At 66.9% G+C, this 173,923-nt stretch carries 129 protein-coding genes, 4 tRNA genes and 1 pseudogene (1 of these 134 running past the window's edge); 77 read left to right on the plus strand and 57 right to left on the minus strand.

What is annotated here, in order from left to right:
• Positions 1-1,829, plus strand: the 3' portion of a protein-coding gene (locus tag ACFXNW_RS26400; protein WP_379420487.1) for a BTAD domain-containing putative transcriptional regulator. 1,306 nt of this gene lie to the left of the window's left edge; only the last 1,829 of its 3,135 coding nucleotides appear in the window; the start codon falls outside the window, past its left edge; the stop codon is at positions 1,827-1,829.
• Here the strand turns inward: ACFXNW_RS26400 and ACFXNW_RS26405 are convergent.
• Both ACFXNW_RS26405 and ACFXNW_RS26410 read right to left on the minus strand, forming a co-directional pair.
• Positions 1,813-2,592, minus strand: coding sequence for an ABC transporter permease (locus ACFXNW_RS26405; RefSeq protein WP_379420488.1), 780 nt, complete (start codon positions 2,590-2,592; stop codon positions 1,813-1,815). The two genes, ACFXNW_RS26400 and ACFXNW_RS26405, sit on opposite strands and share 17 nt — an antisense overlap.
• On the minus strand, positions 2,589-3,536 hold the full coding sequence (locus tag ACFXNW_RS26410; RefSeq protein ID WP_379420489.1) for an ATP-binding cassette domain-containing protein: 948 nt from the start codon (positions 3,534-3,536) through the stop codon (positions 2,589-2,591). The genes ACFXNW_RS26405 and ACFXNW_RS26410 overlap by 4 nt, the downstream gene beginning before the upstream one ends.
• 194 nt (positions 3,537-3,730) lie before the next feature.
• Here ACFXNW_RS26410 and ACFXNW_RS26415 point away from each other — a divergent pair, with 194 nt between their 5' ends.
• Positions 3,731-4,159, plus strand: coding sequence for a GtrA family protein (locus ACFXNW_RS26415; protein ID WP_379420610.1), 429 nt, complete (start codon positions 3,731-3,733; stop codon positions 4,157-4,159).
• A 13-nt stretch (positions 4,160-4,172) separates the two neighbouring features.
• On the opposite strand, the gene ACFXNW_RS26420 is transcribed toward ACFXNW_RS26415, so the two are convergent.
• A complete protein-coding gene (locus tag ACFXNW_RS26420) occupies positions 4,173-5,315 on the minus strand; it encodes a glycosyltransferase family 4 protein (RefSeq protein WP_379420490.1) in 1,143 nt (380 codons plus the stop codon).
• 124 nt (positions 5,316-5,439) lie between these two features.
• The gene (locus ACFXNW_RS26425; RefSeq protein WP_379420491.1) at positions 5,440-5,910 is read right to left on the minus strand and encodes a DUF3592 domain-containing protein; all 471 of its coding nucleotides are present in this window, start codon (positions 5,908-5,910) and stop codon (positions 5,440-5,442) included.
• Positions 5,911-5,999: 89 nt separating this feature from the next.
• On the opposite strand from ACFXNW_RS26425, the gene ACFXNW_RS26430 reads away from it, so the two are divergent.
• Positions 6,000-6,506 (plus strand): DUF2505 domain-containing protein, encoded by a 507-nt coding sequence (locus tag ACFXNW_RS26430; protein WP_379420492.1) that lies wholly within the window; start codon positions 6,000-6,002, stop codon positions 6,504-6,506.
• A gap of 37 nt (positions 6,507-6,543) precedes the next feature.
• Here the strand turns inward: ACFXNW_RS26430 and ACFXNW_RS26435 are convergent, their stop codons facing one another.
• The 3 genes from ACFXNW_RS26435 to ACFXNW_RS26445 all read right to left on the minus strand — a co-directional run bounded on the left by ACFXNW_RS26435 (position 6,544) and on the right by ACFXNW_RS26445 (position 8,772).
• Positions 6,544-6,987 (minus strand): VOC family protein, encoded by a 444-nt coding sequence (locus ACFXNW_RS26435; RefSeq protein ID WP_379420493.1) that lies wholly within the window; start codon positions 6,985-6,987, stop codon positions 6,544-6,546.
• A 65-nt stretch (positions 6,988-7,052) separates the two neighbouring features.
• Positions 7,053-7,484 (minus strand): helix-turn-helix transcriptional regulator, encoded by a 432-nt coding sequence (locus ACFXNW_RS26440; protein WP_379420494.1) that lies wholly within the window; start codon positions 7,482-7,484, stop codon positions 7,053-7,055.
• A gap of 7 nt (positions 7,485-7,491) precedes the next feature.
• Positions 7,492-8,772: a geranylgeranyl reductase family protein gene (locus ACFXNW_RS26445; RefSeq protein WP_379420495.1), complete on the minus strand. Its 1,281-nt coding sequence runs from the start codon at positions 8,770-8,772 to the stop codon at positions 7,492-7,494.
• A gap of 374 nt (positions 8,773-9,146) precedes the next feature.
• On the opposite strand from ACFXNW_RS26445, the gene ACFXNW_RS26450 reads away from it, so the two are divergent.
• Together ACFXNW_RS26450 and htpX are read left to right on the plus strand one after the other, a co-directional pair.
• A complete protein-coding gene (locus tag ACFXNW_RS26450) occupies positions 9,147-10,169 on the plus strand; it encodes a polyprenyl synthetase family protein (RefSeq protein WP_379420496.1) in 1,023 nt (340 codons plus the stop codon).
• Positions 10,170-10,446: 277 nt separating this feature from the next.
• Positions 10,447-11,328, plus strand: a complete 882-nt coding sequence (gene htpX / locus ACFXNW_RS26455) for a zinc metalloprotease HtpX (protein WP_379420497.1) — start codon at positions 10,447-10,449, stop codon at positions 11,326-11,328.
• Between the two features lie 78 nt (positions 11,329-11,406).
• Here the strand turns inward: htpX and ACFXNW_RS26460 are convergent, their stop codons facing one another.
• Positions 11,407-11,898 carry a YajQ family cyclic di-GMP-binding protein gene (locus ACFXNW_RS26460; protein ID WP_163826779.1) on the minus strand — a complete coding sequence of 164 codons (492 nt, stop codon included), beginning with the start codon at positions 11,896-11,898 and terminating at the stop codon, positions 11,407-11,409.
• Positions 11,899-12,114: 216 nt separating this feature from the next.
• Between ACFXNW_RS26460 and ACFXNW_RS26465 the strand changes: the two genes are divergently transcribed.
• The 12 genes from ACFXNW_RS26465 to ACFXNW_RS26520 all read left to right on the plus strand — a co-directional run bounded on the left by ACFXNW_RS26465 (position 12,115) and on the right by ACFXNW_RS26520 (position 18,506).
• Positions 12,115-12,197, plus strand: a tRNA-Tyr gene (locus ACFXNW_RS26465).
• 211 nt (positions 12,198-12,408) lie between these two features.
• Positions 12,409-12,481 (plus strand) — tRNA-Thr (locus ACFXNW_RS26470).
• An 84-nt stretch (positions 12,482-12,565) separates the two neighbouring features.
• Positions 12,566-12,641, plus strand: a tRNA-Met gene (locus tag ACFXNW_RS26475).
• Positions 12,642-12,678: 37 nt separating this feature from the next.
• Positions 12,679-12,849, plus strand: a complete 171-nt coding sequence (gene rpmG, locus ACFXNW_RS26480; protein WP_011211653.1) for a 50S ribosomal protein L33 — start codon at positions 12,679-12,681, stop codon at positions 12,847-12,849.
• Positions 12,850-13,056: 207 nt separating this feature from the next.
• Complete coding sequence (locus tag ACFXNW_RS26485) at positions 13,057-14,118, plus strand: fused (3R)-hydroxyacyl-ACP dehydratase subunits HadA/HadB (protein WP_379420611.1); 1,062 nt, start codon at positions 13,057-13,059, stop codon at positions 14,116-14,118.
• A 237-nt stretch (positions 14,119-14,355) separates the two neighbouring features.
• Positions 14,356-14,428, plus strand: a tRNA-Trp gene (locus ACFXNW_RS26490).
• A gap of 31 nt (positions 14,429-14,459) precedes the next feature.
• On the plus strand, positions 14,460-14,840 hold the full coding sequence (gene secE, locus ACFXNW_RS26495; RefSeq protein ID WP_379420498.1) for a preprotein translocase subunit SecE: 381 nt from the start codon (positions 14,460-14,462) through the stop codon (positions 14,838-14,840).
• 114 nt (positions 14,841-14,954) lie between these two features.
• On the plus strand, positions 14,955-15,758 hold the full coding sequence (nusG, locus tag ACFXNW_RS26500; RefSeq protein ID WP_379420612.1) for a transcription termination/antitermination protein NusG: 804 nt from the start codon (positions 14,955-14,957) through the stop codon (positions 15,756-15,758).
• 184 nt (positions 15,759-15,942) lie between these two features.
• Entirely contained in the window at positions 15,943-16,377 is a 435-nt protein-coding gene (gene rplK / locus ACFXNW_RS26505) for a 50S ribosomal protein L11 (RefSeq protein WP_379420499.1), read from the plus strand.
• Positions 16,378-16,449: 72 nt separating this feature from the next.
• Positions 16,450-17,163 (plus strand): 50S ribosomal protein L1, encoded by a 714-nt coding sequence (rplA, locus tag ACFXNW_RS26510; protein WP_379420500.1) that lies wholly within the window; start codon positions 16,450-16,452, stop codon positions 17,161-17,163.
• A gap of 349 nt (positions 17,164-17,512) precedes the next feature.
• Positions 17,513-17,839, plus strand: coding sequence for a hypothetical protein (locus ACFXNW_RS26515; protein WP_379420501.1), 327 nt, complete (start codon positions 17,513-17,515; stop codon positions 17,837-17,839).
• A 103-nt stretch (positions 17,840-17,942) separates the two neighbouring features.
• On the plus strand, positions 17,943-18,506 hold the full coding sequence (locus ACFXNW_RS26520; protein ID WP_379420502.1) for an NADPH-dependent FMN reductase: 564 nt from the start codon (positions 17,943-17,945) through the stop codon (positions 18,504-18,506).
• On the opposite strand, the gene ACFXNW_RS26525 is transcribed toward ACFXNW_RS26520, so the two are convergent.
• Entirely contained in the window at positions 18,503-20,125 is a 1,623-nt protein-coding gene (locus ACFXNW_RS26525; protein WP_379420503.1) for an MFS transporter, read from the minus strand. The two genes, ACFXNW_RS26520 and ACFXNW_RS26525, sit on opposite strands and share 4 nt — an antisense overlap.
• A 434-nt stretch (positions 20,126-20,559) precedes the next feature.
• Between ACFXNW_RS26525 and rplJ the strand changes: the two genes are divergently transcribed.
• The 15 genes from rplJ to ACFXNW_RS26600 all read left to right on the plus strand — a co-directional run bounded on the left by rplJ (position 20,560) and on the right by ACFXNW_RS26600 (position 41,794).
• Entirely contained in the window at positions 20,560-21,087 is a 528-nt protein-coding gene (gene rplJ / locus ACFXNW_RS26530; protein ID WP_379420504.1) for a 50S ribosomal protein L10, read from the plus strand.
• 74 nt (positions 21,088-21,161) lie between these two features.
• The gene (rplL, locus tag ACFXNW_RS26535; RefSeq protein ID WP_379420505.1) at positions 21,162-21,542 is read left to right on the plus strand and encodes a 50S ribosomal protein L7/L12; all 381 of its coding nucleotides are present in this window, start codon (positions 21,162-21,164) and stop codon (positions 21,540-21,542) included.
• Positions 21,543-21,727: 185 nt separating this feature from the next.
• A complete protein-coding gene (locus tag ACFXNW_RS26540; RefSeq protein WP_379420506.1) occupies positions 21,728-22,858 on the plus strand; it encodes an ABC transporter ATP-binding protein in 1,131 nt (376 codons plus the stop codon).
• Positions 22,859-22,990: 132 nt separating this feature from the next.
• Positions 22,991-23,785 carry an MlaE family ABC transporter permease gene (locus ACFXNW_RS26545; protein ID WP_379420507.1) on the plus strand — a complete coding sequence of 265 codons (795 nt, stop codon included), beginning with the start codon at positions 22,991-22,993 and terminating at the stop codon, positions 23,783-23,785.
• Between the two features lie 106 nt (positions 23,786-23,891).
• Positions 23,892-24,656 (plus strand): ABC transporter permease, encoded by a 765-nt coding sequence (locus ACFXNW_RS26550; RefSeq protein WP_373365079.1) that lies wholly within the window; start codon positions 23,892-23,894, stop codon positions 24,654-24,656.
• Positions 24,653-26,005 (plus strand): MCE family protein, encoded by a 1,353-nt coding sequence (locus tag ACFXNW_RS26555; protein ID WP_379420508.1) that lies wholly within the window; start codon positions 24,653-24,655, stop codon positions 26,003-26,005. The genes ACFXNW_RS26550 and ACFXNW_RS26555 overlap by 4 nt, the downstream gene beginning before the upstream one ends.
• A complete protein-coding gene (locus tag ACFXNW_RS26560; protein ID WP_379420509.1) occupies positions 26,002-27,081 on the plus strand; it encodes an MCE family protein in 1,080 nt (359 codons plus the stop codon). The genes ACFXNW_RS26555 and ACFXNW_RS26560 overlap by 4 nt, the downstream gene beginning before the upstream one ends.
• Positions 27,081-28,091 carry an MCE family protein gene (locus ACFXNW_RS26565; protein ID WP_379420510.1) on the plus strand — a complete coding sequence of 337 codons (1,011 nt, stop codon included), beginning with the start codon at positions 27,081-27,083 and terminating at the stop codon, positions 28,089-28,091. The genes ACFXNW_RS26560 and ACFXNW_RS26565 overlap by 1 nt, the downstream gene beginning before the upstream one ends.
• On the plus strand, positions 28,091-29,320 hold the full coding sequence (locus ACFXNW_RS26570; RefSeq protein WP_379420511.1) for an MCE family protein: 1,230 nt from the start codon (positions 28,091-28,093) through the stop codon (positions 29,318-29,320). The genes ACFXNW_RS26565 and ACFXNW_RS26570 overlap by 1 nt, the downstream gene beginning before the upstream one ends.
• Entirely contained in the window at positions 29,320-30,555 is a 1,236-nt protein-coding gene (locus ACFXNW_RS26575) for an MCE family protein (protein WP_379420613.1), read from the plus strand. Before ACFXNW_RS26570 ends, ACFXNW_RS26575 begins: the two co-directional genes overlap by 1 nt.
• Complete coding sequence (locus ACFXNW_RS26580) at positions 30,552-31,793, plus strand: MCE family protein (RefSeq protein ID WP_379420512.1); 1,242 nt, start codon at positions 30,552-30,554, stop codon at positions 31,791-31,793. Before ACFXNW_RS26575 ends, ACFXNW_RS26580 begins: the two co-directional genes overlap by 4 nt.
• A 22-nt stretch (positions 31,794-31,815) precedes the next feature.
• The gene (locus tag ACFXNW_RS26585) at positions 31,816-32,850 is read left to right on the plus strand and encodes a hypothetical protein (RefSeq protein WP_379420513.1); all 1,035 of its coding nucleotides are present in this window, start codon (positions 31,816-31,818) and stop codon (positions 32,848-32,850) included.
• 93 nt (positions 32,851-32,943) lie between these two features.
• Complete coding sequence (locus ACFXNW_RS26590) at positions 32,944-33,744, plus strand: hypothetical protein (RefSeq protein WP_379420514.1); 801 nt, start codon at positions 32,944-32,946, stop codon at positions 33,742-33,744.
• 469 nt (positions 33,745-34,213) lie between these two features.
• Positions 34,214-37,738, plus strand: coding sequence for a DNA-directed RNA polymerase subunit beta (locus ACFXNW_RS26595; RefSeq protein ID WP_379420515.1), 3,525 nt, complete (start codon positions 34,214-34,216; stop codon positions 37,736-37,738).
• A gap of 102 nt (positions 37,739-37,840) precedes the next feature.
• Entirely contained in the window at positions 37,841-41,794 is a 3,954-nt protein-coding gene (locus ACFXNW_RS26600) for a DNA-directed RNA polymerase subunit beta' (protein WP_379420516.1), read from the plus strand.
• Between the two features lie 149 nt (positions 41,795-41,943).
• On the opposite strand, the gene ACFXNW_RS26605 is transcribed toward ACFXNW_RS26600, so the two are convergent.
• The 7 genes from ACFXNW_RS26605 to ACFXNW_RS26635 all read right to left on the minus strand — a co-directional run bounded on the left by ACFXNW_RS26605 (position 41,944) and on the right by ACFXNW_RS26635 (position 47,632).
• Positions 41,944-43,140, minus strand: a complete 1,197-nt coding sequence (locus ACFXNW_RS26605) for a glycosyltransferase (RefSeq protein ID WP_379420517.1) — start codon at positions 43,138-43,140, stop codon at positions 41,944-41,946.
• A gap of 176 nt (positions 43,141-43,316) precedes the next feature.
• On the minus strand, positions 43,317-43,949 hold the full coding sequence (locus tag ACFXNW_RS26610; protein WP_379420518.1) for a hypothetical protein: 633 nt from the start codon (positions 43,947-43,949) through the stop codon (positions 43,317-43,319).
• 255 nt (positions 43,950-44,204) lie between these two features.
• Complete coding sequence (locus ACFXNW_RS26615) at positions 44,205-45,188, minus strand: pirin family protein (protein ID WP_379420519.1); 984 nt, start codon at positions 45,186-45,188, stop codon at positions 44,205-44,207.
• Between the two features lie 57 nt (positions 45,189-45,245).
• The gene (locus ACFXNW_RS26620) at positions 45,246-45,557 is read right to left on the minus strand and encodes a GNAT family N-acetyltransferase (protein ID WP_379420520.1); all 312 of its coding nucleotides are present in this window, start codon (positions 45,555-45,557) and stop codon (positions 45,246-45,248) included.
• Positions 45,558-45,679: 122 nt separating this feature from the next.
• Positions 45,680-46,696: an aldo/keto reductase gene (locus ACFXNW_RS26625; protein WP_379420521.1), complete on the minus strand. Its 1,017-nt coding sequence runs from the start codon at positions 46,694-46,696 to the stop codon at positions 45,680-45,682.
• Positions 46,693-47,145 carry a MerR family transcriptional regulator gene (locus tag ACFXNW_RS26630; RefSeq protein ID WP_379420522.1) on the minus strand — a complete coding sequence of 151 codons (453 nt, stop codon included), beginning with the start codon at positions 47,143-47,145 and terminating at the stop codon, positions 46,693-46,695. The genes ACFXNW_RS26625 and ACFXNW_RS26630 overlap by 4 nt, the downstream gene beginning before the upstream one ends.
• Before the next feature lie 103 nt (positions 47,146-47,248).
• Entirely contained in the window at positions 47,249-47,632 is a 384-nt protein-coding gene (locus ACFXNW_RS26635) for a VOC family protein (RefSeq protein WP_379420523.1), read from the minus strand.
• Positions 47,633-47,690: 58 nt separating this feature from the next.
• Between ACFXNW_RS26635 and ACFXNW_RS26640 the strand changes: the two genes are divergently transcribed.
• The gene (locus tag ACFXNW_RS26640) at positions 47,691-47,894 is read left to right on the plus strand and encodes a hypothetical protein (RefSeq protein WP_163825563.1); all 204 of its coding nucleotides are present in this window, start codon (positions 47,691-47,693) and stop codon (positions 47,892-47,894) included.
• 34 nt (positions 47,895-47,928) lie between these two features.
• Here ACFXNW_RS26640 and ACFXNW_RS26645 read toward each other — a convergent pair whose 3' ends face one another.
• Positions 47,929-48,420, minus strand: coding sequence for a SixA phosphatase family protein (locus ACFXNW_RS26645; RefSeq protein WP_379420524.1), 492 nt, complete (start codon positions 48,418-48,420; stop codon positions 47,929-47,931).
• 173 nt (positions 48,421-48,593) lie between these two features.
• Here ACFXNW_RS26645 and ACFXNW_RS26650 point away from each other — a divergent pair, with 173 nt between their 5' ends.
• On the plus strand, positions 48,594-50,264 hold the full coding sequence (locus ACFXNW_RS26650; RefSeq protein WP_379420525.1) for an FAD-dependent oxidoreductase: 1,671 nt from the start codon (positions 48,594-48,596) through the stop codon (positions 50,262-50,264).
• Between the two features lie 65 nt (positions 50,265-50,329).
• Here the strand turns inward: ACFXNW_RS26650 and ACFXNW_RS26655 are convergent, their stop codons facing one another.
• The 3 genes from ACFXNW_RS26655 to ACFXNW_RS26665 all read right to left on the minus strand — a co-directional run bounded on the left by ACFXNW_RS26655 (position 50,330) and on the right by ACFXNW_RS26665 (position 52,753).
• Entirely contained in the window at positions 50,330-51,103 is a 774-nt protein-coding gene (locus ACFXNW_RS26655) for an acyl-[acyl-carrier-protein] thioesterase (RefSeq protein WP_379420526.1), read from the minus strand.
• A 181-nt stretch (positions 51,104-51,284) separates the two neighbouring features.
• A complete protein-coding gene (locus ACFXNW_RS26660; RefSeq protein ID WP_379420527.1) occupies positions 51,285-52,430 on the minus strand; it encodes a transglycosylase SLT domain-containing protein in 1,146 nt (381 codons plus the stop codon).
• Positions 52,427-52,753 (minus strand): type VII secretion target, encoded by a 327-nt coding sequence (locus ACFXNW_RS26665; protein WP_379420528.1) that lies wholly within the window; start codon positions 52,751-52,753, stop codon positions 52,427-52,429. Before ACFXNW_RS26665 ends, ACFXNW_RS26660 begins: the two co-directional genes overlap by 4 nt.
• A gap of 188 nt (positions 52,754-52,941) precedes the next feature.
• On the opposite strand from ACFXNW_RS26665, the gene ACFXNW_RS26670 reads away from it, so the two are divergent.
• Complete coding sequence (locus tag ACFXNW_RS26670; protein WP_379420529.1) at positions 52,942-53,916, plus strand: NADPH:quinone oxidoreductase family protein; 975 nt, start codon at positions 52,942-52,944, stop codon at positions 53,914-53,916.
• Between the two features lie 40 nt (positions 53,917-53,956).
• Here the strand turns inward: ACFXNW_RS26670 and ACFXNW_RS26675 are convergent, their stop codons facing one another.
• Positions 53,957-54,475, minus strand: coding sequence for an Lrp/AsnC family transcriptional regulator (locus ACFXNW_RS26675; protein WP_379420530.1), 519 nt, complete (start codon positions 54,473-54,475; stop codon positions 53,957-53,959).
• 147 nt (positions 54,476-54,622) lie between these two features.
• On the opposite strand from ACFXNW_RS26675, the gene hppD reads away from it, so the two are divergent.
• The 7 genes from hppD to tuf all read left to right on the plus strand — a co-directional run bounded on the left by hppD (position 54,623) and on the right by tuf (position 61,657).
• Complete coding sequence (gene hppD, locus ACFXNW_RS26680) at positions 54,623-55,825, plus strand: 4-hydroxyphenylpyruvate dioxygenase (RefSeq protein ID WP_379420531.1); 1,203 nt, start codon at positions 54,623-54,625, stop codon at positions 55,823-55,825.
• Between the two features lie 39 nt (positions 55,826-55,864).
• Positions 55,865-56,395, plus strand: a complete 531-nt coding sequence (locus tag ACFXNW_RS26685) for a DUF3558 domain-containing protein (RefSeq protein WP_379420532.1) — start codon at positions 55,865-55,867, stop codon at positions 56,393-56,395.
• An 11-nt stretch (positions 56,396-56,406) separates the two neighbouring features.
• Positions 56,407-56,970 carry a DUF3558 domain-containing protein gene (locus tag ACFXNW_RS26690; protein ID WP_379420614.1) on the plus strand — a complete coding sequence of 188 codons (564 nt, stop codon included), beginning with the start codon at positions 56,407-56,409 and terminating at the stop codon, positions 56,968-56,970.
• A 274-nt stretch (positions 56,971-57,244) separates the two neighbouring features.
• Positions 57,245-57,619: a 30S ribosomal protein S12 gene (gene rpsL, locus ACFXNW_RS26695; protein WP_019049359.1), complete on the plus strand. Its 375-nt coding sequence runs from the start codon at positions 57,245-57,247 to the stop codon at positions 57,617-57,619.
• A gap of 1 nt (position 57,620) precedes the next feature.
• A complete protein-coding gene (gene rpsG / locus ACFXNW_RS26700) occupies positions 57,621-58,091 on the plus strand; it encodes a 30S ribosomal protein S7 (RefSeq protein ID WP_040739280.1) in 471 nt (156 codons plus the stop codon).
• 157 nt (positions 58,092-58,248) lie between these two features.
• On the plus strand, positions 58,249-60,351 hold the full coding sequence (fusA, locus tag ACFXNW_RS26705) for an elongation factor G (RefSeq protein ID WP_379420533.1): 2,103 nt from the start codon (positions 58,249-58,251) through the stop codon (positions 60,349-60,351).
• A 115-nt stretch (positions 60,352-60,466) separates the two neighbouring features.
• On the plus strand, positions 60,467-61,657 hold the full coding sequence (tuf, locus tag ACFXNW_RS26710) for an elongation factor Tu (RefSeq protein WP_163825574.1): 1,191 nt from the start codon (positions 60,467-60,469) through the stop codon (positions 61,655-61,657).
• Between the two features lie 144 nt (positions 61,658-61,801).
• Here the strand turns inward: tuf and ACFXNW_RS26715 are convergent, their stop codons facing one another.
• The 3 genes from ACFXNW_RS26715 to ACFXNW_RS26725 form a co-directional block, all read right to left on the minus strand.
• Positions 61,802-62,044, minus strand: a complete 243-nt coding sequence (locus ACFXNW_RS26715; protein WP_379420534.1) for a type II toxin-antitoxin system Phd/YefM family antitoxin — start codon at positions 62,042-62,044, stop codon at positions 61,802-61,804.
• Positions 62,045-62,226: 182 nt separating this feature from the next.
• Positions 62,227-62,961 (minus strand): hypothetical protein, encoded by a 735-nt coding sequence (locus tag ACFXNW_RS26720; RefSeq protein WP_379420535.1) that lies wholly within the window; start codon positions 62,959-62,961, stop codon positions 62,227-62,229.
• A 130-nt stretch (positions 62,962-63,091) separates the two neighbouring features.
• Positions 63,092-64,300, minus strand: coding sequence for a lipase family protein (locus ACFXNW_RS26725; RefSeq protein WP_379420536.1), 1,209 nt, complete (start codon positions 64,298-64,300; stop codon positions 63,092-63,094).
• Between the two features lie 110 nt (positions 64,301-64,410).
• Here ACFXNW_RS26725 and ACFXNW_RS26730 point away from each other — a divergent pair, with 110 nt between their 5' ends.
• Both ACFXNW_RS26730 and ACFXNW_RS26735 read left to right on the plus strand, forming a co-directional pair.
• Positions 64,411-64,629 (plus strand): DUF433 domain-containing protein, encoded by a 219-nt coding sequence (locus tag ACFXNW_RS26730; RefSeq protein ID WP_379420537.1) that lies wholly within the window; start codon positions 64,411-64,413, stop codon positions 64,627-64,629.
• Positions 64,626-64,814 carry a DUF5615 family PIN-like protein gene (locus ACFXNW_RS26735; protein WP_379420538.1) on the plus strand — a complete coding sequence of 63 codons (189 nt, stop codon included), beginning with the start codon at positions 64,626-64,628 and terminating at the stop codon, positions 64,812-64,814. The genes ACFXNW_RS26730 and ACFXNW_RS26735 overlap by 4 nt, the downstream gene beginning before the upstream one ends.
• Positions 64,815-64,842: 28 nt before the next feature.
• Here ACFXNW_RS26735 and ACFXNW_RS26740 read toward each other — a convergent pair whose 3' ends face one another.
• On the minus strand, positions 64,843-65,466 hold the full coding sequence (locus ACFXNW_RS26740) for a TetR/AcrR family transcriptional regulator (RefSeq protein ID WP_379420539.1): 624 nt from the start codon (positions 65,464-65,466) through the stop codon (positions 64,843-64,845).
• A gap of 5 nt (positions 65,467-65,471) precedes the next feature.
• A complete protein-coding gene (locus tag ACFXNW_RS26745) occupies positions 65,472-65,828 on the minus strand; it encodes an SPW repeat protein (protein WP_379420540.1) in 357 nt (118 codons plus the stop codon).
• A 234-nt stretch (positions 65,829-66,062) separates the two neighbouring features.
• Here ACFXNW_RS26745 and ACFXNW_RS26750 point away from each other — a divergent pair, with 234 nt between their 5' ends.
• The 3 genes from ACFXNW_RS26750 to ACFXNW_RS26760 are packed head-to-tail and all read left to right on the plus strand — an operon-like array spanning position 66,063 to position 68,817.
• A complete protein-coding gene (locus ACFXNW_RS26750; protein WP_379420541.1) occupies positions 66,063-67,262 on the plus strand; it encodes an NAD(P)/FAD-dependent oxidoreductase in 1,200 nt (399 codons plus the stop codon).
• A gap of 13 nt (positions 67,263-67,275) precedes the next feature.
• On the plus strand, positions 67,276-68,037 hold the full coding sequence (locus tag ACFXNW_RS26755; protein ID WP_379420542.1) for a glutamate racemase: 762 nt from the start codon (positions 67,276-67,278) through the stop codon (positions 68,035-68,037).
• Positions 68,038-68,073: 36 nt separating this feature from the next.
• Positions 68,074-68,817 carry a DNA alkylation repair protein gene (locus ACFXNW_RS26760; RefSeq protein WP_379420543.1) on the plus strand — a complete coding sequence of 248 codons (744 nt, stop codon included), beginning with the start codon at positions 68,074-68,076 and terminating at the stop codon, positions 68,815-68,817.
• 4 nt (positions 68,818-68,821) lie between these two features.
• On the opposite strand, the gene ACFXNW_RS26765 is transcribed toward ACFXNW_RS26760, so the two are convergent.
• Both ACFXNW_RS26765 and mftR2 read right to left on the minus strand, forming a co-directional pair.
• A complete protein-coding gene (locus tag ACFXNW_RS26765; protein ID WP_379420544.1) occupies positions 68,822-69,877 on the minus strand; it encodes a 2Fe-2S iron-sulfur cluster-binding protein in 1,056 nt (351 codons plus the stop codon).
• Positions 69,878-69,946: 69 nt separating this feature from the next.
• Positions 69,947-70,585: a mycofactocin system transcriptional regulator MftR2 gene (gene mftR2, locus ACFXNW_RS26770; protein WP_379420545.1), complete on the minus strand. Its 639-nt coding sequence runs from the start codon at positions 70,583-70,585 to the stop codon at positions 69,947-69,949.
• Between the two features lie 252 nt (positions 70,586-70,837).
• On the opposite strand from mftR2, the gene mftA reads away from it, so the two are divergent.
• The 8 genes from mftA (at position 70,838) to ACFXNW_RS26810 (ending at position 121,554) form a co-directional block, all read left to right on the plus strand.
• Positions 70,838-70,936, plus strand: coding sequence for a mycofactocin precursor MftA (mftA, locus tag ACFXNW_RS26775; RefSeq protein ID WP_197731646.1), 99 nt, complete (start codon positions 70,838-70,840; stop codon positions 70,934-70,936).
• Between the two features lie 19 nt (positions 70,937-70,955).
• Entirely contained in the window at positions 70,956-72,479 is a 1,524-nt protein-coding gene (gene mftC, locus ACFXNW_RS26780) for a mycofactocin radical SAM maturase (protein ID WP_379420546.1), read from the plus strand.
• A 229-nt stretch (positions 72,480-72,708) separates the two neighbouring features.
• Positions 72,709-74,109, plus strand: a complete 1,401-nt coding sequence (gene mftF, locus ACFXNW_RS26785) for a mycofactocin biosynthesis glycosyltransferase MftF (RefSeq protein ID WP_379420547.1) — start codon at positions 72,709-72,711, stop codon at positions 74,107-74,109.
• Between the two features lie 22 nt (positions 74,110-74,131).
• The gene (gene mftG, locus ACFXNW_RS26790; RefSeq protein ID WP_379420548.1) at positions 74,132-75,589 is read left to right on the plus strand and encodes a mycofactocin system GMC family oxidoreductase MftG; all 1,458 of its coding nucleotides are present in this window, start codon (positions 74,132-74,134) and stop codon (positions 75,587-75,589) included.
• 132 nt (positions 75,590-75,721) lie between these two features.
• The gene (locus tag ACFXNW_RS26795) at positions 75,722-77,092 is read left to right on the plus strand and encodes a GAF domain-containing protein (protein WP_379420549.1); all 1,371 of its coding nucleotides are present in this window, start codon (positions 75,722-75,724) and stop codon (positions 77,090-77,092) included.
• Positions 77,093-77,606: 514 nt separating this feature from the next.
• The gene (locus tag ACFXNW_RS26800; RefSeq protein WP_379420550.1) at positions 77,607-95,876 is read left to right on the plus strand and encodes a non-ribosomal peptide synthase/polyketide synthase; all 18,270 of its coding nucleotides are present in this window, start codon (positions 77,607-77,609) and stop codon (positions 95,874-95,876) included.
• Entirely contained in the window at positions 95,876-121,306 is a 25,431-nt protein-coding gene (locus ACFXNW_RS26805; RefSeq protein WP_379420551.1) for a non-ribosomal peptide synthase/polyketide synthase, read from the plus strand. The genes ACFXNW_RS26800 and ACFXNW_RS26805 overlap by 1 nt, the downstream gene beginning before the upstream one ends.
• Positions 121,307-121,335: 29 nt before the next feature.
• Positions 121,336-121,554, plus strand: coding sequence for an MbtH family protein (locus tag ACFXNW_RS26810; protein ID WP_379420552.1), 219 nt, complete (start codon positions 121,336-121,338; stop codon positions 121,552-121,554).
• Between the two features lie 143 nt (positions 121,555-121,697).
• On the opposite strand, the gene ACFXNW_RS26815 is transcribed toward ACFXNW_RS26810, so the two are convergent.
• Positions 121,698-122,333 (minus strand): hypothetical protein, encoded by a 636-nt coding sequence (locus ACFXNW_RS26815; RefSeq protein ID WP_379420553.1) that lies wholly within the window; start codon positions 122,331-122,333, stop codon positions 121,698-121,700.
• Positions 122,334-122,754: 421 nt separating this feature from the next.
• Positions 122,755-124,980 carry a molybdopterin-dependent oxidoreductase gene (locus ACFXNW_RS26820; RefSeq protein ID WP_379420554.1) on the minus strand — a complete coding sequence of 742 codons (2,226 nt, stop codon included), beginning with the start codon at positions 124,978-124,980 and terminating at the stop codon, positions 122,755-122,757.
• A gap of 241 nt (positions 124,981-125,221) precedes the next feature.
• Between ACFXNW_RS26820 and ACFXNW_RS26825 the strand changes: the two genes are divergently transcribed.
• Positions 125,222-126,349, plus strand: coding sequence for a serine hydrolase domain-containing protein (locus ACFXNW_RS26825; RefSeq protein ID WP_379420555.1), 1,128 nt, complete (start codon positions 125,222-125,224; stop codon positions 126,347-126,349).
• Positions 126,350-126,352: 3 nt separating this feature from the next.
• Here ACFXNW_RS26825 and ACFXNW_RS26830 read toward each other — a convergent pair whose 3' ends face one another.
• Positions 126,353-127,261, minus strand: a complete 909-nt coding sequence (locus ACFXNW_RS26830) for an oxygenase MpaB family protein (protein ID WP_379420556.1) — start codon at positions 127,259-127,261, stop codon at positions 126,353-126,355.
• A 348-nt stretch (positions 127,262-127,609) separates the two neighbouring features.
• Here ACFXNW_RS26830 and ACFXNW_RS26835 point away from each other — a divergent pair, with 348 nt between their 5' ends.
• From ACFXNW_RS26835 to ACFXNW_RS26885, 11 genes are all read left to right on the plus strand, one after another.
• Entirely contained in the window at positions 127,610-127,834 is a 225-nt protein-coding gene (locus ACFXNW_RS26835; protein ID WP_379420557.1) for a hypothetical protein, read from the plus strand.
• Positions 127,834-128,040, plus strand: a complete 207-nt coding sequence (locus tag ACFXNW_RS26840; RefSeq protein WP_379420558.1) for a hypothetical protein — start codon at positions 127,834-127,836, stop codon at positions 128,038-128,040. The genes ACFXNW_RS26835 and ACFXNW_RS26840 overlap by 1 nt, the downstream gene beginning before the upstream one ends.
• 3 nt (positions 128,041-128,043) lie before the next feature.
• A complete protein-coding gene (locus ACFXNW_RS26845; protein WP_379420559.1) occupies positions 128,044-128,898 on the plus strand; it encodes an MlaE family ABC transporter permease in 855 nt (284 codons plus the stop codon).
• A gap of 1 nt (position 128,899) precedes the next feature.
• A complete protein-coding gene (locus ACFXNW_RS26850; protein ID WP_379420560.1) occupies positions 128,900-129,763 on the plus strand; it encodes an ABC transporter permease in 864 nt (287 codons plus the stop codon).
• A gap of 6 nt (positions 129,764-129,769) precedes the next feature.
• Positions 129,770-131,392: an MCE family protein gene (locus ACFXNW_RS26855; RefSeq protein ID WP_379420561.1), complete on the plus strand. Its 1,623-nt coding sequence runs from the start codon at positions 129,770-129,772 to the stop codon at positions 131,390-131,392.
• The gene (locus ACFXNW_RS26860) at positions 131,389-132,411 is read left to right on the plus strand and encodes an MCE family protein (RefSeq protein WP_379420562.1); all 1,023 of its coding nucleotides are present in this window, start codon (positions 131,389-131,391) and stop codon (positions 132,409-132,411) included. Before ACFXNW_RS26855 ends, ACFXNW_RS26860 begins: the two co-directional genes overlap by 4 nt.
• Positions 132,411-133,424 carry an MCE family protein gene (locus tag ACFXNW_RS26865; protein ID WP_379420615.1) on the plus strand — a complete coding sequence of 338 codons (1,014 nt, stop codon included), beginning with the start codon at positions 132,411-132,413 and terminating at the stop codon, positions 133,422-133,424. Before ACFXNW_RS26860 ends, ACFXNW_RS26865 begins: the two co-directional genes overlap by 1 nt.
• Positions 133,421-134,521 (plus strand): MCE family protein, encoded by a 1,101-nt coding sequence (locus ACFXNW_RS26870; RefSeq protein ID WP_379420563.1) that lies wholly within the window; start codon positions 133,421-133,423, stop codon positions 134,519-134,521. Before ACFXNW_RS26865 ends, ACFXNW_RS26870 begins: the two co-directional genes overlap by 4 nt.
• A gap of 5 nt (positions 134,522-134,526) precedes the next feature.
• A complete protein-coding gene (locus ACFXNW_RS26875; protein WP_379420564.1) occupies positions 134,527-135,645 on the plus strand; it encodes an MCE family protein in 1,119 nt (372 codons plus the stop codon).
• Complete coding sequence (locus tag ACFXNW_RS26880) at positions 135,642-136,820, plus strand: MCE family protein (protein ID WP_379420565.1); 1,179 nt, start codon at positions 135,642-135,644, stop codon at positions 136,818-136,820. Before ACFXNW_RS26875 ends, ACFXNW_RS26880 begins: the two co-directional genes overlap by 4 nt.
• Positions 136,821-136,883: 63 nt before the next feature.
• On the plus strand, positions 136,884-137,498 hold the full coding sequence (locus ACFXNW_RS26885; protein WP_379420566.1) for a hypothetical protein: 615 nt from the start codon (positions 136,884-136,886) through the stop codon (positions 137,496-137,498).
• A 119-nt stretch (positions 137,499-137,617) separates the two neighbouring features.
• Here ACFXNW_RS26885 and ACFXNW_RS26890 read toward each other — a convergent pair whose 3' ends face one another.
• The 8 genes from ACFXNW_RS26890 to ACFXNW_RS26925 form a co-directional block, all read right to left on the minus strand.
• Positions 137,618-138,859 (minus strand): TetR/AcrR family transcriptional regulator, encoded by a 1,242-nt coding sequence (locus ACFXNW_RS26890; RefSeq protein ID WP_379420567.1) that lies wholly within the window; start codon positions 138,857-138,859, stop codon positions 137,618-137,620.
• Between the two features lie 188 nt (positions 138,860-139,047).
• Positions 139,048-140,295: a TetR/AcrR family transcriptional regulator gene (locus ACFXNW_RS26895; RefSeq protein WP_379420568.1), complete on the minus strand. Its 1,248-nt coding sequence runs from the start codon at positions 140,293-140,295 to the stop codon at positions 139,048-139,050.
• Between the two features lie 61 nt (positions 140,296-140,356).
• Positions 140,357-142,306, minus strand: coding sequence for an acetoacetate--CoA ligase (locus ACFXNW_RS26900; RefSeq protein WP_379420569.1), 1,950 nt, complete (start codon positions 142,304-142,306; stop codon positions 140,357-140,359).
• 27 nt (positions 142,307-142,333) lie between these two features.
• Positions 142,334-143,143: an HpcH/HpaI aldolase/citrate lyase family protein gene (locus tag ACFXNW_RS26905; RefSeq protein WP_379420570.1), complete on the minus strand. Its 810-nt coding sequence runs from the start codon at positions 143,141-143,143 to the stop codon at positions 142,334-142,336.
• Positions 143,140-143,625 (minus strand): MaoC family dehydratase, encoded by a 486-nt coding sequence (locus ACFXNW_RS26910; RefSeq protein ID WP_379420571.1) that lies wholly within the window; start codon positions 143,623-143,625, stop codon positions 143,140-143,142. The genes ACFXNW_RS26905 and ACFXNW_RS26910 overlap by 4 nt, the downstream gene beginning before the upstream one ends.
• The gene (locus ACFXNW_RS26915) at positions 143,622-144,782 is read right to left on the minus strand and encodes an acyl-CoA dehydrogenase family protein (protein WP_379420572.1); all 1,161 of its coding nucleotides are present in this window, start codon (positions 144,780-144,782) and stop codon (positions 143,622-143,624) included. Before ACFXNW_RS26915 ends, ACFXNW_RS26910 begins: the two co-directional genes overlap by 4 nt.
• 45 nt (positions 144,783-144,827) lie before the next feature.
• Positions 144,828-146,891, minus strand: a complete 2,064-nt coding sequence (locus ACFXNW_RS26920; RefSeq protein ID WP_379420573.1) for a biotin carboxylase N-terminal domain-containing protein — start codon at positions 146,889-146,891, stop codon at positions 144,828-144,830.
• Positions 146,892-146,896: 5 nt separating this feature from the next.
• Positions 146,897-148,510 (minus strand): carboxyl transferase domain-containing protein, encoded by a 1,614-nt coding sequence (locus ACFXNW_RS26925; protein ID WP_379420574.1) that lies wholly within the window; start codon positions 148,508-148,510, stop codon positions 146,897-146,899.
• A gap of 93 nt (positions 148,511-148,603) precedes the next feature.
• Here ACFXNW_RS26925 and ACFXNW_RS26930 point away from each other — a divergent pair, with 93 nt between their 5' ends.
• Positions 148,604-149,197: a TetR/AcrR family transcriptional regulator gene (locus tag ACFXNW_RS26930; RefSeq protein WP_379420575.1), complete on the plus strand. Its 594-nt coding sequence runs from the start codon at positions 148,604-148,606 to the stop codon at positions 149,195-149,197.
• A 173-nt stretch (positions 149,198-149,370) separates the two neighbouring features.
• On the opposite strand, the gene ACFXNW_RS26935 is transcribed toward ACFXNW_RS26930, so the two are convergent.
• Positions 149,371-150,117: a 3-hydroxybutyrate dehydrogenase gene (locus ACFXNW_RS26935; protein ID WP_379420576.1), complete on the minus strand. Its 747-nt coding sequence runs from the start codon at positions 150,115-150,117 to the stop codon at positions 149,371-149,373.
• Positions 150,114-151,526, minus strand: a complete 1,413-nt coding sequence (locus tag ACFXNW_RS26940) for an MFS transporter (RefSeq protein WP_379420577.1) — start codon at positions 151,524-151,526, stop codon at positions 150,114-150,116. The genes ACFXNW_RS26935 and ACFXNW_RS26940 overlap by 4 nt, the downstream gene beginning before the upstream one ends.
• 139 nt (positions 151,527-151,665) lie before the next feature.
• Here ACFXNW_RS26940 and ACFXNW_RS26945 point away from each other — a divergent pair, with 139 nt between their 5' ends.
• Positions 151,666-152,586, plus strand: coding sequence for a LysR family transcriptional regulator (locus tag ACFXNW_RS26945; RefSeq protein ID WP_379420578.1), 921 nt, complete (start codon positions 151,666-151,668; stop codon positions 152,584-152,586).
• 63 nt (positions 152,587-152,649) lie between these two features.
• Here the strand turns inward: ACFXNW_RS26945 and ACFXNW_RS26950 are convergent, their stop codons facing one another.
• From ACFXNW_RS26950 to ACFXNW_RS26970, 5 genes are all read right to left on the minus strand, one after another.
• Positions 152,650-153,249, minus strand: coding sequence for a hypothetical protein (locus ACFXNW_RS26950; protein WP_379420579.1), 600 nt, complete (start codon positions 153,247-153,249; stop codon positions 152,650-152,652).
• Positions 153,250-153,316: 67 nt separating this feature from the next.
• Positions 153,317-153,475 (minus strand): hypothetical protein, encoded by a 159-nt coding sequence (locus tag ACFXNW_RS26955; RefSeq protein ID WP_379420580.1) that lies wholly within the window; start codon positions 153,473-153,475, stop codon positions 153,317-153,319.
• A gap of 212 nt (positions 153,476-153,687) precedes the next feature.
• Positions 153,688-153,810, minus strand: a complete 123-nt coding sequence (locus ACFXNW_RS26960; RefSeq protein WP_379420581.1) for a hypothetical protein — start codon at positions 153,808-153,810, stop codon at positions 153,688-153,690.
• 69 nt (positions 153,811-153,879) lie between these two features.
• A complete protein-coding gene (locus tag ACFXNW_RS26965) occupies positions 153,880-154,671 on the minus strand; it encodes an ABC transporter ATP-binding protein (protein ID WP_379420582.1) in 792 nt (263 codons plus the stop codon).
• A 17-nt stretch (positions 154,672-154,688) separates the two neighbouring features.
• Complete coding sequence (locus ACFXNW_RS26970; protein WP_379420583.1) at positions 154,689-155,741, minus strand: FtsX-like permease family protein; 1,053 nt, start codon at positions 155,739-155,741, stop codon at positions 154,689-154,691.
• 131 nt (positions 155,742-155,872) lie between these two features.
• Here ACFXNW_RS26970 and ACFXNW_RS26975 point away from each other — a divergent pair, with 131 nt between their 5' ends.
• The 6 genes from ACFXNW_RS26975 (at position 155,873) to ACFXNW_RS27000 (ending at position 160,688) form a co-directional block, all read left to right on the plus strand.
• Entirely contained in the window at positions 155,873-157,204 is a 1,332-nt protein-coding gene (locus ACFXNW_RS26975) for a sensor histidine kinase (protein ID WP_379420584.1), read from the plus strand.
• The gene (locus ACFXNW_RS26980; protein ID WP_379420585.1) at positions 157,201-157,818 is read left to right on the plus strand and encodes a LuxR C-terminal-related transcriptional regulator; all 618 of its coding nucleotides are present in this window, start codon (positions 157,201-157,203) and stop codon (positions 157,816-157,818) included. The genes ACFXNW_RS26975 and ACFXNW_RS26980 overlap by 4 nt, the downstream gene beginning before the upstream one ends.
• A gap of 47 nt (positions 157,819-157,865) precedes the next feature.
• Positions 157,866-158,291, plus strand: coding sequence for a PPOX class F420-dependent oxidoreductase (locus ACFXNW_RS26985; RefSeq protein ID WP_379420586.1), 426 nt, complete (start codon positions 157,866-157,868; stop codon positions 158,289-158,291).
• A gap of 65 nt (positions 158,292-158,356) precedes the next feature.
• On the plus strand, positions 158,357-159,130 hold the full coding sequence (gene cobM, locus ACFXNW_RS26990) for a precorrin-4 C(11)-methyltransferase (protein ID WP_379420587.1): 774 nt from the start codon (positions 158,357-158,359) through the stop codon (positions 159,128-159,130).
• A gap of 239 nt (positions 159,131-159,369) precedes the next feature.
• The gene (locus tag ACFXNW_RS26995; RefSeq protein WP_379420588.1) at positions 159,370-159,822 is read left to right on the plus strand and encodes a DoxX family protein; all 453 of its coding nucleotides are present in this window, start codon (positions 159,370-159,372) and stop codon (positions 159,820-159,822) included.
• A gap of 2 nt (positions 159,823-159,824) precedes the next feature.
• Entirely contained in the window at positions 159,825-160,688 is an 864-nt protein-coding gene (locus ACFXNW_RS27000; RefSeq protein WP_379420589.1) for a DoxX family protein, read from the plus strand.
• Between the two features lie 219 nt (positions 160,689-160,907).
• On the opposite strand, the gene ACFXNW_RS27005 is transcribed toward ACFXNW_RS27000, so the two are convergent.
• Positions 160,908-162,152, minus strand: a complete 1,245-nt coding sequence (locus ACFXNW_RS27005; RefSeq protein WP_379420590.1) for a 2OG-Fe(II) oxygenase — start codon at positions 162,150-162,152, stop codon at positions 160,908-160,910.
• A gap of 386 nt (positions 162,153-162,538) precedes the next feature.
• On the opposite strand from ACFXNW_RS27005, the gene ACFXNW_RS27010 reads away from it, so the two are divergent.
• The gene (locus ACFXNW_RS27010) at positions 162,539-163,318 is read left to right on the plus strand and encodes a hypothetical protein (RefSeq protein ID WP_379420591.1); all 780 of its coding nucleotides are present in this window, start codon (positions 162,539-162,541) and stop codon (positions 163,316-163,318) included.
• Between the two features lie 93 nt (positions 163,319-163,411).
• Positions 163,412-164,692: a Fic family protein gene (locus tag ACFXNW_RS27015; protein ID WP_379420592.1), complete on the plus strand. Its 1,281-nt coding sequence runs from the start codon at positions 163,412-163,414 to the stop codon at positions 164,690-164,692.
• A gap of 59 nt (positions 164,693-164,751) precedes the next feature.
• Here the strand turns inward: ACFXNW_RS27015 and ACFXNW_RS27020 are convergent, their stop codons facing one another.
• From ACFXNW_RS27020 to ACFXNW_RS27065, 10 genes and pseudogenes are all read right to left on the minus strand, one after another.
• Positions 164,752-165,141, minus strand: a complete 390-nt coding sequence (locus ACFXNW_RS27020; RefSeq protein ID WP_379420593.1) for a hypothetical protein — start codon at positions 165,139-165,141, stop codon at positions 164,752-164,754.
• A 104-nt stretch (positions 165,142-165,245) separates the two neighbouring features.
• On the minus strand, positions 165,246-165,515 hold the full coding sequence (locus ACFXNW_RS27025; protein WP_379420594.1) for a hypothetical protein: 270 nt from the start codon (positions 165,513-165,515) through the stop codon (positions 165,246-165,248).
• Positions 165,512-166,261 carry a TNT domain-containing protein gene (locus ACFXNW_RS27030; RefSeq protein ID WP_379420595.1) on the minus strand — a complete coding sequence of 250 codons (750 nt, stop codon included), beginning with the start codon at positions 166,259-166,261 and terminating at the stop codon, positions 165,512-165,514. Before ACFXNW_RS27030 ends, ACFXNW_RS27025 begins: the two co-directional genes overlap by 4 nt.
• 32 nt (positions 166,262-166,293) lie before the next feature.
• The gene (locus tag ACFXNW_RS27035; RefSeq protein ID WP_379420596.1) at positions 166,294-166,695 is read right to left on the minus strand and encodes a hypothetical protein; all 402 of its coding nucleotides are present in this window, start codon (positions 166,693-166,695) and stop codon (positions 166,294-166,296) included.
• A 32-nt stretch (positions 166,696-166,727) separates the two neighbouring features.
• Entirely contained in the window at positions 166,728-167,348 is a 621-nt protein-coding gene (locus ACFXNW_RS27040) for a pentapeptide repeat-containing protein (RefSeq protein ID WP_379420597.1), read from the minus strand.
• A 19-nt stretch (positions 167,349-167,367) separates the two neighbouring features.
• Entirely contained in the window at positions 167,368-168,162 is a 795-nt protein-coding gene (locus ACFXNW_RS27045; RefSeq protein WP_379420598.1) for a hypothetical protein, read from the minus strand.
• Between the two features lie 140 nt (positions 168,163-168,302).
• Positions 168,303-168,845, minus strand: coding sequence for a hypothetical protein (locus ACFXNW_RS27050; protein ID WP_379420599.1), 543 nt, complete (start codon positions 168,843-168,845; stop codon positions 168,303-168,305).
• 768 nt (positions 168,846-169,613) lie between these two features.
• Entirely contained in the window at positions 169,614-170,132 is a 519-nt protein-coding gene (locus ACFXNW_RS27055; protein ID WP_379420600.1) for a hypothetical protein, read from the minus strand.
• Between the two features lie 211 nt (positions 170,133-170,343).
• Positions 170,344-170,739: a hypothetical protein gene (locus tag ACFXNW_RS27060; RefSeq protein ID WP_379420601.1), complete on the minus strand. Its 396-nt coding sequence runs from the start codon at positions 170,737-170,739 to the stop codon at positions 170,344-170,346.
• A 13-nt stretch (positions 170,740-170,752) separates the two neighbouring features.
• Positions 170,753-173,923, minus strand: a pseudogene (locus ACFXNW_RS27065) (hypothetical protein); the annotation flags it as partial.

Here is a 173,923-nt window from a genome sequence, read left to right on the forward strand (position 1 = left end):
TCCGTAAAGATCTCGGAACCGACGCGGCCGCATTGGCGACCATGGCACGGATCTGCCGGGCCCTCGACGGGATTCCGCTGGAGATCGAACTCGCCGCGGCCCGATTGCGCACCATGTCCCTCGATCAGCTCGCCGACCGGCTCGACGACCGGTTCCGGCTGCTGACCGGTGGCAGCCGCACCGCGATTCCCCAGCACCGGACCCTGCGCGCGGTGGTCGACTGGAGCTGGGAGCTGCTCAGTGACGCCGAAAAGCTGGTGCTGCGCAGGCTCGCGGTATTTGCCGGCGGTGCGAGTCTGGAAGCGGCGGAACAGGTCTGCGCAGACTCCGGTGTGGTCGAGCAGTGGCAGGTACTCGAGCTGCTGACCGCGCTTACCGAAAAGTCGCTGCTCCAGGTCACCGAGGACGACAGCCCGCGCTTCCGCATGCTGGAGACGATCAAGCAGTACGCCGCCGAACGGCTCGTCGAGTCGGGCGACGCGGATGCCGCGCGCCGCGCACATCTGGCGTACTTCACCGGGCTTGCCGCGACCGCCGAACCGCACCTGCGTCGCGCCGAGCAGCTGACGTGGCTCGCCGTCCTCGACGCCGAGCACCACAACATCACCGCGGCGATGCGAGGCGCGCTCGCGCGCGGCGAAGCGGCCGGCGCGATGCGGCTCGCCGCGGCCGCGGGGTGGTACTGGTGGCTGGGCGGACACAAGGGTCTCGGCACCGAGCTCGTCGTCGCGGCCGCGGAGCTACCCGGCGAGGTCGAGGACGAGACCAGGGCGCTCGTGTACGGGCTGGTCGTGCATTTCGTGATCTCGGGCCGCAACGACGAACAGCACGTCGCGGACTGGATCCACAAGGCCTACCAGGCCGGCCTGGATGTGGAGGGCAGCCATCCCGTCCTGCGGCTCGCCGCCGCGCTGGAACGGATGCTCGGTCGCCCGGACGAGTATCTGCCCGCCTTCGAAGCGGTGCTGACCGACGACGATCCTTGGGTGCGGGCGCTGGCCCGGCTCCAGCTCGGCAAACTGCGCACTCTGCTCGGCCATGCCGGGCCGGAGGCGGACGAATACCTTGCGCAGGCTCTTACCGAGTTCCGCGCCCTCGGCGACCGATGGGGCATGTCGTTCGCGCTGACCGAGCTGGCGAACCGGATCGCGGTGCGCGGCGAACTCGACCGCGCCGTCGCACTCTTCGACGAGGCGATCGCGGTGGTCACCGAAGTCGGCGCGATCGAGGATGTGGTCACGATGCGCGCACGGCAGGCCCAGCTGTACTGGTTGCTCGGCCGGGCCGAGGACAGTGCGGCCGCTCTGGCCGAAGCGCAGCGGCGTGCCGATCACACCGGCTGGCCGGCGGCACTGGCCGAGGTCGCTATGGCGCGGGCGGAATTGGCGAGGTGCAGTGGCGATACCACGCTGGCCTTCCAGCAGGTCGACCTCGCGCGGACGGTGCTCGGCAGCGATGCCGAGCAGCCGAGTATCAGTGCGATGGTCCACGTTCTGCTCGGCGCACTCACCGAGGATCTCGCCGAGGCCGCGATTCACTACGACACGGCCTTCCGGGCGGCGTCGACCGCGGGGTACGCGCCCCTGGTCGCCGATGTCCTCGTCGGGATCGCGGATCTGGCGGTGCGCGCCGAACAGTACGAGCAGGCCGCACGGCTGCTCGGCGCGAGTACCGCGGTGCGCGGGTTGCCCGATCATTCCCACCCGAATACGGCAGGCATCGAGCAGACAGCACGACATCGCCTCGGTGACCAGGGGTTCACCGAGGCGATGCGGGAGGGTGCGGTAGCCGACCGTGCCGATCTGGTCGCGGTCACGCTCGCTTCGTGAAGGTGGCACGCGACCACAGGTAGCCGACCACGGCGAAGCCGACGCACCAGGCCAGCGCCGTCGCGGTGTATCCGGCCGAGGGGTTCCCGGTCAGGAAGCCGCGCACGGATTCGATGATCGGGGTGAAGGGCTGGTACTCGGCGAACTGCCGGACGCCGGGACCCATCTTGTCGGCGGGCACGATCGCGCTGCTCACGAAGGGCAGCATCATCAGCGGCACCAACGACATGCCCGCGGCTTCCGCGGTTTTGGCGGCCATGCCGAGGGCGACCGTGAGCCAGGAGGCGGCGAAGGAGGCGGCCAGCAGGACGCCGAGCGCACCCAACCACTGCACAGCGGTCGCCGGGGAGCGGAAACCGAGTGCGACACCGACGCCGACGACGGAGGCGATGGCGACCACGTTGGTCACTATGCAGGCCGCGACATGGCCGGTGAGCACGGCGCCACGGGACACATCCATGACCTTGAACCGGTTGATCACACCGGTGGTCATATCGGAGCTCACCGCGACCGCGGTACCGGAGAGCCCGTAGCTGATGGCGAGCATCAGCATGCCGGGAAGGGCATAGTCGATGTAGTTCTCGCCGACGTCGAACGCGTCACCGAAGACGTAGACGAAGATCAGCATCGCCATCACGGGCATGAGCGCCGCGTTGAAAAGCGCGATGGGCGAGCGGGTGATGTGGGTGAAGTTGCGGCGCAACATCACCGAAGAGTCGTACAGGGCGGCGGACAGACGGTTCGGTGCGGTCGTGGTGCTCATCGTGCTTCGGCCTCCGTGGTGGCATGCCCGGTCAGGGCAAGAAAAACGTCATCGAGATCGGGAGTGTGGATGGAGACCTGCTCGGCCTCGATCCCGTGGGTGGCGAGCAGGTCCAGCAGGGCCCGCAGGGTTGTCGAGCTGCCATCGCCGGGGACACTCAGGGTGAGCCCGTCGTCGGTGGCGGCGGTGGCGCCGGGCAGGATCTGCGCCGCCGTCGCCAGTTCTGTGGCGGCGGTGAAGCGCAGCCGGATGTGGCTGCCAGGCACGCGGCGCTTGAGTTCGTCGGCGGTGCCTTCGGCGACGATGTGGCCATGGTCGAGGACCGCGATCCGGTCGGCCAGCTGATCGGCTTCCTCGAGGTATTGGGTGGTGAGGAAGATCGTCACGCCATCGGTGGTCAACTCCCGCACGATTTCCCACATGGTGCGCCTGCTGCGCGGATCGAGTCCGGTGGTCGGCTCGTCGAGGAAGACGACCCCGGGCTTGGTGACGAGAGTCATCGCCAGATCCAGCTTCCGGCGCATACCACCGGAGTAGCTCGCGGCCGGCTTACGCGCCGATTCGATCAGGTCGAATCGCTCGAGCAGCTCGGTGATCACCCGCTTACCGTCCTTACCGCGCAGACGGTGCAGATCCGCCATCAAGCGCAGGTTCTCCTCGCCGGTCAGCAGACCATCCACTGCGGCGAACTGGCCGGTGACTCCGATCGACGCGCGCACCGCCTTGGTCTCGGTGGCGAGATCGTGGCCAGCGACGCGTGCCGTGCCGCCATCGGCCTTCAACAGGGTGGTCAGGACGTTCACCGTCGTCGTCTTGCCCGCTCCGTTCGGACCGAGCAGGGCGAAGATCGTGCCCGCATCGACAGTCAGGTCGACGCCGTCGAGGACTGCCTTGTCCCCGTAAGACTTCCGCAGCCCCGAGGCCGCAATTGCTGTGCTGTTCATGGGAACTACCGTCGCCGGTGCGACTGATGCCGGGCTGACACCGTGCTGACACGTCCGCTGACAGCGCCGGGCGCTCGGTCGTGCCAGCGGTGTGTCAGTCCGGCATCAGGTCGCCGTCAGCGGAGGCGGCGACCGTGCTTCTCGTGAACAGCACAGCATTCGCCGCCCCGTCCGCCGGTCCCGTCCGCGTACCGATGCTGCGCACGCAATCCCCTCGCACCGGTGTGCGGCAGTTTCTGCTCGGCGATCACGCCTTCGCGCAGCTGCTCCGCTTTGCCCTGGTCGGCGGCGCCAGCAATATCGCCTACCTGCTGCTGTTCCTCGTCTGCGCCGGGCTCGGCCCGCTGGTCGCCAATGTCGTCGGCTCGATCGTGAGCACGATGATCGCGAACGAACTGCACCGCAAGCTCACCTTCCGCGCGGCAGGCCGGATCGGCTGGTTCACCGCGCAGTGGGAAGGCGGTGGGCTTGCGCTGATCGGGCTGGCGGTCAGCACCGCGACCTTGGCCGGCCTCGAGTTCATGGCGCCAGGGCTGGGCGAGGTCACCAGGGCAGCCGCTGTACTCGTCGTCATGGCGGCGGTCGGCGGCCTGCGTTTCCTGGCCCTGCGCGGCTTGTTCTAGCCGGTCGACCGCATCACGCTGTTCGAGAGAGTCGAGATTCGCGGCCGGTCACCTCCGCGTAATGCCCGATCAACTCATCGCAGATGGCAGGCCATGTCCGGTGCAGCACCGATTTGCGGGCGGCACCGGCGAACCTGGCCCGCAGGACCGGATCGCGGAGCGCGGCGACGGCGCTCGGCAGCAGTTCGGTGAACCGGTCCACCGGCAGCAGATAGCCGTTGCGGCAATGCGAAATCAGATCGCGCGGGCCGCCTGCGTCCGGGCCGATGACCGGAACGCCCGAGGCCAGTGCCTCCTGGACGCCCTGGCAGAACGTTTCGTGTTCGCCCGCGTGCACCATCACGTCCAAGCTCGCGTAGGCCTGCGCGAGTTCGTCACCACCGAGTTCGCCGGTGAAGACCGCGTTCGGCAGGAGCCGCGCGAGTTTGCCGCGCTCCGGCCCGTCGCCGACGATCACCAACTGAATGCCCGGATCGTGCGCGAGCACCGCCAGTCGCTCGACATGCTTCTCCGGCGCGAGCCGCCCGACGAAACCGACGATCAGTGCCGACTCACCACCCAGCCACGCCTCCCGCAACGATGCCCGCCGCGCGGACGGCGTGAACCGCGCGATATCGACGCCTCGCCCCCAACGATGCACCCGAGGGATGCCGTGCAAGGCCAGATCAGCGGCCGCCGCGCTCGACGGCGCCAGCGTGCGGGCCGCTCCCTCGTGAATCCGCCGAGTCCACCCCCACGCCGCTCTGCTGGCCAGTCCGAGGCCATAGCTTTTCGCAAACCCCGCCACATCGGTCTGGTAGACCGCAACCGCGGGCAGATCCAGTCGCAGCGCCGCCCCGAGTCCACCAGCACCGAGCAGGAACGGCGAGGCCAGATGCACCACATCGGCGTCGAACTCCGCGATCGCCCGCACGATCCCCGGCTGCGGCAGACCCACCGGCAGCGAACTGACTTTCGGCACCATCATCGCGGGGACCCGATATACCGGGAAGCGCCCATGGAATCGAGGCGCGGGCGGCTGTCCACGCAACGTGTCCGGCGCGATGACCAGTGCGTCGTGCCCGTGCTGGTCCAGATGGTCGAGCACCCGGAGCACGGAATTGACCACGCCGTTCATATTCGGCAGGAACGACTCCGCCACAATGGCTACGCGCACCACTCGAGTCTGGGCATCGGCCTTCTCGCCTCGGCCACACCGACGTGACGTCCGTGCGAAGTTCCGGCGAATACCTCACCGGAGCGGCACTGACCCGGGTCGCGCACCTGACGGTGTGCCCAGGTCAGGCCTGCGCAGCCGAAACAGTGACCGGCCTGCGACTGATCCGCCGCAGAATCCACAACGTCGGCAGCGCGAGCGCCCAGGTCACCGCGATCACCGATAGTGCGGGCGGAATGGCCACCCGGACGTCGCGTCCGGCGACTCGCACCAGATCGGGGTCGGCGCGGTTGTATTCGACATTGATGTGCTCGCCCGCGGTGAGATTGGTGGGGTAGAGGATGCCGACCTTCGGATTGTGGGTCACCCCGTCCGGTGTCACGTACATCACCGCAGAACGCAGGCGGCCCGCCGACAGCACCTCACCGGTGGTCCGGCCCATATCCGAGGTGATCAGATAGTCGTTGCGCCAGGCCGCGAGCACCAGCAGCCCGACGAGCACGGTGACCACCGTCGCGGCGGTCAGCACGCCGATCCGGACGCGCCGCAGGCGCTGCGGACGCCGCTGCGGCTGACTGGTTTCCGACACCGCCACAGGCTACTGGTCAGCTCGGCTGCGCGTACCGCGGCCTCGCACAGCCTGATGACCGGCCGCGCTCGGCCGTGTTGACTAGGGTTTCGCCCATGTCCCGAAAATTCAGCTTCACGGTGCCCTACACCGTTCCGGTGGAAGACCTGCACCGGGCACTCACCGGCGACGAGCTGTGGCAGGCCCGGTTCGCCGACGCCGAGACGGCCACCCTCGATCTGGCCCACCCCGGCGGCGAGGGCACCATCCGGCTCGCGATGAGCGAGAAGATACGCCCCGACAAGATTCCCGGCATCGTGCGCAAGGTCCTCAAGAGCGATCTTGTCGTCTCTCGTACCGACACCTGGCAGGCCCTGACCGGTGAGATCGCCAAGGGCAGCTTCGAAGGCTCCTCCAACGGCGTCAACTCGGAGATGTCGGGCAGCTACGAGCTGCGCCCGACCGCCGAAGGCTGCGAGATCGAGGTCGTCGGCACCGTCAAGGTGAAGGTTCCGCTGGTCGGCGGTGCCATCGAGCCACTGGCCGAGCAGCTGCACCACCGCGTCCTCGACAGCGAACGCAAGTTCATCGAGAAGTGGTTCGCCGGGCAGGCCTCGGCCTGATCGGTGGTGAGCCGGATGCGTGCCGTACGGTGCGCATCTACTCCGGTGCCGCGATGGTCGGGTCGTATTCCCTCGGCTCGACCAACACCAGCCAGTTGCCGGAGTTGTCGCGGAAGACCGCCTCGACGCCGTAGGGACGTTCGGAGGGCGGCTGCACGAATTCGACGCCCTTGGCCGACAGTTCCTCATAGGCCTTCTGGCAGTCGTCGGTATTGAGACCCAAAGCGCCGTGCGTGCCGTTGGCGAGTGAACGCCGGATCGCGTCGGCCATATTGTCGTCCAGCGGCGGGCCGGGCAGCATCAGCGTCACCTCGAGCTCGCGGTGATCGGGATGGCTGACGCTGACCCACCGGAAACCGTTATCGCCCATGGTGATGTCGGCGGTCTCCACGAACCCGAGCTTGTCGACGTACCAGTTCTTGGCCGCGTCCTGATCGGTCACATACACCGTGACCAGCGAAATGTTTTTGATCGGAGTCATGAGACCAGGCTAGGGCGGCGCCTGCCCGATGAGCTTCTCCGAAATTGCTGTGTCCAGGATCGGCATCACATACCGCTGTCGGGGCGCGGCGCTCGATCGGACAACCCGTGCATGAACACATAACAGCCGGGGATTCGCGGCGCCCCGTCGGCGGCGAACTTCGCCTGATACGCCGACGGCGACATCCCGACCAGCTCGGTGAACTTCCGGGAGAACGATCCGAGGCTGGTGTAGCCGACCAGCATGCATGCCTCGGTCACCGTGACGTTGGTCGCGCGCAGCAGATCCTGGGCCCGTTCGATTCGCCGCTCGGCCAGATACACCGCCGGTGTCTTGCCGTAGGTCGCCGCGAAACACCGCAGGAAGTGGTATTTCGAGACACCCGCCGCGGCGGCCAGACCGTCCAGGTCCAGCGGTTGTGCGTACTCGCGGTCGGCGAGATCCCGTGCGCGCCGCAGATGCGGGAGCAGATCCTGGGGAACCGGCCGCGATGTCATCGCTTGCTCAGCAGAACGGCGGACGTTCGTCGAATCGTCGCGACAGCCGCCCGGCGGTCCGCCAGGCGCGCGCGACCAGGTCGACGTCCTCGTCGGTGACCAGATTGCCCATCACCCGGACCGCGGTGCGCTGCAAGAACTTCGACCGCATCACCGGCGGCCCGCCCAGCGGCACCATCCGCGGATGGGTGGCCAGTCCGGCGATCCGGCGCGCCACCGAATACGTGCGGCCGTAGCGAGCCCGCAGCAGCTGCGGCCAGACGGCGCTCAAATCGGGTTCGTCGAGCAGTTCGGCCAGCATGTGGCCGCCCTCGAGGCCGTAGTCGATGCCCTCACCGTTCAGCGGGTTCACACACCCCGCGGCGTCACCGACCAGCACCCAGTTGGGCCCCGCGATATTCGACACCGCACCGCCCATCGGCAGCAGCGCCGATGCGACCGCGCGTAGTGAACCGCTGAACTCCCATTCCTCTCGCCGCAGCGCCGTGTAGTGCTCCAGCAGCGGCTTCAACGCGATATGTGAGGGACGGCGCTCGGTGGCCAGTGAACCGACACCGATATTGACCTCGCCGTTGGCCAGCGGGAACACCCAGCCGTAGCCGGGCACCAGTTCGCCGTTCGCGTCGCGCAGCTCCAGATGGGAGGTGATCCACTGATCGTCGGAGCGACCGGAGGTGATGTAGGCGCGGGCGGCGACGCCGTAGGCGTACTGCCGATGCCAGGCGCGGCCGAGGATCTTGCCGATCGGCGAACGCACACCGTCGGCGACGACGAGGGTCGTGCAGGAGATCGTCGTGGTGCCCGCACCGGTGCGCACAGTCACGCCCGTGACGCGATCACCGTCGCGGGTCACATCGACGACCTTGGTGCCCTCCAGCATTCCCGCGCCGGACTTCACCGCGGTCTCGCGCAGCTTGTCGTCGAGCTCGGTTCGCGTAACGGCGCTTCCGTAGGTCGGGAACGACCCGCCCGGCCAGGGCAGCAGCTCCTCGCGCCCGAAACCGGTCATCCGCAGACCGTGATTGACGGTGTGCGCGCGCACCCAGTCACCAAGACCCAGATGTTCCAGTTCGGCCGTCGCGCGCGGTGTCAGGCCGTCGCCGCAGGTCTTGTCGCGCGGGAACACCGCCGAGTCGACCAGCAGGACATCGCGTCCCGCGCGCGCGGCCCATGTCGCCGCGGCCGATCCGGCCGGCCCGGCCCCGACCACGAGGACATCGGCGTGCGCGGGTATCGCGCCGCGCGTCTGTTCGTCCCCGCCCGCTGGTGTGACATCCGGTGCACCCATGGGTCCCATACTCGCAGCGCGGCCGCACCGATGTCGACGCCGGTGCCGTGTGATGTGCGGCGGATGCCGAGTGTGCGGCAGTGCTGGGTGGTGTGCGGCCGTGCTGGGTGGTGCGGCGGGTGCCGGGTGGTGTGCGGCCGATACCGGGCAATGTGCCGCCGATGCCGGGTGATGTGCGGCAGGCGCTGTGTGTGATGTGCGGCGGGTCGTGTCCGACGTGCCGCCGGGCTCACCGTCCGGTACCGGCCTCGGTGTGCGAAGGTGTGCGGTGCGCCCCAGTGGATATTGCCGGGAGTGACGGTGTTCATGGGGTTATCTAGCGTGGACACGCTAGGTTCTTTGACCGTGGGTCGGACGCATCGCTGGGAGAAGAAATGAGCACATCTGCTGTGAGCGACGAGAGCACGGTGGTAGCTGGGGTGGATCTCGGCGATACCGAGCTCGCCGCGACGGTGCGCACCGGCCTGGCCGACGTCGAGAAGCTACTGATCGAGGAGCTGTCCGACGGCGCGTCCTTCCTCCAGGAAGCGGCCCTGCACCTGGCCAAAGCGGGAGGCAAACGGTTCCGCCCGCTGTTCACCATCCTCACCGGGCAGCTCGGGCCGCGCCCGACCGACCCCGACCTCATCACCGCGGGCACCGTCGTCGAACTCGTGCATCTGGCGACGTTGTACCACGACGACGTGATGGACGAGGCCACCATGCGCCGAGGTGCACCGAGCGTGAATTCGCGCTGGGGCAACAGCATCGCCATCCTCGCCGGTGACTATCTGTTCGCCCACGCGTCGCGGCTGGTGTCCACGCTCGGCCCGGACGCGGTGCGGATCATCGCCGAAACCTTCGCCGAACTCGTCACCGGGCAGATGCGCGAAACCATGGGCGCCGCCGAGTCCAAGGATCCGGTCGCGCACTATCTGCGTGTGGTCTGGGAGAAGACCGGTTCGCTGATCGCGGCCGCCGGACGTTTCGGCGGCACCTTCTCCGGCGCCGATACCGAACACGTCGAGCGGCTGGCCCGCCTCGGTGATGCGGTAGGCACCGCCTTCCAGATCTCCGACGACATCATCGACATCTCCTCCGAATCCGCCCAGTCCGGCAAGACTCCCGGCACCGACCTGCGCGAAGGCGTGCACACCCTGCCGGTGCTGTACGCGCTGCGCGACGAGGGCGCCGACGGCGACCGGCTGCGCACCCTGCTGGCGCGTCCGCTGGAAACCGATGCCGAGGTCGAGGAGGCGCTGCAATTGCTCGGCCGTTCGCCAGGCATGGTGCAGGCCAAGCAGAAGCTCCAGGAATATGCCGACCTCGCCTACACCGAACTGTCGGCGCTACCGCCCGGCCCCGCCAACGACGCACTGGTGCGTCTGGTCCGCTACACCATCGAGCGAGTCGGGTAGCAGTTTTTGATTGCGGCGCTGCGGCACCGCGTGTTCGCGGCCCCTGGTGGCTCGCGTTCGCGCGACCGCTGCTTGCCTTCGGCGTGCACAGCGCCCCACGGAAACGCGAGCCGGGCCGCGAACTGGTCTCCTCGAGGTCGCCCATCAGCGCGCGCGCATGGGGCACGATGGTGCCGAAGCCATCTCGTCCGGTGGAGTAACCAGGAACTTTGCGTCGGGACCGTTTCGTTGTCTGTCCAGGAAGCACGCAACGAACGGGGGAGCGGCAAGGAGAACTATGCACGGCCACGGGTATGCGAATGGAATCAAGACGTTCGGGCTGATGGTGGGCATGTCCGCGCTGATCGTGTTCGCCGGGGCGATGTTCCGCAGCCCGACGATCCTGGTCATCGCGATCCTGCTGGCGGTGGGCATGAACGCCTACGCCTATTTCAACAGCGACAAGCTCGCGTTGAAGGCCATGCACGCGCAGCCGGTCAGCGAATTGGAAGCGCCGGTCATCTACCGGATCGTGCGTGAACTGGCCACCGCTGCCCGTCAGCCCATGCCGCGGCTCTACATCAGCCCGACCAACGCGCCCAATGCGTTCGCCACCGGCCGCAACCCCCGCCACGCCGCGGTGTGCTGCACCAGCGGCATTCTGCAGATCCTCGACGAGCGGGAGCTGCGCGCCGTCCTCGGCCACGAGCTGTCCCACGTCTACAACCGCGACATCCTCATCTCCTCGGTCGCGGGCGCGCTGGCCGCCGTGATCTCCGGCCTGGCCAATCTGGCCTTCTTCGCCACCGCCTTCGGCGGCAACCGTGGCGACGGCGGCCCCAACATCATCGGCGTGATTCTGGTCTCGTTGCTCGGCCCCATCGCGGCCACCCTGATCAAGCTGGCGGTCTCCCGTTCCCGCGAATATCAGGCCGATCAGTCCGGCGCCGAGCTCACCGGCGATCCACTCGCGCTGGCCTCGGCCCTGCGCAAGCTCGAACGCGGCGTTCAGGCCGCCCCGCTGCCGCCGGAACCGCAGCTCACCGCCCAGTCCCACCTGATGATCGCCAACCCATTTCGCCCTGGTGAGCGCGCCGCGCGCTGGTTCTCCACGCACCCCCCGATGGCCGAGCGCATCGCCCGCCTCGAGGAGCTGGCCGGGCGGCCGCACAACGGCTGATCCAGCGTCCGAACGTGCACGGCCGTGCCGGCGCAACCTTCGCGCCGACACGGCCCACGTCTGTTTACGGGTTGATGTCTACCGGTAGTTGACGAACTGAAGCGCGATACCGAAATCCTCGCCCTTGAGCAGCGAGATCACGGCCTGCAGGTCGTCGCGCTTCTTACTGCTGACGCGCAGTTCCTCGCCCTGGATCTGGGCCTTGACGCCCTTGGGGCCCTCGTCGCGGATCTTCTTGGAGATCTTCTTCGCGTGCTCGGAGTCGATGCCCTGCACCAGCGAACCGGTGATCTTGTAGGTCTTGCCCGACACCACCGGATCGCCGGCGTCGAACGCCTTGAGCGAGATGTCGCGGCGGATCAGCTTCTCCTTGAAGACCTCGAGCGCGGCCTTGACCCGCTCCTCGGCCTCGGCGCTGATCACGATGTTCTCCTCACCGGACCATTCGATCGCCGCACCGGTGCCCCGGAAGTCGTAGCGGGTGTTCAGCTCCTTCTCCGCCTGATGCAACGCGTTGTCGACCTCCTGACGATCGACCTTGCTGACGACATCGAAAGACGAATCGGCCACACTGCGCTCCTGTCCTGACGGTCCGGCGTTCGGGGTCGTGCCGGATGGTTCGCCGCACCCACCTAGTTCTACCCGGCCGCCTGAGATTAGTCGCCGGGCGCCGGCTGTGTCGCCGATGGCGTCGTCGTGCGCCGACGCGATCATGCCGTCATCCAGCCGGTTTGCATTCGGGGTGTGGGTTCGTTGTATTCTGCTCTGCGCGCCGAGAAGCGTGAAGGCAGATTGCCCGAGCGGCCAATGGGAGCAGACTGTAAATCTGTCGGTGAAAGCCTACGTAGGTTCGAATCCTACATCTGCCACCGAGGACCCCCGCGGATCGAATGATCCGCGGGGGTTCTTCTGTTTCGGCGCCCGGCAATGTCCGCACACGCCGCCCCGTGCGGTGTTCGAGATCAGAAATCTCGGGTCTGACCAGCCGGTTTGGTGCGGAGACCAGTGAGTGTGTAACCTCGTTCAAGACTTCGAAGCGCCGGGGTCGAGAAAGTCGAGTCCCGGTGCGCACGAGGTCATGCCCCCTTAGCTCAGTCGGCAGAGCGTTTCCATGGTAAGGAAAAGGTCAACGGTTCGATTCCGTTAGGGGGCTCGCCGGATTGCCGGTGGTGACCGACTCGGCATCGCTTCCCGCTTGTTGGAGGGCTGGGTGCGGCGCCGCGGCAATGCGACCCGTGGCGGTGTAGCTCAGTCGGTAGAGCAAACGACTCATAATCGTTGTGTCGCCGGTTCAAGTCCGGCCATCGCTACCACAACCGATCAAGTCCAGTTCCGGAAAGAAGGCATATCGTGGCCGCGAAGTCCACCGATGTCCGGCCAAAGATCACCTTGGCCTGCGAGCAGTGCAAGCATCGCAACTACATCACCAAGAAGAACCGGCGCAACGACCCGGACCGGCTGGAGCTGAAGAAGTTCTGCCCGAACTGCGGCACGCACCGGGCGCACCGCGAGTCCCGCTAGCAATCCACGCGTGAAGCTACCGCGTGTATCGGCGCCGGGACACTGATCCCGGCCTCACGAGCCGGGACACAACCGCCGTGACACAAGCCATCGGGCCGGACGCGATGTCCGGCCCGACTGCTTTTTCACGGTGCATCTCCAGCGGTGGTCAACGCTTCACCGACCCCGCCTGCCGCGGGGTCAGATAGGTACAGTCCTCCCGTGACAATCAACACCGGTACAGACGAAGCGGTCGCGTCGGGCGAGAAATTCGACCCAGCAGAACACGCGGCGGCCATGGTCGGGCACCACTACCGCGTCGACGACTACTACGAGGTCGGCCGCGAGAAGGTTCGCGAATACGCCCGCGCCGTGCAGGACTACCACCCGGTGCACTGGGAGGAAGACACCGCGCTCGAGTACGGCTACGACGGCCTGCTCGCACCGCTGACCTTCATCTCCCTGGTCGGCATTCTGGCCCAGCGCAAGCTGTTCGAAGAGGTTGTCACCGGCTACGACCTGAGCCAGATCATGCAGACCGACCAGATCCTGGAATTCCACCGGCCGATCAAGGTCGGCGACCAGTTGACCTGCGATGTCTACCTGCACTCCTTCCGGCAGGCCTTCGGCGGCGACATCATCGTCACCAAGAACATCGTCACCGATCAGCGCGACGAGCTGGTGCTCACCACCTACACCACGCTCATCGGCCGCAGTGGCGGCGATATCGACCCGAACCTGACCGGTGCGGTTCGCAACGTGCTCATGCACGGCCTGGGTGAGGACACCCCCGACCATCACCCGCGCACAGCGCCCACCTCGGCCCCAGCGCCGGTGCCGAGCGTTCCCGTGGTCGCACCGAGTAAGCACGCCCTCGCCTTCGACGCGATCAGCGCCGGCGACGAGCTGCCTCCGCGCACCGTTCGCCTGACCCGCGGCGACCTGGTCAACTACGCCGGTGTGTCCGGCGACGCCAACCCGATCCACTGGAGTGACGAAGTCGTCAAGCTGGTCGGCCTGGACAACGTTGTGGCCCACGGCATGCTGACCATGGGTCTCGGTGGCGGATTCGTCAGTTCCTGGCTCGGCGACCCCGGCGCGGTCAAGGAGTACAACGTGCGGTTCACCAGCCCGGTGTACGTGGGCGTGGACGATCCGGCCGAGGTCGAATTCACCGGCAAGGTGAAATCGGTCGACCCCGAGACCAGGACAGCGGTCGTGGCCATCGTCGCGAAGTCCGCGGGCCGCAAGATCTTCGGTCGCGCGACGGCGACGGTCCAGCTGGCCTGACCTGCTCGCGTGGCCCCGGATTGGCTAATGCCACCGGTCTTCACGTACACTCGGGTTTCTGGGGTCACCAGCCGATGCGCGCTGCTCTGCAAGGCTGGTTCCAGGCGGCCCGGGGCGCAGCTCCGGAACTTCCGCTTACGGGGCCGGCAACTGCCGGAGCGGCGCGCGTGTTTGTGACACCAGTGAACAACTGAATACAGCACAAGTGGCTGGGCATCAGCACCACCGTCCAGCCGAAGGGGCGTAGCTCAATTGGCAGAGCAGCGGTCTCCAAAACCGCAGGTTGCAGGTTCAAGTCCTGTCGCCCCTGCCCTGGATGCCAGCGACGAGAGAGGGTTGACGTGACCGACGAGCGGGACACTCGCGACGACGGCGATGGCACCGCCGCAGCGAGTCGGCCGAGCGGCAAGCGGTCCGCCCGGCGGGCCCGCGCAGGGTCGTCGTCGACCGACAACGGATCGGTCGCCACGATCGACCGTCCGGCGCGCAAGGCAGCCAAGACCTCCGATCGGGCCGAACGCAATAAGTCGGGTAATCCGATCAAGCGTTTGATCAAGTTCCTGCGTGAGGTGATCGCGGAACTGCGCAAGGTCATCTGGCCCAACCGGAAGCAGATGGTCACCTATACGAGCGTTGTTCTGGTGTTCGTGGTCTTCATGGTCGCGTTCATCGCGGGGTTGGATGTGGCGTTCGTCAAAGGTGTCGACTGGCTGTTCGGCTAGCGAACGCTGACGCCGGAAGCCGCCCCCCGGGACGGGACGGACGGACCATTTTTCATCGTGTCCGGCCCCGGCACGCAGAGGATGTACGTGACGACACAGGAAGCGAGTGCCCCAGTGAGCACCCCGGAGAACGACACAAACGACGAGTTCCCGGTCGACGACGCGACGGCCGAGTCTGCCGCCGACTCCGTCGAGGAATCCGCCGACGAGTCCGTGGCTGTCGACGAATCCGCACCCGCTGACGAGGACGCCGCTACCGCTGAAGCCCCCGCCGAGGAGCTCCCCGCCGATCCGGTGGAAGAGATGAAGGCTGCGCTGCGACGCGCGCCCGGCGACTGGTACGTCATCCACTCCTACGCGGGCTACGAGAACAAGGTCAAGGCCAACCTCGAGACCCGTGTGCAGAACCTCGATCTCGAGGAGTACATCTTCCAGGTGGAAGTGCCCACCGAAGAGGTCACCGAGATCAAGAACGGCCAGCGCAAGAACGTCAACCGCAAGGTGCTGCCCGGTTACATCCTGGTCCGGATGGAACTGAACGACGAGTCCTGGGGCGCGGTGCGTAACACCCCCGGTGTCACCGGCTTCGTCGGCGCGACGTCGCGGCCCTCGCCGCTGACCATCAGCGATGTGGTGAAGTTCCTGGTACCGGCCTCGCAGCAGAAGAAGGCCCCCGCCGCTGCGGCCGCTTCCGCGTCCGGCGCTCAGGAAGCCGCTACCGAGGCCGTCGCCAAGCCGGTCATCGAGGTCGACTTCGAGGTCGGCGAGTCGGTCACCGTCATGGACGGCCCGTTCGCGACGCTGCCCGCCAGCATCTCCGAGGTCAACGCCGAGCAGCAGAAGCTCAAGGTGCTGGTGTCGATCTTCGGCCGTGAAACTCCGGTCGAGCTGGCGTTCACCCAGGTCGCGAAGATCTGATCGGGGGCGGGCCACCCGCCCCACTCGATCAGCCGCACGGGCGATCCCGGTAAGGTGTCAGGGTTCGCGCGAGAATCAGAACGTTCCACCGGATTCGTCGTGCGGAGCCGGGTGCGCCCGGCTGCGGGTGTACACCCGCGCAAGGCTTACGGCAACCGTAAGGAACCGAAACCAAGGAAGAAAGATGCCCCCCAAGAAGAAGAAGCTCGCCGGGATCATCAAGCTGCAGATCCAGGCCGGCCAGGCGAACCCGGCCCCTCCGGTCGGCCCCGCGCTCGGTCAGCACGGCGTCAACATCATGGAGTTCTGCAAGGCGTACAACGCCGCGACCGAGTCGCAGCGTGGCAACGTCATTCCGGTCGAGATCTCGGTATACGAGGACCGGTCCTTCGACTTCAAGCTGAAGACCCCGCCCGCCGCCAAGCTGCTGCTCAAGGCCGCAGGCGTGCAGAAGGGTTCGGCGGAGCCGCACCGCAACAAGGTCGCCTCGGTGACCATGGACCAGGTGCGCGAGATCGCCAAGACCAAGCAGGAAGACCTGAACGCCAACGACATCGAGCAGGCCGCGAAGATCATCGCAGGCACCGCTCGTTCGATGGGCATCACCGTCGAGGGCTGATAGCCCCTGCAAGGTGGGAGGGCCGGCCAGGCCCGATAACCACTTCTGAACCACATTTAAGGACAGAGAAACATGGCAAAACGAAGCAAGGCGTACCTCGCCGCGGCCGAGAAGGTCGATCGCGACAAGCTCTACTCCCCGCTGACCGCAGCGCGGCTGGCCAAGGAGACCTCGAGCACCAAGACCGACGCGACCGTCGAGGTCGCCGTTCGTCTCGGTGTGGATCCCCGCAAGGCCGACCAGATGGTCCGTGGCACCGTCAACCTGCCGCACGGCACCGGTAAGACCGCCCGCGTCATCGTGTTCGCGGTCGGCGACAAGGCCGCCGAGGCCGAGGCCGCCGGTGCGGACGCCGTCGGCGCCGAGGACCTGATCGAGCGGATCCAGGGCGGCTGGCTGGACTTCGACGCCGCGATCGCCACCCCGGATCAGATGGCCAAGGTCGGCCGCATCGCGCGTGTCCTGGGCCCGCGCGGTCTGATGCCGAACCCGAAGACGGGCACGGTCACCCCCGATGTGACCAAGGCCGTCAACGACATCAAGGGCGGCAAGATCAACTTCCGCGTCGACAAGCAGGCCAACCTGCACTTCGTCATCGGCAAGGCGTCCTTCGACGACTCCAAGCTGGTGGAGAACTACGGCGCCGCGCTGGAGGAGATCCTGCGTGTCAAGCCGTCGACCGCCAAGGGCCGCTACGTCAAGAAGGTGACGGTCTCGACGAACACCGGACCGGGCATCCCGGTGGACCCGAACCGCACCCGCAACCTCCTGGACGAGGACGCGTAAGCAGCACCTGAGCAAGACCCGAAACGGCGGGAACGCGATTGCGTTCCCGCCGTTTCGTATTCGGTGAGCTATATCGCCTGCACTCGAGGACCGACCAGAGCGCAGCCGACCCGTTCTGACTTTGCCGCGATTCTGAGAGAGAATATGGATGTGAGCGACGGAGTCAGCACAAGAATCAGACATCGACTCGGTGCCCCGACCGGTAGCGCGGCATTCGGCGGCTGCTAGCTCGATGTCGGATCAAGAAGTACCGGACCAGCGGTCCTCGAAGGTTGTCCCGCTGCCGCGGCGCCCGCGGCGAGTGGCAGAGACAGCTCGCTCGAAAACCTGGCGTCCGGAAAGTGGCACCGTGTACGACCCGACACCGACCAGGCCGGTGCTGCGATCGGAGTTGCAGGGCGAAACCGGTGCATGGCCGGTCGATCCCGCTGCGGCCTGGTCGCCAACGGCGGCGGTCGACCCAGCCAACGCCGACCAGGACGGGAGTGTCGTCGATCTCGCGGAAATGCGCCGGAAGCGAACTGGCGACGACGACCCTGCCGTCGGAAACCGGCGCCTGCCCAAACCCCGCCGAATCGGTGAGGGTTCCAGCGGCGACGGTGAAGACGACCGCAACCAGGACGATTGCTCCGATTCCCCACCGGCGGGCAAGCGCACCGGACGACATCGCAAGTAACCGAACCCGGTGACGATGGGCCTGCGTTCGCCGACGCACCTGTATCGCTCGAACTCGGTGGAAGGGCCGGACTAATTCGTGACCCGGCATCGTTGCCTGTGCTGTGACGGTTGTTCTGCTGATCTCCGGAAGTACCCGCGATGGCTCGACCAATACCGCGGCCCTGCGCACCGTGCAGGCTCTCTCGCCGGATGGTGTCGACGCGGCGTTGTACGGCGGTCTCACCGAACTGCCAGCCTTCATCCCTGGTGATGACGGCGCCGAACGCCCCGCCGTTCTCGCTCTGCGCGAACAGCTTTCACATGCCGACGCGGTCCTGTTCTGTACCCCCGAGTACGCGGGCACGTTGCCGGGGAGCTTGAAGAACCTGCTCGACTGGACCGTCGGAACCGGCGAGCTGAACGAGAAGCCCGCCGCCTGGATCAGCGTGGCCGCCCCTGGTCGCGGTGAGGGCGCCACCGCGACGCTGCAGAGCGTTCTCGGCTATGTGGGCGCCGATGTCGATCCGGCGATATGCGAGCGGCTGCCGGTTCATCGTGATCACGTCGGCGTGGACGGGCTGGTGTCCGAGCCCGAGTTTCGGACCGGCGCGATCGAGGCGTTGAACCTGCTCGTCCGGCACGCGACACGCAACCGCGTTGCCCCGGCCGATCCGACCGGCGCCTAGTCGGGCGAGTCCTGCGTGGATCGAGCGGTCCGACGCCAGCCGAGCAATACCGAGTCGCCGTCCGTGATGCCCCACGGCAGGAGGATCGCGACAACCACCGCGCAGACCACGACCGCGCCCGTGGCGACCAGCGATGCTGCGTGCGAGCCTTCCAAGCAGGCCGCCTTCATCGCGGTGATGATGTTCTCGCGCTGTGACTCGAAGAAGGGTGCGAGTTCGCGTTTGCGCATCTCCAGCACGCTCAGTGGCGTCGCCTTGGCGAAATCCTTCTCGTTGGCCGACATCAAGCTCTCTGGGACGCGGTCTACGAGCGGCGCCACCTTGGTGGTGTAGTACGACGCGACGATCGAGCCGAGTACCGCGACCCCGAGGGTGCCGCCGAATTCGCGGGTGGTGTCATTGACCGCCGAGCCTGCGCCCGCCTCGTTCAACGGCAACGACGACATGATCGATTCGGTGGCGGGCCCCTGCACGATGGCCAGGCCCAGCGCCATCGACACCATCGACGGCAGCACCTCGGTGAGGTAGCCGCTGTCCACGGTCACCTGACCGCCCAGATACAGGCCGAGCCCGGTGAGCAGCAGGCCGAACACGATGGCGGGAGTCGTGCCGAGCCGCTGGGCCAGCAACGTCGCGATGGGCGCGCCGAGGGCGACGGAGAACGCGAACGGCAGTGAGGCGATACCGAATTCGAGTGGCGAGTATTCACGCACACCCTGGAAATACTGGGTGATCAGGAACAGGAATCCGAACATCGAGAAATAGCCGACCGCGATCGCCAAGGCGGGCAGCGAGAATCGCCGATTGCGGAACAAACGCATATCGAGAATCGGTGCGCGGGTGCGCAATTCCCACGCGATGAACGCCGCGAGAAGCGCAACACCGCCCGCTGCCGCAAGAAGGGTTGTCGCCGACATCCAGCCGTAGCGCGGCGCCTCGATGATCGCCCAGACCAGCAGCGTGATGCCCGCGATCGACAGCGCGATGCCGGGCAGGTCGAGCCTGCCGACCTCCGAGGAGCGGGATTCGGGCACCCACAGCATCGTCGCGACCACCGCGATCAGCGCCACCGGGACGTTTATCCAGAAGACGGAGTGCCAGGAGAAATGTTCGAGCAGCCAGCCACCGGAGATAGGGCCGATTGCGATGGCGAAGCCGGCCATGGCGGTCCAGGCGGCGATGGCGAGCGCCCGCTCCCTCCGATCGGTGAAGATGTTGATGACCAGCGCCAATGTCGCCGGGAAGACCGCCGCGGCGAACACGCCCATGGCGGCGCGGGCCGCGATGACGCCGTCGAGCGAGGTCGACAGCGCACCCGCCACCGACATGGCCCCGACGCCGACCAGGCCGATCATCATCACCCGGCGCCTGCCGTAGCGGTCGCCGAGATTGCCGAAGGCAAGCAGCAGGCCTGCGAAGGTGAGGGTGTAGGCATCGACGACCCATTGCAGGCCGCTGACGCCGGTGGACAGCTCCACACCGATGGACGGCAGGGCGACGTTGACGATGGTGTTGTCGAGCACGACCAGCAGTTCGGCCAGGCAGATCACCGCGAGCGCGAGGAATCGGTGCGCGCGTCGTTCCAGCAGCGCCGGTGGATCGACTGTGAAGGTTGTCATGGGAGCAGCTAATCAGTAACCGTTACTATGAGTAACACCTAATTGCTGCGATCTCGCTCACTGATGGCCATCAATTGTGATGTGTGCCACTGCAACTGACCGATATTGCCGTCCATTCGGGGGCTTCCGGGGCCCGTTTTGCCAGATGGCGGACCTACCGGTACTCTAAAGCGAAGTTATCGACGTGTTCGATCACTACCCAATCCGTTCTACCGAAGACCGTTGGTCGCCGATCCCGCATGGGTTCGGTCGAAGGTCCGGCAGCAGCCGGCGGCCCACGCAGGGAGAGCCGAGGCTGGGAGTCGATTACGGGTCCAGGCCCGAATCGGTTCATCCTATTGCGCCCCGGAACGCTCTGCGTCCGGGGCGTTTGTTGTTTCGTCACCTCAGGTCGGTAGTTCGGGTCCGAACCGACATCAGAGAGGAGGCGAAGTATGGCAAAACCCGAGAAGGTCACCGCGGTCGCGGAGATCGCTGAGCAGTTCAAGAGCTCGACGGCCACCGTTGTCACGGAATACCGTGGCCTGTCCGTCGGTCGCATCACCGAGCTGCGTCGCGCGCTCGGTGCCGACGCCACGTACTCCGTCGCCAAGAACACCCTGGTCAAGCGGGCTGCCGCTGAAGCCGGTGTCGAGGGCCTGGACGATTTGTTCGTCGGACCGACCGCTATCGCCTTCATCACGGGCGAACCGGTCAACGCGGCGAAGGCGCTCAAGACCTTCGCCAAGGACAACAAGTCGCTGGTCATCAAGGGCGGCTACATGGACGGCAATGCGCTGTCCGTGGCCGAGGTCGAGAAGATCGCCGACCTGGAAACCCGCGAGGTGCTGCTGGCCAAGCTGGCCGGTGCGCTGAAGGGCAACCTGGCAAAGGCTGCCGGTCTGTTCAACGCTCCTGCTTCGCAGGTGGCCCGCCTGGCCGCCGCGCTGGAGGACAAGAAGCGGGCCGAAGGCGCCGAATAAGCGCCACCCCATCCGGGTGAATCGCGCTAGCCGGCTCGCCCAACCCAGACATCACCTACCGAAAGGAAACAACAATGGCCAACGTTGACGAACTGCTCGAGACCTTCGGCAACATGACCCTGCTCGAGCTGTCGGACTTCGTCAAGAAGTTCGAGGAGAAGTTCGAGGTCACCGCTGCTGCTCCGGTCGCCGTCGCCGCCGTCGGTGGCGCTGCCGCTCCGGCCGAGGCCGCCGAAGAGCAGGACGAGTTCGACGTCATCCTCGAGGGTGCCGGCGACAAGAAGATCCAGGTCATCAAGGTGGTCCGCGAGATCGTCTCCGGCCTGGGCCTGAAGGAAGCCAAGGACCTGGTCGAGGGTGCCCCGAAGCCGATCCTGGAGAAGGTCGCCAAGGACGCTGCCGAAGCCGCCAAGGAGAAGCTGGAAGCGGCCGGCGCCTCGGTCTCGGTCAAGTAATTCCGAGCGAAACGCCGTAACGGGCGGTCCCTTTTCGGGGGCCGCCCGTTCGTTTTTTTCCACGCCGAATCAGGGTCACAGGAATAATGGGCCCGTTCGGTGGTTACTCTTCGGTCAGGTTGGGGTGTGCGACAACATGCCCATGCGATAGAGTGACCGCACCCACTGTGACGTGACACACCGCGATGTCGAGCAAACGCGGTTCGCCGGTGGGGGGCTCGCTGAGAAATGTGGAGGTTGGCGTGGGCGTCGAGGTCAGGACCGAAGGCATTACCAAGTCCTTTGGTTCCCAGCGGATTTGGCAGGACGTTTCGATCACCCTGCCGTCCGGGGAGGTCAGTGCGCTACTCGGCCCCTCCGGTACCGGTAAGTCCGTCTTTCTGAAGTCGCTGATCGGTCTGCTGCGCCCCGAGCGCGGCTCGATCTACATCGACGGCACCGATATCACCACCTGCTCCAACAAGGATCTCTACGAGATCCGCAAGCTGTTCGGCGTCCTGTTCCAGGACGGTGCGCTGTTCGGCTCCATGCATCTCTACGACAACGTCGCCTTCCCGTTGCGCGAGCACACGAAGAAGTCGGAGTCGGAGATCAAGAAGATCGTCATGGAGAAGCTGGAGATGACCGGCCTTCTCGGTGCCGAGCACAAGCTCCCCGGCGAAATCTCCGGTGGTATGCGCAAACGTGCCGGCCTGGCCCGCGCCCTGGTGCTCGACCCGCAGATCATCCTCGTCGACGAGCCGGACTCGGGTCTGGATCCGGTCCGCACCACCTACCTGAGCCAGCTGCTCATCGACATCAACTCGCAGATCGACGCCACGATCCTCATTGTGACCCACAACATCAACCTGGCCCGCACCGTGCCCGACAACATCGGCATGCTGTTCCGGCGCAATCTGGTCATGTTCGGCCCGCGTGAGGTGCTGCTCACCTCCGACGAGCCGGTGGTCAAGCAGTTCCTCAACGGCCGCATGATCGGCCCGATCGGTATGTCCGAGGAAAAGGACGAGGCGCAGATGGCCCGCGAGCAGGCCATGGTCGACGCCGGTCACCACCACGGTGGCGCCGAGGAGATCGAAGGCATCATCCCGCAGATGAAGGCCACCCCCGGTATGCCGGTCCGCCAGGCGGTGCACCGCCGTAAGCAGCGGGTGCGCGAGATCATGCACACCCTGCCGCATGCCGCGCAGGTCGCGATCCAGCAGTCGCTGGACGAGAACGACGACACCCAGGTGATGTCCTACGACACCGCGCAGCTCGCGCAGGGTGGCCCCTACGACGCCACGGTGCCGCACCACCAGATGCCGAACATGTAAATCGATCCACTCGGATACCGCGCCGGATTCCGGCGCGGTATTCGCATTTTCGGCGTCCGATGCCGATAAACCCGGCGACACGGCGGTCATGCACAGCCGCCCGTAGGTGTAACGCAGGTAACATTTGCGAGCGTGAACCCAACGCTCGCGCGTTTACGGACTCCCGTCGAGTCCGGGTTCGCTCAGGCCGGGAAGATCTTCGCGTTGTTTCTCGACGTGGCACGCAAGGTTTTTCGCCGGCCATTTCAATGGCGTGAGTTCATCGAGCAGTCCTGGTTCATTGCCAGCGTCTCGATTCTGCCGAGCGCGCTGGTGGCCATTCCGTTCGGCGCGGTTGTCGCGCTGCAAACCGGGTCGCTGATCAAACAGCTCGGCGCCGAATCGTTCACCGGCGCCACCAGCGTGCTCGCGACCGTGCAGCAGGCGGCGCCGGTGGTGACGGCGTTGATCATCGCGGGTGCGGCCGGTTCGGCGGTAGCCGCCGACCTCGGTGCGCGCACCATCCGCGAGGAGATCGACGCGCTGGAGGTGCTCGGCATCGATCCGGTGCAGAGGCTGGTCGTGCCGCGCGTGCTCGGCATGATGCTGGTCGCGTTGTTGCTCAACGGTCTTGTATCCGTGGTCGGCATTGCCGGTGGCTATTTCTTCAACGTCTTGTTGCAGGGCGGTACACCGGGCGCCTATCTCGCGTCGTTCTCGGCGCTGGCGCAGCTGCCCGATTTGTGGATCGGTGAGATCAAGGCCGCTATTTTCGGGCTGATCGCGGGCGTGATCGCCGCGTACAAGGGGCTGCATCCGAGTGGGGGGCCGAAAGGAGTCGGCGACGCGGTGAACCAATCAGTGGTGATCACGTTCCTGGTGCTTTTCTTCGTGAACCTGGTCCTGACCTTGATCTATCTGCAGATTGTTCCCGCAAAGGGCTCCTGAGGCGGTGGCTGTCCGCTACCGGAATCCAGCCCTTGCCAAAACGGCCCGCCGGGCCGGGGATATCGCACGCGCGCCGCTGAATGTCATCGACCGTGCGGGCGAGCAGATGTCGTTCTACTCCCGTGCGATCGCCTGGATTCCGCGCACCGCGGTGCATTACCGCAAGGAGGTCATGCGGCTGCTGGCCGAGGTGACCTTCGGCAGTGGTGCGCTCGCGGTGATCGGCGGAACCATCGGCGTCATCGTGTTCATGTCCGGTTCGGTCGGCGTGGTGGTCGGACTACAGGGCTTCAAGGCGCTCGATTCGCTCGGAAGTTCGGTCCTGACCGGCTTTCTCACCGCCTATATCAACACCAGGGAGATCGCGCCGCTGGTGGCGGCGCTGGCCCTGTCGGCGACGGTGGGCTGTGGTTTCACCGCCCAATTGGGAGCCATGCGTATTTCCGAGGAGATCGACGCGCTGGAAGTGATGGCGGTGCCCGGGGTGCCGTTCCTGGTGACGACCAGGGTGATCGCGGGATTCCTCGCCGTCATTCCGCTCTATATCGTCGGGCTGCTGGGGACGTTTCTGGCTTCGCGGATGATCAGTATCTGGTTCAACGGCCAGTCCAGCGGGTCCTATGACCACTATTTCGGGCTGTTTCTGCCACCAGAGGACGTGCTGTATTCGTTCCTCAAAGTGCTGGTGTTCGCCTTCGTGATCATCATGGTGCACTGCTATTACGGCTTCCACGCCACCGGAGGACCGGCGGGCGTCGGCGTCGCGGTGGGGCGGGCGGTCCGCGCGGCGATCGTGCTGGTCAATGTGCTGGATTTCTTCCTCAGCCTGGCGATCTGGGGCACCACGACGACTGTGCGGGTGGCGGGATGAGCAGCCGGGTGCAGTGGTGGCGGTCGACGGCGAAGGCCAGGAACAGGCTGCTCGGTATCGCGTTCTTCGTGTTGGTGGCGCTGTTCCTGTGGACGACGGTGGCCATCTACAACAAGCAGTTCGTGCGTACCGTGGACGTGCACCTGATCACCGACAGCGTGGGCAATTCGCTGACCCGCAACGCCGACGTCAAGGCACGCGGAGTCAATGTCGGCGAGGTGCGCTCGAGCCGTGCCGAAGGCGGTGAGGTCACCCTCGAGCTGGCCATCGATCCTGATCGCGCAGAGCAGATCCCGGTCAACACCACCGCCAGGTTGTTGCCGAAGACGCTGTTCGGTGAACGCTATGTGGATCTGATCATCCCGCAGGATCCGAGCCCGGAGCATCTGACCTCTGGGGTGACGTTGCATCAGGACGCCAGCGGTAATGCGATCGAGGTGAGCCAACTGCTCGACGATCTGCTGCCGCTGTTGCAAGCGATTCCGCCGCAGGATCTGGCGGCCACGCTCGGTGCGCTGTCGCAGGCGCTGTCCGGGCAGGGGGAGGGGCTCGGCGCGACCCTCGATCGGCTCGACGTCATTTTGACCGACGTCAACGCGGTGCTGCCCGAACTGCGCGAGGGGCTGCGCAGTCTGGCCGAGACCGCGGTCACCTACGCCGACGCCGCGCCGCAGCTGATCGATGCCCTGGACAACCTGCGCACCACCAACGCGACCATCGTGCAGCGCCGCACCGATATCGATGTCCTGCTCGCGACGCTGATGCCAACGTCGGCGTCGACCGCCGATTTCCTGATCGCCAACCACGACAACATCATCGATATCGCTGCCGACGCCCGTCCGGCGCTGGAACTGCTGGCCACCTATTCGCCGACCTATGTCTGCACGATGGCCAATTTCGCGAAGATGCGCCCGCGCATCGATCAGCTTTTCGGGATGGGCACCGATCGGCCCGGTTCCAGGGTGACGATCGAGCTGGTCAATACCCGCGGCCGTTATCTGCCCAATCAAGACGAGCCGCGCTGGCTCGACACCCGCGGTCCCGCGTGTTTCGCGGAGTTCCCGGTGGGTGTGGATGCCGGGCAGTATCCGGGCGGGCCGAACAACGACGGCTCCTATCAGGTGCCGAGCCGCAATCCGGGTGATCAGCAGATCGGTGCGATGCAGGCGCCGCAGTTCGGGGTTTTCCCCGCGGGCAATACCCCGACCCTCGCGGGCTCGCCGGGTGAACGGCACGCGTTGGGTGCGATCTACGGTGCCGCGCAGGGGGTTTCGCCGGATCAGGTGCCGGGCTGGATTACCAGGATCGCCGCGCCGGCCTTCCGCGGCAGCGAGGTGAGTGTGCGATGAAGGCGCGGCTGCGCGGCCTGGGTGGCCCGCTCACCAAACTGGTGATCTTCGTGGTGGTGACCCTGCTCGCGACGACCTTTCTCGGGCTGTCGATCGCCAACTACACCGGCGGCGGGACGCTGTTCAAGGCCCGCTTCACCGATGTCACCTCGCTCAATCCGGGCGATGAGATTCGCATCGCCGGTGTGCGCGTCGGCAAGGTCACCGGCATCGAGATCGTGGACCGGCGCCTGGCCGAGGTGAAGTTCGAACTCACCGACCGCGAATGGCTGCCCGCGTCGGTCACCGCGACCATCCGCTTCCGCAATCTGGTGGGGCAACGCTATATCGAGTTGGAGCGCGGCCCAGGTGAGCAGGGCCGCAAGCTCAACGAGGGTGCCACGATCCCGCTGGAGCGCACCCGGCCCGCCTTGAATCTGACCACGCTGTTCGACGGGTTCCGTCCGTTGTTCCGGACGTTGCAGCCCGAGGACGTCAACAAGCTGTCCTACGAGATCATCCAGGTCTTCCAGGGTGAACAGGGCACCGTCGCCGATCTGGTCGCCAGCACCGCGAACCTCACCAACAAGATCGCCGACAAAGACGCGGTCATCGGGGAGCTGGTGCGGGATCTGACCGAGGTACTCGACACGATCAACGCGCGCGAGGATCAATTCGACCAGCTCATCGTCAATACCGCTGCCCTCGTCGACGGCCTTGCCGCGCAACGCGACACCATCGGCCGCGCGGTCACCTCACTCGGTGACGTCGCCACCGCCACCTCCGAGCTGTTGGTGCCGACTCGGCCGTCGTTGCAGGGCACCATTGCCGGGTTGAGTCAGCTGACCGGCGTGATCGACGAACGCAGCGACGAGGTCGACCAGGCGCTGGTGAATCTGCCCATCAAGATGGAAAAACTCGGCCGTGTCGGCAGTTACGGTTCCTGGTTCCAGTTCTATCTGTGCGGCATCGACATCGTCGCCGGGCCGGGTATCCCCGACGCGCCCCAGCTGAACCTTCCCGCAGGCATGCCGACGATCAATCAGCCGCTCTACACCAATGCCGCCCCGCGCTGTCACGGGGAAGGGGGCCGCTGATGGACGACCGGGTATTGCTCGGCAAACGCAGCCCCGCCTTCATCGGCGTGCTCGGCCTGGTGATGGTGCTGCTGGTGACGATGTCGGCGTTCTTCCTGGATCGGCTGCCGATCATCGGTGCGGGCATCTCCTACACGGCCGAATTCTCCGAAGCCGCCGGCCTCAAACGCGGTAACGAGGTGCGGGTGGCCGGGGTGAAGGTCGGCTCGGTGTCGGGCGTGCGGCTCGACGGTGACCGGGTGCTGGTCGACTTCCGCACCAGGGATACCTGGATCGGCGACGAAACCACCGCCTCCATCCAGATCAAGACGCTGCTCGGGCAGAAATATCTGGCGCTGGATCCGCAGGGGTCGCGGGTGGCCGATCCCAGTGAGCCGATCCCGTTGTCGCGCACCGTGTCCCCCTACGACGTGATCGATGCCTTCAGCGACGCCGCGCGCACGCTCGACGATATCGACACCACTCAGCTGGCCACCTCGATGCGGGTGCTCTCCGATGCCTTCACCGCCACGCCGCCGCATATCCGCAGCGCCATCGATGGGGTGACGCGGCTGTCGAACACCGTGGCCACCCGCGACGACGAACTGCGCAAACTCTTCGCGGCGACCAAGAAGACCACGCAGGTACTGGCCGATCGCAATACCGGATTCGAGCGACTGCTCACCTCGGGCGGTCAGCTGTTCGCCGAACTCAATATCCGCCAGCAGGCCATCTCGCAGTTGCTGGCCGGCGCGCAGACGGTGTCGATCGAGCTGAGCGCGCTGGTGGCCGATAACGAGAAACAGATCGGCCCGGCGTTGACGAATCTGCAGGCCGCGATCGACCTGCTCAATGCCAACCAGCAGAACATCGCCGCGACGCTGGAGCTGGCGGCGCCGTTCTACGGGGTCTACGCGAATGTGCTCGGCACCGGACGTTGGTTCGACGCGGTCATCGTCAACGTCCTACCGCCGGGGCTGCCCGAGATTCCCGGCTATCGGCCGCCGGTGCGCACGCTGGGAGGCAACTGATGGCGATGCGGCGTGGCAGCAAGATCGCGATCGCGCTGATCGTGGTGATCGCGTTGGTGGCGGTCGGTGCGCTGTGGTGGATGTTCACTCGGCTGAACACCACCACGATCACGGCCTACTTCGATCGCTCGGTCGGCATCTACGAGGGTTCGGATGTGCGGATCCTCGGAGTGCCGGTGGGATCGGTGGATTCGGTCGAGCCGATGGGCGATCAGGTGAAGATCGTCATGAGCGTCGATCGTTCCTACGACATTCCCGCCGACGCGCGGGCCGCTCAGATCACCCCGTCGATCGTGTCGGATCGGTTCGTTCAGCTCACGCCCGTGTACCGGGGCGGACCGAAGATGGAGCGCAACGCCACGATTCCGCGCGAACGCACCGTCACGCCGGTCGAGGTGGACCAGCTCTACCGCAGCATCACCGAGCTGTCGGAGGCGCTCGGCCCGGAAGGAGCCAACGCCGACGGTGCGCTCGACGAGCTGGTGCAAACCTCGGCGCAGAACCTGGCGGGCAACGGCGCCGCGATCGCCGACGGCATCACCGCACTATCGGCGGCGGCGCGCACGCTCTCGGATTCGCGTGGCGACATCTTCGACACGGTCAAGAATCTGCAATCGTTCATCACCATGCTGGCCCGCAACGACCAGCAGGTGCGTCAGTTCAACACCCAGCTCGCGGACCTGTCGTCGTTCCTGGCCGGTGAACGGCACAACCTCGGCAATGCGCTGGAATTGCTGTCCATCGCGCTCGGCGATGTGGCGCGGTTCATCGACGCCAACCGGCAGTTGATCCAGGGCAATGCCGACTCGCTGATCACCCTCACCCAAACCCTGGCCGACCACCGTGACGCGCTGGCGGAAGCGTTGCCGGTGCTGCCGGTGGCCTTGAGCAATCTGATCAATATCCACAATGGCGAATCCGGCACGCTCGACATGCGCGCCAACTTCCCGGATCTGCAAGACCCGTTCGGTGCGATCTGCCGGATGCTCGATCTGAGCAAACTCATGCCCGGCGATCCGAAGTTCGAGGCGATCGGCAAGCAGATGCGGCCGCTGCTCGAACACTGCACGACCATCACCGACCAGATCACCGCCGGCGTCCGAACACCGACGCTGATCCTGCCGTTCGGCATCCTGAGCGGTGAGAACCAACAGCGTGCCCCCGTACCCGGGACCGTGCCGGGGACGCCTTCGGATCGGCTGCCGCCCTCGCAGGGAGGCCAGCGATGATGCGTCACCGAATCGCGGTGGCTGCGGCTGTTGTGCTGTCGGGGTTGCTGCTCGGGTCGTGTTCGTCGGACGGTATCTACAGCATTCCGCTGCCCGGTGGCGCGGACGTCGGGTCGGATCCGATGCACATCGATATCCGTTTCGACGATGTGCTGGATCTGGTGCCGCAGTCCGCGGTGAAGGTCGAGGGCGTGCCGGTCGGGCGAGTGGAGGACATCACCCTTGCCGAGGACGGCTGGACCGCGAACGTCGCCACCCTGGTGAATTCGTCGGTCGACCTGCCGGCGAACGCGCTGGCCGAGGTGCGGCAGTCGAACCTGCTCGGCGAGAAGTTCATCGAACTGTCCGCGCCAGAAGGTGATGAGTCGGGACCACGACTCGCCGACGGCGCGGTGATCCCGCTGACCAACACCAGGCACGCCACCGAGGTGGAGCAGGTGCTGGGAGCATTGTCGCTGCTGCTCAACGGTGGCGGGGTGGCGCAATTGCAGCCGATCGTCAGTGAGTTGAACAAGGCTCTCGGCGGCCGCGAAGACCGGGCTCGCGCGGTGCTGGAAGAGGCGAACACGCTTATCGGTGGACTCAACGACCAGGTCGACGACATCACCCGGGCACTCGACGGTCTGGAGACGCTGAGCAATCGAGTCGCCGCACAGACCGGGCAGCTCACCAAGATCCTCGACGAACTGCCCGAAGGCATCCGGATCCTGGAGGAGCAGCGGCCGCAGCTGATCGCACTGCTCGCGCAACTGGACCGGGTCGGGCGGGCCGGGTTCGACGTCATCGATACCGCCAAGGACGACCTCATCCGCGATCTGCGCGCGCTGCGGCCCACACTCCAGGAACTCGGCCGCGCCGCGCCGGACTTGGTGACCGCGCTTCCGCTGATTCCGACCTACCCGTTCCCGGACTCGACGCTGGAGGGCACCTTCGGCGGGCAGGTCAATACTTGGCTGTCGGTGGATCAGCAGATCGGCGTGACACTGAGCAACCTCGGCGTCGGCAAGCCCGATCCGGTGTACATCCCGCCGATCGGTCCGCCCGTGAACGTCGACCCGAGCAATCCGTACTACAACGACAACGGACCGCGACCCGGCTGGCCGACGGTGTCGCTGCTGCCCCTGCCGCCGACGATGGCGGTCGTGCCGGTGCCGGGGCAGCCGGGTGTGCCCGGACTGCCGCCGCAGCTCGGGCCGCTGCTCGAGCAGTTCGGGAACGGGGGTGGCCCGCGATGACGCGCATGGTGCGGTATCAGCTGATCGCGTTCGTCGTAGTCGCGGTGCTCGGTGTCGTCTATGTCGGTGCCCGCTATATCCGGCTCGATCACATGCTCGGGTTCGGTCAGTACGAGGTGATGGTGCGGGCCGAGCACACCGGCGGTGCGTACACCGGCGCCGAGGTCACCTATCGCGGAGTGCCGGTGGGCCGGGTGGGTGGACTCGACCTGACCGAGGACGGTGTACTGATCACACTGGTGATCGATTCGAGTTCACCCTCGATTCCGTCATCGGCGCGGGCGGTGGTGGCCAACCGGTCGGCTATCGGTGAGCAGTACGTCGATCTGCAACCAGACACCGTCGGCGAACCGTATCTGCGCGACGGGTCGATCATCGACACGGTGACCACGCCGGTGCCGGTGGAGGAGCTGATCGGCAGCGTCGACACCCTCGCGAGCACCGTCGACCTGACGGCGCTGAGTACCACCGTCACCGAACTGGGCCGCGCGCTCGACGGCAAGGGCGGCGATCTGCGCGGGCTGCTCGATTCATTGCGCACCTTCACCGAGAGCTTCCATGAGGCCCTGCCGCAGACTGTGCAGCTGATCCGCGACGGCAAGGTCGCGCTGGGCACCCAGGCCGCCCAGTCGGCCGAGATCCGTGAGTTCAGCACCGGCCTCGACCAGCTCGCCGCCCAGCTGCGAGCCAGTGACCCCGCCGTGCGCAGACTCATCGGTACCGGCACCGACGCCGGTCAGCAGATCGGTGCCCTGCTGAACGAGAGCGGCGCCGCGCTCACCACCGATCTGACGAATCTTCGTGTGCTGCTGCTGGCCATCTCCCCGCAGTTCTACGCGATCAAGCCGCTGCTGCAGATGCTGCCGCAGCTGTCCATCGGCGCCTCGGCCACCGCCCCGGGCGACGGCACCAGCCATTTCGGACTGGTGCTCGAGACCAACAACCCGCCCGCCTGCACCGTCGGCTACGAGGGCACCCAGGTGATTCTCGACCAGATGAAGGCACAGAACCCGGACTTCGACGACACCCGCGACGAGTTCCCCTTCAATACCGAGGCCACCTGCGCGGTGCCGTTCGGCAATCCGACCGCGGTCCGCGGCGGCGAACGCGCCGACCTGGCCGATCCCGCCATCGTCCAGCCGTGGGACGCCAATCCCAAGGTCGACCCCGACAAGCTCAACCTGACCCCCATCGCCGTCCAGCTCTCGACCCTGCTGGGAGTAACGCCGAAACGCTGATTCGAATGACATGAGGTGCGCAGTGAATCTCGACCCGCTCGAACCCGCCCACGAAGCCACCGATCATGAGATCGGGGCCATGTCGCCAGGGGCCGACGAGGAGCCTTCGGCCGAGACCGCGGTACGCGAGTCCGGTGCCAATTCTGAATCGGCGGCACCAGTGGCCGGAGACGACGCGCGTCCGGCTGCCGATCGCAAGGCAGGCGCCGGACCCGCTGCCGATGCGCCGGGAAACGGTGCCGCCGGCGCGGCTGCTTCCGGTCGGCGCTCGGGGTCGGGGCCGGTCGAAGCGACTGCCGATCCGGTCGACGCGACCACCGTCGTGGCCGGCGAGCGCGGGTCGGTTGATCGCGGCGGGCGGTCCGGTCCGCCGAAGCTCTTGACCGTGGCGGCCATCGCTGCGCTGGTGATCGCGCTGGCCGCGGCCGCATGGTTCGGCGCGGGCTGGGTGCGGGCGGCCTACTTCACCGATGGACCACGGGCGGCCGCGCGCGATGCCGCATTAGATGCCGCGCAGCAGGTGGCGATCAACATGACCTCGATGAATCTCGACGATGTGCCGGGATCGCTGGCGATCGCGCGGTCGTCGATGACCGGCCCGATCCTGGCCTCGGCGACTGAACATCGGCAGCAGGCCGAGGCGATGGCGACCCAGGCGGGCGTGCGGATGGAATCAAATGTGCTCGGCGCAGCGTTGACCTCGCTGAACTCCGAGCGGGATCGGGCATCGGCGCTGGTGGTGCTGCGGGTGACCGAGGCCAAGCCCGGGGAGCGGCCGATCGGATATCGGTACACCTGGAGCCTCGACATGGCCAAGGAAGACGATGTCTGGAAGGCCGAGCAGGTGGCGTCACTGGGTCAGCCCGTGCCGCTGAACGAGGCAGGCACCAGCCCCGCCGATCCGGTGGCGCCGGGCCAGGGCGGCGTCTCGCCGGACAGTCCGGCGCCCGGCTCCGGGGCTGCTCCCGCGCCGGGTGAGTCGGGCGACGCTCCCGCACCGGGTGCTCCGGCCCAGGATGTGCCGGAGAGCTCGCCCCCTCCTGGGGAGACCCGGTGACACCCGCCCCACGGTGTGCTCGACGTCGACACCCAGCCCCCGTGCACCCGTCCCACAACCCCACTCGATAGCCGGTGCCCAGGAGGAACAGCGATGGCTGAACGCCGACCCGTCAACAAGATCTCCTCGCGCCGCCCGGTCGAACGCCCGGGTCGCCCGGTCCGCCGCACCGGAACGCCGTCGACGGGAACCCGTGGGATCGCCGCGCCCGGCGCCCGCCCCACCGGCACCCGCATCGGCGGAGCGCGCGGCGCGGACAGTCGCGGCCCCGCCGCGCTGACCGGAACGAACGCCCCCCGCGCGTCCCGCACCAAGGCCACGCGCGCTGCCCGGCTGTCGCGTCCGACGCCGAGCGGCCGGGATCGTCGCCGCTTCCTGCCGCGCAGGCGCCTCCGCTCCGGCCGAGCCGGTTCGTGGACGCTCCCGCTGGCTTGCGGTATCGCCGCACTCGCGCTGGCCGCCTTCGTCGTCGTCGCCGCCCTGCGACCCGGAGTCCCCGACGACAACGCCGCCTTCGTCGACAACGCCGCCACTGAAGAGGTGCGCGCCGCCGCCGAACACGCGCTGAACACCGTCTACGGCTATCAGGTCGAGGACATCGACGGCTATCAAGCGGCCGTTTCTCAGGTGCTCACCGGGAAGATGCGCGAGGAGCTCGACAGCTACGCCGCGACCACCATCTCGGCCATCGAACAGGCCGGGACCAGTACCGAAGCCCATGTCGAGCCGGTCGGTGTGACGCTGCTGACGGGCGACCGGGCCGAGGTCCTCGTCAACCTCGTGGTCAGTGCCGAGAAGGACGGCATCGCGCAGCAGAGTGTCGCCGGACCGGTGGTACTGCAGATGCGGAAGGTGGATGGCCGCTGGCTGGCCGAAGACATCGTCGACCGATGACAACCGCCTGATCCGGGCCGTCGAGCCGCCCGGATAAGCACAGCGGGGCAGTCGATCTCGCCGACTGCCGACCCGGCGCTGCCACTTGACGAGTCTCGTTGGACCCGTCACGCTATTCACAGCAGCGGCAGCTGTCACCGTGGCGGTAATCCGTCACACATGACACTCGGCTCACCGTGGTTCACCCCGCAGCCAGCGGAATCGGACACGGTCAGAGCAGGGTGGGCCGGACACGGCGCGCCAGCCACGCGAAAATTCGCACGGGTGGTACTTTGACACCTCCGTGTCAGTAGGTGTAAGTTTGGACGTTGCGCTGGCTGCCTCCTGTCCACACCTCGATTTTGCACACGAAAGTTCCACCTTCCGGTGTTACTTCCGTTGGTGCCTGTTCGAGTTTCGTTCGGGTCGTAACCAGCGGAATTCGTAGCAGACAAGCGACGGTCGCGGACCACCACGCGACGCGCGTGAGGTGCTGGAAGGACGCATCTTGGCAGTCTCCACCCAGACAAGCGCCAATTCGAAGCTGGGAGTTGCGGGGTCAATCCCCGGGGCCCCGTTGCGGGTGTCTTTCGCGAAGCTCAGGGAGCCGCTCGCGGTCCCCGGGCTTCTCGATCTACAAACGGAATCTTTCGCCTGGCTGATCGGGTCGCCCGAATGGCGTGAGCGGGCAGCTGCCCGCGGCGACGTCGGCCTGGTCGGTGGGCTCGAGGAGGTGCTCGAGGAGCTCTCGCCCATCGAGGACTTCTCCGGGTCGATGTCTCTGTCCTTCTCCGATCCACGCTTCGAAGAGGTCAAGGCCTCCATCGATGAGTGCAAAGACAAGGACATGACCTACGCGGCGCCGCTGTTCGTCACCGCGGAGTTCATCAACAACAACACCGGTGAGATCAAGAGCCAGACGGTCTTCATGGGTGATTTCCCGATGATGACCGACAAGGGCACGTTCATCATCAACGGCACCGAGCGCGTCGTCGTCTCGCAGCTGGTGCGCTCGCCCGGTGTGTACTTCGACCACTCCGTCGACAAGAGCACCGAGAAGGATCTGCACAGCGTGCGGGTCATCCCGAGCCGTGGCGCGTGGCTGGAGTTCGACGTCGACAAGCGCGACACCGTCGGCGTCCGCATCGACCGCAAGCGGCGTCAGCCGGTCACCGTGCTGCTCAAGGCACTGGGCCTGACCACCGAGGAGATCGTCGAGCGTTTCGGCTTCTCCGAGATCATGATGTCCACCCTCGAGAAGGACAACACCGCCGGTCAGGACGAGGCGCTGTTGGACATCTACCGCAAGCTGCGTCCGGGCGAGCCGCCCACCAAGGAGTCCGCGCAGACCCTGCTGGAGAACCTGTTCTTCAAGGAGAAGCGCTACGACCTGGCGCGCGTCGGTCGCTACAAGATCAACAAGAAGCTCGGCATCCACCTCGGTGAGCCGGTCACCAGCTCGGTGCTGACGAAGGAAGACATCGTCAGCATCATCGAGTACCTGGTGCGCCTGCACGGCGGTGACCGCGTGATGACCGCGCCCGGCGGCGCGGAGGTTCCGGTCGGGGTCGACGACATCGACCACTTCGGTAACCGTCGTATCCGTACCGTCGGCGAGCTGATCCAGAACCAGATCCGGGTCGGCCTGTCCCGGATGGAGCGCGTGGTCCGTGAGCGGATGACCACCCAGGACGTCGAGGCCATCACGCCGCAGACCCTGATCAACATCCGCCCGGTCGTCGCCGCGATCAAGGAGTTCTTCGGAACCTCCCAGCTGTCGCAGTTCATGGACCAGAACAACCCGCTGTCGGGCCTGACCCACAAGCGCCGCCTCAACGCGCTCGGCCCCGGTGGTCTGTCCCGTGAGCGTGCCGGCCTGGAAGTCCGTGACGTCCACCCCTCGCACTACGGACGCATGTGCCCGATCGAGACCCCGGAAGGCCCGAACATCGGCCTGATCGGTTCGCTGTCGGTGTACGCGCGGGTCAACCCGTTCGGCTTTATCGAGACGCCCTACCGCAAGGTGGTCGAGGGCCGGGTCAGCGATGAGGTCAAGTACCTCACCGCCGACGAGGAGGACCGCGAGGTCCGCGCCCAGGCGAACTCGCCGATCGACCTCGACGGCAACTTCCTCGATGACAAGGTGCTCGCGCGCAAGGGCAACGAGGAGATGGAGTTCGTCGCCCCGGCCGAGGTGACCTACATGGACGTCTCGCCGCGCCAGATGGTGTCGGTCGCGACCGCCATGATCCCGTTCCTCGAGCACGACGACGCCAACCGTGCCCTCATGGGTGCGAACATGCAGCGTCAGGCCGTGCCGCTGATCCGTTCCGAGGCCCCCGTTGTCGGCACCGGTATGGAGCTGCGCGCCGCAGTCGACGCAGGCGACGTCGTGGTGAACGAGAAGTCCGGTGTGGTCGAGGAAGTCTCCGCCGACTACGTCACCGTGATGGCCGACGACGGCACCCGCAAGTCCTACCGGATGCGCAAGTTCGCCCGCTCCAACCAGGGCACCTGCGCCAACCAGCGTCCGATCGTGGACGAAGGCCAGCGGGTCGAGACCGGCCAGGTCCTCGCCGACGGTCCCTGCACCGAGAACGGTGAGATGGCGCTGGGCAAGAACCTGCTCGTCGCGGTCATGCCGTGGGAGGGCCACAACTACGAGGACGCGATCATCCTGTCGCAGCGCCTCGTGGAGGACGACGTCCTCACCTCCATCCACATCGAAGAGCACGAGATCGACGCCCGCGACACCAAGCTGGGCGCCGAGGAGATCACCCGGGACATCCCGAACGTCTCCGACGAGGTGCTTGCCGATCTGGACGAGCGCGGCATCGTCCGCATCGGTGCCGAGGTTCGCGACGGCGACATCCTGGTCGGCAAGGTCACCCCGAAGGGTGAAACCGAGCTGACCCCGGAGGAGCGGCTGCTGCGTGCCATCTTCGGCGAGAAGGCCCGCGAGGTCCGCGATACCTCGCTGAAGGTGCCCCACGGTGAGTCCGGCAAGGTCATCGGCATCCGCGTGTTCTCGCGCGACGACGACGACGATCTGCCTCCCGGCGTCAACGAGCTGGTGCGCGTGTACGTCGCGCAGAAGCGCAAGATCCAGGACGGCGACAAGCTCGCCGGTCGCCACGGCAACAAGGGCGTCATCGGCAAGATCCTCCCCACCGAGGACATGCCGTTCATGCCCGACGGCACCCCGGTCGACATCATCCTGAACACCCACGGTGTCCCGCGTCGTATGAACATCGGCCAGATCTTGGAGACCCACCTCGGGTGGATCGGCAAGGCGGGCTGGCAGGTCGACGTGGCCACCGACGGCACTCGTCCGGACTGGGCCAAGGCCCTGCCTGAGCAGATGCTGGGTGCGCCGGCCGACTCGAACATCGCCACCCCGGTGTTCGACGGTGCCCGCGAGGAGGAGCTGACCGGTCTGCTCGGCTCGACCCTGCCCAACCGTGACGGTGACCGCATGGTCAACGAGAACGGCAAGGCGACCCTGTTCGACGGCCGCTCCGGCGAGCCGTTCCCGTACCCGGTCGCGGTCGGCTACATGTACATCCTGAAGCTGCACCACCTGGTCGACGACAAGATCCACGCCCGTTCGACCGGCCCGTACTCGATGATCACCCAGCAGCCGCTCGGTGGTAAGGCGCAGTTCGGTGGTCAGCGCTTCGGTGAGATGGAGTGCTGGGCCATGCAGGCCTACGGCGCCGCCTACACCCTGCAGGAACTGCTGACCATCAAGTCCGACGACGTGGTGGGCCGTGTGAAGGTCTACGAGGCGATCGTCAAGGGCGAGAACATTCCGGAGCCGGGCATTCCGGAATCGTTCAAGGTGCTGCTCAAGGAACTCCAGTCGCTGTGCCTCAACGTCGAGGTGCTGTCGTCCGACGGCGCCGCGATCGAGATGCGCGACGGCGATGACGAGGATCTGGAGCGGGCGGCGGCCAACCTGGGCATCAACCTGTCCAGGAACGAAGCGGCCACCGTCGACGATTTGGCGAACTAGGCGGTCGGCCGGATGTCGTCTTCGGACGGCATCCGGCCTCCGCGCTCGACTCACTAGTGAACTTTTGCTCGAATTCGACCCGCACAGGGGAAAGGAAGTTACGTGCTAGACGTCAACTTCTTCGATGAACTCCGGATCGGCCTTGCCACCGCCGAAGACATCCGCCGGTGGTCCTACGGTGAGGTGAAGAAGCCGGAGACCATCAACTACCGCACGCTCAAGCCGGAGAAGGATGGCTTGTTCTGCGAGAAGATCTTCGGTCCCACCCGGGACTGGGAGTGCTACTGCGGTAAGTACAAGCGCGTCCGCTTCAAGGGCATCATCTGTGAGCGCTGTGGCGTCGAGGTCACCCGCGCCAAGGTGCGTCGTGAGCGGATGGGCCACATCGAGCTGGCCGCACCGGTCACCCACATCTGGTATTTCAAGGGCGTGCCCTCGCGCCTTGGCTACCTGCTCGACCTGGCGCCGAAGGATCTGGAAAAGATCATCTACTTCGCCGCCTACGTCATCACCACCGTCGACGAGGAGCTCCGTCACAACGAGCTGTCCACCCTCGAGGCGGAGATGGAGGTCGAGAAGAAGGCCGTCGCCGATCAGCGTGACGCCGATCTCGAAGCCCGCGCCCAGAAGCTCGAGGCCGATATCGCCGAGCTCGAGGCCGAAGGCGCCAAGTCCGACGTCCGCCGCAAGGTCAAGGACGGCGGCGAGCGTGAGATGAAGCAGCTGCGCGACCGCGCCCAGCGTGAGTTGGACCGGCTCGACGAGATCTGGACCACCTTCACCAAGCTGGCCCCCAAGCAGCTCATCGTCGACGAGGTTCTCTACCGCGAGATCACCGACCGCTATGGCGAGTACTTCACCGGCGCGATGGGCGCGGAGTCCATCCAGAAGCTGATGCAGAACTTCGACATCGCGGCCGAGGCCGAGAACCTGCGCGAGACCATCCGCAGCGGTAAGGGTCAGAAGAAGCTGCGTGCGCTCAAGCGACTCAAGGTCGTGGCCGCGTTCCAGGCCAACGGCAACTCGCCCATGGGCATGGTGCTCGACGCCGTTCCGGTGATCCCGCCGGAGCTGCGTCCGATGGTCCAGCTCGACGGTGGCCGTTTCGCCACCTCCGACCTGAACGACCTGTACCGCCGCGTCATCAACCGCAACAACCGACTCAAGCGACTGATCGACCTCGGCGCGCCCGAGATCATCGTCAACAACGAGAAGCGGATGCTGCAGGAGTCGGTCGACGCGCTGTTCGACAACGGCCGTCGCGGACGTCCGGTCACCGGACCGGGCAACCGTCCGCTCAAGTCGCTGTCGGATCTGCTCAAGGGCAAGCAGGGTCGTTTCCGTCAGAACCTGCTCGGTAAGCGTGTCGACTACTCGGGCCGTTCGGTCATCGTCGTCGGCCCGCAGCTCAAGCTGCACCAGTGCGGTCTGCCCAAGCTGATGGCGCTCGAGCTGTTCAAGCCGTTCGTGATGAAGCGTCTGGTCGACCTGAACCACGCGCAGAACATCAAGTCCGCCAAGCGGATGGTGGAGCGGCAGCGGCCGCAGGTGTGGGATGTCCTCGAAGAGGTCATCGCCGAGCACCCCGTGCTGCTCAACCGTGCACCCACCCTGCACCGCCTCGGTATCCAGGCCTTCGAGCCGCAGCTGGTGGAAGGCAAGGCCATCCAGCTGCACCCGCTGGTCTGTGAGGCGTTCAACGCCGACTTCGACGGTGACCAGATGGCCGTGCATCTGCCGCTGAGCGCGGAGGCGCAGGCCGAGGCCCGCATCCTGATGCTGTCCTCGAACAACATCCTGTCGCCGGCCTCGGGTCGTCCGCTGGCCATGCCGCGTCTGGACATGGTGACCGGTCTGTACTACCTGACCCGCCTGCACGAGGGCGCCAAGGGCGAGTACCGGGCCGCCACCAAGGACGCGCCGGAGTACGGCGTGTACTCCTCGCCGGCCGAGGCACAGATGGCGGTCGACCGTGGTGAGCTGACCGTGCGGTCGCTGATCAAGGTGCGCCTGACCGACCAGCGTCCGCAAAAGGACGTCGAGGCCGAGCTGTTCCCCGACGGCTGGCGGCGTGGCGATGCGTGGACCACGCAGACCACGCTGGGCCGGGTGCTGTTCAACGAGCTGCTGCCCGCGGACTACGCGTTCATCAACGAGCAGATGCCGAAGAAGCGGCAGGCGACGATCATCAACGATCTCGCCGAGCGCTACCCGATGATCGTGGTCGCGCAGACCGTCGACAAGCTCAAGGACGCCGGTTTCTACTGGGCCACGCGTTCGGGTGTCACCGTCTCCATGTCGGACGTTCTCGTTCCGCCGGAGAAGGCCGAGATCATGGAGCGCTACGAGGCGCAGTCGGATCAGATCGAGAAGAAGTACCAGCGTGGTGCGCTCGATCACCAGGAGCGCAACAACGCCCTGGTCAAGATCTGGCAGGAGGCGACCGAAGAGGTCGGTAAGGCGCTGCGCGCGCACTACCCGGCCGACAACCCGATCATCACGATCGTCGATTCGGGCGCCACGGGTAACTTCACCCAGACTCGTACCCTCGCCGGTATGAAGGGCCTGGTGACGAACCCGAAGGGTGAGTTCATCCCGCGGCCGATCAAGTCCTCCTTCCGTGAGGGCCTGACCGTTCTCGAGTACTTCATCAACACCCACGGTGCCCGTAAGGGTCTGGCCGACACCGCGCTGCGTACCGCCGACTCGGGTTACCTGACCCGTCGTCTGGTGGACGTGTCGCAGGACGTCATCGTGCGCGAGCACGACTGTGGCACCGAGCGCGGCATCCTGGTGCCGATCGCCGAGAAGCAGCTCGACGGGTCGATCATCCGCGACGCGCATGTGGAGACCTCCACCTACGCCCGTACGCTCGCCGCCGACGCGGTCGACGCCAACGGAAACGTCGTGGTGAACAAGGGCGCCGACCTGGGCGACCCGGCCATCGAGGCGCTGCTCGACGCCGGTATCACCGAGGTCAAGGTCCGCTCCGTGCTGACCTGCACCACCGGCACCGGCGTGTGTGCGACCTGCTACGGCCGCTCCATGGCGACCGGCAAGCTGGTCGACATCGGTGAGGCCGTCGGTATCGTCGCCGCGCAGTCCATCGGTGAGCCCGGTACCCAGCTGACCATGCGTACCTTCCACCAGGGTGGTGTCGCAGGCGATGACATCACCGGTGGTCTGCCGCGTGTTCAGGAGCTGTTCGAGGCCCGCGTGCCCAAGGGCAAGGCTCCGATCGCCGAGGTCTCGGGTCGCGTGCGGCTCGAGGACGACGACCGCTTCTACAAGATCACCATCATCCCCGATGACGGTGGCGAGGATGTCGTCTACGACAAGCTCTCGAAGCGTCAGCGTCTGCGCGTGTTCAAACACGACGACGGCACCGAGCGCCTGCTCTCCGACGGTGACCATGTCGAGGTCGGCCAGCAGCTGCTGGAAGGCGCGGCGGATCCGCACGAGGTGCTGCGCGTGATGGGCCCCCGTCAGGTGCAGATCCACCTGGTCCACGAGGTCCAGGAGGTCTACCGCTCGCAGGGTGTGTCGATCCACGACAAGCACATCGAGACCATCGTGCGTCAGATGCTGCGTCGCGTGACGATCATCGACTCCGGTGCCACCGAGTTCCTGCCCGGTTCGCTCACCGAGCGTGCCGAGTTCGAGGCGGCCAACCGTCGCGTCGTGTCCGAGGGTGGCGAGCCCGCGGCCGGACGCCCGGTGCTGATGGGTATCACCAAGGCGTCGCTTGCCACCGATTCGTGGCTGTCGGCGGCGTCGTTCCAGGAGACCACTCGAGTCCTGACGGATGCGGCGATCAACTGCCGCTCCGACAAGCTCATCGGCCTCAAGGAGAACGTGATCATCGGTAAGCTGATCCCCGCCGGTACCGGCATCAACCGTTACCGCAATATCCAGGTTCAGCCGACCGAAGAGGCCCGTGCCGCGGCGTACGCGGTGCCGTCCTACGACGACACCTACTACAGCCCGGAGGGCTTCGGCACCACCACCGGTGCCGCGGTCCCGCTGGACGACTACGGTTTCAGCGACTACCGGTAATCGGTAGGTAGCAACAACATTCGGCCCCGCTCCGGTTTCGGAGCGGGGCCGAATGCATGTGTTGGGAAGAACGGATGCCATCTCCGGGTGCGGGCATGCCGGCACGGTAGGGGCGTGCCGCCGCCGGAGCGGGCAGGCGGCCGGCTTCGCTAGCTGATCGCGTCGGTCAGTAACTTTGCTGCCAGTGCTGCGCCGTCGGTGCGGACCATGCCGGCTATTGCTTTCGCGCGGTCTCGGGTGGTCGAGCTCAGTGCTGTGTCGAGGGCTGCGGATAACGATGCCAGGTCGGGGGCGGGGCTTTCGCACGCCGTACCGACGCCGAGATCGGTGACTCGGTGAGCCCAATACGGCTGGTCCATCATCTGGGGGACCACCACTTGCGGGACGCCGGCTCGGGCGGCGGTCGTTGTCGTGCCCGCGCCGCCGTGGTGCATGACGGCGGCCACACGGGTGAACAGCGCCTGATGGTTGACTTCGCCGACGGCCATGCAGTCGGAGAGATCGTCGACCAGGGCCAACTCGGCCCAGCCACGAGACAGGAGCACACGGCGGTTGTGCGCGCGGGCTGCTTCGATTCCGACCTGGGCGATGCCGTTGGGCACCCGCATGCTGCCGAAACCGATATATACCGGGGGTGTACCCGCATCCAGGAACGACTCCAACTCGGCAGGAAGGGGGCGTTCGTCGGGAACGATCCAGGCACCGGTCTGCACGACGTCCAGACCGGGTGAATCGGGCCATGGTCCCAGGATCGGGTCCGCAGCCAACCACGGGCGGTCGGTGACGACATGGTCGCGCACATTGGCTACCGGTGGCAGCCCGAGCGTCGCCCGGCCGGAATTCAGCGCCGCGCCGAACTGTGCATTCCACCCCAGGGCATCGATCTCCCATTGCAGTCGGTTGCCGATCGCCGCCGGCGCGGGCTGATCGCCCGGCATCCGCGGCATCGGCGGATGATGCGGTGAGGGCAGACTGGTCGGCTGGTAGCTCGCGTACCGGTAGTGGATTCCCAGTCCCTCAGCAGCCGACCGGGCGGCGATCTCGGTAATACCGGTCGCAATTATGGCATCGCATCCCGCGGCTGCCGCGGGGATCGTGTCGAATTGAGCTGCGGGCCAACGGTCCGCGTAGTCCAGCAGATCCGCCGGCGAGGCCCTAGCGCCGCGCAGAGCAGGAATCGGCGGCCCCATCGGCACCAACGGTACAGCCAGTTCGGCGCAGCGCCCTGCGAAGTCCGGTGGCGCGCACACCCGCACCTGTGCCCCGAACTCGCGCAACGCCAGCGAGAGCCCCAAGGCCGGCTCGATATCGCCGCGTGTCCCGCTCGCTGACAACAGCACCCGCACGCCGCCACTCCCTGCTCACGTATTCGACGAGCACCATAATCGGCGCTGGAAAGTCCCGCGAACAATGTGTTCCCGCCGATGACGATGGCTTCAGCGCGGTGCACGGGCGGCGGTGGGACACCGGATTCCGGTCAGAAGACGCCGAATCTGTCATTGCCTCCGGGAGGCGCCGGGCATCAGGGGGTGCGGCTCAAGTATGCAACTGCGGCATCGATAGCGGGCTGTCCACCGGAATGTGCGAGACCCGCGAAAGCGCCTATCGCGGCGCCTACAACGGTGCCGACGGGGACGGTGATGAAGTCGAGCACGAACAGCCCGAGCGGCAAGCCGAGGATGAAACCGATGGCGCCGCCGATGACCGCGCCTGTGATGATGGCGGGCTTATGGCGCTCGACTTCGGCGAAGAACCGTTCCTCGGCATTGATGTCGCGCAGCGGGGCCTGTGCGGACTCGGATTTTGCAGGCGTGAGCGTGAGGGTGGTGCCGTCGGCTTCGATGAGCGGGGTGAGGTCGACCTGCTTGTCGCCGAGGCGGATCGCCATCGGGAACGCGGCGACGACCTCGCCGGTGCGGTCGGTGAGGGTGACTACGCGGTCGTTCTCGACCAGTTCGAATCGTCCGTTTTCGATGGTGGTCACGGCCGCGCGCCGGTCCTGGTCGGCGTTGACGCGGTAGTCGATCTGCTGCACGGATCCGGACAGGTCGAGCTTCGGCTCGTCGGGGGCGGGTGCTGCCGGTGCGAGCCCGGCGGTGATGCCGGTGGCGACCAGTGCGAGCAGTGCCGTCGCGGTGATCCTCGTGAGCCTCATCGTGTCCTTTGTGCTGGCGCCATCGGCGAAATGTCCGGTTCGGGTTGCGAAGACCATACCGGTCCTGCGCCGTTCGCAGAAACCAAATGTGGTGGTACGGCATGGTTTCGTGGTGCCTCACAACCCCACCCGGCATGGAATACGGCCTCAACGACAGCTACCGGGGCCCTCGATGCCCTTCCGGCCGAATCAGCCTGATCGAGAGCACTTCCCAGGCGGCCCGGGTCGTGACGGCGGTACCGGGTCGCCTGTTGTTCAGTGCCCGCCGAAACGGCGCTTGCGTGGTTTCAGCCGCAGACCCGGCAGTGGTGGCGCCGGAATCCGTTGCTGCGGTGGATGCCCTGCGATATCGGCGAACCGCTCGACATCGCGGTTCTCCCAATCCTCGCGGGCCGCGGTGATCTCGTCGTGGCTGCGGGCGACGAAGTTCCACCACATGACCAGATCCTCGTCGAACGGTTCGCCACCGATCAACGCGAAGTGCGCGCCCGGGCCGCTCCTGATGGTCAGCTCGTCGCGTTCGGTGCCGAGGTAGAGCAGCGGGCCCGGGCTCAGATCCGCACCGGCGACCGATATTGCACCCTCTAGTACCAGGACCGCGTATTCGAAGGCCGGGTCGACCGGCAGCACCACTTCGGTACCCGGATCGATGTGCACGTCGGCGCCTACCAGCGGCGTGTAGGTGACCGCCGGGGACGTGACGCCCGCGAATGTGCCGAGCAAGACGATCGCGCGCAGACCCGAGTCCTCGTATACCGGCAGCTCGCGGTGCTGTTCGAAATGTGGATCGATCCCGGTGGCGCTGCTCGGCAACGCGACCCACAACTGCAATCCGTGACCGGCCGGTGCGCCGGCGACCCCGTACTCCGAATGCGCGATGCCGCGTCCGGATGTCATCAGGTTCAGCTGTCCGGGTTCGATCTCGACATCGGAGCCGACGGAATCGCGATGCCGGATCTTGCCCTCGAACGGCCAGGTCACCGTCTGCAAACCGATATGCGGATGCGGATCGATATCGGGTGGCGCACCGGTCTTGGTGACGGTGGGCGAGCCGAAATGGTCGAGGAAGCACCAGGCGCCGACCGTCGGCAGATCCCGCTGCGGCAGGACCCGCTCGACGAAGACGCCGCGCACCCCACCGAGTGGAACCTCACGCGCCGGATACGACTCGGTGACCGGACCCGGTCCCGGCGACGGTTCGCACAGCGCCTCCGCCGGATGCGGATCCAGGTCACTCATGACTCCACCTCGCTAACGCTCGGCTCCGTGACTCCACCTCGCTAACGCTCGGCTCGCTCACCGAGTAATGCCCTTGCCGACAACGTGCTCGTCGTATTCGGAATGCTTGTCGAGGTAGGCCTTGATGAACGGGCACTCCGCCCGGATCACCTGGCCGCGGGCGATGACGTCCTCGACCGCCTTGCGGGCCAGTACGGTGCCGAGGCCCTTGCCGCCGAAGGCCTTGTCGATCTCGGTGTGGATGAACACCGTCTCGTCGTCGCGTTCCTCGTACTCGGTGAACCCGGCGAGTTCGTCGCCGTACCAGATTTCGTAGCGGTCCTTGCCCTCGTTGTGGACAACCTTGGTCGCCACCGTCGATTCGGTCATGGTCCGTCTCTCCTCTCACACCGATGAGTTCGAGCAGCCTGCGATCGGGCCGGTCCCGCGTACCGCACCGGCGAGGATGCGGTACGCGGTCGGCTCCACTCTCGGATGCTAGTCCGAGCAGCTCATTCGCGGCCCGCGGAGGTGAACGACATATCCGCGTAGCGTGGCCCGGCGACCTGACCGGCGATGGGCTCCAAGGCCTCGAGTTCCTCGGTCGACAGCGTGACCGCGGCCGCGCCCACGTTCTCCGCGAGCCGTGTGCGCTTGCGGGTGCCGGGGATCGGCACCACCGGAAGGCCGTGCACGGCCGACCGGGCATGCACCCACGCCAGCGCCACCTGCGCAGGTGTCAGCCCGCGTGCCTCGGCGATCGCGCGCACCGGAGCGAGTAGTTCGGCGTTGTGCGCGGCATTGTCCCCGCTGAAACGGGGCATCCTGGTGCGGAAGTCGCCGTCGCCCAGCTCGTTCGCGGCGCTGAACGAACCGGTGAGGAAGCCACGGCCGAGCGGGGAGTACGGCACGAACGCCACACCGAGCTCGGCGGCCGCGGGCACGGCGGTCTTCTCCACATCACGGGAGAACAGCGACCATTCCGACTGCACCGCGGCGATGGGATGCACGGCGTGCGCGGCACGCAGTTCGTCGCCGGTCACCTCGGACAGGCCCAACGCGCGCACCTTGCCTTCCCGCACCAACTCGGCCATGGTGCCGACGGCGTCCTCGATCGGCACCTCGGGGTCGCGCCGGTGCATGTAGTACAGGTCGATGGTGTCGATTCCCAGCCTGCGCAGGCTGGCCTCGACCGCGTCGCGAATGTAGCCGGGGGAGTTGTCGAACCCGCGGTAGACCGGGTCGTCGGCCTTGCGGAGCATGCCGAACTTGGTGGCAAGGACCACCTGCTCCCGGTTGGCTCGGACGAAGTCGCTGAGGAACTCCTCGTTATGGCCCGACCCGTAGATGTCGGCGGTATCGAACAGCGTGATGCCGAGTTCCAGCGCTCGATCCAACGTGGCGCGGGCTTCCGCGAGATCGGTGCTGCCGTAGAACTCGCTCATCCCCATGCAGCCGAGGCCCTGGGTGCCCACGCGGATACCGTCCGCGCCGAGAGTAGTGGTGGCCAATCTGTCCGTGCTCGTCATGACGATGTCCCTTCGCAGTGGATAGACCTGATCGGACGGACCGTCGTCGACTTGCCCTCGTAGAGCTCGATTTTGTAGTCGAGCACGGCGACCGTCCGTTGCAGTTCGGCGATTTTGGCCAGCGAGTCCTCGCGGGTAGCCCGGAACATCTCCAGACGCTGGGGAACCGTGTCATCCCCGGCACGCACGAGTTCCGCGTACCGAACCATGTCCGCCACCGACATACCCGTGGTGCGCAGGCGGCCGATCAATTCGAGCCAGTCCAGATCGCGGTCACTGAACCGGCGCTTGCCGGTGTGATCGCGGCCGATGTAATCCATCAGCCCGATCCGCTCGTACCAGCGCAGCGTGTCCCGGCTCAGCCCACACCGATCGGCGACCTCGCCGATCGAGTAGCGCGGCCGCTCCCTCTCCGTGCTGTCTACATCCTGACGTGCGGTTTCGATCATCTGATGGCCCCTCTCGCCGAACGCCGACGACGTTAGTCACCTGGAGTGCACTCCAAGCAAACACGAATCGAGAGGGGCGCGACCACCGCGCGGCCGGAACCGGTCAGCTGGGCGAGCCTGCCGCGTAATCCGGCAGCTCCTGCACGGCCCACTTGTTGCCGTCGGGATCGGCGAAGAAGGTGAACAGACCCCAGCCGAGGTCCTTCACCGGCGCCGCTTCTACACCGGCGGCAGTCAGCTGCTGATAGGCCTGCTCGGCGCTGGCGACCACTATCTGCATGCCCTCGACACTGCCTGGCGCCGCCTCGGTGATGCCGCGGCCGATACAGATCGAGCATCCGGAGCCCGGCGGCGTGAGCTGCACGAAACGGATGTCCTCGGTGGGGGAGTGGTCGTGATCGGCATTGAAACCGATCTTGGTGTAGAAATCCTTGGCACGGTCGACATCTGTCACCGGGATGGCCACGAGTTCGATTTTCCAATCCATGTGACGAGCATCGCACCGACCACCGACACGTTCGCCGGTTCCGGCCTACCCTGGAGCCATGCCAGGTAAGGAAATCGACCGCGTCCGGGCCCGTTCGGCCTGGGCCACGGTCCGGGAAAGCCCGGTGATCACCGCCATCGCCGTCGCGCCGTTCGCGCTGGCGCTCGGGGTCGTGTGGTGGTTGTTCGGCGGAATCGCAGCCTTGGTACTGCTGGTGGTGCTGGGCGGCGTCGCCGTGTACGGCGGCAAACTGCTGCGCTGAGACCGGCCGGGCCCGGCAAGGGGCCTCTACGTCGTCATCGCGCCACGTGGAAGCTCACCAGATCGCCGGTCCCCGGATCGACCTCCGTCCACGGCCGGTCGAAACGCAGCACCGCGAGCGCCGACGTGGGGAACTTGCGACTCAGCTCGATCGCGGGTGTCGAGTCGCGATTGCCTGCCAGCTCCCACGCGGTCCACGGCATCCCGGGCGCGTGCCCGATCACGAGGAGGGTGGCCACGTCGTCGTCGCTGAGCTGGACCAGTTCGATCAGGGTCTGCGGCGAGGCCTCGTAGATGCCGCGTTCGTAGACCACCGGGGCGGTCACGCCGGTGGCGGCGAGGGTTTCGCGAGTACGGGTCGCTGTCGAACAGCGCACCGCGTCGATCGGCGGCTGGGTCTCGCGCAACCACTGTCCGGCCAGGCCCGCCTCGCGCAATCCACGCGGTGCGAGCGGGCGTTCGTGGTCGTCGACGCCGTCCGGATAGGCCGATTTACCGTGCCGCATGAGGATCAGAGTCCGCACCATGGCACCACCGTAAGCCCTCCGGTGCGGAGACTCTGGCCACACTCGAGGCAAACTGAAAGAGGCGTCACACAACGGCGGCCCACCGGTCACTCCGTGATCCCCACCATGACGCCGCACCACCCGCAACCCGGGGTGGTCATAGCCCACGCACAGTTTTCGAGGATCTGCACAATATGGCCTACGTAATCACGCAGCGTTGTTGCAATGACGCCAGCTGCGTTTCCGAGTGCCCGGTCGACTGCATCCGACCCACCCCGGACCAGCCGGAGTTCGCGACGACCGAGATGCTCTACATCGACCCCGACACCTGTATCGACTGCGGAGCCTGTGTCGACGCGTGCCCGGTGGAGGCCATCTTCCCCGAAGACGACCTGACCGCATCGCTGGCCCGGTTCCGCGACGTCAACGCCGCCTACTTCCAGCGTCATCCGCTGGAGTCGAACTTCGACCCGATCGCCGCGCCGACGAGACCACCGAAGGATCTCGGCACACTACGCGTCGCCATCGTCGGTGCCGGGCCCGCCGCCTGCTACGCCGCCGATGAGCTGTTGCGCCGCTCCGACGTCGAGGTGGAGATCTTCGATCGGCTGCCGACACCGTGGGGTCTGGTGCGCGCAGGCGTCGCCCCGGACCACCCGGGCACCAAGGGTGTGTCGAGCATGTTCGAATCGGCGTTCCGCCGGGACACGCTGCAGTTCTACCTCAACGTCGAGGTCGGCAACCACATCACCCATGACGAGCTGCTCGAGCACCATCACGCCGTGCTCTACGCCGTCGGCGCCGCGTCCGACCGGCATATGGGCGTCCCCGGCGAGGACCTGCCCGGCAGCCATTCCGCGACCGAGTTCGTCGCCTGGTACAACGGGCATCCCGACTACGCCGACCGGGAATTCGACCTGTCGGGTGAGCGGGCGGTCATCGTCGGTAACGGCAACGTCGCCCTCGACGTCGCCAGGGTGCTGACCGTCGATCCCGACGAGCTCGCCAAGACCGATATCGCCGACCACGCGCTGGACGCGCTGCGCCGCAGCAATATCCGCGAGGTCGTCGTGCTCGGCAGGCGTGGCCCGCTGCAGGCGGCTTACTCCTCGCCGGAGTTCATGGCGCTGGCGCATCTGAAGGGCGTCGACATCGTCGTCGACCCGGCCGATCTGGAACTCGATCCGGGCAGCCAGGCGGTGCTCGACGATCCGGACGTGGAGCCCTCGCTCGCGCTCAAATACACCCTGGCGCAGGAATTCGCGGACGCGCCGCGTGATCCGGCGAACAAGCGGATCGTGTTCCGCTACCTGGCCTCGCCCACCGGGCTCACCGGTACCGACCGGGTGGAATCGCTGGAATACGTGCACAACGAATTGCTCAGCGAGGGTGAGCAGTTGATCGCCCGCGCCACCGACCGCACCGGCGGCCTGCCCGCGTCGCTGGTGCTGCGTTCGATCGGCTACCGCGGTGAACCCGTCACGGGTCTTCCGTTCGACGAACGGCGGGCCGTGGTCCCCAATGAGCACGGGCGGGTCATCGGCGAAGACGGCACACCGGTGCCGGGCGTGTACGTGAGCGGCTGGATCAAGCGCGGACCGCGCGGGGTGATCGGCTCCAACCGGGTCGACTCGGAGGAGACGGTCGAGGGCCTGATCGCCGACTTCATCGCGGGCAAGCTGGGCGCACCGCGCGCCGACCGGGCCGCGTTGCGGGCGCTGATTCAGCAGCGGCAGCCCGATCTGGTCGACCGCGACGGCTGGCGTGCCATCGACCAGGCCGAACGCACCGCCGGCAAGTCCGCGGGTCGTCCGCGGGTCAAGTTCACCACCCGTCCCGACCTGCTCAAGGCTGCCAACGGCTGAGACGCACCGAGTGGCACCCGGCCGCGGCGCACGCCGAGAGGCGGCCACGGCCAGGTGTCACTCGATCAGCTGGGCAGCGGCATGACGCGGACGATGGTCGTGGTGGTGCCGCCGACGACGAACCACAGCCGCAGCGTCGGGGAGCCGGCACCGTCGCCCGGCTCGTAGCGGCTGCGGACCGTGATGTGCTCGCGGGCCAGCACCGGAGCCACGTATTCGATGACGGCCCGGTGCGGACCGGCGACGAGCTTCGGGTAGTCGACCAGATACTGCTCGACCGCCTGCCAGTAGCAGGCATTGTTGACGTGGTTGTACTGGTCGATATCGGTGGCGCGGACCGGGAACGGCAGGTCGGTGTCCGATTCCGCCGGGGTGGCGTCGGTGAGCCACGGCCGCCAGCGCAACCGATGCTCCTGCGCGGTCTGGGCCAGGTAGGACAGGCCCTCGTCGCTGATGCGGGCCGGGCGGTTGTTCGACTCGCTGATATTGATCCAGAAGCCCTCGGTCTCGATCAGGCCGCCGTTGTCGCTGGTGATCCGCACCCGCATATTCGTCCAGCGGGTCGACATGGCCGAACACCAGCGCACCAGCCGGACCTGGTCCGGCCACATGATGGGCTTGATGACGTCGATGACGGTGCGCCGGACGATCCAGTTCGGATCGGTTCGCTCCAATAGTGTCTGCTGCAGCTGCTCCCAGGCGATGTCCTGCAGGTAGCGGGCGACGCCGTCGAATCGCAGCCGGTTGTACGGATCCACATCGCCGGCTCGTACGGGCCAAGCCGAAGCAAAGCCCATGTCCTCCTGTGGAAGCGGGGCGAGTGGCTGATCGAGTGACACTTGTGCTCCTCGCGCTGCACGGTGTGCCGCGTTCTCATGCGGTGCTTCTTGTGAGACGACTTTACGGGGCGTGCGTCACACTCTCGCGGCGAGCCGCCAGGTCGGGGCCCATCGGGCGCCGCCGCACCGGCAATTCCATCAGTCGCGTAGCTTCTTTCCACTCCGCACTCCGGCGCCGCGATCAGTAGCCGACGTAGCTCTGGTTCTGTCCCATCGCCACGATGCCCGGAACATTGCTCAACGACCCGTATCGTTCGATCGCGTACCGGGATCCGGCGATGATGTTGTCGACCGGATTCCAGATGTCGTCGTGACCCGCCAGCTTGTAGGAGTTGAAGGTCGGGTCGATGGTCTGCATCAGGCCCTTCGATGGGATACCCGCGGCGGCGTTGCTGTCCCACAAGTTGATCGCGTTCGGATTACCGCCGGACTCCTTCTCGATGATCGCGGCGATGATCGCGGCATCGGAATCGGAAATGTCGTAACCGTTTTCGCGCAGCGTCTGAATGGCTTCCTGGATCCATTGTGCCTTCTCGCCCGTCGGCATCTCGGTCGGCGCGCCACCGGACTGGAGTGCGGCTTCCGACCAGCTGCCGTCGCCTCCCGACGAGCTCGAGCCGCCGCCCGACGAGCTCGAACCGCCCGACCCCGACATCAGCGGGCTGGTATTGCCGGTTGTGCTCGGCTTGTCGCTCTTCGGTGCCGGAGTCGAGGCGGGGGTGGTGGCCGGGGCCGCAGGCGCGGGGACGTTGAGGGTGGGGTCACCGAGACCGGCGAAGGCCTGGTCGAGCTTGTTCGCGGCATTGTCGACCTGGACGCGGGCGCGTTCGGCGGCGTCGGCGGCGGCCTTCAGAGCATTGGCGATATGCCACTGATGCACGGCGGCCAGATACATCTCGGCCAGGCATTCACCCTCGACGTTGGCCTTGCCCTCGGCGTGCTTGCGCAGGTAGTCCATGCGAGCCTGGGCGCTGACGGTGCCGTTGGCGGCGACCTGGAAGCCGGGCATCTCGCCGCCCGGCGTCTGGGCGCCGTCGCGCAGTTGCAGGACCTTGCTCTTGGTCTCGGTGAGGTTGCCGACCTCGACGTTCAGCGCGGTCTGCAGCTCCAGTAGCGCCTTGCTGACCGCGCCCGCGCGGGTCTTCTCGGTGTCCATCCTGGTCTTGGCGGCGGTACCGGCCGGACCGGTCCACTCCAGGGTCTCGGTGTTGGTGCGGCCGGAGGCGGTGAGGCCGTCGAGGCGGGTGGCGATATTGGCTGCGTTGGTGGCGGCGGTGGCGAGCTGGTCGGGCTTCCACTGTTCGACGTCGGGGATGGTCAGTGTCACTGCGGTAGCCCGATCGTCTTCAGCTTCTGCTCGAAGTCGGCTTCGGTGAGTTCATAGGCGCCCGCGGTATTGCGCAGGCTGTCGGCGACGGTGGTGAGCCGGTCGCTGATGCGCTGCAGGCATTGACCGGTGGCGTCGCAGGCATGCTGGGCGGCGGTACCGAAGGCTGTGCCGGGTAGCGCGGTGACCGCACCGCTGATATTCGCGTCTTCCGCTGTGCCGAGGCCGGTCACGTTCTGTGCCTCGCCGCCCAGTTGCTGTGCGAAACCGCGCAGCACCTCCGGATCGACGCGGACGGTCTTCGTGTCTTCGTTACCGCTCACGGATGTCCCCCTTCCCTCCCGATACGACTGGGCCGAGCTTAACAAAGGTGTTGGCGCTGAACAGGGGCTCTCGGCAACGGATCGGGCGCTGCGCGGACGGCGGGTGAGCGCTGCGGCCCGGTGCCTATTAGGTTGGGATTCGGCGTCGCCGACGGCGACGGCGCCGGAGAGACGGAAGAGGTCGGCACATGCGCGCAGCCCAGGTCAGCAAGCTGGAAGGACCCGAATCGATCGAGGTCGTCGACATCGCGGAACCCACGCCGTACGCCGGTGGTGTGGTCATCGATGTGCACGCCGCGGGGGTCGCGTTTCCCGATGTACTGATGACGCGCGGGCTGTATCAGATGAAGCCGCAGCTGCCGTTCGTCGTCGGTGGCGAGGTCGCCGGTGTAGTGCGGGAAGCGCCCGAGGGCGCCCATGTGCGCCCCGGTGACCGGGTCGTCGCGCTGACGCTGCTCGGCAATGCCATGGCCGAGGTGGCTCTCGCGCCTGCCGAGATGGTGTTCCGCCTACCCGACAACGTGTCGCTGGAAGCGGGCGCGGGAATCCTGTTCAACGATCTGACCGTCCACTTCTGCCTGCGCAACCGCGGCAGGCTGGCGGCTGGGGAGACGGTGCTGGTGCACGGTGCCGCGGGCGGTATCGGCACGTCGACACTGCGGATGGCGGCCGCGCTCGGAGCCGGGCGCACCATCGCGGTCGTAAGCACCGAGGAGAAGGCCGAGGTCGCGAGGGCCAATGGCGCCACCGATGTGGTGCTCGCCGATGGCTGGCTGGCCGCGGTGAAGGAGCTGACGGGCGGTCGCGGGGTGGATATCGTGCTCGACCCGGTCGGCGGCGACCGCTTCACCGACAGCGTCCGTTCACTCGCCTCGGCGGGCAGGCTGCTGGTCGTCGGCTTCACCGCGGGTGAAATCCCCACGGTGAAGGTGAACCGACTGTTGCTCAAGAACGTCGAGGTGATCGGCGCGGCCTGGGGTGAATGGGTCATGACGCATCCGGGCTACCTTGCCGAACAGTGGGCCGAGGTGGAGCCGCTGCTCGCCTCGGGCGCGATCACCGCGCCGCAGCCGGTGCTGTTCCCGCTCGAGCGGGCCGCCGACGCCGTCGCATCGCTGGATAATCGCACCGCGACCGGCAAGGTCGTCGTCACCCTGCGCTGAACGACCATGGCGCCTGCGGGCATGAGTCCGACGGCTCGCGCTACCGACCTTCGCGGTAGGCAGGCGCCTTACTGGTCCCGGTCGGGGTGAGAGTGCGCAGCAGTGGCAGGGTGCGCCGCTCGACCACCGTCGACAGCACGATCACACTGTGCGAACGAACCACCGGACTCGTGCGGTCGATACTCAGCAGCACCTCCTGGAGTCCGGTATGCGAATCCGCGCCGATCCGGCACAGCACATCGCCGGATCCGGTCGTCGCATACGCCTCTAGAACACCCGGTATCGCGTCCAGTTCGGCAGCGACGGCGTCGAGCGCCCCCTGGGCGATCTCCAGGGTGACGAAGGCCTGCACCTCGAAACCCGCGGCGGTCACGTCGATCTGCGGGTCGTAGGAGGAGATCACCCCTGATTCCTCCAGCCGCGCGATGCGCGACTGCACGGTGGCGCGCGCAACCCGGGTGCGCCGCGACAGCTCCAGAATTCCCGCTTTCTGGTACTCGTGCATCGCGGTGAGGATCGCGAGATCGAGATCGTCGAGTTTCGCCGGTGTGCGCGACATGGCGGCCTCCGTTCGGGACAGCGCGTGATTCCCCAATGCTAGTCAATCTGCTCAGCATCGGTGGCCAGTTACTAGGCCGATCCGCCAGTGTGTCTACCGAAAACACCGCTGGTTGCCTACCGTTCCGGTCGGCGATTTCCTTGGTTCATGACTCTCGAGCAGATGCCGGACGCCCGGCGTGCCGGCACCCCGACCGACGGTGAGCTGCGCACTCTGGTCGGACTGGTGGACCACGATGACAGTGTCGATCCGTTTCCGGTGATCGGCTGGGACGCCCTGGTGTGGGTGGTCGGCAACGCGACCCAGACCGCGCACTTCATGGAGTCGGCGTTCGGCATGCGGTTGGAGGCCTACTCGGGACCGGAGACCGGCAATCGCGATCACAAGGCGTTCGTGTTGCGCAGCGGTGGCGCCAGGTTCGTGGTCAAGGGTGCCGTCGATCCGGACAGTGCGCTGATCGCCCACCACGATCGCCACGGCGACGGTGTCGTCGATATCGCGCTGGAAGTTCCCGACGTGGACCGGTGCGTCGATTGGGCGCGCAGGCACGGCGCCACCGTTCTTGTCGAACCGCATGACGAGAGCGACGAATTCGGCACGGTCCGTTCGGCCGCGCTGGCCACCTACGGCGAGACCAGGCACACCCTCGTCGATCGTTCTGGTTATCTCGGCCCCTATCTGCCCGGCTATATCGCGCGCCGCTCGGCCTTCCGGCCGCGGCCCGACGCACCCGCCCGGCTGTTCCAGGCGATCGACCACGTGGTCGGCAATGTGGAGCTGGGCCGGATGGACGAATGGGTCGAGTTCTACCGCCGAGTCATGGGTTTCACGAATATGGCGGAGTTCGTCGGTGACGATATCGCCACCGAGTATTCGGCGCTGATGAGCAAGGTGGTGGCCAATGGCAATCACCGGGTGAAGTTTCCGCTCAACGAGCCCGCGGTCGGCAAGAAGCGTTCCCAGATCGACGAATACCTGGAGTTCTACCGCGGCCCCGGCGTCCAGCACATCGCGCTGGCCACCGCCGACATCCTGTCCTGCGTGGACAGCCTGCGCCGCGAAGGAGTCGAATTCCTGGCGACCCCCGACGCCTACTATCAGGACCCCGAACTGCGCGCCCGCATCGGCCATGTCCGAGTTCCGGTGCAGGAGTTGCAATCTCGCGGCATCCTTGTCGACCGCGACGAGGACGGTTATCTGCTGCAGATCTTCTGCCGCCCGCTCACCGACCGCCCCACCGTCTTCTTCGAACTCATCGAACGCCACGGCTCCCTCGGTTTCGGCAAGGGCAACTTCAAGGCCTTGTTCCAGGCCATCGAGCGCGAACAGGACGCCCGCGGGAATTTGTAGCCGAGGCCGACTCGCGAGGCGGTCGGTAGAGTTCATCGCATGCGAATCCCGTCGGTCCTCGTCTCGGTGACGGCCCTGACGCTGTTGCTGTCGGCGTGCGGCTCCAGCGAGGAGGGCGATTCACCCCAGGCGCCGCATCGCCCGCCGCCGAAGGTCGCCACGCTCGGCCCGTTCGTCGGCGAATGCGGTCACGTCACCGATGACGAGGTGCGCGAAGTCGCGGGGATGACGCAGATCTCGCAGGTCTTCAAGAATTCGACCGGCTGCAACTGGCAGGCCTCGGGCAGCGGCTCGACCAGCGTCACCTTCGCCTCCTTCCGCGGAAGTCCGATCGAACGCGAACGCGCCTGGGTCACCACCCAGGGCCGCAATCCGCAGTCGATCGAGGTCGCGGGCAAGAACGGCTTCCAGGCGCTGGAGCCGAGCGGGTCGGTGTGCGATCTGGCCGTGCAGATCGGTGACGACTTCTTCGAATGGTCGATGTCCTACGGGTTGTTCGAGGCGAATGGTGGCAATCCGTGCGACCGGATGCGGCAACTGGCCGAGCTGACCGTGCAGAGGCTGCAATGAGGGGAGTGGTGATGACGGGCGGGGGCAGGCGCGTGCGCGCGATGATGGCGGTGACGGCCGCGGTGGGCGTCACACTGACGCTCGGCGGATGCGGTCGCACGGTGGAGGGCTCGGCCCAGCCCACCGGCGCCGCCGAGGCGAGCACGGTGAACACCGATTTCGACAAGCTGCTGCGTGAATGCGATGTGGTCACCCAGGACCAGATCGCGAAGGTCGTCGACGAGACCAGCATGGTCCAGCCGTCGTTCTATGGTGCGGTCTGCATGTGGGATCTGGAAGGCGGGGCGACCGGCAGCGGCATGGTCTCGCTGAACTGGTACGAGATCGGTTCGCTGAACAACGAGCGCACCAACAACGACAAGCTCGGCTACACCACCACCACGATCACCGTGCAGGGGCGCAGCGCGCTGGAGACGCGGCGGCCGGGCGATCCGGATTCGTGCGGCGTCAGCGCGAGCGCCGCCGATACCGGCATCATCGGCTGGTGGGTGAACTACCGGGCAGGCAGCGCGCACCCCGATCCGTGCGGTGCGGCGAAGAAGCTGGTCGAGCTGACCTTGAATCTGGCCAGGTGAGAGACTTGCCGCGCACCGCGTGATCGACCCCGCTTTGCCCATGCTCGAGCACCCGAGTATCGTGGATCGCTGTGCCCGGAAGCTTGCGGGCAAGTTCGAGCGCAGAACGTAGGCCAGCGAGAGCGGCCGACAGTTCCAGCGTGCCCATGAATCGGGCTGCTGACCTGCGCGCGACACGCCCGACCTCGGGACGCGAGAAACGTGGCCGGACGTGCGAGTGAATACTCGATGACACGTATACGACACCGCAATAACCAATAAGGAAAGCCGGTCTATGCCAACCATCAACCAGCTGGTCCGCAAGGGTCGTCGCGACAAGGTCTCCAAGACCAAGACCGCGGCCCTCAAGGGGAGCCCGCAGCGTCGTGGCGTGTGCACGCGTGTGTACACCACGACCCCGAAGAAGCCGAACTCCGCGCTGCGTAAGGTCGCGCGTGTTCGCCTGACCAGCGCGGTCGAGGTCACGGCGTACATCCCGGGTGAAGGCCACAACCTGCAGGAGCACTCGATGGTGCTCGTGCGCGGCGGTCGTGTGAAGGACCTCCCCGGTGTGCGCTACAAGATCATCCGCGGTTCGCTCGACACCCAGGGTGTGAAGAACCGCAAGCAGGCCCGCAGCCGCTACGGCGCCAAGAAGGAGAAGAGCTGATATGCCACGCAAGGGCCCCGCTCCCAAGCGTCCGCTGATCAACGACCCGGTCTACGGGTCGCCGCTGGTCACTCAGCTGGTCAACAAGATCCTGCTCGACGGCAAGAAGTCGACCGCAGAGCGCATCGTCTACGGTGCGCTCGAGCAGGCGCGCGAGAAGACCGGCACCGATCCGGTCGTCACCCTCAAGCGCGCCCTCGACAACGTCAAGCCCGCCCTCGAGGTGAAGCCCCGTCGTGTCGGTGGCGCCACCTACCAGGTGCCGGTCGAGGTTCGCCCGGGTCGCTCCAACACCCTCGCGCTGCGCTGGCTGGTCAACTACTCGCGCGCTCGTCGTGAGAAGACCATGGTCGAGCGTCTGGCCAACGAGCTGCTCGATGCCAGCAACGGCCTCGGCGCCTCGGTGAAGCGTCGCGAGGACACCCACAAGATGGCCGAATCCAACCGGGCCTTCGCGCACTACCGCTGGTGACGACTGCCCGGCCCATCGCTGGTGGGGTCGGCAATCATCACGGCCGGGGGCGGCACTTCGGTGCCGCTTCCGGCGTTGACATAGTGACGACCTCGCCGGTCGTCCCCGAGAATCCCAACTAGCTGATCGCTAACAGAGCAGAGCGGGGAAGATTTCCGTGGCACAGGACGTGCTCACCGACCTGAACAAGGTCCGCAACATCGGCATCATGGCCCACATCGATGCGGGCAAGACGACGACAACAGAACGAATCCTGTTCTACACCGGTGTGAACTACAAGATCGGTGAGACCCACGACGGTGCCTCGACCACCGACTGGATGGAACAGGAACAGGAACGCGGCATCACCATCACCTCCGCGGCGGTGACGTGTTTCTGGAACCAGAACCAGATCAACATCATCGACACCCCGGGCCACGTGGACTTCACCGTCGAGGTGGAGCGTTCGCTGCGCGTGCTCGACGGCGCCGTCGCCGTCTTCGACGGCAAGGAAGGCGTCGAGCCGCAGTCCGAGCAGGTGTGGCGTCAGGCCGACAAGTACGACGTGCCGCGCATCTGCTTCGTCAACAAGATGGACAAGCTCGGTGCGGACTTCTACTTCACCGTGCAGACCATCAAGGACCGCCTCGGCGCCAAGCCGTTGGTCATCCAGCTGCCGATCGGCGCGGAGGACACCTTCGAGGGCATCGTCGACCTGGTCGAGATGAACGCCAAGGTGTGGACCGGCGAGACCAAGCTCGGTGAGAAGTACGAGGTCCAGGAAATCCCCGCGGACCTCCAGGAGAAGGCCGAGCAGTACCGCCAGGAGCTGCTCGAGACCGTCGCCGAGTCGGACGAGGCGCTGCTGGAGAAGTTCTTCGGTGGCGAAGAGCTCTCGATCGATGAGATCAAGGGCGCCATCCGCAAGATGACCGTCAACTCCGAGCTCTACCCGGTGCTGTGCGGTTCGGCGTTCAAGAACAAGGGCGTGCAGCCCATGCTCGACGCCGTCGTGGACTACCTGCCCTCGCCGCTGGATGTCGAGTCCGTGCAGGGTCACATCCCCAGCAAGGAAGAAGAGCTCATCACTCGCAAGCCGAGTGCCGACGAGCCCTTCGCCGCGCTGGCGTTCAAGATCGCGGTGCACCCCTTCTTCGGCAAGCTGACCTACATCCGGGTGTACTCGGGCAAGGTCGACTCCGGCGCCCAGGTCATCAACGCGACCAAGGGCAAGAAGGAGCGTCTGGGCAAGCTGTTCCAGATGCACTCCAACAAGGAGAACCCGGTTCCCCAGGTCTCCGCGGGCCACATCTACGCGGTGATCGGCCTCAAGGACACCACCACCGGCGACACCCTGTGCGATCCGAACAACCAGATCGTGCTCGAGTCCATGACCTTCCCGGACCCGGTCATCGAGGTCTCCATCGAGCCCAAGACCAAGTCCGACCAGGAAAAGCTGGGCACCGCGATCCAGAAGCTGTCCGAAGAGGACCCCACCTTCTCGGTGAAGCTGGATCAGGAGACCGGCCAGACCGTCATCGGCGGCATGGGCGAGCTGCACCTCGACATCCTGGTCGACCGGATGAAGCGCGAGTTCAAGGTCGAGGCGAACGTCGGTAAGCCGCAGGTAGCCTACCGCGAGACCATCACCAAGAAGGTCGAGAAGCTCGAGTTCACGCACAAGAAGCAGACCGGTGGTTCCGGCCAGTTCGCGAAGGTCATCATCGCGGTCGAGCCGTTCGTCGGCGAAGACGGTGCGACCTACGAGTTCGAGAACAAGGTCACCGGTGGCCGCGTGCCGCGCGAGTACATCCCATCGGTCGACGCCGGTGCGCAGGACGCCATGCAGTACGGTGTGCTCGCCGGTTACCCGCTGGTCAACCTGAAGGTGACCCTGCTCGACGGCGCGTACCATGACGTCGACTCCTCGGAGATGGCGTTCAAGATCGCCGGCTCGCAGGCCCTGAAGGAAGCGGCCCGTAAGGCCGGTCCGGTGATCCTCGAACCGCTCATGGCGGTCGAGGTCATCACGCCCGAGGATTACATGGGCGATGTGATCGGCGATCTGAACTCCCGCCGTGGCCAGATCCAGGCCATGGAGGAACGCAGTGGTGCCCGTGTCGTCAAGGCGCTGGTTCCGCTCTCGGAGATGTTCGGCTACATCGGTGACCTGCGGTCTAGGACCCAGGGCCGGGCGAACTACTCCATGGTGTTCGATTCGTACGCGGAGGTTCCGGCCAACGTGTCGAAGGAGATCATCGCCAAGGCGACCGGCGAGTAGTACGACGGGGCAGGGCGCGAGCTCTGCCCCATCAGCCGGGCGTCTGTACGACCCAAGTAAGTAAAAACCGCACTGCTGCAACTGCACGCACCAACAAGTCCAGGAGGGCCCCACAGTGGCGAAGGCGAAGTTCGAGCGGACGAAGCCGCACGTCAACATCGGCACCATCGGTCACGTCGACCACGGCAAGACCACGCTGACCGCAGCGATCACCAAGGTGCTGGCGGAGAAGTACCCGGACCTGAACGAGAGCTTCGCTTTCGATCAGATCGACAAGGCGCCGGAGGAGAAGGCTCGTGGTATCACGATCAACATCTCCCACGTCGAGTACCAGACCGAGAAGCGCCACTACGCGCACGTCGACGCCCCGGGTCACGCCGACTACATCAAGAACATGATCACCGGTGCGGCGCAGATGGACGGTGCCATCCTCGTGGTCGCCGCCACCGACGGCCCGATGCCGCAGACCCGTGAGCACGTGCTGCTCGCCCGTCAGGTCGGCGTGCCCTACATCCTGGTCGCGCTGAACAAGTCGGACATGGTCGACGACGAGGAAATCCTCGAGCTCGTCGAGATGGAGGTCCGCGAGCTGCTGGCCTCGCAGGAGTTCGACGAGGACGCCCCCGTCGTGCGCGTTTCGGGCCTGAAGGCGCTCGAGGGCGACGCGAAGTGGTCGGAGTCGATCCTGGAGCTCATGAACGCTGTCGACGAGTCCATCCCGGACCCGGTCCGTGAGACCGACAAGCCGTTCCTGATGCCGATCGAGGACGTCTTCACCATCACCGGTCGTGGCACCGTGGTCACCGGTCGCGTCGAGCGTGGCGTGATCAACGTGAACGAGGAAGTCGAGATCGTCGGCATCCGGGAGAAGACCACCAAGACCACCGTCACCGGTGTCGAGATGTTCCGCAAGCTGCTGGACCAGGGCCAGGCGGGCGACAACGTCGGTCTGCTGGTTCGTGGTCTGAAGCGTGAGGACGTGGAGCGCGGCCAGGTCGTCGTGAAGCCGGGCACCACCACCCCGCACACCGAGTTCGAGGGTCAGGCCTACATCCTGTCGAAGGACGAGGGTGGCCGCCACACCCCGTTCTTCAACAACTACCGTCCGCAGTTCTACTTCCGTACAACTGACGTGACGGGCGTTGTGACCCTGCCCGAGGGCACCGAGATGGTCATGCCCGGTGACAACACCGAGATGTCCGTCAAGCTGATCCAGCCGGTCGCCATGGACGAGGGCCTGCGCTTCGCGATCCGCGAAGGTGGCCGCACCGTCGGCGCCGGTCGCGTCACCAAGATCGTTGCCTGATCTTCTGACGTAACGCCGAACGGCGCCGCTCCGAAAGGAGCGGCGCCGTTTTGTTTTTCGCGTGGCGTACCGGACTACTCGTCAGGCGCGTTGTTGTCGAAAGTCGCGATGGCCAAGGACTTCCACGCGCCGATTGGTTTCCGATCAGAGCCGCTGGTCGTCGATGAGGTCGCTAGCGATACCAATTCCTTGGATCGGTTCTGGTGCAGGCCCTTTCAGAGTGCGGGCCGCCGAGACGCGGCCTGCTTTCCGTGGCGTCTGCTGGTCTACGGGGACGATCCGAGCGATTGGTCGACCGTGGTCGGTAACCATAAGAGGTGTACCGGATCGCACCGCGGCGAGGTGACGGTCTAGGTGATCCCTCAGATCGCGTACATCGACGTTCATGCAGTCCTCTCTCTATTGCGGGCCCCATGCTTCGTCCCAAGTATCGCCGTTGGTGCGGCCGTTGTCGGAATACGCCCAGCTCGAATGTGGTCCGACTGCGCGAAACGGCGCCGCTCCAGCTGGAGCGGCGCCGTTTCGTATTCGAGTTTCTTTGCGGCCGGCCGGCCCGGCCAAGGGACGTTTCAGTCCGATTCGCCGGCGGCCTGTAACAGTGCCTGTGCGAACTGCACCATCTGGGTGGAACCGCCGTACCAGGCCGAGACGACCTCCACGGCGGCGGCGCGGGTGCGGCGGGCGGTCCGGATGACCTCCTCGTTGGAAAGGTTGCCCGCTTCGGCTTTGGCGGCGAGGGCGTTGAGTTCGTCGCTGGCGAGCAGTAGTCGCATGATTCGGTGTAGGTCGACGCCGCCGTCGGCGGTCGGTAGTGGCAGTGGTGGTTCGGCGGATGGTTCAGCCGATGCTTCGGCGGCAGCGCGGGCTGCGCGTCGGGACGGGATGGCGGAGCGTGGTGCCGGTGTCGGGTTGGACCCCGGGGCCTCGGGTTCCTGCTTCGGGGCAGGGGCTGGAGTTTCGGTCTTTGCGACAGTGGAGGGGACCGCGATAGACGAGGTGGCCGGCGCGCTCGCCGCGGCGTCGATGCTGGTCAGTCCGATGCCCTGGGCCGGTTCGGGTTCCGATGGCGGGACGGCTTGGCGTGGCTCCGGCATGGGCGGCAGCTGTGTCGGCGACCAGTCGAACGAGGCGGGCTGGGCCGCCGTGCGGGTGGGCAGTGCCCCGTTGGTAGTGGTGGTGGTGTCCGCACCGGTCAGTCCGGCCGCCATGGCGACGGCTGGTTCGACGGGCTCCCGTTCGGTGCGGTGAAAACCCTCCTGGCGGGCACGAAGTCCATCTCCGAGACCGTTGTAATCGGCATCCATGAGGTCATTCTTACCCGAGGGGGCCGTCATTCTGCGCGCTGGCGCCCGCGTTACGGCGGCGTAGACGGGCCGGGCCTGATGCTCGAACCTTGTGTAGGAACGGCTTCCGGCGAACCCAGGTACGGAGCGGTCAGCAGTTACTCGGCGCCGGTTCACCACGGAACCGGGCGTCCAGCCATGCGATCGCGCCCGGCAGCCCGAGTACCGCGGCCGAAAGATGCTCCGGCGTCGGGAGCCCTTCGGCCAGCACCGGCACGCCCGCATCGCAGTAGCGGCGATTGGTGGCGACGATGGAGTCGATCGGTATGAGCGGGTCGTGGGGCGAATGCCATTCGTAGATGGGGATATTCGGTTCTTGATCGAACAGTTCCAGGCTGTTCTCCTCGAGCACCGCCCTGGCGTCGTCATCGTGCATGAGCGAGGTATTGCTGGCGTAGTCGCGGACACTGCGCCCGGCGCCGGTGGCGATGATTTCGTTGGTGCAGCCGTTGGCCATCTGATCGCGCGCCGCCAATCCGGTCGCGTTGAGGTTATCGCTGATCGGGAAGCGCTCGGGATATTCGCGTTCGAGCCCGATCGCTGCCGCCATCACCAGACCGAATCCTGGATGCGGGTTGAACTGCAGCCCTTCCAGCATCCGCACCAGATTCACCGGGACTCCACCGGCCGCGGCGCCGGCCAACCGCAGATCCGGCGCGTAGCTCGGCGCCAGCGCGGCCGCCCACGCCGTGGCCATGCCGCCGCCGGAGTAGCCGGCCATGGCGACCGGGCTGTGCTCGAGTGCGAGTTCCGGAACGCGCTGCGCCGCACGGATTCCGTCGAGGGTGATCTGCCCACCGAGCCGGGCCGCGCCGTAGGCGAAGGTCGGCCCGAGGTGGTCCGGCAGGGCAATGCTCCAGCCGCGAAGTAGCAGCAGATTGAGCGCGACGGCCTCGCGGACCTGCAGATTCGGGTCGGCGGTGTAGAGGACCCGCGATACCGCGCAGGACGGTCCGAGCCCGTTGATGATGTGCTGATACGACAGCAGCGGCCCACCGGGGCGAGACCCGGGCGGCGTCAGCACGGTGGTGGTGGCCGCGATGGGCAGGCCGCGCGAATTGGTGGAGCGGAACTTCACCAGCGTCAGCGTGGTGCCGGGGAAGGTCAGCAGCGGCGGCAACCGCCGCACCGCCAGCACATCACCGGGCTGGTGCGCCGCGAGATCATCGGGCTGCGAATAGAAGGGGTCGGGGTCGGCCACGGGATAGCGGGGTAACGCCGGGGCTGGAACCGTCCCGACCAAGAGAACCGCAGAGGCGCCGAGGAGCGCGCCGGTTATCAAACGCTGGATAACCTGCATGGCAGTTATTGCTACCACGACATGGCGTCGCGATCGCGCAGGCTGAGCGGGGTGTCCGGAGAATCCGCAGGTGTAAGGCTGTGGCCGCCCGCCGCCGCTATGCTGGTTCGGTGTCGAGGATTACGTTCGATCCGAATCAGTGCGGGGGGCGACCCTGCATTCGCGGTATGCGCATTCGAGTGAGCGACGTACTCGAACTGCTGGCAGCAGGGGAGACCGAGGATTCGATTCTCGAAGACTATCCCTACCTGGAGCTGGAAGATATCCGAGCCTGCCTCGCATTCGCGGCCGCCGAAGCAGACCACCCCATCCTGCGGACCGCATCTTGAGATTTGTCGTCGATGCGCAACTGCCTCCCGCTGTGGCACGTGTGTTGGCCGAGGATGGCCATGATGCCGTGCATGTCTGCGATATCGGATTGCTGTCGGCCCCCGATATCGAAATCTGGGCCGAGGCTCTACGGCGAGATCCGGTAAGCGGCCTGATTTCGCACTTGGCCGCGCCCGCCGGGTAGCCGCGGTCATAACGCCCGAACAGCGTCGTCAACCGAGCTGCGTCATGCCCGCCGCCACCACCTGAGCCACATTGAGGATCTCGTCGGTCGTCGGCAGTGGGACGCCGTCGAGGGCGTGCAGGCGGTCGGTGCTGGCGATGGCGAACATGGCCGAGACCCAGGCGGCGGCGCAGGCGCGCAGGGTGCCGGGGCGGATCGGGGTTGGGGTGCTGGCCTGCAGGACGCGGGCGGTGACGTCGAGGAGTTGATCGCGTAGCTGCCGTAGCTGGCGTCGGACGTCGGGGTGGGTGTCGGCCTCGCGCCACATGATGACCCGGAGCACCGAGGAATGGTGGTCGCGAAGGTTCAGTGCCGCATCGAGATTGACGAGGCTGGCCGCCGGATCACCCGGTGCGACCACGGTGTCGATGTCCTCGATGGGTTGTGGCGGCACCCGTTCGGCCATCAGGGCCGACAGGATCGAATTCTTGGTGGGGAAATAGTAGAAGACCAGACCCTTGGGCACGTCGGCGATCGCGGCGATCGCCGCCGTCGGGGTGCCGTCGAACCCCTGTGCCGCGAAAAGCTTTTCAGCCGCGTCCAGGATGAGTTGACGGGCGTCGCCGTCGGTTTTCGCACTGCGGCGACGCCCGGCACGACGGGGTCTGGTCATGGTCGTCAGTGATGTGGAGCCATATCGTGCAGCCGGCCCGACACCGCCGGCAGCGCTGCCACCGCGACCACCACGGTCACTATCCCGACCACCCATGCGGTCCAGGATGCGCCACTGAAGCCGCTGAAGTCCATGACCCACGGGGACAAGAACATCAGCACGCCGAGCAGGCCCATCGCATAGTCGGCGGAGGCCATCTCGGGACGGTACATCTGTGCCAGACCGGTCAGTGCGATGAGCGCACCCAGCACGATCAACGACCACATGGCCCGATCATTCGTCTCCACCCAGAGCGGTGAGAGTGCGGCGAAGACGCCCAGCACTACGGCCAGAAAGTCTTGCGCACGGCTTTCGGTGAACATGTATGCCTCCTTGCATTTTGCGGGGTGGGCAGACCCGAAAATCTGTCCTGACCTCGGTATAGACCTGATTGACCGCCCGGTCGATATAGGAACGGCCACGATTGCGCGGCAATCGATGGCACGGTAAAGGTGACGGTCCCCACTACAGCACCAACCAAGCGGACGTTAGGGTGGACTGTCTTCACAGTCAGTGGTGGCCGACCGACACAACGGCCCGAAGGAAGGGATGCCGGCATGTCTGCTGCGCCGATCGTGATCGTGGGGGCCGGCCTGGCCGGCTTGCGCACCGCGGAGGAGTTGCGCCGCGCGGGATACGAGGGCGAGCTGATCCTGCTCGGCGACGAATCCCGTCCGCCGTACGACCGCCCACCGCTGTCCAAGCAGTTCGTTCGCGGCGAGACCGACGACACCACCTTGCGTCCTGCGGAGTTCTTCACCGAGAAGAAGATCGATCTGCGGCTGAACCAGGAGGCCGTCGGCGTCGACGCCGAGGCACGCCGCCTACGCCTGGCCGACGGTTCCGCTCTGGACTACAGCGAGCTGATCATCGCGACCGGGCTGCGCCCGCGCAGGCTGCCCGGCCTCCCCGACCTCGGTGGTGTCCACGTGCTGCGCAATCACGCCGATGCCGCGGCACTGCGCTCGGAACTGGGCGGCGCAAAGGTCGCGCTGGTTATCGGGGCCGGATTCATCGGCTGTGAGCTGGCCGCCAGCTTCCGGGCCTCCGGTGTCGAGGTGGTGCTGGTGGAACCGCAGCCGACGCCGCTGGCTTCGGTGCTCGGCGAGCAGATCGGTGCGCTGGTCGCGCGGATGCACCGCGACGAAGGCGTGGATCTGCGCTGCGGCACCGGAGTCGATTCGCTGCTCGCCGATGACGGGGGCAAGGTGCGCGGCGTGCTGCTCACCGACGGATCCGAGGTAGCGGCCGATCTGGTGGTCATCGGGGTCGGCTCGCGGCCGGTCACCGAATGGCTCGCCGAATCCGGTATCGAACTGGCCGAACCAGCTGCCGGTGGCGGCGTCCTCGCCGACGAGGTCGGCCGTACCTCGGCAGCCGGTGTGTGGGCCGTCGGCGACGTCGCGGCTTGGCTGCACGACACCGGGGCCCGTAAGCGGGTCGAGCATTGGACCAATGCCGGTGAGCAGGCAAAACTGCTGGCCTGTGCCCTGCTGGGTGCCGAACCGCCCACGGCGGCGCGGGTGCCCTACTTCTGGAGCGACCAGTACGACGTGAAGATCCAGGCCCTCGGCACGCCTGGCGCCACCGACGAGGTGCGCATCGTCTCCGACGACGGCCGCAAGTTCCTCGCCTACTACATCCAGGACGGCATTCTCACCGGTGTGGTCGGCGCCGGGATGACCGCGCAGGTGATGAAGACCAGGGCGAAGATCGCGGCGGGTGCCCCGGTGGCGGAGTTGCTCGGCGCGAGCTAATACCTTTGTCGGTGTGATCGTCGCGCTCATCGATTCCGGTCTCGGCTCGCTGCCGACCGCGGCTTGGCTACGCAAGCTGCGCCCGGACGTGGATTTGGTGCTGCAACTGGATCCCGATGGTGCGCCGTGGGGGCCGAAACCGGAGCAGTGGGTGGTCGAGCGGGTGGTCGACACCGCACGCGCCTCGCTGACGATGGGCGCGGAGGTCATCGTGCTGCCGTGCAATACCGCCAGCGTCACCGCCCTCGAACACGTCCGCGCCGATGTCGGGCCCGGCATTCCGGTGATCGGCACCGTGCCCGCGATCAAACCGGCCGCGGCGGCCTGCCGGTCGGTCGCGGTCTGGGCCACCGCGGCGACCACCGCGAGCCGCTATCAGGCCGATCTCATCGCCCGGTTCGGCGGCGAGGCCACGGTCACTGGCGTGGCCTGTCACGGTCTGGCCGACGCCATCGACGCCGGTGATCTGGTAGCTGTGCGTGCGGCGATTGCGGCGGCGGCCGAGCAGACTCCCGACGATGTGGAGGGTGTGGTGCTCGGCTGCACCCACTATCCGCTGGTGGTGGACAACATCGTGGCCGCGTTGCCAGACGGCGTGCGGCTGTTCGACAGCGCCCAAGCCGTTGCCGCGCAGACTATCCGGCGTATGGACGGACTCGGCAGGGCGAGCACCGGCAACGGCACGGTGCAGGTGTTCAACAGCGGCCGCCCGGGTGAACTGCCTGCTGCTGCCGCCGCTTTCGAACCCGGACGGGCACTCGGCGCGACGGACTGACGCTCGGACCCTGCGATCGATCGAAAGGCAGGCTCGATGACCGACAACACCGGATCCGCCGAACAGGTGCGGGCCGCGCTGGCCGAACTCGCCGATCCCGCCGACGCGGTGCACCTGCAACGGTTCTTCAAGACCGGACCCGGCGAGTACGGCGAAGGGGACGTCTTCGTGGGCGTGCGGGTTCCGGCCACCCGTTCGGTCGCCAAACGCTTTGCGGCCCTGCCACTCACCGAGATCGACGCGCTGCTGGACAGCCCTGTGCACGAGGAACGCTTGGCGGCACTGATCATCCTCAATGCCCGGTTCGAGAAGGCATCGAAGCCGCGCACCTTCGACGACGCCGCCCGCGCGGAGATGGTGCGGTTCTACCTGGACGCGGTGCGGCGCGGCCGGGTGAACAATTGGGACCTCGTAGACGTCTCCGCAGAGCGGATCGTCGGCCCATGGCTACTGGACAAGTCACGTGATCTGCTCGTCGAACTCGCCGATTCGGATTCGCTGTGGGAGCGGCGAGTCGCGCTGCTGTCCACCTTCGCGTTCATCAAGGCAGGCGACGCCTCGACCACATTCGCCCTGGCCGAGCGGCTGCTCGCCGACCGGCACGACCTGATCCAGAAGGCGCTGGGCTGGATGTTGCGCGAGGTCGGCAAACGCATCGACCGGCAACAGCTGACCGACTTCCTCGATCGGCACGCGGCCGAGATGGGCCGGACCGCACTGAGTTACGCCACCGAGCACTTGGACCCGGAGAGCCGGGTCCGCTACCGCGCGATGCGTTGAGCCCTCAGAACTGGATCTTCAAATGATCGGTGACCGGCCGCGCCTGGCAGCCGAGGATATAACCGTTCTCGATGTCCTCCGGGTCGAGGATTTCGGCGTTCTCCATTTCGACCTTGCCTTCGAGGACGGTGCATGCGCAGGAGCCGCATTCGCCTTCCTGGCAGGAGTAGGGGACGTCGAGTCCCTTGGACAGCATGATGTCGACGAGGGTCTGCTTGCGGGGCCAGCTCAAGTTGTGCACCTCGCCGTCGAGTTCCACCTCGACGGTTGCGGCGTCGGCGGCTTCTTCGTCGCTGATCTCCACCGGTGCCTGGTCGGCGAACGGGTCGCCTGCGAGGGAGTTGAAGACTTCGGCGTGGGTGCGGTTGCGGGGGACGTCGAGCTGGGCCAGTGCGTCGTGCACGAGGTCCATGAACGGGCGCGGGCCGCACATGAACGCACGGTAGCTGGTGTATGGGCGGACCAGGCCGGCGAGCGCGTCGGCGGTGGGTAGGCCCTGCAACGGTTCCAGCCAATGGATGACGGTGAGCCGCTGCGGATCCTTATCGGCGAGTTCGCGCAGTTCTGCGGCGAAGATGACCGACTGCGGGTCGCGGTTGGCGTAGACGAGCACGATCTTGCCGGTGCCGCGGGCCAGGGCCGACTTCAGGATCGACATCACCGGCGTGATGCCGCTGCCCGCGCCGAACAGCAACAGATCCTCGTCGAGATCCTTCGGCGTGAACACCCCCGACGGCGGCAGCACCTCGATTTCCGAACCGGCCACGATGTTGTCGCAGAGCCAGTTGGAGCCGTATCCGCCTTCGGTGCGCTTGACGGTGACCTTGGGTAGGTCGTCGGTGTAGGGCGAACTGGCCAGCGAGTAGCAGCGTGCCACCGAACCGGTCTGGTCGCTGGGGATGCGCAGGGTGAGGAACTGGCCGGGCTGGTATTCGAAGCGTTCGCGGAGTTCACCGGGTACGTCGAAGACCAGCGAGGAGGTATCGGCGGTCTCGGCGATGACCGCGGCTACCCGCAGCACGACCGATCGTGAGCCGTGTGGAACTTCGACGGTGGTCATGTCGTCCTCTCGAACGTGGCGCGGCCGATCCGGTGCCCCGGGACGGCAAAACTAGAACGTGTTGCAGTTTTATCGTACGTCGGCGTCGGGCTGCTCGACAAGCTGGGCTTCCAGCCCGGCGATCAGCACGCTCACCCCGAAGTCGTACGAATACTTGCCGCGCAGGTCAGGCATGTATTTGGTGGCTCGGGCCACCGCGTCGGGCAGTGTGACGTCGGTCAGCACCGACCGGTCACGCGGGTTCACCCGGCTGCGACCGAACAGGAATGTGTGGATGGTCGCATAGGCGGCCAGCACATTGCGATCGCTGAATCCCGCATCGAACAGGATCTCCATCACCGCGGCGATCACATCGAGCTGTTTGCCCAGCATCTGTTCGATCAGCACATCGCCGAGGCCCGGGTGCTTGCGTAGTTTCTCATCGATCTGGCCGATGAGTTCACGCAGGCGCTGCTGCCACGGGCCCGACTCCGGCGGGGGTTTGCGCACACCGGCCAATGCGGCGGTGGCCACCAGGTCGAGCAGTTCCCGTTTGTCGGCCACGTAGTAGTACGGGGCCATCGGGGAAACGCCCAGCTCGCGGGATAGTCGCCGCATCGATAGCTTGTCCACGCCGTCAGCGCGGACCACCCGCAATGCGGCCTCGACGATCTCTGATTCCGAGAGAGTATTACCGCCCCCGCTTGCCTGCGTTCGCCCGACTCCCATGCCACCTCTACCACCGCGGGCGCGTTCGGCCCGTCACGTCCTGTTCAGCTGCTTGCCACCGGAAAGTTTAGAGGGGTCGGTGTCGGTACCGCCGATTCCTCGGTCGAAACGGCTTCTTTTTGTCAGTTCATGACGTTATGGTGTGTGAGCGCGGCTACACCTGTGGCCGCGACCACAGTGCCAACTGGAGTGGAGGTAGCCATGCCGGACCAGGGATTCAACGGATCCGCCGACACCGACAACCGCGGCCCGATCGCGGCGGTCGCGCAGCGCTCGGCCGAGGACACACCGCTGGTGGAGGAATCGCTCATCGAAGAGGTGTCCATCGACGGTATGTGCGGCGTCTACTGACCTGAGAGGAGCGTCTGACATGCTCGATCTCGACACTCGCTGGCAGCTGCATCCGCGCGTTGCCCTGCGGCCGGAACCCTTCGGCGCGTTGCTGTATCACTTCGGCACGCGGAAGCTGTCGTTTCTGAAGAACCCGCGGATCGTCGAGATCGTGCGGTCACTGCCCGCGCAGCCATCGGTGCGTTCGGCCATGCGGGCCGCCGGTATCGACGAGTCCGCAGCCGCGCCCTATGTGAAAGCACTGGCGCAGCTGGCCGATTCGGACATGATCGTCGGCGCGCCCGAATCGGCGCCGCTCGCTGCCGCGGCCGCGCCGGCCCCGTTCGCGCCCGCCGCGTCGGGCGACGATCGGGCGGTGCGGCTGGTGGACCGGTTCGAATCGGGGCTGGCCGCACCGATCTGCCTGACCTGGGAACTCACCTACGCGTGCAATCTGTCCTGCGTGCACTGCCTGTCCTCGTCGGGGCGGCGCGATCCGCGCGAGCTGAGCACCGAGCAGTGCAAGGCGCTCATCGACGAGTTCCAGCGCATGCAGGTGTTCTACGTCAATATCGGCGGTGGCGAACCCACGGTGCGCCCGGACTTCTGGGAATTGGTCGACTACGCCACCGACCACCAGGTCGGGGTGAAGTTCTCCACCAACGGTGTTCGGATCACCCCCGAGGTCGCCGCGCGGCTGGCCGCCAGTGACTATGTGGACGTACAGATCTCGCTGGACGGCGCCGACGCCGCCGTCAATGATGCCGTGCGCGGACCCGGTTCCTACGATATGGCCATCCGCGCACTGGAAAACCTTGCCGCGGCGGGCTTCAAGGACGCCAAGCTGTCGGTGGTGGCGACCAGGCACAATATCGCCCAGCTCGACCAGTTCCGCGAGATCGCCGATCGATACGGCGCCACCCTGCGTTTGACTCGACTGCGTCCGTCCGGTCGCGGTGCCGATGTGTGGGACGAACTGCATCCGTTGCCGGAGCAGCAGCGCGAGCTCTACGAATGGCTGCTGCGCAACGGCGACGGCGTGCTCACCGGTGACTCGTTCTTCCACCTGTCGGCCTTCGGTGAGGCGCTGCCCGGTCTGAACATGTGCGGTGCAGGCCGGGTGGTGTGTCTGGTCGATCCGGTAGGCGACGTCTACGCCTGCCCGTTCGCGATCCATGACCGCTTCCACGCCGGAAACGTGATCTCCGACGGCGGTTTCGCCAGTGTGTGGAGTGAATCCGAGCTGTTCCGGGAGCTGCGCGAGCCCACCGGTGGCGGTGCGTGCTCGTCCTGCGCGCACTACGACTCGTGCCGTGGCGGCTGCATGGCGGCGAAGTTCTTCACCGGCCTGCCCGCCGACGGGCCGGACCCGGAATGCGTGCAGGGCTACGGTGAAGCGGCACTCGCCGACGCAGGCCGAGTGGTGCCGCGTTCGTCGGTCGACCATTCGCGACGGAGTGCGCCCCGGCGTTCGGGCGGACGCAAATCCGGGCCCGTTCCGCTGACGCTGACGGTCCCGTCGCGACGTCCCTCACGGGCCTGTGACGAGAGCCCGCTGGGGTAGCGGCGCGAGGATAGCCGGAGCCGGTGCGCGAGCCTCACGGGGCTCGCGCACCGACCGCGCGGTACGCGATTGCCATTCGGTTGCCATCGAAGCGAAGACTCGCATAGCGATCCTTCAGCAACGCAGATCCTGTCGGCTACCGGGCCTACCACGCGAAATACTCCGGAACTGGTTGCGTGTTTCGCGACTGTTGGTGTCAGCCGAGCGAACTCCGTCTAACATGCCAGGAATGCGCCATGATCGCCTTCCCGACGGATTCGGGGTGCGGATCGATCCACGGGTACGCGCATACTCCGGGGGACGCATCCTGATCGGAGGATCACCCGCGAGGTTGCTGCGCCTTGCCCCGGAAGCCGCCGAAATGATCGGCGACGGGTACCTCGAGGTCAACGGCCCGAAGTCCGCCGTCGTTGCCAGGCGGCTGCTCGATTCCGGAGTGGCCAATCCGCGGCCCCGCCTGCTGCCTTCGCCCGAGGACGTCACCGTCATCGTGCCGTTGCACAACAACGCCGATGGTCTGGTCCGACTGCTCGCGGCCCTGCGCGGACACACTGTGATCGTCGTCGACGACGGCTCCGACCAGCCGGTGCGGGTTGCGCCCGACAGTGGTGGCCGATGCCGGGTCAGCGTGCTGCGCCATGAGAGCCCGCTGGGCCCGGCCGCCGCGCGCAATACCGGATTGCGGGCGGCGACAACCGAGTTCGTGGCGTTCCTGGACTCAGATGTGGTGCCGCGCAGCGGCTGGCTCGAGGTGATGCTCGGGCATTTCAGTGATCCGGAGGTCGCGCTGGTCGCGCCGCGGATCGTCGCGCTGGACCCGGAATCCAATGCGCTGGCCCGCTACGAGCACACCCGGTCCTCGCTGGATCTCGGCAGGCGCGAGTCGGCGGTGCAGTCGCGCGGGATGGTCTCGTATGTGCCGAGTGCGGCGCTGCTGGTGCGGCGCGGGGCACTGCTGGCCGAGGGCGGTTTCGACGAGTCCATGCATGTCGCCGAGGACGTCGATCTGTGCTGGCGGCTGGAGCGGGCGGGCTGGCGGTTGCGCTACGAGCCGGCCGCCCATGTCGCCCACGATCATCGGGTGTCCTTCCGCGCCTGGTTCAACCGGAAGATGTTCTACGGCACCGGCGCCGCGCCGCTGGGCGCCCGGCACGCGGGCATGGTGTCACCGCTGTCGGTGCCGTCGTGGACCATGCTTGCGGCGGTGCTGTTCGGCACCCAGACCCGCTGGGGTTTCCTCGGCGGTGTGTTCACCCTGGTGGCGGCGCTCGGCCGGTTGCGGCGAGTGTTCGGCGAACTGGACAACCCCACCCGGATCGCCGCGATCTATCTGGCGCGCGGATTCTTCGCCGGACTGTGGCGGCTGGCCTCGGCCATGTGCAGGCACTATTGGCCGGTCACCGTGCTGGCCATGATGGCGTCGCGGCGAATTCGGCGCATCGCGGTGACGATGGCACTGGCCGACGGACTGGCCGACTGGTTCACCCACCGCGACGCAGGCGGTCTGGACCCGTTCCGCTACATCGCCTTCCGCCGTGTCGACGATATCGCCTACGGCACCGGCCTCTGGCTGGGTGCGTGGCGGGCACGCAGTATCGAATCGCTCAAACCCACCACACCGCCGCGCTGAGCGCAGGCGCTGACGGATTCGCATGGCTGACACGCTCATCGTCGGCGGTGGCAGCGCGGGCTGTGTGCTCGCCGCCCGCCTCAGCGCCGATCCGGACCATCACGTGCGGCTGGTGGAAGCGGGGCCCATGTGGCCCTCGCCCGAACTGTTTCCGCCCGGCCTGCGTGATGGCACCGAACTACCGCTCGGCGATGACGCGCTGCTCTGGCGCTATGCGATACAGCTGACCCCGGGTGCCACCGCGACCACCGTGCGCGGCCGGGTGATCGGCGGGTCGGGATCGGTCAACGGCTGCTACTTCGTGCGCCCGCCCGCCGCCGACTTCGCCGCCTGGAGCCGCGAGATCGGTGCTGCGGGCTGGACTTACGACGAGGTGCTCCCGGCGCTGTGCCGACTCGAACACGATAACGACTTCGGCGACCGCGCTGGTCACGGCGTCAACGGGCCGGTTCCCGTCCGCCGCCCTGCCTCGATCACCCCGCTCACCGAAGAGTTCGTCGCGGCGGCTTCGGCGGCAGGCTTCACCGAGATTCCCGACCTGAACGCGCCCGACGTCGACGAGATCGGCTTCGGCCGGGTACCCGCCAATATCGACCGCCCGAATGGGACGGCGCTACGCGTCGGCAGCGCGCAGGCGTACCTGCTGCCCGCGCTGGCCCGCCCGAATCTCACCGTGACCGCGGGGACGCGGGTGACCAGGATTCGTTTCCGCGGCACCAGGGCGACCGGGGTCGAGTGTCTGCGCGACGGTGTCGCGGAGTTCATCGCCGCCGATCGGATCGTGTTGTGCGCGGGCGCGATCGAATCGGCGGCGCTGCTGCTGCGGTCGGGGATCGGTGATCCGGCGCGGCTGCGCGAACTCGGTATCCGGGTCGTGCAACCGGCTCCCGTCGGCGAGTGGTGCACCGACCATCCGGAGATCGGCATCGACTACCGGCACGCCGCGCCGCATCGTCGCACCGTGGTGCTCGAATACGTACTCGAGCTCGGCGATATCGAAATCCGGCCGTACACGATGGCTTTCACAGCGGGGGCCCGGCAGTTCGCCATCGCATTGATGCGTCCGCACGGTGCCGGTGAGCTGCGGTTGCGCTCGAACGATCCATTCGAGCCGCCGCTGATCGACCAGCGCTATCTCGAACAGCGCCTCGATCGCGACAGGCTTCGTAGTGCCGTCCGGTTGTCGGCGGAGATCATGCGGGGGATGTCGGCGGCACCGATCGGCGCGCCGATACCCGGCACCGTCTCCGATGAATGGCTGACGGCCCATCTGGCGACGTCGCAACATCTGTCCGGAACCTGCCGGATGGGGGCGCCCTCCGACGAGCGTGCGGTGGTGGACGAGCGCTGTCGCGTGCACGGCGTCGACGGCTTGGCGGTGGCAGATCTATCGGTCGTTCCGGTGCCGCTCGGGCGCGGGCCGCAGGCGGCGGCGGTCCTCATCGGTGAACACGCCGCCGATCTGCTCTCGGGCGACTGATGCCGACCGCGCAGTGCCGCGTGGCTCACATCGGGCGGACGGGGGTGACGCGTGTGACCTGGCGGACAAACCTCACCATCCGCCGGTCGTTGCCGGTACCCGCCGGTACAGTTTGTCGTAGGTGAAAGGCAAATGGTCAGCAATCTTGCGGGTGGTCGCCCCTCGCGGCATGGAGTAGAACCTGGCACGCAGCTCGGTGCACTGGAAGCCTATGCCGCTCAAGCGCATGGATATCTCGGTGCCGGTGGTGAGCGGCTGTCCCGGCTCGCCGGTTTACTGCGCCCTGCGGTCCTGGAATCGTGGTTGCGCAGTGTTCGCGGTGGCATCGATCCGATGGATGTCGTCGACGGTCGTGGGCTGCGCGGCGCCGACCTCCAGCGCTACCGCGACGCGCACCCGATCGCTGCCCTGATGCCGCTGATCGACAAGCTGCTCGTCGAGGACGCCGCCCGCACCGGGTTGATCGTGGTGGTGGCCGATCAGTTCGGCCGGGTGCTCTCGGTGCACGGTGATACCGAGCGGGTCAGCGCCGCCGCCGAGATCGGACTGCGCGCGGGTGACGATCTGAGCGAGCGACGCATCGGTACCAATGCCGTCGGCATGGTGGTCCGCACCGGGCGCGCCGCCTGGATCCACGGTCCCGAACACTTCCTGCACCGCATGCACCAGCTCACCGGCGCCGCCGCACCCGTGCACGACCCGGACGGCAGGCTGGTCGGCGTGCTGATGATCGCCGGCGGCGTGCGGGTCGCCCGGCCCGAGATCCTGGCTCTGGTGAAGGCCGCCGCGACCGCCGCTGAGATGGATCTGTTGCTCACCGCGATGCGGGCCGATCGGCACGCTCCCGCCGGAAACGTGCGCGACCGGGCCGAGTCCGCACCCGATCGTGGCCGGCTCGGCCTCGACGTACTCGGCCTCGGGCAGCCGCAGCTGAGCATCGCCGGTAAGCGCGTGCCGTTGTCGCAGCGGCATGCCGAGATCCTGCTGCTGCTCACCGAGCATCCCGAGGGCCTCGGCGCGGACCATCTGGCCTTGCTGCTCGACGACACCGATCTGGACAACGGCACCATCCGCGCCGCCATGTCGCGGCTGCGCACGGTGGTCGGACCCGAGGTGTTCGGATCCAGGCCCTACCGGCTGCGCGTACCCGTGGCCACCGATATCGATTTCCTGCGCGCCGCGCTGGACTCCGGTGACGTGGACGCGGCACTGCGGCTCTACGCGGGGCCGGTACTGCCGCGCTCGAGCGCTCCCGGAATCGTCGATCTGCGCGATGAGCTGCGGGTTCGTTTGCGTACCTCGGTACTGGACTCGCGTGATCCGGCCGCGTTGCGGCGCTGGACCTCGACCGCGGAGGGCCGTGACGATGCCGCGGCCTGGGTCGCCTACCGGTCGAGTGTCGATCGCGATTCACCACTGTTCGCCCAGATCGAGGCCAAGATTCGGGTGCTCGATCGGCGTCTGGGCGCGGATGCAACGCAGATGCAACGTTTCGGCTCATAGTCTGCCCATCTGAAAGTGCGGTAGCTCACATGCGCGAGGCGCAGCTGATCGCGGGTAGAAAGCTGCCCGGAGCCGCTCGCACCAGGGGGGATCTGGACGCTTGTCCGATATTTTTAGAGGAATCAGTTCCTTTTTATTTCGACCTGGCCTAGTGTTCGCAATACGTGGATGACTTCCATGTGACATAGCTGACATACCGCCGTTATCGAATCCGCGGCGGCAGTGAAGTTGGAGGAAAGATCACTAGCTAGGCACCTTCGGTCCGTTCCGGGAGTGCGGCCTGTGCGGCCCTCGAATCCGGACGGCACGGCGGTGACCGCACCGGTCACCGATCCTGTTCACACACATCTGTCGAATACGCGCGATTCCCCCGACGAGCATCGCGTGTGATTCGCCGACACCTCATGCGGTAGCCCAGCCGCGCCCCGGGAACTCCGACCCCCGCCGCGCAGGCTTATTCGTGCTGCCCAAAAGTATTCGGCCAGCCGTTTATTCGCCATTCGAGGAGGCTCTGGTGCACAGTACGGAGTTGGGTGGAACCAGCGCACGGAAGCAGGAAACGCCGGCCACCGAGGTGCGAACATCCGTGCCGGCCCGGTTCCCGCTCGCACCGGCGCAGCTGGGGGTCTGGTACGCCCAGCTCCTCGATCCCGAGGTGCCGATCAATGTGGCGCAATATGTGGACGTGCGCGGTGCGGTGGACGCACAACTGTTGCAAGAAGTTTCGACCGCCGCGGGACGCGAGTACGAATCGGTGCTGGTGCGTATCGGCGAATCCGACGGTGTGCCGTATCAGTGGGTCGATCCGAAATCGACGGTCGATATTCCCCTGGTCGATTTCCGTTCGTATCCCGATTCCGTTGCCGCGGCCAGGGAATGGATGCGCGCCGACGCGAGTGCGCCGGTGGATCTGCTGCACGATCGGCTCTTCGCCGGTGCGCTGCTACGCGTCGATACCGACCGCTATTTCTGGTATCTGCGCGCGCACCACATCATCCTCGACGGGTTCGGCGCGCTCACCAACACCATGCGGGTAGCCGAGCGCTACACCGCGCGAATGCTCGGACGGGAACCGGAGACGGTTTCGCCCGGCAGCCTGGCGACCCTGGTCGAGGGCGAGCACGCCTACCGTGACAGCTCCCGGTTCGGCACCGATCGCGTGCACTGGGCCGAGCGGGTCGCCGGCCTGGACGCCCCGACCAGCCTCGACGGCCGGACCGCGCCGCGCTCGGCGTCGAACCTGATCGCGGGGCGGCCGCTGCCCGATCGGCTCATCGAGCGCATGAACACCCTTGCCGCGAGTCAGGATTCGACGCCGGCGGTGGTGCTGCTCGCTGCTTTCGCCGCCTACCTCGGCCGACTGACCGATCGCGACGAAGCGGTCCTCAGCCTGCCGGTGACCGCCCGGACCACCGCCGTCATGCGCAGGTCGGCGGGCATGCTGTCCAATATCGTGCCGCTGCGGCTTTCGACCGGCGTCACCTGGGATGAGTTGTTGTACGCGACGCGGGTGGAGGTCGCGGGTGCGCTACGGCATCAGCGTTATCGCGCCGAGGACATCCGCCGCGACGCCGAGCACGACGGACGCCCGGCCCGGCGCGCGCTGTTCGGCCCGCTGGCCAACATCATGCTCTTCCGCAGCGATCTGACCCTCGGTACCGCGGGCGGGCAGTACCATGTGCTGTCGACCGGTCCGGTGGAGGATCTGAGCCTCAACGTCTACTACGGCGAACGCGACCGGGTGCACGTCGACTTCGAGGCGAATCCCAACCTGTACGCCGCCGACGACATCGCCCGCCACCATGCCCGGTTCGTCCGCTACCTGGACCGGCTGCTCGTCAGCGACCTGGACGCGCCCCTTGCCGACGTCGAGGTGGCCACCGAGCTGGAGCTCGAGGTCAGTACCAAGATCTGGAACGCCACCGATCATCCGGTGGACGCACGGGCCACTCTGGTGTCGATGTTCGAGGCACAAGCCGCACGCACTCCGGACGCGATCGCGCTGCGATTCGCGGGTGCGCCGGAGCTGACCTACGCACAGCTGTCCGCGCAGGCCAACCGGCTGGCCCGGGTGCTGATCGCGCGCGGTATCGGACCCGAGTCACTGGTGGCGCTGCATATCCGGCGCTCGCCCGAACTCGTCGTCGCGATGTACGCGGTACTCGCCGCAGGCGCCGCCTATGTGCCGCTGGATCCCGACCACCCCGCCGATCGGACCGCGCATATCGTCGCGACCGCGCGACCGGCATGCGTGCTGACCGCCGGGGATGCGCCGGTGCTCGCCGACGGTTCGGCGCCTGTGCTGGACGTCCGAAACCAGGACGCGACCGGGCCCGCAGGCCCCGTCTGGGACCGGGAACGCACCACACCGTTGCGTCCCGCCCATCCGGCTTACGTGATCTTCACTTCCGGCTCGACCGGCAAACCCAAGGGTGTCGTGGTCTCCCATGCCGCGATCGTGAACCGGCTGGTGTGGATGCAGAGCGCCTACCGGCTCGTGGCGACCGACGTGGTGTTGCAGAAGACACCCGCCACCTTCGATGTGTCGGTCTGGGAATTCTTCTGGCCGCTACAGATCGGTGCGACGCTGGTGCTGGCCCAGCCCGACGGGCACCGCGATCCGGCCTACCTGCGCGCGGCGATCGCCGAATATGGCGTCACCACCGCACATTTCGTGCCATCGATGCTCGAGGCGTTCCTGGCTCACCAGGACATGGGCGCCGAGACCTCGCTGCGCACGGTTTTCGCTTCCGGCGAGGCACTCCCCGCCTCGCTCGCCCAGCGGCTACGGGTGCTGACCGGCGCCCGGCTGCACAACCTGTACGGTCCGACCGAAGCGGCGGTGGACGTCACCTTCCATGAGGTGACCGATGCCGATGCCGTTTCGGTGCCGATCGGGGCACCGGTGTTCAACACCAGACTGCATGTGCTCGATTCACGGCTGCGTCCGGTACCGGTGGGGGCGCCGGGTGAGCTGTATCTGTCGGGGGTACAGCTCGCCCGGGGATATGCCGGTGCGCCCGGCCTGTCGGCGGGACGATTCGTCGCCCACCCGTTCGGCGCCGAGCCCGGCGAGCGGATGTACCGCACCGGTGATGTGGTGCGCTGGACCACCAACGGCGAGCTGGAGTACCTGGGCCGGACCGATTTCCAGGTGAAGCTGCGCGGGCTGCGGATCGAGCCGGGGGAGATCGAGACGGTGCTCGCCGCGGTGGACTCGGTGGTCCGGGCCGTGGTCGTGGTGCGTGATGATCACGGCGTCGGCGAACAGTTGGTGGCCTATGTGGTGGAGGCCGAGCCGGACACCGTGACGGCGGAGGGGCTGCGCGCGGCGGCCGCACGGGCGCTGCCTGGCTACATGGTGCCCGCGGCGTATGTCGTGCTCGACGCGCTTCCGGTCAATGCCTCCGGCAAATTGGATCGTGGCGCGCTGCCCGCACCGCAGCGCACCACTGCCGTGTATGCCGCGCCCGCGACGCCGGTGGAGCAGGCGGTGGCCGGGGTGTTCGCCGAACTGCTCGGGCCGCAGCGGATCGGACGCGACGACGACTTCTTCGCTCTCGGCGGCAACAGCCTGATCGCCACCCAGGTGGCGGCCAGACTCGGCGCCGATCTCGGCTGCCGGCTCGGTGTGCGCGAGCTGTTCGCGGCATCCACGGTGGCGGGCCTCGCCGAATTGATCGAGCGCCGTACCGATACCGGGGCGCTCGCGCCGCTGTACGCGCGCCCCCGGCCGGAGTACGTGCCGCTTTCGCCCGCACAGCAGCGGATCTGGTTCCTCAACCGATTCGAAGCCGCGAGCGCGAGCTACAACATGCCGTTCGTGGTGCGGCTGCGCGGCGACCTGGATCGCCGGGCGCTGTGCGCCGCGCTGGCCGATCTCGTCGAACGCCATGAGGTGCTGCGCACGGTCTTCCCGGCAACACCACCCGGTGTGGATGCGGCCGGGTCGGCGGCGCACCAGGTGGTGCTCGAACCGGCACAGTTCGAACTCACGCCGGAAACGATCGGCGCGGATGAGCTGACGCGCGAGCTGACGTCGTTCGCCGCGGCCGGGTTCGACCTCGAACGCGAGATCCCCTTCCGTGCCCGCATGTTCGATGTCGACGACGACAGCTGCGCGCTGGTGATCGTCGCGCACCACATCGCTGCCGACGGACTGTCGCTGCGGGTACTGGCTCGCGATGTGATGACCGCGTACACCGCGCGGCGCGACGGTGCCGCGCCGGCGAGGACACCGCTGACGGTGCAGTACGCCGACTACAGCATGTGGCAGCGCGAGCTGCTCGGTTCGGCCACCGATCCGGCCGCACCGCTGGGGCGTCAGCTGGATTTCTGGGCCACCGCACTCTCGGGTGCGCCGGACCTGCTGGAGCTCCCCGCCGACCGGACGCGTCCGGCGATCGCTTCCGGGCGCGGCGCGACCCACCGGTTCGAGATTCCTGCCGACCTGTATGCTGCCGTCTCCGAAGTCGCACGCGCACAGCATGTCTCAGTCTTCATGGTGGTACATACTGCGTTCGCCATGCTGCTGTCGCGCCTCAGTGGCGCCGATGACATCGTGATCGGCACCCCGGTCGCCGGGCGCGGTGATCGCGCGCTCGACGATCTGATCGGCATGTTCGTCAACACGCTCGCCCTGCGCACAACCATCGCCGCCGACAGCACTGTCGAACAGCTGATCGCGCAGGTCAAAGCGGACGACCTGGCCGCATTCGGGCACGCGGAGCTACCGTTCGAGCAGTTGGTCGAGGCGATCAACCCGCCGCGATCGCAAGCCCGCCACCCGCTGTTCCAAGTACTACTCGCCTTCGACAACGCGGGCGACATCAGCTTCGAACTCCCCGGAATCTCGGCAAAGACCAGTACTCTGGACACCTGGGTGACCAAGTTCGATCTCCAACTCACGGTCACCGATCACCTCGGCGGGGCCGGACTCAGGGAAGGTCCGGCGCCGACCGGGGTTCCCGCTGAATTTACTTACGCTACAGATCTTTTCGACGAATCGACGATCGCCGAGTACGCGCGGTTACTGCTGCGCGTGCTGCGGGCGATCACCGGCGACAGCAGCGTCATCGTCGCCGATCTGCCGCTGCTGGATGCCGCCGTACAGCGCGCCGTGATCGATCGCGGCGATGCGACCGCAGTGCGTCCGAAACGCCGCGCGATCGCCGGCGGGGGCCCGAATTGCCTCAGCAACGAATCGGCCGCGCGCGGTCGGCGTCTGCCCGCCTCCGGCGTCGTGGGGGAGCGCTCGGACTCGGACGAGACGGTCGAATACTATTCCAGTGCAGGACGTTCGCCGGGTGGAATGGCCACCGAAGGTACCCCGCCGAGCCTCGGTCAAGGGGCGATTCCCGGAGCCATCGGGCCGACACTGCTGGACGCGTTCGCAGCCCGCGCCACCCGGACGCCGGACGCCATCGCGGTCGTCGACGGCGACCTCCGACTGACCTACGCCGAACTCGCCGCCCGAACCAACCGGCTCGCACGTCATCTCATCGCCGCAGGTGTCGGACCGGAAGCCCTGGTAGCGCTTGGCATGCCGCGCTCGGCCGACTTCGTGATCGCCGCATACGCGGTGCTCACCGCTGGTGGCGCCTACGTTCCACTCGACCCCGATCAGCCGTCCGCGCGAATCGCGCAAGTGCTGGAAACCGCACAGCCGGTGTGCGTGCTGATCAGATCGGGCGACACCTGGCCGATCGACGCCGAAGTCCCCGTCGTAGTGGTGGACGACGGCCGGGTCGCGGCACATTCACCCGAACCGGTGTCCGATGCGCAGCGACTCGTACCGTTGCGCCCCGCTCACACCGCGTACGTCATCTTCACCTCCGGATCCACCGGACGACCCAAGGGCGTCGCCGTGCCGCACGCTGCGGTGGTCAACCAGATCGACTGGATCACCGCCGAATACAGCATCGACTCCGACGATGTGGTGCTGTTCAAGACTCCGGCAACCTTCGATGTTTCGGTGTGGGAGCTGTTCGCGCCGACCGCAGTCGGCGCCCGGCTGGTGGTGGCCGAACCAGGTGGCCACCGGGAGGTCACCTATCTGGCCGAGACCATCGCGGCCCATCGGGTGACCATGACCTCGTTCGTGCCGTCCATGCTGAGGGTGTTCGCCGATACCGCGCCCGCCGCGTCGCTGGCCTCGCTGCGCACGGTGCTGGTTGCCGGTGAGGCCATGACCGGCGCGGCAGCGTCGGCGTTCGCAGCGGTGAGCCGGGCTGCGCTGTACAACCTTTACGGGCCAACGGAATTCACGGTGCATGCCACCCACTCGCCTGTACCGGCGCAGGCGAGCGGCGCGGTGCCGATCGGGCGTCCGGTGTCGGGTAGCCAGGTGCTGGTTCTCGACGCGCGGCTGCGGCCGGTTCCCGACACGGTGGTCGGCGAGCTGTATCTGTCCGGCGTACAGGTGGCGCGCGGCTACCACGGACGCGCCGACCTCAGCGCGGGACGTTTCGTCGCCAACCCTTACGGTCCCGCAGGTGCGCGGATGTATCGCACCGGCGATCTGGTCCGGCGCAATCGAGCCGGCGAGCTGGAGTACCTGGGCCGCAGTGACTTCCAGGTGAAGTTGCGCGGGCAGCGCATCGAGCTCGGCGAGATCGAGGCGGCGCTGACCGGTGCGGCCGAGGTACAGGCCGCCGCCGTGCGGGTGTACACCCATACCGCCGGTGAGCTGCTGGTCGCGTATGTGGTCACCGATATCCAGGACCCGGCGCGGGATCTCGAGTCCCGGCTGCGGTCCGTGCTGCCCTCGTACATGGTGCCCGGCGCCTACGTCCGACTCGACGCCATGCCGTTGACCAGTTCCGGCAAACTCGACCGCAAGGCACTGACCGATCCGGTGCTGACCGCCGCGACCTTCCGCACACCCGTCAGCCGGGCCGAGCAGACGGTGGCCGAGATCTTCGCGCAGATGCTCGGCGTCGACCGGGTCGGCCTGGACGACGACTTCTTCGCCCTCGGCGGGAACTCACTGGTCGCGACGCAGATCGCGGCCCGCATCGCCGCGCTGCTCGACGTCGATGTGCCGGTGCGGACGCTGTTCGAATACTCGACGGTCGGCGCGCTCGCCGCCGAGCTGACCGAACCGGACGGTTCCGTCCGGACCCGGCGCCCGCTGGTCGTGGGGGAGCGTCCCGAGGTGGTGCCGCTGTCGTACGCGCAGCAGCGCATGTGGTTCCTCAACCAGTTCGACGCGGATTCGGTGGCGAACAACCTCACCGCCGCCCTTCGGTTGACCGGGGTGCTCGACCGTGACGCACTGAGCGCGGCGGTCGCCGATGTTGTCGAGCGACATGAGGCGCTGCGGACGACCTACCCCGCGGTGGACGGTATCGCACGCCAGCAGGTGCTTCCCGCCGACGCGGTGGCCATCCGGCTCGAGGCCGACGACATCGCACCCGACGAGCTGGATGCGCGGATCCGTGCTGAAGCCGTCGCGGCGTTCCAGGTCGATCGGGAACCCCCGGTCCGCGTCGGCCTGCTGCGCCTCGACGCCGACGATCACGTGCTGGTGGTGTCGATGCATCACATCAGCGCCGACGGCTGGTCGATCGCCCCGCTCACCCGCGACCTCATGCGTGCCTACGCCGCGAGATGCGCAGGTGCGGGGCCGGAATGGTCGCCGCTGCCCGCGCAGTACGCCGACTACACGCTGTGGCAGCGCGAGGTTCTCGGCACCGAAGACGATCCGGATTCGCTGCTCGCCGAGCAGATCCGGTTCTGGTCGGCGGAACTGGACCGGTTACCCGACGTCCTGGATCTACCCGCCGACCGTCCGCGCCCCGCCATCGCCTCCGGTCGCGGCGCACGTCACGCGTTCACCATCGACGCCGTCACCCATCGCGGTATCCGCGAGCTGGCCCGCCGCTCGAACGCCTCACTGTTCATGGTGTTGCACACCGCCTTCGCGACCCTGCTCGCGCGCTCGAGCGGTCGCACCGATATCGCCATCGGCACGCCCGTCGCAGGTCGCGGCGACGAGGCACTGGACGAGTTGGTCGGCATGTTCGTCAACACGCTGGTGCTGCGGTCGCAGGTGGCGCCCGAGCGCAGCTTCGCCGAGTTGCTCGCCGCCATCCGCGAGACGGATCTGCGGGCGTTCGCCCAGGCTGATGTGCCATTCGAGCGGCTGGTCGAGGTGCTGAACCCGCAGCGTTCGGCGGCGCGCCACCCGCTGTTCCAGGTGATGCTGGATGTGCAGAACGCCGCGACGACCAGCCTGGAACTGGCGGGCGTCACGGCTGCTCGGCTCGATATCGACACCCACACGGCGAAATTCGACGTGCAGCTGACGGCGACCGAAACCGTCGATGGCGGGGATCCGGCGGGCATCGAGGCCGTGTTCGAGTACGCGACCGATCTGTTCGACGCCGCCACCATCGCCGCCTTCGCCGACCGCCTGCGGCTGCTGCTGGATGACGCGCTCGTCGATCCGCAGCGTCCGGTGGGTGACCTCGATCTGATGGCGCCCGGTGAGCGTGCACGGGTGCTCGATACCTGGAACGCCACCGCCGCGGATGTCCCAGCCGGACAGACGTTGGTATCGCTGTTCGAGGCGCAGGCTGCACGTACGCCCGACACAGTCGCAGTGTCGTACCACGACGATGAACTGGCTCACCCGGCGTTCGACCCCCACCCCTCATCGACTCGGTTCGCGACCCTGTCTTATGGCGAGTTCGCCGCCCGGGTGAACCGGCTGGCCCGGCTGCTGGTGTCGATCGGTGTGCGCCCCGATTCCCGGGTCGCGGTGGCCATGCCGCGGTCGCTGGATCAGGTGGTCGCGATGTACGCGGTGCTCACCGCGGGCGGCGCGTACGTCCCGGTGGATCCAGAGCACCCGGCCGAGCGCATCGGTCATGTGTTGCGGACCGCGCGGCCGGTGTGTGTGCTCACCCGGTCTACCGACGGCTTGGACCTGCCCGCGCCCGATGCCGACGACGCACGCGTATGGGCGGTGCTCGACGTCGACCAGTTCGACACCTCCGACTATTCGGACGAGCCGCTGACCGACGCCGACCGGCTCGGCGCGTTGACCGGCGCCCATGCGGCGTACGTGATCTTCACCTCGGGCTCGACCGGTAGGCCGAAGGGCGTCACCGTGTCGCACGCGGCGATTGTGAATCGCCTGGTCTGGATGCAGTCGGCGTATCGGCTGGATTGCGCCGATGTGGTGTTACAGAAGACGCCGGCGACCTTCGACGTGTCGGTGTGGGAGTTCTTCTGGCCCTTGCAGATCGGGGCGCGGCTGGTATTGGCAGCGCCCGAGGGGCACCGAGACCCCGCTTACCTGGCCGATGTCATCGACGCCGAAGCGGTGACGGTCATGCACTTCGTACCGTCCATGCTCGCCGCCTTCGTGAGCTCACCCGCGCTCGCGGCGCCCCGACGCTGCACCTCGTTGCGGATGGTTTTCGCTTCCGGAGAGGCCCTGCCCGCCGCACCCGCGCACCGGCTGCGCGAACTCACCGGTGCCGCACTGCACAACCTCTACGGTCCGACCGAAGCCGCGGTCGACGTGACCTTCCATGAGGTGACCGAGGCCGACACGGTGTCGGTGCCGATCGGTGCTCCGGTGTTCAACACGCAGGTCTATGTGCTGGATGCCCGGCTCAACCCGGTGCCGGTGGGTGTCGCGGGTGAGCTGTATCTGGCGGGTGTGCAGCTGGCGCGCGGTTATATGGCGCGTCCGGATCTGACCGCGGATCGTTTCGTCGCGAACCCGTTCGGTACTTCTGAGCGGATGTACCGCACCGGTGACCTGGTGCGATGGGTGCCTGCATCGCGAAGCGATTCGACGGGTGGGCATGCCTTCGGCGAGCTGGAGTACCTGGGCCGCACCGACTTCCAGGTGAAGCTGCGTGGTCTGCGTATCGAGCTCGGCGAGATCGAGGCGGCACTCGATGATCTCGATGGTGTCGCCCGATCAGCGGTGCTGTTGCGCGCCGACACCGCGGGCGATCAACTGGTCGGCTATCTGCTCGGTGAGCCCGGCCATGACATCGACCTCGCCGTCGTGAAAGCATCGCTGGCCGAGCGCGTTCCGTCGTACATGCTGCCAGCCGCGTATGTGGTGCTCGACGAATTCCCGGTCAATGCCTCCGGAAAACTCGACCGCGCCGCTTTGCCGGCGCCGGTGCAGGAAGTCGCCGTCTTCCGGGCGCCGACCACACCCGCCGAACAACTCGTGGCCGACATCTTTTCCGAGGTACTCGGCATTCACCGCGCCGGACTGGACGACGACTTCTTCGCCCTCGGCGGCAACTCGCTGAACGCGACTCAGGTCGTCGCGCGCGTCGCAAGCGCGCTCGACGCGGCCATCGGTGTGCGGGAGCTGTTCGACGCACCCACCGTCGCCGCGTTCGCTGCCCGCGCCCTCGCACAGCGCGGCACCCGGACCCAGACGCCGCTGATGCGGCGGGAACGCCCGGAGCGGATCCCGCTCTCGCCCGCGCAGCAGCGCATGTGGTTCCTCAACCGGTTCCTCAGCGAGGACGCGGGCGTGGGTGACGCCATCGACAACATTCCGCTGGCACTGCGCCTGACCGGCGACCTCGACCGCGAGGCCCTGACCGCCGCCCTCGCCGATCTGGTGGATCGCCACGAAACATTGCGCACGATCTACCCGGACGGCGTCGACGGCCCTGAGCAGCTCATCCTTCCCGGCGCCGCTGTCGATGCCGATGCACCTGACGCTATGAGCGCTACCGCCGATGCCGTCACCGCGACCGCCGACGCCTCTTCGGTCGGTGGCAGTGCCGATGCCGCGGCCCGTATCGCACTACGCGCCGAGACCGTGACCGCATCCGAGCTACGGCACCGGCTCACCGCTCTCGCTGCCGAGCCGTTCGACCTGACCGCCGAAACCCCTCTGCGCGCGGCACTGTTCACCGTCGACTCGACCGATCATGTGCTGGCCCTGGTCCTGCACCACATCAGCGCCGATGGTTTCTCCCTGGGCCCGCTGGCCCGCCACCTGATGACCGCCTACACCGCCCGCCGCACCGGCATCGTGCCCGAATGGGACGAACTGCCAGTGCAGTACGCCGACTACGCGCTCTGGCAGCACGACATCGCCGCCTCCGACGACCACCGCCGCGCGCTCGAGCACTGGCGGCGCACCCTCGACGGTCTGCCCGAGCAACTGGAACTTCCCACCGACCGGCCGCGTCCCGCCGTCTCCACCCATCGCGGCGACACGTTCCGACTGCACATCGACGCCGAACTGCACAGCGAACTGCGCGAACTGGCCCGCAAACGCGAAACCACGCTGTTCGGCACCGTGCACGCCGCGCTGGCGGTGCTGCTGTCGCGGCTGTCCGGCACGGCCGATATCGCCATCGGCACCCCGGTCGCCGGACGCGGCGACGCGGCGCTGGACGAGGTGGTCGGCATGTTCGTCAACACGCTGGTGCTGCGCAGCCACATCGACACCAGGCAGCGCTTCGAAACCGTGCTCGACCAAGTGCGGGCCGCCGATATCGAGGCGCTGGCGCATGCGGAGGTCCCGTTCGATCAGCTGGTCGACACGGTTGCGCCGACCCGCGCGCGCAACCGTCATCCACTGTTCCAGGTGGCGTTGACCTTCCAGAACTTCGAGCTGCCCGCGCTGGAACTGCCCGAACTCGCGGTGCGCCCGCTCGACATCGACGCGGGCGCGGCGAAATTCGATCTCCAGTTCACCGTCCGCGAATCCGATCCGGAAGGACGCGCCGACGGCATGGATATCGACATCACCTACGCCACTGATCTGTTCGACGCGGACACCGTCGCCGTGCTCGGGCGCCGCTTCACCCAGGTGCTCGCCGCTGTCGCCGCCGACGCCACCGTGGTGGTTGGCGATATCCAGGTGCTCTCGGCTGAGGAACAGCATCGCGCGCTCTACGAATGGTCGGTCACCGGTGCTGATCGAGCCACCGAATCCGGCACGCTCGCCGATCGGTTCGCCCGCGTCGCCGCCCTCGACCCGGCGGCGGTCGCGGTGCGCGCCGATGGCCGTTCGCTGAGCTACGCGGAACTCGACGAGTGGTCGAACCGGCTGGCACGGCGGCTGATAGCGGCCGGTGTCGGGCCCGAAGCGCTGGTCGCGGTGGCGTTGCCGCGGTCGGTGGAGCTGGTGGTCGCGCTGCTGGCGGTGGTCAAGGCCGGTGGTGGTTACCTGCCGATCGACCCCGCCTATCCCGCCGATCGGATCGAGTACGTCCTCGATGACGCGCGGCCGGTCTGCGCGATCACCAGCGCGGCCACCGAACTGGCCCGCGGCTGGTTCGGCGGCCCGGTAATCGATGTCGCGCTCACCGATCCGGCCGATCCGGCCAACCGGGACCACGGGGGCCACGCGCCGATCACCGATGCCGAGCGTCGCGCGCCGCTCGATCCGGCCGCGACCGCCTATGTCATCTACACCTCCGGCTCCACCGGACGGCCCAAGGGCGTCGTCGTCCCGCATCGCAATGTGCTGCGCCTGCTGGACAACAGCCGGCGCCACTTCGCGTTCGGGCCGTCGGATGTGTGGACGCTGTTCCACTCCTACGCCTTCGATTTCTCGGTATGGGAGCTGTGGGGTGCGCTGCTGCACGGCGGGACCCTCGTGGTCGTCGACTACTACACCTCGCGTTCGCCGCAGCAGTTCCGCGAACTGCTCGCCGCCGAAGGCGTGACGGTGCTCAACCAGACCCCGTCGGCGTTCTACCAGCTGGCGGCCGCCGACCTGGCCGAACCCGCCCGCGACGACCTCACCCTTCGGTACGTGATCTTCGGTGGTGAGGCGCTGGAACCGCAGCGCCTGTCCGGATGGTTCGCGCGGTATCAGCGCACACCGCGGTTGGTGAACATGTACGGCATCACCGAGACCACGGTGCACGTGTCCTATCGGCCGATCGAGGCGGGTACCGGCTCGGCCAGCGTCATCGGTGGCGCGTTGCCCGGCCTGGTGGTGCGGGTTCTCGACGACCGGCTGCGGCCGGTGCCGGTCGGTGTTCCCGGTGAAATTTATGTCTCCGGTGGACAGTTGGCGCGGGGCTACCTCGGCAGGCCCGCCCTCACCGCCACCCGTTTCGTCGCTGACCCGTACGCCGCCGACGGCTCCCTGGCCTACCGCTCCGGCGACCTCGCACGCTGGACTCCCGACGGCGAGCTCGAATACCTCGGCCGTGCCGACCAACAGGTCAACCTGCGTGGGTTCCGAATCGAACTCGGCGAGATCGAGGCCGCGCTGCTGGATGAGGCTGTGTTGCTGGATGAGGTGGCATTGCCGGTACAGGGCGATGCGCCGCTGCCGGGCGAGTCCACGTCGGTGGGTGGAGTCGCGCGGGTAGACGACCCGAGCGGTGCCGCCACTGTGGACGGAGCTGGCGCCCCGGCTTCCGGGCGGCCGCGCAGCGTCGGACGGGCTGTCATCCGCGAAACCGCGGTGGTGGTTCGCACCGATCTGGCCGACGAGCCGCGAATCGTTGCCTACCTGGTCGCACCGGGTGTGATCGACACGGCTGCTCTGCGGCAGCGGCTGGCACAGCGGCTGCCCGAGCACATGGTGCCCGCGGCGATCGTGCCGGTGGAGCGGATTCCGTTGACAGTCAATGGAAAGCTCGATCGGGCGGCATTGCCCGCACCGGTGTTCGAGACCACCGTCTACCGCAAGCCGGCAACGCCCGCCGAGGAGATCGTGGCCGGGGTGTTCGCCGAGGTGCTCGGGCTTGGCACCGGGGCGGGGCATCGAGTCGGCGCGGACGACGACTTCTTCGAGCTCGGTGGCAGTTCGCTGCTCGCCGCGAAGGCCGCCGCGCGGATCGGGGCTGCGTTCGGGCGGACGGTCGGTGTTCGCGCGGTGTTCGAGCAGCCTCGGGTGGCGGAGCTGGCGGCCGTGGCCGGTGCCGATGCGACGGAGCCGAGCAGGCCGCCGCTGGTGGCGGGCGTGCGCCCGGCTCGGTTGCCGCTCTCGCCCGCCCAGCAGCGCATGTGGTTCCTGAACCGCTTCGACGGTGCGTCGACCGCCTACAACATCCCGCTGGCGCTGCGGCTGTCCGGTGCGCTGGATATCGCTGCGCTGCGCGCCGCTGTGGGCGATGTGATCGGCAGGCATGAATCGCTGCGCACCCGTTATCCGGAGACCGACGGCGCGGCCGAACAGCTGATCGTTCCCGCCGCGCAAGCGATGACATCCCTCGAGCCGGTGACCGTGACCGACACCGAATTGCCCGAGCGGATCAAGGACCTGGCGCAGACCACCTTCGACATCACCGCCGAGATTCCGGTGCGGATGCGGCTGTTCCGGCTGACCGACACCGACTTCGTCTTCGCCGCCGTTCTGCATCACATCGCCGCCGACGGCTCGTCCATCGCGCCGTTCGTCCGGGATCTGATGCTCGCCTATTCGGCGCGGCTGGACGGTTGCGCGCCGTGCTGGAACCCGCCCGCGATCCAGTACGCCGACTACGCGCTGTGGCAGCGGAGACTGCTCGGCTCCGAGAACGATCCGCAGTCCGCCGCGGCACGTCAGCTCGCCTTCTGGCGCGAGAGCCTGGCCGGTCTGCCCGACCAGCTGAGCTTGCCCACCGACCACCCGCGCCCGGCCAAGCAGAGCCTGCGCGGCGCGAAGATCGCCTGCACGCTCGATCCCGAACTGCACGCCGCCCTGACCGCACTCGGCCGCCGCAACGGCGCGACCCTGTTCATGGTGGTCCACGCGGCCTTCGCCACCTTGCTTGCCAGGCTGTCGGGCACCACCGATATCGCGGTCGGCACTCCGGTCGCCGGGCGCGGCGCGGCTGAACTCGACGACGTCATCGGCATGTTCGTCAACACGCTGGTGCTGCGCACCCGGGTCGAGGGCGCCGAACCGTTCGACGCGCTGATCGCCCGCGCGCGGGAGACCGACCTGGCCGCACTCTCGCACGCCGATGTGCCGTTCGAGCGCCTGGTCGAGGTGCTGAACCCGCAGCGTTCCACCGCCAGGCACCCGCTGTTCCAGGTCGGCTATTCCTTCCAGAACCACGAGCGCGGCGAGCTCCGGTTGCCCGGCCTCGATATCGCTGATATCGAATTCGACAGCGGTACCGCGCAATTCGATCTGCATCTGTTCGCGGTCGATCAGTACGCCGGTGACGGCGCGCCCGCCGGCCTCGAACTGACGCTCGGCTACGCCACCGATCTGTTCGAATCCGCCACGGCCGAACGCATCCTCGCCCAGCTGGGGCGAGTGCTGTCGGCAGTGGTCGCGCATCCGGAGCTGCCGGTCGGCGATATCGAATTGCTGGACGCAGACGACCGTGCACGCTTTTCGCAGTGGAACGAGACCGCGCATCCGGCGCCCTCGGTGACTCTCGCGGATCTCTCGGCCGGTCGCCCCGCCGACCTGAACGAGACCGCCGTCATCGACACCGTCGGCGACGCGCACCTCACCTACGGAGAGTTCGATGCACGCGTGAATCGCCTCGCGCGCACGCTCATTGCCCATGGTGTGGGGCCCGAGTCCATGGTGGTGCTGGCCATGCGACGTTCGGTGGAGCTGGTGATCGCGATGTACGCCGTGGTGCGCGCGGGTGGTGCGTATGTGCCCATCGATCCCGACCATCCGGTCGATCGCATCCGTCACATCGTGGCGACCGCCGCGCCGGTGTGTGTGCTCACCACCTCCGTTGACGGAGTACCGATCGATATCGACGTGCCGGTGCTGGTAGCCGACCGGCCCGAGTCCGATATGGATTCGAGCCCCGTCCGCGACAGCGAGCGGATCCGCCCGCTGCGTCCCGAACACCCGGCGTACGTGATCTTCACCTCCGGCTCGACCGGTCTGCCGAAGGGCGTGACGGTCTCGCACGCGGCAGTGGTGAACCAGCTGACGTGGCTGCGCGCGCACTTCGACCTCGGAAGCGACAACCGGGCACTGCTCAAAACACCCGCCACCTTCGATCTGTCGGTATGGGAGTTCTGGTCGCCGTTGACGACCGGCGGCGCACTCGTGATCACCGCGCCCGGCAGTGAACGCGATCCGGACCGGTTACGCGCGCTCATCGCTGAACACGGCGTCACGGTGCTGCATGCGGTGCCGTCGCTGATCGGAATGCTGGTGGCCGGTGGTCAGGTGCTGCCCGCCTCGCTACGGCACGTGCTCGCGATCGGTGAGGCGCTGCCCTCGGCTACCGCTGCCGAGTTCGCGTCCTGCTCGGCGCAGCCCGGCGCCCGCTTGTACAACCTCTACGGGCCGACCGAGGCCGCCGTATCCATCACCTCCTATGAGGTCGTAGGAGAGCCGTCACACACCGTGCCGATCGGACGGCCGGTCTGGAACAGCGGCGTCCATGTCCTCGACGCCCGACTACATCCGGTGCCGGTCGGCGTGGCGGGTGAGCTGTACCTGTCCGGTGCCCAGCTCGCCCGCGGCTACCACGGCCGTCCCGGTCTGACCGCGGACCGTTTCGTCCCCGATCCGCACGCGGTCGGCGCCCGGATGTACCGGACCGGCGATATCGTGCGCAGGCTGCCCGACGGCAACCTCGAGTACCTCGAACGCGCCGATTTCCAGGTGCAGATCGGCGGCTTCCGGATCGAACTGGGTGAGGTCGAGTCGGCGTTGCTGCGCAAGCCGCAGGTGCGGGCGGCGGTGGCGGTCGCGCGACATGACGAGCGAGCGGGCGACCGGCTCATCGCGTATGTCGCGGTACCGGATGCGGACGCTGAGGTCGGCGCCCGTTTGCGGACAGCGATCGCGGCGGAGCTGCCCGCCTACATGGTGCCGTCGGCGATCGTGGTGCTCGACGCACTGCCGCTGAATGCCAACGGCAAGGTCGACCGGGCTCGACTGCCCGAGCCGGTCTTCACCGAGGCAGCCTTCCGCGCTCCGGCAGGCGAGTTCGAAGCGCTGGTCGCGGATACCTTCGCCGAGGTCATCGGTGCGGACACCGTCGGCGCGGATGACGACTTCTTCGCCCTCGGCGGCAACTCGCTGATGGCGACGCGGCTGTCCGCGCGGCTCGGTGCCGCACTGGGCAGGCAGGTACCGGTTGCCGCGGTCTTCGACGCGCCGACGGTGGCCGGGCTGGCCGCCGCGCTGGCGTCCGCACGGGGGCCCGCGCGTCCACCGCTGGTGCGGCGCACCGGTACCGGCCCGGCTCGGCTCTCGCCCGCGCAGCAGCGCATGTGGGTGGTCAGCCGGCTCACCCCGGACTCCTCGGCTTACCACGTGCCCGCCGCGCTGCGGCTGACCGGCGCACTGGATCTCACCGCCCTCACCGCCGCGATCACCGACGTGGTGGTCCGGCACGAGGCACTGCGCACGCGGTACCCGGACACCGACGAGGGGCCGATCCAAGAGGTGCTCGACGCCGCCGCGGTCGCCCTCGATCTGACACCGGTGCCGGTGCGCGAGGACGCATTCCAGTCGACGATCGACGACTTCGTCGCCACCGGCTTCGACATCACCGCCGCACCACCCGTGCGGGCCGCGCTGTTACAGCTCGCTGCGACCGAACACGTCCTGGTGGTGGTGTTGCACCACATCAGCGCCGACGGCTACTCCATCGCGCCGATGACCCGCGATCTGGTCACCGCCTATCTGGCGCACAGCGCGGGCCGAACGCCGCAATGGCAGCCGCTCGAGATCCAGTACGGCGATTTCGGCGAATGGCAGCACGAGCTGCTGGGTGTGGCAGGCGACCCGGACAGCGTGGCGGCACGGCAGCTGGCCCACTGGTCCAGTGAACTGCGGGACGCACCCGAGATGCTGGCGCTGCCGACGGACCGCCCCCGGCCCGCGCGACGCGATATGCACGGCGGGGTCGTCGAGTTCGCGATCGACGCCGAGCAGATGGCCACGCTGGACGGCATCGCTCGCGCCAACGGCACCACCGTGTTCTCGCTGGTCCACAGTGCCCTGGCCGTGCTGCTGGCCAAGCTGTCGGGCAGCGGTGACATCGTCATCGGCGCGCCGGTGGCCGGGCGCGGTGAACGGGCACTCGACGACCTCATCGGCATGTTCGTCAATACCGTCGCACTGCGCACCGATGTCGACCCGCGAACCCACTTCGCCGACCTGCTCCGTGTCACCGGACGCCGCGACCTGGCAGCGCTGGCGCACGCCGATATCCCCTTCGAGCAGGTCGTCGACGCCCTCGGCCGCACCCGGTCGAGCAGCTACACACCGCTGTTCCAGGTGATGTTCACCTACCAGAACATGCCGCACGGTGTGGTGGAGCTGCCCGGGCTGGAGGTGCGTGCACTCGACCTCGGCCTGGCCGAAGCCAAGTTCGATCTGCACCTCACCGGTATCGAACGTCCGGACCGCGCGGGCATCGACTTCCAATTCGGCTACGCCAGTGACATTTTCGATGCGGAGACGGTGCGGCTGTTCGCCGATCGCCTGCTGCTGGTGCTGGATGCCGTCGCCGCGGACCCGCAGGTGGTCGTGCGCGCGATCGATATCCGTACTGCCGCGGAGCGTGTGGGGAAATCGGCGGGGCCGACTTCGGAGGTCGACCTGCCCACCCTGATCGCCGCCGCCGCGGCCGCGGCACCGGACGCGACCGCCTTCGCCCATGGTGACAACACCGTCAGCTTCGGCCGACTCGCCGCCAAGATCACCACCGTCGCCAAAGCCATGGGTGCCGCCGCGAAACCGGAAGCGCTGATCAACGTCAGCCTCGCCGGACTGGTCCCCGGCGTCCTGGCCGCCCTCGGTGCCGCCGGTTTGGCTTCGGCCATCGCGGAGCTGCGTACCGCGGCCGAAGCCACGGTCCCCAACACCTCAGATGTCGATTCGGAAGGAAACTGCTGATGACTCACGCGGATTCGATTGCGGCCGGCTCGATCGGCATGGACGGTGCTGCGGGTGATCTGGTGGCACTACGCCGCGCCCACGGTGTCGACGATCTGCCCGGACTCGTCCGCACCGTTGCCGAGATCGACCCGGAGCGCACGGCCATCGCCCACGACGGAGTCACCGTCGGCTACGGGGAACTGGCCGCCGAACTGTCGGCACTGGACGAGGCAATGGGCGGTGCGCTCGCGGCAGGCGAACTGCTGCCGATCGCGATGTCCGGTCGCCTTCCCGCGCTGCTGGAATCCGCTGACGGCGCCCTCGGTGACCTGCTCGAACAGCTGCTCACCGACGCCGTCATCGCCGCTGCGCCGGTGCTGACGCCGCTGGCGCCCGCCGAGACGCTGATCAGCCTGTTCGAGGAGCAGGTGCGGCGCACACCGGACGCCGTCGCCCTGGAGTTCGAGGGCACCACCCTCACCTACGCCGAGTTCAGCGCCCGCGTCGACGCGCTGGCCCGCCGCCTGCGCGACCTCGGCGTCGGCCCGGACGCGCTGGTCGGGCTCGCGCTGCGCCGTTCGCTGGAACTGCTGATCGGTATGTACGCGACGTTGAAGGCCGGCGGTGGATATGTGCCGATCGACCCGGACCACCCTGTCGACCGCATCGCCTACGTTCTCGACGTTGCGCGTCCTGTCGTTGTGCTGACCACTGCCGCGGACCAGGCTGTGCTGGATCCCACGGTGCGTGTGCTGGAGATCGATGGGATCGGCTCGCCGACGACCGCCGATGCAGGTTCGGCCGGTGCGGCGGGTGAGTCGTCGCCAGGTTCCAGCCGGCCGACGATCTCGCCCGACAACACCGCCTACGTCATCTTCACCTCCGGCTCCACCGGCCGCCCCAAGGGTGTGGCCGTCTCGCACCGTGCGATCGTGGCGAATCTGCGGTGGCGGCAACGGCTGTACCGGTTGGGTGCCGATGATGTGGTGTTGCAGAAGACGCCGTTCACCTTCGACGTGTCGGTATGGGAGTTCTTCTGGCCGTTGCAGGTGGGTGCGCGGCTGGTGATCGCGCGGCCGGAAGGGCATCGGGACCCGGCGTATCTGGCGCGGGTGATCGGTGAATCCGGTGTCACGGTCACACATTTCGTGCCATCGATGCTCGCGGTGTTCGTGGCCGAGCCGAGCGTGGCGCGCTCCATCGACAGTGTGCGGCTGGTCTTCGCATCCGGTGAGGCGCTGCCCGCGGCGACCGCCGCCGCGCTCCGCGATATCAGCGGCGCGACCCTGCACAACCTGTACGGGCCCACCGAAGCCGCGGTCGACGTCACCGCGCACGAGGTCACCGCCGCCGATCGGGACGGGGTGCCGATCGGTACCGCGGCCGACGACACCGACCTGCTGGTACTCGACGACAATCTGCGTCCGGTGCCGACCGGAGTGGTGGGCGAGCTGTACCTGGCCGGTGTCCAGCTGGCCCGCGGCTACCTGTCGCGCCCCGGCCTGACCGCCGATCGTTTCGTCGCCAACCCCGAGGGCGCCCCCGGCGACCGCATGTACCGCACCGGCGACCTGGTGCGCTGGACCACCGGTGGCGACGGCGGTCCCGACGAACTGGAATACCTGGGCCGCATCGATTTCCAGGTGAAGCTGCGCGGGTTGCGCATCGAACTCGGCGAGATCGAGGCAGCGCTGCTGGACGAGGACGCGGTGGCGCAAGCCGCCGCTGTGGTGCATCGCGGTGCGGCCGGCGATCAGCTCGTCGCCTACGTGGTCGCGGCCGCCCGTGGAAATGCCGGCGGGCTAGAGCCTGCCTCCTCGCTCGATCCCACGGCACTGCTCGACGCGGTCCGCAAGCGGCTCCCGGACTACATGGTCCCCGCCCAGCTCATCGTGCTCGACGAGATGCCACTGAGCCCGAACGGCAAACTGGATCGCCGCGCTCTGCCGGAACCAGAGTTCGATTCGGCCACATCCGAATACCGCGAACCGGCCACCGACGCCGAACGTGCCGTCGCCGCGATCTTCGCCGAACTGCTCGCCCACGACCGCGTCGGCGCCGACGACAACTTCTTCGGCCGCGGCGGAAACTCCCTCATCGCCACCCGCGCCCTCGCCCGCATCGGCGCGGCACTCGATATCACCGTCGACGTGCGCGACTTCTTCGACAACCCGACGCCTGCGGGTTTGGCCGCCCTCGCGCAAGGTGAAGTCTCGGCGCCCGATGAAGGCGGCAGTCCTGCTGGTCTGCCTGTCGGCGCACAACGCCCCGACCGCGTCCCGCTCTCCCCGGCCCAGCGGCGCATGTGGTTCCTCAACCGCTTCAGTGTCGAATCCGGCGGCGCCACCGCAGCTGTCGACAACATCCCGGTGGCGCTGCGGCTGCGCGGCGACCTGGATATCGCGGCGCTCTCGGCAGCGGTCACCGATCTGCTCGCGCGCCATGAGGTTCTGCGTACGGTCTACCCGCGGCACGAGGACGGGCCGGTCCAGGTGGTGTGCGCGGCAGCGGCCTTCGAGCTCGAAGCCGAGCCGGTACCTGACATCGCGGCCGCCGTACGGGAGACAGCCGGTACCGGATTCGATGTGGCCGAACAGGTCCCGGTTCGCATTCGGCTTCTGCACACCACCACCGACGATCACACGCTGGTGCTGGTCGTGCACCATATCGCCGCCGACGGCGTCTCCATGGGCCCGCTCATGCGCGATCTGATCACCGCCTATGCGGCTCGCCGCGACGGTCGTGCACCGGACTGGGCGCCGCTGGCGGTGCAGTACGCCGACTACGCGCTGTGGCAGCAGCAGATGCTGGGTGAGGAGGCCGATCCGCACTCCGCGGCTGCGCGGCAGATCGATTTCTGGACCACCGAACTCGCCGAACTGCCCGCACAACTCGATCTCCCCGCGGACCGCCCGCGTCCCGTGCAGCTCAGCTACCGGGGCGCGGTGCACGAATTCGGTATCGACGCCGAGCTGCGCGCGGCCATCGACCGCGTCGCGACCGAGACCCGATCCACCCCGTTCATGGTGCTGCACGCGGCGCTCGCGGCCCTGCTGGCCCGGCTGTCGGGCACCACCGATATCGCCATCGGCACGCCGGTCGCGGGACGCGGTGAGGCCGCGCTCGATGATCTGGTCGGCATGTTCGTCAACACTCTGGTGCTGCGGACAGACGTGCGCGGCGACATCACCTTCGCCGATCTCGTCGCGCACACCCGCGACCGTGACCTGCGTGCCTTCGCCCACGGCGATATCCCGTTCGAGCGGCTGGTCGAGGTTGTCAACCCGGCCCGCTCCCAGGCCCGCCACCCGCTGTTCCAGGTCGCGCTGTTCATGCAGAATCTCGGCCCGGGCGCACTGGAGCTGCCCGGTCTGACCGCTGAGACGGTCGACTTCGGCGCCGAGTTCGCGAAGTTCGACCTGCAACTGACCATTTCCGATGCAGCCGACGGTTATCGCGCCGAATTCACCTACGCCACCGATTTGTTCGACGCGCCGACGGTGCGTGAGTTCGGCACGAAGTTTCTGCGTCTGCTTCGCGGAGCGGTCACCGAACCTGCCACGGCGGTCGGCGATATCGAGCTGCTGGACGCCGGCGAACTGGACTACGTCACCGCGAGCTGGAATGCCAGCGGCCACCGCGTGGCCGACCGGTTCCTGCACGAGGGTTTCGACGGCCAGATTCGCCGCACCCCGCGCGGTATCGCGCTGGTGGCCGAGGATCCGGTGCCCGTCGAGCTGACCTATGCCGAGCTGTCCGAGCGGGTCAACCGGCTGGCCCGGTTCCTCATCAGAACCGGTGTCGGGCCGGAATCGCTGGTGGTGCTTGCGATGCCGCGTTCGGTGGAACTCGTCGTCGCCATGTACGCGGTGTCGCGAGCCGGCGGTGCCTATGTGCCGGTGGATCCCTCACATCCGGTCGAGCGCATCGGGCACATTCTCGAGACGGCGCGGCCGCACTGTGTCTTGAGTACGCGGGCATCTGGTTTCGCCGCTGCCACGCAGGCGCCGGTACATCTGCTGGACGCCTTGGACCTGTCGGAGCTGTCGACGGCGGCGATCGCCGAGACAGAGCGCCGCACTCCGTTGCATCCCGACCATCCCGCGTACGTGATCTTCACCTCCGGTTCCACCGGCAAGCCCAAGGGCGTGGCGGTCACGCACCGTGCCATCGCCAACCAGCTGGCGTGGATGGAGCACGAATACCGGCCCCGCACGGGCGATGTCTACCTGCAAAAGACCGCAACCACCTTCGACGTATCGCTGTGGGGCTATTTCCTGCCGCTGCGTACCGGTGCCACGCTGTTGCTGGCCGCACCGGACGGCCATCGCGATCCGCGCTATATCGCCGAGACGATCGCCCGCCACGGCGTCACCCTCACCGACTTCGTGCCCTCCATGCTGACGGTGTTCGCCGCGCACGCGCGGCGCGCGGAACTGGACTCGCTGCGCGATGTCTTCGTCATCGGTGAGGCGCTGCCGCCGGAGACGGTGACTGCGTTCCATGCGGTCAGCGACGCCGGACTGCACAACCTGTACGGCCCGACCGAGGCTGCGGTATCGATCACCTATCGCGAGGTCAGCGAAGCCGACGCCCCGCTGGTACCGATCGGTGAGCCGGAGTGGAATTCGCAGGTCTACGTGCTGGATTCGCGGCTGCGCCCGGTGCCGATCGGTGTGCCGGGTGAGCTGTATCTGGCGGGGGATCAGTTGGCGCGCGGCTATCACCGGCGGGTCGATCTCACCTCTGACCGCTTCGTGGCCAATCCGTTCGGCCTCGACGGTGAGCGCATGTACCGGACCGGAGACCTGGTGCGCTGGACCGTCGACGGCGAGCTGGTCTACCTGGGCCGCGCCGATTTCCAGGTGAAGTTCCGTGGCCAGCGCATCGAACTGGCCGAGATCGAGACGGCGCTGCTGGCCGACCCCGGGGTGAGCCAGGCCGCCGCACGGTTGATCAGCGGGTCCGACGGCGATTTCCTGGCCGGTTACGTCATCCGGGCGGTCGGTGCCGAGTTGGATGTCGATGCGCTGAGAGAGTCCTTGTCCCAACGGCTTCCGGCCTACATGGTGCCCACCGCGGTGGTCGAGCTGACCGAGTTCCCGCTCAATACCAGCGGCAAGCTGGACCGCAAGGCACTGCCCGTGCCGACCCTGCGCACCGTCCGGTTCCGGGCGCCCGTCGACGCCGATCAGCGGCTGGTCGCCGAGGTCTTCGCGGAGGTCCTGCACCGGGATCGGGTCGGTCTCGACGACGACTTCTTCGCCCTCGGTGGCAGTTCCCTCGACGCCACCCAGGTCACCGCTCGGGCGGGTGCGGAGGCAGGCATCCGTGTTCCGGTGCGTGCGCTGTTCGACGCGCCGACCGTCGCGGGATTCGCGGCCGCCGTCGCCGAACTGCGCGCCGAGGCTACGCCGCGCCCGCCGCTGACTCGCCGCGAGCGCCCCGATCTGATCCCGCTCGCCCCCGCCCAGCAGCGGTTGTGGTTCTTGAACCGACTGGAAAGCCAGGACGAGGATGCGGCGTCTACCGGTGTCTACAACTTGCCCGTGGTGTTGCGGCTGACCGGAACACTTGATCCACGGGCCCTGGAACAGGCCGTGCTCGACGTGCTGATCAGGCATGAATCGCTGCGCACGCTCTACCCGGAGACCGACTCGGGTCCGTACCAGTCGATCCTCGCCGCCGACGCGATCGGACTCGGACTGAACCCGGTGCGGGTGCGGGCCTGCGATGTCGACGCCACGGTCGCCGCCATCGCGGGCGGCGGATTCGATGTGACGACCGAGCTGCCTGCGCGGGTCGCCCTGCTCGCTGTCGACGGCAGCGACGAGCACCTGCTGGTGTTCGTGGTCCACCACATCGCCGCCGACGCGCTGTCGCTGACGCCGCTGGTCACCGACCTGATCACCGCCTACCTCGCCCGCACCGCAGGCGCCACACCGGAGCTGCCGGAACTTCCGGTGCAGTACGCCGATTACAGCCTGTGGCAGCGCGAACTGCTCGGCTCCGCGGACCGCCCCGGTGATCTGGCCGCCCAGCAGATCCGGTTCTGGCATGCGGTGCTCGACGCGATCCCCGCCGACCTCGCCCTACCCACCGACCGGCCGCGACCGGCGCAGCCGTCCCAGCGCGGTGACACCGTCGAATTCGCGGTCCCGTCCGAGGTATCCGATGGCCTGCGTGAGCTGGCGCGACGCTGCGGTGCCTCGCTGTTCATGGTGGTCCATGCGGCGTTCGCGGCGACGCTGGCGCGGATGAGCGCCACCACCGACATCGTCGTCGGCACTCCCGTCGGTGGTCGCGGCGAACGTGAGCTGGACGGGCTCATCGGCATGTTCGTCAATACCCTGGTGCTGCGCAGCGAGGTGCGCCCCGAGTCCACATTCATCGAACTGCTCGGCGCGGTTCGCGACGGCGATCTGGCGGCCTTCGCCAATGCCGAGCTGCCGTTCGAGCAGCTGGTGGACACCATGGCAGTGGACCGCACGACCGGCGCGCACCCGCTGTTTCAGGTGATGCTGAGCTTCGGCGAGCAGCGCGGTCCGGTGCTCGGTGACGCGGCGATGGAAGTCGCGGGACTTCGTGTGCGGCCCGTCGACCTCCCGGACGAGACCGTCAAATTCGACCTGCACCTGGTGGTCGCCGATACCGAGAACACCGCACTGACCGGCAGCCTGCGCTACGCCACCGACCTGTTCGACGCCGCCACCATCGAATCGCTGACCACGCGGTTCGCGCGAGTGCTCGAGGCCGTCAGCGGCGATCCCGGTGTGCGGGTCGGTGACATCGAGCTGCTGGACCAGGCCGAACTCGGCACGGTACTCGACGACTGGAACGACACCACGCACCCGCTGGACGCCGACCAGACGCTCGCCGATCTGTTCGCGGAACAGGCTGCCCGCACGCCGGACGCACCCGCGGTCACCTTCGACGGGCCCTCATCGAGTCGCTCCGCGACCCTGGCCTATGGCGAGTTCGCCGCACAGGTGAACCGCCTCGCCCGCAAGCTGATCGACCTCGGCGTCGGCCCGGAAACACTGGTCGGGCTGGGCATGCACCGGTCGATCGACCTGGTCGTCGGCATGTACGCGGTGACCGTCGCCGGCGGTGGTTATGTCCCGCTGGACCCGGATCATCCGGCCGAACGCACCGCCCACATCCTCGATACCGCGACACCGATCTGCGTGCTCACCTCCGGCACGGATCTGGACCTCCCTGTCGCGCAGATCCGCATCGACGAACTCGACCTCACGGCATATTCGCCTGCGCCGGTGACCGACGACGATCGCCGCGCTCCACTGCGAACGTCGAACACCGCGTACGTGCTGTTCACCTCCGGGTCCACCGGACGCCCCAAGGGTGTGGCGATGAGCCACGGCGCCATCGTCAACCGGCTGCGCTGGATGCAGTCGGCCTACGTCACGCTGGACGGCACCGACGCGCTCCTACAGAAGACCCCCGCCACCTTCGACGTCTCGGTGCCGGAGTTCTTCTGGCCGTTGCAGGTCGGGGCGCGGCTCGTTCTCGCGAAACCGGACGGTCATCGCGACCCGGCCTACCTGGCCGAACTCATGCGCCGCGAATCGATCACCGCCGCACACTTCGTGCCCTCCATGCTGGCCGCGTTCATTGCCGAAGAGCAGGTCGACGTTCCGGCGCTGCTCCACATCTTCTGTTCCGGCGAAGCCCTGCCCGCCGCCATCGCCCACCGCGCCCGCGCCCTCACCGGCGCCCGCGTGCACAACATGTACGGCCCCACCGAGACTGCCGTGGAGATCACCGCGCACGAGGTGCGCGACGCCGACGATACGGTGCTGCCGATCGGCGGTCCGGTGTGGAACAGCCAGGCCTACGTCCTCGACACCCGGCTGCGTCCGGTGCCCGCGGGCGTTCCTGGCGAGTTGTATCTGGCGGGCGCGCAGCTCGCGCACGGCTACCTCGGCCGACCCGATCTGACCGGCGACAGGTTCGTCGCCAACCCCTTCGGCGCACCCGGCACCCGCATGTACCGCACCGGCGACCTCATGGCCTGGACCGACGACGGCGAACTGAACTTCCTCGGCCGCACCGATTTCCAGGTGAAGGTGCGCGGTCTGCGGATCGAGCTCGGCGAGATCGAGGCGGCGCTGCTGGCGCTGCCGCCGGTGGCGCAGGCCGTCGTGCTGGTGCGTGACGATCACGGCACCGGCGCGCAGCTGGTCGCGTACCTGGTCCCGGACGGGAGCCTCGATCTCGACGTGGTCTGTGCCGAATTGGCCCGTGTCCTGCCGGGTTACATGATCCCCGCCGGATTCGTCGTGCTCGACGCCTTCCCTGTGAACGCCTCCGGCAAACTGGATCGCAAGGCCCTGCCCGCGCCGGTGCTCGCGCCGATCGAGTTCATCGCACCCGAGGGCCCCGCGGAAACCCTTGTCGCCGATACCTTCGCCGCGCTGCTCGGTGTGGATCGAGTCGGCGCCGCTGACGACTTCTTCACCCTCGGCGGCAACTCACTGATCGCCACCCAGCTCGCCTCCCGTCTCGCCAAGGCGACGAATGCGCAGGTGCCGGTGCGCGCGGTGTTCGACGCACCGACCGTCCGCGAACTCGCCCGCCGGATCGAGGTAGAAACAGCGGGCTCGGCTCCGACACTGCCGCCGCTGGTCGCGCAGGACCGCACCGCACCCATCCCACTGTCCATCGCCCAGCAGCGCATGTGGTTCCTCAACCGCTTCGACGCCGCGAGCGCGGGCTACAACATCCCGTTCGCGCTGCACCTGACCGGGCCGCTGGATGTGGCCGCGCTGAACGCGGCGATCGAGGATGTCATCGCCCGGCACGAAACGCTGCGCACGGTGTACCCCGAACACGATGGCACTGCTTCGCAACTCGTACTTGCTGTTGGTGCGAAGCCGATGCGGCTGGAGCCGCGCATGACGACCCCCGCCGACCTACCGAATCTGGTGGCGGCGGCCGCGAGTACCGGATTCGACGTCACCACCGAAGCCCCGATCCGCATCGAGCTACTGCGTGTGGTGGACGATTCCGCCCGCGCGCAGATCGCGGTCGATCTCCCGGCCGAGGCGAGCGACCCGGCGCCCCCGGCCGAGCAGACCCACGTTCTCCTGTTCGTCGTCCACCACATCGCCGCCGACGGCTGGTCTTTCGCGCCGCTGACTCGCGACCTCGCCGCCGCCTACCTCGCGCGCTCCTCGGGCTCGGCTCCGGCGTTCACACCGCTGCCGCTCCAGTACGCCGATTTCGCGCTCTGGCAGCGCACCGCACTAGGTGACGCCGAGGATTCGAATTCTCCACTGGCGCAGCAGCTCGTGTACTGGACCGAGCGCCTGTCCGGCCTCCCCGATGTGCTCACCCTCCCGTCGGATCGCCCACGTCCCGCGATTGCCACCAACCGTGGCGGCGCGCTCACCGGCCGCCTCGATGCCGGGCTCCATCAGCGCATCCAGGAAGTCGCCGCCGACCATCGCGCGACCCCGTTCATGGTGTTGCACGCGGCGCTGGCGGTACTGCTGGCGCGGCTGGGCGGCACCGACGACATTGCGATCGGCACCTCGGTCGCGGGTCGCGGCGACGAGGCGCTCGACGAGCTGGTCGGCATGTTCGTCAACACCCTGGTGTTGCGTACCGGTGTGCGCGCCGAGGCCACGCTGACCGAACTGGTCGAGCAAGTCAGGGCCGTGGACCTGGCCGCTTTCGACCACGCCGCCATACCGTTCGAGCAGCTGGTCGATGCGGTGAACCCGGTGCGTTCGCAGGCCCATGCGCCGCTGTACCAAGTGGCGTTGACCTTGCAGAACCAGGCCACACCGGACTTCCGCCTCGACCGCCTCGGCATCTGCGCGCTCGAGGTCGGCGCGGCGCCGATCCAGCTCGATCTGGACTGGACGCTGACCGACCGCTACACCACCGACGGCGTGGCCGACGGCATCGACGTCCACCTGCACTACGCCCTCGATTTGTTCGACGCCGATACCGCCGCCCGCTTCCTCTCGGCCTTCGAGCAGGTGCTGCGCGCCCTGGTCGACCATCCGGACGCGCTGGTCGGCGAGATCGAAGTGATGTCGGCGGCCGAGCGCGCTCTGCTGCTGTCGGAATGCAATGCCACCGACCGGCGGGTGCCCGTCGAAACCCTGGACGACCTGCTCACCGCCCGGGTCGCCGCGACCCCGGACGCCGTCGCGGTAGGTTTCGAGGGCTCCGTGCTGACCTATGCCGAGCTGGCGTCGAAGGTGAACCGCCTGGCCCGCAAGCTCATCGCCGAGGGCGCGGGACCGGACACGATCGTAGGGCTCGGTGCCCTGCGTTCGATCGACATGCTCGTCGCCATGTACGCGATCGTGCGTGCGGGCGCGGCCTACGTGCCGATCGATCCCGAACACCCCGCGGATCGCATCGCGCAGGTGGTCGAGGGTGCGGCGCCGCTGCTGGTGGTGCAGACCGGCGGTGCCCAGCTGCCGGAACTCGCTGTGCCCGTGCTCGATTACCCGAACCTCGACCTGTCCGGATACAACGCGTCACCTGTGACCGACGCCGAACGCACGCATCCGCTGCGCCCGGACAACGCCGCCTACGTGCTGTTCACCTCCGGCTCCACCGGCCGCCCCAAGGGTGTGTCCATCTCGCACCGCGCGATCACCAATCAGCTGCGCTGGCTGGAGGCCAGATACGAGGTCACCGATCGGGACCGGCTGTTGCAGCGTGCCCCGCTCACCTTCGACGTCTCGGTGTGGGAGTGCTTCCTGCCGGTGGCGGTCGGCGCGCCGCTCATCGTGGCGCGGCCGAGTGGGCATCTCGACCTCGAATATCTGGCCGGTCTGCTGCGCGAGCACGAGATCACCTTCGCCGAATTCGTGCCCTCGGTGCTTGCGGCGCTGGTCGGCGAGGGTATGGGCGATGCGCTCGGCTCGCTGCGTCATCTGCACTGTGGCGGTGAAGCGCTGACCCCGGATCTGCTCGCCGCGCTGCGCGAGGGTTTCCCGGGCGCGGTGCACAACTCCTACGGCCCCACCGAGGCGGCGATTTCGGCGGTGTTCCACGAGTTCACCGATCCGGCCTCGGAATCGGACCGGGATGTGGCGATCGGGCGGCCCTGCTGGAACACCCGCGCCTATGTGCTGGACGCCCGGCTGCGTCCGGTGCCGATCGGTGTCACCGGCGAGCTGTATCTCGCCGGTGAGCAGCTGGCTCGCGGCTATCAGGGCCGGGCGGCGCTCACCGCGGAACGATTCGTGGCCGATCCGTTCGGCGCCTCCGGCCGGATGATGTACCGGACCGGCGATCTGGTGCGCTGGAACCGCAACGGCGATCTGGTGTACCTGGGTCGCAACGATTTCCAGGTGAAGCTGCGCGGTCAGCGCATCGAACTCGGTGAGATCGAGGCGGCGCTCACCTCGGTGCCGGGTGTGCGCAATGCGGCCGTCATCGCGGCCCGCGACAGCTCGGGGCAGGACTGTCTCGTCGGCTATGTCAGCGGCGATTCCCTGTCTGTCGATGCCGTACTCGACGATGTCCGCGGCCTGCTCCCTGCGTACATGGTGCCCGCACATCTGATGGTGCTCGACGAGATGCCCTTGACCACGGCGGGCAAGCTCGACCGCAAGGCGCTGCCCTCCGTCGAGGTCACCGGTACCGGTGCCGCCTTCCGCGCACCGCGCGAAGGTGTGGAATCGGTGCTGGTCGCGCTGATCGCCGACCTGATCGGCACTGCGACCCCGCTGGGCGTCGACGACGACTTCTTCGCCAGAGGCGGCAACTCACTGCTGGCCATGCGGCTGGTCGCGCGCGCCAATGCGGCGTTCGGCTCGGCGCTGACGGTGCGTGCGGTGTTCGAGGCGCCGACCGTCGCCGGACTCGCGGCCCGCGTCGCGACGGGGACCGCCGCTGATCGGCCTGCCCTGGTGGCAGGGCCGCGACCGGCCCGTATCCCGTTGTCGCTGGCTCAGACCCGGATGTGGTTGCTCAACCGGATCGATCCGGATTCGGCTGTCTACAACATTCCGATCACCATCCGGTTGACCGGCGAGCTGGACGTGCCCGCGCTGCGCGCCGCCTTGCGGGATGTGGTGCATCGGCACGAGTCGCTGCGGACGATCTTCCCCGCCGACACGGACGGCCCCACCCAGGTGGTGCTTGCCGAACTCCCCGCAGGCGAACTGGAGCTGCATCCCGTCGATGTGCCCGAATCGGATCCGGCCGAGTCTGTGATCGCCGCCGTCTCCGGTGGTTTCGACTTGCGCACCAGCCTCCCGGTGCGCGCGACGCTCCTGCGTGTCGCCCCGAACGACCATGTTCTAGCCGTCGTCGTTCACCACATCGCCGCCGACGGCGTCTCGACCGCACCGCTGGCCCGCGACCTGATGACGGCCTACATCGCCCGCACCGCGGATATGAGCCCCGACTGGTCGCCGCTGCCGGTGCAGTACGCCGACTTCACACTGTGGCAGCACGCCGCGCTCGGTGCGGCCGACGATCCGGATTCGGTGCTGGCCGCGCAGATCGCGCACTGGCGTAACGAACTCGCCGGCCTGGCTCCGGTTCTGGAACTGCCCGCCGACCGTCCCCGGCCCGCCGTGGCCTCGGGCCGAGGTGCCACGGTGGAGTTCGGCATCGGCACCGAGCTCGCCGGGCGTATCGCCGAGCTCGCCAAGGCGCACGGTGTTTCGTCGTTCATGGTCGTCCACGCCGCCTATGCCACGCTGCTCGGCCGTCTGGCCGGTGTCGACGACATCGCCGTCGGCACACCGGTGGCAGGCCGCGCCGAAGAAGCCCTCGACGAGCTGGTCGGCATGTTCGTCAACACCCTGGTGCTGCGGACCCGCGTGGATGCCGATCGGTCGTTCACCGAACTGCTCGCCGAGGTGCGCGAGACGGATGTGCGTGCCTTCGCGAATGCCGAACTGCCTTTCGAGCGGCTGGTGGAAGAGCTGGATCCGGTCCGCTCCCAAGCTCATTCGCCGATCGTGCAGGCCCTGCTGACCTTCGAGCATCGCGACGACACCACCTTGCGGCTGCCGGGTCTCGAGGTCGCCGGATACCCGATCGACAACCAGGTCGCCCAGTTCGACCTCGCCCTCGAACTCAGCGAACAGGCCGACGCCGACGCGACCGCCGTGCGCGGCGTGCTGCGCTATGCCACCGACCTGTTCGACCAGCGCACCGCACAATCGTTCGCGGCCCGCTTCGTGCGGGTGCTCGAGGCCGTCGTGGCCGCGCCGGAACTGCCGGTCGGTGATATCGACCTGCTCGACCACACGGAATGGGCCGCTCTCGAACGCTGGAACGACACCGCTCATCCGGTGGACTCGACGGCCACCCTGGTCTCCCTGTTCGAAGCCCAGGCCGCCCGTACGCCGGACGCCACTGCCGTCACCTTCGAGGGGACAGATCTGTCCTACGCCGAATTCGCCGCACGTGTGCACCGACTGGCCCGCTGGCTGGTAGACCAGGGGGTCGGCTCGGAATCGGTAGTCGCACTGGGTATGCGCCGGTCCCTGGATCTGGTCACCGCCATGTACGCGGTGGCCGCCGCGGGCGCCGCCTACCTGCCGCTGGACCCGGACCACCCCGCCGAACGCACCGAATACGTCCTCACCACCGCGCGCCCGGTGTGCGTACTCACCTCGGGCTTCGATCTCCACGCGGGCGCCGCCCGCCAGGTCCGGATCGACCGCCTCGAGCTGTCCGGCTACCCGTCGCATCCGCTGACGCCCGCCGACCGGATCGGTGCCCTCATCCCCGGCAATACCGCCTACATCATCTTCACCTCCGGTTCCACCGGCCGACCCAAGGGTGTCGCGGTCCCGCATCACGCCATCGTCAACCGCCTCGTCTGGATGCAGGACCAATACGCGCTGACCGCGGCGGACACGGTGGTGCAGAAGACTCCAGCGACCTTCGACGTCTCGGTCTGGGAGTTCTTCTGGCCGCTCCAGATCGGCGCGCGCCTCGTCATCGCCCGCCCCGACGGCCACCGCGACGCTGCCTATCTGGCGCGACTGATCCGCGGCGAGCAGATCACCGTCGCGCATTTCGTGCCGTCGATGCTCGCGGTGTTCGTGGAAGCGCAGGCTACCGATGCCACCTTTGTCAGCGCCGCTGACCGCTCGGCCGTGCGCGGTGACGCTGTCGTGGCCGTCGAATCGTCGGCCGCTGACGCCGACAAGACACTGCGGCTCCTGTTCACCTCCGGTGAAGCTTTGCCCGCCGCAACAGCCCAACGCGCCCGCGAGCTGACCGGCGCTCACGTGCACAACCTCTACGGCCCTACCGAGGCAGCCGTGGACGTCACCTTCCACGAGGTCACCGACGACGATCAGGCGTCCGTGCCGATCGGGCGCCCGGTGTTCAATACCGGCCTGCTGGTGCTGGATTCGCGCATGCGTCAGGTCGCGGCCGGTATCGCGGGTGAGCTGTACCTCTCCGGCGCCCAACTGGCATCCGGATATGTGGCTCGGCCGGAACTCACCGCCGAGCGTTTCGTGGCCAATCCGTTCGGCGAGCCGGGGGAGCGGATGTACCGCACCGGCGACCTGGTGCGCAGGCGTGCGGACGGCGAGGTGGAATACTTGGGCCGCACCGACTTCCAGGTGAAGCTGCGTGGTCTGCGCATCGAGCTGGGGGAGATCGAAGCGGCGCTGACGGCACTGGATTCGATCAGCCGCGCCGTGGTCGTGGTGCGGTCGGATGCACGTCTGGGTGACCAGCTGGTCGCCTATCTGGTGCCGGTCGGCAGCATCGATGTCGATGCGATCCGTGCGGAACTCGCCGCCGAGCTCCCCGCCTACATGGTGCCCGCCGCGTTCGTCACCCTCGACGACCTGCCGCTCAATTCCTCGGGCAAACTCGATCGCAACGCACTACCCGCGCCGGTGTTCACCGCCGCCCCCTTCCGCGCGCCCGCCGCAGGCATCGAGCAGACCGTCGCCACTGTTGTCGGAGAGCTGCTCGGCGCCGACCGGATCGGCGCCGACGACGACTTCTTCGCGCTCGGCGGAAACTCGCTCATCGCCACCAGGGTGGCGGCCCGGCTCGGTGCCGAACTGGACGCCGAGATCCCGGTGCGTGTGCTGTTCGAGGCACCGACCGTCGCCGGGCTCGCCGCCCGCGTCGACCGGCTGCGTGGCACCGGCGGCAGGGCCGCGCTGACCCGCAGGCCGCGTCCGGAGACAGTGCCGCTCTCGCCTGCCCAGCAGCGCATGTGGTTCCTCAACCGGTTCGATCCCGAGGAGACGGTCAACAACATCCCGGTCGCGATCCGTCTCACCGGCAGCCTCGATCTCGACGCACTGACCGCCGCCGTCGCCGACGTGGTTGCCAGGCACGAAACCCTGCGCACCGTCTATCCGGACATCGACGGCGTCGGCAGCCAGCGCGTTCTCCAACCGGCGCAGGTGCCGGACATCGTCGCGCTCGATGCGGGACGAGCCGCCGAATCCATCGCCGGATTCGTCGACAGCCCGTTCGATGTGACGAGCGCGGTCCCGTTGCGCATCGGGCTGGCCCGGCTCGCCGATCGCGAACACATCCTCGTCCTGGTGGTCCACCACATCGCCGCCGACGGGTTCTCGATGGGCCCGCTGGCCCGCGATATCGCCACCGCATACGCGGCCCGCGCTACCGGCACCGCGCCCGGATGGGCCGAGCTGCCGGTGCAGTACGCCGATTACGCCCTGTGGCAACGCGAAACGCTCGGCGACGAGGACGATCCGTCGACACCGGCCGCGGCCCAGCTCGCCTACTGGCAGCAGACGCTGCGCGGCCTGCCTGCCCAGCTCGACCTGCCCGCCGACCATCCCCGCCCCGCCGTCGCCTCCCATGCGGGTGCGAGCGTCACGATCACGATGAGCGACGACCTTCGTGCACGGATCGCCGCCCTCGCCGCCCGCACCGACACCACCCCCTTCATGGTGGTGCACGCCGCGTTCGCGGTACTGCTGGCCCGCCTGTCCGCCACCACCGATATCGCGATCGGCGCACCCGTGGCCGGACGCGGTGACGCCGCACTCGACGACCTGGTCGGCATGTTCGTCAACACCGTGGTCCTGCGCACCGAGGTCGACCCCGCCGCCGGATTCGCCGAGCTGCTGCACCGGGTCCGCGATAGTGACCTGGACGCCTTCGCCCATGCCGAGCTGCCGTTCGAGCGGTTGGTGGAGGTGCTCGATCCGCCGCGCTCGCAGGCCAGGCATCCGCTGTTCCAGGTCGCGCTGTTCTTCCAGAACCTGGAACCGGTCCGGCTCGAGCTCGACGGTCTCACCATCACCGAATACGACGGCCCCGGCTACGAAACCATCCGTTTCGATCTGCAACTGACCGTCGGTGATGATCAGCTCAGGTTCGGTTACGCCACTGATCTTTTCGACGGCGACACCGTTCTCGGTTTCGGCACGCGGCTCGTGCGCCTGTTGACCGAAGCGGCCGCGGACCCGAACCGCGCCGTCGGCGATATCGACCTGTTCGCGTCCGGGGAACGCCGCCGCGTGCTCACCGAATGGAACGATTCGGCGCATACCTGCTACGTCCCGGAGCTGCTGCTCGACGAATTCGAGGCGCAGGCCACCGCAACACCCGAGGATCCCGCGCTCGTCTACGTCCCCGACGATGGCTCGCCCGCCGTCACTGTGGGCTACCGCGACCTCGACCGCCGGGCCAACCGGTTGGCCCGTCACCTCATCGACCTCGGTGTCGGCCCGGAATCGCTGGTGGCGCTCTCGATTCGCCGCTCCGTCGACTTGGTGGTCGCCATGTACGCGGTGCTGAAGGCGGGCGGCGCGTATGTTCCGATCGACCCCGACCACCCGGCCCAGCGCATCGCGCACATCCTCGACACCGCACGGCCTGCCGCGCTGCTCACCACCGAACGCGACAAGGTCGACTACCGAGGGCGGACGGTGTGCGTCGACACCGTCGCATTGACCGACCGATCCGATGAACCGATCAGCGCCGACGAGCGCACCGCCGCTCTGCGACCGCAGCATCCGGCCTACGTGATCTTCACGTCCGGTTCGACCGGAAAGCCCAAGGGCGTCACGGTGTCGCACGCCGCGATCGTCAACCAGATGAACTGGATGCAGGCCCAGTACCGCCTCGGCGGCGACGACGTGTACCTGCAAAAGACGGCGACCACCTTCGATGTCTCGCTGTGGGGCTACTTTCTGCCGCTGCGGGTGGGCGCGACGGTTGTGCTGGCCACCCCGGACGGGCATCGCGATCCCGGTTACCTCGCCGAGGTGATCGGCGGATACGGCGTCACTGTCACCGACTTCGTGCCGTCCATGCTGAGCGTGTTCGCCGGGCATATGGGCACCGCCGAGCTGATCGGCGCCTTGCGTTCGCTGCGCACGGTATTCGTCATCGGTGAGGCACTGCCCGCCGAGACCGTGCGGGCCTTCGGCGCGGTGAGCCCGGCGGCGCTGCACAACCTGTACGGGCCCACCGAGGCGGCGGTCAGCATCACCTACCGCGAGGTCACCGGCGAGGTCGAACGCACCGTCATGCCGATCGGCAATCCCGAATGGAACAGCCGTGTCTATGTGCTGGACGCGCGGCTGCGGCCGACGCTGCCCGGTGTCGCGGGCGAACTGTATCTGGCGGGCACGCAGCTGGCGCGCGGCTATCACGGACGCACGGCCATCACCGCCGACCGGTTCGTCGCGAACCCGTTCGGCGAGCCCGGCGAGCGGATGTACCGCACCGGTGATCTGGTGCGGTGGGAACAGGCCGGGTCCGGCGCCGAGCTGGTCTACTTGGGCCGCACCGACTTCCAGGTGAAGTTCCGCGGTCAGCGCATCGAACTCGGCGAAATCGAGGCCGTGCTGGCAGCCGCACCGGGTGTCGCCCAGGCCGCGGCCCGGGTCGCCGACGAGCATCTGGTCGGCTATGTCACCACCCAGCCGGGTGCCGCCGTGCGCGAGCAGGAGCTGCTGGCCGCCGCGGCCGCCGCGCTTCCGTCGTACATGCTGCCGTCGGCGATCATGGTGCTCGACACCTTCCCGCTCAACGCCTCCGGAAAGTTGGACCGCGCCGCCCTGCCCGATCCGGTGTTCGATCGTGTGGCCTATCGCGCCCCGGTTTCTCCGGCCGAACGGCTGGTGGCCGAGGCCTTCGAGAGCGTTCTCGATACCGGTCCGGTCGGCGTCGACGACGGCTTCTTCGATCTCGGCGGTAACTCGCTCACCGCGACCCGGGTGCTGGCGCGGCTGGGGGAGCGGCTTGGCCGGCGGGTGCCGGTGCGGCTGTTGTTCGAAGCGCCCACCGTGCACGGGCTGGCCGCGCGGCTCGGCGATGCAGGCGAACAGGTGATCGCGCTGGTCGCGGGCCCTAGGCCGGAGCAGATTCCGCTGGCGCCGGTGCAGCGCGGTATGTGGTTCCTCAACCGGCTCGATCCGGCGTCGGCGGCGCACAACATCCCTGTGGCGGTACGTATCCGCGGTGAACTCGACACCGACGCGCTGGTTGCCGCGTTCGATGCGGTGATCGCCCGGCACGAGGTGCTGCGGACGATCTACCCCGTCGATGCCACGGGCACCGGACATCAGGTGGTGCTGCCTGCCGACTCCGCGCACATCCGGCTCGCGGTCGAGTCGCTCACCGGATCGGTCGAGGACCGTATCGCCGCGTTCATCGGCGCGGGATTCGACGTCACCACCGAGGTGCCGCTGCGCGCGGTGCTGCTGCGTGAGCACGACAGCAGTCATGTGCTGGTCGCGGTCGTGCACCATATCGCCGCCGACGGCTACTCGATGAACCCGCTGCTGCGCGACCTGCTCGCGGCCTACCTGTCCCGAGTCTCCGGCGGAGCGCCGATATGGCCGCAGCTGCGAGCCCAGTACGCCGATTACGCGTTGTGGCAGCACTCCGCGGTGGAATCGGTGGCGGCCGAGCAACTCGCCTACTGGGCCGACACCCTGCGTGATCTCCCCGAAGAACTGGCCCTGCCGATGGACCGGCCACGTCCCGCCGTCGCCTCCAAGCGGGGCAGGAGCATACGGGCCCGCATCGGCGGCGGTGTCGGCGCGCGGGTGCAGGAGATCGCGGCCCGGCACAACGCGACCCCGTTCATGGTGTTGCACGCCGCACTGGCCGCGCTGCTGGCGCGGCTCTCGGGCGGCACCGATATCGCCATCGGCACGCCGGTCGCCGGGCGTGGGGAAGCCGCACTGGACGATCTGGTCGGCATGTTCGTCAACACCCTGGTGCTGCGCACCCGGCCGGAGCCCGGTCTGTCCTTCGGCGAACTCATCGACCAGACCCGCGAAGCCGATGTCGCGGCGTTCGCGAACGCGACGGTGCCGTTCGATCGGGTGGTCGACGAACTCGGTACCGAACGCTCGCAGGCCCGTCATCCGCTGTTCACGGTCGCGCTCAACTATCTGAACACCGGGGCCGACGCCCTCGCCGTGCCCGGCCTCGACCTGACGCCGGTGCCGTTCGACGAGCCGGTGGCGCGATTCGATCTCCAGTTCACCGTCGCCACCGAACTCGACGACGACGGTCACCTCGGCATCGAACTCGACTACGCCACCGACCTGTTCGACCGCTCCACCGCTGCGGGACTACTGCGCCGATTCGGCCGCCTACTCGGTTCGCTCACCGCCGAACCCGGCCGGCCGATCGGCGCCACCGGCCTGCTCGCCCCCGCCGAACGTACGGAACTGCTGGCGCGCCGCGGTGCCGCACCGGTTCCGCCGTGCACTCTCGCCCAGCTCATCGCGAGCGCCGTCGCGGCCGATCCCGCCGCCATCGCGGTCATCGCCGACGACCGGGAGCTGACCTATCGCGCGATGGACGAGCAGTCCTCACGTCTGGCCCGCCTGCTCATCGGTGCGGGCATCGGCGCCGAAGACGTGGTGGCCGTGGCCATTGCGCGGTCGGCGAAATCGATGCTGGCCCTATGGGCGGTGGCCAAGACCGGCGCCGCCCTCGTGCCGGTCGACCCGACATACCCGGCCGAACGCATCAGCCACATGCTGGCGGATTCCGGTGCCGTGCTCGGGCTCACCACCCTCGCATCACGCGCCGCACTACCGGACGGTGTCGAATGGCTGGTGGTGGACGCTCCCGCCACCGCCACCCGCCTGTGGCATTCGAGCCCCGCGCCGATCGCGGCCACCGAGCTGGTGCGCCGGGTGCGGGTCGCCAACCCGGCCTGGATGATCTACACCTCCGGTTCGACCGGTGTACCGAAGGGCGTCGTCGCGACCCATGCCGGTATCGCCGGTGTCGCTGTCGCGCAACGTGATCGGTATCAGGTCGGGCCGGATTCGCGGGTCCTGCACGTCGCGTCACCGAGCTTCGACGCCTCCATGCTGGAACTGCTGCTCGCGCTCGCCGCGGGCGCGACGCTGGTCATCGCACCGGCAGGGGTGTACGGCGGCAGCGAGCTGACCGTACTCATCAGGGACAAGCAGGTGAGCCATGCGTTCCTCACCCCGGCCGTCCTGCAAACGCTCGACCCCGCCGAGCTGGACTGCCTCACCCGGTTGACCGTCGGCGGTGAATCGTTCGGCCCGGATGTGGTGCGTCGCTGGTCGCACGGACAACGCCACTTCCACAACACCTACGGCCCGACCGAAACCACCATCATCACCACGATCAGCACACCGATGCGCCCCGGTGATCCCTTCGATATGGGCACACCGATCCATGGCATGTCCGCGGTCGTATTGGACGAGCGGTTGCAGCCGGTTCCCGTGGGTGTCACCGGTGAGCTGTACCTGCGCGGACCCGGCCTGGCCCGCGGCTACCACGCGCGGTCAGCGCTGACGGCGCAGCGTTTCGTCGCCGACCCGTACGGGCCGGCCGGCGGACGGCTGTACCGCACCGGTGACCTGGTGCGCTGGACCGCCTCCGCCGCGATCCAATACGTCGGTCGCTCCGATCAGCAGGTGAAGGTGCGCGGCCTGCGCATCGAACTCGGCGAGATCGACGCCGTGCTCACCACGCATCCCAGTGTTGAGTACGCGGTCACCGTCGGCCACACCGACAGCGCGGGCACCACCGTGCTGGTGTCTTATGTCGTCGCCGCACCCGGACACGTCGTCGACACGGGCACCCTCACCACGCATGCGGCCAAGTCCCTGACCGCGTACATGGTGCCGAGCGCCATCATGGTCCTCGACGAGCTGCCGCTGACGCCGGTGGGCAAGCTGGATCGAAAGGCGCTGCCTGCGCCGGAGATTCGCACGGCAGCATTCCGCGCGCCGAGAACTGCGACTGAACGCACCGTCGCCGTCGTCGTCGCCGAGGTGCTCGGTCTCGGTTCGTCCGCCGCTGTCGGGCTCGACGACGACTTCTTCACTCTCGGCGGAAACTCGCTTACGGCAACGCAGCTCGCTGCCCGCCTCGGCAGCGCGCTCGGCGTCTCTGTCGGTGTTCGAGCCGTATTCGAGCACCCGACAGTCGCCGCGCTCGCCGCTGAACTCGATGCGGCACGGGAAACCGGGCAAGCCGCACGCCCGGTCCTGGCCCGCCGCACCGACGACGGACCTGTCCCGCTGTCGCTCGCCCAGCAGCGCATGTGGTTCCTCAACCGCCTCGACCGTCAGTCCACGGCCTACAACATCCCGCTCGCCGTGCGGCTGACCGGCGAGCTGGATGTCGCCGCCCTCAATGCCGCCATCACCGATGTGGTGCAACGGCATGAGGTGCTGCGCACCGTTTACCCGCAGCAGCAGGCGGGTCCGGTGCAGGTCGTGCTGCCGATCGAGCAGGCGGGTACGCCGGTGCTGGTGCCGATCGCGGTGACCGCCGACGATCTCACCGCCGCGGTGGCGAACTTCGTCGGCGACGGTTTCGACGTCACCGATACGGTGCCGATCCGGGCCAGGCTGCTGGCACTCGGCCCGGACGAACATGTGCTCGTGGTGGTCGTGCACCACATCGCCGCCGACGGCTCCTCGCTGGCGCCGCTGGCGCGCGATGTGATGGTCGCCTACGCCGCACGCAAGCGCGGCGCCGTGCCGGACTGGGCTCCGCTGCCGGTGCAGTACGCCGACTACAGCCGCTGGCAGCGGGAACTGCTCGGCTCCGAGGACGACGCCGAGTCGCTCATCTCCCGTCAGCTCGGCTTCTGGACCGATGCGCTGGCCGGGCTCCCCGCACAACTGTCGTTGCCCGCCGACCGGCCCCGGCCCGCAGTGGTGTCCACGCAGGGCAGGCACCTCGATTTCACCATCGACGCCGCACTGCACGCCGGGCTCGCCGAACTCGGTCGTGACAGCGGCGCCACCCTGTTCATGGTCACCCATGCCGCGTTCGCGGTGCTGCTGGCCAGGCTGTCGGGGACCACCGATATCGCGGTCGGCACCCCCGTCGCCGGACGTGGCGATGCCGCGCTCGACGAGGTCGTCGGCATGTTCGTCAACACCCTCGTGCTGCGCGCCGAGGTCGACGCGGGTTCGGGCTTCATCGAACTGCTCGACCGGGTGCGCAGGGCCGATGTCGCCGCGTTCGCACACGCCGACGTGCCGTTCGAACGTCTGGTGGAGGTGCTCAACCCGGAGCGATCCACCGCACGCCATCCGCTGTTCCAGGTCGGCTTCTCCTTCCACAACCAGGTCGAAGCCGATTTCGCACTGGACGGATTGTCGGTCACCGCCGCCGATTTCGATTCCGAGGTCGCGCAGTTCGATCTGCACCTGGTGGTGACCGACCGTTACCACGCCGACGGAACGCCCGCGGGTATGGCGGCCTCGCTCACCTACGCCACCGCACTGTTCGATGAATCGACCGTCGCCGGATTCGCTGGCCGGTTGCACCGCCTGCTCGAGGCGATTTGCGCGACGCCGCAAGCGCCGGTCGGCGATCTCCCGCTGCTCGATCCAGCCGAATCCGAACGCGTCCTGCGCGTCTGGAACGAGGCCGAGCACGCTTTCGCCCCTGCGCTGCTGACCACGGCTTTCGAATCGCAGGTTGCGCGCACTCCCGGTGCGATCGCACTGCTCGCCGCCGATACCGCCCTCACCTACGGCGAATTCGGTGCCAGGGTCAACCAGCTGGCCCGCGTGCTCATTCGGCGCGGTGTCGGTCCGGAAACGCTGGTTGCGTTGGCGATTCCGCGCAGCGTCGACCTGCTGGTGGCCATGTACGCGGTGGTCACGGCGGGTGGGGCCTACGTCCCGCTGGATCCCGCGCATCCACTCGATCGCACGGCAGCGGTGCTGGCGGCGGCGACGCCTTCGCTGGTACTCACCTCGGCTCGTGCACCGATGGAGTTGCCGGGAGCGTTCGAGCCTGCGGTGCTCGATATCTGGGCAGCCGGCGCGGCGGCGGCCGAGTCCGGGCCGGTGCGTCCGCATGAGCGCCGAGCGCCGCTCACCCCATCGAACACGGCCTACGTCATCTTCACCTCCGGTTCCACCGGCACACCCAAGGGCGTGGCGGTTGCGCACGCGGCGGTTGCGCATCAGTTGGACTGGATGCAGTCCGAATACGATCTCGGCGTAGGTGATTCGGTGTTGCAACTGACCTCGGCCGCCTTCGACCTGTCGATCTGGGAACTGTGGTTGGCCACTCGCACCGGCGCCCGCATCGTGCTCGCACCGCAGGGTGCGCACCGCGATCCGCACCGGCTGCTCGGCCTGATCGACCACACCTCGATCACCACCGTGACCCTGGTGCCGTCGCTACTGGCCATGCTGGCCGAGGCGGCAGGCGACCGGCAGCTGCCCGCATCATTGCGCAGGCTCCTGGTGATCGGTGAGGCGTTGCCCGCCGCGACCCTGGCGCGGGTTGCGGCCAGGACGACCGCGCGCATCGACAACCTCTACGGCCCCACCGAGGCCGCGGTGTCGGTGACTCGGTTCCGCACCGAGCGCGGTTCCAATCAGCCGGTCGTGCCCATCGGCACCCCCGAATCCGGCAACCAGGTATACGTCCTGGACGACCGGCTGCACCCGGTGCCCGCCGGGGTGACGGGCGAGCTGTATCTCGGTGGCGCTCAGCTGGCCCGCGGCTATCACGCCCGCCCGGACCTCACCGCCGAACGTTTCATCGCCGACCCGTTCGGCGCACCCGGCGCCCGCCTCTACCGCACCGGCGACATGGTGCGCTGGAATACCGGCGGCGACCTCGAGTACGTGGAGCGCCGCGACTTCCAGGTCAAGGTCGGCGGCTACCGCATCGAACTCACCGAGATCGAACACGCCCTGCGTTCCCGGCCCGAGGTCACCGACGCGATCGTCCTCGCGCACCGCTCCGGTGGTGAGAACGCCATGCTGGTGGGCTATTTCACCGCGGCGAAGCGGCTCACCGACGCCGCCCTGCGTGCTGCGCTGTCGGAACAATTGCCCAGCTACATGGTTCCTGCGGTGCTGATGCGGTTGCCTGTGCTGCCGCTGACGGCCAACGGGAAGGTCGATCGCAACGCGCTACCGCGACCGGAGATCGGCGCCCGCGAATTCCGGGCCCCCGCCACCGAGGTGGAGCGCACGGTCTGTGCGGTCTTCGCCGATGTGCTCGGGGCCGCTGAGGCAGCACGCATCGGGCTCGACGACAACTTCTTCGAACGCGGTGGCAATTCACTACTTGCCACCCGGTTGGCCGCACAGCTCACCGCCGCACTGGGTGAACAGATCCCGGTCGTGTGGCTGTTCTCCGCACCCACCCCCGCCGGTCTCGTTGCCCAGATCGAGCAGCGCCGGGCCGGACGCGGGCAGATCGACCTAGATGCCGCCTTCGAGGTGCTGCTGCCATTGCGATCCGGTGGTTCTCGGGAGCCGCTGTTCTGCGTGCACCCCGTCGGAGGCGTGGCGTGGTCGTTCGCCGGTCTGGCCGCGCATATCGAACCGGACCGCCCGCTGTACGGACTCCAGTCGCCGGCGTTGAATTCCGATGAGCCGCAAGCCGGTTCCATCGAGGAATGGGCGCAGCGTTACGTCCGGGAGATCCGCGCGGTGCAACCCGATGGCCCATACCATCTGCTCGGCTGGTCGCTCGGCGGTGTACTCGCCCACGCCATCGCGGTTCTGCTCCAGGACCAGGGCCAACATGTGGCCACCTTGGCCATGATGGACAGTCCCCTGATCATCGATGCGGATCCGTCCGCGCCGATCCCGGTGGCGGAACTGCTCGGCGGGCTGCTCGGTGATCAGACCGCCACCGAACTCGACCCGGACCAGCTGGCCGACCATCTGTCCGGACTCCCGGAACCGTTCGCCTCCTTCGGCATCGACCGCCTCACCCGAATCCTGGATTCCGGCGCCGACTCGCTGCGCCTGATCACCCGCTACCACCCCCGCCCCTACAAGGGCGAGCTGGTGTACTTCACCGCCCTGTCCGACGACCCCACCGGCGCCACGGGCGCCGCGACCTGGTCCGACGCCGTCGACGGCATCGTGCACAACCACGCCGTCCAGACCACGCACTGGCGCATGACCACCGATGCCGCCCTCGCCCGCATCGGCTACGTCCTCACCGGGCGATGGACCGACCACGACCGCGCATAAACCTTCGCACCATCCAGAAAGGCACCATCATGACCAACCCGTTCGACGACGACAACGCCCAGTTCTACGTCCTCATCAACGACGAAGGCGAACACTCCATGTGGCCCACCTTCGCCACTGTCCCCGGCGGCTGGACCATCGCCCACGGCCCCTCGCCCCGCAAAGCCTGCCTCGACTATGTCGAAACCCACTGGCTCGACATGCGCCCCGCCTCCCTCGTTCGAGCGATGGCGGCCGAAGCCAACTGAGTTCGGGGCGTCGGCGACGCGGGTGGGTCCGCCGCACTGAACGTGCGCGCAGATTCGGCGATCGGCAATGATTCGACGGCCGACCTACCCGGAGAGAAATCCCCGGCGGGCGCGCAGGGCGTCTGCCGGGGACAGTCCGGGGATTACCGGCGCACGTAGATCCCCACCAGGTCCTTGAGCGCGCGGTTTTCGCCGTGCAGCTCTTCCAGCGCCATGCGGAGGCGGCGGACCTCGATGGCGAGGTCGTCGGAGGTGCGGTGGCCGAATTCCGGGTCCGCGACCGCGGTGACGGCAGGCGCTGCCTTCGAGACCGCAACGAGTTCGGCGGCAGGCTTGTCCTGGGCGGCGGGGGCCTCGGCGGCCACAGTGACGCTGTCGACGGTCGCCACTGGCTCGGTGTCCGCCACCAGAGTTGCGACGGCCGGGGTGGCCTCAGGCGCAGGCGCGCCGTTCTTCTCGGGAGACGAACCGTTGGCCGATACCGCCTGCTTGCGTGCGGTGGCCGCCCGCGCCTTCCGCGGCTTCTTCACAACGCGCCGCTCGGTGGCAGGGGCCGGAGCCTGCTCGGCGGGGGCAGGGGCGGCGACCTCTTCGGCCGGTGCCGTGCTGCTCGCCGCTTCCGCTGCCTTCACCCAGTTGGTCAGCGCGCCCACCGACGGCCAGCCCGCCTTCTGCACGACTTCCTCACACGCCGCGTTCAACGACTTTCCTTCGGCGCGGGCCTTTTCCACCTTCTTGACCGCCCTGGCTTTTTCCGCATCGGTGAATCTCTTGGCCATCGTTGCCGCTCCTGCTATCCAGATCATGGGGATGTCATCGTGTACCGAACACAGATGACAGCACAGCCAGTGCCGTGCGAAACATAACGGATATACCCGATTCCATGCCAATCATGACAATCCTGGGAACGGCTCAGTCAATTCTCGGGTCTGCGGATGCGGCTTTCCTGTGATGACCAGCGCGAACGTATTTCTCTGTGCAGGAACAACTTCGATGTGGCATCCCTCGCATTAGCGCAACCGGGGTCCCGTCAATGGATGTGACGGATTCCCGTGAACCCAGTGTTTCGGCATGTGGTGGTAGCCGCTTGGTATCGACGATGAACGCCCCGGGTCGACAGTGAGGTGTGCCCATCGGGAGCAACACTGAAACCATCAACTATTTCTCTTCATCGACCCAGCCCCATCACCTGTGCACCACTTATGCCGGGGACACCGACACCGGCACACCGTTGAACACCGCATTCCCAGACGGAACGTCGACAATCGTGTCGTCGGTGAGCACATTGGTGTTCACTCCGGCATGCTCTCGCGCCACCCGCTGACCACCGACGTTATGCCCCCAGCCGTGCGGCAGGCTGACCACGCCCGGCATGATCGCCTCGGTCGGTTCCAGATCCACGGTGAGTTCGCCGGCTGCCGACTTCACCACCGCACAGTCACCGAGGCCGAGACGATCGACGTCACTGGGATGGATGTGCAGAGTGCAGCGATTGGTGCCACTCACCAGGCGCGGCATGTTGTGCATCCAACTGTTGTTGGAACGCAGATGGCGGCGGCCGATCAGCGCCATCTCCGGCGCGGCCGTGGCAGTCCCGGAGCGCAGCCGGTCGACATCGGCGAGCAACTGCGGTGGCGCGAGTTCGACACAGCGTGATTCGGTGCGCAGCACCTCGGGCAGCCGCGGCCGCAGGGGCCCGAGGTCGATGCCGTGCGGGTTGTCCAGCAGCGTCGTCACACTCAGGTGACCGCCGTTCCACGCGCCGTAGGGGCCCAGGCGCAGCATCATGTCGATGCGTTGTTCGGTCGTATTCGCACCCGACAGCTCGGGTCTGCGCTCGGCGAGTCCGGCCTTGTGCAGGGTTCCCGCGATGACGAACTCGTCGAATGCGCTGAGCGCGTCGCGCCCATCGGCGCCACGGTGCGCGCCACCGATGACCGCTGCCGCGAGCCGGGCGATGACAGCCGCCTCCGAAGGACGCTCACCCAAGGGCAGCAGCGGCCGCGAATACCGTGCGTAATTGCGGACCGCGAACTGCAACAGCGCGAAGTCGTAATGCGGTGATTGCAGCGGACGCGGTGGCGGCAGGATCACATCGGCATGGCGTGTGGTCTCGTTCACGTAGCAGTCCACACTCACCATGAAGTCGAGGTCGGCGAATGCCGCGTCGAGGCGGGCGCCGTTCGGTGCGGACAACACCGGATTGCCCGCGACGGTGATCAATGCCCGGACCTGGCCCGCGCCCGGTGTGGTGATTTCATCGGCGAGGGTCGCCACGGGGAATTCGCCCATGACCTCCGGAAGGTCGCGTACCCGGCTGGTCCAGCGGCCGGTGCGGAATGGTTTGCTGCGCACGATGCCGAGCGCCGCGCCCGCGGCGAACATGGCCCCGCCAGGAGAGTCCAGGTTCCCGGTGAGCGTATTGATCACGTCGACGAGCCACTGGGTCACCGTCCCGAACTCGGTTGTGCAGGTGCCGATGCGCGCATACACGGCGGCGGTGGGCGCGGCGGCGAGTTCACGGGCGAGCCGGACCACCGTCTCGGCGGGCACCCCGGTGCGGCGCTCGACCGACTCGGGTGCGAAATCGGCGGCGGCGGTGCGCACTTCGTCGAGGCCGCGCACGTCAACGCGCACCTGCACGAGGCTCTCGGCGAACAAGGTGTGCACTATCCCGAACAACAGGTAGGCATCGCTGCCCGGCCGGATGAACAGGTGCTCGTCGGCAGCGTCGGCCGTGCGGGTGCGTCGCGGATCGACCACGACGAGGCGTCCACCACGCGCCCGCAACGCCTTCAATCGGCCGGGGAAATCCGGCGCGGTGCAGATCGACCCGTTCGATTCCAACGGGTTCGCCCCGAGCATCAGCAAGTAGTCGGTGCGGTCGAGGTCGGGGACGGGGATGGTGAGCGGGTCGCCGAACATCAGCCCGCAGGAGACCTGTTTCGGCATCTGATCGGCCGTACTCGCCGAATACAGATTCTTGGTGCCGAGACCGCGGATCAGCGCCGGGACGTACAGCGCGCCGGCCACGCTGTGTGCATTCGGGTTGCCGAGGTACAGCGCGGCCGATTGGTTGCCGTGCTCGGCCGTCACTGCCGGAAATCGTTCGGCGATCAGGTCGAGGGCGTCATCCCATGACGCGGTGCTCCAGTCGCCGGTGGCGCGGTCCCGGATCATCGGCTCGGTCAGGCGGTCGGGGTCGGCGTCGAGTGTGCCGAGGCTGGCGCCCTTCGGACAGAGAAAGCCCGCGCTGAAGGGGTCCTGCCGGTCGCCGCGGACCGAGAGGACCTGGTCGTTCCGGTCGAGGGTCAGCTCCAGCCCACAGACTGCTTCGCAGAGGGGGCAGGTCCGCAGCCCGGTCCGCGTGCCGTCTGCGGCGTTGGGGTCGGAGGAACCGGTGGATGTGGACGCGCGCGTGGCCATACCCCATCGTCGCGCGACGAGCCGGTCGATGAGAAGGATTCTGCGCAGTTTTCTCAATCTTCCATATCGACCATCGTCGGCCGGACGGCAAGAACGTCACATGGATTTCCTGTCCTGCCGAGAGGTTGATACCGGCGCGATAGCGCAGTAACCAAGACCCCCAGCAGGTTCGGTATCTCAGCATCAAGATCAGGGTTGTCCCGGATGTGGTGCGGTCGGGGTCGTCCGTACCGTCGCGGATATGCGCCTGCTGACAATTCCTCTGGTTGTATCCGCGCTCGCGGTCACCCTTGGCTGTTCGACCGAAGCCGACTCCGCGGCGGCAGAGGTGTCGGCGGATCGGCTGGCGGCTGTGCAGGCCGATCTCGAGCAGGTGGTTGCCGCGGGTGCGGTGGGGGCGATCGCGACCATCACCGAGAACGGTCAGACCGTGGTGCTGACCAGTGGTGTCGCCGATCGGGATGCCGGGAAGTGGATTCCGACCGATACGCCGCAGCATGTGCGCGTCGGCAGCATCAGTAAGACGTTCGCCGCCGTGGTCATCCTGCACCTGGTCGCCGAGGGCAAGGTCGGACTGGATGAGCCGGTCGAGAAGTATCTGCCCGGCGTGCTGCGCGGCGAGGGTATCGATGGCAATCGGATCACTGTCCGTCAGGTGTTGCGACACCAGAGCGGGCTGCCGAATTTCACCAAAGACCACCCGGGCTACGAATACCTGATGGCGCAGGAGGGGAAAACCGCCACGCCCGATGAGTTGATGGCGCTCGCGCTGAGCAGGCCTGCCGATTTCGAACCGGGTACCAACTGGGCGTACAGCAATACGAACTACATCGTCGCCGGAATGCTGGTGGAGAAGGTTACCGGGAACACCTATACCGACGAGCTGAACCGCCGCGTCCTCGAACCGCTGCACCTCGCCGACACCTACCTGCCCGGTCCGCGCGAATACGAGATTCGCGCACCGCATCCCAAGGGCTACAGAGAGCTGGACGGCAAGCTGACGGATGTCTCGTGGATCGAGCCTTCGGTGCCGTGGGCGGCGGGCGCGATGGTCTCCACCGGCGCCGACCTCAACCGCTTCTACCTGGGGCTGGTCAATGGTGAGGTGCTCGACCCGGCGGAAACCGCGCAGATGATGAACGATCCCGTGCCGACCGGCCGTCGCAGTGATGAGTCGTACGGGACCGCACTCGAGACCGGCACACTGCCGTGCGGTACCAAGTATTTCGGGCACAGCGGTGGCATCGTCGGCTTCCACAATATGTCTGCCGCCACCGCCGACGGCCGCGCGATCACCTTCACCCTCACCAGCTCGCCGAATCCGGCACCGGACGTGGTCGAGATGCTCGGCAACGCATTGTGCCCGTGAGGATCAGATCAGGTTCTTCTGCTTACGCATCCGCCTGCGCAGATCCGTCATCAGCGCATACGACCCACCGAACCGCAGGAATCGCGGTATGAACCGGTTGACGAAACCGACGAACAGGAAAAGGTGGTCGAACCGCCGCTGATCGGCGGCGGTCCACTCCACCCGCAGCTGCTCGCGGAAGTAGGGCGCGAGAAACCCGATGGTCAGGAATCTCAACAGCCCGCGGAACGGGATCCGCATGTACCAGTGGATCATTCGCAGGTTCAGCAGATCCTCGAGATAGCCGCGGACGAAGTCGTCGAGCACGGCCTGGCGGGCCAGATCGTTCCAGTACGCGTCGAAATCCTTGCGGGTGGCCGGCCACATCTCCCTGGTCACCTGCAGGCCCGTGGCCAGCGTCGATGAGGTCTGATAGAACTGCTCGGCCTGCTCATCGGTCATCTTGCCGTTGAGCAGTTGATAGGTGTCCTCGAAGCCGATGAACAGGCAGGCGGCCACCCAGAGCTGCAAGTCGCGGTTGAAGGCGTTGTATGTGACCTTGCTGTCGGGTCCAGAACGCACCTGGCGATGCGCGACATTGACCGCCTCACGGAAGGCGTCGATCTCTTCCTGTGTTCCGAGAATCGACACGGCCAGGTATTGCGTGGTGGTCCGGGCTCGCTTCCACGGATGAACCATGAGTGCACCGGATTCCACCCGGCTCTCGGCCACTCCATAGCCGACACCTGGACGCGCCATCTGCATGACGACATTGGCCGCGGCGCCGCCGAAGCTCCAGAAATCCAGGGCATCGGTCAGCGCGAGCGGGCGCTTGGTGAACGGCCGATGCTCGGTGCCGATGGGGATGCGAGTCTGCTCGGTGGTCAGCGACGGCAGATCGTCCTGCTCAAAGGGTCGCGCGGCGGCGGTCATCGGCGTACTTCCGTTCTCTTACCTGTGGTCCGGAGGACCCTGGCTTCGGGTGTGCACTGAGCCCAGTATGTTACTGAAGATTCTTCCTGGCAAGGGTGCTTTGGTCAGCGAACTGTCGATAACTTATGCACGCGCATCTGTCACGTATCGCCTGGCTGGTCTGGTTAATCCCGCCACTGGCGGATGGGATCTTGCCGAATGTCTTCCTTCTTGAGCGGAATGGTGCGTAACATACCGATCCAGCCGGACCGGTTGGGAGGCGCGCCGGGCAGACGGCACGCAGCGGTGCGCACGGCGGCGGGGATCGTGCGCCGGACGGGGTCGGCCGGCGTAGGAAAGGACTAGGCGATGCTCAAGAGGCTGGATCGAATATTCAGCTACGAGATGAAGGTCTCCGAATTCATCGGGACGCTCATCATTCTCGGCATTCCATACGGCTTGATCGGTGTCATCTGGACGCTGACACACACCAGCCATCTGCGCGATATGCACGGAATCGACGTCGTCATCTCGTTTCTCGGCTCGATCGTGTGCTGGCCAGTGCTCACCTTCGCGAATGTGTGCATGACCTGATGATGATCCTGGTGTGGCTCATCGACATCTTGGTGATCGGCGTCAAGGTCCTCGGCGGGCGGATGAAAGTGAACCCGATTCTGCGCTTCGGTCTGTGGCTTGCGGTGCTCAGCACCGTGGCCGCCGGTGTCGCGGTGGTGGGGTACGGGCTGGTGGAACTCCAGCACCATCTCAGCGGTGACGTCACCGCGGCAGGGATCGGATAGCCGATGACCACCATCGAAAAGCCTTCGCAGCAGACCGACCTGGAGAAGGCGGTCGCCGATGTCAGGGGTCTGTGGAAACGCCATCCGCAGCGTTCGCTGGAAACGCTCGGTCGTCAGGTGACTCTCGGCCGTGACGCGATCCTGGAAACCTTCCGCGCCATATTCGCGCGCCGCTTCCCGTTCCAGGAATTCATCAAGCAGTGCGCGTTCATGGCCAATGTGTCCGCCGCCCCGACGGTGTTCGTCGCCATCCCGATCGCGGTGGTGGTGTCGATCCAGGTGGGTGCGCTGGTCAACCAGGTCGGCGCCACCACCTTTATCGGTGCTGTCGCCGGTTTGGGCATCATTCGGCAGGGCGCGCCGCTGGTCACCTCGTTGATGATCGCGGGCGCGGTCGGTTCGGCCATCTGCGCCGATCTCGGCTCCCGCACCATCAGGGAGGAGATCGACGCCATGATGGTGATGGGTGTCGACCCGGTGCGCAGGCTGGTGGCGCCGCGGCTGGTGGCCGCGGTGCTGGTGAGCATGCTGCTGTGCGGGTTCATCGTCTTCGTCGGTTTCGCGACTGCCTACATGTTCAACGTCTATGCCCAGTCGGGTACGCCGGGGTCGTTCATCGGTTCGTTCGCCTCCTTCGCCGTGGCCAACGACCTGATCGTCGCGCTGGTGAAGGCCGCCGTATTCGGGGCGCTCACCGCGATCATCGCCTGCGATATCGGACTGCATGCCAAGGGCGGTCCCGGCGGTGTGGCCGATGCGGTGAACTCCGCCGTGGTGAGTTCGGCGCTGATGTTGTTCGCCACCAACATCATTCTGACCCAGCTGTACAACACCCTGTTCCCGACGAAGGTGATCTGAGGTGGGTAGCTCCTACACCCCGCCCGCCCTGAAACCGGTGCGGATGGCGGGCGCGGCGGCCGCGGTCCCGATCCAGGCCAACCAGAGGGTCGGCCATCAGGCGATCACGTTCTTCCAGGCGGTGGCGGCGATTCCGTTCGTGCTGCGGCATTACCGCAAGGAAGTGCTGCGGCTGACCGCAGATGTGGGCTTCGGCAACGGGTCGCTGATCGTCGGCGGCGGCACCGTCGGTGTGGTGATCATCCTGTGTGCTTTCGGCGGCATCACTGTCGGTATGGAGTCGTTCACGGCGCTGAATCTGCTCACGATGGGGCCGCTGACCGGCGCGATCTCGGGTTTCGCCACCACACGTGAGCTCGCCCCCATCCTGGCGACGCTCGCCTTTGCCATCCAGGCCGGCTGCCGGTTCACCGCGCAATTGGGTTCCATGCGGATCTCGGAGGAGATCGACGCGCTCGAGTCCATCGCGATCCGGCCGCTGCCGTATCTGGTGACGACGCGGATGATCGCGGCGACGCTGACCATCGTCCCGCTCTACAGCATCGGACTGGCCACCGCCTATCTCGCGACGAAGCTGTCGGTGCTGTTTCTCGGCGGCACCTCGGCGGGCACCTATGACCACTACTTCTTCCAATTCCTCATCGGTCCCGATGTGTTCTTCTCCCTGCTCAAGGTGATCGTTTTCGTGATGCTCTCGACGTTCATCCAGTGCTACTACGGCTATTTCGCCACCGGCGGTCCCGAGGGTGTCGGCGTGGCGGCAGGCCGGGCGATCAAGATGGTCATTGTCGTCATGGTGTTCGCGAATCTGTTCCTGACCCTCGCTATCTGGGGTATCGACCCCGGATTCCGGATCTCCGGGTAGGCGGCGATGATTCTCGATCCGAGTGGGCGCGGCCCTACCGCACGGCAGCTGACCCTGTCCGGGCTGGCCGTCATGGGCACCATTGTGTTGTTGCTGGGTCTGCTGGCCTTGCGCTACACCGGCTACTTCGAGTCCAAGGTGCCCGTCACCGTCACCTTGACCAGCACCGGCGACGGGCTGCCCGCGCGCGCGGATGTGAAGTTCCGCGGCATGGTGGTCGGGGCGGTGAGCACGGTCGACGTGGTCGCGGCCGGGCAGCGGCAGGAAGTGGCCGTCGATCTGAAACCCGTGGTGGCCGAGACCATCCCGGACAATGTGACAGCGCGAGTCATCCCGAACAACCTGTTCGGCGTCACCGCGATCGAACTGGTGGACAACGGTCCGTCCGACGGAGTGTTGCACGAGGGCTCGGCCATCGCCGAGGACACCAGCGCGGGCACCGTCCAACTACAGACGACACTGACCGTCCTGAGCGATGTGCTCGACAATATCCAGCCCGAAAAGCTGGGCCGGGTGCTGGCGACCTTCTCCGCCGCACTCGATCCCGGCGCCCGCGTCCCCGGGTCCACCATCGAGCGACTCGACAACTGGATCACCCAGGTGCACTCGATCGAGGGCATCGGGGAACTGCTAGGCGATCTGGGCCGCGCGACCACCGCGTTGAGCCAGTCGGCCCCGGAACTGGTCGGCGTGCTGTCGGAGTCGGTGACCACGGCCCGCACCCTCACCGAACGCCGCGAGAACCTGATCGCGCTGCTCGCCAATGCCGGCGGCGCCGTCGATTCGGTGAACAGCCTGTTCGCGCGCAACCCGAATGCGGCCAAGGAACTCGTACCCGGCCTGGACGAGCTGTTCGGCTCACTGGCCCGCGACGCCGATGCCATCCCGTCCACGGCGGCCAACCTGAACGCCACCTTGCAGAAGATGCAGTCGGTATTCACCTTCGGCCAGCGCAAACAGATGGTGTGGAAGATGGATGTCTCCTTCACTCCGTTCCAGCAGTACACGGCCGAGGACTGCCCGAGCTATGGCGATATGTACGGGCCGCGCTGCGGTGGGCCGACGGTGCCGCAGGTAGCGCCACCGCAGGAGTATCCGCCGCAAATGCTGCCGCGCAGGCTGGATTCGGCCGGGCCCGCTCCCGCCATCAATCCGCTACCCGGCGTCGCGCCCGGGCCGGCGCAGCCCGGCACTCCGGCGATTCCCGGACTGCCGTTCATTCCCGGCCTGCCTGCGATTCCCGGGATCACGGTGCCTGGTGCCGCCGCCCCCGCGCCCGCGGCCCCTGGCGCGATCGCGCCCGGTGGGACCGCAGCGGAGGGGAGGACGGTACCGAATGGCGCCGCGCCTGCTGCTGCGCCCGGTCGGTCCGGCTCGGATCGGGGGATTTCCGCAGGTAACACGCCTACTGGCGCCGCAGCCTCTGGGGTGGCCGGAACGGGAACCGTACCCGTAGGCCCGCGGCGCATGGTGCCCGTCTCGGACGCGAGCGTCTCCGCTGTGCGCCCGACCGCAACCGTGCGTGGGCACGCGGCAGTCGCCGAGATCGTCGGAGGTAAGCCGAACGCCGCCCAGTTGCTGCTCCTGACGCCGCTGCTGGCCGGTGGAGCTGTGGAGGTCTACGCGTGAAATCAGGCAAAGCGCTGATCGGGTTCAGCCTGTTCGCGGTGCTGGCGATGGTGTTGACGTACACGATCTGGTCGACGTTGCAGCGGTCGGTCCCCGGCCCGACCCACACCTATTCGGCGACGTTCTCCGATGTGCTCGGGGTACGTGTCGGTGACGATGTCCGGATGGCCGGGGTCCGAGTCGGCAGGGTCGACAACATCGACTTCGAACCGGACTACAAGGCCCGCCTGGAATTGCGTATCCAGGACCGGCAGCGACTGACCACCACGACCAAAGCGCTGGTGCGGTACCAGAACCTGATCGGCCAACGCTATATCGCGCTGGTCCCCGGCGAGGGTGACGGCACGGCGCTCGAAGCGGGCGGGCATATTCCGCTGGAGCGCACCGAACCCTCCTTCGACGTGTCGGCCCTGCTCTCGGGATTCGAGCCGCTGTTCAGCGTGCTGCAACCGGACCAGGTGAACTCACTGTCGGAAACGCTGATCCAGGCCCTACAGGGCGACGGCGTGTCGTTGAGCGCGCTCATCACCCAGGCGGCCGAACTCGCCACCACGTTCGGGCAGCGTGACGAGATCCTCGGCCAGGTCATCACCAATCTGAGCAGTGTGATCGCCGGGCTGGCCAATCGCAGCAAGGAGCTGGAAACACTCATCACGCAGGCCAGATCACTGGTCGACGCCCTGTATGCGGAGGGTGAGTCGCTCAAGAGTTCGGTCGATCAGGTGGCGACCTCCACCGATGCGCTGGTCGGGCTGATCACCCAGGTCAAACCCGATATGGCCCGGGCACAGATCGACGCGACGAGCGGTGTGGCATTGCTGCTGCTCAATGGTGCCGCGCTCGATCAGGCGGCGATCGAACTGCCGAATGTGCTCAATGGTCTGGCCCGTTTCACCAGTTACGGCGCCTACGCCAATGCCTATATCTGCCGCCTCGATGTGTCGCTGTGGGGCGTACTGCTGCCGCCGGGACTGTTCTCGCAGGTCGGCGGAGATTCCCAATCGGAGGTGTGTCGATGATGGCGCGTTTACGACTGCCGAAGTATTCGGCGAATCGTTTCCTGTGGCTCGGGGTCGGTGCTGCGGCCGCGGTGGGGCTTCTTGTGATCGGATCGAGCATTTTGTCGGAAGCGCGGCTGTCGGACAAGACGATTCAGGCCGAATTCGCCCAGGCCGCCGGGTTGCGGCCGGGTGCGACGGTCGATGTGTCGGGGATCGAGGTCGGCGCGGTCCAGGCGGTGAAGCTGGTCGACGACAAGGTGGTCGTCGATCTGCGGGTGCGCCGCGATATGCGGTTGGGCCCGAATGCCCGTGCGGCGATCAAGATGTCGACCATTCTCGGCCGGCTGCATATCGAACTCACGCCCGGTGATGGTAAAGGACTGCCGGACAATCGGATTCCCATCGAGAACACTTCGGTGCCGTACAACCTCGGCAAGGTCATCCAGGATCCGACATACAAGTCCTCGTTCGAACGCATCGAGCGGATCGATCCGGAAAAGCTGCGCAAGGCGCTGGATCTGTTCGACCAGCAGATGGGCCAGTCACCCGAACTGGCAGTGACCGCGCTCGACAGTATCGGCGCACTGGCCAAGGTGATCAATGACCGCCGCGACGAGGTCGATGTGCTGCTGAAGGGCCTCGATCAGGTCTCGCAGCTGGCGGCCGATAACCAGAACAGCGTCTTGCTGTTGCTGACCCGAGGCGAAGCGATCGGCAATGCGGTGTCCTTGCGGCAGAACCTGTTACGCCAACTGCTGGACAATGTGGCCGCGCTATCGGCGCTACTGAGCGAGATGGGCATCGAGAACAACGGACAGCTCGGCCCGCTGATCCAGAACTTGAACACCATGACCCAAGGTCTGGAGAAGAACCGCGACAATCTGGATCGGCTCTACGAGATCATGCCGGTCGCCCTGCGCCAGTTCAACAATGCCCTCGGCAACGGCCCATACGGCGATGTCTGGGCGCCGTGGTTCCTTCCGGACAACTGGCTCTGTTTCGCTCAGGTCGTCGAAGGATGCGGCACATGAGAATTCGCACAATCATGCGCACGGCTGCGCTGTGTTTTGCCGCGACGCTGGCCGCCGGGTGTGCGCTACTGCCCGACAGCATCAGCTCGCTGCCCAACCAATACCTTGGCGAGCAATTGATGATCAGCGCCGACTTCGAGAACGTCGCGGGCCTGTACGCGGGCAATGAAGTTGCGATCCTCGGCGTACCCGTCGGCCGTGTGGAGACGGTGACGGCGAAGGGCAGCTATGTCCAGGTGACCATGTCCATCGACAAGGGCGTCAAGGTGCCAGAGAGCGCCATGGCGGCCCTCATCTCGCCACAGCTCATCACCAACCGGCACGTCGAATTGGCGCCCGCCTATTCCGGAGAAGGGCCGCTGCTGACCGACGGCGCGCACATCCCACTGGAACGCACACGGGTGCCGGTGGAACTCGACCGGATCCTGGAGAACTTCGATCAGCTCGGCGCCGCATTGAAAGGTGACAACGCGCAGGGCCCGATGGCGAGCCGGGTGCTGTTCCCGCTGCTCGAAGGCAATGGTGATCGGCTCCGGGCCACCCTCGATGCGCTGTCGTCGGCCTTCGAGGTGTCCTTCGCCAATAAGGACCAGATCGCCAACACCATCATCAAACTCAACGAGATCACCCAGATCCTCGCCCAGAACGACCAGACCGTCCGCGATTTCAGCGGCAGGCTCACCGAACTGGTGCAGTTGATGGGTGAGCAGTCACCGGGTTTGCAGGCGGTGCTTACCCAGCTCAACGACTTCGTGAACAACACATCGACCGTGGTCGGCCAGAATTCCGATCAGCTGGCCGGCGCGTTGCAGCGATTCACCACCATCACCGCCCAGATGCGGGCCAACGCACGCGGCCTCACCGAATTGGTCGATGTGGCACCGCTGTTCTTCGACAACTTCTCCAATGCCGTCAGCCGCGAGCACCGGGCCCTGCGGCTACACGGACTGTTGGACAAGGCGGTGCTCGACGGCGAGGTGCTGTCGCTGTTCTGCGAGCGCGTGCAGATGCGTTCCGACGGTTGCCGCACCGGCAAGATCCAGGATTTCGGTCCCGATTTCGGGCTCACCGCCGCATTGCTCGGACTCACGAAATGAGAGTGATGATTCGCAGGAAACTGGGTGCCGTCGCCCTGCTCCTCACCGCGGGGCTGGCGACCGGCTGCGGAGTGACGGTGGACAGCGTGCCGATGCCCGAACCGGGTATCGGCGGCCCCGGCTACACGATTCGCGCCGCGTTCCGCGACGCACTCAATCTGCCCGACCGCGCGCATGTGAAGATCGGCGGCACCGATATCGGCGTCGTCACCGATATCGCCACCACCAATTTCATCGCCGATGTGGAAATGCTCATCCGCGGCGACATCAAGCTGCCCCGCGGCACCACCGCCGAACTGCGCCAGGCCACCCCGCTCGGCGACATCTTCGTCGCGATGACATTGCCGCCGGCGTCGCCCGGCACCCAGCTGATGCAAGCCGGCGACGTCATCACCACCGAGCACACCGGTGCGGGCGCCTCCGTCGAAGAACTGATGGTGTCGGTATCGCTGCTGCTCAACGGCGGTGGGCTCAATCAGGCTGCCGAGATCACCGCGCAGATGGATTCGATGTTCGGCGGGCGCGCACCGCAGCTCGCGCACATGATCACCGAGCTCACCGCTGTGCTGGCGGCCCTCAACGCGCGCACCGGCGATATCGACAGCGTGCTGTCCGGAGTGAACGTACTGACCGGTGAGCTCGCCGCGCGCAAGGCCGAACTGGGCCAGGCCGCCGATACCTTCCCCGGGCTGCTCGGTCTCGTCGCCGAGAACAATCGCGATATCTCCGCACTGATCAACAAGGTGTCGGTCACCATGGCCGCGCTCGGCGATTTCACCGAGACGACCGGACCGGATTTCGTAAGCCTGTTCGACAGCATCCAGCGGCTGATGGCGGGTTTCACCGGTATGGGCGACAACCTCGGCCAGACCCTGGAGCGGTTCCATCAGCTCTATCCCTCGCTGGATGCCACCCTGGAGGGCCCGACGCTTGCGGTCGCCGCGACGGTGTCCTATCTCAGCGTCGGCGCGCTGACCGACCCGAGCGGCAGCAGGCTGCCCGAACTGGGTGATGTGCCCGCGTTCATCGGCAGTCTCGCGCAGGTGATCCAGAAGGTGATCGGCCGGGTCACCAGCCCGCCGCAACCGATGCCCGCGCCGTCACCGCAGGGCGGTGGTCGGTGAACATTCCGCTGTGGAATTACCTGGTTCGCCGTCGCGTTGCCGTCGCGAACCTGGGACTCGTGGTGATCCTGGTGCTCGGGTCCTGGTATCTCGGTGCCGAGGTGCTGCGCATCAGCCCGCTGCCCAACAGCTACTCGGTGACAGTCGAACTGCGTGGCTCCGGCGGGCTGCTGACGGGCAACGACGTCACCTTCCGCGGGACCAGGGTCGGCCGGGTCAGCCAGGTGCGGGTCTCGGAGACCGGTATCGCCGCTGTGGCCGAAATCGACTCCTCGGCAAAGATTCCGGTGGGTGGCACCGTCGCCGTCGGGCGGCTGTCGGCGGCGGGGGAGCAGTACCTGGACTTCCGGCCGGACGCCGATACCGGGCCTTACCTGGGCGACGGTGCGGTAGTGGATGTCGCGCGGACCTCGACGCCGGTATCGGTGCAGTCGGTACTGACGAATATGAGCGGACTGATCGGCGGGCTGAACCCGGAGCGGCTCACCGTCATCGTGGACGAACTCGACAAGGCACTGGCCGGCGGCCCGGATCGCATGCGCAATATGATCTCCGGGATCAGCCGCGCCATGGCGGGCCTCAACGATCTGCTTCCGCAGACCCGTCAGCTCATCGACAACCTCGGCGTCATCGCCGAGACCACTTCGCATGCCCAGCCCGACCTGAGCACCCTCACCACCGGCGCGGGCGCGCTGTTCGAGCAGCTCACCGCCGCCGACGAGGAGGTGCGCCGGTTCCTCGACCTCGCCCCCGATCAGCTCGCCACCCTGGGCGGGTTCGTGCAGGCCACGGAGGACCCGATCACCAACCTGGTGACCAATTTCGTCGCCATCACCAAGGCCGCCAAACTCCGCGCCCCCGCCATCGCCGCGCTCTTCCCGGCCCTGCGGGAAGGGGCGGCAGCCATCGGCATCCCGGCACACGACGGCGCGTACCACACCCTCGTCGACCCCTGGCCGCGTCCGACCTGCGAATACGACACCATCCCCGTCGTCCCCACCACGCCGACGGCGGATACCCGCACCCGCCTCTACAACTACTGCATCACCAGCAACCCGGCATTGCAGATCCGTGGTTCCGCCAACGCACCGCGACCGAACGTCCCGGACAACACCGCAGGCCCACCGCCGGGCGTCACCGGCAACGAACTCTCCCGCCCGATCCCCGGCAGATAGGACCGAAATAGTATGAGCAGCAAAGATACTGACGCTGGAGCGGTGGCGCGCGAAGAGTCGCCGATGAACGAGCTTTCGGTCGCAGTCGACGATTCGCAGCCGAGTGGCGCCGCTCGCCGGCGTGCCCATCTCCGGCTGCCCGGCTCGGTCAAGCGCCGTGGGGGAGACCGCCCATCGTCGCGCGTGATCGCAGCGCGATGCGCGGTTGCCCTGCTACTGGTAGCGGCCGCCGCGTCGACGCTGTTCTTCTACCTGCAAGATCGCGATAAAGCCGCGGTGCTCGCGGCGCAGGAGCAGGCGCGGCTTGCGGCCTGTGAGTATGCGCCCGTGCTGGCCAATTACGATGCGAAGAATCTCGACCCGTATTTCACCGCAGTGCTCGACGGTGCGACCGGCGACTGGCATCAGCAGTTCGAATCCACCAGTCAGGAGTTGCGCGAGGTACTGGCCGAAGGTCAGGTCATCTCGGCTGTGAGCGATGTGCAGTGCGCGATCAAATCCGGTGACGAAACCTCCGCGGAGGCCGTCGTGGTGATCGGGCAGACCATCACCAGCCTGGGTACACAGGGGCAGCCCGCTCCAGGCCAGTTGTCGATGGTGATGCGGATGGAGAAGTCCGGTGATCGCTGGCTGGTCAATGACATGAACGCACCCTTGGCGCCGTCACCGCAGCCCTGAGCGATACGAATCCTTCGTACGGCCGCCGTGGGCGCTGCGCAGGCTGCCGGGCAGTCGACGCAGCCGGTACGCCGCCGCTCGACCCAGCGGCAATATCGCCGCACCGGCCGAACGCTCGCTCACTGTCCGAACAGCACCTGCCGCATCAGCGTGGCGACCCTCCTGCGCGAGCACGCGGGATCAACCGAGCCGAACCGCTGCCCGAGATCGACCACCATCGCCAACGCGGCGTGCACGAGTACCCGCGCGGCGGGGGCGGCGAGCTCGGGGCGCGCGGCCATCAACAGCTTGGCCCACTCTTCGACGTTGAGCCGCTGGATGTTTCGCAGCACCGTGCGTTCCTCGGTAGGCACATTACTGATCTCGGCGTAGTAGACGAAGGTCAGCTCGCGTTCGGCGAAGGAGCCGTCGACGAACAGGTCGATGAGGGTGTGCAGCGCTTGCCGCGGACCGTCGGAGCCGGCGACGGCGGGGCCGATGGCTGCCGAAACCCGGTCGGCCGCCCGGCGAAACGCGGCGGCGAGGATATCGCCCTTGCCGCGGTAGAACCGGTAGACCGCCGACGAGGCGGGCAGCCCGGCGGCGGTGGCGATGTCCTCGACACTCACGTTCGGGTACCCGCGCTCATGGAAAAGTTCGACCGCCCGCACCAGCAGCAGTTCGTGTTTGAAGGTCAGTGGAATCTCGCGTGCCGTGGTCGCCTCGGTGTCGTCGGCGGGTGCGGGCAGTTCGATATCGGTCAGTGCGCGGCAGGCGGAGCCGAGCACCTCGGTCAGGGCCCGCACCGGGATGGCCACATGATGGTCGCCGATGCTGCTCAGCACGCTCAACAGGGCCGCCGACAGCACCGCGCGGTCGCGTCCGGGCAGCTCTGGCCGGTATTCACCGAGCCGCGCCCGCAATGCGCTGTCGACGAGAGCCAGTTGGGTGGCCAGCATGGCGGCGTCGTCCGGTTCGAGGTAGCGGCGCTGCCAACGCAGCAACGCGGCGCTGCGCCGGTTGGTGATGGACGCGCCGATCAGCGCGTCGAGTACATGCTCGAGCCGGTGCCGTGCGGTCCACTGGCCTGCCTCCTCGGGCAGCCGCACCGCCTCGACGCTGAGCGTGCCCAGGCGCAGGGTTTCGGCACGGAACAGCGCGTACTTGCTCGGATAGTGGCGGTACAGCGCGGTCGAGCTGATGTCGAGCCGGGACGCGATGTCCTCCATGCTCACCCCGTGGTAGCCGAGCGATCCGAAGGCTTCGGCCGATGCCGCGGCGATCTGCGCGCGCCGGTCTCGCGGTCGACGGCGAACCACCCGAGGCCCGGGGGATTCGTCCGCGGTCGTCTCCCGCGTCGAGCGGCGATTCCGGGCTCCCATGCGGCGATGATAACCCCGCCGGACGCCCGCTCACTGCGACTTTCCCGTCCTGTGAGAGAAGTGAATTACAAATCACAAAAGTGCCTGTAACGTCTACTATTAGCCTGTATATAGAAAGAATGGCCCGTAACATACTCGAAATCCTGCGGGCAGGTTCGGGTGTGAACGGACCACGGGATGGGGTGGGATCAGACCTGGGCGGGGCGCCCGAACAACACGATCTGCATCAGCGCGGCGACCCGGGCCTGCGAGGCGATCGGTGTGGTGCCGAACGACCGTCCCAGGTCCACCACCAAGGCGAACGCGGCATGCACAAGGAACCGTGATTCCGCGGGCGTGAGCTCCGGCCGCACCTCACGCACCAGCCGCGCCCACTCCTCGACGCTGAGTCGCTGGATATTGCGCAGCACCGTGCGTTCTTCAGCCGGCACATGCTGGAACTCGGTGTAGTAGACGAACGTCAGCGCGCGCTCGGTGAACGACCCTTCGACGTACTGGTCGATCAGCGACACCAAGGCGGCCTCGGGGCTCTCGGCGGTGGCCACCGCGGGACCGATAGCACTCGAAACCCGTTCGGCCGCACGGCGGAACGCCGCCGCCAGCAGATCGCTCTTACCGCGATAGAACCGGTACACCGCCGAAGCGGCGGACAGGCCCGCCGCCGTCGCGATGTCCTCCACGCTGACGTTCGGGTAGCCGCGATCGTGAAACAGTTCGACGGCCTTGCGTAGCAGCAGTTCGTGCTTGAACGAATCCGGAATCTCCGCTGCCGCAGCGAGTTCCACGGCGTCGCCGACGGCGGGTAGCTCGGCCCGAGCGATATCCCAGCAGGCCGAGGACAGCAGGCGCGCAAGCGATTTCGCGGGCAGCGCGGCGTGGTGGTCGGCGATGCTGGTGATGGTGCTGAGCATGGCGGCGCGCAGCACCCGCAGATCGTCCTCGTCGAGCCCGGGCCGCAGCGCGATGAGTTCGGCACCGAGCGCGTCGAGGACGCCGGTCTGTTGCTCGTTGAGTAGCTCCAGATCCTCCGGCTCGAGGTAGCGGCCCTCCCAGCGCACCAGGGTGACGCTCACGCGGTTGTCGATGGTGGCAGTGATGAGTGCGTCGAGCACCTGGCGCAGCCGCTGTTCGGGGGACGCGTCCGCGGCCTGCTCGGGTAGCTGCACCGACTCCGTCATGGCCCGGCCGACCCGCAGCAGTTCCTCCCGGAACAGGGCGTACTTGCTGGGGTAATGCCGATACAGCGCGGCCGAGCTGATACCGAGACCCGAGGCGATGTCCTCCATGCTGACACCGTGGTAGCCGAGGGAGCCGAAGGCGGAGGCTGCGGCCGCCGCGATCTGGGCTCGCCGGTTCTTCGGCCTGCGCCGGATCTCCCGTGGCGCCGAGTCGCCGTTGGTCTTCGCACGCACCGTACGGCGATTGTCGACACTCATCCCGACATGGTATCGCTCGGTAACCAGCGACAATGTGGCGCTCCCCGCCGTGAGTCGTGGATCACCGGCTGCCGGGCGGACGGATCCGCGAATACCAGTCGAGCAGGTCGGGATCGTCGACGGCGCTGCGCTCGACCACCCGGGCCGGGTCCGCACCCTGGAACAGCTTCTTGATGGGTACCTCGAGCTTCTTGCCGGTGCGGGTGTGCGGGACGGCGGGCGCGGTCAGGATCTCATCGGGCACGTGCCGCGGCGACACCTCGGTGCGGATCACCGACTTGATCCGCTCGCTCAGCTCGTCGGTCAGTTCGGCGCCAGGGGCGAGCACCACGAACAGTGGCATCCAGTAGCCGCCGTCGGGCTGTTCGGCGCCGATCACCAGGGCCTCGGTGATCTCGGGCAACCGTTCCACGGCCTGGTAGATATCCGCGCTGCCCATCCGGATGCCGTGCCGGTTGAGCGTGGAATCGGAGCGGCCGTGCACCACGATGGAGCCGTGCTCGGTGAGGGTGATCCAGTCGCCGTGCCGCCACACGCCGGGGTAGGTGTCGAAATAGGCGTCGTGATAACGCTTTCCGTCCGGGTCGCGCCAGAAGCTCACCGGCATGGACGGCATGGGCCGGGTGATCACCAGTTCACCGACCTCGCCGCGCACCGGCTTGCCCGATTCGTCGTAAGCATCCAGTGCCACACCGAGATACGGTGCCGACAGCTCTCCCGGCCACACCGGCACCGTGCGCACGCCGCCGACGAACGCCGACACCACATCGGTGCCACCGCTGATCGAGGAGACCGGGATATGGGCGCCGACGTTGTCGCGCAACCACAGTGCCGACGACGGCGGCAACGAGGAGCCGGTGATCCCGATCAGTCGCAATGCCGACAGATCGTGCTCGGTCTGCGGCACCGAACCCGCTTTGATGCAGGCCAGCACATAGCCGGGGCTGGTGCCGAGTACGGTCGCGCGTACTTTCGCCGCGATCCGCCACAATGCGTCCGGTTCCGGGTAGGTGGGGCTGCCGTCGAAGCAGACGATCGTCGCACCCGCGAGTAGCCCGGCGACCTGGAAATTCCACATCATCCAGCTGGGGCTGGTGTACCAGAAGAAGGTGTCGTCGGGTCCGATATCGGATTGCAGCGCCACCGCTTTCAGATGTTCGAGCAGCACGCCGCCGTGACCGTGCACGATGCCCTTGGGCAGTCCGGTGGTGCCGGAGGAGAACACGATCCACAGCGGATGGTCGAAGTCGACCGACTCCGTCTCGATCCCCGCGTCGGCGTCGGTGCTCGCGACGGCGTCGGCCCAGGTCATCGTGTCCGCAACGTCGAGTCCGAGCCGCGATACGACGACGGTCTCACGCACCGTGGACAGCCCGGCGCGCAACTGGGCGATGTCCTCGCGCTTGTCGTGTGCCTTCCCGCCGAAGCGGTAGCCGTCGGCGGTGACCAGCACCGTCGGCTCGAGCTGGCCGAGCCGGTCGAGAGCGGCCTTGGCGGTGTAGTCCTGCCCGCAGGCGCTCCACACCGCACCCACCGCGGCCGTCCCGAGGAAGGCGATCACGGCCTCGGCGATATTGGGCAGGTACCCGGCCACCCGGTCGCCTGGCTGCACCCCGAGCGAGCGCAGGGTCCGCGCGAATGCGGCTGTCCGGTCGATCAATTCGGTCCAAGAGACCTCGGTGACTTCTTCGCCGCCGTCGCTGAGCTGCACGATCGCCGGACGATCGGTGCGGAACTGCCGGACCACCTGATCCATATAGTTCAACCGCGTGCCGGGAAACCAGCGCGCACCCGGCATCGCCTCATCGGCCAGCACCTCGCCCGCGATCTCACCGAGTTCGAAGTAGTCCCACAGTGCGCGCCAGAAGCCAGGTAGGTCGTCCACCGACCATTGCCACAGCGCGGCGTAGTCGGCTGTGGGGACGCCGGTGCGCGCGGTGACGAAGCGGGCGAAATCGGTGATCTTCGCCTCGGCGATTTCCCGGTCGGTGGGCACCCACTGTGGCTGCATCGTGGTTCTCCTGGCTCGGTGTGCGGATCAGCTGCGGGCGCGCCGGACGATCTGTTCGGCGTGCCGCAGAACGGGCGCGTCGACCATGCGGCCCTGGTAGGCGAAGACTCCGCGATGGTGCGGCACTTGTTCGAGAACGCCACGTGCCCAGGCGATCTCGTCGTCTGAGGGGGTGTACGCATCACGGATGACGGCTACTTGGCTCGGATGAATGCCCACCTTGACGTCGAACCCGACGGCCACCGCGTCCTCGGTCTCGGAGCGCAACCCGTCCAGATCGGCGATATCGAGATACACCGAATCTATGGCGAGCTTGCCGTGTGCCTTGGCGGCCAGCAGCGCCTTCGAGCGGACATGCCTGGCGACGTCGCGATAGCTGCCGTCGGCGTGCCTGCTCGACTTACCGCCGAGCCCGGCGACCAGATCCTCCGCACCCCACATGACGCCGATGGTGTTCTCGGCCGCCGCGGTGCGCTCCACCTCCAGCGCGCCGAGCGGCGACTCCACCAGCACGATGACCTCGTAGGGCGACAGCGCGGCGAGCTGCGCCGTCGACTCGCATTTGGGCAGCATGATCCGCCGGTATCCGGTGTCGATGAGCGCGGCAAGGTCGTGGCGGTGCTCATCGGTGCCCGCGGCGTTGACCCGGACGATCGTGGTCTCCGGATCGAGCGGCGTCTCGACCAGCGCCTTGCGGGCCGCGGACTTGTCGCCTGCGGCGACCCCGTCCTCCAGATCGAGGATCACCACATCGGCCGCCGCGGCCGCCTTCGCGAAGCGTTCGGGTCGGTCGGCCGGGCAGAACAGCCAGGCCGGTCCGCTCATCTGCCGGCTCATGCCGACTCCGGACGCATCCGGACCAGGGTCTTCCTGGTGGCGGTGGCGACGAGATCGCCGTGCTGATTGTGGGCGGCATGAGCCAGGCTGACGATGCCCTCGCCCGGCCGCGATTTCGACGCCCGCTTATCGGTGACCACGGTCTCGGCGTACATCGTGTCGCCGTGGAACAGCGGATTCGGGAACGCGATATCACCGAAACCGAGGTTGGCCACCAGCGTGCCCTGCGTCAGCTGCGCGACCGACAGCCCGACCAGCGTGGAGAGGGTGAACATCGAGTTCACCAGGCGCTGATTGAACGGCGGCTGCGCATCGCTGAACGCGGCGTCCAGATGCAGCGCCTGGGTATTCATGGTCAGCGTCGTGAACAGGACATTGTCGGCCTCGGTGATGGTGCGGCCGGGCCGGTGCTCATAAACCACACCGGTCTCGAACTCCTCGAACCACAGCCCTCGCTGGACGACGCGGCGTAGCTCGGTCACAGGCCCAGCTCCCGCGCGATCAACATCAATTGCACCTCCGTCGTGCCTTCACCGATCTCCAGGATCTTGCTGTCGCGGTAGTGCCTGGCCACAGGGTATTCGTTCATGAAGCCGTAGCCGCCGAAGATCTGTGTGGCGTCGCGGGCGTTGTCCATGGCCGCCTCGCCCGCGATCAGCTTGGCGATCGAGGCCTGCTTCTTGAACGACTTGCCCGCGAGCATCAGCGCGGCCGCGTCGTAGTAGGCGGCGCGGGCGGTATGCGCGCGGGCCTCCATCCGAGCGATCTTGAAAGCGATGGCCTGATTGGTGCCGATCGCCCGGCCGAAGGCTTCGCGTTCCTTGGCGTAGCGCACGCTCTCGTCGACGCAGCCCTGGGCGGCGCCGGTGGACAGCGCGGCGATGGCGATGCGGCCCTCGTCGAGAATGCGCAGGAAGTTCGCGTAGCCGCGGCCGCGTTCACCGAGCAGGTTCTCCTGCGGCACCCGCACATCGGTGAACGAGAGCGGATGGGTGTCGGAGGCGTTCCAGCCGACCTTGTTGTAGGCGGGCTCGGCGACGAAACCGGGGGTGTCGGTCGGCACGAGGATGGTGGAGATCTCCTTCTTGCCGCCTGTTTCCCCGGTCACCGCGGTCACGGTCACCAGCTTGGTGATGTCGGTGCCGGAGTTGGTGATGAACTGCTTGCTTCCGTTGATGACCCAGTCGCCGCTGTCGACGACGGCGGTGGTGCGGGTGCCGCCCGCATCGCTGCCCGCACCGGGTTCGGTGAGGCCGAACGCGGCCAGGTTGCGTCCGCTGGTCAGCAGCGGCAGCCATTCCTGCTTCTGTTTGTCGTTGCCGAACCGGTAGATCGGCATGGCGCCAAGCGAGACGCCCGCCTCCAGGGTGATCGCCACACTCTGGTCGATCTTGCCCAGCTCCTCGAGCGCCAGGCACAGCGCGAAGTAGTCGCCGCCCATGCCGCCGAACTCCTCGGGGAACGGCAGGCCGAACAAGCCCATCTCGGCCATGCCCTCGACGACCTTGTACGGGAAGGTGTGGTTGGCGTCGTGTTCGGCGGCGACCGGGGCGACAACCTGGTTCGCGAAATCGCGGACGGTCAGGGCCAGGTCGCGGTATTCGTCGGGAAGTGTTCCGGTGGAAAGGAAATCGTTCACTGTGTGTCCTATCGGTCGGTCGAGAGGTCGGTGGGTGCCGCGGAACTACCGATCGGCGCCGAGTTCGGCGGCCACGTCGGCGTTATCGGCGGCAACAGCTGATTCGGAGGTTGCGGCGCTGTGGATGCGGGCGAGCATTTGGTCCAGGCTCACCTGATCGCCGGGCTTGACCAGTAGCTCGACGGTGCCTGCGGCCGGCGCGGTGAGCGAATGCTCCATCTTCATCGCCTCCACCACGACCACGGCCGCACCCGCCGCGACCTCGGCGCCGGACTCGACCGGCACTGCGATCACCGAACCGGGCATGGGGCTGCGGATCTCGGTGTCGCCCGAATCGGCGTCACCTGCACGGACATTCACCTCCGCGACCTCGCGCAGCGCGGCAACTCCGAATGGTCCGCCGACCCACAGACGGTGCTCATATTCGGCGACGCGGTAGTCGCGGCGCAGGCCGTCGACGGTGATCGTCAGCAGCCCTCGGCCGTCGTGGCGGGCCGACAGCGCGACGGGCACGCCGTCGTCACCGACCCGAAGTTCGGCGGCTGTCGGTGTGCCGGTAAGGTACACGTGCTCGACGCGGTCGCCGCCCTCTAGCCGGATCGGCGTCGGTGCCGCGGCGCCGACGCGCCAGCCCGTCGGCTGCTGCCACGGATCGCTGGGTTGCGTCGGCCAGCGTCGCAGCCAGTGGTGGACGGCGGCCGCAGCGAAGGCGTCGTCGGGCACGGACGCCGGTACGAAATCAACCGCCCTGCGGTCCAGCAGCGCGGTGTCCAGGCGACCCGCCACCACATCGGGATCGGCGAGCAGGAACCGCAGGAACTCGATATTGGTCGTCACGCCCAGCACAGCGGTATCGGCCAGTGCCCGATCCAGCGCTGTCAGTGCGGCGGCACGATCGGGGCCGTGCGCGATGACCTTCGACAGCATCGGGTCGTAATCGCTGCCGACCACGGTGCCGACGCGCAATCCGGAATCCACGCGAACGCCGTTGCCGCTGGGTTCGGCCAGATCGACCACGGTGCCGCCGGTCGGCAGAAAGCCGCGGCCGGGGTCCTCGGCGTAGACGCGCGCTTCCATCGCGTGCCCGATGAGCCGGATGTCCTCCTGCGCCAACGTGATCCGCTGTCCTGCGGCGACCCGAACCTGGCATTCGACCAGATCCACGCCGGTCACCATTTCGGTCACCGGATGCTCGACCTGCAGGCGGGTATTCATTTCCATGAAGAAGAACTCGTCCGGCCGGTCCGCCGACACGATGAACTCCACCGTGCCCGCACCCACATAGTCGACACTGCGCGCGGTATTGCAGGCCGCGGTGCCGATCCTGGCCCTGGTCGCCGCGTCCAGCAGCGGCGAGGGTGCCTCTTCGATGACCTTCTGATGCCTGCGCTGCAGGCTGCATTCGCGTTCACCGAGATGCACGACATTGCCGTGCTGGTCGGCGAGGATCTGCACCTCGATATGCCGCGGCCGGGTGACGAACCGTTCCAGGAACAGCGTGTCGTCACCGAATGCGGAACCGGCCTCACGGCGGGCACTGGCGAGCGCGGCAGGCAGGTCGGCCGGATCCTCGACCAGTCGCATGCCCTTACCGCCACCACCGGCGGACGGCTTGACCAGCACGGGATAGCCGATCTCGGTGGCGGCCGCGATCAGCGCGGCGTCGTCGAGACCGGGTTCGGCGATGCCGGGCACCACCGGCACGTCGAAGGCCGAGACCGTGTTCTTCGCGGTGATCTTGTCGCCCATCACCTCGATCGCCTTGGCGGGCGGGCCGAGGAAAACGATCTCCTTCTCGGCCAGCGCGGCGGCGAAAGCGGCGTTCTCGGAGAGGAATCCGTAGCCGGGGTGCACGGCCTGGGCGCCGGTGCGCACGGCGGCGTCGACCACCTTGGCGATATCCAGGTAGCTCTCACGCGCGGGTGCGGGCCCGAGCCGGATCGCCACGTCGGCCTCGTGCACGTGCCTGGCGTCGACGTCGGCGTCGCTGTACACCGCGACCGAGCGGATGCCCATCTCGCGCAGTGTGCGGATGACGCGCACCGCGATCTCGCCGCGATTGGCGACGAGGACGGTGTCGAAACCGACGGGATCAGTCTTGTTCAGCATGGTCATCACATCCGGAAGACGCCGTAGGAGACAGGTTCCAGCGGAGCCTGCGCACAGACCGACAGGGCAAGGCCGAGCACGGTTCTGGTGTCGGCCGGGTCGATGACGCCGTCGTCCCAGATCCGCGCGGTGGAGTAGTAGGGGTTGCCCTGACGTTCGTATTGATCGCGGATCGGAGCCTTGAACGCCTCCTGATCGTCCTCGGTCCATGGCTTTCCGCTGCTGTCGAGCTGATCGCCGCGCACGGTCGACAGCACCGACGCCGCCTGCTCACCGCCCATCACCGAGATCCGGGCATTGGGCCACATCCACAGGAAGCGCGGCGAATACGCGCGCCCGCACATGGAGTAGTTGCCCGCGCCGTACGAACCTCCGATGACGACCGTCAGCTTCGGCACCCGCGCGCAGGCCACCGCGGTCACCATCTTCGCGCCGTGCTTGGCGATGCCGCCCGCTTCGTAGTCGCGGCCGACCATGAATCCGGTGATGTTCTGCAGGAACAGCAGCGGAATCTTGCGCTTGTCGCACAGTTCGATGAAATGTGCGCCCTTCATGGCGGATTCGCTGAACAACACGCCGTTGTTGGCGACGATGCCGACCGGATGCCCATGGATATGGGCGAATCCGGTGACCAAGGTCTTGCCGTATTCGGCTTTGAATTCGTGGAATCCGCTGCCGCCGTCGGGATCGCCGTCGACGATGCGGGTGATCACCTCGCGCACGTCATAGGGGGTGCGCAGGTCGACCGGGACCACGTCGTACAGCTCTTCGGCGGGCGCGGCAGGCTCGACCGGCGAGCGCACCTCCCAGGGACTGTCCTGGCGCGGGCCGAGGGTGGCGACGATGCGGCGCACGATTCGAAGCGCGTCCTGATCGTCGTCGGCGAGATGGTCGGTGACGCCGGACGTCCGTGAATGCAGCGCGCCGCCGCCGAGTTCCTCCGCGGTGACGACCTCACCGGTCGCCGCCTTCACCAGCGGGGGACCGCCGAGGAAGATGGTGCCCTGATCGCGCACGATCACCGCTTCATCGCTCATCGCGGGCACATACGCGCCGCCCGCGGTGCACGAGCCCATGACCGCGGCGATCTGGGCGATGCCCTTGGCGCTCAGGTTCGCCTGGTTGTAGAAGATCCGGCCGAAATGCTCGCGATCGGGGAACACCTCGTCCTGATGCGGCAGATACGCCCCACCGGAATCGACCAGGTAGACGCAGGGCAGATTGTTCTGCAAGGCGACTTCCTGCGCGCGCAGATGCTTCTTCACCGAGAGCGGGTAGTACGTGCCGCCCTTGACCGTCGCGTCGTTGGCGACGATCACGCATTCGCGGCCCGACACCCGGCCGATGCCGGTGATGACGCCCGCGCCCGGGCATTCGTCGTCGTACATCCCGGTGGCCGCCAGCGGGGACAGCTCGAGGAACGGGCTGCCCGGATCGAGCAGCTGATCCACCCGTTGGCGCGGCAGCAGCTTGCCGCGCGCGATATGGCGCTGCCTGGCCTTCTCGGGGCCGCCGAGCGCGGTCGCGGCGAGCCGGGCGCGCAGATCGCCGACCAGCGCCTGATGCGCCGCGTAATTGTCGGAGACCGCGCTTGCTCGCGGGTCCTGGGTCATCGTCATCACGCCATCCTGCCAGTCAGTTAATCGCTGATAACTGGAATACAGGTTAATCTTGACTAACCGAGTTGTCCAGACCGGGTGGGAGGAGCGCCGATGACCGGCACGGAGACCGGCACGCTCACGCGCCGTGAACAGCAGAAAGCCGAGCGCAGGCGGCAGTTGCTCGATGCAGGTGCGCGGCTGATCGCCGACCGCGGCTTCCTCGGCATGCGCCTGGACGACCTCGGCGCGGCCGTCGGCATCAGCGGGCCCGCGGTCTACCGGCACTTCCCGAACAAGGACGCTCTGCTGGTCGAACTGCTGGTCGGAGTCAGTCGCAGGCTGTTCGAGGGCGGTGAAGCCGTGGTGGCGGATGCTTCGTCTCCGAGCGAGGCACTCGGCAAGCTGGTCGATTTCCATCTCGACTTCGCCCTCGGTGATCCCGAGCTGATTCGTATCCAGGACCGCGACCTGGACAACGTCCCCGAACCCGCGCGTCGCGAGGTGCGCCGCTTCCAGCGCCGCTACGTCGAGATCTGGGTGGGGGTGCAGCGGGAATTGCACCCCGAACTGGCCGAGGACGCGGCGCGGGTCAAGGCCCACGCGGCGTTCGGTCTGATGAACTCCACCCCGCACAGTGCGACACCGGCTACGGCAGCCCGGGCGCGAGCGATCCTGCGAGAGATGGCGATCGCGGCATTGACCTGACGGGCCTGTGGACCGGTGTGCGCCCCGCCTGGTACGACTGTCGCCGGTGTGCCGGATCGGCCCCCTCATAGCGCCGACCCGGCACGTCGGGCGCTGGAGCGTATTGCGCGACTTCCCGGCGTCACCCAGGCGGATATGCCGCGCATCAGCGCACCAGCGCCGCGACCGACCGATCACCGGGCGCTCCAACCTCCGTCCATCGTGTAGGACGCGCCCGTGACCATCCCGGCGTCCGGCCCCGCCAGCCATGCGGTGAGCGCACCGACTTCCTCCGGCTCCACCAACCGTTTGATGGCGCTCTCGGTGAGCAGAATCCCTTCCAGCACTTCGCTTTCGGCGATACCGTGGGTTCGGGCCTGGTCGGCGATCTGCTTGTCGACCAGCGGAGTGCGCACATAGCCCGGGTTGACGCAGTTGCTCGTCACGCCGTGCCTGCCGCCCTCCAGCGCAGTCACCTTGGAAATGCCCTCCAAGGCGTGCTTGGCGGCGACGTAGGCGACCTTGTACTCCGAGGCCCGCAGACCATGCACCGAGGAGATGTTCACGATCCGGCCGAATCCCTGCTCGTACATATGCGGCAGCGCGGCCCGGATCAGTAGGAACGGCGCCTCGGCCATCAGCGTCATCAGGGTGCGGAATCGCTGCGGCGCGAAATCGGTGATGGGGTCGATGCTCTGGATGCCGGCATTGTTCACCAGGACTTCGACCTCGAGGGTCAGCTGCTCGAGTTCGGCGACGTCGAGCAGGTCGACGCCCCAGGCTGTGCCGCCGATCTCCTCCGCCAGCGCCTTCGCGCCGACCTCGTCGATATCGGCGACGGTGACGTGTGCACCCCGCGCGGCGAGCGCCCGGGCGCAGGCCGCACCGATCCCGCTCGCGCCGCCTGTCACCAAGGCCCGCCGTCCGGTCAGTGCGCTCATTTCACCGTCACCGGGGCAGGCGCGGCGGCCGGGGCGGAATCACGTGCGGCCTCGGAAGCCAGGTTCGCCGCGTCGGCCGAGTCGATATCGGCCAGGTCCAGACCGCTGGTCTCCCTGGCGACGATCACCGCGACGGCGGTCACCGCGCAGGCGCCGGCCAGGTACCAGGCGATCGGTACCGAGGAGTCGAAGGTGTCCAGCAGCCGCACCGCGATGATCGGGGCGAGCGAACCAGCGACGATCGAGGTCACCTGGTAGCCCAGCGAAACGCCGGAGTACCGCATCCGGGTGGGGAACATCTCCGCCATGATCGCGGGCTGCGCCGCGTACATGAGCGCGTGGAACAGCAGGCCGATGATGATCGCGGACAGGATGACCGCGTTGTGGCCGCTGTCCATCATCGGGAAGGCGAAGAAGCCCCAGGTGCCCGCGGTGACGGCGCCGATCAGATACACCGGCCGCCTGCCGAACCGGTCACTGAGCCTGCCGACCATCGGGATCGCGAAGAAGTGGATGGCGTGCGCGATCAACAGCCACCACAGGATGGTGTCGGTCTCGACGTCGACCTGCACCTTGAGGTAGGTGATGGTGAACGTGACGACCAGGTAATACATGATGTTCTCGCCGAAGCGCAGGCCCATGGCGGTGAAAACGCCACGCGGATAACGCTTGAGCACCTCGACCACACTGAACGAGGTGGCGCGGGCCTGCTCGGCCTCCTGCTGAGCGGCGACGAAGATCGGCGCGTCGGTGACCTTGGTGCGCACGTAGTAACCGACCAGCACGACCACCGCCGACAGCCAGAACGCCACGCGCCAGCCCCAGCTCAGGAATGCCGCGTCCGACAGCGTCGAGGTCAACGCGAGCAGCACCACCGTCGCGAGCAGATTGCCCGCGGGTACGCCCGCCTGCGGCCAGCTCGCCCAGAATCCGCGACTGCGGTTCGGGCTGTGCTCGGCCACGAGAAGTACCGCACCGCCCCACTCGCCGCCGACCGCGAAACCTTGGATGAATCGCAGGGTGACCAGCAATGCCGGCGCCCAATAGCCGACCTGCCCGAACGTGGGCAGACAGCCCATCAGGAAGGTGGCCGCGCCGACCAGCAGCAGGCTGAACTGCAGCAGCTTCTTGCGTCCGTACTTGTCACCGAAGTGGCCGAAGACGATGCCGCCGAGCGGCCGGGCGGCGAAGCCCACCGCATACGTGACGAACGCCGCGAGGATCGCATCCAGATCGCTGGTGCTCTCGGCGAAGAACACTTTGCTGAACACCAGCGTCGCGGCGGTGCCGTACAGGAAGAACTCGTACCACTCGACGACCGTGCCCGCCATCGACGCGGCGACCACTCTGCGTAGGCCGGTCGGTGCTCCTGGATCTTTGGTTCGACTAGCCGCGTCGTGCACGCTCATCGTTGAAACTCCCTCATCATCGCGACCACATCACTGATCGAATGTGATGGCCGCCACAGGCCATGACGATGAGTATCAGTGCACAGGGTTATCGGCGGCAATGGCCAGATGCGCAGGGCATGTCTGCAAAAATGCAGAAATGAACGTGTCCGCTTCGGGTCCGATACGTCGTCCCAGCGCCGATGATCTGCTGGTTCTGCTGGCTGTCGGGCGTTCGGGACGCTATGTCACCGCGGCGAACGAACTCGGCATCAACCACACCACCATCGCCCGCCGCATCGCCGCACTGGAACAGACCCTCGGCGGACGGGTGCTGACCCGCTCGGCCGGCGGCTGGGAGCTCACCGAGCTCGGCAGTGCGGCGCTGATCGCGGCGGAAACCATCGAGACGGCGATCAAGTTCATGTCGAGCCCGCGGGGAAACCGGGAACTGGAAGGTGTGGTGCGGCTGTCGGCGACCGACGGTTTCAGCGCCTACCTCGCCGCACCCGCCGCCGCGCGGGTCCGGCGCGAGCATCCGCGGGTCGCCGTCGAGATCGTCGCTACGACCAGGCGTGCCTCACAGCAGCGATCCGGCCTGGATATCGAAGTGGTCGTCGGCGAACCGCAGGTGCACCGCGCCAAGGCGATTCGGCTCGGTGACTACTGCCTCGGCCTCTATGGCGCCCGTGACTACCTGGCCGAGCGCGGGACCCCGGCCGGAATTGCCGATCTGGCCGGCCATCCGCTGGTGTATTTCATCGATTCGATGCTCCAGGTGGACGATCTGGATCTCGCCTCCAGCTTCGCTCCCTCCATGCGGGAATCGGTGACCTCGACCAACGTGTTCGTCCACGTCGAAGCCACGCGCGCCGCAGCCGGTCTCGGCCTGCTGCCGTGCTTCATGGCCGACCGCCATGCCGACCTGGTCCGCGTTCTCCCGGATGCTGTCACCGTCCGGCTGTCGTACTGGCTCGTGGCGCGGCCGGAAACCCTGCGTCGTCCCGAAGTGGCCGCGGTCGTCGACGCACTTGTTCAGCTGGTCGGCGAACAGCGGGCTGCGCTACTCGGTGAGCGCTGACCGCGCGGCCTGCGTGCACCGGTCAGCGTGCGCGTCACGCGTGGCCGTCGATGACACCTACAATCACGGGGCCCGGTACCAATCGACGACCGATCGCGCTGCGTGGCCGACGGTGGTCCCGGAAACGATCACCGTGTACGACGTTGCGAGACCGTGCAACCCGTTGATCGCGCATTCATAGCCGACCCGATGGGCCACGCTCCGAACCCAACGGATCGCTCGCGTTCGCTCGGCGGCCGAGGTGCGCTCCGCATCGCACACGACGAGCAGTCGACGTGCCGCGATCGTGATCGCGGCCTTGGTCGCCAGGTCGCAGATCTGGTGTTCGGCCGATCGCACTCTGCGTGCTCGACCGAACAATCGGATTCCGGCTCCGCTGCCCGTATGTTCGCCGAACAGGTAGTCGACCAATGATTGATCGACAATGACGATGACCGCCTCGGTGCCGGTCCGGTTTTCGGCGTCGGCCGGTGGGGTGAGTGCCGAGGTGAGCGGCTGAGTGAGCGCGGGGTCGATTCCGTCGAGCGAGGGCAGTGGCCGCGAAAAATTCGGGGCCCCACCGTAACTCGCTGGTATTCGCTCCTGACGGAACTCGGCGATTGTCCGTTCGAGCAGGCGAGTCGGCCGGCCGATGACAACCGGCGACGGGCCGGCCCCCCGCACCGACCCGACGACTTGGATGGATGAAGGAATAGGGGAACGGCGCCGCGGCCGTGCGTGCGCCTCGCCCCTACGGTTCGGCCTCGTCGCGATCACGACCGTCGTTCCCGTCTACTCGTATGTGGTGCGTCCTGGCGTCGAACATCTCCTTGATTCGCGCCTTGATCTCGGCGGTGCTGAAACTCGACCCGCGGCCGGTCGTTCGGTCCGCGATTCCAGATGAATTCATGGGGTTCTCCTGAAGAAATGAAATTCGCACGGCTGTTTTCCGCGGATCTCGACACTTTTGCGTGGAAAAGCGGTTCTGTGATTCTCTTTTTCGAATCGAACCCGCGTCCTGGAGAGTCGGACACCGGTCGGTGCGCGCGAACGAAAATCTTCGCACCGAATCGGTGGTCTGTCAGCCCAGGCAGTGCTCGCCGTCGATAGGTGAAAAGTAGCTCAACGCTTACGCTTCCGTATGATCACCGAAGCATCGGCTTCGCGTTCCCGCTTCGCGGCGCGACGCTCCTTGATGGTGGTCGCCGGCTTTTTGAGGGTTTTTCCGTTAGATTTGTCAGCCATTGTCGCTCCTGCTTTCGAAGTTCCAACTGGCCTCGACCATACGTCAGAAAAAAATAAAAGCCAGTCCGGTCAGAACGCGGCCGTCTTCCGAGCAACCAGGGTCGGTGCGCGGCGGGCAGGGAGGCCGGACGATCGGCGCGGTTCGCTGCACATGTCCAGAGCTGTGAGCTGCCCGTCGACCATGCGATAGGCGGCGTCCAGGCGGGGAAGGTGGGTGAGGTCATGGGTGACCAGAAGAGTGGCGGCCCGATGAGTACGCACCACCTCCAGGATGAGGTCGATGACGGCGGCGCCGCGTTCGGAATCGAGGGCACTGGTCGGCTCGTCGATCACCAGCAGCGCGGGCTCGTTCATCAGCGCGCGGGCGATATTCACCCGCTGCCGCTGCCCGCCGGAGAGCTGAGCCGGGCGTTTGCCGGCAAAGGCGGCGAGGCCCACCGATTCGAGCAACTCCATTGCCTTGGTGCGGGTTCGGCGGCGGCGTGCGGAGGAGGTGAACAGGCGCTGTCCGAGGTGATCCATCGCCTCGAGTTGCTCGACGGCGGTGAGTGCCGGAACCAGATTCGGCTGCTGGAAGACGATGCCGATCGACGAGCGGCGCAGCGCCGCCGCGTCCCGGCGCGACAGCACCGCCAGATCCACCCGGCCATCGCGGGTTTCGAGGTGCACCTGCCCGGAATCCGGGCGGATCAGCGTGGAGACGACGGCGAGCAGGCTCGACTTCCCGGACCCCGACGGTCCGGTGACGGCTGCGACCGCGCCGCCGGGCACGTCGACGCTCACCCGGTCGAGCGCCGTGATCCGGTCTGCGCCATCGGGGTAGGTGAGGGTGACATCGTCGACGGACAAACCGTTGGTCATTGCAGTTCCTCCAAGCATCAGCGGGCCGCGCCGAGCGCGGTGAGCGGGTCGGTGGTGAACAGGAATCGCAGCGCGAACGCGGCGCCGCCGAGGCCGAGCAGAATCAACGCTCCCGCCGGTAGCAGCGTGGTCGCCGGGCGGATGACGAACGGCAACGCATCGCCCATCGCACTCGCCGCGGCCACCGTGATCCCCAGACCTGCGGTGACGCCGGCCGCCAGCACGATCGCAGCCTGCGCCAGGGCGTCACGCACCAGCGATGCCGAGGTGGCGCCGAGCGCTTTCAGCGTCGCGATATCGGGCAGCCGCTGAATAGTCCAGACGGTGAAGAAGGCGCCGATGACCAGTGCGGAGATGGCGAACAGCAGCAGCGTCATCAATGTCAGCGAACCGTTCTCGGCCTGATAGGAACCGATCGCTTCCAGCGCGCCGGAGTGAGTCGTAGATGTGGTGGCTGCGGCGGTGTTCACCGAGGTCTGATCCGGTACGCCGGAGACGGCGAGCACCGTCGCGGCCCCGGATCGCGGGCTCACCGACTGCCAGTCGGGCAACGTCATCCAGACAACGGGAGTATGGCTGTACCAGTCGTCGCCGCGCACAGCCGCCACGGTGAAGGTGTGCCCGCCGAGATCGACCGCATCACCGTCCGCGGCGGCGAGTGCGGAGGCCGCGCCTTCGCTCAACACGACGGTCCCAGTGGCGGTTGCGTTGCGATTGCCGAATGCGGTTCCGTCCGCACCGAACAGCGCCACCTGGCTGGGTGCCGAGCCGGTTGCCGAGGTGGCGCGGGTCCGGCTGATCCCGATCGGTTCGACCGATCCGCCTGCCTGCTGCCACGTCGTGATCTGTTGTTCGGTCAGCGCGGAGGTGTCGAAGGAAGGGTCCGCGCCGGTGTCGGCGAACACTATCTCGTCGGCAGCGATCCGCTCTATGGCCGAAATGTTCTGGTGCGCGAGCCCTGCGGTGAGTCCGCTCAGGAAACTCACCAGCAGCGCGACCAGGGTGACGACCAGCGTGATGAGCACGAAGCGACCACGGGCGGCGCGGAGATCTCGGAGTGCGACGAACATGTTGTCAACGATGCCGCGATCCGGCCTCCGAACCATCGCGCGCGCGAACCAACCGCCGACGATCGAAGGTCGGTATCGCCTTTACACCTTTTGATGGATGCCGTCCAGGTAGCCGGGCATAAGCTGGCACGGTGCATCCGTCGCCGCTCACCCCTGTCGTCACCGCCCTGCGGTTGGGGTTGCATGTGTTGGTGACTGCGCTGGTTGCGGTGGTGGTGATCCGGGCGTTGCTGCCCGGCGCCGAGTATCCGGTCGCGGTGGTTGTGCTGAGTGCCGGGTTCCTCGGTGTCTATTTCGCCGGCGCCGCGATGGGTGGCCGGCGTGGCGGGATGCTGCTGTGGCTCGGCGTGCTGACGATCCTGTGGTTCGCCCTCGTCGCGCTCTCCGCCGACGCCATCTACCTCGCTTTCGGCCTGTTCTTCCTGTATCTGCACCTGCTGCCCCGGCCGCTGAACTATGTGGCCGTGATCGCGGCGACCGGGGTGGCGGTCGCCGGATTCGGCCTCCACCGCGGCTGGTCGGTCGCCGGTGTGATCGGCCCGGTGTTCGGTGCGGCCGTCGCCGTCGGAATCGCGCTCGGCTATCGGATGCTGTTTCGCGAATCCGGCGAACGTGAGCAGTTGATCACCGAACTGCTCAGTACCAGAGCCTCGCTCGCCGAACAGGAGCGCACTGCGGGCAAGCTTGCCGAACGTGAACGCCTCGCCCAGGAAATTCACGACACCGTCGCCCAGGGGTTGAGCAGTATCCAGTTGCTGCTGTATGCCGCCGAACAGGCGGCGCCCGATCATCCCGCGTTACCGCAGATCCAGTTGGCGCGCGCGACCGCTGCCGAAGATCTGGCCGAAACCCGTAGGCTCATCGCGGAATTGACACCCGCCGCGTTGGAAGGGAAATCGCTGGCCGAGGCGTTGGAGCGCGTCTGCCTGCGAGCCGAAACGCCGGAGTTGGCCGCACAACTGGCGGTGGAAGGCGCCCCGGAACGGTTGCCGATGCCGATCGAGGCCGCACTCGTGCGCATCGCACAGGGCGCGGTATCCAACGTCGTCCAACATGCCAACGCCACCCGCATGCGCCTCACCCTCACCTACGCCGAGTCGGAAGTCCTGCTCGACGTGGTCGACGATGGCGTAGGTATCGCGTCGGGAATTCTCGACCAGCCGCCACCGGGTTCGTTCGGCCTGGCCGCCACCCGCCGCCGGGTCGAGCAGCAGGGTGGTGCGATGACTGTCGAATCGGAGCCGGGCCATACCGCGGTGACGGTGTCGTTTCCGTTGCCGCCGCGACGTGCGGGGGAGGCGCACCCCGCATCCGGTCATCGCGACCCCGGTGAACTGGGGTTCGCCGCCGAGCCCGCGCGGCACCCGGCTGCCGACTTCGCCGACCGCCGAGTCCCGCCCACACCACAACCCGAGCAACGCACGCACCGCGGGCACTTCGATGACGCAGGACAGGCTCCGTGATCCGACTGCTGCTCGCCGATGATCACGCCATTGTCCGGGCAGGGCTGCGTGCACTGCTCGAGGGCGCCGACGATATTCACGTAGTCGGCGATGTGCCGACCGGCGAAGCCGCCGTCGCCTTCTGTACTACCGAAGCGGTCGACGTCGTCCTGATGGATCTGAGCTTCGGCCCCGGCCGATCCGGCGCACAAGCCACCGCCGAACTCTGCGCATTGCCGGATCCGCCCAACGTCCTGGTGGTCACCAACTACGACACCGACGCCGACATCCTCGGCGCCATCGAAGCCGGTGCCTGCGGCTACATCCTCAAAGACACCCCACCCACCGAACTCCTCGCCGCGGTCCGCTCGGCCGCCGCAGGCGAGAGCGTCCTCTCACCCGCCGTCGCATCCCGGCTGATGACCCGTGTCCGCCGCCCCGACACCACCCTCAGCCCCCGCGAGATCGAAGTCCTGCGCCTGGTCGCCGACGGCCGCTCCAACCGCGACATCGCCCGCGAACTGTTCCTGAGCGAAACCACCGTCAAATCGCATCTGGTCCACATCTACGGCAAACTCGGCGTCCGCTCCCGCACCTCCGCCGTCGCCCGAGCCCGCGAGCAAGGAGCGATCTGAGGCTGACATAGCGGCGTCTCATCTGAGGTCGCCCTTATGGTGGGCGCATGGCAGCGTTGTCGGATCCCGCGGTGCGGGACTTTCTCACCGAGGGCACCCGGACCGCGAAGGTGGCCTTCACAGCGAGCGACGGGCGCCCGGTGGTGGCGCCGGTGTGGTTCATCGTCGAAGGCGAGGAGCTGGTGTTCAACACCGGCAAGAGTTCGGCCAAAGGGAAGGCCTTCGCTCGTGATGGGCGGGTCGCGCTATGTGTCGATCTGGAAGCGCCGCCATATGCGTTCGTGCAGGTCCAGGGCACGGTGACGTTGTCGGAAGACCCGGAGGAGCTGCTGCGTACGGCCACTGCGATCGGTAGGCGCTACATGGGCGCCGACCGTGCCGAGGAGTTCGGCGAACGCAATGGTGCGCCCGGCGAAATGGTGGTGCGGGTGCGGCCGGCCAAGGTCATCGCCGAGCTCGATATCGCAGGCTGAATAGACTCGGCGGCAGGCCCGTGGCCTTAGACGGGCGAGCACAGAGCGAGCAGTGAGGACCCAGCATGACCGTGCACTTCATCGGGGCAGGGCCCGGCGCGGCGGATCTGCTGACCGTCCGCGCGGTCGAACTGCTCCGCACGTCGCCGGTCTGCTTATACGCAGGCACCTACCTCGACCCCGAGGTGCTCGCCCACTGCGCCCCCGGCGCCGAACTCATCGACACCCAGCACCTGGACATCGACCAGATCATCGCCCACCTGGTCCGCGCCCACGACTCCGGCCGTGACGTCGCCCGCCTGTGCTCGGGCGACCCGTCCATCTACTCGGCCCTCACCGAACAGACCCGGCGCCTCGACGCGCACAACGTCCCCTGGGACGTCACCCCCGGCGTACCCGCCTATGCCGCAGCGGCCGCCATCCTCGGCACCGAATTGACCGTGCCCGAAGTGGTGCAGTCCGTCGTCCTCACCCGCACCCAGGCCCGCTCCACCGCCATGCCGGAATCCGAGGCGCTGGCCGAATTCGCCCGCACCGGAGCGACTCTGGTACTGCACCTCGCCATCACCCGAATCCGCACGCTGGCAGCCGAACTCACCGAGTTCCACGGCGCCGATTGCCCCACTGCCGTCGTCTACCGAGCCAGCCAACCCGAAGAACTGGTCCTGCGCGGAACCCTCGCCGATATTGCCGACCAGGTCGAAACTGCGGGATTGCGTCAGGCGGCAATCATTCTCGTCGGCCCGGCCTTGCGAGTCGGCGTGTCATGCGTGGGGTCGCACCTCTACGACCCGCAGCGCGACCGGCGCACCGTCTCAGGAGACGCACCTCGGGGGTGAGGCTCCGGGCCATGCCTGCGGCCACCGACATCTCGCTCTGGAAGTCCGACTCGGCGGTGCTGATACTCGGCTGTCGCATGTGAACCCGATAAAAGCTGGTTCCGTACCTCACGCCGCACAAAGCCATCCGGCTGTCACATTCGTCCGGCGCAGCCGGTCATAGAAACGACGGGATGATCCCGTGTCCGCCGGCGTAGTCCGGCGGGGCTCGTTTCATAGACGTTTCGGAGGAAGCTGCGATGGCTACACGCACCCCGCCTGCCTGGTTGCGCACTGGCATCTACTGGTTCTTTGGCTTCACATTCACCATGGGAGCGATCACCAAGTTCTATTCGGGCGAGACGTTCTTCGGCCCGGCTTACTCGGAAAAGTTCGCCGAGTGGGGTTTCGACCCGAACATGCGTTTCGTAGCAGGCGCCATCGAGTTGGTCTGCGCGATCCTGCTGGTTGTCCCGCGCAAGCAGACCAGATTTCTCGGCGCCTCGATGCTTGTGCTGCTGCTGACCGGCGCGGTCACCACTCACATCATCGACGAGGCGCCGGTCGGTGAAGAGGTATCGGCGCCACTGCACTTGGTGGCCATGATGATTATCGCGCTGGTGAATTGGCCTGCGGACTGGCGCGAACTGCTGCCCGGGCGTGCACCGGCGTCCCCGTCGGTGGGATCGTCGGTTGTGCGGAGCGGAAGCTAGCCATGCTCGGCGTACAGAGGTCGGCGATTCCCGTTGCCGCCGCTGGATTCCGGGCTCGCACCATCGTCTACTGGGTCACCACTCTCATCGTCGTGGCGGAATCGATTATCGGCGGTGTCTGGGACGTCACGAGGACCGATTACATCCGTGACGTCGTCGAGGCGCAGTTGGGGTATCCCTGGTTCCTCCCGGTCATCATCGGCGTCTGCAAGATCCCCGGCGCCCTGGTGCTGTTGGCGCCGCGAATGCCACGGCTGAAGGAATGGGCCTATGCCGGAATGGTATTCATCTATATCGGCGCTTCCGCCTCGCATTTCGCGGAGGGCAATATCCAGGCGGGGATCGGCCCGCTCGGCTTCACCGCGCTTACCTTGACGTCCTGGGCTTTACGCCCCGTATCCCGTCGCGACCTCGGCCACCGGCCGTGGGTGCCGATGCGCGGGTGGATCGACGGAGCTCGGAACCCGATCATCGGATACTGGATCTTCACGACGATCATCGGGTTCGTGCTGTTGTCCGGCGGGATCGCGGACGTGGTGCGTCGCGCCGGAACCAGCGCCGGCGTGCTGGAGCTGGGGTATCCGGCGTACTTCCTGACCATCCTGGGGGTGTGGAAGGTACTCGGCGTGTGTGCTCTGCTCGCCCCTGGGCTTCCACGGTTGAAGGAGTGGGCGTACGCGGGGACGTTCTATATGTTCGCCGGCGCTTTCATTTCGCATCTGATCGTTGGGTCGGCGGTCAACCACCCGATCTGGACCGGCTTGTTCGCTGTCTGCACGATCATGTCGTGGATATTGCGGCCGGACAATCGCGTCGTCGAGGGTCCGGCGGCAGTGCGTTCGGTCGCCAAGGTAGCGGTGGTGTAGTTGCGAGAGGCAGATTCCCACGAAGGGGACATGAGACTGGGCTCAGCGGCGTGTCGCCAGTTTCAGGTCCCCCTCGTGGGTTTCGTGAGGCGGAGGGCCGCGGGTGCGGCCGACCAAGGTCATCGCCGAGCTCGATATCGCGGGCTGAATACACTCAGCGGGAGACCCGCCGCGTAGACGCGCGCGGCGTCCCCTGGGTGGTCACCTCATCGAGCGGTTCTATTGACGGGGCCGAACGATGATCGCCGCGCGGCGATACCAGAAATTGGCGGTGTTTCCTTCATTGCCCATGTAGCCCTCGATTTCCGACGCGAACGGCTCCAACGTCGACTTCGATCCGCCTACGCACAACTCCTCATCCAGAACCCTACGAACAGCGGGTTCGCCGGCCGCCCCTGACCTGTCGATCTGCCACGTCAATGTGGTGGTCGACCAGCGGAGCTCGCCGAGATCTTCCGATCCCGGGGCCAACGGCAGGCTGGAGAGCACCGGAAGGTCCGCGGGGTCATCGGGCACAGGATCGACCATTTCCCCGTCGTCATCGAACTCGACATCAGAGCTTTCGACGCATTTCCACCCCTCCTCAACGCGCTCCCAACGCTGACGATAAATCATCATCCACGAGGTGTAGTCCTCCTCGTAGGTGTCCTCGACCTCCGCGAGCGCCAGCGACGTGTCGTGTCCCGCGATGTCGGCTGCCGCGAGCATCATCCCAGCACGCGCAGCGTCGCCGCCCTTGAGTCGATCCCACCCGAATCCGTGCTGGGAATACTGATGATCCAGCAGGTAGACGAGTTGGCGCGGTGAGCGTTTCGCCGACGACGACGTCGACAATTCCATCGGCGTGGTGAGATGCGCGCGCAACTGCTCGGCCAGTAACGCGACTGACGGATGCATGCCGAATGCGGCGGCGTCCGGGCCGGTACGCCCCTTCGCCACCAGGTTGTAGGTCAGCGTGATCCGGAAACCGTCGGTTACCGGGAGCACCTCGTGCTCGCAGTCGGCATAGAACGCAACGAACGACAGCTCCACCGGAGAACCCTGATCGGTGATCTTCGTCCCCTGCTGCTCGATCACCAGCTCCCCGCCGGCGAACGCCGAAGGTAGCGTCACCACCAACGTGCCGATCATGCCGTCGGCCTTCTCCGAATCTTGATGGCGCCGAAAGAATTGCCCCGGCTCGTACACCAGCATCGAATGGAGCTCCGCCGACAACTCGCAGTCCTGCGCCAGACCCAGCTCGGCCCGCAGTATGTCCAGCATGGGCAGTAATGTTTCGCGCCACTGCCGCTCGTCGATCGCTACCTGGTCCGGCGGAATCTCCCATGTGTCGCGTACGTTCGCGTCCAATCGAGTCTGCTCGCGCAATCCATACCGCGCCGGCCGCGCGATTTCGCACAGTCGCCGCGCCTGAACCGGCGTCACCGGCAATCCGATCGGCCCCACCCCGTCCACCTCGATCACCAGGTTCTCCGCGGGCCCCGTCCGACGCGCAGCAAACGAACCCGTCCCCGGCACCGAACCCATGAGCTCGCCGATCATCTGTAAAGTCTTGTCCGTCATACACTTCTCCCACGTTCGACAATGTTCGCGGGCATTCTGTCAGGGCCCACCGACGATTCAGCCCCGGATCGCGCGCCTACCCTCGACCGCGACCGCTTTGATTGTTGTGCCGCCGATTTCGCTGTCGCCCGGCGTCCGGTGTAATTCGCCCCGCCGCAACAAGCGTGGCGAACGCGGCGCGTTTGCGGAATCAGCCTCGCGTGGCGGCCACGGGTGGGGCGACGCTCGAAAGTGTGCAGACCAAATGTGCAGAATCTGCCGTTGACAACACCTGACGTGCGCGGAAATTGCTCGATTTCGGTGAGTACGGGCCGCGAACGGGTAGTGAGTTGATCGGCGCCACCGGCCGCTTGTCCAGCTGCGTCGGGTGGCTCTCCTACGACGCGAACCAGCCAGGTATCGCCCGCCGCTGCTACACCGACGCCATCATGTTGGCCGAACAAAGTGGCGACGACGGCATGATGGCTGGCGCGCTGGGCGGGCTGAGCATCATCCTGACCGACCGTCCCACGAACAGCCGCGAACCGGTCCGTATAACCCAGCGAACCAGTGAGCTGGCCAGACAAGTTCCCTCAGCCCGTCTCAACGCGCTGCGAACCGCGAGATTGGCGAGCGCATACGCCGCCGTCGGCGACCACCAGGAGTTCGAGCGCGCGACGAACTGCGTCTGGCGCGAGGTCGATCGCGGACTCGATGACGCCGACGACCCAGTGTGGCTGGCCTTCGTCACCGAACCCGAGCTACGCGTCCAAGAAGCCAAGGGCCACAAGATGCTCGGCCAACACCACCGCGCCGCCACCCTGTTCCGCGAAAGCCTCAACCGCCCCACCAACCTCCCCCGCGACGAAGCCTCCTACCGCACCTACTACGCCGCCTCCCTAGCCGGCCTAGGCGACACCACCGAGGCCCTCACCGCCGCCCACTCGGCCCTCGACCTCCTCGACGGCCCCGTCCAATCCCCACGCTTGCTGGCCGAACTACAGCCCGTCCGCGACGCTGCCGAGTGCAACCGGTCGGATTCAGCGGCCCGATTTCGCCACCGTTTCGACTCGACGGCCAGCGGTTGACCTACGCAGGTACTATCCGCGGCCGCCGTGATAACCCGCATTACCCGCCATCCTTATTAAAGGTTATCTGCTAACCTTTAATAAGGAGGAGTCATGGCAAAGCTTGTGCAGCGACGCTGGGTCAGCGACCTGGACGGCAGCGGCCTGTCGCGCCGGGATCGTGGCTCCGGTGTCTATCAGGCTTACCTGCCGGATCGCCTGGTCGGCCGCCTTATCGCGCTGACCAGCGAAACCGCTGCCGATGTGGTCGACGCCGAAGTCGCCATCACACGCCTGGACACCGAGGCGACGGCGCTCGTCGAGACCGAAGCGCTGTCTCGATTGCTCCTGCGCGCCGAGGCCATCGCCTCCTCGCGCATCGAGGGACTCGAGATCGGCGCTCGGCGGCTGCTACGCGCGGAGGCGGCTCGTGAGTTGGAAGGCGAATCCTCGGATGTCACCGCTGCCGAGGTACTGGCGAACATCGATGCGATGGCTTTGGCTACCACGGTGATCGAGCCCGGCGGTGCGATCACAGAGAACGCCGTTCTGGAGGTTCACCGCAGACTGCTCGCGGGCACCAAGCTCGCAGCGCATGGCGGACACCTGCGCACGGTGCAGAACTGGATCGGTGGCAGCTCCTTCAATCCCTGCTCGGCCGAGTTCGTTCCGCCACCGCCGGAAAATGTTCCCGAGCTGATGCAGGACCTGATCAGCTTCTGCAACAGCGACGACTTGCCCGCTGTCGCCCAGGCGGCGATCGCGCACGCGCAATTCGAGACGATCCACCCATTCGTCGATGGCAACGGCCGAACCGGCCGCGCATTGATCCACCTCATTCTGCGTCGCCGCGGTGTCGCCGAACGCATCGTCGCACCGGTGTCGCTGATACTCGCGACCTGGAGCGACAGCTACATCGACGGCCTGAACCGCTTCCGCCATCTCGGCGCGCCCGACTCGAAGCAGGCCACCGAAGACCTCAACACCTGGGTCGCGCGGTTCGCCGCGGCGTGCACACGCGCAGCCGCCGACGCCACAGATTTCGAACACAAGGCTGCCGACCTGCAACGATCATGGCGCGCCCGGCTGGCCCCCGTCCGCGCGAACTCCGCGCTCGACCTATTGATCGGCAAACTCGTCGGCGCCCCAATCCTGACCGTCGCCACAGCCGCAGCGCTGATCGAACGCAGCTACCCCGCGACCAATCCTGCAATCGAGCGCCTGACCGACGCGGGAATCCTCCGCCAACTCACCGTCGGCCGCCGCAACAGAGCCTTCGAATCCCCGGACGTGATCACAGCATTCACCGCCCTGGAACGCCGCCTCGCCAGCCCTGACGGCGACACCCGCTCGTCGCCACCGAAACGACCTGTGCCGCGCCGCAATACCCGCTGACCAGAGCGGTTTGCGAGATTTCACCTGCCGGTGTGACGGCAGAGCGCTTCGACTGATCCTCACCGTTTGTGCACGGACGCGAAGTGCTGCTGCAGCGCCAGGACCGCGCGGTCGGTGGCGCCTTGATCGGGCACGTCAGCGTGGAACCTGCAGTGGTGTATGTGCTCGAGGAGATCATCCTCCGGTGCAATTCCGTGCTCCGCTAGGTAGTACGCGGCTGCGCGCGACCATATCCAAGTTCCATCCGTGGCAAAGGACATCGGGACACCCCGCTTTCGCTCGGGGGCAAGCAGATCCGGTCCACGTGCAGAAGTCCTGAGAACGAGTCTCCCGCCCTTCAAGAATCCGAGGACTCTGGCGCGTTCGGCATCGCATTCCATGATCAGCCGCGCGGAGAATTCGGGGCGCCCGGCGTCGTCGGTCCCGTCGAAGAGGCGTCCGATCCTCATCGCTCCATCATGCTCGGTCGGTGCGCCGAGGATCGGATCGACCGATGGGAACCGGGGTCTACCGCGCATAAGGGGCTCCGCCCGGGCGAACTCGGCTCCTCAGGTCAGCTCCGATTGAGGATGTCCGTGACCAGCATGCGTCCGCCCAGCAGCCGTAGTGCCGCGATTCTCGAGTTGGCGCGGCCGAGGTTCTGGGTTCGGGAACCGCGTTCGTAGTAGAAGACCTCCCACCAGCCGTCGTCGGCTTCGACGACGCACCATGCTTGTTCCCGTTCCCGGCCTTCGGATACAAGCGAATCCGGTGTGCTGACTTTGGAGAACTGTGCCAGCTGGCTGGTCGGGTCCTGGGGGAAGAGTTCGCCTCCGGTGGTCACAGCGCCATCTCCTCGATGAAGCCTGAGCCCACCAGGTCAACGGCGGGCATCAGAGTGAAGTATTGGGTTCCGCCGCCCGGCTGTCCGAACCAGGGCGCCACCGGGCCCGACCACACCGGCATCTGCTTGATCACTCGCCATCGGCGGTAACCGGAATGCGCGTAGTCGAGGGGGAGCGAGCGTTCGACGAACGGTGTTCCGATGTCGTACAGCAGACGGGTGTATGTAGACCCGAACGAGTCCACGATCCGGCCGGGTTCGATCCGGATAGGCGCGCGGCCCGCAGGTTCGGCGAATCCGTCGGGGTGCCGGGTCGGATTCGGCCAGATCAGGCGGCGTTCTCCCATCGGCAGGCTACGATCCTCTGCCACGACGAACTGTTGTACCCAAGCGTCTTCGGTGAGGTCACCGAATACGCCGCCGGAATCGTCATGCAGCAGTGACTGCACCGCGGGATGGGTGATCGGTGCTCCGCCGAGCGCGCCCGCGGTACCCCGGCCGGGGGCGAGCGGCTGCGTCCCGTCCAATCCGCCGCCGATCATGCCCAACATGCCCCAGCACGCTGCATCCTGCTTGTTGTACACGCAACGGTCGTGGCGGCCGCCGCGCTCATACCAAAAGACCTCGTAGGTGCCGTCTTCCATCGGCACGAGGCAATAATGATCATCGGCGAGCTTGCCGATCGAGAAAATCGACTCCGGCACGCCGAGCCCGCGCAGGATCATATCCAGCTCGTAGTAATCCACGTCCTGACCTTTCTGAAGGCCTACCTGCCTTGTCAGTCGAACAGTTTGTCGAACTCTTGCTCGGCGGCCTTCAGCGCCGCAGCGTCGAGAACCGCCGGGACGAAGTTCCGTTCCCGCGCATGAGCGATGAACTCGGCCGGCACTTCGACGCCGTACTTGCGGACGAAGTAACCCCAGTACGAGGGCCAGGCCCATGTCCCGTCGGTCGAGTAGCCGATCGACACCACCCGCTTCTTGCTCGGGTCGAGGGGATCGTCGATCGACGCGGTGACCCACAGTGCGCTCGACTCGTCCAGGTAGTCGGCCAACGGTGAGCGGAGTTCCTGGTCGAGCTGGTCCAGCCGCTCCCGTGCAGGTACCTGCTCGAACGGGGTCTCGTCGTCGGCGTCATCGAGCTGGTTCACGACCTCGTCGATATCGGGCAGTATGTACATAACGTGCAATCCTCCCACTTGGATCGGTTGAACTAATCGCCGTCGTGCATGTTTCGATGCTCGGGTACAAGGATCTGCACGCTTGCTCCATGGCTGTTCAGCCAATCTTCTAATTCGCTGCCATCCAGCGTTCGTGTTCCGGATGGCTCGAAGATCTGCGCCGGACCGTACGCGGTACCTGTCATGTGTTCTACGAGCGTGGTTCCATCCATTGCGATCTCGAGCGCGCATGCTTCGAGTCGCACTTCGCGAAGATTTGCCCCCCTGAGGTCGGTATTGATCAGGTTGCAGTCGGTAATCACCGCACCGCTGAGGTTGGAAGACCGCATATTCGAGCGGTAGAACGACGTTTTTGCTATCTGGCAGGCGCGGAGATCTGAATGTGCCAAGGTGGCGTAATCCCATTCGACTCGCGCGATTCTCGAGCGAGCTACATCGGCTCCGGTGAAGTCGGTTTCCGACAGGTCTGAACGATAGATGACTGCATCTCGGATGGACGTACCGCGGAAGGAGGAACCATTCAATTGGCAGTTGGAGAAATCGCCACCTGACAGATCTGCCGAATCGAACGCCAGTCCGTACGCGACGAACCCTTCTCCGGGCCGCGTCAGCCAATCATTCAGAACTCGAGCCGTTTCGGGGTCGCTCGGCATCTGGGCCGGCCTCCAGGGGCTAGGGGTACCAGATGACATTGTCGGACCACCCTTTCGATTCCACGATGTTTTTCAGGTCGGTGATAGCGGCTTCGTTCGCGTTGCGAGTATCCAGGACGATCATTCGGCTCTTCACGATCTGTCGCTCCATATTGGCGACGAATTTCTCGTTACGGTCGGGATTGTAAGCGCCCTTGAATGGCTGCGATTTATCGCGATGGTTATTCAGGGGCGGCCAATCTGGGTATACGTCCCCATCAGCCCAATCCAGGGTGTTATCCGGCCTGGTGATCGAAGCCATCCACGCGTCATGGCCGAGACCGTGATACGGATCGAACCCGTCCGGGAGCAGCGACTGGACGGCAGGATGGCTGCGATCGACACCGGGCGGCGTCGGTGGCCACTGTCCGGTTCTGTCTTTGTATTCTTTCGTGCTTTTGTCCAGAGCTTCTTGGATCGCTTGCAGCCGTTGCAGTTCGGTCGAATCCATATCCGGATGGACCAGATCGTCGGTCGGGACCGGGTTGCCTTTCGGCCGGAAGTACTCATCGCGCGGCAGCGACGGGTCCGGTGCGGAATGGCCGGCGATCGGCGCGGCGGAGTCACCTGCGGCCTGTGGCGCCGCAGAGGTCGCCTGCTCAGGGCGCTCGGCGCCATCATTGCGCTGTGGAGCCAACGATTCCGCGCTCGGCGCGGGATTGTTTCGTTCGAGCCGAGCCGGCGTAGAGGGCGGCTTGTCTTCCGTCCGACCCCGGCCGGGCGGCTGATCGCCTGCCGCAGTGCTGCGGCCGGGGTGATGCAGGCCTGCTTCCATACGCACTGGGTCAGCTGATGTACGGCTGCTCGGCTGGTCAGCGGGCTTGGTTGCGCTTGGCTGGGTGTTCTGGTCGATCGGAGCTGCGGAGGGCTGGGAGTTCTGCGGGGTTGTGGAGGAATCGGGTTCGCGACTGTCGTCTAGAACTCGAATGTCCCTGTCTGGGGCCAGGTCCCGTCCTGGCGGCTGCGCCATTCCGTCCATGCCAGGGCCTCCTGACATGCCGGGTGGGCCGCTGGGGTGCTGGTTCGAGAATCCAGGGTTTGCTTGTTGATCACCAACTGGTCGTTGATCGGTGATTGATGGGGTTCAGTGAGGGAGGTCGCCCGGACCTGGTACTCGACTTCCTGGGGTGTCTCCCGTGTCCGTTCGACGTGAACCGTCCACATCGGTGGGAATACTTGGTACCCCGGAATCGGTTGGCCCGTCCTGATCGCTTGGTCGTACTCCTCCCCGATTAGTTTCGGGGGCAGGCTCCGATGTGCTGTTATCACTCCGGTCTGCTTGTTCACCACGTAGTTCCCGAGGCCCAGTCCCTGCCCGTTCGCTATCTGCTCCTGGGTCAGGATCGGACGGGCCACCCATCCGAACTCCGTCTCCAGAATGGTCTGTTCCTGGCTCGGGTAGATCTGAGCCAGGTATTGCTCCACTTGCTCCCTGGTGTGGAACTGTCGATCCGGCATTGGTGGCTCCTTGATCAGCGGAAATCGGAATCGACAGCTTGGTCGAATTGTCGGCCATCCAGGCAGGTGGGGTGTCGGATGCCGCGCCCGACTGCGGGGCTGTATGGGTATCGGCCTGGGGACCTTGGTCTAGAACTCGAACGTCCCTGTCTGGGGCCAGGTTCCGTTCTGGCGGCTGCGGGCTTCCGCCCATGCCATCGCTCGGGTGCATGTGGGATGGATTGCCGGGGTGTTCGTGTGGTGCTGGAGGTTGTGTTTGTTGATCGTAAGCTGATGTTGCGTTGGAGGTTCCATCGGTGGTTGCGTCTGGGATTCGGACAGGACTCGGTACTGGATCTCGTCGGGAGTCTCCTGAATCCGATCGATATGGACTCTCCACGTCGGGGGATACACTTGCCGACCCTGGACTGGTTGCCCGGTCCGAATCGCTTCGTCGTACTGTTCCCCGATCGTCCGCGGCGACAGGCTCCGGTGTGCTGTCACGACTCCGGTCTGACGGTTGACCACGTAGTTCCCCAGCCCGAGACCCCTGCCCTTCGCTCGTTCCTCCGGCGTCAGTATTCGACGGCATACCCAGCCGAACTGAGTCGGGAGAACCGTGAACTGGCGGGTGGTGTTGAGCGCTCGAGCCAGGTACCGCTGGACTTGTTCCGGCGTTTCCAGGGGCTCGGGCATCGGTGGCTCCTGCTGCGGTTGCTTGGTTCTGTGGTGTCGTGCCAACTTCCTGATCAAGTCCGCGACGGGTATCGGAACCCTCGGTAGCGGGGGTCAGTACTCTGTTGTCCCCACGACCGGCCAGGTCCCGTCCTGGTTCTTGCGCCAGTCTGCCCACGACGTCACGACCGCTGAGGTCGTCCCGGTCGGTTGGTACTCCAACGTACGTTTGTTGATCACCAGTTGGAACTCGTGTGGGGGCTGACGTTGGGCCAGCTCCGTCACTTGATATGTGATCTGGTCGATGGTTTCGTTCGCGCGCCGGATCCTGACCTGTGTTCGTGGTGGGTAGATCTGCCCGCCTGCTGGTGGCCGACCCGTCCGCATCGCTTCGGCGTAGTCCTCGGCGATCATCGGTCCCGGCCAGCTCGGATACTGGGTCACCGTCCCGGTCTCGGCGTTGACCACCAGGCTGGTCATCCCGACGGTCTGACTGAATGTCGTTCCCGGAGTCGGCTCCGGGCTGCACAGCCACCCGAATTCGATCGGACCGATGTGGTACTTCTGGCTGGGACCGAGGATCTGTGCCAGATACTGTTCCACCTGATCCTTGGTTCTGTACGGTGCCGGCATTCATTGCTCCTTGGTCGGCGGGTATGGGGATGAAATCCACAGTCACCGAGTTGCCGACCATCCTTGGGGGTGGTGTATCGGACACGGTTCCGGCTTGCGGGTCCCACCAGAGCGGGCCCGAAGCTCCTGGCGGATAAACGATTACCGTAGCGTGACCACCTTAATTAACCGGAGATCCATCGAGGTGATAGCGGTATGGATCGTTCGTGGTTCAGGATTGATTCTGCGTAGAGGCAAAGTGCTGTTTGAGCCTGTCAATGGCGGAGCTCACGGTATCCTGGTCGGGGACGATTGCAGAATAATCGCACCGACGGATATGTTCGAGGAAATCTTCCTCGGGCGCTATGCCGTGATTGGACAGGTAGTAGGCGGCGGCGCGCGACCAGATCCAAACGCCATCCGTGGCATAGGACATCGGAACTGCCCTCTTTTTTTCTGGTGCAAGCACGTCCGCGCCGCGTCCGGAGGTTCGGAGAATGAGAGTTCCTCCGGTCAAGAACTGTTTAATTCTCGCTCTCTCGCTATCGTCCTCGACAATCTGGCGCGATGAGAAATCGGGAAAACCCGAACTATCTGATCCGTCGAACAGTTGTGCAATTCTTGTCATTGAATTGTCTCCTTCAGTTCTCGGTTGGATGGAATCGGACCCATATTCCGTCTGGCGGCCACTTCGGTTGGGTGCATGTGTCGCTGTCGCAATGAGCTGAGGAAACTATGCTGGTCCCATCCGCATAGCCCCAGGCGAGCTCCGTCGGTGCATGAACTGTGACTCCGAGTTCGTCGGCCAGATGTTGTGCGAATGGGTCTTCGCCTTGGCCTGTTTCGCACGAGAACAGGCGGATCGGTTCTCCGTTCCAGTTCGGGTCGGCGCGAACCAATTCCGCAAGCTCTGCCGCAGTTAGCTCATCGTCGCCGATATACGCTGCCTCAGGGCTGCCGTGTAGATCGAGAGTATAGAACCCGGGAATTGCCTGAAGCGCCAGTGCGGAGTCCCGCATATCCTGGTCGTCGGGCTCGTAGTAGGCCCGTCCCGCCGGCGTCTCTAGACCGGTGTCATATAGATCTTGCAGTTCCTCGGAGAGGGCCTCGACTTGCTCCAAGGGGATTGTCGGCATATCGGCGATGCTGTCCGTTACAACAGGAATTGGAACGGTCGGGTGCTCTGAAGGCGGAACCCATGGGTGAGTCCTCGGGTTTGCGACATCTGACCCGGCGGTTGCACCTTGTGCTGGACTCGGGTGTGGCCCGCGCCTTTGAGGGTTGTCGCGGGTCTCGGAGTTGGTATCTGTGAGCGAACTTTGTCGCGAATCGGTGTGTGGAGGTGGTTCATTGCCGAATGAGCCGAGCGCTGGCCCCAAACCTTTGAGACGTTCCAGCCATTCTTGTGGACTTCGCTGTGGGGTGTCGAAGACCGGCTTGTAGCCCGAGACCGGACGCGGAGTCGAAACTGGGCTACCAGGAGGACCGGCCGTTTGAGCGCGACCAACGCCAGCCGGAGTGCTCGTGTGGGGCTGGTCCGACTCCGAGTATCCAGTTCTCCCGTCAAAGTTTGGGTGACCGGACGAGCTGAAATCCTTGCCTGACCTGCTGCGACCCGGCGGATCGTTGTGGAAGTAGTTGCTACGTCCAGGACTTTGACTATCGCGGTCGCCGAACTCCTGTTGGTCTTGTCGGTCGTTGGTGGATGGCGAATACGACAGCGGAGCCCGTGCATCGGGAAGGTTCGTTGAGTGAGGTCGGTGTCCGGGTACGTAGTCGCTCGACGAGGACTTGGTGTATGGACTGTCTGGTGTCTGACTGGATTGCTTGACCTGTGCATCTAGGGCCGATGTACGGTTCGGGATTCCAGGTTGGGGACGGGCGGGTGTGTTCGCGAGTTGGGCTCGTTCGGCCTGGTATTCGGCTTCGGTGGGTTGGTAGCGGCCGGTGTGGGGGTTGTATTGGCCGGTGTAGAAGGGGTCGCGGGGGATGGGGCGGCCGTCGTTGAAGTGGGCGACGTATGTGTGGATGTCGGGGTTGTAGCCGGGGCGGTTCGGTGGGGGTGAATCTGGGGTGGTGTTGGGGTCGTTGGCGTCCGGGGTCGGGTCCGAATCCGGGCTTGGTGAGGTTGGGTGGCTGGCTTCGGGGTTCGGGTCCGAGGATGTGGCGCGGTTCGCGTCGGGGCTCGGAGCGGGGGATGTGGTGTGGGTGGGGTCGGTTTTCGGGACCGGAGGCGTCGCGTCGCCGGTGCCGACGTTCGGGTCGGCGGATGTTGCGCGGTTGGTGTTGGTGTTCGGGCGCGACGGAGTGGGGCGGCCGGACGTGGCTCGGTCGCCTGGTGGGGTTGGGCTGGGTGGTGTTGTGGGGGTGGGGGTCTGGGTCGGCGAAGGGGTGGGGCTGGCGGGGTTGGGCGAGTTCGCTGTGGCGGCGTTCGCGGGTGTGGGCGAGTTGGGTTGGGCGGCCGTATCCAGCGGTGGTGCGGTGGCTGCTGCTGCCGTGGTGTTTGCCGGTGCTGCGGCGGCGGTGAGTGGGGCACCGGCGGGTGGGGTCGCGGCTTCGTCTTGCGCGGGCGGGGTTTGGTTGCGGCCGGTCGAACTGTCGGGTGTGGGCGCTGCGGATTGAGGCGGTGGTGTGTGCTGCGTAGTCGAACTCGGGCCGCCGGTTGACGTGGGGGCGCCGAGACTCGACGGCGTGCCCGTGCCCGACTGGCCGGATGTGTCTTGACTGGGGGCGTTCTGGGCTTGCGGATCGCCAGGCGCGTCGTCGGTGTTCTGGGTGGGCAGGTCCAAGGGGGTTGGCCGGGAGTTCGACGGTGTGTCGTGGGGTGGCAGGTCGAGGGGATCAGTGGTCAGGTTCGAGGGTGCCTGGCTGTCCTGCTCGGGGAGGTCCAGAGAGCTCGTGGGCTCGGCCGGTTGGGTCGTGCCGGGCTGGGCGGTGCGATTCTCCTGCGTCGGCAGGTCGAGCGAATCGGGGCCTTGGGACGGCTGCTCGGGCTGGGGTGCGGAGGGGTCTTGGGCGGGAAGGTCGAGGGAGCTCGGGTCGGTGCCGGTGGGCTGGTGGGTCGGCTGGTCGGTGGGGGAGCTGGTACCGCCATCGTTGTTGCCGGTGCTACCGCTGCCACCGCTATCACCATTACCGGTGCTACCGCCACTGTCACCGGCGCCATCGTTCTGCGCTGTCGGGACAGAGTGCGCGGGCGGTTCGTCAGCCGGAGCGTTGTTGCCGTTGCCGGAGGTTTCATCCCCGGGGCTGCTGGTGGTGCTGCCGCCCTCGCCGGGGGTGGGCGCGTCGGGCTGCGGCTGTTGGCCGGAGGAGGGCTGGTTGCCGTTGCCATCGTTCTGGCTGGGGTGGTTGCCGCTGCTGTCGTCGCCCGCGGGGCTGGTTTGGGTCGGTTGCTGGCTCGGGGACGGGTTATTGCCGCCGGTGTTGTTCGGGTCGCCGCTGGGGGACGGTTGGGTGCGGGCAGGTGGTTCCGTGCCGTCCCCGGGGCTGTTGTCGTTATTGCCGCTGGAGGGCTGAGCGCTGGCGGGCGGTTCGTTGCTGTTGACGCCGCGGTCGTTGTTCTGGCCGCCGTCAGGGGTGTCCTGGTTGTTCTCGCCGCGGCCGGGGTTGTTGCTGTTTTCACCCCGGGCCGGATCGTTGTTGTTCGCGGGGTCTTGGTTGGGCTCGCGTTCGGGGTCTTGGCCGGGTCCGTTGTCGCCGCCGTCGTTGCCACCACGGTCGAATTGGTTCTGTGCGGCGCCGGCGGCGGCGCTGGTGAAGGTGTCGGCGGTGAGTTCGAAGTCTTCGCCGGTGATGGCGGCCATGGCGGC

It is taken from the genome of Nocardia sp. NPDC059180, assembly GCF_042754945.1.
Lineage (GTDB): Bacteria > Actinomycetota > Actinomycetes > Mycobacteriales > Mycobacteriaceae > Nocardia.

Coding starts and splice junctions, on each gene's coding strand:
- ACFXNW_RS26670 (WP_379420529.1), top strand. CDS start 52,942: ATGCGCGCAGCCCAGGTCAGCAAGCTGGAAGGACCCGAATCGATCGAG.
- ACFXNW_RS26630 (WP_379420522.1), bottom strand. CDS start 47,145: ATGATCGAAACCGCACGTCAGGATGTAGACAGCACGGAGAGGGAGCGG.
- ACFXNW_RS26725 (WP_379420536.1), bottom strand. CDS start 64,300: ATGCAGGTTATCCAGCGTTTGATAACCGGCGCGCTCCTCGGCGCCTCT.
- ACFXNW_RS26835 (WP_379420557.1), top strand. CDS start 127,610: ATGCTCAAGAGGCTGGATCGAATATTCAGCTACGAGATGAAGGTCTCC.
- ACFXNW_RS26885 (WP_379420566.1), top strand. CDS start 136,884: ATGAACGAGCTTTCGGTCGCAGTCGACGATTCGCAGCCGAGTGGCGCC.
- ACFXNW_RS26565 (WP_379420510.1), top strand. CDS start 27,081: ATGGACGACCGGGTATTGCTCGGCAAACGCAGCCCCGCCTTCATCGGC.
- ACFXNW_RS26415 (WP_379420610.1), top strand. CDS start 3,731: ATGCTGCGCACGCAATCCCCTCGCACCGGTGTGCGGCAGTTTCTGCTC.
- ACFXNW_RS26430 (WP_379420492.1), top strand. CDS start 6,000: ATGTCCCGAAAATTCAGCTTCACGGTGCCCTACACCGTTCCGGTGGAA.
- ACFXNW_RS27050 (WP_379420599.1), bottom strand. CDS start 168,845: ATGCCGGATCGACAGTTCCACACCAGGGAGCAAGTGGAGCAATACCTG.
- ACFXNW_RS26955 (WP_379420580.1), bottom strand. CDS start 153,475: ATGAATTCATCTGGAATCGCGGACCGAACGACCGGCCGCGGGTCGAGT.
- ACFXNW_RS26965 (WP_379420582.1), bottom strand. CDS start 154,671: ATGACCAACGGTTTGTCCGTCGACGATGTCACCCTCACCTACCCCGAT.
- ACFXNW_RS26970 (WP_379420583.1), bottom strand. CDS start 155,741: ATGTTCGTCGCACTCCGAGATCTCCGCGCCGCCCGTGGTCGCTTCGTG.
- ACFXNW_RS26405 (WP_379420488.1), bottom strand. CDS start 2,592: ATGAGCACCACGACCGCACCGAACCGTCTGTCCGCCGCCCTGTACGAC.
- rpsG (WP_040739280.1), top strand. CDS start 57,621: ATGCCACGCAAGGGCCCCGCTCCCAAGCGTCCGCTGATCAACGACCCG.
- ACFXNW_RS26715 (WP_379420534.1), bottom strand. CDS start 62,044: ATGAACGTCGATGTACGCGATCTGAGGGATCACCTAGACCGTCACCTC.
- ACFXNW_RS26805 (WP_379420551.1), top strand. CDS start 95,876: ATGACTCACGCGGATTCGATTGCGGCCGGCTCGATCGGCATGGACGGT.
- ACFXNW_RS26890 (WP_379420567.1), bottom strand. CDS start 138,859: ATGGGAGCCCGGAATCGCCGCTCGACGCGGGAGACGACCGCGGACGAA.
- ACFXNW_RS26995 (WP_379420588.1), top strand. CDS start 159,370: ATGGCTACACGCACCCCGCCTGCCTGGTTGCGCACTGGCATCTACTGG.
- mftF (WP_379420547.1), top strand. CDS start 72,709: ATGCGCCATGATCGCCTTCCCGACGGATTCGGGGTGCGGATCGATCCA.
- ACFXNW_RS26560 (WP_379420509.1), top strand. CDS start 26,002: ATGAAGGCGCGGCTGCGCGGCCTGGGTGGCCCGCTCACCAAACTGGTG.
- cobM (WP_379420587.1), top strand. CDS start 158,357: ATGACCGTGCACTTCATCGGGGCAGGGCCCGGCGCGGCGGATCTGCTG.
- ACFXNW_RS26685 (WP_379420532.1), top strand. CDS start 55,865: ATGCGAATCCCGTCGGTCCTCGTCTCGGTGACGGCCCTGACGCTGTTG.
- ACFXNW_RS27015 (WP_379420592.1), top strand. CDS start 163,412: ATGGCAAAGCTTGTGCAGCGACGCTGGGTCAGCGACCTGGACGGCAGC.
- ACFXNW_RS26615 (WP_379420519.1), bottom strand. CDS start 45,188: ATGAGTGACCTGGATCCGCATCCGGCGGAGGCGCTGTGCGAACCGTCG.
- ACFXNW_RS26645 (WP_379420524.1), bottom strand. CDS start 48,420: ATGGTGCGGACTCTGATCCTCATGCGGCACGGTAAATCGGCCTATCCG.
- ACFXNW_RS26440 (WP_379420494.1), bottom strand. CDS start 7,484: ATGACATCGCGGCCGGTTCCCCAGGATCTGCTCCCGCATCTGCGGCGC.
- ACFXNW_RS26570 (WP_379420511.1), top strand. CDS start 28,091: ATGGCGATGCGGCGTGGCAGCAAGATCGCGATCGCGCTGATCGTGGTG.
- ACFXNW_RS26765 (WP_379420544.1), bottom strand. CDS start 69,877: ATGACCACCGTCGAAGTTCCACACGGCTCACGATCGGTCGTGCTGCGG.
- ACFXNW_RS26840 (WP_379420558.1), top strand. CDS start 127,834: ATGATGATCCTGGTGTGGCTCATCGACATCTTGGTGATCGGCGTCAAG.
- ACFXNW_RS26760 (WP_379420543.1), top strand. CDS start 68,074: ATGACCGACAACACCGGATCCGCCGAACAGGTGCGGGCCGCGCTGGCC.
- ACFXNW_RS26720 (WP_379420535.1), bottom strand. CDS start 62,961: ATGGATGCCGATTACAACGGTCTCGGAGATGGACTTCGTGCCCGCCAG.
- ACFXNW_RS26845 (WP_379420559.1), top strand. CDS start 128,044: ATGACCACCATCGAAAAGCCTTCGCAGCAGACCGACCTGGAGAAGGCG.
- ACFXNW_RS27000 (WP_379420589.1), top strand. CDS start 159,825: ATGCTCGGCGTACAGAGGTCGGCGATTCCCGTTGCCGCCGCTGGATTC.
- ACFXNW_RS26620 (WP_379420520.1), bottom strand. CDS start 45,557: ATGACCGAATCGACGGTGGCGACCAAGGTTGTCCACAACGAGGGCAAG.
- ACFXNW_RS26575 (WP_379420613.1), top strand. CDS start 29,320: ATGCGTCACCGAATCGCGGTGGCTGCGGCTGTTGTGCTGTCGGGGTTG.
- ACFXNW_RS26940 (WP_379420577.1), bottom strand. CDS start 151,526: ATGAGCGTGCACGACGCGGCTAGTCGAACCAAAGATCCAGGAGCACCG.
- ACFXNW_RS26870 (WP_379420563.1), top strand. CDS start 133,421: ATGAGAATTCGCACAATCATGCGCACGGCTGCGCTGTGTTTTGCCGCG.
- ACFXNW_RS27020 (WP_379420593.1), bottom strand. CDS start 165,141: ATGAGGATCGGACGCCTCTTCGACGGGACCGACGACGCCGGGCGCCCC.
- ACFXNW_RS26930 (WP_379420575.1), top strand. CDS start 148,604: ATGACCGGCACGGAGACCGGCACGCTCACGCGCCGTGAACAGCAGAAA.
- ACFXNW_RS26745 (WP_379420540.1), bottom strand. CDS start 65,828: ATGTTCACCGAAAGCCGTGCGCAAGACTTTCTGGCCGTAGTGCTGGGC.
- mftG (WP_379420548.1), top strand. CDS start 74,132: ATGGCTGACACGCTCATCGTCGGCGGTGGCAGCGCGGGCTGTGTGCTC.
- ACFXNW_RS26640 (WP_163825563.1), top strand. CDS start 47,691: ATGCCAGGTAAGGAAATCGACCGCGTCCGGGCCCGTTCGGCCTGGGCC.
- rplL (WP_379420505.1), top strand. CDS start 21,162: ATGGCCAACGTTGACGAACTGCTCGAGACCTTCGGCAACATGACCCTG.
- ACFXNW_RS26635 (WP_379420523.1), bottom strand. CDS start 47,632: ATGGATTGGAAAATCGAACTCGTGGCCATCCCGGTGACAGATGTCGAC.
- mftC (WP_379420546.1), top strand. CDS start 70,956: ATGCTCGATCTCGACACTCGCTGGCAGCTGCATCCGCGCGTTGCCCTG.
- ACFXNW_RS27060 (WP_379420601.1), bottom strand. CDS start 170,739: ATGACAAGAATTGCACAACTGTTCGACGGATCAGATAGTTCGGGTTTT.
- ACFXNW_RS26815 (WP_379420553.1), bottom strand. CDS start 122,333: ATGGCCAAGAGATTCACCGATGCGGAAAAAGCCAGGGCGGTCAAGAAG.
- ACFXNW_RS26895 (WP_379420568.1), bottom strand. CDS start 140,295: ATGAGTGTCGACAATCGCCGTACGGTGCGTGCGAAGACCAACGGCGAC.
- rplK (WP_379420499.1), top strand. CDS start 15,943: ATGCCCCCCAAGAAGAAGAAGCTCGCCGGGATCATCAAGCTGCAGATC.
- ACFXNW_RS26555 (WP_379420508.1), top strand. CDS start 24,653: ATGAGCAGCCGGGTGCAGTGGTGGCGGTCGACGGCGAAGGCCAGGAAC.
- ACFXNW_RS27035 (WP_379420596.1), bottom strand. CDS start 166,695: ATGTACATACTGCCCGATATCGACGAGGTCGTGAACCAGCTCGATGAC.
- mftR2 (WP_379420545.1), bottom strand. CDS start 70,585: ATGGGAGTCGGGCGAACGCAGGCAAGCGGGGGCGGTAATACTCTCTCG.
- ACFXNW_RS26435 (WP_379420493.1), bottom strand. CDS start 6,987: ATGACTCCGATCAAAAACATTTCGCTGGTCACGGTGTATGTGACCGAT.
- ACFXNW_RS26810 (WP_379420552.1), top strand. CDS start 121,336: ATGACCAACCCGTTCGACGACGACAACGCCCAGTTCTACGTCCTCATC.
- rpsL (WP_019049359.1), top strand. CDS start 57,245: ATGCCAACCATCAACCAGCTGGTCCGCAAGGGTCGTCGCGACAAGGTC.
- ACFXNW_RS26625 (WP_379420521.1), bottom strand. CDS start 46,696: ATGACGAGCACGGACAGATTGGCCACCACTACTCTCGGCGCGGACGGT.
- htpX (WP_379420497.1), top strand. CDS start 10,447: ATGCACGGCCACGGGTATGCGAATGGAATCAAGACGTTCGGGCTGATG.
- ACFXNW_RS26865 (WP_379420615.1), top strand. CDS start 132,411: ATGGCGCGTTTACGACTGCCGAAGTATTCGGCGAATCGTTTCCTGTGG.
- ACFXNW_RS26985 (WP_379420586.1), top strand. CDS start 157,866: ATGGCAGCGTTGTCGGATCCCGCGGTGCGGGACTTTCTCACCGAGGGC.
- ACFXNW_RS26690 (WP_379420614.1), top strand. CDS start 56,407: ATGACGGGCGGGGGCAGGCGCGTGCGCGCGATGATGGCGGTGACGGCC.
- ACFXNW_RS26445 (WP_379420495.1), bottom strand. CDS start 8,772: ATGGGTGCACCGGATGTCACACCAGCGGGCGGGGACGAACAGACGCGC.
- ACFXNW_RS26795 (WP_379420549.1), top strand. CDS start 75,722: ATGGTCAGCAATCTTGCGGGTGGTCGCCCCTCGCGGCATGGAGTAGAA.
- ACFXNW_RS26450 (WP_379420496.1), top strand. CDS start 9,147: ATGAGCACATCTGCTGTGAGCGACGAGAGCACGGTGGTAGCTGGGGTG.
- ACFXNW_RS26830 (WP_379420556.1), bottom strand. CDS start 127,261: ATGACCGCCGCCGCGCGACCCTTTGAGCAGGACGATCTGCCGTCGCTG.
- ACFXNW_RS26590 (WP_379420514.1), top strand. CDS start 32,944: ATGGCTGAACGCCGACCCGTCAACAAGATCTCCTCGCGCCGCCCGGTC.
- ACFXNW_RS26610 (WP_379420518.1), bottom strand. CDS start 43,949: ATGAGGCTCACGAGGATCACCGCGACGGCACTGCTCGCACTGGTCGCC.
- ACFXNW_RS26935 (WP_379420576.1), bottom strand. CDS start 150,117: ATGAGCGCACTGACCGGACGGCGGGCCTTGGTGACAGGCGGCGCGAGC.
- ACFXNW_RS26540 (WP_379420506.1), top strand. CDS start 21,728: ATGTCGAGCAAACGCGGTTCGCCGGTGGGGGGCTCGCTGAGAAATGTG.
- ACFXNW_RS26925 (WP_379420574.1), bottom strand. CDS start 148,510: ATGACGATGACCCAGGACCCGCGAGCAAGCGCGGTCTCCGACAATTAC.
- ACFXNW_RS26945 (WP_379420578.1), top strand. CDS start 151,666: ATGAACGTGTCCGCTTCGGGTCCGATACGTCGTCCCAGCGCCGATGAT.
- ACFXNW_RS26825 (WP_379420555.1), top strand. CDS start 125,222: ATGCGCCTGCTGACAATTCCTCTGGTTGTATCCGCGCTCGCGGTCACC.
- ACFXNW_RS26550 (WP_373365079.1), top strand. CDS start 23,892: ATGTCGTTCTACTCCCGTGCGATCGCCTGGATTCCGCGCACCGCGGTG.
- ACFXNW_RS26580 (WP_379420512.1), top strand. CDS start 30,552: ATGACGCGCATGGTGCGGTATCAGCTGATCGCGTTCGTCGTAGTCGCG.
- ACFXNW_RS26960 (WP_379420581.1), bottom strand. CDS start 153,810: ATGGCTGACAAATCTAACGGAAAAACCCTCAAAAAGCCGGCGACCACC.
- ACFXNW_RS26750 (WP_379420541.1), top strand. CDS start 66,063: ATGTCTGCTGCGCCGATCGTGATCGTGGGGGCCGGCCTGGCCGGCTTG.
- ACFXNW_RS26410 (WP_379420489.1), bottom strand. CDS start 3,536: ATGAACAGCACAGCAATTGCGGCCTCGGGGCTGCGGAAGTCTTACGGG.
- hppD (WP_379420531.1), top strand. CDS start 54,623: ATGACTCTCGAGCAGATGCCGGACGCCCGGCGTGCCGGCACCCCGACC.
- ACFXNW_RS26905 (WP_379420570.1), bottom strand. CDS start 143,143: ATGAGCCGGCAGATGAGCGGACCGGCCTGGCTGTTCTGCCCGGCCGAC.
- ACFXNW_RS26920 (WP_379420573.1), bottom strand. CDS start 146,891: ATGCTGAACAAGACTGATCCCGTCGGTTTCGACACCGTCCTCGTCGCC.
- rplA (WP_379420500.1), top strand. CDS start 16,450: ATGGCAAAACGAAGCAAGGCGTACCTCGCCGCGGCCGAGAAGGTCGAT.
- ACFXNW_RS26675 (WP_379420530.1), bottom strand. CDS start 54,475: ATGTCGCGCACACCGGCGAAACTCGACGATCTCGATCTCGCGATCCTC.
- ACFXNW_RS26875 (WP_379420564.1), top strand. CDS start 134,527: ATGATTCGCAGGAAACTGGGTGCCGTCGCCCTGCTCCTCACCGCGGGG.
- ACFXNW_RS27055 (WP_379420600.1), bottom strand. CDS start 170,132: ATGCCGGCACCGTACAGAACCAAGGATCAGGTGGAACAGTATCTGGCA.
- ACFXNW_RS27040 (WP_379420597.1), bottom strand. CDS start 167,348: ATGCCGAGCGACCCCGAAACGGCTCGAGTTCTGAATGATTGGCTGACG.
- ACFXNW_RS26820 (WP_379420554.1), bottom strand. CDS start 124,980: ATGGCCACGCGCGCGTCCACATCCACCGGTTCCTCCGACCCCAACGCC.
- ACFXNW_RS26650 (WP_379420525.1), top strand. CDS start 48,594: ATGGCCTACGTAATCACGCAGCGTTGTTGCAATGACGCCAGCTGCGTT.
- ACFXNW_RS26525 (WP_379420503.1), bottom strand. CDS start 20,125: ATGACAACCTTCACAGTCGATCCACCGGCGCTGCTGGAACGACGCGCG.
- ACFXNW_RS27045 (WP_379420598.1), bottom strand. CDS start 168,162: ATGGAAGCAGGCCTGCATCACCCCGGCCGCAGCACTGCGGCAGGCGAT.
- ACFXNW_RS26900 (WP_379420569.1), bottom strand. CDS start 142,306: ATGCAGCCACAGTGGGTGCCCACCGACCGGGAAATCGCCGAGGCGAAG.
- rplJ (WP_379420504.1), top strand. CDS start 20,560: ATGGCAAAACCCGAGAAGGTCACCGCGGTCGCGGAGATCGCTGAGCAG.
- ACFXNW_RS26855 (WP_379420561.1), top strand. CDS start 129,770: ATGATTCTCGATCCGAGTGGGCGCGGCCCTACCGCACGGCAGCTGACC.
- ACFXNW_RS26740 (WP_379420539.1), bottom strand. CDS start 65,466: ATGACCAGACCCCGTCGTGCCGGGCGTCGCCGCAGTGCGAAAACCGAC.